Source organism: Streptomyces sp. NPDC003038, assembly GCF_040611115.1.
Lineage (GTDB): Bacteria > Actinomycetota > Actinomycetes > Streptomycetales > Streptomycetaceae > Streptomyces.
Genome location: NZ_JBEXNN010000001.1, coordinates 169,585 through 397,657 on the forward strand (window position 1 = coordinate 169,585; position 228,073 = coordinate 397,657).

217 protein-coding genes, 4 tRNA genes and 5 pseudogenes (2 of these 226 running past the window's edge) are annotated in these 228,073 nt (G+C 70.5%); 86 read left to right on the forward strand and 140 right to left on the reverse strand.

The genetic code is table 11. From position 1 onward, the window contains the following. Both ABZX75_RS00745 and ABZX75_RS00750 read right to left on the reverse strand, forming a co-directional pair. Positions 1–458 carry the 5' portion of a hypothetical protein gene (locus ABZX75_RS00745; RefSeq protein ID WP_355406340.1) on the reverse strand. 178 nt of this gene lie to the left of the window's left edge, so only the first 458 of its 636 coding nucleotides appear in the window; its start codon is at positions 456–458; its stop codon lies off the left edge, out of view. Positions 459–838: 380 nt separating this feature from the next. Then, positions 839–1,084: a hypothetical protein gene (locus tag ABZX75_RS00750; protein WP_355406342.1), complete on the reverse strand. Its 246-nt coding sequence runs from the start codon at positions 1,082–1,084 to the stop codon at positions 839–841. A 798-nt stretch (positions 1,085–1,882) separates the two neighbouring features. Between ABZX75_RS00750 and ABZX75_RS00755 the strand changes: the two genes are divergently transcribed. Next, the gene (locus ABZX75_RS00755) at positions 1,883–2,095 is read left to right on the forward strand and encodes a hypothetical protein (protein WP_355406344.1); all 213 of its coding nucleotides are present in this window, start codon (positions 1,883–1,885) and stop codon (positions 2,093–2,095) included. Positions 2,096–3,771: 1,676 nt separating this feature from the next. On the opposite strand, the gene ABZX75_RS00760 is transcribed toward ABZX75_RS00755, so the two are convergent. Continuing rightward, positions 3,772–3,846, reverse strand: a tRNA-Val gene (locus ABZX75_RS00760). A gap of 102 nt (positions 3,847–3,948) precedes the next feature. Here ABZX75_RS00760 and ABZX75_RS00765 point away from each other — a divergent pair. From ABZX75_RS00765 to ABZX75_RS00780, 4 genes are all read left to right on the forward strand, one after another. Beyond that, positions 3,949–5,193 carry a hypothetical protein gene (locus ABZX75_RS00765; RefSeq protein ID WP_355406346.1) on the forward strand — a complete coding sequence of 415 codons (1,245 nt, stop codon included), beginning with the start codon at positions 3,949–3,951 and terminating at the stop codon, positions 5,191–5,193. 66 nt (positions 5,194–5,259) lie between these two features. Next, a complete protein-coding gene (locus ABZX75_RS00770) occupies positions 5,260–5,811 on the forward strand; it encodes a DUF4383 domain-containing protein (protein ID WP_355406348.1) in 552 nt (183 codons plus the stop codon). Positions 5,812–5,931: 120 nt separating this feature from the next. Continuing rightward, a complete protein-coding gene (locus tag ABZX75_RS00775) occupies positions 5,932–6,153 on the forward strand; it encodes a zinc ribbon domain-containing protein (protein ID WP_355406350.1) in 222 nt (73 codons plus the stop codon). 261 nt (positions 6,154–6,414) lie between these two features. Next, positions 6,415–7,638, forward strand: a complete 1,224-nt coding sequence (locus ABZX75_RS00780; protein WP_355406352.1) for a GDSL-type esterase/lipase family protein — start codon at positions 6,415–6,417, stop codon at positions 7,636–7,638. A gap of 73 nt (positions 7,639–7,711) precedes the next feature. Here ABZX75_RS00780 and ABZX75_RS00785 read toward each other — a convergent pair whose 3' ends face one another. The 4 genes from ABZX75_RS00785 to ABZX75_RS00800 all read right to left on the reverse strand — a co-directional run bounded on the left by ABZX75_RS00785 (position 7,712) and on the right by ABZX75_RS00800 (position 13,074). Continuing rightward, entirely contained in the window at positions 7,712–8,371 is a 660-nt protein-coding gene (locus ABZX75_RS00785; RefSeq protein WP_355406354.1) for an O-methyltransferase, read from the reverse strand. Next, positions 8,368–9,201: an HAD family hydrolase gene (locus ABZX75_RS00790; RefSeq protein ID WP_355406356.1), complete on the reverse strand. Its 834-nt coding sequence runs from the start codon at positions 9,199–9,201 to the stop codon at positions 8,368–8,370. The genes ABZX75_RS00785 and ABZX75_RS00790 overlap by 4 nt, the downstream gene beginning before the upstream one ends. After that, entirely contained in the window at positions 9,198–11,762 is a 2,565-nt protein-coding gene (locus tag ABZX75_RS00795) for a phosphoribosyltransferase (RefSeq protein WP_355407002.1), read from the reverse strand. Before ABZX75_RS00795 ends, ABZX75_RS00790 begins: the two co-directional genes overlap by 4 nt. Positions 11,763–11,907: 145 nt before the next feature. Further along, a complete protein-coding gene (locus ABZX75_RS00800) occupies positions 11,908–13,074 on the reverse strand; it encodes an HpcH/HpaI aldolase/citrate lyase family protein (protein ID WP_355406358.1) in 1,167 nt (388 codons plus the stop codon). Positions 13,075–13,278: 204 nt separating this feature from the next. On the opposite strand from ABZX75_RS00800, the gene ABZX75_RS00805 reads away from it, so the two are divergent. After that, positions 13,279–14,052, forward strand: coding sequence for a TerD family protein (locus tag ABZX75_RS00805; protein WP_355407004.1), 774 nt, complete (start codon positions 13,279–13,281; stop codon positions 14,050–14,052). Between the two features lie 31 nt (positions 14,053–14,083). Here ABZX75_RS00805 and ABZX75_RS00810 read toward each other — a convergent pair whose 3' ends face one another. From ABZX75_RS00810 to ABZX75_RS00835, 6 genes are all read right to left on the reverse strand, one after another. Continuing rightward, on the reverse strand, positions 14,084–14,824 hold the full coding sequence (locus ABZX75_RS00810; RefSeq protein ID WP_355406360.1) for a Tellurium resistance: 741 nt from the start codon (positions 14,822–14,824) through the stop codon (positions 14,084–14,086). A 129-nt stretch (positions 14,825–14,953) separates the two neighbouring features. Further along, on the reverse strand, positions 14,954–16,093 hold the full coding sequence (locus ABZX75_RS00815; RefSeq protein ID WP_355406362.1) for a DUF475 domain-containing protein: 1,140 nt from the start codon (positions 16,091–16,093) through the stop codon (positions 14,954–14,956). A gap of 49 nt (positions 16,094–16,142) precedes the next feature. Beyond that, complete coding sequence (locus tag ABZX75_RS00820) at positions 16,143–16,718, reverse strand: TerD family protein (RefSeq protein WP_355406364.1); 576 nt, start codon at positions 16,716–16,718, stop codon at positions 16,143–16,145. Positions 16,719–16,879: 161 nt separating this feature from the next. Next, a complete protein-coding gene (locus ABZX75_RS00825) occupies positions 16,880–17,455 on the reverse strand; it encodes a TerD family protein (RefSeq protein ID WP_254385430.1) in 576 nt (191 codons plus the stop codon). Positions 17,456–17,571: 116 nt separating this feature from the next. Continuing rightward, positions 17,572–18,030, reverse strand: a complete 459-nt coding sequence (locus tag ABZX75_RS00830) for a peroxiredoxin (protein ID WP_355406366.1) — start codon at positions 18,028–18,030, stop codon at positions 17,572–17,574. Between the two features lie 192 nt (positions 18,031–18,222). After that, entirely contained in the window at positions 18,223–18,654 is a 432-nt protein-coding gene (locus ABZX75_RS00835; RefSeq protein WP_355406368.1) for a DUF3052 domain-containing protein, read from the reverse strand. 438 nt (positions 18,655–19,092) lie between these two features. Between ABZX75_RS00835 and aceE the strand changes: the two genes are divergently transcribed. Both aceE and ABZX75_RS00845 read left to right on the forward strand, forming a co-directional pair. Next, positions 19,093–21,825 carry a pyruvate dehydrogenase (acetyl-transferring), homodimeric type gene (aceE, locus tag ABZX75_RS00840; RefSeq protein ID WP_355406370.1) on the forward strand — a complete coding sequence of 911 codons (2,733 nt, stop codon included), beginning with the start codon at positions 19,093–19,095 and terminating at the stop codon, positions 21,823–21,825. Positions 21,826–21,986: 161 nt separating this feature from the next. Beyond that, complete coding sequence (locus ABZX75_RS00845) at positions 21,987–22,769, forward strand: potassium channel family protein (protein ID WP_355406372.1); 783 nt, start codon at positions 21,987–21,989, stop codon at positions 22,767–22,769. On the opposite strand, the gene ABZX75_RS00850 is transcribed toward ABZX75_RS00845, so the two are convergent. Both ABZX75_RS00850 and ABZX75_RS00855 read right to left on the reverse strand, forming a co-directional pair. Continuing rightward, entirely contained in the window at positions 22,766–23,146 is a 381-nt protein-coding gene (locus ABZX75_RS00850; protein WP_355406374.1) for a peptidase inhibitor family I36 protein, read from the reverse strand. The genes ABZX75_RS00845 and ABZX75_RS00850 overlap by 4 nt on opposite strands. Before the next feature lie 216 nt (positions 23,147–23,362). Next, positions 23,363–23,588, reverse strand: a pseudogene (locus ABZX75_RS00855) (MFS transporter); the annotation flags it as partial. A 216-nt stretch (positions 23,589–23,804) separates the two neighbouring features. On the opposite strand from ABZX75_RS00855, the gene ABZX75_RS00860 reads away from it, so the two are divergent. From ABZX75_RS00860 to ABZX75_RS00870, 3 genes are all read left to right on the forward strand, one after another. Next, positions 23,805–24,554, forward strand: a complete 750-nt coding sequence (locus ABZX75_RS00860) for a TetR family transcriptional regulator (protein WP_355406376.1) — start codon at positions 23,805–23,807, stop codon at positions 24,552–24,554. A 220-nt stretch (positions 24,555–24,774) separates the two neighbouring features. Further along, positions 24,775–25,926 (forward strand): alpha/beta hydrolase, encoded by a 1,152-nt coding sequence (locus ABZX75_RS00865; protein WP_355407006.1) that lies wholly within the window; start codon positions 24,775–24,777, stop codon positions 25,924–25,926. A gap of 74 nt (positions 25,927–26,000) precedes the next feature. Beyond that, positions 26,001–26,855, forward strand: coding sequence for a DUF4429 domain-containing protein (locus ABZX75_RS00870; RefSeq protein ID WP_355406378.1), 855 nt, complete (start codon positions 26,001–26,003; stop codon positions 26,853–26,855). A gap of 115 nt (positions 26,856–26,970) precedes the next feature. Here the strand turns inward: ABZX75_RS00870 and ABZX75_RS00875 are convergent, their stop codons facing one another. Next, positions 26,971–27,996 (reverse strand): aldo/keto reductase, encoded by a 1,026-nt coding sequence (locus ABZX75_RS00875; RefSeq protein ID WP_355406380.1) that lies wholly within the window; start codon positions 27,994–27,996, stop codon positions 26,971–26,973. Further along, a complete protein-coding gene (locus tag ABZX75_RS00880; protein WP_355406382.1) occupies positions 27,993–28,391 on the reverse strand; it encodes a MerR family transcriptional regulator in 399 nt (132 codons plus the stop codon). Before ABZX75_RS00880 ends, ABZX75_RS00875 begins: the two co-directional genes overlap by 4 nt. Positions 28,392–28,461: 70 nt before the next feature. Here ABZX75_RS00880 and ABZX75_RS00885 point away from each other — a divergent pair, with 70 nt between their 5' ends. Further along, positions 28,462–29,292 (forward strand): serine hydrolase domain-containing protein, encoded by an 831-nt coding sequence (locus ABZX75_RS00885; RefSeq protein ID WP_355407008.1) that lies wholly within the window; start codon positions 28,462–28,464, stop codon positions 29,290–29,292. Positions 29,293–29,298: 6 nt separating this feature from the next. Here the strand turns inward: ABZX75_RS00885 and ABZX75_RS00890 are convergent, their stop codons facing one another. After that, positions 29,299–29,952, reverse strand: a complete 654-nt coding sequence (locus ABZX75_RS00890; RefSeq protein WP_355406384.1) for a pirin family protein — start codon at positions 29,950–29,952, stop codon at positions 29,299–29,301. A 69-nt stretch (positions 29,953–30,021) separates the two neighbouring features. Between ABZX75_RS00890 and ABZX75_RS00895 the strand changes: the two genes are divergently transcribed. From ABZX75_RS00895 to fabF, 5 genes are all read left to right on the forward strand, one after another. Next, positions 30,022–31,239 carry a helix-turn-helix domain-containing protein gene (locus tag ABZX75_RS00895; protein WP_355406386.1) on the forward strand — a complete coding sequence of 406 codons (1,218 nt, stop codon included), beginning with the start codon at positions 30,022–30,024 and terminating at the stop codon, positions 31,237–31,239. A gap of 89 nt (positions 31,240–31,328) precedes the next feature. Continuing rightward, the gene (locus tag ABZX75_RS00900) at positions 31,329–32,246 is read left to right on the forward strand and encodes an ACP S-malonyltransferase (protein WP_355406388.1); all 918 of its coding nucleotides are present in this window, start codon (positions 31,329–31,331) and stop codon (positions 32,244–32,246) included. 19 nt (positions 32,247–32,265) lie between these two features. Then, positions 32,266–33,270 (forward strand): ketoacyl-ACP synthase III, encoded by a 1,005-nt coding sequence (locus ABZX75_RS00905; RefSeq protein ID WP_355406390.1) that lies wholly within the window; start codon positions 32,266–32,268, stop codon positions 33,268–33,270. Between the two features lie 55 nt (positions 33,271–33,325). Then, the gene (locus ABZX75_RS00910; protein WP_355406392.1) at positions 33,326–33,574 is read left to right on the forward strand and encodes an acyl carrier protein; all 249 of its coding nucleotides are present in this window, start codon (positions 33,326–33,328) and stop codon (positions 33,572–33,574) included. 79 nt (positions 33,575–33,653) lie between these two features. Next, entirely contained in the window at positions 33,654–34,919 is a 1,266-nt protein-coding gene (gene fabF / locus ABZX75_RS00915; protein ID WP_355406394.1) for a beta-ketoacyl-ACP synthase II, read from the forward strand. Positions 34,920–35,076: 157 nt separating this feature from the next. Here fabF and ABZX75_RS00920 read toward each other — a convergent pair whose 3' ends face one another. After that, positions 35,077–35,571: a DUF3145 domain-containing protein gene (locus ABZX75_RS00920; RefSeq protein WP_030160508.1), complete on the reverse strand. Its 495-nt coding sequence runs from the start codon at positions 35,569–35,571 to the stop codon at positions 35,077–35,079. 251 nt (positions 35,572–35,822) lie between these two features. On the opposite strand from ABZX75_RS00920, the gene ABZX75_RS00925 reads away from it, so the two are divergent. Continuing rightward, a complete protein-coding gene (locus tag ABZX75_RS00925; RefSeq protein ID WP_355406397.1) occupies positions 35,823–36,719 on the forward strand; it encodes a GDSL-type esterase/lipase family protein in 897 nt (298 codons plus the stop codon). Between the two features lie 129 nt (positions 36,720–36,848). On the opposite strand, the gene ABZX75_RS00930 is transcribed toward ABZX75_RS00925, so the two are convergent. Continuing rightward, on the reverse strand, positions 36,849–39,314 hold the full coding sequence (locus ABZX75_RS00930) for a glycoside hydrolase family 3 C-terminal domain-containing protein (RefSeq protein ID WP_355406399.1): 2,466 nt from the start codon (positions 39,312–39,314) through the stop codon (positions 36,849–36,851). Between the two features lie 175 nt (positions 39,315–39,489). Between ABZX75_RS00930 and ABZX75_RS00935 the strand changes: the two genes are divergently transcribed. Together ABZX75_RS00935 and ABZX75_RS00940 are read left to right on the forward strand one after the other, a co-directional pair. Further along, positions 39,490–40,056 carry a TetR/AcrR family transcriptional regulator gene (locus tag ABZX75_RS00935; RefSeq protein ID WP_355406400.1) on the forward strand — a complete coding sequence of 189 codons (567 nt, stop codon included), beginning with the start codon at positions 39,490–39,492 and terminating at the stop codon, positions 40,054–40,056. A 56-nt stretch (positions 40,057–40,112) separates the two neighbouring features. Continuing rightward, entirely contained in the window at positions 40,113–40,823 is a 711-nt protein-coding gene (locus ABZX75_RS00940; RefSeq protein ID WP_355406401.1) for a carbon-nitrogen hydrolase family protein, read from the forward strand. 137 nt (positions 40,824–40,960) lie between these two features. On the opposite strand, the gene ABZX75_RS00945 is transcribed toward ABZX75_RS00940, so the two are convergent. From ABZX75_RS00945 to ABZX75_RS00960, 4 genes are all read right to left on the reverse strand, one after another. After that, the gene (locus ABZX75_RS00945) at positions 40,961–42,547 is read right to left on the reverse strand and encodes a DUF2142 domain-containing protein (RefSeq protein WP_355406403.1); all 1,587 of its coding nucleotides are present in this window, start codon (positions 42,545–42,547) and stop codon (positions 40,961–40,963) included. A 13-nt stretch (positions 42,548–42,560) separates the two neighbouring features. Then, the gene (locus ABZX75_RS00950; protein ID WP_355406405.1) at positions 42,561–44,291 is read right to left on the reverse strand and encodes a hypothetical protein; all 1,731 of its coding nucleotides are present in this window, start codon (positions 44,289–44,291) and stop codon (positions 42,561–42,563) included. Between the two features lie 217 nt (positions 44,292–44,508). Then, positions 44,509–45,117: a DUF1707 and DUF4190 domain-containing protein gene (locus ABZX75_RS00955; RefSeq protein ID WP_355406407.1), complete on the reverse strand. Its 609-nt coding sequence runs from the start codon at positions 45,115–45,117 to the stop codon at positions 44,509–44,511. A 151-nt stretch (positions 45,118–45,268) separates the two neighbouring features. Beyond that, on the reverse strand, positions 45,269–45,604 hold the full coding sequence (locus ABZX75_RS00960; RefSeq protein ID WP_355406409.1) for a helix-turn-helix domain-containing protein: 336 nt from the start codon (positions 45,602–45,604) through the stop codon (positions 45,269–45,271). Between the two features lie 96 nt (positions 45,605–45,700). Here ABZX75_RS00960 and ABZX75_RS00965 point away from each other — a divergent pair, with 96 nt between their 5' ends. Continuing rightward, positions 45,701–46,615 (forward strand): NAD(P)-binding domain-containing protein, encoded by a 915-nt coding sequence (locus ABZX75_RS00965; protein WP_355406411.1) that lies wholly within the window; start codon positions 45,701–45,703, stop codon positions 46,613–46,615. Between the two features lie 152 nt (positions 46,616–46,767). Here the strand turns inward: ABZX75_RS00965 and ABZX75_RS00970 are convergent, their stop codons facing one another. From ABZX75_RS00970 to ABZX75_RS00980, 3 genes are all read right to left on the reverse strand, one after another. Beyond that, positions 46,768–47,586, reverse strand: a complete 819-nt coding sequence (locus ABZX75_RS00970; RefSeq protein ID WP_355406413.1) for an EI24 domain-containing protein — start codon at positions 47,584–47,586, stop codon at positions 46,768–46,770. An 85-nt stretch (positions 47,587–47,671) separates the two neighbouring features. Continuing rightward, positions 47,672–48,094: an organic hydroperoxide resistance protein gene (locus tag ABZX75_RS00975; protein WP_355406415.1), complete on the reverse strand. Its 423-nt coding sequence runs from the start codon at positions 48,092–48,094 to the stop codon at positions 47,672–47,674. A 65-nt stretch (positions 48,095–48,159) separates the two neighbouring features. After that, positions 48,160–49,179 (reverse strand): NADP-dependent oxidoreductase, encoded by a 1,020-nt coding sequence (locus tag ABZX75_RS00980; protein WP_355406417.1) that lies wholly within the window; start codon positions 49,177–49,179, stop codon positions 48,160–48,162. 110 nt (positions 49,180–49,289) lie between these two features. Between ABZX75_RS00980 and ABZX75_RS00985 the strand changes: the two genes are divergently transcribed. Further along, positions 49,290–49,712 (forward strand): MarR family transcriptional regulator, encoded by a 423-nt coding sequence (locus ABZX75_RS00985; protein WP_355406419.1) that lies wholly within the window; start codon positions 49,290–49,292, stop codon positions 49,710–49,712. A gap of 12 nt (positions 49,713–49,724) precedes the next feature. Here the strand turns inward: ABZX75_RS00985 and ABZX75_RS00990 are convergent, their stop codons facing one another. Beyond that, complete coding sequence (locus ABZX75_RS00990) at positions 49,725–50,483, reverse strand: hypothetical protein (protein ID WP_355406420.1); 759 nt, start codon at positions 50,481–50,483, stop codon at positions 49,725–49,727. Positions 50,484–50,561: 78 nt separating this feature from the next. Between ABZX75_RS00990 and ABZX75_RS00995 the strand changes: the two genes are divergently transcribed. Next, positions 50,562–51,185: a hypothetical protein gene (locus ABZX75_RS00995; RefSeq protein WP_355406422.1), complete on the forward strand. Its 624-nt coding sequence runs from the start codon at positions 50,562–50,564 to the stop codon at positions 51,183–51,185. Here the strand turns inward: ABZX75_RS00995 and ABZX75_RS01000 are convergent. Then, complete coding sequence (locus tag ABZX75_RS01000) at positions 51,182–51,892, reverse strand: triacylglycerol lipase (protein WP_355406424.1); 711 nt, start codon at positions 51,890–51,892, stop codon at positions 51,182–51,184. The two genes, ABZX75_RS00995 and ABZX75_RS01000, sit on opposite strands and share 4 nt — an antisense overlap. Positions 51,893–52,102: 210 nt before the next feature. Here ABZX75_RS01000 and ABZX75_RS01005 point away from each other — a divergent pair, with 210 nt between their 5' ends. The 3 genes from ABZX75_RS01005 (at position 52,103) to ABZX75_RS01015 (ending at position 56,422) form a co-directional block, all read left to right on the forward strand. Then, positions 52,103–53,140: a rod shape-determining protein gene (locus ABZX75_RS01005; protein ID WP_355406426.1), complete on the forward strand. Its 1,038-nt coding sequence runs from the start codon at positions 52,103–52,105 to the stop codon at positions 53,138–53,140. Then, entirely contained in the window at positions 53,137–54,798 is a 1,662-nt protein-coding gene (locus tag ABZX75_RS01010) for a GAF domain-containing protein (RefSeq protein ID WP_355406428.1), read from the forward strand. The genes ABZX75_RS01005 and ABZX75_RS01010 overlap by 4 nt, the downstream gene beginning before the upstream one ends. A gap of 250 nt (positions 54,799–55,048) precedes the next feature. Beyond that, entirely contained in the window at positions 55,049–56,422 is a 1,374-nt protein-coding gene (locus ABZX75_RS01015; protein ID WP_355406429.1) for a carboxyl transferase domain-containing protein, read from the forward strand. A 176-nt stretch (positions 56,423–56,598) separates the two neighbouring features. On the opposite strand, the gene ABZX75_RS01020 is transcribed toward ABZX75_RS01015, so the two are convergent. Beyond that, positions 56,599–57,861, reverse strand: a complete 1,263-nt coding sequence (locus ABZX75_RS01020; RefSeq protein ID WP_355406431.1) for an MFS transporter — start codon at positions 57,859–57,861, stop codon at positions 56,599–56,601. A 212-nt stretch (positions 57,862–58,073) separates the two neighbouring features. Here ABZX75_RS01020 and ABZX75_RS01025 point away from each other — a divergent pair, with 212 nt between their 5' ends. Then, complete coding sequence (locus ABZX75_RS01025) at positions 58,074–59,231, forward strand: glutamate--cysteine ligase (RefSeq protein ID WP_355406433.1); 1,158 nt, start codon at positions 58,074–58,076, stop codon at positions 59,229–59,231. Between the two features lie 220 nt (positions 59,232–59,451). Here the strand turns inward: ABZX75_RS01025 and ABZX75_RS01030 are convergent, their stop codons facing one another. Further along, positions 59,452–60,981 (reverse strand): PucR family transcriptional regulator, encoded by a 1,530-nt coding sequence (locus ABZX75_RS01030; RefSeq protein ID WP_355406435.1) that lies wholly within the window; start codon positions 60,979–60,981, stop codon positions 59,452–59,454. A gap of 225 nt (positions 60,982–61,206) precedes the next feature. Between ABZX75_RS01030 and ABZX75_RS01035 the strand changes: the two genes are divergently transcribed. The 3 genes from ABZX75_RS01035 (at position 61,207) to ABZX75_RS01045 (ending at position 64,048) form a co-directional block, all read left to right on the forward strand. Next, positions 61,207–62,718, forward strand: coding sequence for a cytosine permease (locus ABZX75_RS01035; protein WP_355406437.1), 1,512 nt, complete (start codon positions 61,207–61,209; stop codon positions 62,716–62,718). Then, entirely contained in the window at positions 62,715–63,137 is a 423-nt protein-coding gene (locus ABZX75_RS01040) for a nuclear transport factor 2 family protein (RefSeq protein ID WP_355406438.1), read from the forward strand. Before ABZX75_RS01035 ends, ABZX75_RS01040 begins: the two co-directional genes overlap by 4 nt. A gap of 95 nt (positions 63,138–63,232) precedes the next feature. Then, positions 63,233–64,048, forward strand: coding sequence for a lysyl oxidase family protein (locus ABZX75_RS01045; protein WP_355406440.1), 816 nt, complete (start codon positions 63,233–63,235; stop codon positions 64,046–64,048). A 776-nt stretch (positions 64,049–64,824) separates the two neighbouring features. On the opposite strand, the gene ABZX75_RS01050 is transcribed toward ABZX75_RS01045, so the two are convergent. The 38 genes from ABZX75_RS01050 to ABZX75_RS01235 form a co-directional block, all read right to left on the reverse strand. Next, positions 64,825–65,487: a hypothetical protein gene (locus ABZX75_RS01050; RefSeq protein ID WP_355406442.1), complete on the reverse strand. Its 663-nt coding sequence runs from the start codon at positions 65,485–65,487 to the stop codon at positions 64,825–64,827. A gap of 64 nt (positions 65,488–65,551) precedes the next feature. Further along, positions 65,552–65,851, reverse strand: a complete 300-nt coding sequence (locus ABZX75_RS01055; RefSeq protein ID WP_355406444.1) for a hypothetical protein — start codon at positions 65,849–65,851, stop codon at positions 65,552–65,554. Between the two features lie 90 nt (positions 65,852–65,941). Further along, positions 65,942–67,012 carry an N-6 DNA methylase gene (locus ABZX75_RS01060; protein ID WP_355406446.1) on the reverse strand — a complete coding sequence of 357 codons (1,071 nt, stop codon included), beginning with the start codon at positions 67,010–67,012 and terminating at the stop codon, positions 65,942–65,944. Positions 67,013–67,070: 58 nt separating this feature from the next. After that, positions 67,071–67,637, reverse strand: a complete 567-nt coding sequence (locus ABZX75_RS01065) for a hypothetical protein (protein ID WP_355406448.1) — start codon at positions 67,635–67,637, stop codon at positions 67,071–67,073. A 279-nt stretch (positions 67,638–67,916) separates the two neighbouring features. Continuing rightward, entirely contained in the window at positions 67,917–68,216 is a 300-nt protein-coding gene (locus ABZX75_RS01070; protein WP_355406450.1) for a hypothetical protein, read from the reverse strand. A 110-nt stretch (positions 68,217–68,326) separates the two neighbouring features. Then, complete coding sequence (locus ABZX75_RS01075) at positions 68,327–68,947, reverse strand: hypothetical protein (protein WP_355406452.1); 621 nt, start codon at positions 68,945–68,947, stop codon at positions 68,327–68,329. A gap of 117 nt (positions 68,948–69,064) precedes the next feature. Beyond that, positions 69,065–69,457 (reverse strand): hypothetical protein, encoded by a 393-nt coding sequence (locus tag ABZX75_RS01080; RefSeq protein WP_355406454.1) that lies wholly within the window; start codon positions 69,455–69,457, stop codon positions 69,065–69,067. Continuing rightward, complete coding sequence (locus ABZX75_RS01085; RefSeq protein ID WP_355406456.1) at positions 69,454–69,837, reverse strand: hypothetical protein; 384 nt, start codon at positions 69,835–69,837, stop codon at positions 69,454–69,456. Before ABZX75_RS01085 ends, ABZX75_RS01080 begins: the two co-directional genes overlap by 4 nt. A gap of 66 nt (positions 69,838–69,903) precedes the next feature. Beyond that, the gene (locus ABZX75_RS01090; RefSeq protein WP_355406458.1) at positions 69,904–70,251 is read right to left on the reverse strand and encodes a hypothetical protein; all 348 of its coding nucleotides are present in this window, start codon (positions 70,249–70,251) and stop codon (positions 69,904–69,906) included. 41 nt (positions 70,252–70,292) lie between these two features. Next, positions 70,293–70,535, reverse strand: coding sequence for a hypothetical protein (locus ABZX75_RS01095; protein WP_355406460.1), 243 nt, complete (start codon positions 70,533–70,535; stop codon positions 70,293–70,295). A gap of 12 nt (positions 70,536–70,547) precedes the next feature. Continuing rightward, positions 70,548–70,970, reverse strand: a complete 423-nt coding sequence (locus tag ABZX75_RS01100) for a hypothetical protein (RefSeq protein ID WP_355406461.1) — start codon at positions 70,968–70,970, stop codon at positions 70,548–70,550. Beyond that, on the reverse strand, positions 70,967–72,454 hold the full coding sequence (locus ABZX75_RS01105) for a DNA cytosine methyltransferase (RefSeq protein WP_355406463.1): 1,488 nt from the start codon (positions 72,452–72,454) through the stop codon (positions 70,967–70,969). Before ABZX75_RS01105 ends, ABZX75_RS01100 begins: the two co-directional genes overlap by 4 nt. Positions 72,455–72,534: 80 nt before the next feature. After that, a complete protein-coding gene (locus ABZX75_RS01110) occupies positions 72,535–73,020 on the reverse strand; it encodes a hypothetical protein (RefSeq protein WP_355406465.1) in 486 nt (161 codons plus the stop codon). Between the two features lie 70 nt (positions 73,021–73,090). Beyond that, a complete protein-coding gene (locus ABZX75_RS01115; RefSeq protein WP_355406467.1) occupies positions 73,091–73,516 on the reverse strand; it encodes a hypothetical protein in 426 nt (141 codons plus the stop codon). A gap of 58 nt (positions 73,517–73,574) precedes the next feature. After that, entirely contained in the window at positions 73,575–73,721 is a 147-nt protein-coding gene (locus tag ABZX75_RS01120; RefSeq protein WP_355406469.1) for a hypothetical protein, read from the reverse strand. Next, a complete protein-coding gene (locus ABZX75_RS01125; RefSeq protein ID WP_355406471.1) occupies positions 73,718–73,912 on the reverse strand; it encodes a hypothetical protein in 195 nt (64 codons plus the stop codon). The genes ABZX75_RS01120 and ABZX75_RS01125 overlap by 4 nt, the downstream gene beginning before the upstream one ends. Positions 73,913–73,923: 11 nt before the next feature. Next, the gene (locus ABZX75_RS01130) at positions 73,924–74,574 is read right to left on the reverse strand and encodes a hypothetical protein (RefSeq protein WP_355406473.1); all 651 of its coding nucleotides are present in this window, start codon (positions 74,572–74,574) and stop codon (positions 73,924–73,926) included. A gap of 63 nt (positions 74,575–74,637) precedes the next feature. Continuing rightward, positions 74,638–75,681, reverse strand: coding sequence for a helix-turn-helix domain-containing protein (locus ABZX75_RS01135; RefSeq protein WP_355406475.1), 1,044 nt, complete (start codon positions 75,679–75,681; stop codon positions 74,638–74,640). Positions 75,682–75,776: 95 nt separating this feature from the next. Beyond that, positions 75,777–76,913: a hypothetical protein gene (locus tag ABZX75_RS01140; protein WP_355406477.1), complete on the reverse strand. Its 1,137-nt coding sequence runs from the start codon at positions 76,911–76,913 to the stop codon at positions 75,777–75,779. After that, on the reverse strand, positions 76,913–78,013 hold the full coding sequence (locus ABZX75_RS01145; RefSeq protein ID WP_355406478.1) for an AAA family ATPase: 1,101 nt from the start codon (positions 78,011–78,013) through the stop codon (positions 76,913–76,915). The genes ABZX75_RS01140 and ABZX75_RS01145 overlap by 1 nt, the downstream gene beginning before the upstream one ends. A gap of 26 nt (positions 78,014–78,039) precedes the next feature. Then, positions 78,040–78,390 carry a hypothetical protein gene (locus ABZX75_RS01150; RefSeq protein ID WP_355406480.1) on the reverse strand — a complete coding sequence of 117 codons (351 nt, stop codon included), beginning with the start codon at positions 78,388–78,390 and terminating at the stop codon, positions 78,040–78,042. A gap of 223 nt (positions 78,391–78,613) precedes the next feature. Next, entirely contained in the window at positions 78,614–79,195 is a 582-nt protein-coding gene (locus tag ABZX75_RS01155; protein ID WP_355406482.1) for a hypothetical protein, read from the reverse strand. A 152-nt stretch (positions 79,196–79,347) separates the two neighbouring features. Next, positions 79,348–79,599 carry a hypothetical protein gene (locus tag ABZX75_RS01160; RefSeq protein ID WP_355406484.1) on the reverse strand — a complete coding sequence of 84 codons (252 nt, stop codon included), beginning with the start codon at positions 79,597–79,599 and terminating at the stop codon, positions 79,348–79,350. A 24-nt stretch (positions 79,600–79,623) separates the two neighbouring features. Further along, entirely contained in the window at positions 79,624–80,499 is an 876-nt protein-coding gene (locus tag ABZX75_RS01165) for a peptidoglycan-binding protein (RefSeq protein WP_355406485.1), read from the reverse strand. Positions 80,500–80,537: 38 nt separating this feature from the next. Continuing rightward, on the reverse strand, positions 80,538–80,858 hold the full coding sequence (locus ABZX75_RS01170) for a hypothetical protein (RefSeq protein WP_355406487.1): 321 nt from the start codon (positions 80,856–80,858) through the stop codon (positions 80,538–80,540). 65 nt (positions 80,859–80,923) lie between these two features. Then, positions 80,924–83,842 (reverse strand): hypothetical protein, encoded by a 2,919-nt coding sequence (locus ABZX75_RS01175; protein ID WP_355406489.1) that lies wholly within the window; start codon positions 83,840–83,842, stop codon positions 80,924–80,926. Next, positions 83,839–84,945, reverse strand: coding sequence for a hypothetical protein (locus ABZX75_RS01180; RefSeq protein ID WP_355406491.1), 1,107 nt, complete (start codon positions 84,943–84,945; stop codon positions 83,839–83,841). The genes ABZX75_RS01175 and ABZX75_RS01180 overlap by 4 nt, the downstream gene beginning before the upstream one ends. Further along, positions 84,942–85,868, reverse strand: coding sequence for a hypothetical protein (locus ABZX75_RS01185; RefSeq protein ID WP_355406492.1), 927 nt, complete (start codon positions 85,866–85,868; stop codon positions 84,942–84,944). Before ABZX75_RS01185 ends, ABZX75_RS01180 begins: the two co-directional genes overlap by 4 nt. Then, positions 85,865–86,770, reverse strand: a complete 906-nt coding sequence (locus ABZX75_RS01190; RefSeq protein ID WP_355406494.1) for a hypothetical protein — start codon at positions 86,768–86,770, stop codon at positions 85,865–85,867. The genes ABZX75_RS01185 and ABZX75_RS01190 overlap by 4 nt, the downstream gene beginning before the upstream one ends. After that, the gene (locus ABZX75_RS01195; RefSeq protein ID WP_355406496.1) at positions 86,767–91,593 is read right to left on the reverse strand and encodes a phage tail tape measure protein; all 4,827 of its coding nucleotides are present in this window, start codon (positions 91,591–91,593) and stop codon (positions 86,767–86,769) included. Before ABZX75_RS01195 ends, ABZX75_RS01190 begins: the two co-directional genes overlap by 4 nt. Beyond that, positions 91,590–91,901 carry a hypothetical protein gene (locus tag ABZX75_RS01200; RefSeq protein WP_355406498.1) on the reverse strand — a complete coding sequence of 104 codons (312 nt, stop codon included), beginning with the start codon at positions 91,899–91,901 and terminating at the stop codon, positions 91,590–91,592. The genes ABZX75_RS01195 and ABZX75_RS01200 overlap by 4 nt, the downstream gene beginning before the upstream one ends. Positions 91,902–91,927: 26 nt before the next feature. Then, positions 91,928–92,530, reverse strand: a complete 603-nt coding sequence (locus tag ABZX75_RS01205; RefSeq protein ID WP_355406500.1) for a hypothetical protein — start codon at positions 92,528–92,530, stop codon at positions 91,928–91,930. Between the two features lie 11 nt (positions 92,531–92,541). Then, the gene (locus ABZX75_RS01210) at positions 92,542–93,033 is read right to left on the reverse strand and encodes a hypothetical protein (protein WP_355406501.1); all 492 of its coding nucleotides are present in this window, start codon (positions 93,031–93,033) and stop codon (positions 92,542–92,544) included. Positions 93,034–93,181: 148 nt separating this feature from the next. Continuing rightward, the gene (locus ABZX75_RS01215) at positions 93,182–93,622 is read right to left on the reverse strand and encodes a hypothetical protein (RefSeq protein WP_355406503.1); all 441 of its coding nucleotides are present in this window, start codon (positions 93,620–93,622) and stop codon (positions 93,182–93,184) included. A 38-nt stretch (positions 93,623–93,660) separates the two neighbouring features. Next, the gene (locus tag ABZX75_RS01220; RefSeq protein WP_355406505.1) at positions 93,661–94,092 is read right to left on the reverse strand and encodes an HK97 gp10 family phage protein; all 432 of its coding nucleotides are present in this window, start codon (positions 94,090–94,092) and stop codon (positions 93,661–93,663) included. Next, a complete protein-coding gene (locus ABZX75_RS01225; RefSeq protein ID WP_355406506.1) occupies positions 94,076–94,486 on the reverse strand; it encodes a hypothetical protein in 411 nt (136 codons plus the stop codon). The genes ABZX75_RS01220 and ABZX75_RS01225 overlap by 17 nt, the downstream gene beginning before the upstream one ends. A gap of 40 nt (positions 94,487–94,526) precedes the next feature. Next, on the reverse strand, positions 94,527–94,949 hold the full coding sequence (locus tag ABZX75_RS01230; RefSeq protein ID WP_355406508.1) for a DUF6093 family protein: 423 nt from the start codon (positions 94,947–94,949) through the stop codon (positions 94,527–94,529). Continuing rightward, positions 94,946–95,383 (reverse strand): DUF6093 family protein, encoded by a 438-nt coding sequence (locus ABZX75_RS01235; protein WP_355406510.1) that lies wholly within the window; start codon positions 95,381–95,383, stop codon positions 94,946–94,948. The genes ABZX75_RS01230 and ABZX75_RS01235 overlap by 4 nt, the downstream gene beginning before the upstream one ends. 174 nt (positions 95,384–95,557) lie before the next feature. Between ABZX75_RS01235 and ABZX75_RS01240 the strand changes: the two genes are divergently transcribed. The 10 genes from ABZX75_RS01240 to ABZX75_RS01285 all read left to right on the forward strand — a co-directional run bounded on the left by ABZX75_RS01240 (position 95,558) and on the right by ABZX75_RS01285 (position 103,614). After that, the gene (locus ABZX75_RS01240) at positions 95,558–96,220 is read left to right on the forward strand and encodes an HAD-IA family hydrolase (RefSeq protein WP_355406511.1); all 663 of its coding nucleotides are present in this window, start codon (positions 95,558–95,560) and stop codon (positions 96,218–96,220) included. A gap of 115 nt (positions 96,221–96,335) precedes the next feature. Beyond that, positions 96,336–97,538, forward strand: coding sequence for a helix-turn-helix transcriptional regulator (locus ABZX75_RS01245; protein WP_355406512.1), 1,203 nt, complete (start codon positions 96,336–96,338; stop codon positions 97,536–97,538). Positions 97,539–97,736: 198 nt separating this feature from the next. Next, the gene (locus ABZX75_RS01250) at positions 97,737–98,201 is read left to right on the forward strand and encodes a hypothetical protein (protein ID WP_355406514.1); all 465 of its coding nucleotides are present in this window, start codon (positions 97,737–97,739) and stop codon (positions 98,199–98,201) included. Further along, complete coding sequence (locus ABZX75_RS01255) at positions 98,198–98,437, forward strand: hypothetical protein (RefSeq protein ID WP_355406516.1); 240 nt, start codon at positions 98,198–98,200, stop codon at positions 98,435–98,437. The genes ABZX75_RS01250 and ABZX75_RS01255 overlap by 4 nt, the downstream gene beginning before the upstream one ends. A 164-nt stretch (positions 98,438–98,601) precedes the next feature. Further along, positions 98,602–99,477: a glycosyltransferase gene (locus tag ABZX75_RS01260; protein WP_355406518.1), complete on the forward strand. Its 876-nt coding sequence runs from the start codon at positions 98,602–98,604 to the stop codon at positions 99,475–99,477. A gap of 56 nt (positions 99,478–99,533) precedes the next feature. Then, positions 99,534–100,352: an aminoglycoside phosphotransferase family protein gene (locus tag ABZX75_RS01265; protein WP_355406520.1), complete on the forward strand. Its 819-nt coding sequence runs from the start codon at positions 99,534–99,536 to the stop codon at positions 100,350–100,352. Further along, on the forward strand, positions 100,349–101,074 hold the full coding sequence (locus ABZX75_RS01270; RefSeq protein WP_355406522.1) for a glycosyltransferase: 726 nt from the start codon (positions 100,349–100,351) through the stop codon (positions 101,072–101,074). The genes ABZX75_RS01265 and ABZX75_RS01270 overlap by 4 nt, the downstream gene beginning before the upstream one ends. After that, a complete protein-coding gene (locus tag ABZX75_RS01275) occupies positions 101,071–101,943 on the forward strand; it encodes a PIG-L family deacetylase (RefSeq protein ID WP_355406524.1) in 873 nt (290 codons plus the stop codon). Before ABZX75_RS01270 ends, ABZX75_RS01275 begins: the two co-directional genes overlap by 4 nt. Position 101,944: 1 nt before the next feature. Next, the gene (locus tag ABZX75_RS01280; RefSeq protein WP_355406525.1) at positions 101,945–102,568 is read left to right on the forward strand and encodes a hypothetical protein; all 624 of its coding nucleotides are present in this window, start codon (positions 101,945–101,947) and stop codon (positions 102,566–102,568) included. After that, positions 102,568–103,614: a glycosyltransferase gene (locus tag ABZX75_RS01285; protein WP_355406527.1), complete on the forward strand. Its 1,047-nt coding sequence runs from the start codon at positions 102,568–102,570 to the stop codon at positions 103,612–103,614. Before ABZX75_RS01280 ends, ABZX75_RS01285 begins: the two co-directional genes overlap by 1 nt. Here the strand turns inward: ABZX75_RS01285 and ABZX75_RS01290 are convergent. From ABZX75_RS01290 to ABZX75_RS01320, 7 genes are all read right to left on the reverse strand, one after another. Next, the gene (locus ABZX75_RS01290; RefSeq protein WP_355406528.1) at positions 103,601–104,644 is read right to left on the reverse strand and encodes a phosphotransferase; all 1,044 of its coding nucleotides are present in this window, start codon (positions 104,642–104,644) and stop codon (positions 103,601–103,603) included. The two genes, ABZX75_RS01285 and ABZX75_RS01290, sit on opposite strands and share 14 nt — an antisense overlap. Positions 104,645–104,722: 78 nt before the next feature. After that, positions 104,723–105,529 (reverse strand): hypothetical protein, encoded by an 807-nt coding sequence (locus tag ABZX75_RS01295; RefSeq protein ID WP_355406530.1) that lies wholly within the window; start codon positions 105,527–105,529, stop codon positions 104,723–104,725. A 29-nt stretch (positions 105,530–105,558) separates the two neighbouring features. Continuing rightward, positions 105,559–105,885: a hypothetical protein gene (locus ABZX75_RS01300; RefSeq protein WP_355406532.1), complete on the reverse strand. Its 327-nt coding sequence runs from the start codon at positions 105,883–105,885 to the stop codon at positions 105,559–105,561. A gap of 65 nt (positions 105,886–105,950) precedes the next feature. Continuing rightward, complete coding sequence (locus tag ABZX75_RS01305; RefSeq protein ID WP_355406534.1) at positions 105,951–106,235, reverse strand: hypothetical protein; 285 nt, start codon at positions 106,233–106,235, stop codon at positions 105,951–105,953. Beyond that, positions 106,235–107,290, reverse strand: coding sequence for a major capsid protein (locus ABZX75_RS01310; protein ID WP_355406536.1), 1,056 nt, complete (start codon positions 107,288–107,290; stop codon positions 106,235–106,237). The genes ABZX75_RS01305 and ABZX75_RS01310 overlap by 1 nt, the downstream gene beginning before the upstream one ends. 10 nt (positions 107,291–107,300) lie before the next feature. Continuing rightward, entirely contained in the window at positions 107,301–107,717 is a 417-nt protein-coding gene (locus ABZX75_RS01315) for a head decoration protein (RefSeq protein ID WP_355406538.1), read from the reverse strand. A 126-nt stretch (positions 107,718–107,843) separates the two neighbouring features. After that, positions 107,844–108,521 carry a hypothetical protein gene (locus ABZX75_RS01320; RefSeq protein WP_355406540.1) on the reverse strand — a complete coding sequence of 226 codons (678 nt, stop codon included), beginning with the start codon at positions 108,519–108,521 and terminating at the stop codon, positions 107,844–107,846. Positions 108,522–109,415: 894 nt separating this feature from the next. Between ABZX75_RS01320 and ABZX75_RS01325 the strand changes: the two genes are divergently transcribed. The 3 genes from ABZX75_RS01325 to ABZX75_RS01335 all read left to right on the forward strand — a co-directional run bounded on the left by ABZX75_RS01325 (position 109,416) and on the right by ABZX75_RS01335 (position 112,505). Continuing rightward, the gene (locus ABZX75_RS01325) at positions 109,416–111,407 is read left to right on the forward strand and encodes an amino acid transporter (RefSeq protein ID WP_355406542.1); all 1,992 of its coding nucleotides are present in this window, start codon (positions 109,416–109,418) and stop codon (positions 111,405–111,407) included. A 61-nt stretch (positions 111,408–111,468) separates the two neighbouring features. Further along, a complete protein-coding gene (locus ABZX75_RS01330) occupies positions 111,469–111,636 on the forward strand; it encodes a hypothetical protein (protein ID WP_355406544.1) in 168 nt (55 codons plus the stop codon). A 185-nt stretch (positions 111,637–111,821) separates the two neighbouring features. Then, positions 111,822–112,505, forward strand: a complete 684-nt coding sequence (locus tag ABZX75_RS01335) for a response regulator (protein ID WP_355406546.1) — start codon at positions 111,822–111,824, stop codon at positions 112,503–112,505. Between the two features lie 266 nt (positions 112,506–112,771). Here the strand turns inward: ABZX75_RS01335 and ABZX75_RS01340 are convergent, their stop codons facing one another. Next, a complete protein-coding gene (locus tag ABZX75_RS01340; protein WP_355406548.1) occupies positions 112,772–113,917 on the reverse strand; it encodes a magnesium and cobalt transport protein CorA in 1,146 nt (381 codons plus the stop codon). 316 nt (positions 113,918–114,233) lie between these two features. Here ABZX75_RS01340 and ABZX75_RS01345 point away from each other — a divergent pair, with 316 nt between their 5' ends. Then, positions 114,234–115,271: a magnesium and cobalt transport protein CorA gene (locus ABZX75_RS01345; protein ID WP_355406550.1), complete on the forward strand. Its 1,038-nt coding sequence runs from the start codon at positions 114,234–114,236 to the stop codon at positions 115,269–115,271. Positions 115,272–115,288: 17 nt separating this feature from the next. Here ABZX75_RS01345 and ABZX75_RS01350 read toward each other — a convergent pair whose 3' ends face one another. Next, a complete protein-coding gene (locus tag ABZX75_RS01350; RefSeq protein ID WP_355406551.1) occupies positions 115,289–117,097 on the reverse strand; it encodes a hypothetical protein in 1,809 nt (602 codons plus the stop codon). 114 nt (positions 117,098–117,211) lie between these two features. Here ABZX75_RS01350 and ABZX75_RS01355 point away from each other — a divergent pair, with 114 nt between their 5' ends. Further along, the gene (locus ABZX75_RS01355) at positions 117,212–117,820 is read left to right on the forward strand and encodes a hypothetical protein (protein ID WP_355406553.1); all 609 of its coding nucleotides are present in this window, start codon (positions 117,212–117,214) and stop codon (positions 117,818–117,820) included. Between the two features lie 23 nt (positions 117,821–117,843). Continuing rightward, positions 117,844–118,218 carry a restriction endonuclease gene (locus tag ABZX75_RS01360; RefSeq protein WP_355406555.1) on the forward strand — a complete coding sequence of 125 codons (375 nt, stop codon included), beginning with the start codon at positions 117,844–117,846 and terminating at the stop codon, positions 118,216–118,218. Positions 118,219–119,158: 940 nt separating this feature from the next. Here the strand turns inward: ABZX75_RS01360 and ABZX75_RS01365 are convergent. From ABZX75_RS01365 to ABZX75_RS01405, 9 genes are all read right to left on the reverse strand, one after another. Continuing rightward, positions 119,159–120,697, reverse strand: a complete 1,539-nt coding sequence (locus ABZX75_RS01365) for a terminase family protein (RefSeq protein ID WP_355406557.1) — start codon at positions 120,695–120,697, stop codon at positions 119,159–119,161. Continuing rightward, positions 120,697–121,233 carry a hypothetical protein gene (locus ABZX75_RS01370; RefSeq protein WP_355406559.1) on the reverse strand — a complete coding sequence of 179 codons (537 nt, stop codon included), beginning with the start codon at positions 121,231–121,233 and terminating at the stop codon, positions 120,697–120,699. The genes ABZX75_RS01365 and ABZX75_RS01370 overlap by 1 nt, the downstream gene beginning before the upstream one ends. Positions 121,234–121,897: 664 nt before the next feature. Next, positions 121,898–122,407: a hypothetical protein gene (locus ABZX75_RS01375; protein WP_355406561.1), complete on the reverse strand. Its 510-nt coding sequence runs from the start codon at positions 122,405–122,407 to the stop codon at positions 121,898–121,900. 66 nt (positions 122,408–122,473) lie between these two features. After that, positions 122,474–123,883, reverse strand: coding sequence for a ParB N-terminal domain-containing protein (locus tag ABZX75_RS01380; protein ID WP_355406563.1), 1,410 nt, complete (start codon positions 123,881–123,883; stop codon positions 122,474–122,476). Next, positions 123,876–124,547: a ParB/RepB/Spo0J family partition protein gene (locus ABZX75_RS01385; protein ID WP_355406565.1), complete on the reverse strand. Its 672-nt coding sequence runs from the start codon at positions 124,545–124,547 to the stop codon at positions 123,876–123,878. Before ABZX75_RS01385 ends, ABZX75_RS01380 begins: the two co-directional genes overlap by 8 nt. A gap of 295 nt (positions 124,548–124,842) precedes the next feature. Next, positions 124,843–125,034 carry a hypothetical protein gene (locus ABZX75_RS01390; protein WP_355406567.1) on the reverse strand — a complete coding sequence of 64 codons (192 nt, stop codon included), beginning with the start codon at positions 125,032–125,034 and terminating at the stop codon, positions 124,843–124,845. Positions 125,035–125,256: 222 nt separating this feature from the next. Continuing rightward, the gene (locus ABZX75_RS01395; RefSeq protein WP_355406569.1) at positions 125,257–126,069 is read right to left on the reverse strand and encodes a class I SAM-dependent methyltransferase; all 813 of its coding nucleotides are present in this window, start codon (positions 126,067–126,069) and stop codon (positions 125,257–125,259) included. Next, positions 126,066–126,407: a hypothetical protein gene (locus ABZX75_RS01400; protein WP_355406571.1), complete on the reverse strand. Its 342-nt coding sequence runs from the start codon at positions 126,405–126,407 to the stop codon at positions 126,066–126,068. The genes ABZX75_RS01395 and ABZX75_RS01400 overlap by 4 nt, the downstream gene beginning before the upstream one ends. Before the next feature lie 59 nt (positions 126,408–126,466). Continuing rightward, the gene (locus tag ABZX75_RS01405; RefSeq protein WP_355406573.1) at positions 126,467–127,582 is read right to left on the reverse strand and encodes a ParB/RepB/Spo0J family partition protein; all 1,116 of its coding nucleotides are present in this window, start codon (positions 127,580–127,582) and stop codon (positions 126,467–126,469) included. A 663-nt stretch (positions 127,583–128,245) separates the two neighbouring features. Between ABZX75_RS01405 and ABZX75_RS01410 the strand changes: the two genes are divergently transcribed. Together ABZX75_RS01410 and ABZX75_RS01415 are read left to right on the forward strand one after the other, a co-directional pair. After that, on the forward strand, positions 128,246–128,770 hold the full coding sequence (locus ABZX75_RS01410) for a hypothetical protein (protein WP_355406575.1): 525 nt from the start codon (positions 128,246–128,248) through the stop codon (positions 128,768–128,770). 9 nt (positions 128,771–128,779) lie between these two features. Continuing rightward, positions 128,780–129,553 carry a hypothetical protein gene (locus ABZX75_RS01415; RefSeq protein WP_355406577.1) on the forward strand — a complete coding sequence of 258 codons (774 nt, stop codon included), beginning with the start codon at positions 128,780–128,782 and terminating at the stop codon, positions 129,551–129,553. On the opposite strand, the gene ABZX75_RS01420 is transcribed toward ABZX75_RS01415, so the two are convergent. Continuing rightward, complete coding sequence (locus tag ABZX75_RS01420) at positions 129,543–130,511, reverse strand: recombinase zinc beta ribbon domain-containing protein (protein ID WP_355406578.1); 969 nt, start codon at positions 130,509–130,511, stop codon at positions 129,543–129,545. The two genes, ABZX75_RS01415 and ABZX75_RS01420, sit on opposite strands and share 11 nt — an antisense overlap. Positions 130,512–130,618: 107 nt before the next feature. Next, entirely contained in the window at positions 130,619–130,822 is a 204-nt protein-coding gene (locus ABZX75_RS01425) for a DNA-binding protein (protein ID WP_355406580.1), read from the reverse strand. 171 nt (positions 130,823–130,993) lie between these two features. Here ABZX75_RS01425 and ABZX75_RS01430 point away from each other — a divergent pair, with 171 nt between their 5' ends. Next, positions 130,994–132,865 (forward strand): site-specific integrase, encoded by a 1,872-nt coding sequence (locus tag ABZX75_RS01430; protein ID WP_355406582.1) that lies wholly within the window; start codon positions 130,994–130,996, stop codon positions 132,863–132,865. Between the two features lie 157 nt (positions 132,866–133,022). Here the strand turns inward: ABZX75_RS01430 and ABZX75_RS01435 are convergent. The 3 genes from ABZX75_RS01435 to ABZX75_RS01445 form a co-directional block, all read right to left on the reverse strand. Next, positions 133,023–133,096: transfer RNA gene (locus ABZX75_RS01435), tRNA-Ile, on the reverse strand. A 204-nt stretch (positions 133,097–133,300) separates the two neighbouring features. Then, positions 133,301–133,373: transfer RNA gene (locus ABZX75_RS01440), tRNA-Asn, on the reverse strand. Positions 133,374–133,378: 5 nt separating this feature from the next. Next, positions 133,379–133,451: transfer RNA gene (locus tag ABZX75_RS01445), tRNA-Asn, on the reverse strand. 145 nt (positions 133,452–133,596) lie between these two features. Here ABZX75_RS01445 and ABZX75_RS01450 point away from each other — a divergent pair. The 4 genes from ABZX75_RS01450 (at position 133,597) to ABZX75_RS01465 (ending at position 139,286) form a co-directional block, all read left to right on the forward strand. Beyond that, positions 133,597–133,899, forward strand: a complete 303-nt coding sequence (locus ABZX75_RS01450; protein WP_355406584.1) for a YtxH domain-containing protein — start codon at positions 133,597–133,599, stop codon at positions 133,897–133,899. A gap of 82 nt (positions 133,900–133,981) precedes the next feature. Then, positions 133,982–135,430: an FGGY family carbohydrate kinase gene (locus ABZX75_RS01455; protein WP_355406586.1), complete on the forward strand. Its 1,449-nt coding sequence runs from the start codon at positions 133,982–133,984 to the stop codon at positions 135,428–135,430. 203 nt (positions 135,431–135,633) lie between these two features. Then, on the forward strand, positions 135,634–137,367 hold the full coding sequence (locus tag ABZX75_RS01460) for an ABC transporter ATP-binding protein (protein WP_355406588.1): 1,734 nt from the start codon (positions 135,634–135,636) through the stop codon (positions 137,365–137,367). Further along, positions 137,364–139,286: an ABC transporter ATP-binding protein gene (locus tag ABZX75_RS01465; protein WP_355406590.1), complete on the forward strand. Its 1,923-nt coding sequence runs from the start codon at positions 137,364–137,366 to the stop codon at positions 139,284–139,286. Before ABZX75_RS01460 ends, ABZX75_RS01465 begins: the two co-directional genes overlap by 4 nt. 40 nt (positions 139,287–139,326) lie before the next feature. Here the strand turns inward: ABZX75_RS01465 and ABZX75_RS01470 are convergent, their stop codons facing one another. The 3 genes and pseudogenes from ABZX75_RS01470 to ABZX75_RS01480 form a co-directional block, all read right to left on the reverse strand. After that, a complete protein-coding gene (locus ABZX75_RS01470; RefSeq protein WP_355406592.1) occupies positions 139,327–140,430 on the reverse strand; it encodes an RNA polymerase sigma factor in 1,104 nt (367 codons plus the stop codon). Positions 140,431–141,054: 624 nt separating this feature from the next. Continuing rightward, positions 141,055–143,145, reverse strand: coding sequence for a molybdopterin oxidoreductase family protein (locus ABZX75_RS01475; protein WP_355406593.1), 2,091 nt, complete (start codon positions 143,143–143,145; stop codon positions 141,055–141,057). A gap of 195 nt (positions 143,146–143,340) precedes the next feature. Next, positions 143,341–143,954 (reverse strand): annotated as a pseudogene (locus ABZX75_RS01480) (ElyC/SanA/YdcF family protein). A gap of 546 nt (positions 143,955–144,500) precedes the next feature. Here ABZX75_RS01480 and ABZX75_RS01485 point away from each other — a divergent pair. The 4 genes from ABZX75_RS01485 (at position 144,501) to dnaG (ending at position 150,143) form a co-directional block, all read left to right on the forward strand. Next, the gene (locus ABZX75_RS01485; RefSeq protein ID WP_355406595.1) at positions 144,501–145,244 is read left to right on the forward strand and encodes a sirohydrochlorin chelatase; all 744 of its coding nucleotides are present in this window, start codon (positions 144,501–144,503) and stop codon (positions 145,242–145,244) included. 90 nt (positions 145,245–145,334) lie between these two features. Further along, positions 145,335–146,669 (forward strand): deoxyguanosinetriphosphate triphosphohydrolase, encoded by a 1,335-nt coding sequence (locus ABZX75_RS01490; protein ID WP_355406597.1) that lies wholly within the window; start codon positions 145,335–145,337, stop codon positions 146,667–146,669. Between the two features lie 92 nt (positions 146,670–146,761). Further along, the gene (locus tag ABZX75_RS01495; protein WP_355406599.1) at positions 146,762–148,027 is read left to right on the forward strand and encodes an FAD-dependent oxidoreductase; all 1,266 of its coding nucleotides are present in this window, start codon (positions 146,762–146,764) and stop codon (positions 148,025–148,027) included. Between the two features lie 184 nt (positions 148,028–148,211). Then, on the forward strand, positions 148,212–150,143 hold the full coding sequence (gene dnaG, locus ABZX75_RS01500) for a DNA primase (protein ID WP_355406601.1): 1,932 nt from the start codon (positions 148,212–148,214) through the stop codon (positions 150,141–150,143). Between the two features lie 78 nt (positions 150,144–150,221). Here dnaG and ABZX75_RS01505 read toward each other — a convergent pair whose 3' ends face one another. Then, a complete protein-coding gene (locus ABZX75_RS01505) occupies positions 150,222–150,665 on the reverse strand; it encodes a gamma-glutamylcyclotransferase family protein (protein WP_355406602.1) in 444 nt (147 codons plus the stop codon). 419 nt (positions 150,666–151,084) lie between these two features. Here ABZX75_RS01505 and ABZX75_RS01510 point away from each other — a divergent pair, with 419 nt between their 5' ends. Both ABZX75_RS01510 and ABZX75_RS01515 read left to right on the forward strand, forming a co-directional pair. Further along, positions 151,085–151,627: a hypothetical protein gene (locus ABZX75_RS01510; protein ID WP_355406604.1), complete on the forward strand. Its 543-nt coding sequence runs from the start codon at positions 151,085–151,087 to the stop codon at positions 151,625–151,627. Positions 151,628–151,970: 343 nt separating this feature from the next. After that, positions 151,971–152,525 (forward strand): class F sortase, encoded by a 555-nt coding sequence (locus tag ABZX75_RS01515; protein WP_355407009.1) that lies wholly within the window; start codon positions 151,971–151,973, stop codon positions 152,523–152,525. Between the two features lie 34 nt (positions 152,526–152,559). On the opposite strand, the gene ABZX75_RS01520 is transcribed toward ABZX75_RS01515, so the two are convergent. The 3 genes from ABZX75_RS01520 to ABZX75_RS01530 form a co-directional block, all read right to left on the reverse strand. After that, entirely contained in the window at positions 152,560–153,336 is a 777-nt protein-coding gene (locus tag ABZX75_RS01520) for a TSUP family transporter (RefSeq protein ID WP_355406606.1), read from the reverse strand. Between the two features lie 37 nt (positions 153,337–153,373). Beyond that, positions 153,374–153,529, reverse strand: a complete 156-nt coding sequence (locus tag ABZX75_RS01525) for a hypothetical protein (RefSeq protein ID WP_355406608.1) — start codon at positions 153,527–153,529, stop codon at positions 153,374–153,376. Positions 153,530–153,766: 237 nt separating this feature from the next. Beyond that, positions 153,767–155,062 (reverse strand): ferredoxin reductase family protein, encoded by a 1,296-nt coding sequence (locus ABZX75_RS01530; protein WP_355406610.1) that lies wholly within the window; start codon positions 155,060–155,062, stop codon positions 153,767–153,769. A 157-nt stretch (positions 155,063–155,219) separates the two neighbouring features. Here ABZX75_RS01530 and ABZX75_RS01535 point away from each other — a divergent pair, with 157 nt between their 5' ends. The 3 genes from ABZX75_RS01535 to nirD are packed head-to-tail and all read left to right on the forward strand — an operon-like array spanning position 155,220 to position 159,582. Further along, positions 155,220–156,713, forward strand: a complete 1,494-nt coding sequence (locus ABZX75_RS01535) for an FAD-dependent oxidoreductase (protein WP_355406612.1) — start codon at positions 155,220–155,222, stop codon at positions 156,711–156,713. Between the two features lie 2 nt (positions 156,714–156,715). Continuing rightward, entirely contained in the window at positions 156,716–159,253 is a 2,538-nt protein-coding gene (gene nirB, locus ABZX75_RS01540) for a nitrite reductase large subunit NirB (protein WP_355406614.1), read from the forward strand. After that, positions 159,250–159,582 (forward strand): nitrite reductase small subunit NirD, encoded by a 333-nt coding sequence (gene nirD, locus ABZX75_RS01545; RefSeq protein WP_355406616.1) that lies wholly within the window; start codon positions 159,250–159,252, stop codon positions 159,580–159,582. Before nirB ends, nirD begins: the two co-directional genes overlap by 4 nt. Positions 159,583–159,606: 24 nt before the next feature. Here nirD and ABZX75_RS01550 read toward each other — a convergent pair whose 3' ends face one another. Next, positions 159,607–160,023 carry a VOC family protein gene (locus ABZX75_RS01550; protein ID WP_355406618.1) on the reverse strand — a complete coding sequence of 139 codons (417 nt, stop codon included), beginning with the start codon at positions 160,021–160,023 and terminating at the stop codon, positions 159,607–159,609. A gap of 177 nt (positions 160,024–160,200) precedes the next feature. Next, positions 160,201–160,665 (reverse strand): group III truncated hemoglobin, encoded by a 465-nt coding sequence (locus tag ABZX75_RS01555; RefSeq protein ID WP_355406620.1) that lies wholly within the window; start codon positions 160,663–160,665, stop codon positions 160,201–160,203. 131 nt (positions 160,666–160,796) lie between these two features. Here ABZX75_RS01555 and ABZX75_RS01560 point away from each other — a divergent pair, with 131 nt between their 5' ends. Together ABZX75_RS01560 and ABZX75_RS01565 are read left to right on the forward strand one after the other, a co-directional pair. Then, positions 160,797–161,354, forward strand: a complete 558-nt coding sequence (locus ABZX75_RS01560) for a hypothetical protein (protein ID WP_355406622.1) — start codon at positions 160,797–160,799, stop codon at positions 161,352–161,354. Between the two features lie 147 nt (positions 161,355–161,501). Beyond that, positions 161,502–162,662, forward strand: a complete 1,161-nt coding sequence (locus ABZX75_RS01565; protein WP_355406624.1) for an alkaline phosphatase PhoX — start codon at positions 161,502–161,504, stop codon at positions 162,660–162,662. 107 nt (positions 162,663–162,769) lie between these two features. Here ABZX75_RS01565 and ABZX75_RS01570 read toward each other — a convergent pair whose 3' ends face one another. The 3 genes from ABZX75_RS01570 to dusB form a co-directional block, all read right to left on the reverse strand. Then, the gene (locus ABZX75_RS01570; RefSeq protein WP_355406626.1) at positions 162,770–163,828 is read right to left on the reverse strand and encodes a DUF5937 family protein; all 1,059 of its coding nucleotides are present in this window, start codon (positions 163,826–163,828) and stop codon (positions 162,770–162,772) included. Between the two features lie 385 nt (positions 163,829–164,213). After that, positions 164,214–166,925 (reverse strand): pyruvate, phosphate dikinase, encoded by a 2,712-nt coding sequence (gene ppdK / locus ABZX75_RS01575; protein WP_355406628.1) that lies wholly within the window; start codon positions 166,923–166,925, stop codon positions 164,214–164,216. A gap of 365 nt (positions 166,926–167,290) precedes the next feature. Continuing rightward, on the reverse strand, positions 167,291–168,451 hold the full coding sequence (dusB, locus tag ABZX75_RS01580) for a tRNA dihydrouridine synthase DusB (RefSeq protein WP_355407011.1): 1,161 nt from the start codon (positions 168,449–168,451) through the stop codon (positions 167,291–167,293). A gap of 34 nt (positions 168,452–168,485) precedes the next feature. On the opposite strand from dusB, the gene ABZX75_RS01585 reads away from it, so the two are divergent. Then, positions 168,486–169,937, forward strand: a complete 1,452-nt coding sequence (locus tag ABZX75_RS01585; RefSeq protein WP_355406630.1) for an MFS transporter — start codon at positions 168,486–168,488, stop codon at positions 169,935–169,937. Between the two features lie 320 nt (positions 169,938–170,257). On the opposite strand, the gene ABZX75_RS01590 is transcribed toward ABZX75_RS01585, so the two are convergent. After that, positions 170,258–171,640: a glycine--tRNA ligase gene (locus ABZX75_RS01590; RefSeq protein WP_355406632.1), complete on the reverse strand. Its 1,383-nt coding sequence runs from the start codon at positions 171,638–171,640 to the stop codon at positions 170,258–170,260. A 154-nt stretch (positions 171,641–171,794) separates the two neighbouring features. Here ABZX75_RS01590 and ABZX75_RS01595 point away from each other — a divergent pair, with 154 nt between their 5' ends. From ABZX75_RS01595 to ABZX75_RS01610, 4 genes are read left to right on the forward strand one after another with little or no spacing between them, the layout of a single operon-like run. Then, positions 171,795–172,829: a metal ABC transporter substrate-binding protein gene (locus ABZX75_RS01595; RefSeq protein WP_355406634.1), complete on the forward strand. Its 1,035-nt coding sequence runs from the start codon at positions 171,795–171,797 to the stop codon at positions 172,827–172,829. 29 nt (positions 172,830–172,858) lie between these two features. Next, positions 172,859–173,662, forward strand: a complete 804-nt coding sequence (locus ABZX75_RS01600; protein WP_355407012.1) for a metal ABC transporter ATP-binding protein — start codon at positions 172,859–172,861, stop codon at positions 173,660–173,662. After that, positions 173,662–174,528, forward strand: coding sequence for a metal ABC transporter permease (locus tag ABZX75_RS01605; protein ID WP_355406636.1), 867 nt, complete (start codon positions 173,662–173,664; stop codon positions 174,526–174,528). Before ABZX75_RS01600 ends, ABZX75_RS01605 begins: the two co-directional genes overlap by 1 nt. Positions 174,529–174,579: 51 nt before the next feature. Further along, positions 174,580–175,008 carry a transcriptional repressor gene (locus ABZX75_RS01610; RefSeq protein WP_030649766.1) on the forward strand — a complete coding sequence of 143 codons (429 nt, stop codon included), beginning with the start codon at positions 174,580–174,582 and terminating at the stop codon, positions 175,006–175,008. 69 nt (positions 175,009–175,077) lie between these two features. On the opposite strand, the gene ABZX75_RS01615 is transcribed toward ABZX75_RS01610, so the two are convergent. The 6 genes from ABZX75_RS01615 to leuA form a co-directional block, all read right to left on the reverse strand. Further along, a complete protein-coding gene (locus ABZX75_RS01615) occupies positions 175,078–175,635 on the reverse strand; it encodes a hypothetical protein (RefSeq protein ID WP_355406638.1) in 558 nt (185 codons plus the stop codon). A gap of 22 nt (positions 175,636–175,657) precedes the next feature. Then, on the reverse strand, positions 175,658–176,479 hold the full coding sequence (locus tag ABZX75_RS01620; RefSeq protein ID WP_355406640.1) for an isoprenyl transferase: 822 nt from the start codon (positions 176,477–176,479) through the stop codon (positions 175,658–175,660). An 11-nt stretch (positions 176,480–176,490) separates the two neighbouring features. Next, entirely contained in the window at positions 176,491–177,237 is a 747-nt protein-coding gene (recO, locus tag ABZX75_RS01625; protein ID WP_355406642.1) for a DNA repair protein RecO, read from the reverse strand. A 79-nt stretch (positions 177,238–177,316) separates the two neighbouring features. Next, complete coding sequence (locus ABZX75_RS01630; RefSeq protein ID WP_355406644.1) at positions 177,317–178,948, reverse strand: solute carrier family 23 protein; 1,632 nt, start codon at positions 178,946–178,948, stop codon at positions 177,317–177,319. Positions 178,949–179,571: 623 nt separating this feature from the next. Continuing rightward, positions 179,572–180,267 (reverse strand): TerB family tellurite resistance protein, encoded by a 696-nt coding sequence (locus tag ABZX75_RS01635; RefSeq protein WP_355406646.1) that lies wholly within the window; start codon positions 180,265–180,267, stop codon positions 179,572–179,574. A gap of 208 nt (positions 180,268–180,475) precedes the next feature. Further along, positions 180,476–182,239: a 2-isopropylmalate synthase gene (gene leuA / locus ABZX75_RS01640; protein WP_355406648.1), complete on the reverse strand. Its 1,764-nt coding sequence runs from the start codon at positions 182,237–182,239 to the stop codon at positions 180,476–180,478. A gap of 374 nt (positions 182,240–182,613) precedes the next feature. Between leuA and ABZX75_RS01645 the strand changes: the two genes are divergently transcribed. The 5 genes from ABZX75_RS01645 (at position 182,614) to ABZX75_RS01665 (ending at position 187,079) form a co-directional block, all read left to right on the forward strand. Beyond that, positions 182,614–183,687: a M4 family metallopeptidase gene (locus ABZX75_RS01645; RefSeq protein WP_355406650.1), complete on the forward strand. Its 1,074-nt coding sequence runs from the start codon at positions 182,614–182,616 to the stop codon at positions 183,685–183,687. A 9-nt stretch (positions 183,688–183,696) separates the two neighbouring features. Further along, entirely contained in the window at positions 183,697–183,966 is a 270-nt protein-coding gene (locus ABZX75_RS01650; protein WP_355406652.1) for a protealysin inhibitor emfourin, read from the forward strand. A gap of 27 nt (positions 183,967–183,993) precedes the next feature. Beyond that, a complete protein-coding gene (locus ABZX75_RS01655; protein WP_355406654.1) occupies positions 183,994–184,815 on the forward strand; it encodes a GNAT family N-acetyltransferase in 822 nt (273 codons plus the stop codon). Positions 184,816–184,928: 113 nt separating this feature from the next. After that, positions 184,929–185,624, forward strand: a complete 696-nt coding sequence (locus tag ABZX75_RS01660) for a class I SAM-dependent methyltransferase (protein ID WP_355406656.1) — start codon at positions 184,929–184,931, stop codon at positions 185,622–185,624. A gap of 90 nt (positions 185,625–185,714) precedes the next feature. Beyond that, positions 185,715–187,079, forward strand: coding sequence for an acyltransferase (locus ABZX75_RS01665; RefSeq protein ID WP_355406658.1), 1,365 nt, complete (start codon positions 185,715–185,717; stop codon positions 187,077–187,079). Positions 187,080–187,093: 14 nt separating this feature from the next. On the opposite strand, the gene era is transcribed toward ABZX75_RS01665, so the two are convergent. Further along, entirely contained in the window at positions 187,094–188,044 is a 951-nt protein-coding gene (gene era, locus ABZX75_RS01670) for a GTPase Era (protein WP_355407014.1), read from the reverse strand. A 283-nt stretch (positions 188,045–188,327) separates the two neighbouring features. Then, positions 188,328–189,380 (reverse strand): helix-turn-helix domain-containing protein, encoded by a 1,053-nt coding sequence (locus tag ABZX75_RS01675; RefSeq protein WP_355406660.1) that lies wholly within the window; start codon positions 189,378–189,380, stop codon positions 188,328–188,330. Between the two features lie 72 nt (positions 189,381–189,452). Between ABZX75_RS01675 and ABZX75_RS01680 the strand changes: the two are divergent. Then, positions 189,453–189,638, forward strand: a pseudogene (locus ABZX75_RS01680) (MFS transporter); the annotation flags it as partial. Between the two features lie 134 nt (positions 189,639–189,772). On the opposite strand, the gene ABZX75_RS01685 reads toward ABZX75_RS01680, so the two are convergent. Together ABZX75_RS01685 and ABZX75_RS01690 are read right to left on the reverse strand one after the other, a co-directional pair. Further along, positions 189,773–190,144, reverse strand: a complete 372-nt coding sequence (locus ABZX75_RS01685) for a hypothetical protein (protein ID WP_355406662.1) — start codon at positions 190,142–190,144, stop codon at positions 189,773–189,775. A 14-nt stretch (positions 190,145–190,158) separates the two neighbouring features. Further along, positions 190,159–191,415 (reverse strand): helix-turn-helix transcriptional regulator, encoded by a 1,257-nt coding sequence (locus tag ABZX75_RS01690; RefSeq protein WP_355406664.1) that lies wholly within the window; start codon positions 191,413–191,415, stop codon positions 190,159–190,161. Between the two features lie 423 nt (positions 191,416–191,838). Between ABZX75_RS01690 and ABZX75_RS01695 the strand changes: the two genes are divergently transcribed. The 5 genes from ABZX75_RS01695 to ABZX75_RS01715 all read left to right on the forward strand — a co-directional run bounded on the left by ABZX75_RS01695 (position 191,839) and on the right by ABZX75_RS01715 (position 195,115). Continuing rightward, complete coding sequence (locus ABZX75_RS01695) at positions 191,839–191,961, forward strand: hypothetical protein (protein ID WP_267841606.1); 123 nt, start codon at positions 191,839–191,841, stop codon at positions 191,959–191,961. Positions 191,962–192,038: 77 nt separating this feature from the next. Next, a complete protein-coding gene (locus ABZX75_RS01700) occupies positions 192,039–192,176 on the forward strand; it encodes a hypothetical protein (RefSeq protein WP_355406666.1) in 138 nt (45 codons plus the stop codon). Positions 192,177–192,190: 14 nt separating this feature from the next. Continuing rightward, complete coding sequence (locus ABZX75_RS01705) at positions 192,191–193,378, forward strand: cupin domain-containing protein (RefSeq protein ID WP_355406668.1); 1,188 nt, start codon at positions 192,191–192,193, stop codon at positions 193,376–193,378. Between the two features lie 29 nt (positions 193,379–193,407). After that, positions 193,408–194,280: an aldo/keto reductase gene (locus ABZX75_RS01710; RefSeq protein WP_355406670.1), complete on the forward strand. Its 873-nt coding sequence runs from the start codon at positions 193,408–193,410 to the stop codon at positions 194,278–194,280. Further along, positions 194,261–195,115: a hypothetical protein gene (locus ABZX75_RS01715; protein ID WP_355406672.1), complete on the forward strand. Its 855-nt coding sequence runs from the start codon at positions 194,261–194,263 to the stop codon at positions 195,113–195,115. Before ABZX75_RS01710 ends, ABZX75_RS01715 begins: the two co-directional genes overlap by 20 nt. A 68-nt stretch (positions 195,116–195,183) precedes the next feature. Here ABZX75_RS01715 and ABZX75_RS01720 read toward each other — a convergent pair whose 3' ends face one another. Then, positions 195,184–196,017 carry a recombinase family protein gene (locus ABZX75_RS01720; RefSeq protein WP_355406674.1) on the reverse strand — a complete coding sequence of 278 codons (834 nt, stop codon included), beginning with the start codon at positions 196,015–196,017 and terminating at the stop codon, positions 195,184–195,186. 164 nt (positions 196,018–196,181) lie between these two features. Here ABZX75_RS01720 and ABZX75_RS01725 point away from each other — a divergent pair, with 164 nt between their 5' ends. Beyond that, complete coding sequence (locus tag ABZX75_RS01725) at positions 196,182–196,772, forward strand: hypothetical protein (protein ID WP_355406676.1); 591 nt, start codon at positions 196,182–196,184, stop codon at positions 196,770–196,772. 592 nt (positions 196,773–197,364) lie between these two features. Here the strand turns inward: ABZX75_RS01725 and ABZX75_RS01730 are convergent. Together ABZX75_RS01730 and ABZX75_RS01735 are read right to left on the reverse strand one after the other, a co-directional pair. Then, positions 197,365–197,721, reverse strand: a complete 357-nt coding sequence (locus ABZX75_RS01730; RefSeq protein ID WP_355406677.1) for a hypothetical protein — start codon at positions 197,719–197,721, stop codon at positions 197,365–197,367. A gap of 327 nt (positions 197,722–198,048) precedes the next feature. Then, positions 198,049–199,458 carry a recombinase family protein gene (locus ABZX75_RS01735; RefSeq protein ID WP_355406679.1) on the reverse strand — a complete coding sequence of 470 codons (1,410 nt, stop codon included), beginning with the start codon at positions 199,456–199,458 and terminating at the stop codon, positions 198,049–198,051. A 52-nt stretch (positions 199,459–199,510) separates the two neighbouring features. Here ABZX75_RS01735 and ABZX75_RS01740 point away from each other — a divergent pair, with 52 nt between their 5' ends. Further along, a complete protein-coding gene (locus tag ABZX75_RS01740; protein ID WP_355406681.1) occupies positions 199,511–200,626 on the forward strand; it encodes an MFS transporter in 1,116 nt (371 codons plus the stop codon). Positions 200,627–201,079: 453 nt separating this feature from the next. On the opposite strand, the gene ABZX75_RS01745 is transcribed toward ABZX75_RS01740, so the two are convergent. From ABZX75_RS01745 to hrcA, 12 genes and pseudogenes are all read right to left on the reverse strand, one after another. After that, a complete protein-coding gene (locus ABZX75_RS01745; protein ID WP_355406683.1) occupies positions 201,080–201,442 on the reverse strand; it encodes a cytidine deaminase in 363 nt (120 codons plus the stop codon). A 60-nt stretch (positions 201,443–201,502) separates the two neighbouring features. Then, a pseudogene (locus ABZX75_RS01750) lies at positions 201,503–201,604 on the reverse strand (MmcQ/YjbR family DNA-binding protein); the annotation flags it as partial. Between the two features lie 19 nt (positions 201,605–201,623). After that, positions 201,624–202,928: a hemolysin family protein gene (locus tag ABZX75_RS01755; RefSeq protein ID WP_355406685.1), complete on the reverse strand. Its 1,305-nt coding sequence runs from the start codon at positions 202,926–202,928 to the stop codon at positions 201,624–201,626. Continuing rightward, positions 202,925–203,422: an rRNA maturation RNase YbeY gene (ybeY, locus tag ABZX75_RS01760; RefSeq protein WP_355406687.1), complete on the reverse strand. Its 498-nt coding sequence runs from the start codon at positions 203,420–203,422 to the stop codon at positions 202,925–202,927. The genes ABZX75_RS01755 and ybeY overlap by 4 nt, the downstream gene beginning before the upstream one ends. A gap of 13 nt (positions 203,423–203,435) precedes the next feature. Then, positions 203,436–204,482 carry a PhoH family protein gene (locus ABZX75_RS01765; RefSeq protein ID WP_355406689.1) on the reverse strand — a complete coding sequence of 349 codons (1,047 nt, stop codon included), beginning with the start codon at positions 204,480–204,482 and terminating at the stop codon, positions 203,436–203,438. A gap of 188 nt (positions 204,483–204,670) precedes the next feature. Next, positions 204,671–205,768 (reverse strand): PfkB family carbohydrate kinase, encoded by a 1,098-nt coding sequence (locus tag ABZX75_RS01770; RefSeq protein ID WP_355406691.1) that lies wholly within the window; start codon positions 205,766–205,768, stop codon positions 204,671–204,673. A gap of 256 nt (positions 205,769–206,024) precedes the next feature. Beyond that, positions 206,025–206,930, reverse strand: coding sequence for a ribonuclease Z (locus ABZX75_RS01775; protein WP_355406693.1), 906 nt, complete (start codon positions 206,928–206,930; stop codon positions 206,025–206,027). A gap of 2 nt (positions 206,931–206,932) precedes the next feature. After that, positions 206,933–207,292, reverse strand: coding sequence for a histidine triad nucleotide-binding protein (locus ABZX75_RS01780; protein WP_355407016.1), 360 nt, complete (start codon positions 207,290–207,292; stop codon positions 206,933–206,935). Between the two features lie 151 nt (positions 207,293–207,443). Beyond that, on the reverse strand, positions 207,444–208,187 hold the full coding sequence (locus ABZX75_RS01785) for a 16S rRNA (uracil(1498)-N(3))-methyltransferase (RefSeq protein ID WP_355406695.1): 744 nt from the start codon (positions 208,185–208,187) through the stop codon (positions 207,444–207,446). Further along, entirely contained in the window at positions 208,184–209,275 is a 1,092-nt protein-coding gene (locus tag ABZX75_RS01790; RefSeq protein WP_355406697.1) for a nitronate monooxygenase, read from the reverse strand. Before ABZX75_RS01790 ends, ABZX75_RS01785 begins: the two co-directional genes overlap by 4 nt. Before the next feature lie 146 nt (positions 209,276–209,421). Beyond that, the gene (dnaJ, locus tag ABZX75_RS01795; RefSeq protein WP_355406699.1) at positions 209,422–210,564 is read right to left on the reverse strand and encodes a molecular chaperone DnaJ; all 1,143 of its coding nucleotides are present in this window, start codon (positions 210,562–210,564) and stop codon (positions 209,422–209,424) included. After that, entirely contained in the window at positions 210,565–211,581 is a 1,017-nt protein-coding gene (gene hrcA, locus ABZX75_RS01800) for a heat-inducible transcriptional repressor HrcA (protein ID WP_189736873.1), read from the reverse strand. A gap of 152 nt (positions 211,582–211,733) precedes the next feature. Between hrcA and ABZX75_RS01805 the strand changes: the two genes are divergently transcribed. Further along, complete coding sequence (locus ABZX75_RS01805) at positions 211,734–212,459, forward strand: MBL fold metallo-hydrolase (RefSeq protein WP_355406701.1); 726 nt, start codon at positions 211,734–211,736, stop codon at positions 212,457–212,459. Between the two features lie 28 nt (positions 212,460–212,487). Further along, positions 212,488–213,300, forward strand: a complete 813-nt coding sequence (locus ABZX75_RS01810) for a DUF3097 domain-containing protein (RefSeq protein ID WP_355406703.1) — start codon at positions 212,488–212,490, stop codon at positions 213,298–213,300. A gap of 135 nt (positions 213,301–213,435) precedes the next feature. On the opposite strand, the gene hemW is transcribed toward ABZX75_RS01810, so the two are convergent. From hemW to lepA, 3 genes are all read right to left on the reverse strand, one after another. Further along, entirely contained in the window at positions 213,436–214,668 is a 1,233-nt protein-coding gene (gene hemW, locus ABZX75_RS01815) for a radical SAM family heme chaperone HemW (protein ID WP_355406705.1), read from the reverse strand. A gap of 139 nt (positions 214,669–214,807) precedes the next feature. Then, a complete protein-coding gene (locus tag ABZX75_RS01820) occupies positions 214,808–216,700 on the reverse strand; it encodes a long-chain fatty acid--CoA ligase (RefSeq protein ID WP_355406707.1) in 1,893 nt (630 codons plus the stop codon). A gap of 252 nt (positions 216,701–216,952) precedes the next feature. Next, a complete protein-coding gene (lepA, locus tag ABZX75_RS01825) occupies positions 216,953–218,818 on the reverse strand; it encodes a translation elongation factor 4 (protein WP_355406709.1) in 1,866 nt (621 codons plus the stop codon). A gap of 282 nt (positions 218,819–219,100) precedes the next feature. Between lepA and rpsT the strand changes: the two genes are divergently transcribed. Continuing rightward, positions 219,101–219,367, forward strand: coding sequence for a 30S ribosomal protein S20 (rpsT, locus tag ABZX75_RS01830; protein ID WP_355406711.1), 267 nt, complete (start codon positions 219,101–219,103; stop codon positions 219,365–219,367). A gap of 404 nt (positions 219,368–219,771) precedes the next feature. On the opposite strand, the gene holA is transcribed toward rpsT, so the two are convergent. Next, positions 219,772–220,764, reverse strand: a complete 993-nt coding sequence (gene holA, locus ABZX75_RS01835) for a DNA polymerase III subunit delta (RefSeq protein WP_355406713.1) — start codon at positions 220,762–220,764, stop codon at positions 219,772–219,774. Between the two features lie 61 nt (positions 220,765–220,825). On the opposite strand from holA, the gene ABZX75_RS01840 reads away from it, so the two are divergent. Beyond that, positions 220,826–221,068: a hypothetical protein gene (locus tag ABZX75_RS01840; RefSeq protein ID WP_355406715.1), complete on the forward strand. Its 243-nt coding sequence runs from the start codon at positions 220,826–220,828 to the stop codon at positions 221,066–221,068. A gap of 11 nt (positions 221,069–221,079) precedes the next feature. On the opposite strand, the gene ABZX75_RS01845 is transcribed toward ABZX75_RS01840, so the two are convergent. From ABZX75_RS01845 to leuS, 6 genes and pseudogenes are all read right to left on the reverse strand, one after another. Continuing rightward, positions 221,080–221,940 carry a YceI family protein gene (locus ABZX75_RS01845; protein WP_355407017.1) on the reverse strand — a complete coding sequence of 287 codons (861 nt, stop codon included), beginning with the start codon at positions 221,938–221,940 and terminating at the stop codon, positions 221,080–221,082. Between the two features lie 157 nt (positions 221,941–222,097). Beyond that, a pseudogene (locus ABZX75_RS01850) lies at positions 222,098–224,419 on the reverse strand (ComEC/Rec2 family competence protein); the annotation flags it as partial. Positions 224,420–224,469: 50 nt separating this feature from the next. Beyond that, complete coding sequence (locus ABZX75_RS01855) at positions 224,470–225,120, reverse strand: ComEA family DNA-binding protein (RefSeq protein ID WP_355406717.1); 651 nt, start codon at positions 225,118–225,120, stop codon at positions 224,470–224,472. Between the two features lie 509 nt (positions 225,121–225,629). Then, positions 225,630–226,475: a DegV family protein gene (locus ABZX75_RS01860; RefSeq protein WP_355406719.1), complete on the reverse strand. Its 846-nt coding sequence runs from the start codon at positions 226,473–226,475 to the stop codon at positions 225,630–225,632. A 352-nt stretch (positions 226,476–226,827) separates the two neighbouring features. Beyond that, entirely contained in the window at positions 226,828–227,616 is a 789-nt protein-coding gene (locus tag ABZX75_RS01865) for a hypothetical protein (RefSeq protein WP_355406721.1), read from the reverse strand. Positions 227,617–227,809: 193 nt separating this feature from the next. Next, positions 227,810–228,073: the end of a leucine--tRNA ligase gene (leuS, locus tag ABZX75_RS01870; protein ID WP_355406723.1), read on the reverse strand. 2,610 nt of this gene lie beyond the right edge of the window; only the last 264 of its 2,874 coding nucleotides appear in the window; its start codon lies off the right edge, out of view — the gene reads right to left on this strand; the stop codon is at positions 227,810–227,812.

Here is a 228,073-nt window from a genome sequence, read left to right on the forward strand (position 1 = left end):
GCGCGCCGGTGGAACAGCTGCCCGACCAGGACCACGACCAGGCCCACCGAACTGGTGACGACCCCCAGATACAGGTCTCCACTGCTCTCGGCCTTCCATACGGCGAGCCCCACCCCGAAGAGGAGGATCGCCGCCCCGAAGCCGGCGAATATCTGGCTGGTCGCGAAACTGCTCCGCGCCTGGGTCAGCCCGTAGGCGTAGTACTCCACGAGGATCGGCGTGAAGTCGTCCCGCCGGTCGCCCGCTTCCGCCGTCGGCCGGATGCCGCCGACGTCCGCGTACTTCGGATCCGATGAGTCGACCGCGCCCGTCGCCGCGGGCCCGGCGACCTGCGCGAGCATGCGCGCCCGCGCCTCGGCCCGCCTCCGCTCGAACCCGGCCCCAGCGGCCCGTTCCAGCACCACCACAGCCGCGACCAGCACCGCGACCACCCCACCCGACAGGAGCCACTCGCCCATGCTCCCGACGATCCCACGCCGACCGCTGATGCGGACCTCCTGGGCCGAATCTAGACTGGCGAAGGCATGAAAGATCCCCGAATGAGGGAGTTGTCCAGATGGCCAAGCGAGGGAACAAGCGTCGCGCCCGCAAGAAGAAGAAGTCCAACCACGGCAAGCGTCCCAACGCCTGACCGCACCCCACGACCCATGCAGAAGACCCCCCGCCGTGATCGGCGAGGGGTCTTCGTGCTGGTGGGCGTGGACGGTTTCGAACCGCCGACATCTGCTTTGTAAGCTCGCCCGGACTACCCTCCGGCGCCCCTGGCCGGGGACCAGAGCTCCCTTGAGGGTCGTCGGCCGCCGCTCCTGTCCGCCGTCGTTGATGTCGCCTCTCAATGTCAGCTGGCGCCCGTCACGGGCTCGATCACGTCGGCCCACACGCGGGCGGTCCAGGGGTTGCCCTCTTCCCCCAGTCGTGCGGCCACCACATCGTCGAGGAAGAGTGCGTTGGCGATATCCGTCCTGGCGTGCGGCCACCAGAAGGCGTCGCACTCCTTGCACAGCGAGAACGCGGCTCCATCACTCTTGAAGCGGTACTGATGGATCCAGTCCTGACAGCGTGGGCAGGTCGGTCGCGTGCTCATGAGCGCCACCCTACTTCCGACCGTCGATGCGAGCTCCTCTGATTTGGAACTTGTCGGTAGGTGAAGCGGCTTGGTCAGCGTCCTGCGGGGTCCGGTGTCGAGCGCGATCAGGCGGTCGTACCGGATTCGCTCCGAACGGGTGGAGCACCAGAGACCGGACGGTGTCAATCCACACACGGCTTTCCGGAGGCCCCGTGTGGTCTCACGCTTAGGGGGCATCCCCGCCCCGCTCTCGGTCTCGCTCTTCACGAATAGGCCGCGAGGCGGGTGGTGGCATTGCGCCTGGCACCTGCATCGCTGCCCCCCGCGTGCGCTCTCGCAGTTCCCCGAAGGCCCAGCCACCGTCGAAGATGCTGAAGGTTGCCTCTGACAGTGCCACGAGTGCGAGGTGGGAGCGGTATGGGGGAAGCAGGGTCAGGATCGGAGTGGGCACTCCGAACGTTCGGGGATCTGGCCGCGCCGCTCCGGAGCCTGATACCGCCGTGCATCATGCGGGCTCATGAGCGAGCGCGTAACGGCCACCAAGGTGTTCACACCCAGACACTTGAGGCGTATGGGCACGGTCTGCACGCCGTTCAGTACGAGGAGTTGGCGAGCGGCCTGGCCCATGTTCCCGGCTCCGCGACGATTCGCCTCCAAGGACGAAGCGTGGTCGTGATTGCGGGACAAGTCCTCTATCCGTTCCGCTACGCCAAGACGGACGTCGCAGTGACTGAGGCACGCCTCCGTCGCGCCGTGGGGCTGCGAGCCGATCTTCTCCGGCGGTATGGGCCAGAGTCCTTGCAAGGCGAGTTCGACTTGGGGCTAGACGAGCTCTACGCGGAGGAGTTCCACAGCGACCTGGACCAGCTCGGCCCGGAAACCCGTGTCGTGCTCCTCGCCTACGCCTGCTCGATGGACCGCGGTGTGATGCGCCTGGAATGGGGAGAGGCAGAGCTCCAGGCCAACCGCTATCTGCTTTGGCACCACCACCAAGCGCTGTCTCTGCCCGGCGAGCGCCGCTCGGCCTAAGCGTTGTACTCGGCGCTGCTGGGTCCCCCCGGCTCCTTTGGTGGCGGAAGCGGTAGTTAAGGCCGGAACCTGATCAAGGAGAGCAAATGGGCTTTCAAGTCAAGTGTGGGTCGACTAAGACCAAGACCGGCAAACCGTGCCGGAATCCCGCGATGATCGGCTACTCCCGTTGCCAAACACATCGAGGCGAGTGGACCCCACCACAGAAGAGGAAGACCAAAAAACGCTGATCGTCACCTCGCCGCTTATGTCGTGCCGGTGGCTCCCACCAGGGCTGGGTGATCTGCGCAAATGACAAGCCGGCGAGCCAGTGCGGCTCCAGATCATCCACCCGGAGCACTTGTCTCCACCGGCCGCACCCAGCGCCCTGAGCTTGGGAATCACTGATTCTGCCCACACCGTCCGGCCGGTGCCCAGCGGAAACGGATGCCAGGGGGAACCCGAGGGCTCTCGCTGGTACCTGCCACTGACCACTGTTCTCCGCCTTACCTGGCACGCGTCTGGCACGGTCAGCCTTCTAATCCGTGCCTCTAGCCAGAGCGGGCGGTGCTGGCCATTCCGGCCACTTCATGGCCCCGGAGGGACGCTTCAGGACGATGCCGGTTGCTGCGGTTGCGGTACTGCGCTGCTGTACGGCGGACTCAGCGGATAGTGGTGATGATCGCTCCCAGTCCCGTAAAGAGCGTACCGACGCCAACCATTAGCAGAGCGATGGCGCTGGCCCCACTTGCCGGTTGATTACTACGCTGAGGCTCAGGGACGGCGTGTTGCTCCATGTCTCCTTTCTCAGGCGTCTCCCATCTGGGGTGATGCCCGAGGCCCCGTCCGTAGAGTCTTGGTAGACCGGGCGGGGCCTTCGTTTGGTCAGCCGTGTCCGCAGGATTTCGATCGGCTCCTTTTGCGTACCTGCGAGAGACCCGCGCGCCTATGGCGACTCTCGGCACGGTTAGAGCCACGTAAGTGACTTACGCAGCTCTGACCTGCTAGTTCATCGCCCTCGTTCCATACGTGAAACAAACTGCTTCTCCTATGGAACAGCGAGCCGTTGAATCACAGCCACTGCCGATACAGCTATCCCCCTATAATCCGCATATCCACTCTCTAGAGATGGCCTCGTCTCTGCCTTGTGGGCCCAGGCCTCCTGATCAGAGAGTCGTCTGTAAGTCAGTGGTTTGAGGGGCGTAATCGCGGCCAGCCGCGCCTTATCGGTCGCGCCAGTCACAGTGCGCTCCTGCTGTCATCCCGTCTGTCGTCCACCCACACGGAGTGATAGGTGGCAGGCTTCTGGGGCCCAGGTGGAGCGCCCTGCTGGACGAACGACCTGGTCCCCTGATGGCTGGTCTGCTAAAGGCTTGCCTGGGTCGGCGGCAGACGGGATGACAGCCCGCACCCCAAACCACAACTCAGCCGCAGCCGCACGACTGGCCCCCGCGTCCCAAAGTCAGAGCGCCCCCGCCGGAGGCATCGCCCTGACAGGCGGCTCACAGATCAGGCCAGGCTCATCCGGCCCATCACACTCTTAACCCGATGATCTGCCAGTCGTGGCCCCCGCAATGGGTGGTGGCCTAGGCGAGGCCCGGGGGATGTGGACTCGTAGTGGCCTCCCGAGACGGGGAAAGCCCCCTAGCCGATTGCGACTAGGGGGCCAAAACAGGCTTTCACCTGCTACTTCCTACTGGTGGGCGTGGACGGTTTCGAACCGCCGACATCTGCTTTGTAAGAGCAGCGCTCTACCCCTGAGCTACACACCCGTGGACGAGTCGACAGCCTACATGGGGGGCACACCCCCCATGCAAACCCGTTCCGGGGGAGAATGGACCGGGGCATGGCGGACGCGGTACGGGAGAGGCATTGTGACAACGGCATCCCGGCGTTGGTTCGGTGGGCGGGACGAGAGTCGGCGGGCGGATGCCCAGGCGGCGAAGGATGCCGCCGCGGCGGCGTTCTACGCGTTGGACACCGCACAGCGGGATCTGCGGATCTCGGTCGAGACCATCGCCGCGGCGGACGGATCGCCCGCCGCGCGGCAGGTGGGCGCGGGCTTCACCGCGCTCGGGCAGCGGATCGATCAGGTCAGCCACGTCTACATCGAGGCGGTCGACGCGCACGATCTGGACCGCCCCGAGCTGGACGCGTCGGTCGCCGCGCGGGCCACGCAGCAGCTGACCCGGGCGCGGGACGAGCTCGTGCGGGTGCAGGCGGAGCTGGACCGGTTCGCGCAGGGGCTGCAGCCGTTGCTGGACAAGGCCGAGACGCAGCTCGCACGGGTGGCTCCGGCGCGGGAGCGGGCCAAGGCCGCGCTGCTGGCGGCGAGTGACGCGCTGGACGCCGTACGGGCCGAGGGGATGCGGGCCGATGACCTGGCCGCGCGGCTGGCGGCTCTGGGGCCGGAGCTGACCAAGCTGAATCAGGGTGCCGGGCTGCACGGAGTGCAGGCGACCGTGCAGCGCGCGGACCGGATCCTGCGGGACGCCGAGGCCATACGGGTGGAGGCGGTCCGGCTGCCGGAGCGGGCCGCGGAGATCGACCGGCGGCTGGTGAGCCTGCGGACGCGGGCGCAGGCGCTGCGCAACCGGGCGGACCGGGTGGATCCGGTCCTCAGTGAGCTGCGCCGGCGTTTCAGTGCGGCGTGCTGGCAGGACCTTCAGCAGGTCCCGGACGAGGCCGTACGGGAGGTCGCGCGGGCCGAGGAGAGGCTGCGGGACGCTGCCCGGGCGCGCGAGGAGCAGCGCTGGGCCGACGTAGGGACGCTGATCGAGGCGGTGCGGACTTCGCTGGACGCCGTCGACGAGGCGGTGTCGGCAGCGCAGGACCGGCTGACGCGGCTGGAGGCGGTGGCGCGGGATCCCAAGGCGGAGGTGGAGCGGACCCGGTTCGCGATCCGGGATGCGCAGCGGCTGGCGATGGCCGGCCGCAGTGTGCCTGATCCGCGGCACGCGCGACCGCTGGACGAGTCGGTCGCGCGCATGAACCGGGCGTTGGCCGGGCTGGACGTGCGCCACCCGGACTACTGGGCGTTCATCCAGGAGATGGAGGGCGTCCGGGCGTCAGTGAACCGGGTGGTGACCGACATCCGGGAGCAGCTCGGGCACGGCTGACTTGTCCGGGTTCTCGGGGCGGCGGATGCTGGGAGGTGGGTACGGCCCGAGGCAGAGGAGGGCGGTATGGGTTGGCGTGGGTCGCCGCGCGTCCGCCGGCCGTTCGGGACCCGGCTCGATGAGCATCTGCCCGTCGACCACAAGCTCAGCCAGGTGTACCGCGTCGGGGCGGGGCTGACCGGTCTGCTGCTGGTGGTGTTCGGGATCCTGGGGCTGATCGACCGGATCGGTTTCTTCGACACCGGCGGCGACACGGTCCTCACGCTGAACACCAATGGGGCGCTGAGCGTCCTTTCCATCCTCGTCGGTCTGCTGCTGCTCTACGGGATGGTCGTCGGCGGGAACTTCGCCTCGACCCTCAACATCGTGCTGGGTCTGCTGTTCATCGCGAGCGGCTTCGTGAATCTCGCGCTGCTGGACACGGGTCTGAACTTCCTGGCCTTCAGGATGCCCAACGTGATCTTCAGCTTCGTTGTCGGCGTGATGCTGATGTGGTTCGGGATGTACGGGAGGGTGGGCAGCGCTCTGCCGCACGACAATCCGTACTGGCGCGCCCGTCACCCCGAGCAGGCGGCCCGGGAGCAGCGAACCATCGCCCGGAGAAGGCGCCGCCCCTAGAGGGTGGCGCCCCCGAGGAGCGGGCGCCCGGAGGAGGAGCGGCGCCCGTGGGAGCGGCGCCGGCGCGGTGTCGCACGGACAGGGATACCCCCGCCCGGCTCGGCGGCTTAGCCTGTGCGCATGCCTCGTTACGAATTCCGCTGCCGGACCTGCGACGACACCTTTGAGGTCAGCCGTCCCATGGCCGAGTCCTCCGCGCCCGCCGACTGCCCCTCCGGACACGCCGACACCGTCAAGCTCCTGTCCGCCGTCGCCGTCGGCGGGACCGGCAACGCGCCCGCGCCGGCCATGGGAGCCGGCGGCGGGGGCGGGGGCTGCTGCGGTGGAGGCGGCTGCGGCTAGGCCGTCGCTTCCGTTGCGCCTGGACACGGCCACGGCCCCGGCCCCGGCCGGGCGCCGGCTGCGACTCCCCGGGCCGGCGCCAGGACCGGCTTCCCGATCAGGGGTGGATGGTTCGCGTCACCGGCACGTCGGCCGTCAGCGGCGCGGGGGCCGCGGGCGTGGGGCGTGGGCGTGGGGCGTGGGCGTGGGGCGTGGGCGTGGGGCGTGGGCGTGGGCGGAAACCATGGGGCCGGTCACGCGTCCGACCCGCAGAATGCAACCATGAACGACGGGCTCGACGACGTCCCCGGCGCCCCCACGGCCGCCCCTGCGACGGACTGGATCACCACTCCCCTCACCGCGGACCTCCTGCGCGGCGCCCTGGATCTGGAGCGCACCGCACACGGGGTGCTGCCGCACCGGCTGCCCGCCCGGGCCCGTGCGCAGTGCGCCGACGGGCAGCTGGCCATGGCGGAGGCCCAGCCCTCCGGCGTACGGCTGGTGTTCCGCACCCGGGCCACCGCCGTCGAGCTGGACGCACTGCGCACCAAGAATGCCTACCGGGGCGTCCCGCCCCGCCCCGACGGCGTGTACGACCTGCTCGTCGACGGCCGGCTGGCCGGGCAGGCCAGTGTGACCGGCGGCAACGTCCTGATGATGGACATGACCACCGGGTCCGCGGAAACCCGGCCCGGCCCGGTCGGCACCATCCGGTTCTCCGGCCTCGCCGACCGGGTCAAGGACGTCGAGATCTGGCTGCCGTACAACGAGATCACCCAGCTGGTCGCCCTGCGCACCGACGCCCCCGTCGAGCCCCTGCCGGCTGGGGACCGCAAGAAGTGGCTGCACCACGGCAGTTCGATCAGCCACGGCTCCGACGCCGCGAGCCCCAGCACCACCTGGCCCGCGCTGGCCGGCTCCCTCGGCGGAGTGGAACTGACCAACCTGGGCCTGGGCGGTAGTGCCCTGCTCGACCCGTTCACCGCTCGCGCCCTGCGCGACACCCCCGCGGACCTGATCAGCGTCAAGATCGGCATCAACCTCGTCAACACCGACCTGATGCGCCTGCGCGCCTTCGGCCCCGCGGTGCACGGCTTCCTCGACACCATCCGCGAGGGCCACCCCACCACTCCGCTCCTGGTCGTCTCGCCCCTCCTGTGCCCCATCCACGAGGACACGCCCGGCCCCAGCGCCCCGGACTTCAGCAGCCTCAGCGCGGGAAGGCTCCAGTTCCGGGCCGCGGGCGACCCGGCGGAACGGGCCGACGGCAAGCTGACCCTCAACGTCATCCGGGACGAGCTGGCCCGCCTGGTGAAGCAGCGGGCATCCGACGACCCGAACCTGCACTACCTCGACGGCCGCGACCTCTACGGCGAGGCGGACTTCGCCGAACTGCCGCTGCCCGACCAGCTCCACCCGGATGCCGCCACACACCATCGCATCGGCGAGCGCTTCGCCGCCCTGGTCTTCGGGCCCGGCGGCCCGTTCGCCGCCGCGCGTGCCTGAAAGGCCCGCCCCAGCCCGGCCGACGCCAGCGCCAGCGCCAGCTCTCGCGCCAGCTCTCGCGCCAGCGCCAGCGCTAGCGCTTGCGCGAGAGCGTCAGGCCGTCCGAGATCGCCAGGAGGACGGATTCCATGCGGGGGTCCGCCGAGACGTGGTCGTTGAAGGCGCGGACACCCGCCGCCGAGCCCGTGGCCGATTCGTCGATGACCTCGCCGTGGAACAGCGTGTTGTCCGTGACGATCAGGCCGCCCGGGCGCAGCCTCGGCACCAGCTCCTCCCAGTAGGCGATCTGGCTCTCCTTGTCCGCGTCCACGTAGGCCATGTCGATGTGCGCTTGCGCCGGCATCGCCCGCAGGGTCTCCAGCGCCGGCGCGATGCGCAGGTCGATGCGGTCGGCGACGCCCGCCTCCTTCCAGGCCTCCTGGCCGTACGCAGTCCACTCCCGCGAGATGTCGCAGGCGATGATGCGGCCGTCGGCGGGCAGCGCCTGGGCCATCGACAGGGTCGAGAAGCCGGTGAACGTACCGACCTCCACGATGTGCCGGGCGCCGGTCAGCCGGACCAGGAAGGCGAGCAGCGGCCCCTGTTCCTCCGCCGACTGCATTCCGGCGACGTCCGGGAACTTCTCGTACGTCGTCGCCACCAGCCCCCGCTGGACCGCGTCCAACGGGGGGTTGTGCGCAAGCATGTACTGGTAGAGCTCGTCAGTGATCTTGGTGCTGTTGCCCTTGGTCATGCCCCCAGTGTGCCGAGTCGGCTGCCCGCCTCGCGGGCGAACGCGCGGACGATTTCCTCGCCGGCGAGGACGCCCGCCGTAGCCAGGGCCGTCACCGTCGGCGCCGCCCACAGCGCGTCCGCCAACTCGCCGTGGCCCGGCCGCCAGCCCGCGTCCGCCGCCAGCAGCAGGTCCGCGTCCAGGAGCGAGTCGCCCGCGGCGAGGGTCACGGTGGCGCCGGTACGCCGTGCCACTTCACGCATCGCCGCGCTCTTGGTCAGCGGACGCGGAACGGCGTAGATCTTGCGGCCCTGGAGCGAGACCGTCCAGCCGCGCGCCTCGGCCCACTCCGCCAGGGACTTCAGCCATTCGTCCGGCACCAGCGCGCGCTCCACGACCAGGTACGCGAAGAGGTCCTCCGCCAGCCGCGCCTTGCGCAGCCACACCGGGTCGGCCGTCGCCAGCAGGTGGGCGTGGACCTCCTCCAGCGGGGCGCACTCCTGCGCGAGCCGTGCGGCGACCTGGCGCCGCCAGTCCCGGTCCGGCACCCCGTCCACGAGCAGCTGGCCGCCGTTGGCGCAGATCGCGTAGGGGATGGGACCGCCGGGGAAGCGGATCCGCTGGTACTGCTTGCGGGTCCGCGTCGTCGTGGGGACGAAGACGACTCCCGGGTCGGCCGTCAGCTCCGCCAGCAGTCCCGCCGCCGTCTCCGTCATGTAGGACAGCGGCTTGCTCTCGTGGACCTCGACGCACAGCAGCCGCGGGGCCACCGGGTCGGGCATGGTCAGGCCGAGGGCGGCCGCCGAGTAGATGAGCGTTCGGTCGAGATCACTGGCTACCAGGACAGTCACTTCGAGGCCACAGCCTTTCCGTCGGCGCCGGTCGCGCCGCGTGTGAATCGGGGATGGATGAGTCCTACGCACGTGTAGGGGAGCCCGTCGACCTCTTCCACCGGGACCCCGCGCTGCTCGGCGAGCAGGCGTACGTGGTCCAGGTCCGCCCCGGCACCCCGCTGGGCCAGGATCTTCCACGGCACCCGGCGCAGCAGCACCCGGGTGGTCTCGCCGACGCCCGGCTTGACCAGGTTCACGTCGTGGATGCCGTACTCCTCGCTGATCCGCTCCACCGCCGCCCAGCCCTCCCAGGTCGGCGTGCGGTCGGCCGCGAGCAGTTCCTTGACTTCGGCGTCGACGGCCTCGGCCACCTCGTCGAAGTGGGCGGCGACGGTGTCGATGAACTCGACGGAGACATCGGCTGCGGCGAGCTCGCGGTAGAACTTCGCGCCGTGGAAGTCGGCGGGACCGACCAGGTCGGACCGCAGAACCGTACGTGAGATGAGACCGGAGACGGTGGAATTGAGACAGGCGGAGGGGATCAGGAAGTCCTCGCGGGTGCCGTACGTCGGCACGCAGGAGCCGGGGTCGGCGAGGACGACGATCTCCGGGTGGAAGCCGGGGAACTCACCGAGCGCGGCCTTCAGTTCGCGCGTGATGGCGCCCTTGCCGGTCCAGCCGTCCACGAAGACGACGTCGGCCGGGTCGTGGTGTGCGGCCAGCCAGCGCAGGGCGTTGGCGTCGATGCCGCGGCCGCGCACGATGGAGACGGCGTAGTGCGGCAGGTCCAGGCCGTGCCGGGCGTGGGCCCAGCGGCGCATCAGCACGCCGACGGGCGTACCGGCCCGGGCCAGGGAGACCAGGACGGGGGACGGGGACCGCTCGGCGAGGACGGTCTCGGTGACGGTGCCGACGGCTCGCGCGATGCGGGCGGCGGAGGCGGACAGGGCGCTCTGGTAGAGCTCCTGGTACTGCGGGGACGGCTGGTACTCGACGGGCAGCGACTCGGCGTAGTGCGCGCCGCCCGCCTGGATCGCCTCCTCGCGCTCCTCGGTCGGGGCCTCCAGCTCCACGTCGGAGAAGTCCTGGAGCAGCCAGCCGACGTCCTCGGCGGCGTACGAGGAGTAGGCGGGGCCGCGCAGGGGCTCGGGCATGGTCGGCTCCTGCCGGTGTGAAATGTGCGGGTCTGAGGTGTGCGGGTCCGAGGTGCCCGGGTCCGAGGTGCCCGGGTCCGAGGTACGCGGCTGCGAGGTACGCGGCTGCGAGGCGCGCGGGGGCACGTACGACGGGATCACGGCGAGCAGGACCCGGCCGGTGTGCGGGGCGAGGGCGGCCAGCAGTCCGGTACGCAGAGCGGGGGTGTCCCCGGCCGAGTCGACGACGGCGACGACTGCGTCGAAGCCGGCCCCCGCGACGTTGTAGGCGTACCGGTCCCCGGGTCCGTCGGCCGGTGCGTCGTGGGCGGGGAAGACCAGCCGGGTGCGGATGGCGTAGCCGGGGTCGTCCACGGCGAGCACCGGCGAGCGGGTGGTGGTCGAGAAGCGGACCTCGCGGGCCGCCGCGGCGTCCTCCAGTGCCTTCGCGAGGCGCAGCGGCGCGTACATCAGCTCCTCGTTGCCGAGTACGAGGACCCGACCGGGCTCCGTGCCGAGTTCTCCCGCGAGCTGGCGGGCCATGGCGGGCAGGGCCGCCTCCAGCGCTGTGCGGTGGGTGGGGGTGAAGCCGTGCCGGGCCCCGTCGGGGACGCCGGCGGGCCAGTCGAGCGCGACCCGCCGGCAGGTGCCGTCGCTGTCCGGCCGCGGGCCGTCCGCCGGGGCTCCGCCCGGTGCCCCGAGCTTCGAACGCCGGCGCGGCCGGATGTCCTCGTACTGCTCGACCAGGGCCTGGCCCTTGGCCAGTACGCCGTCCGGGAGGGACACCGTGCCGGAGGCCAGGGCCACCAGGTCCACCCGCGCGCCGAGCTCGGCGGCGAAGGCGGTCAGCCGGTCGCGGTCGGCCGGTGAGCGCATGTCGACGAGGGCGACCACCACGTAGTGCGAGCGGGGGTGGCGCGCGTGCAGGTCGCGGATGGTGTTGAGGACCGTGTTGCCGGTGGAGAACTCGTCGTCGACGAGGACCAGCGGCCCGCTGCCGGCCAGCAGTCCCGGGTCCTCGGGCAGCAGCAGGTGCGAGGTGGCGTGTGAGTGCGCCTCCTCGAAGCCGCCGGCGGGCTCGACGCCCGTCACGGGCCGGCGGGTGGAGTGCAGGTAGGGGGCGGGGCCCAGGCCGTCGGCCACGCAGTGGCCGAGCCCGGTGGCGGTCTCCGCGTAGCCGAGGACGACCGCACGGGCGGCCGCGTCGTCGCCGAGGAGGGCCCGGACCCGCCGGCCGAGCCCGTACCCGGCCGCGTACACGGTGTCCGGGGACTGCGGGACGTGCTTGCCCAGCACCTGCGAGACCAGCAGGTGCGCCCGCTTGGGGTTGCGCCGCAGCGCCAGCCCGAGCAGCTCCGCGAGCCGTGGTGATCCGGGCTCGGCGGCCTCCTCCAGGCTGATGCCCAGCCGCTCCGCGACCCAGGTTCCCGACCACACCGCTTCGATCGTCTTGCCTTTCCTCGTTGTCTCGTGGCGCTCGGCCGTCCCGCAGCCCTCGGTCGCGCCGTGGCTCTCCGTCGTCCCGCAGCCCTCGGTGGTCCCGTGGCGCTCGTGGGACCCGTCCTCGCCCTTGCCGGACACGCTCACCCGCTCACACCTGGAGCCCGGCCGTGAGCAGGTCGACGAAGCCGACCTCCTCCTTCGCCACACCGAAGACCTCGGCGCGCAGCATGGTGCGCTCCGCCCAGGCGCGGTGGGGCTTCACCTCGTTCATCTTGTTCGTGTAGGCGGAACGCATTACTCCGCCGCCGCCGCGCTCGGGGCGCAGGATGTCCTGCGCATCGCTGAACTCCTCGTGGGAGACCACCGACAGCGCGTGGACGGGGGTCACGTGGGCCGGGTGGATGCAGGTCTTGCCCAGCAGCCCGTTGGCCCGGTCGAGTTCGATCTCGCGCAGCAGGCCGTCCAGGTCGTGCTCGATCAGTGCGGTGCGCAGCTCTTCCACGCCCTCCTCCAGGAAGGGGCTGCGGCGCAGCTGGGGTTTGAAGAGGCGCTGCTGGCTGCGGAAGTACTCCCACACCGGGCCGGTCACGGTGAAGCCGGTGCCGTCGGCGCGACTCAGGACGTTGACGACGTCCGCGATCACGCCGGCCACGATCTGGACGTCGTAGGCGGTCATGTCGGGCGTGCGCCGCAGGCCGTACGCCGAGCAGAAGTCGGTCACGCCGAGCCGCAGGGCCAGCACCCGCTCGCGGTGGCTGTTGACGGTGCGCGAGATGCCGGCGAGGGCTTCGACGCGGGTTTCGAGGTGGAGGAGGTCGGGGGTCTCCAGGACCGGCATGGCGTACAAGCGGGGCTGCCCGCTCGCGGCCTCGGCCTGGGCGACGGCGTCGAGGAAGGCGGTACCGCGGCTTTCGGTGAACTTGGGCAGTACGAATCCGGCCAGTCGCCGCGCGGAGCTGCCGAGGCGCTTCACGAGGTCGGGTATCTGCTCGGGCGTACGGATACGGATGAACAGCAGCGGGAGCTCGTCACCGTCCCCGTCGAGCTCGGCGAACTGCCGGACGAGGTTCTCCTCGGCGCCGGTGACATCGCCGTCGCTGATGGAATCCTCCAGGCAGAGGACCATGGAGACGACTCCGCGGCCGGCCTGCTTGCGGATGTCCGCGGCGAGCTGGGGGCGGGTGGCCGGGCTGTAGAGCGTGGCGCCCAGTGCGGCGGCGAGGGTGCGGGCCGGTGAGGCGGCGGTGAATTCAGCCGGCTCCTGGTGGAAGAGGTCCTTACGGACGGTGGGCGATATGTGCCCGAAGTGACGCATGTGCTTCCCCCGTACTGCCTCGGCGGCCCAACTGGCGTGGCCGGTAATAGCCGGTAATAGTACGTACGAATGAGATCCAAGAGTTCCTCAAGCACATGAAGTTCGGGTAACCCTCATGCACCATGCCCAGGTCTTCCGTTCGAGACAAGGCCCTACGGGGGGCCGCATTGTCCCGCTCCGCCCCGGGAGGGCAGGATGACGGGCATGACGCACGCGATGCAGAAGGGCTCCAACATCCCGGTGACCGCCGTGGCGGTCCGGGCGGTGCTGCGCTGGACCGGTGGCCCCGACGTGCCGGACGTGGACGCCTCCGCGCTGCTGGTGGGCCCGGACGGCCGGGTGCGTTCGGATGAGGACTTCGTCTTCTACAACCAGCCCCGCCACCCTTCGGGGGCCGTCTGGCGGCTCGGCAAGAAGCAGCTCGGCGACGCGGTCACCGACGCCGTCCAGGCGGACCTGCGCGCGGTGACCCCGGCGGTGGACCGGATCCTGGTGGTCGCCTCCGCCGAGGACGTCCCCTTCGAGCGCGTCCGCGACCTGCGGATCCTGCTCTACGACGCCACCGCGAGCGGCGGCTCCGACCCGCTGGCCCACTTCGACGTGCGGCCCGAGACCGGCGCCGAGACGGCGCTGATCTGCGGGGAGCTGTACCGCCGGGGCGAGGGATGGAAGTTCCGCGCGCTCGGCGAGGGCTACTCCGACGGGCTGGTGGGGTTGGCCACCGACCACGGAATCTCGGTGGACGAGAACGCCCCCGAGCCCGCCGGGAGCCCCGAGGCCGGACCCACCGCCGAGCAGACGGCGGCGATGAGCCCGCCGCAGCCCCTGCCCGCGCCGGCACCGCCCACCCAGGCCCCGCCGGCCGTCCCGCCCGCCTACGGGTACCCGCAGCCGGTGTCCCCCGCCCCGGTGCCCGGTCCGGGCGGCGACCCGACCTTCCGGCTTCCGGTGCAGGGCCCGCAGTTCATCCGCCGCTGACCCGATACCCGCAGCCCGCCCGGCGGGGCCGTCAGGCCTTGGTGCTCTTGTAGCCCCGCCCCCACTGGAGTCCCCAGCCGTAGAGCCGGTCCAGCTCGGCCTGGAACCCGTACACGAACTTCACCTCGCGCCGCACGACCAGCTCGCCCTTGACCTTCTCCAGGGAGACGACCGCGCAGGAACGGGCCTCCGGCTGCCGCTCCTCCAGCGCGATCTCGATGCGCGGACCGGAGCTCGGGTAGAGGGTGACCAGGGCGTGGGTCCGGTCGAAGGCCGGGGTCTGGTCGTAGATGTAGACGAAGAGCAGCAGCCGCTTGATCTCGTCGGCGTGGTCGAGGTTGACGTAGAGGGTCTCCCCCGACGCCGATCCGAACCGGTCGTCGCCGCTGAGCTTGACGTACGGCGGGTCGTTGATGTCCCCGAAGAGGTTGCCGAGCGGCTGTACGGCGCCGCGGGTGCCGTCGGTGAGCTCGTAGAGGCAGCCGAGGTCGAGGTCGACATTGACCACGCCCTGGGTGTGCGCCTGCACCATGTCGGGCTTGAAGAGCTTGAACGGGTGCCGGAAGAGCTGGCCGCTCTGGCCGGAGCGGCCGCCGAAGTCCGAGGTGCGCATGCGCCAGGACAGGTTGACGCGCAGATTGCCGTGGACCGCTCCCTGCTTGGTGAGCGACACCGTCGGACGTCGCTTGGTCAGCTCGATCGCGTTCGACGAGGCGCTGCCCGACTGGAACTGCGAGGCGCGAGCGCCCCTGAGCCCGTCGAAGAAACCCATGCCCCAACCCCCCAGGTCGGTTCCCGCACCGGATGTGCGGCGGGGCGGCCGCGCGGTCCTGAAGGATCCGCGCGGCCGCCCCGCCGAGTGAATGGTCCCGCCTGAGAGTATTTCGCGGTCGGGGCCGGGTTACACCCCGGCCTTGACCTCCGCCGGCTCTCCGCCGTCGCCGCCCCCGGCGGTCAGGCGCTTGTTGCGGCGCAGCGAGGACCAGAAGGACCACGCGATCAGCACCACGCCGACGAGGCCGGTGATGAACTCGCTGATCTGGTACTGGATGGTGACGAGCAGGATGACCGCGAGCGCGCCGATGGCGTAGTGCGCGCCGTGCTCCAGGTAGACGTACTCGTCGAGGGTGCCCTGGCGGACCAGGTACACCGTGAGCGACCGGACGTACATGGCGCCGATGCCGAGGCCGAGCGCCATCAGCACGATGTCGTTGGTGATGGCGAACGCGCCGATGACACCGTCGAAGGAGAACGACGCGTCCAGGACCTCCAGGTAGAGGAACATGAAGAACGCGGCCTTGCCGACGAGGACGATGGCCGGGACGGGCTTGCCGCTCTTCTTGGCCTCCTCCTCGACCTCGTGCTCCCGCTCCTCCTCTTCCTCGAGCTTGTTCTCGAAGAAGCCGGAGAGACCGCCGACGACCAGATAGGTGATCAGGCCGGCGATGCCGGAGAGCATCACCGTCGCCGACTTGTCGACGTACGCGCCGCCGTGCTGGTGAGCGTGGGTCGCCACGGTGACGGCGGCGACGAGCAGGACGATCAGTGCGATGCACGCGGAGAGCATGTCGATCTTGCCGAGCTTGGCCAGCGGCCGCTCCAGCCAGCCGAGCCACTTGATGTCGCGGTCCTCGAAAATGAAGTCAAGGAAGATCATGAGCAGGAACATGCCACCGAAGGCGGCGATCGACGGGTGAGCGTCGGTCACCAGCTGCTGGTACATGTCCTTGTCGGTGAGCGCCAGGTCGACGGCCTCGATCGGGCCGAGCTTGGCGCTGATGGCAACGATCACGACGGGGAAGACCAGTCGCATACCGAAGACGGCGATGAGAATGCCGATGGTGAGGAAGATCTTCTGCCAGAAGGCGCTCATCTTCTTCAGGATTCCGGCGTTGACCACCGCGTTGTCGAAGGACAGCGAGATCTCGAGGACGGACAGGATCGCCACGATCCCGAAGGCGGCCCACCCGCCGTAGAACACCGCTGCGACCAGACCGAGCGCGGTGACCGCGAACGACCAGCCGAAGGTTTTCAGAACCACTGGCTACCCCATCATGTGTGTACGGGTCTCCCGCGCGCCGTGCGCGGCTTTACGAAACGTTGACCCCGAAGTCTAGAGCGATGCCTCGCAGCCCCGACGCGTACCCCTGCCCCACCGCGCGAAACTTCCACTCACCGCCGTACCGGTACACCTCGCCGAAGATCATCGCGGTCTCGCTGGAGGCGTCCTCGGAGAGGTCGTAGCGCGCCAGCTCCTGACCGTCCGCCTGGTTCACCACGCGGATGAAGGCATTGCTGACCTGGCCGAAGCTCTGTCGACGGGCATCCGCCTCATGGATCGAGACCGGAAAGACGATCTTGTCCACATGGGCCGGGACCTTGGTGAGGTCGATGATGATCGACTCGTCGTCGCCGTCCCCCTCGCCGGTGAGATTGTCCCCCGTGTGCTCGACGGAGCCGTCGGGGCTCGTCAGGTTGTTGTAGAAGACGAAGTAGTCGTCCCCGAGCACCCGGCCGCTGTTGCACAGCAGCGCGCTGGCATCGAGGTCGAAATCGGCTCCCGTGGTCGAGCGTGCGTCCCATCCGAGCCCGATCAGAACCCGGGTGAGGTTCGGTGCGGCCTTGGAGAGGGAGACATTGCCCCCCTTGGCGAGTGTGACGCCCATGCTGTGGTCCTCCCCGGACGACGACGGTGTGGCGGATGTGGCGGACGCGCCGCGTGCGGCGCCGGCCGCCGGTGGAGCGGGTCCAGCGGATCAAACGGGTAAAGCGGGTCCGGCGCCGTACACACAGTGCACGGCGCCGGACGGGTGAACTGCTCTCGGACTCAGACGTTGACGCCGAAGTCCTGCGCGATGCCGCGCAGGCCCGAGGCGTAACCCTGGCCGATGGCGCGGAACTTCCACTCCGCGCCATTGCGGTAGAGCTCGCCGAAGACCATGGCGGTCTCGGTCGAGGCGTCCTCGGAGAGGTCGTACCGGGCGAGCTCGGCGTTGTCGGCCTGGTTCACGACGCGGATGTACGCGTTGCGCACCTGGCCGAAGCTCTGCTGACGGCTCTCGGCCTCGTAGATCGAGACCGGGAAGACGATCTTGGCGACATCGGCGGGAACGCCGGCGAGGTTGACCTTGATCGCCTCGTCGTCGCCCTCGCCCTCACCGGTGGTGTTGTCACCGGTGTGCTCGACGGAGCCGTCGGGGCTCTTCAGGTTGTTGAAGAACACGAAGTTCGCGTCGCTGGCGACCTTGCCCTGGTCATTGGTCAGGATCGCGCTGGCGTCGAGGTCGAAGTCGACGCCGGTGGTGGTGCGAGCATCCCAGCCCAGACCGACGATGACCGCCGTCAGGTTAGGCGCGGCCTTGGACAGCGAGACGTTGCCGCCCTTGCTGAGGCTGACTCCCACGGGTCCTCCATTGGGTTTCATGTGTGGGGCGGGGCCCCGTCGTGCGGTTGCTTACCGGATCAACGTTTCGATCCTAGTGACGGGTTCCCGCCCGCACGCGGTTTTTGGCGGGTTGCTCAGAGACTGTCGAGGGCCTTGAGGTACTCGTTCAGGTCACGCGCGTCGGCCAGGCCGTTGACGACGGTCCAGCGCACCACGCCGTCCTTGTCGATGATGAAGGTGCCACGGACCGCGCAGCCCTTGTCCTCGTCGAAGACCCCGTAGGCGCGGGAGGTCTCCCCGTGCGGCCAGAAGTCCGACAGCAGCGGGTAGTCCAGGTCCTCCTGCTCCCCGAAGACGCGCAGGGTGGGCACGGAGTCGTTGGAGACCGCGAGGAGCTGGACCTCGCTGTTCTGGAACCGCGGCAGCTGGTCGCGCAGCTCGCACAGCTCGCCGGTGCAGACGCCGGTGAACGCGAACGGGTAGAAGAGCAGCACCACGGCCTTCTCCCCCCGGAAGTCGGAGAGCCGCACGGTGGCGCCGTGGTTGTCCTTGAGTTCGAAGTCCGGAGCCTTGCTGCCGAGCTCGATCGCCATGTTTCGCATCCCTTCGTTCCTGCATCCAGGGGGTGCCCCCGGACGGAGTCCGGAGGGGTTGGGCTGTTCGGGTGAGGCAAGCGTAGGGGGTGCCCGGACACCCGCCGGGACGGTGAACGCGCACACCCCGCCGACCGGGGTCACCTGGTCGGCGGGGTGTGGTTGCGTGTTCGCTCGGCTGCGGGGCGCGGCTCAGCGCTTGGACTTGGCGGCGGTCTTGGGCGTCACCATCTTGGTGGCGGCCCACTCCTTGCCGACACTGATGCTCCTGGTCTGCGAGAGGCCGGCGGTGTCGGCGGCCTCGCTGATGTCGCTGGCCTCGACGTAGCCGGAGCGGCCCGTCTTGGGGGTCAGCAGCAGGATCAGTGCGCCGTCCTCGACCAGCTCTGTGGCGTCGACCAGCGTGTCAGTCAGATCGCCGTCGTCCTCCCGGAACCACAGCAGAACCGCATCGGCGACATCGTCGAAGTCCTCGTCGACGAGATCGGTGCCGATGTGTTCCTCAATGGCATCACGGAATTCCTGATCGACGTCGTCGTCGTAGCCGATCTCCTGGACCACCTGTTCGGACTGGAAACCCAGCCGGGCGGCCAGGCTCTCCGCGTGGTCCGCGGTCGCGCTCACGGGGTGCCTCCTGCTCATGTTCGGTGAATGTCTTCGGCGGCGCGCGTACGCGCAGCATTGGGCGTAGTCCACACGGGCGCGGCGGATCGCGCAAGTACCCGGCCGCCGAGACCGTCGAAACGGTGACGATTGCGGCCGTCTCGCCGCAACTTTCAGCCTCCCCGTCCACACCTCTCGTGATGCATCCCACACCATTGCGGCTCTTTCGGCATCGCTTGAGGACTTTCCTACCTGTTTGAGGGACGAACGGCCTTACGGAGCCGGTGACCGGCTTGGGCGTAAGGTGACGGTTTGGCCGCACCGCCTCCGATCCCCTTCTGCCGGGGATCCCTGCGACTCCAGGGATTACCCACTGGTAAAGATGACGATTTCGGCCGAGCGTAAGACCATGGGAGGCGGCGAACCCAAGGCACGACCCCCCGACAGCGAAGGAACAGCGTGGCTTCCGCATCCGATCGCAATCCGATCATCATTGGCGGCCTGCCGAGTCAGGTCCCGGACTTCGATCCGGAGGAGACGCAGGAGTGGCTCGACTCCCTGGACGCCGCAGTCGACGAGCGGGGCCGTGAGCGCGCCCGCTACCTCATGCTGCGGCTGATCGAGCGGGCCCGCGAGAAGCGCGTGGCCGTGCCCGAGATGCGCAGCACGGACTACGTCAACACGATCGCCACCAAGGACGAACCGTTCTTCCCCGGCAACGAGGAGATCGAGCGCAAGGTCCTCAACGCCACCCGGTGGAACGCGGCCGTCATGGTCTCGCGCGCCCAGCGCCCCGGGATCGGCGTCGGCGGCCACATCGCCACCTTCGCCTCCTCCGCCTCCCTCTACGACGTGGGCTTCAACCACTTCTTCCGGGGCAAGGACGAGGGCGACGGCGGCGACCAGATCTTCTTCCAGGGCCACGCCTCCCCGGGCATCTATGCCCGCGCCTACCTCCTGGACCGGCTCTCCGAGCAGCAGCTCGACGCGTTCCGGCAGGAGAAGTCGAAGGCCCCGTACGGCCTTTCCAGCTACCCGCACCCGCGGCTGATGCCGGACTTCTGGGAGTTCCCGACCGTCTCGATGGGCCTCGGCCCGATCAGTGCGATCTACCAGGCCCGGATGAACCGCTACATGGAGGCGCGCGGCATCGCGGACACCTCCAAGTCCCACGTATGGGCGTATCTCGGCGACGGCGAGATGGACGAGCCGGAGTCGCTCGGCCAGCTGTCCATCGCCGCCCGCGAGGGTCTGGACAACCTGACCTTCGTCGTCAACTGCAACCTGCAGCGCCTCGACGGCCCGGTGCGCGGCAACGGCAAGATCATCCAGGAGCTGGAGTCCCAGTTCCGCGGCGCCGGCTGGAACGTCATCAAGCTGATCTGGGACCGCTCCTGGGACCCGCTGCTGGCCCAGGACCGCGACGGCATCCTGGTCAACAAGATGAACACCACGCCCGACGGCCAGTTCCAGACGTACGCCACCGAGTCGGGCGCGTACATCCGCGAGCACTTCTTCGGCGACGACCACCGACTGCGCGCCATGGTCGAGAACATGACCGACCGGCAGATCCAGCACCTCGGCCGCGGCGGCCACGACCACAAGAAGGTCTACGCGGCCTACGCGGCGGCCAAGGCGCACAAGGGCCAGCCGACGGTGATCCTGGCCCAGACGGTCAAGGGCTGGACGCTCGGCCCGAACTTCGAGGGCCGCAACGCCACGCACCAGATGAAGAAGCTGACGGTCGACGACCTCAAGCGCTTCCGCGACCGCCTGCACATCCCGATCACGGACCAGCAGTTGGAGAGCGGCGCGCCGCCGTACTACCACCCGGGCCCGGATTCCCCGGAGATCCAGTACATGCACGACCGCCGCAACGCGCTGGGTGGCTACGTGCCGACCCGCGTGGTGCGCGCGAAGCCGCTGCAGCTGCCGGACGAGAAGACGTACGCGGCCGCCAAGAAGGGCTCGGGCCAGCAGTCCATCGCCACCACGATGGCCTTCGTCCGCATCCTGAAGGACCTGATGCGGGACAAGGAGATCGGCAGGCGCTTCGTGCTGATCGCGCCCGACGAGTACCGCACCTTCGGCATGGACGCCTTCTTCCCGAGCGCCAAGATCTACAACCCGCTCGGCCAGCAGTACGAGGCGGTCGACCGCGATCTGCTGCTCGCGTACAAGGAGTCGCCGACCGGCCAGATGCTGCACGACGGCATCTCGGAGGCGGGCTGCACGGCCTCGCTGATCGCCGCGGGTTCGGCGTACGCGACGCACGGCGAGCCGCTGATCCCGGTCTACGTCTTCTACTCGATGTTCGGTTTCCAGCGCACCGGTGACCAGTTCTGGCAGATGGCCGACCAGCTGGCGCGCGGTTTCGTCCTCGGCGCGACCGCCGGCCGGACCACCCTCACGGGTGAGGGCCTCCAGCACGCCGACGGTCACTCCCAGCTGCTGGCGTCGACCAACCCGGGCTGTGTCGCCTACGACCCGGCCTACGGCTACGAGATCGCCCACATCGTCGAGGACGGTCTGCGGCGGATGTACGGCCCCGACGCCGAGGACGTCTTCTACTACCTGACCGTCTACAACGAGCCGATCCAGCACCCGGCCGAGTCGGCGGACGTCGACGTGGACGGCATCCTCAAGGGCATCCACCGGGTGTCGGCGGGCTCCGAGGGCGCCATCGGGGCGCAGATCATGGCCTCGGGTGTGGCGGTGCCGTGGGCGCTGGAGGCACAGCGGATCCTCGCCGCCGACTGGAACGTCAAGGCGGACGTCTGGTCGGCCACCTCCTGGAACGAGCTGCGCCGCGAGGCCGTGGAGGTGGAGCTGCACAACCTGCTCCACCCGGAGGAGGAGCAGCGCGTCCCGTACGTGACGCGGAAGCTGTCGGGGGCGCAGGGTCCCTTCGTGGCCGTCTCCGACTGGATGCGCGCGGTGCCGGACCAGATCTCGCGGTGGGTGCCCGGTGCGTACACCTCGCTGGGCGCGGACGGCTTCGGCTTCGCGGACACGCGGGGCGCGGCCCGGCGCTTCTTCCACATCGACGCGGAGTCGGTGGTTCTGGCGACGCTCACCGAGCTCGCCAAGGAGGGCAAGATCGACCGCTCGGTGCTGAAGCAGGCCGTCGACCGGTACCAGCTGCTGGACGTGACGGCGGCCGACCCGGGTGCGGCGGGCGGCGACGCGTGACGCCTGATGCCTGATGCCTGACGCCTGCCGCGGGCGGGACGGGACTACCGCGGGCCGGTGAACGAGTCCACCGGCCGTGGCGGCGGCCCCGGCGACGTGTGAGCCGTAGGGGGCCGGGACCTTGTTCCCGGCCCCCTTACGCGTTCCTTACGATGCTCCGCATGAAGGAACAGTCCGTGCAGCTCCGCTGGGAGCGGCGCACCCAGAAGCCGCTGCTCGTCCTCGCCGTGGTCTTCGCCGTCGCGTACGCCGTCCCGATCGTCGTCCCCGACGCGGAGCCGGTCGTCCATCGGGCGTGCACGGTCGCCGAGTGGCTGGTGTGGGGTGCCTTCGCCGCCGACTACCTCGTACGGCTGGCCCTGTCCCCGGCCCGGAAGGAATTCGTCCGCACGCACTGGATGGACCTGGTGGCGGTGGCGCTGCCGCTGGTCCAGCCGCTGCGGCTGCTGCGGCTGGTGTCCACCCTGCTGCTGGTGGGCCGGCGGGCCCGGATGGCCCCGCAGATCCGGTTGACCACCTACATGGCGGGTGCGGTGGTCGGGCTGCTGATGTTCGGCTCGCTGGCGGTGCTGAGCGTGGAACGGGACGCCCCGGGCGGCAACATCCGCAACCTCGGTGACGCGGTGTGGTGGAGTTTCACGACGATGACGACCGTCGGGTACGGGGACCACTCCCCCACCACCGGGCTCGGCCGGGTGCTCGCGGTGGGACTGATGCTGTCCGGGATCGCCCTGCTGGGTGTGGTGACCGCCAATATCGCGGCCTGGTTCATCTCCCGCTTCGAGCGGGACGACCGGGTGGAGCAGGCCCAGACCGCCGCGATCGCGGAACTGACCGGAGAGGTACGGGCGCTGCGCGCGGAGGTCGCCCGGCTGAGCGGCCCGGTCCCGATACCGGCCCGGGCCGCGGGCGACGCGGTGCCCGGGCCGAGGGAGCCGGCCTAGCTCTCCCACACCTTGAAGGCCCTGACTTGATAAGGGGACTGGGGCAGCCAGACGCCGTCGCCCGGGTAGGTCTGGAACTCGCCGGTCTCGGCGCACTCCGCCGACTGGTAGGTGGTCACGGGGCGTCCGGTCCGGTTGGCGAGGGCCTGGGCGCTCTTGCCGGCGTGCAGCGCGGTGCAGCTGTTGATGTCCAGGGTGCTGAGCTCGTGGACGTGCCGGGTGCCCTTGAAGTCCGGTTTCACCCACAGGCACAGCTGCCCTGTCGCGCAGGCCCCCAGCGGCGGCGGCCCGGCGGCGTGGGCGCCGGTGGTCGTGCTGGGGATGAGGGCGGTGGCGGCCAGGGCGGTGGCGGCGAGTGCGGTGCTCCACGTACGCATGACGGGTCAACTCCTTGTGGACGAAGGGCGCTCCGGACCGTTCCGCAGCACCGTCGGCACCACGCTGACCTGCGGCGACGGCCGTGCGGAAGGGGCTGGGAGCGGGTCCACCCGGATAGGCGACAGCCCCACCGGGGGCCCGGGCGGGGGCTGTCGTACGTACGGAGTTGACGCCTCCGCAAGGGTGGCCGGTGGTCCGTGGGACGGCCCCGGGGTGAGCGGGGGCAGCTCCGCCGCCCGCCACTTGTCCCCGAACGAGTTGCCGACCGTACTGGCCATGGCCGCGCCGAGGACGGCGGTGCCGAGGCTGCCGCCGACCGTCTGGAGTTCGCAGGCCACACCGGAGAGCTTCCAGCGGGGCGTTGCCGACGATGACCTCGGTGGCGCCGACCACGACGGGCGCGAGGCCGAGGACGGCGAACCGGAAGGACATGGTGAGGGTGGCCCGGGCCGGGGGGCATGGTTCCTTGGCGGGTATCGGGCCGTCGACGGTGATCTGATGTGGGCACGCGGTCAGGCTGATGACAGCGACCGACACGTCACAGACGGCTTAACGAGACAGTCCCTGTCACGTCGGTCACAGGTAGCCTGACCGCTCACTCAGCGTCAGATCAGGACCGATCAGGGGCGGCTCGACGGCAGAAAGGACACCGCGGTGATGACCGACGAGCGGCCGGCTGCGGCCGTACCGGTGGCCGGACTGCGCGAGCGCAAGAAGCGACGCACCCGGGACGCACTGCTGCGCGCCGCCCTGCTCCTCTTCATCGACCAGGGGTACGAGCACACCACCGTCGACGAGATCACCGACGCCGTGGAGGTCTCCCAGCGCACCTTCTTCCGCTACTTCGCCAACAAGGAAGAGGTCGCCTTCGCCGTCCAGGATCTGGTCGAGTCCCACTTCGTCGCCGCGCTGCGGGAGCGCCCGGCCCCGGAAGGGCCCTTCGAAGCCATGCGGAACGCCGTGCTCGCCGCCTGGGACACCGTCGGGGAAGCCATCTCCGAGGTGGTCCCCGTCGACCTCTACATGCGCAGCTACCGGCTCATCGAGTCCACGCCGGCCCTGCTCGCCGTGCACCTGCGCCGCTCCACCGAACTGGAGGAGCGGATCTCCCGGTTGATCGCCGACCGCGAGGGCCTGGACCTGGACGCCGATCCGCGGCCGCGGGTGGCCGTCGCCGCCTTCTGCGGTGTGATGCGGGTCACCGGGCGGCTCTGGGGTCAAGGTGAGGACGCCAGCGTGGACGGGATCCGGCGGATGACGGAGGTGTACCTCGACCAGATCGGCCCGGCGCTGGCCGCCGACTGGCGCCGCCCGCAGCCCGGCGGCGGACCGGGATCGGGCGGATCCGCCCCCCGTCCGCCAGAGCCGCGAGCGGGCCCGGTCGCGGCCGGCGCCCGCCCCGTCTGACTCGCCGTCGACCGCGACGGACCGGAAACCCGCCGTCACCCGGTCGGCGGTGACACCCGTCACCCAGCGCGCCGTGTCCGGAACCCGTCTCCTACGCTGGGTCCCAGTGAAACTGTCCGGCCCCGCCCTCCCCACCGCACTCGGCGCCGCCCCGCGCCCCGCCACCCCACACGCCACCGCCCCGCACCCCGCCGCCCTGCGCACCCTGCTCGCGCTCGCGGTGGTCTTCGTCCTGCTGGCGACCACCGGCTGGACCGCCGTGCACCGTCCCGAGGCCGGCACCCCGCTGCGCGCCACCGCCCTCGCCGCCTGGGCCAAGGCCCGCATCGACGGCCGCCCGGTACCGCCCGCGGACGCTCCCGTACGGACCGTGGCCCGCTTCTTCACCGGCCTGGACGGCGCCCAGCGGGCCCGGCTCGCCGACGGCTACCCGCTCGTCGTCGGCAACCTCGACGGGGTCCCCGCCGCAACCCGCTACCGGGCCAACCTGCGCGGCCTGGAACAGGCCGGCCGGATCGAGGACGCGCGCAGCCGCGACATCGGCCTGACCCCGTCCGACCGCACCACGGCCGCGCGCCGCGCCCACCGCTTCGCCTCGCTCGCCGAGTCCGGCCGGCAGATCCTCGCCTTCGACCCCACCGGCGGCGGCCGCGTCGCCGAGGTCTTCGGAGACCTCGACCAGGCCCGCCGGGTCTCGGTGATCGTCCCCGGTGTCGACACCGACCTGATCACCTTCGAACGGACCCAGCGCCGCTTCAGCGCTCCCGTCGGCATGGCGCAGTCCCTGTACGAGGCCCAGCGCGCGGCCGCCCCCGGCAGCCGGACGGCGGTCATCGCCTGGGCCGGGTACACGGCTCCCACCGGGGTCGGCATGGCCGCGGCCACCGGCGGGATGGCCTTCGAGGGCGCCGCCCTGCTGGAGTCGCTGGTGGCGGCGCTGCCCGGGAAGGCGAGCGTGGCGCTGTTCTGCCACAGCTACGGGTCGGTGGTGTGCGGGGTCGCCGCGCGCGGACTGCCGCACCGGGTGACGGACCTGGTGGTGGCGGGCAGCCCCGGGATGCGCGCGGAGAGCGCCGCGGACCTGGGCACGCGGGCCCGGGTGTGGGCCGCGCGGGACGAGGGGGACTGGATCGGGGACGTACCGCACCTGGAGGTCGGCGGGCTGGGCCACGGGGCCGATCCGGTGTCCCCGGAGTTCGGGGCGCGGCTGCTGTCCTCGGCCGGGGCCAAGAGCCACACCGGCTATTTCTCGCCAGGCACCACCTCGGTGGACAACTTCGCCAAAATCGGAACCGGTGCTTTCGGTTCCGTTGTCTGCGCACCCGCGGACGACGCGTGCCGACGCGGATTTTCCGCGACGGAAGCGGACTGACGCGCGTAGAGACCGGAAATCGGGCCGTGCAACGAGGGGGACGCCCGGGGGCCCCTCCCTTTACCATGTGCCGCATGGGTGACGTACTGGCCGGAAACCATGCCGTCTGGGAGTTCGACTCGGACTCGGTGCTCATCCGCTTCGCACGGGGGATACGAACGCCGAGGACGCCGAGACTCTTTCACGCCCTCGGCTCGCGCCGGGTCCCCCTGGAAGCGGTGTCCGAGGTGACCGTGACCGCCGGGAAGCGGGACACGGTGGTGTTGCGCGCCGTCCCGCGGCCGGGCGCGGATCCGCTGATGGAGGCCGCCGCCGGGCAGTTGAAGGAGACGTGCGACCCGTACCGGCTGGTGCTGCCGGGCGAGCGGGCGCCGCTCGCCGCGGCCTTCGCCGACGCCCTGCGCTCCCGGCTCGGGCCTGATGCCGCCGAGCCGGCCCCGCACTTCCTGGTCGGCGTACCGCAGCCGCCGGTCCACCTGAAGGCGTACGACGCACGGGTGAGCTTCGACGGTTCGTCGGTCGGCTTCCACTGGTCCCGTACCGGCGCCACCAGCACCAAGTGGAAGGCGGGCGACCAGCGTTACCCGCTGGCCGCCCTTACCGGCATCGAGTGGAAATCCCCGGACGGCCCGGGCGGCCACCTGCGGCTGCTGCTGCGGGAGCCCCGGCAGACCGGCGCCGACCCCCGCCCGGACCACGACCTCGCGGCCGCGGTCTTCGGCGTCGGATACGGGGCGGTGCACGAGTCGCTGCCGTTCGCCGCGGCCCTCCTGTCGGCCCTGCGCGATCGCAGCCCGGTCGCCGCGGTCCCCCGGGCCCGGTCCGGCGACGACCGCCTGCGGCACCTGGGCGAGCTCCACACGGCGGGCCTGCTGACGGACGCGGAGTACGCGGCGCTGCGGGACCGGTTCGCGGCGGAGTCCCTCTGACGCCCGGGCGCGGCCGGTTCGGCCGGGTCCGGTTCGGCCAGGTCCGGTTCGGCCCGGTCCGGTTCGGCCCGGTCCGGCCCGCCCCGGCCGATCCCCCGCCCCCGCCCGGCCCGGCTCAGCCCTCGCGGGCCGCCGAGGTGGAGCTCATGTCCGGGTAGCGGTCGCCCTCGACCCGGGCGGCGATCGGCTCCAGCAGCGCCAGCTCCGCCGCCGTCAGGGTGATCCGGGTCGCCGCGGTGTTCTCCGCGAGGCGTCCGGGCTTGCGGGTCCCCGGGATCGGGATCACGGGCAGCCCGTGCACCGTCGCCCGCTGCTGCACCCACGCCAGGGCGATCTGCGCCGGGCTCGCCCCGTGCGCCTGCGCGATCTCCCGTACCGGCGCCAGCAGCGCCGCGTTGGCCTTCGCGTTGTCACCCGTGAAGCGGGGCTGGAAGCGGCGGAAGTCGTCCGCCGACAGGTCCTTGCCCGCGTCGGCGAAGGCGCCCGTCAGGAACCCGCGCCCGAGCGGCGAGTAGGGCACGAAGGCCACGCCCAGTTCGGCCGCGGCGCCCACCGCGCTGCGCTCCACGTCCCGGCTGAACAGCGACCACTCCGACTGGAGCGCCGCGATGGGGTGCACCGCGTGCGCCTCGCGCAGTTCCGCGCCGGTGACCTCGCTCAGCCCCAGGTGGCGCACCTTCCCCTCCCGCACCAGTTCCGCCATCGCGCCCACCGACTCGGCCAACGGCACGGCCGGGTCGCGCCGGTGCATGTAGTACAGGTCGATCACCTCGGTCCCGAGCCGCCGCAGGCTGCCCTCGACGGCCTGGCGGATGTACGCCCGGTCGTTGCGGATGCCCCGGTAGTGCAGGTCGTCGGTGCGCTCTATGGCGAACTTCGTCGCCAGGGTGATCTCGTCCCGGTGCGCGGCCACGAACGGCGCGAGGAACTCCTCGTTCTTACCCCGCCCGTACACGTCCGCGGTGTCGAAGAGGGTGACCCCGGCGGCCAGGGCCGCGTCCAGGGTCTCCCGGGCCGCCGCTTCGTCCGTGTCCCCGTAGAACTCGCTCATGCCCATGCAGCCGAGGCCCTGGACCCCGACCAGCGGGCCGCCCTTGCCGAGTTCGGCCCGCTCGATGGTGGTGGTGCCGTTCCGCGTCATTGCTCCGCCTTCTCCGCGACCGCGTTCGTCGCATACATCCCGATCTTGAAGTCCAGTACGCCGAGCGCGTCCGTCAGCTCCGCGATCCGCGCCCGTACGTCGCGCCGCGTCCGCTCCAGCAGCTCACGGCGCTCGTCGACGGTGTGCTCGCCCTCGCGGACCAGTTCGGCGTACCGGACCATGTCCGCCACCGACATCCCGGTGGCGCGCAGCTTGCCCACGAAGGCCAGCCAGTCGAGGTCCTTGTCGCTGAACCGCCGCTGACCCGAGTGGGAGCGGTCCACGTGCGGCATCAGGCCGATCCGCTCGTACCAGCGCAGGGTGTGCTGGGTCAGACCGGTCCGGGCCTCGACCTCGCTGATCGTGTACCGCGTCGGCGTCAGGCTCTGGCTCATGGGCCCCACGCTAAAACCTTGGAGTGCACTCCAAGCAAGTAGGCTCGGCCGCATGGAGAGCGTGGAGACCCTGCACAGCCTGCGGATCATCGAGACCTGGCCCGTGACGACCGCCGCGGCGGCCGTCGTGCGCGGCGACGGGAGCCTGGCAGGCTCCCACGGGCCCGTCGGCCGGCGCTTCGCCCTGGCCTCGGTCACCAAGCCGCTCGCCGCGTACGCCGCCCTCGTCGCGTACGAGGAAGGGGCGATCGAGCTGGACGAGCCGGCCGGGCCCGTGGGCTCGACGGTCCGTCACCTCCTCGCGCACACCAGCGGCCTGGCCTTCGACGAGCACCGCGTGACGGCCCCGCCCGGACAGCGCCGGCTGTACTCGAACGCCGGTTTCGAGGTGCTCGGCGACCACATCGCCAAGGCGACCGGCATCCCCTTCGCGGAGTACTTCCACCAGGCGGTGTGCGAGCCGCTGGGCATGACGGCGACGACCCTGGACGGCTCGCCCGCCAAGGACGGCGTCTCCACCGTCGGCGACCTCGTACGGTTCGCCGCGGAGCTGCAGGCGCCCCGGCTGCTCGACGTCCGCACGGTCGCGGAGGCCACCTCCGTCGTCCACCCCGGCCTCAAGGGCGTGCTGCCGGGCTACGGGCACCAGTCCCCCAACGACTGGGGGCTCGGCCTGGAGATCCGCGACGGCAAGTCCCCGCACTGGACGGGCTCCTCCTCCTCGCCGCGCACCTTCGGCCACTTCGGTCAGGCGGGCACCTTCCTGTGGGTGGACCCCGACGCGCGCGCCGCGTGCGTGGCGCTGACGGACCGCGCCTTCGGCCCGTGGGCCGTGGAGGCGTGGACCCCGTTCACGGACGCGGTCCTGGCCGAGCTGGCCTCCCGCCCGGACAGCGTTTAGGGCTCCTCAGGGCAGCTCCCAGATCAACAGCTCGCCGGGAGACCCGGCGGTGATCTCCAGGCCTCCTTCGCCGGTGATCCGTGCCGAGTCCCCGGGACCCAGCTCCTCCCCGTCGAGGCGCAGGTCCCCCCGGACCACGTGCAGGTACACCCGCTCCGCGGCCGGTACGGCGACCCGCTCGCCCGCGCCCGGCCGCCGCACGTGCAGCACGGCGCCGGCCGCGGGGACCTCGTAGGGCGTGCCGTCGGCGATCCCCCTGACCACCTCGTACGAGGGTTCCCCGCCCGGGGTGAGCGGCTCCAGCCACATCTGCACGAACCGCAGCCGTTCGGTGCCGTCGTTGCGCTCCACGTGCCGCGCCCCGGCTCCGGCGCCGAGCCGCTGCACGTCCCCGGCCCGGACCTGGGCGCTCTCCCCGGTGCTGTCCTTGTGGGTGAGCTCGCCCTCCACCACCCAGGTCACGATCTCGGTATGGCTGTGCGGGTGCTCATCGAATCCGGCGCCGGGGGCGAGGGTCTCCTCGTTACAGGCGAGCACCGGGCCGAAACGCAGGTTGTCCGGGTCGTAGGAGGACCCGAAGGAGAAGGCGTGCCGGGTGATGATCCCGGCCCCGGGATCCCCGCCCTCGTACCGGTCGGCGCCTCGACGTACTTCAATCATGGAGCCACCGTAGACGCCGGGCGCGGGACCGGACTCCGCTCACGGGCGCCGATAAGGCAGTCTTGTCCCGTGCCCCAACCCGAACGTGAGCATCTCCCCGCGCATGCCGCGCATGCCGCGCATCCGGCCCATCCGCACACCGCGACGCTGCGACGACTGGAGAAGTCCTCCGGCCGGCTCGCCGCCAACGCGATCGCGCGCATGGACGAGACCCTGCCGTGGTACCGGGCGATGCCCCCGGAGAACCGCTCGTGGATCGGCCTGGTCGCGCAGGCCGGCATCGCCGCGTTCACGGAGTGGTTCCGGCACCCGGAGACCCCCCAGGCGATCTCGACCGACGTGTTCGGAACGGCTCCGCGCGAGCTGACCCGGGCCATCACCCTGCGCCAGACCGTCGAAATGGTCCGCACCACGATCGAGGTCATGGAGACCGCGATCGAGGAGGTGGCGGCGCCGGGAGACGAGTCGATCCTGCGTGAGGCGCTGCTCGTGTACGCCAGGGAGATCGCCTTCGCGACCGCCCAGGTGTACGCGCAGGCCGCCGAGGCGCGCGGAGCGTGGGACGCCCGCCTGGAGTCGCTCGTCGTCAACGCGGTGCTGTCGGGCGAGGCCGACGAGGGCGCGCTGTCGCGGGCGGCCGCGCTCGGCTGGAACTCGCCGGAACACGTCTGCGTGGTCCTCGGCACCGCGCCGGAGGGGGACAGCGAGCTGACGGTCGAGGCGATCCGGCGCGCGGCCCGCCACCACAAGCTCCAGGTCCTCACGGGTGTGCTCGGGGACCGTCTGGTCGTCATCGCGGGCGGCAGCGACAACCCGATGCAGGTCGCGAAGTCCCTGATCGGGCCCTTCGCGGCGGGCCCGGTGGTGGCCGGGCCGGTGGTGCCCGACCTGCTGAACGCGACGAAGTCGGCGCAGGCGGCGGCAGCCGGACTGAAGGCCTGCACGGCGTGGCAGGACGCCCCGCGGCCGGTCTTGGCGGACGATCTCCTCCCGGAGCGCGCGATCGCCTCGGATCCCGCTGCGAGGGAGCAGCTGGTGGAGGAGATCTACAGACCGCTGGAGGAGGCGGGGTCGGCGCTACTGGAGACGCTGAGCGTCTATCTGGAGCAGGCGAGCAGTCTCGAAGGAGCCGCCCGGATGCTGTTCGTGCACCCCAACACGGTGCGCTACCGGCTCCGACGTGTGACGGACGTCACCGGCTGGTCACCCTCCGATGTCCGTTCCGCCTTCACGCTGAGGATCGCCCTGATCCTCGGGCGTCTGGCCGATGGCGATCCCCAGTCCTAGACTTTTGTCGGACATCAACAATTACCCCGACGGTTCTTCGTCCCTGTCCCCACGGGCGGCAGGGACCATCCACAAGAGAGAGTGTGAGGGTGCTCGTACTCGTCGCTCCCGGCCAAGGCGCTCAGACGCCCGGCTTCCTGACTCCCTGGCTCGACCTTCCCGGTGCCGCTGACCGCGTCGCCGCCTGGTCGGACGCCATCGGGCTCGACCTTGCCCACTACGGCACGCACGCCGACGCCGACGAGATCCGCGACACCGCCGTGGCCCAGCCGCTGCTGGTCGCCGCCGGTCTGCTGTCCGCCGCCGCGCTGGGCTCCCGTACGGCCTTCGGTGCCGTCGCCGGCCACAGCGTCGGCGAGATCACGGCCGCCGCCTACGCCGGCGTGCTGTCCGACGCCGACGCCCTGTCGTTCGTCCGCACGCGCGGGCTGGGCATGGCCGAGGCCGCCGCCGTCACCGAGACCGGCATGGCCGCGGTCCTCGGCGGTGACCGTGACGTGGTCGTCGCGCATCTGGAGAAGCTGGGGCTGACCCCGGCGAACATCAACGGCGCGGGCCAGATCGTGGCCGCCGGCACCATGGAGCAGATCGCCGCTCTGGAAGCCGACAAGCCCGAAGGTTCCATGAAGGTCGTCGCCCTCAACGTCGCGGGCGCCTTCCACACGCACCACATGGCGCCCGCGGTCGCCACGCTGGAGAAGGCCGCGGAGGCCCTCACTCCGGCCGACCCGGCGCTGAAGTACGTCTCGAACAAGGACGGCCACGTCGTCGCCACGGGTGCCGACGTCGTCGCCCGCCTGGTCGGCCAGGTCGCCAATCCGGTCCGCTGGGACCTTTGCATGGAGACGTTCGCCGAGCTGGGCGTCACCGGGATCATCGAGCTCTGTCCCGGCGGCACCCTGACGGGTCTGGCCAAGCGCGCGCTGAAGGGCGTACCGAGCGTGGCTCTGAAGACCCCGGACGATCTCGACAAGGCCGCTGCGCTCGTCGCCGAGCACACGGCCTGAGAGAAGGAGCCCACACAGCATGTCCAAGATCAAGCCGGCCAAGGGCTCCCCGTACGCTCGCGTTCTGGGCGTCGGCGGTTACCGGCCGACTCGCGTGGTGCCCAACGAGGTCATCCTGGAGACGATCGACTCGTCCGACGAGTGGATCCGCTCCCGCTCCGGCATCGCGACCCGGCACTGGGCCTCGCCCCAGGAGACCGTCGCCGTGATGTCGGTGGAGGCCTCGGGCAAGGCGCTGGCGGATGCCGGCATCTCCCCGGAGCAGATCGGCGCCGTGATCGTCTCGACGGTCTCGCACTTCAAGCAGACCCCGGCCGTCGCGACCGAGATCGCGCACCGGATCGGCGCGGGCAAGCCCGCCGCCTTCGACGTCTCGGCGGGCTGCGCCGGTTTCGTCTACGGCCTGACCCTGGCCAAGGGCCTGGTCGTCGAGGGCTCGGCCGAGTACGTCCTCGTCATCGGCGTGGAGCGGCTCTCGGACCTCACCGACCTGGAGGACCGCGCGACGGCCTTCCTGTTCGGCGACGGCGCCGGCGCCGTGGTCATCGGCCCCTCGGACGAGCCGGCCATCGGCCCCACGGTGTGGGGTTCGGAGGGCGACAAGTCCGAGACCATCAAGCAGACCGTGCCGTGGGACGAGTACCTCGGCAAGGACGGCGGCGAGAAGTTCCCGGCCATCACGCAGGAGGGTCAGGCGGTCTTCCGCTGGGCCGTCTTCGAGATGGCCAAGGTGGCCCAGCAGGCGCTCGACGCCGCCGGAATCACCGTTGACGACCTGGACGTCTTCATCCCGCACCAGGCCAACATGCGGATCATCGACTCGATGGTGAAGACTCTGAAGCTGCCGGAGCACGTCACGGTCGCCCGTGACGTGGAAACCACCGGCAACACCTCGGCCGCCTCGATCCCGCTCGCTATGGAGCGGCTCCTGGCGACCGGAGCGGCGAAGAGCGGCGACACCGCGCTCGTCATCGGCTTCGGGGCGGGACTCGTCTACGCCGCGACGGTCGTTACCCTCCCCTAGGGCCCGGATCCACATCCCGGCCTGAACACCCAGTCAGCTAGAGAAGGAGCGCCACATGGCCGCCACGCAGGAAGAGATCGTCGCGGGTCTCGCGGAGATCGTCAACGAGATCGCCGGCATCCCGACCGAGGACGTCGAGACGCACAAGTCGTTCACCGACGACCTGGACGTCGACTCCCTGTCCATGGTCGAGGTCGTCGTCGCCGCCGAAGAGCGCTTCGAGGTCAAGATCCCGGACGAGGACGTCAAGAACCTCAAGACGGTCGGCGACGCCGCCGACTACATCCTGAAGAACCAGGCCTGAGCCTGACGAGCGTTTGTCGCCACCTGGCGGTGGCGCCGTGACAATTCAGCACCCCCTTAGACGTGGAGAAAGAATTCCTGTGAGCCCGACCAATCGCACCGTGGTCGTCACCGGTATCGGCGCAACCACTCCGCTGGGTGGCGACAGCGCTTCGACCTGGGAAGGCCTGCTCGCCGGCCGTTCCGGCGTGAAGCCCCTCGAGGGCGAGCGCTTCGCCGAACTCCCGGTCCGTATCGCCGCTCCGGCCGCCGTGGACCCCAGTGAGGTCCTGCCCCGGCCGCTGGCCCGCAAGTTGGACCGCTCGGCGCAGTTCGCCGTCATCGCGGCCCGCGAGGCGTGGGCCGACGCCGGCTACACCGCCCCGGCGGGCGAGGGCACGCCCATCGCGCCCGAGCGCCTGGGCACCGTGATCGCCTCCGGCATCGGCGGCGTAACGACCCTGCTCGACCAGTACGACGTGCTCAAAGAGAAGGGTGTGCGCCGGGTCTCCCCGCACACCGTCCCCATGCTCATGCCGAACGGCCCGTCGGCCAACGTCGGCCTGGAGGTCAACGCCCAGGCGGGCGTGCACACCCCGGTCAGCGCCTGTGCGTCCGGCGCCGAGGCCATCGGCTACGCCGTCGAGATGATCCGTACCGGCCGTGCCGACGTGGTCGTCGCGGGCGGCACCGAGGCGGCGATCCACCCGCTGCCGATCGCCGCGTTCGCCAACATGATGGCGATGTCCAAGAACAACGAGAACCCCGAGCAGGCTTCCCGCCCGTACGACAAGGCCCGTGACGGCTTCGTCCTCGGCGAGGGCGCGGGCGTCGTCATCCTGGAGTCCGCCGAGCACGCCGCCGCGCGGGGCGCCCGGATCTACTGCGAGGTGCTGGGCCAGGGCCTGTCCGCGGACAGCCACCACATCGCGCAGCCGGAGCCGACCGGCCGCGGTGTCGCGGCCGCGGTGCAGAACCTGCTCGACAACACGAGTCTCGACCCGGCCGAGCTGGTCCACCTGAACGCGCACGCCACGTCCACCCCGCAGGGTGACACGGCCGAGCTGAAGGCCCTGCGCAAGGTCCTGGGCGACGACCTCGACCACATCGCGATCTCCGCCACCAAGTCGATGACCGGTCACCTGCTGGGTGGTGCGGGCGGTATCGAAACCGTCGCGACGGTGCTGGCGCTGTACAACCGGCTGGCCCCGCCGACGATCAACGTCGACGAGCTGGACGACGACATCGACGCGGACATCGTGCGCGGCGAGCCGCGCAAGCTGCCGGCCGACGGCCCGATCTCCGCGATCAACAACTCCTTCGGATTCGGCGGCCACAACGTCACCCTGGCGTTCCGTACTGTTTAGTGCGCCTAAACCGGCGCCGCTCTCGCGGACGTGGTTGTCGCCGTGAGGTTGCTCAATTGATGGTTGCGGCGTTCGTCGTTTCGAACACCGCAACCGCCGCAACGCCATGCAGAAGGCCCGCTCAGGATCCCGAGCGGGCCTTCTGCATGGCCGGAGGCTAGACCACCTGGTGGAGCCAGCGCACCGGGGCGCCCTCGCCCGCGTAGCGGAAGGGCTCCAGCTCGTCGTCCCAGGGTTTGCCGAGCAGCTTGGCGATCTCCGCCTCCAGGTCGGTCTCGCCGCGGGCGGACCGGGCGAGGGCGGCGCGCAGCCGGTCCTCCGGGATCAGGATGTCGCCGTGCATGCCGGTGACGGCGTGGAAGATGCCGAGCTCGGGGGTGGAGCTGTAGCGCTCGCCCTCGGCGGTCGGGCAGGGTTCCGCGGTCACTTCGAAGCGCAGCAGGTGCCAGCCGCGCAACGCGGAGGCGAGTTTCGAGGCGGTGCCCGCTTCGGCCTGCCAGGAGAACTCGGCTCTCCAGGTGCCGGGGGAGGCGGGCTGCCTGATCCAGTCGAGGTTCACCCGCACCCCGAGCACGCCCGCAACAGCCCATTCCACATGCGGGCAGAGCGCGCGCGGTGCGGAATGCACGTACAGAACTCCACGTGTCGTCACCGGGACCTCCAGTGTGGGACGAGGTCGGGAATAAACTCCAGAAAACGGACAGTATGTGACGAGATGTAATGTAACGGAAATTATTTGACATTGCGCTACGGGACCTGCGGCCGAAACGCCACGGGAAAAAGCTACCGTGAGTCAGGGGTCGTGGTGTGACGTACGGTCGCTCCGAGCCCGGTCAACACATAGCTTTCACTCAGCAGGACGCCCCCGAAAGATGCGGGGCGACGAGGAGGGGACCCGTTCCGATGCGCACCACCGCCACCCGCCGTCGCTCGCGCCGGATCCTCGCGGGCGCGGGTACGGCGGCAGCCGTGCTGGCCGGGGCGGTGACCGGGTGTCAGTCGGGCGGGTCGGGGGCCGAGGGCGAGCGCGGCGCGCAGTCCGCGCCCCGCTGGAACACGGCGCCCACGTCGATCGCCGCTGTGGGTGACTCCATCACCCGGGGTTTCGATGCCTGTTCGGTTCTGGCCGACTGCCCGGAGGCCTCCTGGGCCACCGGCAACGACCCCGAGGTCCGCTCCCTGGCCACGCGGCTGCTCGGGGACACCGCGGCGCCGGCCCGCAGCTGGAACTACGCGGTGACCGGCTCACGGATGGCGGACCTGCCGGCGCAGCTGGCCGCGGCGGCCGCACACCGTCCCGACCTGGTCACGGTGATGGTGGGTTCGAACGACGCCTGCCGGGCCACGGCTTCGTCGATGACGCCGGTGGCGGAGTTCCGCGCCGGCTTCGAGCAGGCCCTCGCGGGCCTCAGGGCCGCTTCGCCCGCCTCCCAGGTGTACGTCTCCAGCGTGCCGGACCTCCAGCGGCTGTGGGAGCAGGGCAAGGACAGTCCGATGGTCCGGCAGGTGTGGAAGCTGGGCATCTGTCAGTCGATGCTCGCCGATCCGCTGTCGGTGGCCACGGGGGCGATGGCCCGGCGCGAGCAGGTGCGGGCGCGGGTGGTCGAGTACAACGAGGTGCTGCGCGAGGTCTGCGCGAAGGACGCGCTGTGCCGCTACGACGGCGGCGCGGTGTTCCAGTACCCCTTCGCGGCGGACCAGTTGAGCCGCTGGGACTGGTTCCATCCGGGCAAGGGCGGGCAGGCGCGGCTGGCGGAACTGGCACACCGCCAGGTGACGGCGGCCGAACCGCCGCGTTGACGCCGGCGGACGAGGACGGACAGGGGCGGACAGGGAGGGCCTGGAGGGGCCGGGGGCGGGTGTCAGGGCCCGCCCCCGGCCCAGTTCGCGCAGGCCGAGCGCATGGGTGATTTCCGGCCATACGGGAGGTCAGGCGATGTCGAGCGTCGCCCTCAGCCGCGTGTCGCCGTGCGAACGGCTCGCGCGGACCTCGTAGGCACCGGCCACGCGCTGCCAGCCGTGCGCCTCCTCGTCCCAGATCTCGAAGGCCCGGGCGGGCAGGGCGATCTCGGCCTCGACGCTCTCGCCGGGTCCCGCCTCGACGCCCGCGAAGGCCGCCAGCCAGCTCCCCGGGCGCTCGACGGCCGCGCTCCGCGCGCTGTCGGCCGCCGTCTCGACGGGCGCGAGGTAGACCTGGACGACCTCCCGTCCGGGGCGGGTGCCGGTGTTGGTCACGCGGACCCGGACCGCGTCGGCGGTGGCCTCCAGGGATTCGTAGGCCCAGTCGGTGTAGCCGAGGCCGTGCCCGAACGGGAAGGCGGGGGTGATGGCGTGCTTCTCGTACGCCCGGTAGCCGATGAAGAGCCCCTCGCGGTACTCGAGGCGGCCCTCGGCGGGGACGACCTCGGTGACGGGCGCGTCGGCGAACGTGGCGGGCCAGGTGGTGGGCAGGCGCCCGCCCGGCTCCGCGTCGCCGAGCAGTACGTCGGCCAGCGCGGCCCCGCCCTCCTGCCCGGGGAACCAGGTCAGCAGCACGGCGGCCACCTCCTCGCGCCACGGGAGCTCGACCGGCGAGCCGGCGTTGACGACGACCACGGTGTTCGGGTTGGCGGCGGCGACGGCGCGGACCAGGTCGTCCTGGCGGCCCGGGAGGGTCAGGTCCCTGCGGTCGAAGCCCTCGGACTCCACACGCTCGGTAGTGGCGACGACCACGACGGCGGTGTCGGCGGACCGGGCGGCGGCCACGGCCTCGGCGATGAGCTCGTCGGGGTCGCGCCGGGGGCCGAGGTGGAGCAGCGAGAACATGACCGCCTTCAGCGGCAGTGCGGTCATGTCGGGGACCCGGTAGGTCAGCGACACCTCGACGGGCTCGCCCTCGGTGAGGGTGATCCGGGCGCGCTCGCTGGGGGCGCCGAAGAAGGCCTCGAAGGGGTCGGACTCGTCACCCATCTCCTGGACGCCGTCCCACACCTTCTGCCCGCCCATGGCGAGGCTGAAGGCGCCGAGCCCGCGGGTGCCGAAGGCGTGCTCACCGCTCTCGCGCGGGACGAACGTACCGGTGACCTCGATGCTCGCCATGGTGTCGTACGTGGCACCCGCGGGCAGGTCGTCGCCGATCCACTGGACCTGCCCGCTCGGCAGGCCGCCTTTCCCGAGGACGGCGCCCGAGGCGTCGCGGCAGACGGCACGGAGCTCGAAGCCCTTGTCGGCGGGGGTGAGTTCGTCGGAGGGGTCGGCGCCGACGGTGAAGGTCAGCGCCCCCTCGGCCAGGGCGGCGGTGAGTCCGTCGAGCGGGGAGACGACCCGCTCCGGGAAGACGGTGGCGGAGCCGCCGCCCAGGACGCGGGCGTCGCGGGCGGCGGCTCCGATGAGGGCGACGGTGCGGCCGGGGCCGGCGTCGAGCGGGAGCGCGCCGTTCTCGTTGCGGACGAGGACGAAGCCGCGGGCGGCGAGCTCGCGGGCCAGCGCCTGGCCGTCGATGGGGGCCGGGGGCACGGCGACGGCGGCGGGGGCGCCGTCCAGGGCGCCGACGCGGGCGGCGAGGCGCAGGACGTTGCGCACGGCCGCGTCGACGGCGGACTCGGGGACTTCTCCGGCCCGTACGGCCGCGGCGAGGGCGGGTCCGTAGACGGTGCTCGGGCCGGGCATGGCCACGTCGAGGCCGCCTTCGATGTCCGCGGTGGTGGAGCGGGCCGCCATCCAGTCGGAGACGTTGAATCCGTCGAAGCCCCATTCGCCGCGCAGGACCTCGTTCACGAGGTGGTGGTGCTCGGTCATGGTCGTGCCGTTGACCTGGTTGTAGGCCGTCATGACGCCCCAGGGGCGGGCGCCCGCGACGATGGCCTCGAAGGGCGCCAGGTACAGCTCGCGCAGCGGGCGCGGGGCGATGGCGTTGTCGACGGTGAACCGCTCGGTCTCGGCGTCGTTGCCGACGAAGTGCTTGACGGTGGTGCCGACGCCGCCGTCCTGGACTCCGTTCACATAGCCGCTGCCGATGGCGCCGGTGAGGTACGGGTCCTCGGAGTAGCACTCGAAGTGCCGTCCCCCGAGCGGGGAGCGGTGCAGGTTGACGGTCGGCGCGAGGAGGACGTGCACGCCCTTGCGGCGGGCCTCCTGGGCGAGGAGCCGGCCCGCGCGGCGGGCCAGCGCGGGATCCCAGGCGGCGGCGAGCGCGGTGGGCGACGGCAGCGCGATGGAGGGGTCGTCGGCGGTCCAGCGCACGCCGCGGACGCCGATGGGGCCGTCGGACATGACCAGGGACCGCAGGCCGATCTCGGGGACGGCGGGCAGCGACCACATGTCCTGGCCCGCCAGCAGGCGTGCCTTGGTGTCGAGATCCAGGGCGCTGAGCGCCGCCTCTACGGCGTCCCTGCGGGTCTGTTCGGCATCGGTCACGGCCGTGCCTCCTCGTCGATTGCGGTGCGTGCGGTGACGGCGGCGCGGTCGCGCCGGGCCGGTGCCCCCATCGTGGACCCATTGCCTGTTGAACGGTAGGTTTCGTTATTTGTTCGTGATATTTCCATGGCGTACGGTCCTGCTGGCAGGTGTGGACGGAAGGGGAGCCGGGGCGATGACCAGGGCGAGGAGCGAGGAGCGGCGCGGGGAGATCCTCCGCGCGGCGGTCGAGGTGATCGCGGAGCGCGGCTACCGGGGTGCGTCCCTGAGCGCGGTCGCCGAGCGCGTGGGCCTGACCCAGCAGGGGCTGATGCACTACTTCCCGACCAAGGAGGCACTCCTGGTCGCGGTACTGGAGGAGCGCGACCGCTGGGACACCGGTGGCGGCTCGCGCGCAGCGGCCGACTCCTGGCGCCTGGACCTGCTGGCCTCGCTGGTGGACTACAACGCCATGCGCCCCGGCATCGTGCAGACCTTCTCGGCGCTGCTGGGCGAGAGCGTCACCGACGGACACCCGGCGCGGGAGTTCTTCACCGAGCGCTACGCCCAGGTCCGCTCGGAGATGGCGGCGGTCCTGCGCGCCGAATTCGGCGACCGCCTGCCCTCCGGCCTCACCCCTGAGCAGGCCGCCCCGCTGCTGACGGCGGTCATGGACGGCCTCCAGTACCAGTGGCTCCTCGCCCCCGAGGCGGTGGACATGCCGGCCGCTTTCCGCTCGTTCCTGACGCTGCTGCGGGGTTGATCACCCGGGCGCGGGAGGCAGCGGGCCCAATGGCATGCTGGTGGCATGCTGGCCCGGTGAAGATCGCCGCAGCCCAGTTGACCTGTGTCCCGGCCGACGTGGCCGCCAACACCGCGCAGGCCGTCGCGCTCGCCGCGCGGGCCCGCGCCGAGGGCGCCGAACTCGTGGTGTTCCCCGAGTTCACGCTCACCGGATACGAGCTGGAGGCGCTGGCCGCCGGCCCCGGGCTCTGGGTGGACGCCGAGGACGCGCGCCTGGACCCCCTGCGCTCCACCGGCATCGCCACCGCGGTCAATGTCGCGCTGGCCACCGGCGGGCCGCTCCCCGCCATCGCGACCCTGGTCTACGGGGCGGACGGCACGCACGTGACGACGTACGCCAAGCAGCACCTCTACCGGCACGAGCAGGGCGCCTTCGCACCCGGCGTGAGCGACGGGCGCTTCGAACTCGGCGGGATCCGCTTCTCCTTGGGCGTGTGTTACGACAACCACTTCCCCGAGCTGCCGGGCCGGGCCGCGGCGGACGGCTGCCGGGTCCACCTGGCGAGCTCCCTGTACGGGACGGGCGACGGGATCGGCGAACGGGCCACGGTGTACCCGGGAATGGCCAAGCAGCACGGCCTGTACGTGGTGCTGGCCAACCACGTCGGCCCGGCCGGGCCGTGGACCGGCTGCGGGCGGGCTGCGGTATGGGCTCCGGACGGGGCGCTGCTGGCCGAGGCGGACGACCGTACGCCCGGCGTGGTGACGGCGGAGGTCGGCGGCTGAGGGGTCCGGTCCCGGTCCGTGGGCCGGCACCGGGGGACGGGTCCCTCAGCCCTCAGGCGGGCGGGTCATGGCGGCTTGGCCGGACCGGCCGGCTGCCGGTCCAGCCGACCGGCTGGACCGGCCGGTCGGGCCGCCGGTCAGACCGGCTCGGGCACCCGCGAACGGCGTCCGGAGCGGGGATCGTCGAGGCGCCCGCCGTCCACGGCCGCGGGGGTCCGGTCCGACATCAACGCCGGCAGGATCAGGGCGAGCGCGGCCAGCGTGTAGACGCCGGTCCACAGGACCCAGCCGCCGGGAGGGGCCCAGTGCGCCGACGTCGGCACCCAGGCACCGGAGGTGCCGACCGCGAAGCGCCGCAGCGTCCAGAAGAAGGCCGCCGCGTTCGCCAGCGCGAGGCCGGCGACGGTGAAGCCGGCCAGCCGGCGCCAGGGGAAGCCCCGGTCGGGCGCCCGGCTCGCGCTGATCAGGACCGCCATCAGGGGCAGGCCCACGGCGAGCGGCAGCAGGTAGCGGCCCTGCCACACCATGCCGATCTTCTCCGCCTGCGAGGCCTGTGCGATCACCGGCAGCAACACGATGCCCGCCAGCATGCCGAACACCGCCAGCGCCTCGCGCCCCCGGCCGTAGGCCAGCGCCAGCGCGACGAGCGTCGCGATCGCACCCAGCCAGACCAGCCAGGTGAAGGCGGGCGCGGGCGTGTCCAGCCAGCCGAAGTAGCCCAGCATCTGCTTGATGTAGGTGTCGGTATTGCCGAGGGTCTGCCTGGCGGCCACCTTGGCCGTCAGCGACGCAGGCGTGTTGATCACCGAGTTGTCCGGGTGCCGGGACGCCCAGAGCAGCGCACCGGCCGCCGCTGCGCCCAGCAGGCCCGTCCAGAGCCAGAGGGCCTTGCGGCGCAGCACCGAACCGAGCAGCCCGCGCTGACGCGTCAGCAGCAGGCCGAAGACCAGCGCCCCGGCGAACCAGATCAGTCCGAGCGGGCGGATGTTGATGAGCACCAGCCCGCCGATGCCCAGCCGGGCCAGCCGGCGGTTCAGCAGCCGGGGGTCGGGCGACATCGTGATCGACAGCAGCGCCGTCCACACCAGGATCCCGGCGGCGATCTCGCCACCGCTGGGGTTGACCATGCCGGCCATGTACAGGGCCATCGGCGTGGCCGCGGCGAGGACGCCCAGCATCGCGACCGACCGGCGCCGCCACTCGGCGGCCGTGACCACGGCGCTGGCCAGCAGGGCGGAGCAGAGCAGCGCCGACATCAGGCGCATCAGGTACAGCCCCTTGGGGCCGTCGACGAGCAGGCTCGGCCAGCCGGTCGCCAGGTAGTAGGCCGGGTGGTAGCGGCCCGCGGCGGTGGTGACCTGGACGGTCTTCTCGGCGGTCCCGATCGAGGGGGCGCAGGAGGCGGGCTCGTCCTCGTGCCAGGCGTAGCACTCGTGCAGCCGGGGGAGCTGCTCGTACCACTGCGGCAGCCGCACCCCGGTCTCGGCGAAGTGGCCCTCGATGCCCGCCACCACGTGCGGGACCATCACCTCGGGTCCGTTGATCTGGCCCCGGGCGACGGCCGCGGCGCGGATGAAGTGCGCGTGCTCGTCCGGGGAACCGCCGAGCGGGGTGGCGGCGGACCAGGAGCCCGCGAGCGTGAAGAAGAGGGCGAAAGCGACCAGCCAGAGCCGCTTGGGGGTCCTGGCCGACCAGTCGGCCAGCCGCGTCAGTGCGGAGATCATCTGTTCCCTCTGGTCATCGGATGAAGCTCAGCCAGGTCTGGTCGCCGTCCTTGGAGCAGGTGCCTCCGGGGGCGAACTTCGGGCAACTGCCGTCCAGCTCGGTGATGGTGTGCGAGACCCAGGGCAGGATCCGGTAGGTGCCGTCCTGGGCGGGCATGTAGCGGTCGGACATCGAGGAGGAGACGGTGCCGAGCAGCAGCAGCAGGGCGCACAGGGTTCCGATCACCGCCGCCTCACGGCCCGGGAGGCCCGGGAGAGTCGGGAGGTTCGGGAGACCGGGGGCGCCCGGGCCGCCGCCCTGGGAGCCGGCCGGGAGGCGGGGCTCCGAGCCGGCCGCGTCCTCGGCGGTGTCGGTCCGGCGCCCGGCCATCCGCAGCGAGACCAGGTGGGCGATCAGCGCGCACAGGATCAGGCCGCAGTAGAGCAGCTGGTTGTTGGTGCGGGTGTACAGCTGGACGGTCTGCGTCTCGTACATGTGCGAGGCGATGTACATCCGCATCACCCACGCGCTGATGAACATGGCGGCGATGGTGACCACCAGCGGCTTGCGGATGCCCAGCCAGATCGCCGCGCCCAGGCAGACGAACGTGACCAGCGCGAACAGTCCGACACCGCCGTACTCGCCGGGCAGCGGCCAGTCGCCCGTCTTGCCGGGCATGTCGGTGCGCCACATCAGGTAGTACGCCGGGTCGGTGAAGTTGTCGAAGCGGAAGTTGTAGTCCTTGGTGGTCTGGCCCTCGGTCAGCATGACCATCAGGTAGCGCCCGGCCACCACGAGGAAGGCCGCCAGGGTGACGCCCATGAAGGCCGCGCCCTTGAGCCGGCCGGTCCGCCACGGGAAGTACAGCAGCGCGGCGAACAGCACACCCGCCGCACTCCACAGGAACCAGCCCGAGTAGGTCAGGAAGAGCACGCCGAGCAGCACGCCGAAGCCGGCGCCCTTGAGCAGCAGGGGCCGCCAGGCCTCGGTACCGCTGCGGCGCAGCGCCACCACCATCGCCACCAGCACCGGCACCAGCAGTACGAGCACCGTCTGGCTGTACGGCTTGTAGGGGTCGATCAGTGCGAAGGCCGGCGCCACGCCGAAGGCGAGCGCCCGGACCGGGCTGAGCAGCAGCCGCCAGGCGAGGTAGACCAGCGGTCCGAAGGCGGCGGCGCCGAGGATCTGGAGGTCCTTGAAGGCGTACGCGGTGTTGCCGCCCCGGAACCACTCGGCGTAGTAGCCGAGGGTCTGGAGGGGCAGCGGCGGATAGACCGGCGAGCCCGACGGCTGCCCGTTGGCGACCGCGTGGGCCCACTCGACGATGCGGCCGCTGTCGCCGTTGAGGCCGAACATCGGCCACGGGGTGCCAAGGAGCGCGACGACCGCGCCGGCGGCGACGAACCCACTGGCCAGACCGGCGATACCGGCGCTGGCCAGCCGGGCGGCCAGGTCGAAGTGCCGGCCGCGACGCAGCCGCATCGCCAGCACCACGGCGGCGACGAGCAGCAGGCCGATCAGGGCGAACCGCAGCTGGATCGCGGCGAGGCCGCTGACCTGCGCGATCCGGTTCAGGGGGTTGAGCTTGAAGCCGCGGGCCAGCAGCGGGAGGACGAGCGCCGCGGCGAAGGCCACGGCGGCCTCCAGCAGCAGCAGCCCACCGCGGGCGCGGGGTGCGCGCCGCAGGGCCGATTCCGGCCGGGCGGGCGCGGCCGGTCCACTCGCGGGCAGCACGGCGACCGCCCCCTCGGTACTGACTGTCACTGCGATGTCCCTACTGCTGGTCGGTCCCCTGCGATGAGGGCCGGATCGTGCGTCGGCAAGCCGCTGCCCGGCTCCGGGCCCCGCCACCGAAGCTCCGGGCCAGGGCGAACTCAAGGGCAGTGAGAGACAGCCTTGGCACGTGTTGCCGTGCATACTATCGGGCCGCCCTGGGTAAGCGGAGGCACGGAATTCGATCACGCTCCGTGTGCGGGAGGCGTCAGGAGCCGAGCAGCACGGCCAGCACGAAGAGCAGGGCCCAGCCGCCCACCGACAGCCAGCCGAGCACCAGGCCGGTGCTCGCCATCCCGTCGCCCTCGTCTCCGCGGGCACGGATCTGCGCCTTGGCGACATGTCCGGTGACCACGGCGGGCAGGGCCGTCGCGCCGAGCGTCGGCAGGCACAGCACACCGAGCACGAGCGAGGCGACCGCCGGCCCGTTGACCGGGCGCGCCTGGGGCGGCGGCCCGAAGAAGGGCGCCGCGAAAGACTGAGATCCGTAGGACTGCGGTGCGTAGGACGGCGGTGCGTAGGACGGCGGCACCACCGGCACCGGGGCGCCGAAGGGAGCCACCAACGGCCCGGACGGAAGGTCCGCGACGAGCCGGCCGAGCTGGCCGTACGTCTGCGCCTCGTACACCGCGTCGAACCGCTGCCCGTACTCCTCGGCGGAGAGCCGGCCCTCCGCGTAGGCCGCCTTCAGCACGTCGACCGTCCGGTCGCGGTCGGCGTTCGAGGCACGCATCGCGGACTGCGGGGTGTGCGCGGGCTGCCACGGCTGCCCGTACGGCTGCTGCTGCGGATGCTGCCCCCACGGCTGTACGGCCATCCGGCCACCTCCGAAGCCCGGGCGCGGGACGGGCTCCCCGCGCGCTGTGCGTGCCCTTCCAGAATGCAGGACGAGCGGGCGCGCGGAATGGTTTCCGCCGCCGCGCCCGTGGGGCGACGACGGGACGGGCGGGGTCGTCGGTCGGAGTCGGTCAGGCGGAATCGGGCAGGAGGTGCTTGGTGCCCCACGCGCCCAGGGACTCCAGAGCCTCGTTGAGGCCTTGGCCCAGGGGTGTCAGGGAGTACTCGACGCGGGGCGGGACCTCGTCGTAGACCTGGCGGTGGACGATGCCGTCCGTCTCCAGTTCGCGCAGCTGGGCGGAGAGCACCTTCTCGGAGACCCCCGGAACCAGTCGGCGCAGTTCACCGAAACGGCGCGGGCATTGTTCCAGCTCCCACAGGAGCGACACCTTCCACTTGCCGTCGATCACGGACATCGCCGCGGCTATCCCGCAGTGGTCCGCACCGGGCCTTCGCGTCACCGCCATCGCGCACCCTCCCCACCTGCTCGCTCACCTCGGGGTAAGCGCCCACTCCAAAGTGCGTACTTGAGCACCGCACAACCTGCCACCAGGCTAAACGTCATGACCGACAACACGACTCAGAACCAGCTCAACTCCTCGCTCACCCCCGTCACCCTCCTCGGACTCGGCGCCATGGGCACCGCCCTCGCCCGCACCTGGCTCGCCGCCGGGCACCCCCTCACCGTCTGGAACCGCACCGCCGCCAAGGCCGGGGCACTGGCCGCGGAGGGGGCCGTCGCCGCCGCGAACCCTGCCGAGGCGGTGGCCGCGAGCGGGCTCGTCGTGCTGTGTCTGCTGGACGACCGGAGCATCAGCTCCACGCTGGACGGCGTGGACCTGACCGGCAAGGACCTGGTCAACCTCACCACCGGTACACCCGCCGAGGGCCGGGCGCGCGCCGCCTGGGCCAAGGAGCGCGGAGCCCGGTTCGTGGACGCCGGGATCATGGCCACGCCGACGATGATCGGGGTGCCGGAGGCCGGGGGCTACGTCTTCTACAGCGGCTCCCGCGCCCTGTTCGACACCCACCGGACGACCCTGGAGGTCCCCGTCGGGGCACGCTTCGTCGGCGAGAACCCCGGTCACGCCGCCCTGCACGACGTGGCCCTGCTGAGCGCGATGTACGGGCTGTTCGCCGGGATCTCGCACGCCTACGCGCTGATCGAGGGCGAGGACATCTCCCCCAAGAACCTGTCCCCGCTGCTGTCCGAGTGGCTGGGCGCGATGGGCTTCTTCGTGGGCACCACCGCCGAGCGGCTGACCTCGGGGGACTTCACCACCGCAGTGGTGTCCAGCCTGGCCATGCAGGTCGCGGCCACCGGCACCCTGACGCGCACCGCGGAGGAGCAGGGGGTCAGCGCGGAGCTGATCTCGCCGTACCTGGAACTGATGCGGCGCCGGCTGGCCGCCGACCCGGCGGCCCACGGCGGCGAGGACACGGCATCCGCGATCGCGCTGCTGCGAGCCGGGCGGTGAGAACGGGCCGGCATCGCTGCCCGGCCTGCCGGCCCGGCGCCGGCCGGACCCGGAGGTGCGGCCCCGAAGGTGCGGCCCCGGAGATACGGATCAGGAGATACGGATCAGGCGGGCACGGGAGACCCGCCTGACGACCGGTCGGTGCGGCAGGCTCAGCGCCCCGGAGGGGGGCCGAAGCCGGGGGTGGGAGGGGCCGCTTCCCGGTGACCCCGGTCCGCCTGCTCCTCCGGCGCGGAACCGCCCAGGAGGTCCCGCGCCATCAGCGTGGCCCCCGCCACCGCGCCCGGCATCAGGAACACCGCGACCATTGGCACCAGGAACGCCAGCACCAGCGGGACCCCGAAGCCGAGCACCAGCATCCGGCGCGAGCGCAGCAGCACCAGCCGCTCGGCCAGGTCCACCTTGCGCCGCTGGAGGGCGACCGCGGTGAGCTCCTGGGTCAGGAAGTATCCGGAGACACAGAACCCGAGCACGGGGACCACGGTCTGCCCGATCACCGGGATGAAGCCCATGGCGAAGAGCAGGATCCCGTACAGCAGCACCCGGCCGAGCACCCTCACGCTGTCCCGCGCGGAGATCCACAGCTCTCGCCAGAGCGGGAGCCCGGACTCGGGGACGTCGCCGCCCTCGCTGCGGTCGACCTGCTCGGAGAGGGACTCGTAGAACGGCTGGCCGATCAGCAGGGTCACGGCGGTGAAGGTGATCACCGCGAGGAAGAGCCCGAGGCAGAAGACGAGGGCGGTCAGGAAGCCGCGGAAGAGCCCGAGCCACGGCGAGGACCAGCCGTCGGCGAAGGGGGTGACCCACGCGATCAGGTCGTCGGCGCCGTAGCCGAGCCCGATCAGGGCGCCGGCGTAGAGCACGAACGACACCAGTCCGGGCAGCAGCCCGAAGCCCAGCCACCGGCCGTGCCCGAACACCCATCGCTGACCGGCCAGCAGATACCGGAAACCTCCCGCAAGATCACGCATGGGCACAGCTTACGGCGAAGGCCGCACCCCGGATCCGGGGTGCGGCCTTCGGCGGGCGTGAGCCGATTCAGCGGGATCCGCTGGATCAGACGGCGAGCTCGACGGTGATGTTGCCGGCGGTGGCCTTGGAGTACGGGCAGACCTGGTGGGCCTTCTCGAGGAGGTCCTTGGCGGTGGCCGCGTCCACGGTCGGGATCGAGGCGGAGATCTTGACGATGAGGCCGAAACCGTCGTCGTTCTTGCCGATGCCCACCTCGGCGGTGACGGTGGCGCCGGTGATGTCGGCCTTCTCGTTGCGGGCGACGACGCCGAGCGCCCCCTGGAAGCAGGCGCTGTAACCGGCGGCGAACAGCTGCTCCGGGTTGGTGCCGGCGCCGCTGCCGCCCATCTCCTTCGGCGGGTTCACGACGACGTCGAGCTGGCCGTCGTTGGTGGCGACGCGACCGTCACGGCCGTTCTCGGCGGTGGCGACAGCGGTGTAGACGACATCGGACTGCTGGATGGACATGTAAGAAGATCCTCCTGGTGAATCGCCGCGGCTCGCGCCCACGACCACGGCGGTGTGGAGTGAGCCTAACCGGTGAAAGAAACGATCATCTTTCCGGTGTTCTCGCCGCGCAGCAGGCCGAGGAAGGCGGAGGTCGCGTTCTCGACGCCCTCGACGACCGTCTCGTCGTACCGCAGCTCGCCGGAGCGCAGCCAGCCGGCCACGTCCTGGACGAACTGCGGCTGGAGCGCCGTGTGGTCGCTGACGAGCACGCCCTGCAGACGCAGCCGCTTGCCGATGACCTGCACCAGGTTGCGCGGACCGGGGGTGGGCTCAGTGGCGTTGTACTGGGCTATCGCGCCGCACAGGGTGGCCCGGCCGTGCACCTTCAGGGAGGAGATGGCGGCCTCCAGGTGGTCCCCGCCCACATTGTCGAAGTAGACGTCGATGCCCTCGGGGGCGGCTGCCTTCAGCTGCTCGCCGACGGGACCGTTCTTGTAGTTGAAGGCGGAGTCGAAACCGTACTTCTCCGTGAGCAGTGTCACCTTCTCGTCCGAGCCGGCGGAGCCGATCACCTGGGACGCGCCCTTGAGCTTCGCGAACTGGCCGACGAGGCTGCCGACCGCGCCGGCCGCGCCGGAGACGAAGACGGAGTCGCCCTCCCTGAAGGAGGCGACCTCCAAGAGCCCGGCGTAGGCGGTCAGGCCCGGCATGCCCAGCACGCCGAGGTAGGCGGAGAGCGGGGCGAGCGAGCCGTCCACCTTGGTGGCGTGCCGCGCGTCCACGTCCGCGTACTCGCGCCAGCCCAGGCCGTGCAGGACGTGGTCGCCGACCGCTATGCCCTCGGCGGCGGAGGCGACCACCTCGCCGACCGCGCCGCCGTCCATCGGCTTGTCCAGCTGGAACGGCGGGACGTACGACTTCACGTCGTTCATCCGGCCGCGCATGTACGGGTCCACGGACATGTGGAGGTTGCGGACCAGGATCCGGCCGGGCGCGGGCTCGGTCACGGGCACCTCGCGCAGGGCGAAGTCCTCGGCGACGGGCCAGCCCTGCGGGCGGCGGACGAGGTGCCACTCGCGGCTGACGGCGGGGATCTCAGACATGCGGCGCTCCTGATGACGAGAACAGTGCTTCACGGGAAAGTGCTTCACTAGGTGAAACAACCATGCGCCTGGATATTTCATGTTGTCAAGTAAATGGGTACGCTGGATCCATGCCCAGCCGTCGCGCAGACCCCCTGACCCTTGAGGTCGTCGAGCTCATCGGCGACGTCGTGGCCCGCTACCACGAGGAGTACGAGCACGCCGCCGCCCGCCACCAGCTCACCGGCGCGCAGGCGCGCATCCTCGGACTGCTTTCGCTGGAGCCGCTGCCGATGCGCCGCATCGCGCAGAAGCTGAAGTGCGAGCCCTCGAACATCACCGGCATCATCGACCGGCTGGAGACGCGCGGCCTGGTCGAGCGCCGCCCTGACCCCACCGACCGCCGGGTCAAGCTGGCCGCCCCCACCGAGGAGGGGCTGCAGACCGCGGACCGGCTGCGGGAGTCGCTGGACTTCGCGCGCGAGCCGCTGGCCGGACTGACCACGGCCGAGCGGGCGGTGCTGCGCGACCTGCTCAAGCGGATGCTGGGCTGACCTGCCCCGTTCTCAGCAGAAGATCCACCAGCACGACGGCTTCGTCGGGGTCGGGGTCGGCGTCGGAGAGGGCGTGGGACTGGCGGGCGGCTTCGCGGTGCCGGAGCCGCCCGGTGTGGGCTGCGTCGCCGATGCCGTCGGTTTTACGGTGCCCTGCGTGCCGGAGGGACCGGGCGTCGGCCCCGCCGTCGCGGAGGCGGAGGCGGACTCGCTCGGTGCGGGCTCCGTCGCCGCGCCGGAAGACGCCGCGGGCCCGGCCGACTTCGTGGCGCCACCGGTGGCCTTCGCGGTCGCGGAGCCCTTCCCGGACGCCTTGCCGGAAGGCGCGCCGGTCTTCGAGGCATCCGGCGCCGGAACGGCCCGGTCCTGCTCGGCGTCGTCCGTCAGCACGACCGTGGTGGCCCGGTCGGTGCGCTCCCCGTCGGTCACGATCCGGGCCATGGCCAGCGACCCGCCGGCCGCGAGCAGCAGTCCGAGCCCGATGGTCATCACGGTCCGGCGGGGCCCGCGGTGCGTCGCGGCGCGGCGGCGCGAAGCGGCCCTGCCGCCACTCTGGTTCGGCGCGGACAGCACGACGAGCGAGTCGGCGAACACCTCGGCCAGCGCGGCGGGTTGCGCCGCCGGCTGCGGCGCGGAGCCGGGCTGCGCGCCGGGCCCGGCGGCGGACCCGGCAGCGGGCGCGACGGGTATCAGGTACTCGGCCGGTGTTCCGCACCCGGCGCACGCCAGTGCGCCGTTGAGGTGCCTCCGGCAGGCGTGGCAGTAGTTCATGGCGCCCGCAGGCTACGCGGTCCCGGGCAACATCCGTATCCCGAGAAGGTAAGGATCCTGTGTGGAATCGTGGCCCGCATGACAGCGAACCCGACCCCGACGCCGCGCCCGGGAACCTTCGGGCCGGGCGCCTTCCAGCTGGTACTGCTGCGCCGGATGGCAGATTTCCAGCCGGACCTGGCCGAGGAGGCCCGACGGCGGCTGGGTGCCTCGCTCGCGGAGCAGCGTGAGGCCAACAAGCGCTGGCAGGCCATGGTCCGCTCCCCCAAGTCCCGCGGTGCCCTGGCCCGGTACCGCTCGGTGCTCGGCCCGCCGGAGTCGGCCGAGCGCCGCCGGATCGGCGACCTGGAGTGCGAGGCGCTGCTGTGGCCGGTGCCGCTCTGGCCGGACCTGCGCTTCGAGGTGCTGGCCGCGCCGGACGGGGCGGTGTGGAACGAGTGGCTGGTACGGGCCCCGGGCGCGCGGGGGCCCGTACTGGAGTCGCCGGACGATCTGCGGCCCTGGTCGGCCACGGTGGACGAGGTGGCGCGGGCCTTCGCCCCGGTCCGGCCGATGGAGGGCACCGCGCCGACGCGCTGGCGCCTCGCGTTCGCCGCGCGGGGGCTGGCGTGCGTGGCGGAGTTCACGTACGGGCTGCTCCAGCGGGTCTCGGTCGAGGAGGCTCCGGGCGGGCGGGGCCTCGCGGACGGGATCTGGATCTAGGTGGCGAGGAAGGCCCGTACGCCCGCCGAGGTGGCGTCGTCGAACAGCAGGTCGTTGTGTTTCAGGCAGCCGGCCGGCGTGTTGGCCGCTCCGGTGAGCGGGACGCTGTCGTCAGGGTTGACGACCTCGTCGCAGTTCGACCAGAAGGTCGCGTACTTCACCGCGCCCGGGGTCTCGTCCCCGCTGTTCAGGTTCTTCACCACGTACGAACCGGGGGTCATGTCCCGGCACGCCTGGTCCCACAGGGCGCAGGCCCAGGCGGTGGAAGTGCCGCGGTTGGGTCCGGCGAGCGAGACCCAGTGGTCCACGGTCGCCGCGCCGCCGCCGAATTTCACGTACCAGCGGCTGACGAGCGAGCCGAAGGAGTGCGTGACGACATCGACCTTGGCGGCGCCGGTCCGCTGGCGCACCTGTTCGACGTAGGCGCCGAGCCGCCCGGCCAGGATTTCGTTGACCGACTGGTGGCTGTCGTAACCCCACGAGAAGAGCTCCGAGTCGGCGTACCCGGCGGCGAGCAGGTTCTCGCGCAGGGACCCCCAGACGCCCGGGTCGGCGTTGTAACCGTGTACGAAGACCACTGGATTGCGCGTTGGCGCCTGGTCAGAGCCCGCCTTCGTCACCCGGTCGGCGGCATGGGCCGGGAAGGGCGCCCACAGCGCCAGGCAGAGCGTCAGGAGTGCCGTCAGTCGCTGGCGGGCCGTCAGCATCGAGTCCCCTTTACCTTGTTACGCGCCAGTAGCGCGTGCGGTGCGGGCATCGTGCTGCCTGTCGGTACAGAAATCCACCCCCATGCAGCCGCGGGGCACCCCCGGCCGGAGCATCACAACGGGCGGTTCACCCCATAGGCCCGAGAAGATATGAAAAAGCGACCGGCATTCCGCCGGTCTTCTTGCGCCAGCGCTCTCGGAGGATCTGCCGTGACCGTCAGTCTTGAGCAGTTGTGCCGCTGCCACGTGGCCGTCGACCTGGGCGCGGCCAGGACCCGTGTCTACGTCAAGGGCGCCGGCCTGGTCGTAGACGAGCCCAGCGTCGCCGCGGTGAACACGCGGACCGGTGCACTCATCGCCGTCGGCACCTTCGCCGAACGGATGACCGGCCGCACGCCCGACTACATCCGCGTCGTACGCCCCGTCTCCGGCGGCACCGTCGTCGACATCGAGATGGCCCAGCGGATGCTGCGCCACCTGCTCGGGGAGAAGCTGCGGCGGGCCCTGCGCCGCAAGCCCCGGCTCCGGGCCGCCGCCTGCACCCCGCACGACGCCGACCCGCTGGCCCAGCGGGCGACCGTCGAGACCCTCGTCGGGCTCGGCGCCCGCCGGGTCGAACTCGTCGACACCCTGATCGCGGCGGCCGTCGGCTGCGGACTGCCCGTGGAGCAGCCGACCGCAACCATGATCATGGTGTGCGGGGCCGCGGCCACCCAGGTGGCCGTCCTCTCCCTCGGCTCCATCGTCACCGCCGTGCGGATCCCCGTCGGCGGCGAGGCCATCGACCACGCGGTCGTGCAGCACCTGCGGCACGCACACGAGCTGATGCTGCCCAGCCAGGCCGTCCGGCCGCTCCAGGTGGCCCTGCACGGCAACGGCATCACCGCCGAGGGTCCGGCCTCCACCCTGATCCACGGCCGTGACGTGGCCACCGGACTGGCCCGCTCCGTCCACGTGGACACCGCGGCCGTACGGGACGCCATCCACACCCCGCTGACCGCCGTCCTCGACGGCATCGGCAAGGTGCTGCGGGACTGCCCGCCGGACCTGGTCGCGGACCTGACGGACAAGGGGATCATGATGGTGGGCGGCAGCGCCCTGCTGCCGGGCCTGGACCAGATGCTGCGTGACGCCACCGGTATGCCCGTCGCCATCGCGGAACGGCCGGACGTGTGCGCCGTGCTCGGTCTCGGCGCGATGCTCGAAGGGAAGATCGCCCCGATGGTTCTCAACCCGTTGGCCGAATGACGCACACCGGCGCGCCGGAGCCCGCACCGGATGCAGGGCGGGAACAGCATGCCGGACAGGAGCACCATCCCGTACAGGAGCAGGATCCCCCACAGGAGCACCATCCCGTACAGGAGCAGGCAAGCCTCCCGGTGCTGCTGGAGGCGGTGCTCAGCGTCGGCTCCGAGCTGGAACTGCACGCCACCCTCCAGCACATCGTGGACTCGGCGACCGAGCTGTGCGCGGCCCGGTACGGGGCGCTCGGGGTCGTCGACCCCGAGCGCGTCCGGCTGACCGAACTGTTCACGGCCGGGATGACCGAGGCGGAACGCGCCGCGGTCCCGCGCCTGCCCGACGGACGCTCCGGCCTGCTTGGGGCCCTCATCGGCGACCCGCGCCCGCTCCTGCTGGACGACCTCACGACGGACCCCCGGTCGGCCGGCTTTCCCCCGGGCCACCCGCCCATGCACACCTTCCTCGGCGTCCCGATCCGTGTGCAGACCGACGTCTTCGGCAATCTCTACCTCACCGAGAAGCGGGGCGGCGGTCCCTTCACCGACGAGGACCTCGCCCTGCTGCGCGTCCTGGCCGCGCAGGCGGGCATAGCGATCGGCAACGCCCGGCTGTACGAGACCGCGCGCCGCCGGGAGCGCTGGATCGAGGGCGCCGCCGCCGTGACCACGGCCCTGCTGGCCGGCCGCCCGGCGGCGGACGCGCTGATGTGCGTGGCCGAACGGGCCCGGCTCCTCGCGGACGCGTCGGCCGGGGTGGTGCTCCAGCCGACCTCCGAGGGCGGCATGGAGATCGTCGCCGCCTCCACGCACGGCGACCCCGGCGACCTCGTCGGCACCGCCATCGCGCCGGGTTCCGCCGTACTGGAGCAACTCCTCGGCGGCGAGCCAGTCTTCATCGAGGACTCGGCGACGGACCCGCGGATGACCACCCGCGTCCGCGAACGGTTCGGCCCCAGCATGATGCTCCCGCTCCAGAGCGGCGGCCAGCTGATCGGCACCCTGGCCCTGCCGCGCGCCCGGGGCGGTCCCGCGTACGACGCGGTGGACCGGCTGCTGGCCTCGCAGTTCGCCTCCCAGGCCGCGCTGGCCCTCGTACTGGCGGACGCGCAGCACGACCGGGAGCAGCTGGCCGTGTACGAGGACCGCGACCGGATCGCGCGGGACCTGCACGACCTCGTGGTCCAGCGGCTGTTCGCGACGGAGATGATGCTGGAGAGCACCCGGCGCCGCTCCTCGAACGCGCCGTCCGGAGACACGGTCGGCGAGGAACTCAGCCGCGCCGTGGACGAGCTGGACTCCACCATCCAGGAGGTCCGCACGGCCATCTTCGCCCTCCAGCAGCCGCCGACCGACGCCCCGACGACGTTCCGGGGCCGGGTCCTGCGCGAGACGGACGGGGCGGCGGTCCTCCTCGGCTTCCCGCCGTCGGTGCGCTTCACGGGCGCGGTGGACGCCCTGGTCCCGGATCCGGTGGCGGGCGACCTCCTCACGGCCCTGCGCGGCGCCCTGGCCGCGGCGCACCGGCGCAGCGAGGTCACCTCCATCGAGGTGGAGGTGGACGCCGTCCCGTCCCGCGTCCGCCTGACGGTGACGGACGACGGCCGCACGGAGTCGGGCACCCGGGGCACGACGACGACGTGGGAGTCGGCGCTCTCAAGCCCCTGAGGCGAAGACCGGCGCACCGGCCCCGCCGGCGTCCGAGGACGGAGCCCGGATCCTCCGGCCCCGCCGACGTGGGAGACGCGCGCTCCGGGGCGGAGCCCCGATCCTCCGGCCCGGCCGACGTGTAAGGCGCGCGCCCGGGGCGGAGCCCCGGGCCGCGGGTCGGACCACGGGCCGCGGGCGGAGCCCCGGTTCGGGGGGCGGCTCCCGGTCGGCCAGGATCCCCGTCACCCCCACCCCCTAGGGTGACCCCGTGACGACGACCCGCCTCTCGGCCCGCGCGGCCATCGCCTCCGTGGCCGACCCCGGCAGTTTCTCCGAACTCCCCGTCCCGCCCCGGGAGTCGCCCCTGAACGGCCCCCTGGCCTGGACCGGCTACGACGACTCCCGCGCCCGCGCCGCCGCGCGAACCGGCGAGCAGGAGTCCGTCGTCACCGGCACGGCCCTGATCGGCGGCCACGAAGCCACCGTCATCTCCTTCGAGTTCGGCTTCCTCGGCGGTTCGCTGGGCGAGCGCACCGGAGACCGGCTCGAAGCCGCCTACACCCACGCCCGCGAGCACCGCCTCCCTCTCCTCTCCCTCATCGCCACCGGCGGCTCCCGCATGCAGGAGGGGATGCCGGCGCTGACCCAGCTGCAGCGCGTGGCCCGCCAGTGCGTCCTGACCCGCGCCGCCGGGCTCCCCCAGATCGCCGTCCTGCGCGACCCCACCACCGGTGGCGGCTGGGCCACCCTCGGCGCCGGGGCGGACGTGATCCTCGCGCTCACCGGAGCACAGGTCGGCTTCGCCGGGTCCCGGGTGCGGCCCGTGGACGCGGATCCGGCGGCGTACTGCGCGGAGGGGCAGTACGCCTCGGGCCATGTGGACGCCGTCGTCCCCCCGGCGGAACTCGCCGCCACCGTCACCGACTGGCTCCGCGTCCTCGCCGCGCCCCGGCCCGCCGGGCCCGTGGAGCCCCCGGCCGCGCTGGGCGGCGTACGCGAGGCCGCGCCGCCGGCGACCGGCTGGGACGCCGTACGGCAGGCCCGCCACCCGGACCGCCCGCGCGCCGAGGCCTACCTGAACGCGTACTTCAGCCTCCGCCTGCCCCTCTCCGGGGACCGGGCGGGCGGCACGGATCCCGGGATGCTGTGCGGATTCGGGCTGCGCGAGGGCCGGGCCGTGGCGTACGCCGCCCAGTGCGGCACCGCCACCCGCCCGGCCGGTTACCGGACGGCCGCCCGCGTCATCCGTCTCGCGGACCGGCTCGGCATTCCCGTACTGACCCTGGTGGACACCCCGGGCGCCGCCAACGACGCCGCCGCCGAACACGCGGGCGCCGGCGCGGCCATCGCGGACACGTTCGCGGCGCTGGCCGCGGCGGCCGTCCCCGTCACCACCCTGCTGATCGGCGAAGGCGGCTCGGGCGGCGCCCTCGCGCTGGCCGCCCCGGGGAACACCTGGGTCACCCCGGACAGCTACTTCTCCGTCATCGCCCCCGAGCTGGCGGCGGCCATTCTCAAGCGTCCCCCGGCCGAAGCCCCCGCCACGGCGGACCAGCTCCGCATCCGCCCGCAGGACCTGGTGACCCTGGGCGTGGCCCGCGGCATCTCCCACCCCGCGGCCCCCGGCCCGGCGGGCGCTTGACCCGCACCGGCCACCCGGCCCCGCCGGGGTGTCACATGCCTCCGGATCGCGCGAACCGACCCGGGCCCGGCCCGAGGTGCCGCTCGGGCAGCACCGCGGTGTCCAGGTGGCGGCTTGGTCGTCTCTTTCGGATCTTGCCGGGCAGCGCGGGCCCGGCAAGATCCGAAAGAGACGGCCTAGGCCTGCGGCGACCGCGCGTCGTAGCGCAGGAAGCCGCGCCAGCGCAGCGCGAGGAGGCCCAGCACCAGCACGCACCCGAGTCCGCCGCCCGTGATCGCCACGGCCGGGGAGGTCAGGTCGGCGGCGGTCCCGGCGAGGAAGTCCCCGAGCCGGGGTCCGCCCGCGACGACCACGATGAAGACGCCCTGCAGGCGGCCGCGCATCTCGTCCGGGGTGGCCGCCTGGAGCATGGTGGTGCGGAACACCATGGAGACCGTGTCGGCGCATCCGGCCAGGGCGAGGAAGAACAGCCCGAGCCACAGGTTCCGGGTGAGCCCGAAGACGGCGACGGCCAGCCCCCACGCGCCGACGGCGAGCAGTATCGCCAGCCCGTGCCGGCGGATGCGGCCCTGCCAGCCCGAGAACAGCCCGCCCAGCAGCGCACCGACGGCGGGCGCGGCGGCGAGCAGGCCGACCGTCTTGGCGTCGCCGCCGTACCAGAGCACGGCGATGGCCGGGAACAGCGCCCGCGGGTGCGCCAGCACCATGGCGGCCATGTCGGTGAAGAAGGTCATCCGGATGTTGGGCCGCGTCCCGAGGAAGCGCAGGCCGTCCACGACCGAGGCCCTGCCCCGCGTGCCCTCGGCGCGGTCGGGCTTCATCGACGGCAGCCGCCACATCGCGTAGAGGGCGGCGCAGAAGGTCAGCGCGTCGATCAGGTAGGCCGCCTGGTACCCCCACCAGCCGACGATCACGCCGGCCAGCATCGGTCCGACCGTCATCCCGGAGGTCATGGTCACGGAGTTCAGCGCGTTGGCGGCGGGCAGCTGCTCGGGCGGCAGCAGGCGCGGGATCATCGCGGACCTGGCCGGCCCGTTGAGCGCCCCGCAGACGGCCTGGAGCGCGACGACCGTGTACAGCAACCAAACGCGGTGGTAGTCGAGCAGTGCGGCGCAGGCCAGCAGGACGGACAGCGCGGCGAGACCGGCGGAGCTGAACAGGCCGAGCTTGCGCCGGTCCACGGTGTCGGCGATGGCGCCGCCGTAGAGCCCGAAGGCGACGAGCGGGACGAGCGAGAAGAGTCCGACGAGTCCGACTGAGAAGCTGGACCCGGTGATCTCGTAGACCTGGAGCGAGATCGCGAGGATCGTCATCGCCTGACCGACCCACGAGACGGTTCCGCCGATCCACAGCCGTCGGTAGTCCGGGGAGGTGCGCAGCGGCGTGAGGTCGGCGAATATGCGTCGTCGAGGGCGGGCGAGCACGTTCGATCGGGTCACACAGGATGATAACCGGCGTCGCTCGGCACCCTGGGGCCCGTCCCTCTGCCGACCCGCCGGGCACAGGCACCCCATCCGGATCGCCGCCCCCACCCCAGGCCGCTTCTTGCCGGTAACTCGCCACTATCACCCGACATTTGACTGAATCGACGTGCGCTTCTCGCCGCGTGTTCAGCTCATGATGAAAAGACTCGTATGTCCAGGGAGGCGTAGTGATCGAACCTGGCACCAGCACCGCGAGCACCGGCACCACCCAGAACACGGTGCGCACCACCGTCCCCCTCACCGTCGGCGTCGAGGAAGAGTTCCTCCTCGTCGACGCACGCACCTTCCGGGTGGTTCCGGCCGCCCCGCTCGTCCTCGCCACGGCCGCCGGGCTGCCCCAGCAGCTGCACCCCGAGGGCACCCGCTACCAGGTGGAGATCTCCACCCCGGTCGCCCATTCGGCGGCCACGCTGCGCGAGGAGCTCGCCGCCCTGCGGCTCACGCTCGGCCGTGCGGCCCGCGCCCACGGCTGCCGGCTCCTGGCCGCACCCTCGCCGGTCCTGGCAGTGGAGGGGCCGCTGCACCTGACCGACGACGAGCCGCGCCAGCGCGAGCAGCACCGCCGCTTCGGCTCGCTCACCGACACCCTCGTCAGCTGCGGCCGCCACATCCACATCGGCACGCTCGACGTGGACACGGCGGTCGCGGTGTCCAACCGGGTCAGACCATGGCTGCCGACGCTGATCGCGCTCGCGGCGAACTCGCCGTTCTGGGGCGGCCGCGACACCGGCCACGCCAGCTGGCGGGCGATGGCCTGGTCGGGCTGGCCCTCCGCCGGGCTGCCTCCGCACTACACGTCCACGGCCCACTTCCGGCGTTCGGTGCAGACCTTGCTCGGCTCCGGGGCGGCCCTGGACATCAAGATGGTCTATTGGGACCTGCGCCCCTCCGGGAACTGGCCGACGCTCGAGATCCGGGCGCCGGACATGTCCCCGGACATCGACACGGCGATCCTCCAGGCGGAACTGGCCCGCGCCCTGGTGACGACGGCCCTGCGCGAGATCGCGGAGCACCGTCCCGAACCTGCCGTACGGGACGACGTACTGCGCCTGGCGCGCTGGCGGGCGGCCCACGACGGCCTGGAGGGCTTCGGCCTCGACCCGTACACGGGTGCGGAACTCCCGGCGGCCGATCTCGCGGAGGCCCTGCTGGAGCTGGTCGCCCCGGACCTGGCGGCGGCCGGTGATCTCGACCACGCGGCCAAGACCTTGGGGGGCCTCCTCAGGGACGGTTCGGGCGCCCACCGCCAACGGGTCGCCTACGCCCGCCGCCAGGACCTGACCGACGTTTTGCGTTACTTGACGGACGAGACGGAGAACTTCTAGACCGAACTCCAGCGGCCGGGACTCCGAAGCCCGACCCACCGAAACGCAAAAGCCGCAGGTGAGGGCGTTTCTTCACCTGCGGCTCGCAGGGGGGGTGGGACTCGAACTTATCCCGCGACCCATCTCACCTGCGGCTTCGCCGAAGGGATTCCCCCGGGTGATGCCCGCGTCAGGGGTGGGAGCGACGCGCTGCGCGTGCTCGTCGGCGGCGGCGCGGCGGTCACGGCAGTCGGCCGGCCATGCGGGCCGCCCGCAGGGCGAGCCACACCTCGGTGAGGTCCGCCGTCGACGACAGGTTCCTGCCGCTCAGGGCGGCGAAGCGGCGCAGGCGGTAGAGCAGGGTGTTGGGGTGGATGTGCAGGGCCCGGGCCGCCTCCTCGGTGGACCGGTCCCGTTCCAGCCAGGTGAGGGCGGAGAGGACCAGCGCACAGCCGTGCTCGGTGTCGTACCGCAACGCCGTGCCCAGCACGTGATCCACCAGCCCGTGCAGGACGGAGGGGTCCTCGTGCAGCCACCGATCCGTCGTGTCCTCGCTGCACGGGACGAGCGGTCTGCCCGACGCCCGCGCCCGGGTGAGCGCCAGGCACGCTTCGCGGCGGGGCACGCCGAGGGGGTCGCCCGGGATGAAGGGGCGTGAGACGCCGGCCCTGATACGAGGCAGGGCCGCGAGCGCGTCCAGAGCCGGCGAGGAGTCGGCGAGGAGCACGTACAGCCCCTCGTGCCGGCGCAGTACCAGGTACGGTACGGCCGCTTCGTCGAGGGTCCGTACCACCGCGGCGTCGTCGGGTGGGCCGTCCTCCTCGCCGTCGAGGACGCCGCCGAGCACGGCCAGGAGGACGGGCGCCTGCGCCGCGAACCCCAGCCGGGTCAGATGCCGGCGCGCGGTCTGCGGGTCGAGGGCGTCCTGTACGAGTTCGGCGAGCGTCTCGGCTCCTTGGCGGCGTAGCGTTTCTCGTTCGTGGCGGACCATGGAGAGCTGGAGTGCCGCGACGGTCGCGATGTGCTGGACGACGCCGAGTCCCGCCGGTCGTGCCGCCTGCTGCGGCCCGTCGCCGCGCCGCTCCAGGGCCAGGAGGTATCCGGCGGGGCCGCCCGGCGCGGGCACCGGCAGGACGTAGCCCCCGGGGACGGTCGGGGCCGGGTCGGGTGAGGTCGGAAGGAGTACCGCGTGCTGGGGCCCGGGGACGGGGACGCCGGGCAGCAGCGGGCCTCCGTGCCGTGTGCAGAGGTAGAGGGAGTAGCCGGACAGCTGCTCCAGGCGGCGGAAGAGCTCCGCGGCGGTGAGGTTCTCCGCGGCGAGCCAGCGCAGGGCGCCGAACATCTGCACCTGGGCGTGCAGCCGCTGCCGGGCGTCCTCCTGCGCGGCGGCCGCGACCTCCTGCGCCACGGCGATGAAGGGTACTTGCAGGGACAACTCCAGTACTGGCATGGCCCGTTCCTCGGCGGCGGCGAGGAAGTCCTGGCGCAGCGGAGGCACGTGCAGGTGGGCGGAGAGCGCAAGCGCGGCCACGCCCGCGGTGTGGAGGCGCTCGATGTACGCGCGTTGCCGGACGGCGCTCCGGGGTATCGCCATCCCCGTCGTCATGATCAGCTCCGCACCGAGGAGCCACGGGGTCGGGTCCTCCAGCTCGCTCACATGTGCCCAGGACACCGGCCGGTCGAGACCCGCCTCGCCGGCGAGGACGCGCAGCTGGAGGGCGGGCGAACGCACCAGGTCATGGACCCGGAGGGCTACTGACATCGCGGTCATCGGGCACATGCTGCATGGTCGCGGCACTCAGGGGAAGAGGGCGTCTTCGAACGTCGCCCAATCGGTGCTCCCCCGCCGGGACAGGCCGGACATGGTGGCGGCACACAAAGGGAGAGGCTGCTCTTTGAGCGTCGCACAATTGCTGCTCACCGCACGGCGACCGCACACTTTGGCTCCCAGTTCCGGGCGTTGGGTGCCTCGGAGCGACGGACACCGGGAGGGTCCATGGCGGTCAAGCCTCTCCACCGCTCCCTCGCCGAGCACAGCGGCGCGGATGTCATCGAAAGCCTGTCCATTCAACACGTTCCCTTTTCCGAACGGCACGGAAAACTCTGGAAGCAGGGCCCCTTCTGGTTCCAGGGCAACTTCCAGCCCTTCACGCTGTCGCTCGGCTTCATCGGCCCCGGGATGGGTCTGTCCGTCGGCTGGACCGTGCTGGCCAGTGCGCTGGGGTTGCTGGTCGGCACGTTCTTCATGGCCTTCCACGCCAGCCAGGGCCCGCAGCTGGGGCTGCCGCAGATGATCCAGTCCCGGGGCCAGTTCGGGTACCGGGGCGTGATCGTGCCCTTGGCGGCCACCCTGTTCACGTTCGTCGGCTTCAACGTCGTCGACACCATCATCATCGGCAACGGCCTCCAGTCGGTCTTCGGCTGGGACGCGACCGTGGTCGGGATCGCCATCACCGTCGTCGCGGTGGTCCTGGCCGTGTACGGGCACGACTGGCTGCACCGGGCGTTCCAGGTGCTGTTCTGGTGCTCGGCGCCGTGCTGGCTGGTGCTCTCGGCGGGAATCCTCACCGGTCAGGTGACGGGCTCGGCGGGTGGCGGAGCGGACGGCGGCGGCGGCGGCTTCACGCTGGTCGCCTTCATGGTGCAGTTCACCGCCGCCGCCGGCTACAACATCTCGTACGCCCCGTACGTCTCGGACTACTCGCGCTATCTGCCGCGCGACACCCCGACCCCCGGCATCATCGCCTCGGTGTTCGGCGGCGCCGCGGGGTCGCCGATGTGGCTCATCCCCATCGGCGCGTGGATGGCGGCCACCCTGGGCGTGAACGACCCGCTGGCCGGCATCCGCACCGCCGGTGACCAGGTGGTTTCCGGTCTGGGTGCCGTCCTGACGCTCCTGTCGGTGCTGGCACTGGTCGCCACCATGGGGCTCAACGCCTACAGCGGCATGCTGACGGTCCTCACCGGGATCGACTCGGTCCGCCCGCTCCGGCCCGGCCGCCGGGCGCGGGTGCTCACGATCAGCGGTCTCGCCTTCGTCTGGTGCGCCGTGGGTCTCAGTGTCTCGGCCGACTTCTCCACGGCGCTGGGCAACGCCCTGCTCCTCATGCTGTACCTGCTGATTCCGTGGACCGCGGTGAACCTCGTCGACTACTTCTTCGTCCGACGTGGCCGGTACGCCATCACCCACCTGCTCCGGCCTGAGGGCATCTACGGCACTTGGGCGTGGCGCGGGCTGCTGGCCTACGGCGTGGGCCTGGTCCTGATGGTGCCGTTCATGGTGGTGGGCCCCTTCACCGGGCCGGTGGCGGAGGCGCTGGGCGGGGTCGACGTGGCTTTCGTGGTGGGGCTCGCCGTATCGGGTCTCCTGTACTACGCCCTGACGCGCCGGCTGGACCTGAGCGCGGAGGAACCCGCCGTGGCCGCCAGCGAGCGTGAACTCGCCCTGCCGGAAGCGGCACCCGTCGACAGCGTGACGGCGGCGCCACTGCCGGCGGTGGACGGATGAGCGCCGACGCCGAGGCCCAGGTGCGGGCGGCCGCGGCCGAGCTGGTCGCCGCCTTCGGCGCCCACGACAGGGACCGGTACTTCGCCGCCTTCGCCGAGGACGCCACCTTCCTCTTCCCCACCGAGCCACGCTTGCTCGCCACCCGAGCCCGGTACGAGGAGCGGTGGCGCGCGTGGGAGGCGGACGGGTTTCGCGTACTGGGCTGCCGTACGCGGGACACCGAGATACGCGTCGTCGGCGAGGGCACGGCCGTACTGACCCACCGCGTGTACACCCGCCTCGCCACGAAGGGCGCCGCGGAGGGCCCTGTGGAGGGCCCTGCGGAGGAGGAACTGCGGGAACGGGAGACCGTCGTGTTCCGGCGCGTGCCGGACGGGCGCTGGCTCGTCGTCCACGAACACCTCTCGCCCGAGCCGTGACCGGCTCCCACCTCTCGGGCGAGAGGGCACAGGCTCCGGACGGGGACCGTCTGGCCCGGTCCGGCACACCGCCCCATCCACCAGAAGGGACCCCCATGAGACGCACCGTACGACCCGCACGCCCGGCCCGGACCTGGATTCTCGCGGCCGTGATGGCGCTCGGCGCGCTGCTGGCCACCGGCCCCGGCACGGCTTCGGCCGTCGACACCCCCACGGACCTGCTGCCCGCCCTGGAACCGCTCCAGGAGGAACTCGCCGAGAACGACCTCGTCCGTGAGCCCGACACCGGAGTCATCTGGCTCCGCTTCACCGGCGCACCCGCGAACCTCGGCTCCGGCGCCCTGCACGTCGTGGGACGGCGCACCAAGGAGGAGGCGGCGGCGGCCACTCCTGGCAACAACGTGATACCCGCCTACCAGCGGATTTCCCGTTCGGACGGCTCCTCCTACGAGGTGCCGGTCGGCCTGATGACCTATCACGACGAGCACAGGCACTTCCACCTGGAGGGCATCTCCCGCTACCGGCTGATCAACTCCGGCGGGCAGGTCGTGCGGGAGTCGCCGAAGGTCGCCTTCTGCCTGGTCGACCTGAAGATCGTGGACTCGACGCTGCCCGGCGCCCCCGTCAACCCGGTGTACAACTCCTGCTCGCACAACGCCAACGCCACCAGTCTGACGATGGGCATCTCCGTCGGCTGGGCGGACGTCTACGCCAAGGAGCTGGCCGGACAGTCCTTCGACGTCAGCGGGCTGATGAACCTCCCGCCGCAGCAGTACACGCTGGAGATGACAACGAACCCGCTGGGCCTCCTGCACGAGTCCAACAGGACCAGTCCGAAAACCACCTCGGTGCAGGTGACGATCGGTCAGGGCGTACCCGTCGGCGTCGGCGGCCCCCGCCCGGGCGTCTGAACGCGGTAGCGGCTGGAACCACCCTTGCGGGGCAGCGGGAGGGACACCTGCTGCCCCGCACTGCTGGGGAAGGCGACCAAACGCCCCACGAGCGCGACTCGAAGGATGTCGCGAAACCAGGAGATCTTGGCCGTCGTGCCGCGCGAGGCGCCATCCGCCTACGAGCTCCTGCCCCCCTGCGCGCCCCCGCGGAAGCCTTCAGCAGCGGGAAGGCCGGGGTGTTCGTGGACGGCTCCCGTGGCGGAGGTACCCGGCTCAGCGGCGTCCGAACAGTGCGGACGGGGAAGTCTTTGGGCCAGACCCCTCTCAGTGAAGACCGTCACGATCGCCTCGCGATCCGCCTGACCAGCAAAGATGCTGGTCGAAACGTTTCTTCACATCCAGTCCGTGGTGGGGCGGGTGGGACTCGAACCCACGGCCGACGGATTATGAGTCCTCTCGGGATCTTGGCGGCCCTTGCGCATCAACGCCCATCTGTGACGTTTTAGCAGGTCAGACGGCTTGTGGTGTGCCTGCCTGTTCCGGTCTTTGTCGGTCTCTTCCTGCCCTTGTGTCCCCTTGGCGTCCCCTTGCGGTCCACGCGCGGCCGCCCCCGCCGCCCAAGTTCGGGTAATCCACGGTCAGGGGCAGGTCCCAAACTCCCGAGCAGCGGATTCCGCTTCCAACGCGCAGAGGCTCCACCCCCGCACTTTCGGGGGTGGAGCCTCATGGCCTGGTCGGCCTCACGTCTCGGTCAGCGTATCCCGGACGGCCGCCGCGTGGCGAGCCCGATCGGCTCAGTTCGTGCTGGGGGCGGCCGTCCGGCGGCGGGACTTGCGGGGCCGGGCCGGAGCCTTCTCCGATTCCCCGGTCGCCGCTTCGGGCGTCTCCGCTGCGGGCACGGCCGCGGGCCCGTCGGTCGGCGGCGCCACGTCGGCGGGGTCCGGGCCAGGCTCTCCCGCCTCAGCGTCGATGGGCGGCCCGGCCGGCGAGGGCTCCTCGGCGTTTTCGTCTTCGTCGGCGTCGCGGCTGCGGCTGCTCTGCTCCGCGATGGAGTCGGCGAGCGCGTTGTTGAAGGCGTCCTCCCAGGGGCGGTGGCCGACGTAGTGGGGCTTGAATTCGAAGGCGGGCAGCAGGTCGTTGGTGAGCTTCTCGAGGATGAGATCTGCCGGGTCGGTGTCCTCGGCATCGATGAGGGAGATGGCTGCGTGGTAGAGCTGGCCGTCGAGCAGGCCGAGGGTGGGAGGTTCGCCATCGCCGGCGGGCTTGGCGTTTCCGATGATCCACAGCTGGACGAAGGCGCCGCCGAAGATGGGGCGGAAGCCCAGGACGCGGCCGTCCGGGTATCCCATTTCGGCCGCCCCGTTGGCGAGGACTGCGTTGCGAAGGGTGAATCCGATGCCGAGGGCGTTGCCGACGGTTTCGGCGACCTGCCTTGTGGCTTCGTCGTTGATGAGCACTTCAGTCTCCAAGAGGTCGTACGGGAGGGCCCGCCCCGGGGTGGGGCGGGCCCTCCGGGTGGGGTTAGAGCTCGGGGTAGGTGCCGGTCTGGTCGCCGAGCCAGAAGCCGATGTAGTCATCGACGATGCTGGCGAAGCGGCTGGCGGGGGTGTTGCTGCCGTGGGCGACCTTGAGGGTGTCGATGAGGCCGGTGTTGGGGTGGATGAGCGTGAGGTGCATGGTGACGTCGCCGTCTCGGTTGGGCGTCAGCTGGGCCTTGATGCGGCGGACGTCGCCGTCGCTGGGGGTGATGAGGATGTTGTCGCCGATGATCGTGTAGCGGTCTGCGTGGATCTGGATGGCGATGGCCTGGTTGCGGTTCATGAGGGCTCCCTCCCTTTCGTTACTTCTATTCTATAGGCGTTCATGGGAGGCACAAGAACGTGCCACAAGAAGTTTGAGCAGGTCAGGGCCCTATGCGGCGCCCGTCAGGCTGGCTTCCAGCCGGCGGATGCGCGACAGGAACTGAGCGCCCTCCACCATCCGGTCCCGGCGTGCATGCGACTCCCGCCACTCGGTCGCCGCGCGAACGTACGGATCGCCTTCGGTCAAGGTGTCGGTACAGGCAACCAGGACGTGCGGTCCGAGGTCCCAGAGGATGGCGTTGACGGCCGCGCCGGCGGCGGCCAGGGGGTCGACGTCCGTCATGGCCCAACCGAAGTCATGAGGGTTCAGCCCTCGGTCGCGCAGATGTTGGGCTGCGGCGCGGTACATCCCCCCTGTGCCGCTGCACGGATCGTTGAACTTCATCCCCGGGGTGGGCGTCTTGTCGGTGAGCAGCATGCGCGCCATGAGCTCCGTGAGCTCCGGCGGCGTATGGAACTCCGCCAGCGCATCGCGAGCACCGTGGGCCCGCATGACGGTGATGACCGCGCCGAGCACGTCGGCATCGGAGTTGCCCCCGAAGTCCGGGGACGAGCTTGTGAGGTGAAGCAGCCCGCCGGTGAGGGCTGCGCGGGCCACCGCGCGGACGGCCTTGATGCGGTTGGGTTCGGGGCGCTCGTCTTCGAGCCATCGGTGAAGGATGGTGGCGCGGTCGATGAGGTCGGGGCGCTGGATCCACCACCTGGCCCAGCACTCTCGGAGGGCGGCGAGGAAGTCCTCGTCGTTGATGTCAAGCCACCAGTGGGCGGCCAGGGGTGCGTCCGGGCCGCGTAGCGGCCAGAGGGCGAGGGCTGCGACGACACCCGCGGGGATTTCCAGGCTGTTGCCGCCGTGGGCCCCATGCCAGGCGGCCTCGACGGCTTCGGCGATGTCGTGTGCGGCGTGGTGGGGGTTGCGCTGGAGGGGTACGTAGCGCCGGTTCACCGGGCGGGGTGGGGGCGGGGTGGGCTTGGCGGCCTGGTGCGGGCGGCGAGCAGGGATGGCGATGGTGACGGGGGCTGGCGGAGGGGGGAGGTCAGGGAGCGCCGGGCGGAAGGTGGCTGGCGGGGTGGGCGCGGGGGCCTTGCGGGGCTGGTCTTCGCTGAACAGGTCGAGCTGCATGGCGTCTCTCTCGGTGAGGGTGAGGGCGGCCCGATTCGTAGCCGCCCTCACCTGGGGGTCACTGATGGTCGAGCGGGCGGCCGGTGGGGCTTCCGTGCGCCACGAACTGGTTCCACATGCGGGTCATCTCGCGGAGGGCGTCTTCCTTGGATGTGGCGTTGACTGCGGCGACAGCGAGGCCGTCGTCCTCGATCTGTCGGAGTCGGCTGTCGTGTGCGGCTTCTCCGACCGGCGGCTGCTCGGCGGTCACGGGACGGATGGTGTTGCCGTCGGCGCGGAAGACGACCCACCAGATGGGGCGCGGGGGGTAGAGGGTCAGGAGCGCGGCGAGGTGGGAGCTGGCCTCGCTGGCCAGGCGGGGGACGGCGTCGGGGCCGACGAGCTGCAAGGCGAGGTCGAGCAGTTGAGGTGCGGCGAAGTAGCGCAGCAGTTCCCGGTACTGGGCCAGGGGTAGGTTGGCCAGATCGTCGGGGCGGTCTCGCCAGCTGCGGTCGAGGGCCTTCTCAACGTTGGTCAGTGCGGCTTTCAGGTGGTGCTCGTCCGGCTGGTGAACGAAGAGAAGCAGGGCCATGGCGCCGAGGTGGTGCTCGTGGGTGGGTATGGAGGCGGGTTCGTGCCGCTTCACGGTGACTCCTGGGTGGGTGAGGCCCGCCCACCCCAACCTAATGTCTATTCTATAGGCACTCAGGGCAGGGGGAGGACGGCGCGCAGAAGGATCGGAGGGGGTGACCTGCGGGGCGTCAGGAGCGTTCGCGGGCTCGGATCAAGGCGTACACGGTGACGATGAGGATGTCGACGCCGATCCAGACCAAGAGGCCGACGGCGATCTGCTGGAGGCTCATTGAGCGCCTTTCCGTTGGAGCGAGGCCCGGGCGGCCTGCGGCGGCCGCCCGGGCGTGGGGGGTCAGCCGCGGCAAGCGAGGGTGCCGCACAGAACCCGGAAGATGACGGCGGCCGACTCCAGCTCGTCGCAGAGATGGGGCCGGTCGACCATGGGGATGAGGAGCGCGACGAGCGCGTCGACGACCTCGTCGGCGAAGAGGAACTGCCAGTCGGCATCGGCGGAGCCGAGCATGCGCCGGGCGGCTTCCGTGAGGGTTTCGTCAATCAACCCCATCAGCCCCACGACCTCGGCGCGGTTGAGCCGGGCGTCGGCGCTCAGCTTGGCCTCGATGTCCCCGCGCTGGTAGGTGCCGAGCATCATGCTTTCCTCCCCTAGATCCGGAGGGGCTTTCCCCCTCCTTCTGCTTCTATTCTATATGCATATCGCGGGGTGGCAAAGATTACCCGGCAAAAACTTTGTGTGAGGCAGAACTATTTCCGCAGGTCAGAGCCGCCCAGGTCTCGGATGTGGAGGGCGAGCCGGGGACTGGCCGCCACCTCTCCGATACGCATGTCGGGGCCGACAAGACGGGTGTGGTCGTCGTCCTGGAGCACGCCCTGGTCCACCATGCCGTCGAGCAGCGCCTTGAATGTGGGGTACCAGTTGGCGGCGTCGCGGCGCCGGCGGTCCTTCGGGTGGAGCACGCCGATGACGTGGACCCGGTGCAGCTGCGGGAGGCTGCGGGAGGCGAATCGTGCTGCTTGCCGCAGAGCGCGCGTCTTTTGCGCGCGCTGGTGATGGTGTAGCCGGTCGTTCGCGTTCAGCAGGTCGAGGCCCGGCGGCAGGCGTACCGTGAAACGTCGCCCGGGCAAGCCGTCGAACCAGTCCTCTTTTACGGTTTCCGTGTCCGGCAGGTCGTCCGGGGTCTCGTCTTCGTTGGCTGGCGCGTACCCGGTCATCCTCGGCTTGCCGGAGCGGGCACGCGCGGTCGGGTGGAGAGACACCGTGAGGATCTCCCGGCGGCGCTTGCCGGTGCGGCCGTCGACGACGACGGCGCGGGCGTCGCCCTCGGTGTAGCTGACCACCCTCAGCTGCACGTCTCCCAGGTCCATGGGGTGGCATGAGACGAAGGTCCGGCCGGTCCAAATGTGGGTCATGGTCAGCTGCTCCTTGCTGCTGGTGGTGGCGCCGGGCGGGGGCGGAGACCGGCCGCCCCCGCTCGGGGTGTGTCAGCGGGTTTCGGTGGACGGGTCGTCGGCCAGGTCCCAAACCCATTCGAGGCCCGCGCCGGGGTACAGGCCGTGCTCGGTAGGGTTGATGACCCGCGTGATGCCCTTCGGGCCGTCCTGGTCGTAGTAGCCCCAGCAGATCGCGAGGACGACCGCTTGCGGCCTGCCGCTGGAGTCAGTGCCTCCGTCGATGACGTGGACCGCGTCTACTCGGTCGTGGCCGTACTTAGCCACGTCGGCTGCCGTGTCAGCGGCTATGGCGCGCATGGTGTCGAGCGAGAAGTACGGATTGACTCCTCCGTGCATGCCCGGTCCGCTGACAAGGGCGGGGTAGGTCCGGCCGTCGAATCCCATGACGTCGGCGGGGATCATGGCGACGAGGGTGGGGGTCATGACTGCTCCTGTGCATCGCTGCGCGTATGTGGGGCTGACTCGGGCTGGGCTGGAGTGGGGCAGCTGCTGGCCGTGGCAGCTGGCCCGGTGAAGGTGGCGCTCAACGCCCCCGCGCGCACGAGCCGCAGGGCCAGGGATCGTTTCCGGCCCTCGGGGTGAGCGGCGTAACCGGCGCAGATGGAGCCGACACCGGTGCCGAGGGTGTCGTGGCAGACGATGTGGCCCTCGTTTGCGATGGCCTGGGCGACGAGTTGGGTCAGGCGGCCAGGCGCCAGGTGCATCAGGTTGCCGCGGCGGAAGATGCACGTGGGGCATCGGTCGGCGCAGATCCGTACGGTTCTGGTTTCCGGGTCGGCGACAGGGTCGACGTGTTCGGGCATTGGTAGCGGGCTCCCCTCTCGGGTGGCCGCCCCGGGGGCTATGATCCGGGGCGGCCGTGGAACAGATCAGGCGGCGCCGGTGACGGCTGCTGTGGTGTTGTCCTGGTGCGCGACGGCTTCGATGACGACGCCGGCGTATGTGCCGTAGGTGCGCCGGACGAGCGCGTTGGGGTACGCGTTGGAGGGCCTGGTGTGCGAGTCAGGGTTCTCACTGCCGATGAGGGCTGCCCACCGCTCGTAGATACCGGTGGCGGGCCGGTCGAAGTAGAGCTGGACGCCGAGCCGGTGGGCGTCGGTGTCGTCGTAAACGGGGCCGAGGTCGATTCGCGGGACTGGCAGGTCGGGGTTGGCCTGGGCGATCAGGGCTATGGCGGCCACGGGCGCGAGGAGATCGCGCATGGTGAGGTCAGTCAAGGTCGCTCCTTGTATGCGGCAGTGGTTGATGCTCCGAGCGGTCAAGCGGAGCGGCCCGCGTCATCGACAGGCCGGAGCTTGCGCGTTTCGACCGTGGTGATCAGGCCAACCCGGTTGTTGAGGAAGCCGCACGGGTCGGTGCATTCGATGTCGGTGAGGCCGATCAGAGCGCCATCAGCGGTGCGCCGGTGCTCGACCACGGTGCCGAGCCAGTGGTCCTCCGGGCGATGGCCGCCACCCGGGTAGTAGGCAACAAGGGTTCCAGGTACAAGGCGCTTCGGCATGGTGGCTCCTGGTCAGGATGCTTCGTCGAGGACGAGGGCGAGCTGCTCGTGGCGGTTGAGGTGGTTGTCGCACTTGGTGCACATGCGTTCGGCGGCGCGCCGGTGGGCGCGCACGCCCTGCTTGGTCCCGCAGGACTGGCGGCGGACGGGCGACAGGAGCTCGCTGTCGTCGGCTCCTTCGACCGCGGCGAGGATGGTTCCCTCGTTCCAGATGCGGCCCCCGCACACGCCGTCGAACGCGGCCTTGGCCGGATTGACCTGGCGGATGCAGGCGGCGCGGAACGGGCAACGTCCGCAGACGTACAGGAGCGGGTCGCAGATGTCGCGGAGGCCGCTGATGTCCGTCCATCGGTCAGCGGCTGGCGAGAAGTCGTTGTCGCCGAAGCAGGGGGCGTGGGCGGTCACGTGGGTTTCGGTGCGCCGGGGTCCGGTCACAGGACGGCCTCCAGTTGCTGGCCCAGCCACTTCGCAACGTTGACCGACACCGCGTTTCCGGCCTGCATGGTCTGCTCGGCCTGGGTGCCGTAGAGGACGTACTTGCCGGGGAACCGCTGGCCGAGGAGCTGCTCGCGGGGGTTCAGCATGCGGAAGTAGCAGTCTTCAACGGCGGGTGCGGTGCGCACGAGGCCGGCGGAGTCGCGGGTGGCGAGGGTGTGGATCGGTTCTGCCGCGGTCTTGACGGCGGCCTTGCGGTAGGGGATGACAAGGGTGTTCCGGGCGATGGCCGGGGCCACGCCGCCGGGGACGACGAGTCCGTGGTGGTTGCCCTGGGCGGTGACGGCCGCCAGGGGGTCGCTGATCCGGGACGCCGTGGCGTTGTTGCGGTACTCGATGATGAACGGGTCGACAGTGACCAGGGCCTCGCTCTCCCTGGTGAGGCGGGTGCGCAGCGGGGTGTCGACGGACGCGGCGTCGGTGTTCCACGATCCGCCGGTGGGAACGAGGAGGGCGTCTCCCTGCTTGACGGTGCGGGTAGGCAGCGGCTGGCGGCCGACGGCGAACGCGCGGTCGCCTCCGTCCTTGCCGTGGACGAGATTGATGGCGCTGGGCTCGTAGGGGAACTTGGCCAGGCCAGCGTTGATCCGGGCCATGGTGGTCTCCGCCAAGGGCCTGCGGCGGTCGCCGATGCGGGTTCCGAGGTCGCCCCAGTTGATGATGTCGCTGGCTGGCCGGACGTAGGGTTCGACCATGGCGTGGCGGCAGGTGGTGTGGGGGCAGCGATAGATGTAGTCACGCCGGTACTTGCCGATGTGTTGCCCCTTCTTGGTCCACGACTGGCGGGCGTGAACGTTCTTCCCGCAGTCCATGCAGTAGGCCAGGGGGCGGGGTTCGACGTCCGGCGCACGCATGGTCTTGAGGGTGAAGATCACGTACATGCGGTCGCGCCACTGGGGGGCCCGAAGATTCGTTTCGTCTCCGACGTGGGCACTGGAGACGGAGAGGATCTGTGCGCGGTAGCCGAGCTTGTCCATGGTGGCGACCCACTCGGGGAAGAGGATCCAGTCCAGCCCGAATTCGATCACGTTCTCGACGATGACGGCCTTGAACTTCTTGGCCTCGGCAGCCCGGACGACGCACCATGCGGTGGCGCGGGTCCGTTCGAAGGCGTCCTTGGGGAGGGAGTTCCAGTCTTCGAGGCCGTCGAGCATGTCGAGCTGTTCGGATTCGCGGCGGCGGCCGCCGGCGGGGCTGATCTCCGTGCAGATGACGGAGGCCCACATCACGTCTGCTCGGGGCAGGTACTTCATGGGGAAGCCGGTGATGTCGATGCAGGCGTGGTCGGCGTTGGGGTGGTTGGCGGCGTGGCTGTCGATGGCGAGTTGCCAGTGGTTGACGCCGAGGACGAGCTCCCATCCGGCTTCGGTGAGGCCGGTGCTGCTGCCGCCAGCGCCACACAGAAGGTCTATGAAGCGGGTCACGGTGGTGGTACTCCAAGAGGTCTGCCAGGGCCCCGCCCCGGCGGGATGCAGGGGCGGGGCGGGGTGAGGCGGGTGAGGGGTCAGAGGGTGCGCAGGCCGCCCGCGGCCTGGGCGACGCGCAGGAAGGCGATCCAGCGGGCCCAGGTCTGGTCACCGAAGGGCAGTTCGGCGCAGTCGTAGTTGGGGTGCGCCTCGTAGCGGGTGAGGGCGGCGGCGATTTCGCTCGGCGTGACCCAGAACCCGTCGCAGAAGCGGAGCTTGTACGCGGGGATGGCGTCTGGTTCGTCGTCGGCGGTTTCGCGAACGGCCTGGTAGGCGGCCACGAACGCGGCCTTGGCCTTCTGCTGCTCCTCGGTGAGGTTGGCCGTGTCGGAGAGGTCGGCGAGCTCCACGCCGTACTCCTCAAGGGTGGGCCACTGCGGACGGTCCTTCTCGACCGTCATGCCGAAGTGGGCCATGGTGTCGATGACGCTTGCGCCCTGGAGGGCGGACAGGCAAAGGGAGTCCTTGGGGCCCGTCCCGCGTATGGCGCGGTTCTCACCCACGATGTAGAAGTCGTAAGCCATGTGAGGTTCTCCTGATGGAGTTGGGCGCCGCCGGGCCAGGTCACGCCCGCCCGGCGGTCACGGGGCGGGGTCAGAGAGAGACGGCGCGGGTCAGGTCGAGGCGGTAGCGAACCGTGTGGCCGTCGTCGCTCAGGACCTCGCACAGCGAGGACCAGGTCTCACGGTTGGTTTCGTCGAGCTCTGAGGTCCATCCGTCCAGGTGGTAGGTGTCCTCCGGCCCCGTGAACTCAAGCCGTGTGTCGTCGCCGGTCCAGTAGAAGCCGCTCGCCTTGACAGTGCTGTTGTCGAGCGTGAAGAGGAGTTCCAGGCCCGTGGCGTCGAAGGCCGCGTCGTGGTCGTGGTCGGTGAGGATGTCGCGCACCGTGGCCGCGAGGAGCAGGCACATGGAGCGGGCTATGTCGGCCGCCTGAGCACCCGGTGCCTCGGCTCGGTCGAGTGCCTGGGCCAGGTGAAGGCCGTCGGGGAGCTGGTAGCTCTGCCCGGGGTTGTGCGTCATCAGGGTCTCCAAGAGGTCTGTGGGGCCCGGCCGCCGTGATGGCGGCCGGGCGGGGGTGTTACTTGTGAGCGGCGTGCATGCGGTGCTGTCCGCCGCAGGTCATGCAGCGCGGGGCCCGCATGCGGGCCTCGTAGCGCAGCTCCTGCACGACGATCACGGCGAGCCCGGCCGCGATGCCGCAGGCGAAAGCGAGAAGCCAGGTCACGGCTGCCTCCCGTCGCGGACGTCGCACGGGCCGAGGAGCTGAGCCATCGCGACCAACACGCCCTGTGCGTCACCGGTCCGGCGCGCGTTATCGAGAGCGGCCTCAACCCGTGCGCGCTGCTCCGCGGTCTGCGGGTGGGCAAAGATGTGGTTGCAGGAGGGCTCGGAGTTCTGACTCTGGGACTCGGTCATGTCGCCCTCTCCTATTCCGGGGTCTGGCCGACGAGGGCGACGGCGACCGTGACGACGCCTCCGTCACCGGCCCAGACCGAGAGCGGCCAGTCGTTGCCGCCCTGCTGGTGGAGGCACCGCCAGCCCATGGAGCGGAGCTCGGCGACCTCCCGGCCGTATCGGGCGATCGCGTCCTCGGGCTTGGGGAAGAAGTCGGTGACGGGCTCGATGGTCGAGTGGTCGCTCTGGAGGCCGGTGATGCTGACCGCCTTGAGGGGCTTGAAGCGGACCCCGAGGGCGCGCTGCTTGACGAAGGTGGTGATCGCGTCGAACAGCGGCAGGTGCTCGTTGCCGTGGTGGGCCTGCTCTCCGATCTCGGTGGAGTCGTAGACGATCTCCTGGATCGTCGCGACGTCGTCCTTGATGCGCTGGACGTGCCACCCCTCCACCTCGGCGGGGTCGGCGGGCAGCTGGTACTCGGAGGTGATGAGCAGGTAGGAGCCGTCGTTCAGTTCGGCGGTGATGCCGTACATCCGGCCGCCCAGTTCGACGTCGGTGACGAGCCCCATGCGGCGGAGCGGGGTGATGACCGGCTCATAGGCCGACCACATGGCCTGCCACACCCGGTCGTCGGTGTTGCCGTGGTCAGGCAACGGGGCGAGCTGCGAAGCCTCGCTGTTCATGATCTCTCCAAGAGGTCGTTGACGGCCAACAGTACAGAGTTGGGATCTATCTTTGAAGGCGATTCAGGGCGCCTTCGCGGAACCGAACCCCTCCCCTGCTTCTTCTATTTTATATGCATTCGGGGGGGTGTCCACATTCCTGCGGAACTTTCGCCCCCGGGGCGGAACTTCTTCCCGAGCCCCGCTCTTCCAGTTGCGGACCGCGTCCCGTGCCGCGCTGCGGGCTTCCGCCACTGCGCCGGCGCCGAGGTCGGCGCGACGCCGGCGCTCCTCCGCATCGCGGTGCCACTGGCCCCAATGGTCCTCGTTGGCCCGTCGTTCGGCGTCGCGCTCCTTGGCCTGCTGCCTTCTGCGCTCCGCGCGCGGGTTGGTGCCGCAAGCGCGGCAGGAGGAAGCGGGCTTGTCCGCGTGCTTGGAGCATCCCGCCCGCTGCGGCGCGGCCTGCTGGTCGGTGTTGCCGACGTCAGCGGAAGGCTCCCCTGCGGCGGCAGCCGCGGGGGTAGGGGGGAAAGGAAGAACAGAGGAAGAACCAAGGAAGGAAGGGGTTCCACCGGTGGAACCGACAGGGTTCCCCGCTTGAAACTCCCCGGGTTCCACCGGTGGAACCTGACCCTCGCCTCCCCCAGGGTTCCCCTCGTGGAACCCACCCTGTGGGGCCTCCTCCTGGGGGGTCTGCGCCTTGCCTTTCGCTCGGTCCTCGACGTCCTGGGCGGTCATCGCCGGCTTGGCCGGAGCCGCCCGCTTGACGCCCGGCCGCGCCTTGGCGGGGTTCTTCGGGGCAGCCCGCTGGGTCTCCAGACGTGCCTTGAGGTCGGCGGTGCTGGGGATCGGAGGAATGCCGTTCGGGAAGACGCGGTAGACCGCAGCCCGCCCGGCCTTGCCCGTCTGGACACGCTCCACGAGGCCCTTGGCGACGAGCTCGGTAACCAGGGTGATGGCCCGCTTCTCGTTCACGCCGACCCACGCGGCCAGCCGCGCCAGGCCCGGCCGCGACAGACGGGTCTCGTCGTCGGCGGAGTCGGCGAGCTTCTGCAGCGCGAGCTTTTGGCTCTGGGTGATCACTTCCTTCGGCAGGTAGCTGGCAACGACCATGAGGTGGATAGACAACGGGGCCCCTCGGAGGCGGTGTTTCTGGCAGGACAGGGGGCCCCGCCACTGCGGCGGTCGCGGTGGCGGGGCTGGCGAAGGCGGCGGGGCCTGGGCTACTGCGGGACGGCGGTGACCCGGATGGCGCGTGTCGTCTTCTTCGCGGCCGTCTTCATGGGGATGGCGATTCCGACTTCCTTCATCACGGCCTCCATGCGCTCGAAGTCGGCTCCGGTCTTCTCGGGGATCGGCACGCCGAGCGCGTCGAAGGTGTCGATCATGGCCTCGCGGTCAACTTGCTGAACCGGGTTACCTCCGGTCCATCGCAGGCGGTTCGGGCCGTAGATGCCTGCCGGCGAGTCGTCCAGCTTCGCGCGGGCGTCCTTCTTGATCCGCTGGCCCTCGGCCTCCATCTCGTGTCCGCGTACGTACTCGGACAGCGCCGCCTCACGGTCGGCGTCGTCGTGGACGAGGACCGTTTGCACGGCGGCTCCGGGGGTCTTGGGCTCTCCCCAGCACGGCGTCCGGAAGGGGCAGTTGTCGCAGATGGGGTCCAGCCCCGGCCCGTCGAACGACCGGGTGGCCTCCTCGGGGCTCTCGTACTCCATGACGCGCTGCACCCACCACCGCGCACGGGTCGCTTCGGCCTTGTCGAAGTCGAACTCCTGGACGTGCTCCTCCCCGTTGTCCCGGTTGACGAAGCGGAACCGGATACGGCCGACGTCGATCGGGCCGAGCCTGGCCAACGGCTTCTGCCCGTGCATGTCCAACCAGCCCACCGTGCGCAGGAGGTCTGCGTACAGGTACACCTGGCGGATCTCGGCTGCGGTGGCGCCGTACCGGATCACCCGGTCCCACAGGAAGGTGCTCTTCGTCTTGATGTCCTCGACGGTAGTGACTTCGGCCGGCGCCGTCGGTCGCAGTCGCTTGGGCAGTCGTGCAGCTGTGGGCGCGTCAAGGTGGACGGCGTCGACGTGGCCACGGATGGTGTCGTCGGCCACCGACGTCTCCACCAGCCAGCCGTACTCGGTACGGGCCGATCCGAGGAGTCCCTCATGGAGGTAGGTCCCCAGGATCGCGGCGCGCTTGTCGGAGGTGTCCGTACGGTCGGCGCCCGACAGGATGTAGGCGGCTCGGCGCTCGCATACGGTGTCGGACGCGCCGAGCTGACGCTGGAGCGACCTGGGGCGCCGCGCGTCCTGGATGTGCGCTGCGGGCCAGAGAGACGGGCTGCTCACGGGTTGGGCGGTCATCAGGCCGTCTCCCCTTCAGACGCGCTGTCGGCGCCCTTGCCGCGCTCGACGGCTGCGCGCAGCTTTGTCGCGACGTCGTCGCTCAGCGCCTGGTCCATGTCGTCGCGGGGATTCTCGATCTCCACGAGTCGGTCGCTGATGGCCGCCTGGACGGTTGCCGCCTCCCGGACGGTGAGTCCCGAAGTCTCAGGTCGCGTCTCTCGCCACAGCTCGGCAAGGGCTCCCCTCGTTGTGGTTTCCTCCACGCGCTTGAGCCACGGCGCCAGCTTGTCGCCAGCCAGTACAGGCATGACGCGCGGCTGCGACTTCGCCGAGCAGCCGAGAAGGTTGAAGACCAGGTCCTCGATGGAGAAGTCGGGCAGTCGCTTCGGACGGCGCTTCTCGACTCGCAGGCGAAGAGACCTCGCCTTGATGATGTGGGGATCCTCGTCGCGCTTCATCCGTACCCACACCGTCGAGTCGAACCCGAGGTCCTTGTGGCCAGACACCTTCCACTCCTTGCGGTTCGGGACGGGGTTGCCGTTGTCGTCTACGGCCGAGACCTCCTTGCCCCGAGCGAGCACGATCGCGATTCCGGGGAGGGTCTGGAGGAGGTGCATGACCCGCAACCACCGTTCCACGGCGTCGTTCCACAGGTTCATGGGGATATCGACGCCGGCGTCCGGGTCGGAGGCGAGCACGAGCTTGTTCTTCTTCGTACGCCGGGCCCGCTCGTGGGTCCAGTTGGTGAGCATGCGCCACAGCGCGGATCCGGAGTCGATGACGAGGACAACGGGCGGCTCGCCTTCCTCGGCCGCGCGCCGGGCCTCGGCGTGGACGGCCTCCACCTGCTCCAGGATGTCGCGGTAGGACCCGTCGTGGTCGATGACGAGGTAGTCGGCACCCTCGATGGCCGCGTATTCGTCGGCCGAGCCTTCCGAGAGGTCGATCCAGTAGGTCTGGCCGGTGAGCTCTGATGCGGAGAACTGAGCGGCGGAGTACGACTTACCGCTTCCTTCTTCGCCCTCGATCAGAATCAGCGGCCATGGGACTTGGCCGGTCGGCTTGCGGGTTTTGAGCTTGAGGGACGCCGGTCGCGCCGGCGTCTGCTGCTGGGACACGTCTCTCCAAGAGGTCGTGGTGTTGGTCAGGCAGCGCGCAGGGCACGGATCTCGAAGTAGTCCGCCCAGTCGGGGCGGTTGCCGATGAGCATCCGTACGTAGCGGCTGCGGTAGTCGTTGTTCAGCCGGAACTCATCGCCCCGCGTCGCCTCGCCGTAGCGGTAGCGCAGCAGCTCGAAAAGCATCCCGATGCCGATGCGCTGGAATCCCCTGTCGATTGCGTCCTGGACGAGGTTCTCCAGGTGACGCATGACCCAGGGGTTCAGGGCGTGGAATGCCTCGAACCGCTGCTGGATGGTGAGCTCGCGGACACCGTCCGGGAGGCGCACGGGCTGGATGTCGTCCAGGCCGAACAGGGTGGGCTGCTCAAGCGACATGATCCCCCCTCCGGATACAAACCAACGGTTCAGTGTTGGAATCTATCTTTTGATGTGGGGCGATGTCGATCTCGAACAGCATCGCGGGGTTCCGGCGGGTCTCGCATGCACGCCTCCTTCGCGGTCAATTCGGGGCCCAAGTAGCCATCCAAACGCGGTGACATGCCTCTATTCTATATGCAATTGAGGTGTGAGACAAGAACCGGATCGCCCCAAATCCTCCTTAACCGGCGTCCTTTGCGGCTCCAGGCCCGCGGGGAATGATCCTCGACCCGTGGCCGTCGTACGTGCCCGCGAGGAGCGCATCACGCACGTTCTCGTTGATCGCCCAGCCGCCGCCGCGGGCGCTCGCCTTGAGCGCCGGCGCGTCCTCGAGGAGAGGTTCGAGGAGCCAGATCGGCGAGCCCGAAAGGGTGTAGTCCGCCGGTCGAAGCCGACCCGTCTTCGCTGCATTGCGGGCCCCCGCACTGTCGGACAGCCCGAACAGCACCGCGATCTCCGACTGCCCGACCAGCGCGGGGAGGTCTTCGACGCGCGATTCCCAGTAGCCCGGCTGCTGCTCCTCCACGAGGCGCTGGAGCACGGCTTCGTCCAGCTGCTTCGGCCGGGGGGTCGTCGTGCCGTACCGCTTCGCGAAGTCGAGCAGCCAGTACGGCGAACCCGAGATGATCCGCGCGTACTCGTAGTCGAGCCTCTTGTCACGGCTGATCCACTGGCTGACCTGGAGCGGACGCACCCCGTAGAGCGCCGCGAACTCCTTGACACCCACCAGGTACGGCTTGCCGTCCTTCGCCTGTCGAACCACTGCTGCTCCTCACCCACGCCGACTATGCATATAGATTGTATCCACGGTGTCGGGGGGTCCGCCTGCGGCGGTCAGCTTGGTATGGTGGTGGTTCCAAGAGGTCGAGGGCCCTCGCCGTGAGGCGGGGGCCCTCTTCCATGTCCGAAGCCGGATCAGGCGGCCGGCGTCGCCCCCGGCGTGTCGTACTTCGGCGGGCGGGCGTATCCCAGCAGCCAGCCGAACCGCGGGGAGACGTGCTCCTCGGCGAGGCGGAACAGGCCGTAGTAGGCGAAGATGACGGCCGGGGTCAGGACCCCGGTGACCGCATCGGCGGGCAGGTCCAGGCCGACCTTCAGCGCCAGGGCGACGAGCCAGCCGACGGCTGCCGGAACGCCGGTGCGGATCAGGGATGCGTACAGGTTCAAGGCTGCTCCTCGAAGTCGGGTTGGTCAGGCGAAGAGACGGCGCCACGTCTCGGGGCCGGGGAAGCCATCGGCGTCGTCACCGCTCCACCCCTGGGCTCGCTGGAAGGCGGCCGTGTTGAGCCGGTCAGCCTCGCCCCACTCGGGGCTCGGTCCGACGCGGTAGTGCGAGCCGAAGCCCTTCCTCACGAGCTGCTGACCGAGGCGCAGGATGTGCTCGTTGGACTTCCCCGGGCCGAAGGCGTTGCGGCCGGGGAACGCCGGGGCTCCATCCCCCTGTGGGGGCTTGGTGCTGGTGGGCGGCTTGCTTCCGGCGTCGGCCAGGATCTCCGACACCCGGGCTCGGAAGTCGTCCATGTCGAAGGTGGGGTCGACCTTGCCAGGCTGCCACTCCTTGTGGGCGATCACGGAGGCCGCCGTCCACCCGTGCGCCCGGCACAGGGCGGCGGCCCACTGCGCGGCCGCCTCGACCTGCTCCGCCGGCCATGGGTCCTTGCCGTCGCCGAGGTTGACGAGCTCGGCGCCGTAGAAGTGGGTGTTGCCATCAGTGTCGGCCCTGCTGTCCGTCGGTAGATCCGTCTCGGCCTTAACGGCCTGGAGGACCCGGCCATCTCCCTTGCCAGCGTGGTTCGTCCTGCCGTGGCCGACGAGGTGGATCACGCCCGCCTTGTCGATGACGGCGTGGCACAGCGGCCCCGGCAGGTCGCTGTGCCCGTCGTAGCAGAGCTCAACCGAGTAGGCGGTGCCCCGGCTCACGGTGTGGTGGATCATGACGCCGTGGACGGGCCCGAAGGGCCCGCGGTGGTTCCGGTTGTGGTTCCGCCAGTCGCCCACCTCCTCAACGGTGAGGCCGGCGGACTTGAACGCGGACAGAACTCGATCCGCGGTGAGCGGTGTTGCCATCAGGCGCTTTCCCGAACTCCCCCGCGCCGGGATGGGTGTTAGATGTCCAGCTTGGCCAGCAGTACAGCGACCAGAAGCGCGACCACGACAGGTGCAACGAGAGCGGAGAGAGCCAGGCGCCGGTTGGTCCGAGCGTCGGCCGCCTCGCGTTCGCGCTGCTCGCGAAGCTCGTCGAGGTCACCTTCGAGGGTGCCGATCCGCTGCTCGATAGCCCTCTGATCCGCGGCGTATACGTCCTTGGTGACCATCTGCTCCAACCGACTGGCCAGGGCGGCAAAATCGGCGCGAAGATCGTCACGCAGCTGCTGGACCGCGCGCAGCAGCTCCCAGGGCGTGGGATCTTGGTTCGGGCCGGTCACGATGCTCCCCAGTCAGTCGGCCCCACGCCGGTCCTCATTCTACGGCTGTCCGCGATCACGCCGATTCACTTCACGTACGTGACCTTGAGCTGCGGCGGGTGCCCTTCCCCAACTCCTTCCGCACGCCCGTAGTAGTCGAGGGAGGTGCTGTTGGGGTCGAGCGCCACGCCCCGCCAGCTCGTCGCGTCGAAGATGGCGGTGATGTCGATCCACTTCCCGACGTTCTTGCCCCAGTCGATCGTCTGGGACTCACTGTCGCAGCTGAAGGTGCTGGGGCGCGATCCGTGGCTGTGGGCCTTGATGACGGCCTTGCCGCCCGAGTTGTAGTACCAGTGCGCGTAATAGAGGTAGAGCTCGACGCTCTGAATGGAGGCCGCTGCAAGGTCCGTTGCCAGGGACGAAGGGAAGCCGATCAGGGCGGCTTGGGTCCCGTTCGTGCTGGAGTAGTACCCCTGGACGCACTGCGAGTTGTAGTAGCTGTTGTAGCCGCTGCGGTTGGCGTAGCTGCCCGACCAAGAGGCGTTGTACGTCTTGGTGTACTGCTGCTTGGGCGGGGTGGCCGTGCCGCCGCCAGCGTTGAGAATCCCGGTATCGGGGACATAGGGTCCGACGTCCTCAACGATCATGTGCGCGGGCCATCCGGCACCGCCGAACATGGTCAGTACCTGACCGGCTGGACCGAACTGGACGCGGAACGTGCTTAGGAGCCGGTGCAGGCCCCCACCGAAGTCCCGGCCGGGCCGGATGGTCTCCAGGTGGACGCGCTGCCAGCCACCCCCGAGCGGAAGGACGGTCTCCTGGATGATCTGCGAGCTGATCGTGGGGGTGCTGGCACCTCCGTCCCGGAGGCTCACCACGGCCTCGCCACCGCCCGCATTGGCGTTGACATGAGCATCGAAGACGATGCGGTACATGCGGGTCGGGTCGCTGTTGAAGGCCAGCTCCATGAAGCCGTACGTGCCGGCGCCACCCTGGACCGAACCGGTGTACCGGCCGATGGCGACAACGCCTCGGGGAGCCTCCGCGAGGCGGGAGTCGAGCCGGACGCCGCCGACGCTGAACGCGCCAGCGACCGCGAGATCATTGAAGGCGCCGTTTCCGCGATCGTCGATGGTGGCCACCGCCGCCCCGTCGGAGCCCGCGAGGGTGAGGAAGTTGGGCTGGCCGGTGACCAAGCTGACGCGTTCGCCACCCTCGTTGTCGTACAGGCGAAGTCCGACCGGGCTGATCTCTGCCCGTGCGCCGGTCGGTCGTGATCCGATCACGATGCGGCAGTGCGCGTTGTCGTAGGTCACCGTGCCGACGCTGCTGGCATCGGAGAACAGCTTGATCAAGCCGACGGCCGCCTGGGGCGGTGCTGCGACTGGAGCTAGGCCGGAGATGGTCTGCCAGGGCGATCCTGGGGTGGGCGTGGCGTTGACGGAGCTGTACCCGAGAAGTGCGCCGGTAGCGTCGTCCCACCGCACGTACATGCCTACCTTGCTGCCGTTCCAGTCGGCCGAGGTCTGAACGTCTACGGACAGCCAGACCTTCTGCCCTGCCGTCGCGGGGAAGGAGCCGAGCTGCAAGTTGTAGTTCGCGGAGGCCGTGGCGGTGCAGTCGACGCGCAGGGCCTTGGCGCTGTCGCGCCCCGGGGCGACCACGGTCCAGTCGGTCTTCAGTCGGCCGACGGTGATCGGTCCTTCGAAGCTGGGGTCAGCGACCAGGTTGCCGTCCACGCCGATCGCCAAATGCGTCGCGTTGAGCTGGCCCGCGGCGATGTGGCGTGCGACCAGGGTGTTGGTGGCGATCTCGTCGCCGGTCAACGAGAGTGCCTTGACCTCCTTGGCGGTCAGGGTCTTCGCTGCGACCTTGGTCGCGGTCACGGCTCCAGCGGCAAGTTCGGGAGTCCCGATGGACTCGGCGAGCACCATGCCCGCAGCGACGACCGTGCGCACTTCGACGTTGTCGTAGTCCAAGGTGCCGCCGGTGCCCAGGTAGATCGAGAGCGCAACGATGGCTCTGACGGCTCCGGCCGGTGCCTGGACCTGGGCGCTGTAGCGGGTCCAGGGCCCTCCCGCAGCGGGGGTGGCCTTGAGGATGCCGTAGGAAAGGACCGCTCCAGCTGCATCGAGCCAGCGCATGTAGAAGCGGGCCGAGTCGCCCGCCCAGTCCGAAGAGGCCCGTATGTCGGCTGCGAGGAAGAACCGATCCCCGGGGCTGACGGGAAGCTCGGTCAGTTGCAGGGGTTGTGTGGTGGGAGCTGCAATCCCGCGCACAGCGCGCGGGGACCGGTTGCCGCCGGTCGTGGACCACGCCGCATTCGCCAGGAGCAGCTGGGCGGTGAGCTGGCCCTCGAACGACGGATCCGGAACCAGGTTGCCGGTACCCACGCCGAGCTCGGTGTGTCCGACAGCTCCGACCTGGATGTGCATACGCCCGACGGCGTCTTCGGCCAGTTTCGTCTCGTCGATGATGCCGTCGAGGACGTCCTGCGCGACAACGGCTGCCGGGCCAGTGGGACCCACCTGCGGAGAGGGGTCGCCCGCGGTGCCGGAGCTGTTGCGAGCCATGAGGCGTACGAACACGGGCTCGCCGGCCGGGATGATGAGCGTGCCGCCCCGAGGCGACTCCAGGGTGCCGCGCAGCGTCGTCTCGTTGATGAAGAAGCCGTCGGTGCTGCCCGCGTGGATCTCTATGCGGGAGAAGTCCAGCGGTGGCACCTGGGCATCAAGGAAGCCTCCGTCCCAGGTGACTGCCACGCCGCTGAGGACTGGGGCCAGCGCGGGCTTCGCAGGCTGGGGCGGGGGCGGGCCGTTGACCGCGACGACGCCGGAGGTGCCGTCGGGCTGCTGGCCGATGACGGCGCGCAGGGATCCGCTTTCGTCGAAGACCTCGAGGGCCGTGTCTTCGAGAGAAGCGTGCGCGAGTCGGCTGGATCGCTGGGCGGTGGCGAGGCGGCGTTCGATGGCGGCCAGACGGGTGCCGATGTCGATGTTGGTCATGCGTCTGCCGCCCCGTAATGGAAAGCGTCGGCGCGCTCAAGCAGGACGGTCACGGTCTCTCCTTCGGATCCTCCAGTACGCACGCTCCAGCCGACGATGCGCATCCACCCTGCGAAGTCGGCCCAGTCGGTGCTGACCTGCGTGAAGACGTCGTCTCCGATCTGAAAGGCACCGAGGGGTGCGGCAGGGTGGTCGGGGCGGATGCTGATCTGTTCCACGGTGCCCCGGAGCTGGCGGCGCTTGCGTTCAGCCGCAGCCCTGCGCGCGAGGATGTCGGTGCCCTTCACGTCCGGCAGCGCAAGGACGGACTCCATGCGGAGCCGCCCATCGCGGACGGAGTCGACGTGCCGCCGCCGGGAGCGGCCTTCGCCGGCGCCGGTGGCGATGATCGTGTTGGCGAACTCGTCCGCCGAGCGTGGGATGGCCGGCGAGTTGATGACGTTGATCCCGCTGGTGAAGGCGATATCGGTGCGGCGGGCGCCGAGTCGCGGGTAGCCGAGCCGCACCCGTCGGACGATCTTGCCGCCGCTTCCCCACTGCGTGTCGCAGGTGTAGTCCGGGGACTCGGCGGCGGCCACCAGGTCGTCGACCGCGTCGCCGAGGACCGGCTCCTCCCACCACGCGAAGCGCAGCGGTTCGGCCGGAGTGCCGACCTTCGCCTTGGATTGTGTCGAATCCACGGTGACGCCGAGGTTCCCGTCAGGCAGCGACTGGGCGTAGGCCCAGATGTCGCGGATCACCTGGCACGGGTCGGCGTAGACGTACGGGCCCCGGCCGTCGAGTTCCCCGTGGATGTCGTGCCTCCGCTGGAGGTAGCTGCTCCAGCCGGCGGCCTCCAGGGACAGCGTGCGGTCCTCGGGTGTGGACCGCCAGAGCAGGCCGCCCCAGCGGAGCACGCCGTCCCGTTCGACGTAGATCAGGACGTTGCCTTCGTCGGCGATGTCCGGGCGCGAGTGGGCGAAGCGCGGGGAGAGGGTGGCCGTCAGCGCGCCGGGCCCGTTGAGTTCCGGCCCGTACTCGACGTCCGTCAACGGGACGTCTGAGGAGAGGATCTCGCCGGACAGTGCGTGCTGAGCTATGTAGCGGTAGCCGGTCGGGTTCACAGCACCCCCTCGACGAACTCCACGTCGAAGATCAGGTTGCTGGCTCCGTTGACGTCGAGGGTGAACTTCGAGCCGGGCATCGGGTTGGTCTGAATGCTGAGCCACTGAGTGGTGCCGCGCAGGGCAGGGGTGATCTGCGGGCTGTCGCCGAGAAAGATGTTTTCGCGGGACCAGCCGGTGACGGCGTCGTCGTCCATGGTGATCTCGGCTCCGAACATGGTGCCGAACTTGTGGCGCAGTCGCGTATAGGGGTTGCCGGAGAAGCGGACCCCGATCTGAGTGACCAGGTTGCAGGTGACTGCCCACGTGGGGATCTCGATTTGCACGCGTCCCTCCGCGGGCCAGTCGCTCCACTTATCCGCGGCGGTCGGTGACTGGCTGTAGGGGAAGCCGCGGATCATGTGGATCCGGCGGTCGCGGCGGGGGTTTGCGATGCGGCGCAGGTCGGTGATCATCGCCGCGGTGATCGTGCCGGTGTTGGCCGGGAGGTTGATGCGGGCCAGCGGGATCGCGGAGAACCCGGGCGGCGGGGCGGTAGCCGTGGCGGACACTCCCGGGATGACGTCGAAGTAGACGATCTTGTCCTTGGCCGGGTTGCGGTTGCCCTCGTACTCGGGGTCGAGGACCCGCATCACGACCAGGTCCGTACGCGGGGTGCCGCCGGTCGGGGCGATCGGTACTTGCTCGGTGCCGATGTTGTAGGCGGTGTAGTGACCCTGCCAGGGGACCGCACGGCCTCGCACGACGCCGGAGCCATCGCCGACGAGGACGCCGCCGGCGGGGACCGTCAACGGCGTGACCTTCAGGTCGTTGCCTTCGGTGACGCCCTCGGATCCCCTGGCGAGGTCGCGGATCATCATGCGGAAGCTCTGGGCGCTGTGCGTGCCCCCGTTGGTGAGCAGGGGGACGGGTGTCAGGGTCACTGTTGCTCCCGAGTGAGGGTTGCCCAGGCTGCGCGCCAGGAGACGGTCAACTGGGCCTTGTTGGTGGGGTCGGTGGCCTGCCAGCGGAGCTCGCTGCGGCCGGGCGGCAGGTTGAAGGTGTCGATGCGCGAGCCCGGCGTGAGGTTCACGTGGCCGCCGTTGCGGCGCAGGACGGATCGCCAGGTGGGCCGCGTGTCGATCTCGATCCAGTCGCCCGCGTCGATCGTGGTGTTCAGCTGGAGGGACCGGCCGGACTGGACGTGGGTGATGGACGGATTGGCGCAGGGGCCGGTGATTCGCAGCACCGGCCACGCGGGCTCCGCGCCGTCGACGGTGATCCAGCCGGGCCGACGGTTGGCGTCCGGGCCCGGGTTGACGGTGACCGGGGGTACGACGGGGGCGGTGAATCCGCCGTCGGAGATCATGTTGAGGGACATGGTGGTCTGCTGCTGCTCGTCGCTGTAGAAGTACGGGTCAGCGGCGAAGAACTCCAGGTCGATGGGGATCCAGCCGTACACCAGGGACGACAGGTCAGCATCGAGGCGGCGAAGGCGTCCCTTGAGGACCCGTACGTCCCGGCCGGGCAGCTTGAGCCGCAGGTCGGTGGTCGCGCCGCCGGTGAGCCGGAGGCGCGGGTCGTCGTGGACGCGCTGGAGTTCGGCGAGGACATCCAGGGCGGCGGCCTGGTCGCCGGGGGTGCGGATGCCCGCGTTGATTCGGACGGCACGGCCGGCGTAGTAGTCGGCGCCGAGCCAGACACCGTCAGCGTGGGGCGGGTCGACGTCCCCGGTGCGTACCTCGGGGCGGCCCAGCCCCTCGATCGTCGCGATGACGACGGAAGTCCCGACCCCGATGGTTACGCCTCCGAGCTCGTGGCGGTGGTCACGAAGGGCGGCGGTCATCGCACCCCACCCCGCTTCGCGCGGCGCACCTGGTAGCCGACTGCTGCCGAAATCTGCTGCTCGGTCGCCCCGGGTCGGTCGATGCGGATGTTCTGGGTGCCGATGAGCGGGGCCGGGCGCTCGTCTCGGACGATGACCACGGTCCTGCTCTCGGGCTTGGCTTCTACCACCCGCGGGGTGCTTGTTCCGGGCGCGGTGAGCCGGTACCCGAACCGGTGGGCGACGTCGGCGAGGACCCGCTCTGCTGAACCGCGCTTCGCCGCACCCAGAGGGATGAACGCCTCGCCCTGGGTGCTGGGTTCGGCGAATCGCACGATCCCGTTGCTCGTCGCGTACACGCCCGGCGTCAGGATCCCGCCGTCCGCGTAGGACAGCCCGCGCTGTGCTCGCGCCAGGTCGTTCAGGAATCGTTCGGCCTGGCCGCCCAGGACCTGCCGGATGCGGCCCTGCCCGAGGAGGGCCACTTCGATGATCCGGTCTTCGTCCAGCTTCGTCTTGTCGGCGACGTCGTGGATACCGGTCCGGCTCGTCCGGATCGCGCTGATGATCTGGACGAGATCGTTGAGGGCGTCGCCGGAGATGACCTCCTTGGCGCGCTTGCTGACGTCGTTGGCTTCCTTCGCTGCTCCTTGGGAGCGTGCCGCTTCGGCCGCGACCTGTTCCGCGGCCTTGTCTCCCTGCTCCGCCAGCAGGGTCGCCAGGTCCGTGTATCCCCAGGCGGCGAGCTTCGCGAGGTTCTCCTCGAAGGTCTTCTGGTTGTCGACGGCGGCCTTCAGCTGGTTGGTGAAGTCGCCCAGCGAGGCACGGGCGACCTTCCCCAGTGCCGTGAGGTCGTCGGTCATGTCCTTGATGTACTTCGAGCTGCCGTTGGCCATCTTCTTGGTCAGCTCGATGCCGTCTTCCCCCATGTCGGCCAGGGCGTCGGCGACGTCCTGGCCGGCTCGGCGGGCAACGGTCGCCAGGTCGCGGCGCCAGTCGGCGGCACGGCGCGCGGCCTTGTCCAGGTTCTTTTCGAACAGCGCCAGGTCGAAGACCTCGGACTCCTTGCCGCCCTTCTTCACCTTCCGCATCGAGTCGCTGCGGATGGAGGACAGGGAGGACAGTTCAGGGACGCCCGGCCGGTACGACCAGCCGGAGAGGCCGCCGTCGGCGTACCAGGCCACTTCTCCACCGAAGCGGTGCACGACCTCCTCGACGATCGCCTTGGAGCGCGGCCGCTTGGAGCCGGCGAGGGGTACGTACGCCTCGCCCTGGGTCTCTGGCTCCGCCCACACCCGCCAGGCGCCGGCGGGCGCGATCTGTGCGACGTGCTGCTCCCGTACGCCGCCGTTCGCGTAGAAGGACAGCACGCTGCCGTTCGCCTGCGGGGCCTGGACGTAGTCGCTGATCCCGTTGCCGTCCTTGTCGACGTCGCTCGGCAACGGGGTGCGGCGGTAGAGGATCGAGATGACGACGGGGGGCGGCGGGGGCGCGGAGACGTTGACGGAGATGGTCTTCGATCCGGGGATGTTCTGGACGGATACGCCGATGGCGTCGAGGTTGGCCTTGACCGCACCCATGTCGCCGGACAGCAGAGCGGAGGTCAGGGCCTGTGCTGCGGCGGTTCCCTTCGTTGCTGCTGTCATCTGGATCAAGGTCAGGGCACCGCTCCACTCGGCGTTGGCCTGACCGCCGGCGAGCTGGAAGGCGGCGACGACTCGGGAGAGATCGGGCGGGCTGATGGGCATGTCGGCGCCGAAGATCGCTTGGAGCTGGGTGCGCACGCCTTCGAGGTCGCCGCTGAGCAGGGCCGTCTTCATGGCTTCGGCGGCGTCCTTCCCGCCGCGGGCAGCCGTTTCGGCCAGGACCTTCATGCCCTGCTGCATCGTGACCCGGGCGTCCTGCGGCAGCTTCGACGCGGCTCGGCCCATGTCGGCCAGCGCCATGCTCTGCATGACCTGGGCGAGTTTCCCCGGGTTGTTCGTGGCCGAGGCGTCCGCCCATGCCTGGGCGATGTCCTTGCCGTACTTCGCGGCGATCCCCGGGAGCTGTTCAAGGCCAGCGCGGAAGGCGGGCGTGGCTCGGGACGCCCCTTCCTGGATGATCGCCTCCAGCTCGTCGGCGACCTTCCCGCCGCCCTTGTCGAGCTGGCGGACGAGCTCGTCGAGCATCGGGGCGGCGTCCACGCCGAGCTTGGCGAAGTGGTCGACCAGTTCGAGTCGGCCGCTGGCCGCGAGGGCTCCGAGGTTCTTCTGCCAGTCGCGCTGGGCAGACAGCTGCTTCCGCAGCTGTTCCAGATAGTCAGCCAGGCTCGCCTTGGCGGAATCCGCCGACCGACCGGCCTTGCGATTGGCCTCGGCCACCTCGTCCTGGGCGGCCTTCCACGCCTTGGCCGGGTCGACGATGTCGGCCAGGGCCTTGCCCATGGCCTGCATCTCGTCGGTGAACTTCGGGGCGCCGTTCTTGTCGACGGGGAGCATCGCCGTCAGGTCCCACGCGCCCGCGAGTTCGATCCGGCTGTTCTTGATCTTGGCGTTGACGATGTCCATGTTGGCGGCGAGTTCGGCCTCCTTCTTCACCGCATCGCCCCACATCTGGTGCTGGCGTTCGAGCACGCCACGGGCCCGGTCGAAGGATTCGTCGTAGGTGACGGCCTTGCCGACTTCCTTCACCGTGGCCTGCTTGGCCGTCTGGAGCTGTTCGAGAACGTCCTTGTACCGCTGGCCGCCGTTGATGATGGCGTCGATGGCCTGTTCCGCGGTGACGCCTGCCTCGCGCAGCTTCGCGAGGTCGCCACTGCTCGTAAGCTGTTCGGTCAACTTTCGGAGCCCGGCCCCCTGTTCACCCTCGGTACGCTCGGCGCGCATTGCCTCGACCAGTTCCTGCGTCGCGGCCTTCGCCTGCTGCTTGGACGCGGAGTACGCGGCGTATGCGGCGACGCCAAGGGTGACCAGGGTGGCCAGGCCGGTGACGGCAAGGCCTGCTCCGGAGAGGACCGCGGGCAGAGCGGATCCTCCGGCACGCGCTGCGGCGAGGTTGGTCCGGAAGGTGGCAAGCTGCACGCTGGCCTTCTCCACGGCCGCGCGCAGCAGGAGGCCAGCCGCCGCCAGGGCGAGGAACCCGCCGATGAGGGACTTCACGGGGCCCGGCAGGTCGTTGATCGCTCCGGCGAGGATCTTGAAGTACTCGCCGATGGTCTGGAGCGCGGGGAGGAGAGCCCGTCCGAGGTCGATCCCCAGGGCAGTGGCCTGATTCCGGAAGAGGGCCCACTGGCCTGCGGTGGTGTCCAGCTGGATGGCGTAGGCCTTCTCGGCGGCGCCGGCGCGGGCCACCTCGATGGCGATGCCCTTGTAGGTGTCGGCGTAGTTCTTGCCGTCCGCCGCGGACAAGGCGAGCATGGCGCGCGTCGCCCTGATGTCCTTGAACATGTTGGCGATGGCGTCGGCCGAACCGCCGGTGACCTCACGCAGCTTGTTGACGACGACGTACAGCCCGTCCTGGGCGATGGCGGAGGCCACGGACTCGTAGCCGAGGTCCTTGATGGCGTCGCGCATCTCCCTGGTCGGTTTGACCATTCTCGTCATCATCATGTTGAGCGCGGTCGCGGCCTCGGCGGCAGGGATACCGGCGAGGGTGATCGCGGCCAGGGCTGAGCTGAGGTCGTCGAACTCGACGCCAGCGGCCGCGGCCATCGGTACGACGTCGCCGAGCTGCTGAGCGAGTTCCTCGAAGGAGACGACGCCCAGGTTGACGGTCTGGAACATCGTGTCCATCACGTCGCTGGCCTGCGACGCCGGAAGGCCGTAGGCCTTCAGCACACCGAGCAGCGCCCGCGCCGAGGTCTCCGTTGTGGTCAGGCCGGCGGAGGCGCCCTGGGCGGCGACGTTGAGGATGGACATCGCCTCCGAGCCGTCGAAGCCCGTGGAGACGATCTGGTAAAGGCCCTCGGCGAGCTGCTCCGCAGTCTGGGGAAGCTCGGTAGAGAGGCGGACGATCTCGTCAGTGAACGCGGAGACGTTCTTCGCGGTGATCTGCTGGGAGATCGTCATGACGTTCGCCATGGCCCGCTCCAGCTGGATGGCGTTAGCCACGCCGACACCGAGAGCGGCGCCTATGACCAGGCCGCCCTGCGCGTACGCCGTTGCCCGAGCGGACGAGGCCGCTGCTAGACGGCTCTCCGCCTGCGCGATCTGCTGGGCGGAGGCCTGTGCGGTACGGGCTGCGGCGCGCTGCGCCTGGTCCCGGGCCGAGACCGCAGTGCGGGCACGGTTCTCCGCGTCGGCAAGCCCGGTAGAAGCCCGCTGGGCCAGCCCACTGGCCCGGGTCGCGGCGAGCTGAGCTGCGGCGGCGCGGGTCTGCGCAGCCGTGTGGGCCTGGGCTGCTCGATCCGCTGCGACCTGAGCGGCGGCCGCGGTACGAGCGGCGGCGGCCGCGCCCGCACCGGCCGTGGCCTGGGCCCGCGACGCCATGGTCTGGGCGAGGGCTTGCGCGCGGGCCGCACGCTCGCCAGCGAGGGTGGCTGCTGTGTGCGCTTCCTGGGCCCGGGTCGCCAGGGAAGCGGCGAGAGCCTGTGCGCGGTGGGCTCGTGTGACGACCTGCTGTGCGGCTGCCGCCCGCTCAGCTGCCTGAGTTACCCGGGCCTGGGACCGGATCGCCTCGGCGGACGCGGCTGCCTGCGCCCGGGTCAGGGCCTCGGTGGCGTTCCGAACCGAACCCAGACGTGTCCCGACTCCGGCCAAGCCGCTGTCGAAGCTGCGCAGCTGGCCGGCGGCGCCCCGAAGGCCGGTGGTGAGACCACCGGTGTTGGCCATGAGGTTGACGTAGAGGGTGTAGGCGCCGCTCACGGCGTCACGTCCTTCCGGGGCCGCAGCCCGATCTTCATCCCCCGGCCCTCGGCCCCATCCGGGACCTGCTCGCGTTCCATCTCGATCAGCTCGCAGCCCGGGCATCGGTACGGCTCGGGCACGTAAGCGAACCGGTCACCGCCCATGCCCTCGTCCCACTCGGCGGCTCGCGTACCGCACCCGTCACACGACGCCTGCGTGTAGGCCAGGTACGCGAGCGCCTTCGCCCGGTCGAGCGCCGACCAACGGCCGTCCCCGGCGCCCGAGAAGTGGCTGTGCGGGATGCCGTACGAGGCGCACAGCTGCATCTCGGCCCGAAACGCCGGGTCTTGGATCAGCCTTTTCCCAGGTCGGCGCGGATGGTCTGGTTGACGACCAGCGCCGTCGTGAAGAGAGCCTTGGCGTCGCTGTCGCCCCACGCGTCGAGAAGGTCCTGGGCGTCGGCTTCCGTCATGCTTGGCACTTCCGCGCCGGCCTCGTCGCGTTCGATGTGGCAGGCGGCGATCAACGCCGCGGGGAAGGTCTCGACGTTGTACTCCATCCCCGCGTCGGCCTGGGCCTCGGTCGGCGGGTGCTCGCGAAGGAGCTGTTCCCATGCCGGGCGTGGCAGAGCCCTGAAGGTGAGGCGCTCCGTAGCCCGGTCGAGCTCCTGCTGGGTGTCGGCCAGTGCGCCTTCAGCGGCGAGTACCTCAGGGCGCTCGGCCACCCAACCGGCGCGGGAGGACTCGGCGATGCCCTGCTCGATCGACGCCGCCTGCGCTTCGGTGCGCGCCCGCGCGAGACCAAGGGCAGCTTCGGTGACAGCGGCCTTCAGGGAGGGATCGTCGCAGATAGACAGGGTTCGCTCAGCCAGACGTCGGCTGCGGAGTCGCTGCATCTTGGCCGCCCAGTGCGGGTCGCGCGCCACGGCCGAGGGAGGAGGGGTGTGCGTGGACATGCGGCTTCCCCTTACGCCTTCGCCGGGACGGCGGCGTCGAGGGTCGGCTTCGAGGTGATGCCGAAGGAGACCTTGTACTTCGCAGGCTCGGCGCCGGCGGTGTAGGTCGCGGACCGGCTGCCCACGCGGACCGGGAAGATGTCCATGGACTTGGACGCGGCGATGTCACCCTTGCGAAGGATGACCACGAAGCCCTCACTGCCCTTGGACAGCAGCGTCTCCAGGGTGCCGTCGATCTTGTCCTCGTACAGGGTGAAGCTGCTGTTGTCAGCCTTGTCCTCACCCGGAATCGACGTCGTAAACTCGGACGCCATATCCGGCGTTTCGATGGGAACGTTCTCGAGGGCCCAGCCCTCGATGTCCGAAATGGCCTCGGCCAGGTCGGTCGCGTTGGGGCCGGTCAGCTCGGCCCGGGTCGGGATGTTGGTAGGGGCGGCGATGACCTTCAGGAAGAAGAAGGTGGTAGTTCCGCGCCGCATGAACCGCTGCTGGGTGGTACCCACTGATTCTCGCTCTCCGGGGACACCCCTGGAGCGGCACGCACCGGAGGCCCGTCCCCACGACGCCGCGCGCAGCGCGACTGGGGAATCAGCCCGTACCGAATTCGGCCGGACGTCCGCGTGGGGGCCTCCGCGGTGAGGGCGGTGCTGGTCAGGAGAGCGACGTCACCTCGACCACATACCGCTGCACGTAACTGTATATGCCGCCAGCGACGGCCACGCCTTCCTCCTTGTCCAGGGCCCGCCTCAGTACGGCACACCCCGGGATGGTGATGTCGGTGGCGTACGCGCCGTTGCTGCCGCCTTTCCGGGCAAGCATCGCCGCGCGCACCCGGTCCGCCATCCACTCGGCTTGCTCAGCCGTGGTGGCCACACTGGTGACTTGCAGCAGCGCCCTCGCGTCACCGTCGGCCTGTCCGTACGGCGGCCCGTCGGTCGTCAGTCCCAGCGGGTAGAGCACTGCGTACGGGACTTGGGCGCCGGTGGGTGTGCTGGAGGTGGTGGGTGCCGTTCCGTACCCACAGCTTCGGGTGGTGGCGGTGGACAGCATCTTCTGGACGGCGAGGGAAACCTCGCGGCCGGAGACAGGCACGAGCTTCTCCAATCTCCTCCTGCGGTATGCAGGAGCGGTCAGTCTCCGATGGCGTCACCGAGGGCCGCGAGGAAGAGGAGGCGGACCTCTTCAACTGCCGGTCCCACATGCGGTAGAGGGGCCTGGTTGTAGATGCGGCCGAGGCTGTCGGCCCCGACGAAGCCGTACTCCAGTCGCCGCGCCTGGGGCTTGTTCGTGCCGACGGCAGCGGTCACGGTCACGCCGTCGGTGGACACCTCATGGGTCCAGCTGCGCCGGTAGTCGCCGGTCGGGGCGTTGGGGCCAGGCCGTCCGGAAGCTCGCGCCTTGATCCGGGTTTCAAGGAGCATGGCGTGGTGCTGCACAACGGATAGCGTCTCCGGCAGGGTTCTGGCCGCGCGTGCGTCGAGGAGCGCGGCGATCTGGGCGGCGTTCGTGTAGACGCCTGCTGTGCTGTGGGCGTTCGGGTGCGGGTTAGCCGAGGAGGGCATCGGGCGTCTTCCCTTCCTCGGCTTCGCCCCGAGCCCACTGCCGAAGCTGTTCGACGACGGCTGCTGTGAACCGCCCGCTGCCCAGGTCCATGCGGTGCATGGCGGCCTGCTCCAAGAGCGCGACGTCGATGGCCGCCAGGAAGCGTTCGGCAGCCTCGCCCGGCTCGTACGGAACGCCGACGGCGACCCGTGCAAGGCCTTCGTATTCTGTGGCGGGTCGTCCGGGCGCGAACTCAAGGATCAGCTGCGCCGGTTGGCCGGCCATCTGGTGAAGCGTGTAGCCCTGGACGAGGCGGGACAGGTCCACACCGTCGAGAGCCACAGCTCCACCGCTGGCGTCTGAGGTGATGCGCACGTGGTGAGGGTCAGTGAGCGGGTTGGTCGTGATCTCCATGATTCGAGCGTATGCCCGATCGCGGATGGTCCGGATTCGCTCAGGGCGGGGTGATCTCATCAAGGCGCGTGACCCTGACCAGCTCGACGGTGGAGGCCTCAGAGGGGTCAAGTACCTGCCAGATCCGCCCGACGGTCGCGGGGCTGCCGGAGCGCGCGGCCGTAACCTCCACCCGGTCGTACCGATCCGGAAGCGGAGCACCCAGAGGAGTGAGCAGCCGATACCAGGAGACGGTGTCGTCCAACCACTGGCGGCCGACGATTCCCTCCGCGGTCACCTGTCCGTGCCCGGACAGCACGGCTCCCGGGCCCTCGTAAACGGCCTCCACCGGCACGGCGCCGACGAGGCCGGTGTCCAGGTCGAGCGGAGCGGCGCCGGTTGGTCGGGTGATGCGCACGGTGTCGACGAGGAGCGCAGTCTCAAGGTGACGGCGAACCTCGTCCGGATTGATTCCTGTGGTCACGGAGTTGCCCCCGTTCGCTGCGTGTTCTGGTCGACCCAGGTGGTGCGCACGACGCTCAGGGTGGCGGTCTCGCCTATGTCCAGTACGCGCCAGGTCCGACCGACGGCGGCCAGATCCGTCGACTCCATGATCCGGACGACATCTTCCCTGGAAGCGACCGGTGCGGAGAGCGGCGTGAGCAGCCTGTACCGCGATCGCGTGTCGTCCACGTATGCCTGCCCTGCCAGGTGCAGGACTACGGAAGGGCCGTCAGCAGGGAAGATCGCTCCTGGCCCCTCGTAGACCTCGACCGGTGGACCTGGTTCGTACTGTCCGGTCTCCGGGTTGAACACCGGTTCACCCTTGCGCTCGATCCTGATTCTGCTGGTGAGAATCTTCTTCTCGACGATTGCGCTGACGCCCCCCAGAGTCAGCCCCTCAGTGGGAGTGCTCATGCCACGAGCGTATGCCTAACTGCTGACAGAGCCCGCCACGGTGGAGTCATCAGCCCACGCTGTCGGGCTGTGGCGCGCCAATCCCCTGCACGCGAAGCCCCTCACACCCCGCGCTCAGGGGCAGGCGGGTTGTACGGTCCCAAGTGAGGCCATCATGGAAGGGACGTCCACCGCATGCCGCACCCCACCGACAGCGCAACTCGCCCAGCCCTTCGGGGGCTCATTCTCGACTTTGCCGGGGTCCTCACGGCTGACCCGCGCCCCGTCCACCGGGAGTGGTGCGCCGCTCAGGGGCTCGACCCCGAAGCATGGCGGTCGACGCTGAACGATCATCCCGAAGGACGTCGACTGTACGAGGCCCTCGAAGTCGGGGAGATTGGGCAAGCGGAGTGGAACGCCCGCACGGCGCCGTTGATCGGCCCTGGTGTGGACCCGACGAACCTGATGGGCCAAGCCTGGTCGGGCGTGCCGACCGCACGCCGGATGGCTGCCCTCGCACAGGCCGCACGCGACGCCGGCCTCCGGACCGCACTGCTCTCGAACAGCTTCGGAATGGACCCTCACAACCCTTATGAGCATGCCGGGATCTGGGGTCTTTTCGACGTCCACGTCATTTCCGAACAGGTAGGTATGGCCAAGCCCAACCCGGCGATCTACCAGCTCACCCTCGAACGACTTGGCCTTCCCGGCGAGGCATGCGTATTCGCCGACGACCACCCCGTGAACCTTCCCCCGGCAGCCGCCTTCGGCATCACCACAGTCCTTGTTACCGATGAGGAGGCGACGGTCTCGGAGCTGGAATCCCTCCTCGGACTAAGCGTTCCTCTCACCGTCTGAACGCCGGTGGCGCCGACCAGGCCGGAAGCCGTCAACTCCCGGCCGGTCGACCCCTGTCGGCAGCCACTCCACCCCCTGTACGGTCCGTACCTCACTCATCACAGGAGGTGCGCGCGTGCAGTGGTCGGAGTACACGAACAGCGAGAGACTAAAAGCCCTCCGCAGCGGCATGACCCAGGAGGGCTTAGCCGAAGCTGCCGGCGTATCCGTCGGCGTGATCCGCAAGCTCGAACGTGGCGGGACCGCCTCCATCGCGTCCCTCCTGTCCGTCGCCCATGCCCTCGGCACGGACATCGCCGTCCTACTCGGCCAGCAAGCGCCCCGCCGCTCCATGGACCGCGATGAACGCTCCGCCCTCCGGGCCCTGTCCGCCGTCACCCACGACGCCGCGATCGGCATTCCCGCTGACACCAACCCCGGCACCCTGGACGAGCTCCGCAGCGTCGTCCGCCACGCCGACGCCGCTTACTGGTCCGGCCAGTACACCCACCTCGGCTCCCTCCTCACCCGCCTCCTCCCCGAAGCGCGGGCCCGCTACGACCACGCCGATCACGCCGAGAAGGAACAGGCGGCCGGCCTCCTCGCTGACACCTTCCAGACGGCCGGGATGATGGCGAATGTCCTGGGCTCCCGCGATCTTGCCTACGCCGCCCTCACCTACGGTCGACAGATCGCTGCGCAAGCCGGGGACGATCTGCGGGACGCACACCTGTCGGCCACAACGGCGTGGGTGAACCTTCGCGACGGCCGCACCGCCCAAGGCTTCGCCCTCGCAGCCGCACAGGCCGACCGCATCGAGCCGAGGATGAGCGAACACGACCCGGACCGGCTGTCGGTGTACGGGCAGCTCGTCACCAACGCCGCTGTCGCCGCCTCCCGCGGCGGCGCCACCGCTGACACCGCCCGCGAATACCTGTCCCAAGCTCACGCAGTCGCAGCACGCATCGGCACTGAGCACGCCCGTGGCGACCACGCCCAGCCCTACGGTCCGATGTACGCCGCCACACAGGCGATGAGTATCGCCGTCGCCCTCAGCGACACCGCCGGGGCGCTGCGCCTCATGGATACCGTCCACCTGGGCAACGATGTCCCCCTGGCGACCCGCGCCAGGTACGGCCTTGACGTCGCCCTCACGCACCTCGAATGCCGCAGGTGGGATCAGGCCGCCGAAACTCTCGACAGTGTGTGCCGGATGGCACCCGGCTGGGTGCGCCACCAGATGCTCCCTGGCGTCATCATCAGCCGGCTAACTGGCGTCTCCGTCGCCCGTCTTCGCGGCCTTGCCCACGCTGCCGGGGTGCCCTTCGGCGTGCATTGACCAGTCCGTCCCTCAACCGCCACGTCCCGTGTCAGCCTGACTGTCCCTCACCTGGGGAACTGTCACGGGGCGTAGCAGTCCAGGCTCGGCCACGACAACCCACCGCCACGCCCCATGGCAGTCTGGCGGACCGCGAGTTGCGACGATTGCCATGCCTCGTGCCTGGGCCGATCATCTCCGCCCCGCGACGCTTGGACCATGCCGACGAACCCGCACGGCGGCGGTATCGGACATGTTCCCGTCGCCGTCTACAGTTCCTCCCCGCACGCTGCCACCATCCAGGAATCGGAGGCGTGCGCCCGTCGCTACGCTGACGCCCGCCTGTGGCCCGTAGCGGGGGCCTGGTCCGACCCAGACCCGGACGTTCCACTGGTCGATCGCCTTGGATGGCGTGGCATAACTGATGCCCTCGGTAACGGAATGGTCCGGGGCATCGTCGTCGCGGACCAGGCCCACGTCGCCTCCGAATCGGCCGAGTTCGAGCGGCTCGGCGCCCTGATCCGCGACCGCGGCGGCTTCCTCGTGGTCGCCACGGCGTCGGTTCCTCGTCGCACGCCGAGCCAGCAGGCCCGCCGCCGGAACGTCCTCGAAGGCGCCTCCGGCTGGAGTGAACTGGACGGCACCCGCCATAACCGGCCCGAGACTCACTCGGACGGCCTGTGAACACCCGCCGTGCTGCCACCCCGCCCCGGTTACCCAGAGACCGGGTCGGCTCGCTCCTCACCGCCATCTGGGCCGCCGGACACGTCGCGGTCGGTCTGCTCCTCGCCCATACAGGCACCGCGCACGACCACGCCGCACCCGAACCGAGATGGCCGGCGGCGGCCCGTCCCGACGTCGACCCGCACGCCGACGAGGACACCCGGGCCTGCCGCTGCGCTGACCGCACCACCCTCTGAAAGCATCTGGCCCCGCCCGCCTGTCCGACGGGCCACGCCGGAGCTTCGGGCTGCCCCGCGCTCCGGGACGCCTGCTACCGGCCCCTCCCCGGCGGCATTGGCCTCGGGCCGCGGGGCCCACCATCCCGACCCTGCGCAGCACCACGCTCGAAAGGCGAACCCACGTGTACGCATTCGGCCTGTGCATTGACCGGCATTACCTGCTCCCCGGCCTTGCGGCCGTCACCTCCCTTGCCGACAGCCTCACCCCCGCCGCGCGCCGCGGCGCGGCGCTGCGGGTCCTGACCATGGACCTCCCGCCGGCCCACGCCCTCCTCCTTGCGCACCTCGCGAAGCGGTGCGGCTTCGGGTCCTTCGACCTGGCCTACCGGCCCCCGCTCGCCGCCTCCCACATGGCCGACGACAGCTACATCACCATCACCACCTACCTTCGATTCGAGTTCACCCGTGACTTCGTCCGCCGCCCCTACCTGATCTACGTAGACGCCGACACCCACGTGCGTGACGACATCACCAGCCCGCTCGCATCCCTCCAGCCCGGCCGGATCGGCGCCGTCGCGGACGAGTTCAACCCTGCCGTCGGGGCCTGCCCCGCGCTTCCCGGCGCTGCCGACCGCTGGCCCCACTGGCGCGGCCGCCCCTACTACAACGCCGGAATGCTCTGGGCACACACTGCGGACATCCCCACGATGCGCCAGGGAGTCGCCGGCGCCCTGGTCAAGCATCGGGCGCACATCCTGCACAACGACCAGGACGCTCTGAACCTCTGGCTACTGCGTACCGGGTGCGTCCACCCCGTCCCGTCCCGCTTCAACCGGTTCGAGACCGGCCGGTTCCTCGAACGGGGTGAATGGGTGCGTCGCGTTGTCCGCCGCAGTTTGCGCCCAGACCCGTCCGCCGCGCTGGTTCACTTCGTCGGCCCCGAGAAACCGTGGTCGTCCCTTTGCCCTCCCACCGACGACGTCCGCGACTACCGGGCGCACCTCAGGATGACCAACCGGCATGTACGACGCCTGGGTGCTGTGGGGGCTTGGCGGTGACCGGCTTGCCTCCGGCCGTCGTGCGTTCCTGCACGAGCCTCCTCGCTGTCCGGCCCGTGACCGCAGAACGCCTTGCCATCGGCAACCGCACCTCCGTTTACCGTGCTGGCCTCGCAGATGGTCGTGCGGTGGTGGTCAAGCTGTACGCAGCCGCCACACTTCGGAACGCAGTGACCGAAGCCGCCGCGATCCGCGCCGCCGCGGGCTCTGTGCCCACGGCCCGGGTCCTCGCCGCAGGCCGGGTCAAGGGCACTGACCTCACCGCCCTGATCAGTGAAGACCTCGGCCGACTCACCCTCGGCGCCGCCGTTCGGGCTGGGCAAATCACTACCGACCGCGCTCTGCGCGACGTCGGGCGCCTCCTCGGCCGCCTCCATAGGGCGCCCGTTGCCCCTCGCACACCCCGAAGGCCGTTCTTCGAGGATGTCACGTCCCTGCGTCACCGCGATGCCGGTGCCATCGGCCGAATCGCGCCCGCTCTCGAAGTCCTCTCCGAAACCCCAGCGTGGGTACCGCTGGTGTGGTGCCACGGCGACGTGCACTTCGACAACGTCGTCATCGCCGGCCCGGAGGCCACACGCCACCTGATCGACTTCACCGACGCCACCCCTGGCCCTCGGGAAGCAGACGTCGCGCAGGCCCTGGTGATGGCCCACGCCGTCTCGGTGCGCGGCCGTCTCACCGTTACTGGCGCCTACCCCCTCGCCTTGGATGACACCCGTCTTACGGCTTGGTGCGTATTCCACACCGCCCGCTGCCAGGCAACTGCCCCGCCCGGTGAGGAACGCTCCCGCTGGACCCGGCGCCTGGCCGAGCTGGCCCACGAGCACCCCCGCTTCTTTCACACCCCGCGCACCGTGAGGAGCCCCAGATGATCACTCTCTCAGTGGTGATCCCCGCCCACAACGAAGCTGCCTACCTCCCCCGATACCTGCCCACCGTCTTCGCCGCCCTCGACCACTGGCACGCCACTACCGGCGGTACGGGGGAGGTGATCGTGGTCGACAACACGAGCACCGACACCACCGCCGACCTCGCCGCCCAGCTGGGCGCCCGTGTCATCACGGAGACCGTCCGCAGCATCGGTGCCGTCCGCAACACCGGCGCCGCGGCCGCCACCGGCAGCCTCCTCTTCTTCACCGACGCCGACGTAGCACTCCCGCTCGACACGTTCACCGCCGCCACCACGGCCGTGGACGCCGGAGCCGTCGGTGGGGCGATCCCCCCGCTCTACACCCCGGCCCGACTCGGCGCCCGACTGCTGTGCGCCTACTGGGACCACTACCGCACGCGACGGGGTGGAGCACAGGGCGTCGCCCAGTTCGCGACCGCCGACGCGTTCAAAGCCGTCGGCGGGTACCGGCCGGAGTTGCTGATGAGCGAGGACGTCGAGTTCTTCGCCAGGCTCACCGCTCACGGCCGACAGGCAGACGGCCCCGTCGCCATCCTGGACGATCTCCGTGTTCGCCCCTCCACCCGCCGCTACGACCAGTGGTCCACCGCGCGAATGCTGTGGTGGCAGAACCCCTTCACTGCCCGCCGGCGCCTGGCCTCGCCCCGCATGTGGCGCCACTGGTATGGGAGCACCGTGCGATGAACCAGCTTCCCGTCCCCGACCACACCGGCATCTACACCTTTCCCGACGACCTTGACCGCGCGCACGCCGCACACAACACGCACCTCGCCGCCCGGTACGCGGCTGGCGACCACCAGGTGCTCGAACTCGCCGCCCCTCACGGCGGGGCCGTCCACCACGTCGAATTCCGCACCCCGACCGGACGACCGGTCCTCGCCATCGAGCCCCACCACGACGACTTCGCGCTGTCTGCCTCCGGCACCTTCCTCGCCCACCCCAGGCCGCTGACCGTGGTCACGGTCTTCACCCGTTCACGCAGCGTCCACCCCACGGTGGAAGCCAGCCTGACGACCGAGGAGGCCGTATCGCAGTTGCGGGCCCAGGAGGGTGCGGCCGCGCTCGCCCCACTTGGCGCCGCCCGTCGCCTCCTTAGCTACAAGGACGCCGACCCGCCCTACCGGTCCTATGACCCCGGCCACCTTGACCAGATCACGGAAGACCTCCACGCCCTCGTCAAGCAGAACCCTGGCGCTGAACTGCTCGCCCCCGCCGCCGTCACCCGCCACCCCGACCACCTTCTGGTGCACGACGCTGCCGTACGGCTCGGCTGCCGCTGGTTCTGGGAGGACCTCGCCTTCTGGTCGACGTATGCGCTCGCCGGCTGTGACCTCCACCTGTTCAGCACCCGGTCCGGTCGCAGCCCCCTGCTGCCCGAGTTGGTCGACATCACCCCCGTCGTCCTCGACAAGGTCACCGTCCTCCGGATGCACGGCTCGCAGATGAGCCCCCCGCGCAAGCAGTACCGGCCGATCCGCCACGCCTGGACGGTCGCTGCCGACCTCCTCGACGGCGGGCTCTACGCGGAACGCTTCTACAGGACGGAGCACTGACATGACGATCGTCGCCTTCGAAGGCGCCTCCTACGGAGGCAAGTCGTCCACGATCAAACGGCTCCGGGGCATGCGCGGAATCGGTCCCCACGCGTTCGTGTCGGCCTGCTACGTCGACCACATTGACCGTCGCGAGGACATCCCGCCCGCGCGCACCGGATCCGCCGTCGAGCAGGTCGCGGCGTTCGACAAGTTCATGCAGATCGAAGCCGCCCGGGTCACCGCCGTCACCGAGTCCACTGCGGACCTCATCATCCTCGACCGGTCGGTGGACACCCTCCTCGCCCACGCCTACGCCCTCGACAGGCTCTACGGCTACAACGTGCAGGCCCGGCTGCGGGCCTGCCTCGCCACCATGCCGCACCTCAAGCCTGACCACACCATCTACCTCGACGTTCCCCCCGAGACACTCCACCTGCGACGAAAGATCATCGGGCACGCGGCCGCGGAGTCCGACTACTTCCTTCACAACCCCGCGTTCCTCGAACACGCCCGCGCCTACTTCACCACCCCCACATCCGGCGCCGAACCGGTCTCGCGAGAGGTCACGCTGCTGCCCGCCGACACCACCCCCACTGACGTCGCTGAAGCCGCCCGCGCCCTGATACTCCACTGGACGAAGTGATGCCCACCGCCCTCATCGCCTGGCGCCGCACCCCGCCCCCATTCCTCATCGGCGGAGCCGAGGTCACCCAACAGCTCCTCGCCGAACAACTCGCCGCTGCCGGGTGGCGCGTGGTCTACCTCGGCGCGCACCAACCGCCGTGGGACGGCCCCGGGCAGCTCGCCGAAATCACCGCCTACCTCGACACCAACCACACCCCGCACGAGTCGGCCAGCGGTGCCGTGCGCTACTGGTGGAACGGCGTGGACTGCATCGCCGTCGCCCAGGACCGCATCCCCGCCACGCTCGCCGCGCTACTCACCGACATCCGGCCCGACGTAGTCTTCACCTCGCAGGAAGGCAGCGCCGACATCGCGGCCGAAGCCCGCGCCCACGCTCTCACCGCAGGCATTTGCCACTCGGTATCCGGCACCGGGCTCGGCGTCCTGGCCGGCCGCCCACATGTCGGCCTGGCCGTCTCGGAGTTCGTGCGCCACCGCGCAGGTCGTCCAGCTGGTACCCGCATGTCCCTGTGGTACCCGCCATTCACGCAACCGGGCCCCGGCACCGTGAACACGGAGCGAGACGACGGCCCCGTACTCATGATCAACCCGATTCCCGCGAAGGGATCACGGCTCATGCACGGCTTGATCCAAGCCATGCCTGAGGAACACTTCACCTTGGTCGAGGGCTGGTGGAACACGTCAGCCGAGTTCCGGCAGTACCCCAACGTGACGTACGTTCCCCGCGTCTACGACATGGCCCCGCTCTACCGGTCGCACCGGCTCCTGCTCGTGCCGTCCGTTGTCGAGGACGCCTTCCCTCGGGTGATCGTCGAAGCGGCATTGCACGGAGTGCCCACCATCGGCACCGACCGGGGCGGTATCCCCGAAGCCGTCGGTGCCGGCGGCACCGTTTTGCCCGCCGACGCCGACCTCACGGAATGGGCGGCCGCGATCCGCGCAATGAACCACCGGGGGGCCGGGGAGCGGGCCCGACTCGATGCCGCCCGCTACACCCGCCCCGTCCTGCCGGAAATCGTCGCCCTCGGCCTCACACCGACGTGAACGCCGCCTCCACCTCGTCGAGCCGGTCCGTCCACCAGTGCAGCAGCGCCTCGTCCTGGGTAAACAGCTCGTCGAAGGAGTGGTCGCCCTTGTTGTAGCGGAACTCCAGCTGCCAGAAGTCCGTGAGGCGCTTCCACCACAGCCGGTGCACCGCATCCTCAAGCGCAGCTGTCGACAGCGGTGCTACCGACCGGTATCCGCCGACGAACGCCGCCACCCGCTCAAGATCGAATCCGTCTGCCCCGCCGAACTGGACCTGTGCCGTCCGCACCACCTCTTCTGCATAGGGGCGGACGGCAACCCGGTCCCAGTCGAGGACCGCAGACAGCTCGCTGCCGGACCACAACAGGTTCCGGTACTGGAGGTCACCATGGGTCCAGCCATACGGGCCGACGGGGACCTCATCGCCCGGGAGGCGGTGGGCGTGTGCGGCGATCATTGCCCGCCGGGCCTTCAACGCGACTGCGGCCTCCTTATCGAAGGTGCTCGCGCTGTCCTGCGCGGCCACGGCAACCGCGAGCCGCTCCGCCTTCTCCACAGCCCTCTCGACGCTCGTGACGTCAACAGCGAGGGAATCCGGCGTCCGGGGCAGCGTGCGGCCATCGGCGGCCCACGAGAGGGTGACGTGAAGCCTCGCGATGTGTCCGCCGAGCGCCGCGGCCTGCCCCAGCGTGAGCGAAGCGCCGGGAATGTGCTCGCCAGCCGCCCAGGGAAACAGGCAGTACCCGCCGCCCGGGGTCTCAGCCACCGGGGACCCGTCACTGGCCAAGATCGGCGCGCACACGGGGAGACCATGATCGCCGAGGAACCCGAGTACACCGAGGTTGCGGCGCAGCCGTTCCAGAGGGACATCCGTCACACGCTTGAGAGCGAACGTGCCGGCCGCCGCATCAAGCCGCCAGTTCACATTCATCAGCCCGTCGGGCAGGTGACGCCGCTCATGGACGGGTCCGATCCCGAAGGTACCGGCGAGCCCCGACAGCTCCTCGTCCGGAATGTGGATCTTGTCAGCGATTGGGGTGATGGTCACCCACGGGACGATACGGGAGGCGACCCGCCCTGCGCACAAGGATCAATGAACACGCCACTTGATCATTCAGCCCACCGTTCAGACGGCTTCCACGGAGCCAGGCTCGATGTCGGGACGGGGGCCAAAGGACCGCCTGCAGCGCGGGTGGGCTATCGGGAATTCGGCAGCTTCTTCAACGCTACGGATCGTGCGGGCCGCCTTGTCTGGATCCTGATGGCTGACCCACCCGCAGTCCATGCCGTCGAAGACCTCCACGTACCTGACGCCGGCCTCACGGGTGCGGTTGAGGGTGCCCGCGTTGTAGGCCACCGCGCTCTTCGCCAAGGTCGCGGCCTCCGCCCACACGCCGATGGGCACCCGGGCACCGTTGCGGTAGACGACGTGGGCGAGCTGATGTTCGTCTCGAAGCCGCGCTGCAAGGTTCGACGCTGCCTGCTTCGCGGTGACGTTGCCTGCGGCGAGGAGGGGGACCTCGAGACGGGCCGCTGCCCATGCGGCGCGGTAGAACTTGGTAGCCATCCGCTCGGCTTCTTCGGACCGCCGGAGGAAGTCGTTGTACGAGTCGCTGGCCAGGCTCATCAGGGCGTCACCGTGGATCATCGTCCAGGTGAACCGGGCGCCGAGCCGCTCGGCAGCCCGCTCGGCGCCTCGCTGGTAAAGGTGCGGGAGCTGCCTGCGGACGAAGGCGACGGCCTCGGCATCGACCTCGCGGCGGAACGCCCGGACAGCGCGCTTGAACTCCTCAAGCGTGAGCAGCACCAGGCGGCCGCGGGGCTGCTGCTCGAAGGTCTTGAGTACGCGTTCCTGCTGCGCGGCGAGTCGGTTCCAGGCTTCGTCGAGTACGGCCGCGACGCGCCGGGCGACTTCGTCCGGGTCGCCGGGCACCAGCGGCGGCCAGTCGTACGCCACTGCGGCTACCGAGTCCGGCGGGCCGGTACGAGCGGCGCGGTGACCAGCTCGATGCCTGGTTCGCCGGCGACCGGATCGTCAGGGGCCGAGGTGTCGGTGAGCGCGCCAAGCTGACGTTCGAGGCCCTGGAGATTGTTGCTCTGGTCGATGGTGACGACGCCGTCGACCGTCATCCGCAGCGGTTCGGCCAGCAGCTTGGCGCGGCGTTCGGAGAGGACCTCGCGCGCGACTTCCCGGGCGCTGGCCAGTCGGGCGTAGCGGGCAGTGAGGTCGGTCTGGTCGGTGGCGGGCCCGAGCTGGGCGAGGAGCCAAGCGAGGACGGCGGGGTTCACGGGCTCTCCTTGCGAAGCAGGGGGACCGCCGCTCGTGGCGAGTCGGCGGTCCCGGTCGGGTTGGGTCACGTGGTGGCGGTCTTGCGGCGGCGCTGCGGAGTCGGCGCTGATTCCGGATCGGAGTCCGGCTCCGGCTCCGGCTGGGGCGATTCGTCCGGGGCGAAGCCGAAGGGGGGCGGCCCCTCGTCCTCGGCCTGGTCCTCAAGCTCGGGCAGCACGCCGCCCTCCCAGGCGCCGGGGTTAGTGATCTCGGCAGCGAGTTCGGATGCCGGTTCATCACCGGGCTCCAGGACCACCCACTCCCGGGTCTGTGGGTGCTGAACGTGAACGGCGGCGACGAGGCGGGCCATCAGATCACCTTCGCAACGACGTGGGCGTCAGGGGTGTGCAGGACCGGCATGCCGACGGCTGCACCCTTCGTCCAAATCTGAACCGGGTCGTCCTGCGCGCCGCGGGTGATGACGATTCCCGGGCGGTCCTCCTTCGTGATCTCGGGGTTCGTGCCCCGCGAGAGGGCGAGGGCCTCGGCCGTCACGCCGAAGATGGTCTGGCCCCACTTGGCACGGTCCGGGGGCAGCAGGATCCACCGGTCCTCGGGCAGCACCTTGGTCTGAACGCCGTCGACGCGGACCTGGCCCTTGTAGAACGTGACGGGCGGCAGACCGTAGTTGTCGCGGACCACGTTGATCTGCTGCGGCGTGAGCGTCGCCGTCGGCGTGTTCGAGGGGTTGACGCTGCCGTAGTACGCAGCGCGGTAGGCGTTGTTCGCCGCGAGGAACGAGAACGCCTTGCGGCTGGTCAGCACCATCTCCGGGGCCGGCGCGCCGCGGTCGTCCAGGTACTGGATCCAGGCCAGCTCGTCCTTGATCGGATCCGACGTCGGGTCGGACCACAGCTTCGGCACCGTGGGCATGTTGCCGGCCGGGACGCCCCAGTCCACTTCGATCGTGAGCCCGTTCTCGGCGGCGAGGGTGAACTTGCCGTCGGTCAGCACGTCACCCCAGGCGAGTTCGATGCGGGAGCGGATGGCCTCGACATGGCGCTCGGTGTCGTCGTAGAGGAGCTCGATCAGCCGGTCCTCGTCAGCGCCTCGGGATGCCTCCAGGAGGATCTGCTCCTGCTCGCCGACGAGCAATTTCTGGCCCAGCGGGGGCAGCATGCCCTCGCGCGTGGTCTGCCACGCCTCGCGGGTCGCGAACGGCACGCTGGCGTCGAAGGCCCGGTACTTGGCCACGTTGACGTACCGGCCGTTGTCCTTGACCCGCCACTTCACCTCGTCCTGTTCCAGGGTCGGGATGAGCCCGCCGGTCTTGGAGAGCAGGTGGTCCGCCTGGGAGGGAATAGCGCGGGCGAAGGTGGTCAGGTCATTGACCGAGACGTTCTTGATCAGGTCCTGAATGGTCATCGTCGCTTCCTCACACGAACCGGATCTGCGGGCCGGTCACCGACGCGGTGACCTTGGTGGTGTCGATGCCGCCGGGCACCTTCGCCGTGACGACTACGCCGTGCCACAGCAGCGCCGCGGGCACCTTCGAGGCTGTCGGGGCGTACAGCGTCTCGGCGAACACGAAGCCGGCGAGGCTCTGGCGGCCGTCGGCTGCGGCCGGGTCAAAGGAGCCGTAGAGGCCGGACGCCGTGATCTTCCCGACCGGCACTCCGGACAGAACTCGGCTGTAGGGCTGGCTGCTGTCCGTGGACGCCTGGACGTGGGCGGCGGCGAGCTTGGAGACGTCGAGCGTGATCGTCTCGGTGGAGTCGCTGCCGTGCAGGCTGCCGAGCCAGGCCCGGTCAGCGGTGTAGGACACCGACGTCGTGATCGGCTGGATGGTCACAGCCTGGTCCTTCCGTGGACACGAAGCGGGGCGGGCGCACACCCGGGTGGTGGCGTCGTCCACGGAAGTACGGGGCGTGGTCCCCTGATCCGGCTTGCCCGCCGGTGGGAGTGGCTGCCGGTCAGGTCAGCCGGTGACGAAGCCGCGACGGCGGGCCATCTCAAGACCGGCGGCGCCCGGTCGCGGCGACAGACCCCCGCGGCTGGGCGGGCCCCCCGCGGGCGAACCTCCGGGCGCCGGCGGCGGGGTCTGCTGCCCGAACAGGCTCGGCCGTCGCTCCTTCAGCTGCTCGGCGACGGCGGTCACGGCTGCCTCGTCGGCGTCCGGCTGATCAGCGAGGACTCGCTCGACTAGGACCACAGCGTCCGCCAGGTCCTCTCCGCTTGCCCCCAGTCCGGCGAGCACGGCACGTCGGACCGCTGCCCGCTCCCGGGCCTCCGCATCGGCGAGGCGCTGGTGGGCCTGCCGCTCCAGCTCGGCCGCCGCCTGCTCGCGGCGCTCGACCTCCGACAGAGCGGCCTGATCCGCCTCGCGCTTCATGGTGATGAACGCGCCCAGCGCCTCCGGGGTGTCGAACCCGAGGTCCCCCAGGAGCTTCTTCACGGCTGCTCGGCCACCCTGGGTCTTCTCCCGGGCAAGGAGGCGGTTCAGGTCGTCCTGGGTCACTGTCGGGGCAGGCAGATCCGCCGGGTCTGCGGGATCGGCCGACGGGTCGTTCGGGGCAGCACCGAGAATCGGGTAGATCGGGCGACCATCTCGGCGGTAGCCGACCGGCGCGAGCGGCGAAGGGAGCGGGCGCGTCATGCATGAACCTCGTCAAGGTCTCCAGCGCCCCCACGCCGTTGATCAGTTTAGCCCCGCCTGGGCCGTTTCCTGATCGGGCTGTAAGCGCGTGCACACCCGAATCGGCGGTTGGCGGCGACGACGGGGCAGCTGCCGTGGTTCATCGCGTAGTTCGCCCACCGCAGAGAGCGTCTGGATCGGCTGGGACAACGCAATCTCATGGGCGGAGCTTCTGATTTTCAACGCGAGCGGGTCGGACGGGCGTTCGACGACCAGTCTCTGATGAGCTTGGCGGGAGGTCACAGGGGACATAGCCCTTGAAATGCGGACGATGCCTTCGTTGGCCTTCCCCTGCTTCGACTGCGAGACGGTGAGGAAGGCTTCAGCCTCCAGATAGCGGGAACCGACGACGCTCCCGCGGCCTTGCCATTCTGAAGAGAAGGTCGGTGCCTTCGCTTGCCGACACCTTGGCCCGGTGGAGTTTGGGGGCGATTTCATTGTGCTGTGTGCCTGTGTTCATTGAGAGTTCGGGGGACGCTGGCGCTGACTGCTCCGGGCCCCGCTACGGGGGCCAGCTGGCTCTGCCGGTCTTCGCTGCGTCCCGCGCCGGGCGTTAGGGATGCGTAAGGATTCTTGACGGTTCGGAGTCAGCGGGAGGTGTTGTGGTGCCCTCCGGGCATGAGGGCTGTGGCAAGGCTCGCAGACCGTTGCTTTGCCTATTACGGCGTGCTTGTTGAGGTTGGATTTCGGCATCCGGGGGGATGGGTGGTGCTCTGGGCACAAGGGCAGGACGGGTAATGGAGCTGGTCTGTCCGGTGCGGGACCACCTCGGCGGCAGGCCCATACTCGATGATCGGCGCGAGGCCCTGAGCTGGTGGCCGTAATGGGTGCGCTGGACAGGCAGGGAAAGGGTTGATGGGGGACATGAGGAACGCGGATCACGCGGGTATGCCGGAGGTGGTGGACAGTCCTGCTTTGCGGGCTCAGCCGTCCGGCGCGCTGGCACGGTGGATGCTGCGGCACCAGGTGCAGCCGGTGGGGCCGGCGGCGGACGAGGGGCATGCCAAGCCGCACCCGTGGTGGAAGGTGATGTGCCTAACCGGCGTCGACTACTTCTCCAGCCTCGCCTACGTGCCTGCGATCGCCGCCCTGGCCGCAGGGGCGGTCTCTCCGCTGGCGACGCTGTTGATCGTGGCGCTGACGCTGCTGGGGATGCTGCCGATGTACCGGCGGGTGGCCAAGGAGAGCCCGCACGGCGCCGGGTCGGTGGCGATGCTGGAGGACCTGCTGCCGTTCTGGCGGGGCAAGCTGTTCGTCCTGATCCTCCTCGGCTTCGTGGCCACCTCCTGGATCATCACCATCACCCTCTCCACCGCGGACGCCTCCGTACACGTGGTGGAGAACCCCTTCTTCCCCGCCGCCCTGCACGGCCACGAGGTCGCCCTCACCGTGGCGCTGCTCCTGGTCCTCGGAGGGGTGTTCCTGCTCGGGTTCAGCGAAGCCGTCAGCGTGGCCATCCCCCTGGTCGCCATCTTCCTCGCCCTCAACGCGGTCGTCATCGGCATCGGCCTGGTCCACGTCTTCACCACCCCGGGGGCCTGGTCGGCGTGGACCGACGCCCTCGCAGCGGGCGGAGGCGGCTTCGGTGACCTAGCAGGCCCGGCGCTGCTGGCCTTCCCGCTGCTGGTGCTGGGTCTGTCGGGCTTCGAGACCGGTGTGAGCATGATGCCGCTGGTTGCCGCCGAAGGAGCAGACGCGGAGCAGCGGCTGCGCTCGCGTATCCGCAACACCCGCAGGCTGCTGACCACCGCCGCGCTCATCATGAGCGTCTACCTGCTGTCGGCGAGTTTCGTCACCACTCTCCTCATCCCGCACGAGCTGTTCGAGCCGGGTGGCGCCGCCAACGGCCGCGCGCTGGCGTGGCTGGCCCACGAGCATGTCGGAGAGGCGTTCGGCACGGTCTACGACATCAGCACCATCCTGATCCTGTGGTTCGCAGGCGCCTCTGCCATGGCCGGGCTGGTCAACATCGTCCCCCGCTATCTGCCCGACTACGGCATGGCTCCTGAGTGGGGACGCGCCGTCCGCCCGGTGGTGATCGTCTACACCGTCCTGTGCATCGCGATCACCATCGCCTTCGACGCCGACGTCGACGAACAGGCCGGCGCCTACGCCACCGGCATCCTCGCCATGATGGTCTCCGGCGCCTTCGCCGTCACCGTCTCTACCGCACGCCACCGCCGACGCGCGACCACCATCGGCTTCGCCCTGCTCACAGCCGTCCTGCTCTACGCCCTGGTCGCGAACATCATCGACAAGCCCGACGGCATCGTCATCTCCGCCTTCTTCATCGCCGGCATCATCATCGTGTCGCTGATCTCCCGGGTCTCACGCACCACCGAGCTGCGCGCCGACCGCATCGTCTTCGACGCCGACGCCCGCCGGTTCATCAACGACACCCTCGCCCACGACAACTCCATCAACATCATCACCAACCGCCGCCAGGCCGGCGACGTCGCCGAGTACAGCGACAAGGAACGCGAACAGCGCGGCGTCAACCCGGTGCCCGGCCGCGCCGACGTCATCTTCCTCGAAATCGACGTAGTCGACCCCTCCGACTTCAGCGACACCCTCACCGTCCACGGCGTCGATGTCGACGGCTACCGGATCCTGCGCGCGGCCGCGCCGGCCGCGCCGAACGCCATCGCCGCCATCCTGCTGGCCCTGCGCGACGCCACCGGCGTCCACCCGCACTGCTACTTCGCCTGGGCCGAGGGCAGCCCGCTGGTCCACATGGTCCGCTACTTCCTCCTCGGCCGCGGCGACACCGCCCCGGTCACCCGCGAGATCATCCGCAGTCACGAACCCGACCCCACCCGCCGCCCAGGCATCCACGTCGGAGGCTGACCACCGCAGCCGCACGCGGCCACGCCGAAGGGTGCCGTGGCGGGAGACCGAAAGGCATGCCATGAACGTTGCTCCGGACCGCCGCATGCGGCTCAGGATCATCGCTCTCGCGCTCTGCGCAGCCATCATGATCACTGTGGGAGCGGCCGCTGAATGGTGGTGGCTGCTCGGCATCGGCGTGTGGACGGTGATCGTGGCTTTCCTGACGGAGATGATCTACCGCCCGTAGGACGATGACGCCTTCGTTCCACCCACCCGTATCGGCCCCGCGCCAACAGCCGCAGCTGCGCCTGGCCCAGACAACGGGCAGCCGTAGAGCGGCCGCTCGTGCCCGGTCAAGGATGTTGATCGAGCCACACCTAGAAGATCATTAGGAAGGCCCGTGCCCGCACCGAAGAAAAGGCTGCCCAACCCATGACGCGGGTGCTCGTGGTGGAGGGCGACCCTCAACTCCTCCGCGCGCTGAAAATCAACCTCCAGGCGCGGAAGTTCGAGTCCCAGGAGGCCGGCACCGGAGTCGACGCGCTGCGGCTCGCAGTTGCACGCACACCCGACGTCATCCTGCTGGACCTCGGTCTGCCGGACATGGACGGCATCGATGTGATCAAGAGCATCCGACGCTGGAGCAGAGTCCCCATCCTGGTCCTGTCCGCCCGGCGCACCTCGCAGGAGAAGGTCCGTGCCCTGGACGCGGGCGCGGACGACTACGTGACGAAACCGTTCAGCATGGATGAGCTGCTCGCCCGGCTCCGTGCTGCCGCCCGCAGGAAGGCGATGCCCGGCGCCGTGGACCGGCCCGTGGCGGTCGTCACCGAAGACTTCACCATCGACCTTGCCGCGAAGAAGGTCCGGCGCGGGGAGCGCAGTGTTCGACTGACCCCGACCGAGTGGCACTTGCTGGAGATCCTCGTCAGCCACCCCGGCCACCTGGTCAGCCAGCGCAAGTTGCTTCTGGAAGTCTGGGGCCCGGCATACGCCGACAACGCCACCTACCTGCGGGCGTACATGGCAAAGCTCCGACGCAAACTGGAGGCGAACCCTTCCCAACCGCGGCACCTGATCACCGAGCCAGGCATGGGATACCGCTTCGAACCCTGACAGTTCGCCCCCGCCCCGTATGTCAGCACCACCGTGCACGGGGGCCGTGCGCCGCCGCCCCCACCCCGGCAGGCGGCCTTCGGCCGCTGCGCGACCCGGACACGCCTGGGCCGGACGAGGACGGGCGCAGGACTGACCGGAGGGCGGGCGCCGACACTACTGGTCGAAGGATAGCCAGAGGGTGATGAACGCGAGCCAGGTGACGAACGCGGCGATGAACAGTTTCGGAAGGAGCGGACGCACTGTCGGTCTCCCCTTCTATGGGATCAGAGCCAGTCGCGGCGCTTGAACACCACGTACAGACCGCCGCACACCATGGCCATCAGGGCCAGTGCGAAGGGATACCCGAGGACCCAGCCGAGTTCGGGCATGTGGTCGAAGTTCATGCCATAGATGGTGCCGACCAGGGTCGGGGCGAAGAGGATCGCCGCCCAGGAGGAGATCTTCTTGATTTCCTCGTTCTGGGCGTGGCTGGCCTGGGCGAGTTGCTTCATCTCCTCGTTCTGCTGCTGGGTGACCAGGGTGGCGTTGACGGCGAGGATGTCCTGGAGCGCGAGTCGGAAGCCGTCGACGCGTTCGGTGACGTGGGTGGCATGGTCGGCCACGTCGCGCAGGTAGCGGCGCAGTTCCTCGTCGATGCCGTACTTCTCGAACCCGGCCGAGAGCCCGTCCAGGATCCGGGTCAGGGGGCGGGTGGCGCGCTGGAACTCCACCACCTCGCGGGAGAGCTCATAGATGCGGCGGGAGACCTTCGGGTCGCCGCTGAAGACTTCCGTCTCGATCTCGTCGACGTCGTTCTCCACGCCGGCGACCACGGGTGCGTAGCCGTCGACGACGGCGTCGAGGATCGCGTACAGCACGGCTTCGGGGCCGCGCTTGAGCAGGTCAGGACTGCCCTCCATGCGGCGCCGGACCGCCGCCAGGTCGGGGGCGGCGCCGTGGCGGACGGTGATCACGAAGTCGGGGCCGACGAAGATGTGCAGCTCGCCGAAGTCGACTTCCTCGGCGGCGTCCAGGTAGCGGGCGGCGCGCAGGACCACGAAGAGGGTGTCGCCGTAGCGTTCCAGCTTGGGACGCTGGTGCGCCTCTAGGGCGTCCTCGACGGCGAGGGGGTGCAGGTCAAACTCTTCGGCGACAGAGAGCAGCTCGGCCTCGGTGGGCCGGTGCAGGCCGATCCACGCCATCCCATTGTCGGCCTCACGGAGCTTGCCGAAGGTTTCCGCGAGCGAGTCGTGAGTGCTGGTGCGGACCCCGTCGTGGTAGATCGCGGCGGTGACGACGCTGCTTGCACGTGGCCGCTGGTGCTCGGCCTGCTCGGCCTGCGCCGGCTGCCCGGTTGTGGGGCTGGGCCCGGCGGGGCGCTGGACGGGCTTGGTGAACGCGCGCAGGGCGCGACGACGACGCTCGGACACGACAAGATCCTCCGCAGGCAGGAGTGGAAGGCGTAGAGATGCGCGAGGGCACGCCGCAGACGCCACCTGCGAAGCCCGGCTACGAGCCAGGCGTGGCAGCGCCCCGCGGCGCACGACTGGGAGGTTCACCACACATCGTGGATCTCACCTGCCTTTCGGGCGCGTACGGAACTGAGCCATCAAGCAGCGTATACCCGCCGGGAGGGCGCTCCGGCCGGTAGTCGGGCCTCCCACGGTCCTAGGGGTCTGGGGTGGCTACATCGGTTCTCGCGGGTAGGTTGCCCCCTACCGGTCGAACGAGGACAAGAGGCGGCACATGGCGGCTCAGCAGGACAGCAAGGACGGCGTGGGTCTGCCGTCGGCGGTGGTGGACTGCGCCCTGTACGAGGGTGGGCGCCGCGTTCCCGGTCAGGTGAGCCTGGACACGATCATGAAGCGGATAGACCCGCAGGCCGGGCGCTTCGCGTGGATCGGTCTGTACGAGCCGACCGCCGAGCAGCTCCAGCAGGTTGCCGAGGCTTTCGACCTGCACCCCCTCGCCGTCGAGGACGCCGTCCATGCCCACCAGCGGCCCAAGCTGGAACGGTACGGCGACATGCTGTTCCTGGTCCTGAAGACGATCGTCTACGTCGACCACGAGAAGGTCACCGCGACCAGCGAGATCGTCGACACTGGGGAGATCATGGTCTTCGCCGGGCCCGGCTTCGCGATCACTGTCCGCCACGGCAGTGCCCCGCCCCTCGACGGCGTGCGCCGCCAGCTCCAGGACGACCCACAGCAGCTCGGCCGCGGACCCGCCGCGGTCCTCCACGCGATCGCCGACATGGTCGTCGACCGCTACGTCGAGGTCGCCGACGCCTTCGCCGGCGACGTCGACACCCTGGAAAGTGAAGTGTTCTCCCCCGACCTGCCGGTCGACGCCGGGCGGATCTACCAGCTCAAGCGGGAACTCCTCGAATTCAAGCGCGCCGTCATGCCCCTGGCCCCCGCCCTGCAGCGCCTCAGCGAGGGATCTCTCCCGCAGGTCCCGCCGAAGGTGGCCACCTACTTCCGCGACGTGGCCGACCACCACCAGCGGGTCAGCGAGCAGATCCTCACCTTCGACGAACTCATCACCGGCATGTTGAGCGCCAGCATCGCCCAGCTCGGCGTCCAGCAGAACGCCGACATGCGCCGCATCAGCGCCTGGGCCGCCCTCATCGCCGTCCCCACCATGGTCGTCGGCATTTACGGCATGAACTTTGAATACATGCCCGAACTCAAATCCCCCTACGGCTACCCGGCCGTTCTCACAGTCATCGCCGTCGCCTGCACCGTCATCTACCGAGCCCTGCGCCGCAACAAATGGCTGTGATCCGCCGAGTTGGCAGATCATGCCGTCTCAGTCAGTGGTATCTGCGGGGTCTCGGTGGCGGCCTCGGGCAACCCTAGGTAGGCACGCACGGCCGCGTTGTCGCCCGTGGCGTCGGCGAGGCGGGCAGCAGCATCGAAGGCCCGGGCCTGGATGCGGTCGATCTCGTGCTGTGCGTCGTCAATCGGATACCCGGCGTCCTGGAGCATCCGTACGCCGGTCTCCATGGACAGCACTCCGGCGCCCACGCCCTTGACCACTTCGTCGAGGACAGCGGCTCGGTCGGTCGGGGTGTGTGGCCCCCAGGTGAGTTGGGCGGGTACCGACTGGCCTGCTGGCCAGCCCTGCGCCTGGCCGGCCTGGTGGAGCCGCTGGACCATACGCAGCAGGATCACGTACTTGTGAGCCCTGGCCAGCCGCATCGCTGCGACGAGCGAGTCGAGCGGGCCGAGGGCGAGTTGGAGGGCGTAGCCGGAGGGCAGGGCCGTTGGGTCGAGCGTGCCGAGCCCGGCAGAGGTGAGGCGGCTGTTCGCAGCAATGCGGTCGAGGACGTGGTCGACACGCGAGCGGAGTTCGGCGAGTTGTGCGGAGGTGTCGAGGACGTCCATGCGGCCGCCGTCGTTGAGCTGCCAGACGGTGCCGGCGCGGACCTTCACCGGCAGGGGCTGCCCGGTGTTGCGGTCGATGGGGAGCCGGGCGCCGGCGAGCCCGATGATCGGGGAGCCGGTCGTGGCACTGGCGGCGGAGGCGTCCGTATCAGTGGCGGACAGCTCATCGAGGGCCTGGAGGACCGTCGCCAGAGTGGGCTTGCCCCAGTGATCACCGGAGTGAGGGATGTTGTTGGTGATGTGGATCAGGGGAATGAAGTCGACCTGGAGGTCGAGTCGGTCGAGGACTTCGCCGTCGGAGCGGGCTCGGAAGGTCGCCTTGTGCAGGGGCAGGTCGTACAGCAGGTCGGAGTGCTTGAGGTCGTCGAGGTCCCATTCGGCGTCGGTGAGGTAACAGGTGTACGCGGAGGGCCGCCCAGCCGCCCACGGGTAGGTGCGGGTGATGACCCCGGTCGCAGGGTCCTGGGTATCACCGGGCACAAGCAGAGCGACGCCGTCGTCTCCAGGAACGGGCTCACGGAAATGAGCGCCGTCCTTGTTCGTAGCAGGGCGGCTGGCCGGGGCGATCGGCGCGAGATCGTAGGTGATGCGGCGCAGCCTGGCCTTGGTGCCGCGGCGTACATCTTCAGGGATCTCCCAGGCGAGGTGCACGCGCGTCGGGAACTCGCCTGAGTCCTGCTCGTCGTCCGGCCACTCGGCGAAGTAGAGGCCTGGGTCCCAGGTTCGGAGCAGGACGCGCCCCTTGGCGGGGTCCCAGGCCAGGGAGTAGACGGAGTCGCCGAGGAGGAGCGCGGTCCGCTCGGCCTGTTGGAGGCGCAGCGGCAGGAGCTCCTTCTCCGCCCAGGCCCGGAGACGCTCTTGAACGGCGGCGGCCTCGGCATGTCCTTCGGGCTCCTCGCCGGCGGCCTGCTCCGCACCGGGCACGATGATTGTCTGCTCCGAGCCGAGCAGGTAGCCCAGGGCGGTGTCGATCAGCTTGCTCGCGTCACCGAGCTCCCGCCGCTCGCGGCCCGCGACGTCGTCACCGGTGATCGCGGCAACCTGGCCAGCCTGGTTTGAGTCGTAGGCGGCCAACAGCCGGTACGCGGACAACCGCCGCAGATCCTCATCCGGGACCCACGAGGACGTCAGGTCGGACCAGGCGTTGCGGCGGGGGTCGGCCATGACCGGCTTGTAGTCGAGCCAACTCCATACGTCGGTGATCAGCTTGCGCAGGCCCACAGCGTTTCTCCAGGCGGTCGGCCCCCGCGCCGCCTGTTCAGGTTAGCGCCGTGTACCCGGTCACCGGCCGCTCACCAGACGATTGGCACTTCGGAGAGCACTCATTCAGTGCCCGTGGGTAACATCATCGGGCTGGGGTCAGCACTGATGCTGACCGCGACGGGGAGGAGCGCGGGCTACGTGACGTCCATGCGAGCACAGCGGATTCATCCGGCGGCGTACGAGGCTCTGACGGAGGCGTTGGCCAGGATCTTCTGGTACAAACCTGAGCTTGCCGAGTTCATCCGGGTTCGGGCCGAGGAGTATCCGGAGCTCGTAGTGGGTCTCGACTTCACCGACTACAAGATTCGCTTTGCCAGCGCCTTCGTCGCGCAGCTGAAGGCTGGCGAGGACCGGTTCAGGGACTTGACCCTGTCCATCATGCTCGAAGTAGCCCAACGGAACTCCTTCCCCAGTCTCAAGCGGCACGAGAACTCAGAAAAGCTGCTGGCTGAGGCACGCGATGCTGTTGCCGAGCTTCGGACCTGGACTGATCGTCTGCAAGGTCTCTTGGACGAGCGAGCCGCCGTGGAGGCGGAGCAGGCTGCTGCCGAGGAGCGGGAGAAGTACCGCCGCGGGTTCTCTGAGCGGCTCGCGGAGCTCAAGGAGGAGTTCCTCCGGCTCCAGATGGAGACCAACCGCCAACAGGCCGGGCGGCCGGGCGTGACTTCGAAGTTCTGCTGAATGGCCTGTTCCGACTGCACGACATGCAGCCTCGACTCGCCTACGAGCTGGAGTACGAACAGATCGACGGTTCCTTCACCTTCGACACCGACGACTACGTGGTCGAGGCAAAGTGGCTGAAGGAGTCCGTGGAGGCGGGTCGGCTGCGGGAGTTCAATGACAAAGTGCGCAGCAAGGGTAAGAACGCTCTGGGGCTCTTCGTCAGCGTGAACGGCTTCACGTCGGGCGCCCGCGCCGTCTTCCGCGAAGGTACCTCCTTCATCACGATGGACGGCACCGACCTGTTCTGTGTGCTGGACGACCGCGTCCGGCTCGACGAGCTCCTGGCCCGCAAGAAGCGCCACGCGAACGAGACAGGCAGCTGCTACTTCCCGGCGAGCCTCATGCTCGGCGATTAACTCCTGGGCCCCTCGGCCTCCGCGACCGCCGCGGCGTGTCCAGGCATGCCAGGAACGGGGAAGCTCGCGCAGGCGCCGACGAAGGCGTCACACGCGCCCACCGTCCCTCTCCTTCCGGCCCGCGTCCGTCCACCGCTGCTCGCACTCGGCGCGGGTGGGGCTTGCGGCGGTGGCTGGGATGCCGTCGGCGAGCTTGCGCCGTTGGGCGAGCAGCCCTTCCCGGCGGCCTTGGTCATCGCCGCCTTCAGCTCGGCAACGTGCTGGTCCCGCTTCGCTAGATGCGCCCGCACACGCCATCAGCCCTGCCCAGAGGGATATCCCCGCGGCGGCGACACGTACCGCTCTTCCGCTCATCAGCATGATCGCGACGCTACACGGGGCCGTTTCCTCATCGGGCCGTTTCCACTGGAGCTGTCCACAGGGGGCTGGGGATATTCACAACTCCACCCCGCGCGCAGGTGCCGTCACTTATGTTGACGATGGACGCGCTGAACTCTCCTGCCTTCCCGGCCCATTACGCACCAACTACCGGGATGGTGCCTGGAAGGTGGGAGAGTTCGATGCCAAGGGATCGCGGGCGTCACCGTAGCCCCAAGGATCCGTCCAAGAGGGAGAGGAACGGTCGACTGGCCTTCCTGTTGATCCAGGTTGCAGCCTGGATCACGGGCTGGTTCACGAACCAGTGATCAGCCGCCGTTCCTGCACCACCGCAAGGTAAGGGGCTACCGGAAAGCGTCCCCGACCTGCACCGGTTGCCGGGTTGTTGGCTTGCGCTGACAGCCCGGCACCATCCTCTGCTCTGCGGCCGCCGACCGTACGGATGGGTGTACCCGTCCGTACGATCCAGGTCGCTGACACATAAGAGTCAACGTACTCCAGCTGCGTCAAGTTATAAGCGTCAATCGCGAAAGAGCACATCGACCTATGCGCGAGGGTGGGGTTACCTCCGGCCGTCGAACCGGCCGTCCTCGGTGTCGTTGACGATGACGTCGAGTTGGTCAGGATCTGCGAGCTCCGTCAGGCCGTGTACGGCAGCGTCCATCCTGTCGGGGCTGTCCATGCCTTCGACCCAGGTGACCATCTGGTCTTCGAGCTCGGTGTACTCGCCGACGTGGTGGACGAGCCCCTGGTCGTACAGCTGCGCCACGGGCGCGGCTCGGAGCCGCTTGCCCACCTTGGCAGTGACTTCCAGAATCATCGGCATGAGCAAGCCCTTGGTGACGCCGTCAGTGCGGAGCTGCTCCCACGCCTGCCGAAGAATCTGCTTGGCCATGTCACCGCCGTAGTTGCTTTCGACCACGAGGGCATCTGCTTTGAGTTCGAGGGCAAGGCGGCAGGCGGCTGTGCCCCAGTCGTTGGCGCCCATGGGGCCGGATCTGTCGGCCAGCAGGTAGAGGTGCCGGTCGAAGTCGCGGCCAAGGCCGATGATGCCGGTCTCGTCGTTCACGGTCGAGTCGCCTCCGGCGGGGTCGACGGCGACGACGATCCGGGCCATGTCGATGCCGGAGAACTGGACGGCGTTGATGCGGGCGGCCTCGATCCACTTCCGCTTCCATACGCCTCCCTCGGGCGGGCGCGGCTTCTGCATGTAGAGGGCTCCCCAGACTCGTTCACCGACGCGCTTGCGGGTCTTGGCGTGATGGGTCGTGTCGAATCGCTCAGGCCAGAGGGGCTGGCCAAAAGGGCGACCGAGGGGATCGTCGGGACTGTCGGCGAGGGCGGGCAGGTCGATGATGTGCCAGGCCTCCCGTTCCGTTGCGAGGATGCGGCCGGCAAGGTCGTCTTCGTGCCAGCGAGTCTGGATGACGCAGATCGCCCCGTTCGGCTCGATGCGGGTCTGGAGCACGGAGGTCCACCAGTCCCACGCCCGCTTGCGCATGGTCGGGCTGTCCGCGTCGGCCATGTCTTTGACGGGGTCGTCCACGATGGCGATGTGGGCGCCGCGGCCGGTGAGGCCGCCGCCGATGCCTGCGGCGAGGAGACCACCTTCGCCGCCAGCGATGTCGAACCGGTTCGCGGCGGAGCTGCCCGCCTTGAGGTGGATGCCGAGGTCTTCACCCCACGTGAGGATGGCGTCGCGGATCCAGCGGCCGTGGTCGTCGGCCAGGTCGGAGGAGTAGCTGGCGATCATCATCCGGTGGCCTGGGTTACGTCGCAGATACCAGAGCGGAGCCCATCGGCTGGCGCGGCGGCTCTTGCCGTGCCGTGGGGGCATGGTGAGCATGACGCGGTCGAGTCGGCCTTCGGCCATGTCGATGAACGCCTGGTCGATGAGGTCGAGGTGCGGGGCCTGCATCTCTCGGCCGTCGGTGAGGACGGCAGCCAGGGCGCCTGGGGAGCGGTCCATGGCGAGTCGTTTCTCCACGACGACGAGCTGGGCGCGGAGTTCGGGTGAGGCTTGGGCGGCTATGGCTCGGCGCTGCTCGGAGGGCAGCGTGCTGTAGTGCGCGAGCAGGACCTCGCGGTCTCGGCCGGTCATCAGTTGTCGGCCTGGTCGGTGAGGTCGATGAGCGCGACGAGTTCGTCCGTAGTGGCGGTCGCAACCTGGACGGGTCCACCTTCGGGGCCGGCGAGTTCGGTCCTTGTGGGCATGTCGAGGCCGAGGAGTCGGGCGCGCCGTTCCATGACGCGCAGGGCGCGGTCGATGGCGGTGAGGTCCTGATCGCGGACGACCTTTCTGTAGGCGACGAGGAAGAGCCGGTCGAGACGGTCGGCTTCCAGGGCGCGCATCTCATCGACGTCATGGTTCAGTTCGGTGCGGCGGTCGTCGAGGGCCTTGCGGACGTCTCGGCAGGCGGCGTGAATGAGCGCCTGTTCGTCTGGGGGTTCCTGGCCCTTGCGGTACCGCTCGATCCCGTAGCCCTGGGGGTATGCGGCCCCGTCGGCGTTTACGGCCGGGTCTGCGGCCAGCTTCCTGGCGATGGACAGCCAGTCGACGCCGGCGAGGCGTAGGTCAATGGCGTCCGAGCGGCGGCGCGCGATGGCCGCACGCGCGGCTTTGTCAGGGCGTCCCACCGCGGTGCTCCTCCACAGCTCGGTGCGCCCCCACGCCCACCGCCATGATCGCACTTCTCGCGGCCGTCCAGACGCCGAGCAGTCGGACCCCTTACGCGAAAGCGGGGACGGCGCGGACGGTCGGCTGCTAGCTTCGTGCACGGAGATTCATGCTGGATCAGGCAGTGCCTGCGCCAGCCAGTCGCGACCCGTTTGCACGGCGCATTCCGACGAAATGCCTGTTCAAACGGCGAGCGACCCCGTGACGAGCATAGCGGGCTCCGCCCAACGCTCCCTGCGGCCACAGTTGGCCACACAGCAAGGCAGTAACGGTTTCAGCGTCGGATGGAACTCGGACGATCACCCATGTGGTCGTACCGGGTGCATCGACGTATTCGAGTGCTCGGCACGGCCACCTGATTTGAAGGAAGGCCGATGTCGGCGAATTCAGCCACGACCATCGTCGTGGAATGGGGCGGGGTGGTTTCTCTCGCCCTGCTCATTCTCGTTCCCATCGCGGGTCAGTGCGCCTCGCTCATCGACGCCGTTCGGAAGGTGTCTGACACGTGGAGGGGAGACGGGCCGCCTCGTGACGAGGGGGGCGGGGAGCGCGGACCGGATCACTGAGTCCCGTCAGACCCTGCCAGGCCGGCCGGGCTTTCACCCGGTCGGCCTGGTCTTGCGTCTACATCAGCGTCATCTGTCCGGGGACGCTGCCGGTTCCGAGGCCGCGGGGGCGCTCGCCCGGGATGGTGACGACGCCTGCGGCGCGCAGGTGGTGGGCAAACTGCCAGTTCCGACAGCTGGCGAACGCCTTGTTGCTGGCATTGGGGTCGTCGGGCGGGATGTGCTTGTCGGTGAACGGGATCGGCCGGGCGTCGGTGAGGGTGACCTTGAGGTCCTTGACCTGGATCTCCACGTGATAGCCAGGCGCGCGTTCGAAGGCGAGGTGCGGGTTGTCCTCCCATCGGTAGGGGCCGGTGGTGACGCCGCACAGGTAGTAGGCGATGGCGTACCGGTTCGCGTCGAGCGTGGTGGTGAGGTCCTGCGGGCCGTCCTGTTGCACATTCCGGCTGTATGGGCCGTGCAGGGAGCGGGCGCAGTGTTGGGTGAGGTCGATACCGGTGACGTACTTGAGCCACAGGTAGTGGTAAAGCCTTTTCCCGCGCTCAATTCGAATTGTCGGCGGCTTCACTGAATTCCCCCCTCGGAAATGGAACATTCACCCTCTAATTATATAAGAATTGGAGGGGATTCCGATTTACCCATTTCGTCGCTCGCACATGTCCAAGAGGGTCTGCACGAGCGGCTTGTGCCGGTTGTGCCGGTATCCCTGTGGGTACTCCATGTTGAATTCAACTTCGAGTGACTCGCGACGAACCGCGGGGTCGATGGGGAGCGGCCGGCGACAGCGTGCGTAGATGTTTCCGCCGTTCGGATTGCCCAGGATCTCCACGTCGGCGAAGTATCTCGACAGCAGTGCACGCAGGGTCTCTGGGGTGTGGAACTTCTGCATGGTCCACACCCCGCTGCGGAAGGTCGCGGCGAAGCCGTTCTCGTCCAGGAACTCCAGGGCTCGCCGGTAGTTGCCGTTGTTCCGGTGCTTGCGGCCCGCCAGCTTGCGCTCGATGGAGCCGAGGGAACGCGTACCGGTGTAGAAGACGCCCGAGGCATTGAGCAGCGAGTTGCAGGCCGCGATGACGTGGCCTTCGAACTCCAGTGAGGTGACGGAGTTCAGAACGCTGTCGAGTACGACGACGTCGTACAGCCCGTGGGCCTGGACGTCTCGCTGGAGGTCCCGGATGTGCGCCACAGTCGCCGCGATGTCGAGCGCGTTCTTCTTGCCGGAGGCTTTCACGTGGGGCTCGTACCAGTGGGCATCGTGCCCCTGGTCCTTGAGACGCTTGATGTACGCCGCCTCACCGGCCCCGAAGTCGACGATGCGCTGCCCCCGCTTGATTTCGCGCAGGACGTAGCGTTCGTAGGTGGTGGATTTGTGGGAGTCCCCTTCGTCGCCGCTGAGGCGGTGCATCTGGCACCAGTGCTGGTTGTACGCCTTGATGCCGAGCTGGGTGTAGTCGTAGACGCCGTAGTCGCCTTCCAACCATTCAATAAGTTCGTCGGCCTCCTGCACGGACACGCGGTAGCACAGCACCGGGTATTTGAGGTCGTGGCCCACCACCGCGTAGTCGTTGTTGAGGATGACTCGGCCGGCGGAGTCGGCAACGATCGAGCCCCAGGGCCCGTATCGGGTGACAAGGCGGCGGATCTCTTCCTGGATGGCAGCGTTGCCGCGCGCCACCACGGCGATGTCCTGGGGCTCGATCCACTCCCACCCGTGGACGTCGTCGGCTGCGACCGGGGCACGTACCCGAGAGCCGTCGGTTTCCACGGAGTTGTGCAGGAGGTTGAACTGGACCTCGTCGTGGGTGGTTACGTGCTTGCCGAGCAGCAGGGCGGGCACGGTCTGTTCGCCGTTGGCATTGAGGCTCTTGGTGCGTTGGTGGCCGGCGATGAGGATGCCGTTGCCGTTGACGATGACCGGCTTGACGCAGCCGAACAGGGCCAAGCTCTGCTTGAGGCGTTCGAAGGCGTTCTCGGACAGGCGCCGGGGGTTGTAGGGGGCGGGCTTGAGCCCGGCCAGGGGGAAGTCCGCGACGAACTCAGGCATCGGTGACCTCCTGGTCGTCGTCGGCGGCGGCGCCCGTGTCGAGGAGGTAGTGGCCGAAGCCGGAGTCAGTGCCGCGTCGCTCGTAGTACGCGGTGTGAGCTGTGTTGAGGCGTTCGACTTCGTCCGCGGTGATCTGGACCCGGGTGGTGCCCCACTGGATGAAGCCCCACTGGAGGTGCTCGTCCTTGATCTTCTCGCCCTCGCCGGCGATGGTCTCGGCGGGGAGGACAGCGGGCAGGCTGGTGTCGAGGAGCTCGTCGAGAGCTGTCTGGTCGTAGCCCGTGCCCTGGAGGTCCGGGAGTTCCTCGAGGATTTCCGCCAGCAGGGCCGAGTCGTAGCCGGCGAGGTCCGAGGTCCGGTTGTCGACGACCACGATCCGAGTGGCGGCCTCGTCATCGACGTCGACCCACGTGGCCGCGATGGCCTCCCACCCAAGTTCGACGGCGGCCTGGAAGGTGTGGTTGCCGGCCAGGATCTCGCCGGGGCGTCCAGTGTGGGTGCCTCGGTTCACGACGATGGCCTTGTACTGGCCGTTGATCGTCAGCGATTCGCGGATGGAGACGACATCGCCGTTCCTCGGGTTGCGGTGGAACGGCGTGAGGTCGGCGACGGGCACCGCCAGGGGCAGCAGCTCGTCGGGGATGTTGGCGGGCGTGGCGTTCACGGGCGTGGCGTCCCTCTTGTAGGCCGTTCCCCGCGCCCTACGGAGAGCCAGCCTAGTCGGTTGGTTCTCTACCGCCGGCGGCCGCTTCCGCTCCGCGAGCGTCGGGAACACCGAAGCGGGCGCCAGCTACGGCGCCCGCTCCGGTTGCGGTGTCAGCGGTTGTTGCAGCGGCAGATACCGGAAGGCAGGCACCACGAGGAGCAGGAGTTGCACCAGATCGCCCCTGGCACGGGCGGCTCCCGGTCGGGGGCTCCGAGGGCTCCGGCTCCTCTGGTCCTGGGCGCCTTGTCCATGGTCATGATGCTCGTTTCCTGAGTCGGGTGCTGATCGCCGCTTCAAGCGCGGCAAGGTTGCGCGGCCCCTCCGGGTCGGGTTCCCGGATCCGCAGCTTGGCGGGGAGTCGGTCCCTTTCGGCGAGGAGCCTGAGGTAGAGCGGGTAATCCGCGGGATCGCCGCGGTAGTTCGGATCGACGTAGCCGTCGCCCACGTGACGCTCCTTCTGCGCGGAATCCGCCCCCGGTGGGGGCGGATTCATCACGGTCGTGAGGAAGGTGGCGGGCTGCTCCTTGGTCTCGCTTTGGAACGAGGCCGGTGCCTGGCGAGCAGGGCGCGGGGGGTTGGCCACCCGCCAGGCACCGAGGAGTTGCCGCATGCCACGGCGTCGCTGGTCGGCGGCCTCGCACCACCGGCCAGCAAGTAGACACTAACACTAGTCAGTGTTGGTATCTATCTTTCGGTGTAAGAAGAGGCCGTCCTGAGATGCCCTCTGCTCCGATTCCGGCGCCTCGGCGGGGCCCCGCGCGAGCACGGGCAACTGCGAGCGCACCGGGATCACGGTCAGGACGGTCCGGACGCCCTTGAACCAGTGATCCGGAAGCGGCGTGATAGTGCCGCGGGCCTCGCGCACCTGGCTGCGGAAGTCCGCTGCCAGTGCGTTGGTCCGGAAGGTGAGACCGGCGAACATCACCGCTACGAGCAGCCCGTCGGGGCGGATCCACCGCAGTGCGCGCTGTACGTGGCGGATGTCGAGCTGCTTGACGTACGGCGGGTTCATGACCACACGGTCATAGCGCGCGGTCACGGTCACTTGCCGGGCGGAGCCGCGGCTTCGGATGATCTCGGCGCGGCTCGGGTCAAGTTCGACACAGTCGACCACGGCGCCGCGGTCAGCGATCCGCTCAGCCATGGCACCGGTACCGGCGGACGGTTCGAGGACCTCTTGTCCTGTTTGCAAGTCCGCAAGGTCGAGAACCTCGTCGACCAGGGCGGGCGGCGTGGGGAAGTAGCCGCGCTCGGCGTCGGTGGTCACCTCCCCTTCGGCGAGCAGACCGGCAATGGCGTCGGCCGCGTTGACGGGGAAGACGTGGCCGCACTTCCAGCGGTCCCACCTTCCCCCGACCGCCGAGAGCGCGAGGTTCACGCGCTGGTAGAGGCGGTCTTCGAGCTGGCCGCTGAGGAACAGGATCGGCCCGTCGCAGCGCGCGAATCGGATGGTGTCCAGTACGTCGGCGTCGATCTTCACGACCGGCCCTCGATGCCGGACTCGCCAACGGAGGTTGCGCGCGCCTGGATCAGCTCGGCTTCGAGTTCGACGAGACGGGCCGCGACCATGAGCGCGAACCGTACGGAGACGGAGCCACCGGCCGCGCCCAGGAGTTCGGCCGTGGCAGCACGCGTGAGGTCGTCCGCCTCCTGAGCGGCCCCGTCCCCCTGGCCGACGCGGGCGGAGGCCAGGCGTCCGGCCGCGCGTTCGACAAGCTCCTGAGCCTTCGGGTCGTACTCCTTGAGGGCGTTGCCCGCCTCCGCGGCCGTGAACAGGCACTGGTTGACGTTGCGCATGTGGTGGATGTCGTTGATCACTGTGGGCTCCTTGAAGAAGGGCGGGCGGCCGTTGAGGCCGCCCGCCCTGGACTGGTCGATCAGGCGGCGGTCTCGGTCGACTCCGTGTCGCCCGCTACCGTCTCCGACTCCTCATCAGCGGCGGCATTGCCCTCCGGCTCCTGCTCGGCGTCCGATCCCGCGTCGGCGCCGCCCTCCGGCTCGACAGCTGCCGCCATCAGGGCCTCCGCTTCGGCGGCGAGGTCCGGCGCCTCCGCCTCGGCGCTGACGATGATCGCGCTGGCTTCCGCGTGCGCTACGGCCTGTCGGACCTGGAAGCGCGCCTTCTCCAGACGCTTGGCGGCACGGTCCAGCTGCTCCAGGCGCTGCCTAACCTCCCCGGCCAGGAGCTTGGACAGGTGCTGGGCGTCGGTCTTCGCGACGTCCTCCAGCAGGCCGCACAGACGCTCGATCTCGTCGAGTGCCGTCTTGGTCTTGGTGGTCTCCTTCGTGCGCTCGGCCTTCTGCTCGGGGGTCATCTCCTCGACCTCGACCATGGAGTCCTGGGTCGCCGCCTTCTCCTGCTTGCGCATGGCGTAGGCGATGTGGACGAGCTGGTTGTCGGTCAGGTCACCCTTCTTCCACTTCTCGAAGACGCCCTTCTGGTTGTCCTTGGTCAGCGCGGCGATCTGGACGGCTGCCTGGGTGCCGATGTGGCCAAGGTTCACGGCGGCGGCGACTTCGGGCCTCAGGCCGAGGAGGGCGAGGCGCGCGTTGATGTACTGCACCGTCTTCGAGACCTTCTTGGCGACGATCTGGACGGCGTCCTTGAGCTCGACGTCCGAACCCTGCATGTCGACGAGCTTCTTGAAGCCCTTGGCCTCTTCGAGCGGCAGCATGTCGGCTCGGTTGATGTTCTCGACCATGGCCTTTTCGAAGGCGGCCGCATCATCGATGGCCTCGCCGTCGTTACCCGTGATGATCCGGGCATCGATGGTGATCTTGCCCGCGATCTCGTGGGCCCGGAAGCGGCGCTCGCCGGCGACGATCTCGTAGCCACCCTTCTCGCGCTTACGAACGACGATCGGCTGGAGCAGGCCGTGCTCGTTGATCGAGTCGGCCAGCTCCTTGAGCTCGGCCTCGTCGAAGTGCTCGCGAGGCTGACCCTCGTTGCGGTGGATCTGAGCGAGCTTGAGGCTGGCGGTCTTGGTACCCATCCGATTCTCCAAGAGGTCGTTCGGAGTGAGGTTTCCTCCCCGCTCCTTGTAGTTCTATTCTATATGCACTCCTGAGGTGGGTCCACATTTGCCTGAAAGTTTCTGCACGTCAAAGGCCCGGCGCGACCGGAAGGTCACGCCGGGCCCGGCTCACTCTGCACCCCCGCAAGCCCCGGAGGCTGCGCGGGGTGGATGCGGCGGCCGGCGGGGAACCGCCGTGGGGGCGACGATCGCAAGGGCGGCCAGCAGGTCATGCGCCGCGTCGTTTCCGAGGTCTACGAACACCTCGCCGCGCGACTCCCCCAGTCGCGCGAGCACCCTCTCCAGTTCGACCGCCACGCCGCACCCCTCCGTGTTGCACAGTCACTTCCCCCACCCTCCGCAGCGGGACATAGATCCCGACACACCTCCGTACGCGGCACACCTTGGCGTACATCGGTGCGCTCAGCACCGCCGCAGCCCAGAGGTGCGGGCATGCCCGCACCTCTAGCATCATGATCCAACGGATCTACAACGATCCTGCTTCGGAGAGTGACCTAATGTCAATGAAGATAGACAATGGATCGGACCGACACGTTCCCAACTAGCCCTGGCTGCCGCAATCCAGCCAACCCGCTATCATCCATCGCGGCCGCTCGGGTGGCCGCCACGAAGGACCCGCCTATGCCCTCCGGCCCCGACATCCCACTGGCGAGCAAGCTGGCATTGCTGCTGCGTCGGAAGGCTGGCCGCGTCGGCAAAAGCCCCAGCCTGCGCGCCCTGGAGGCTGCGACTGCGGCCACTCCCGGCGGCAAGCCGGCGATGACCCACCAGGTCATCGCCGACCTCCTCAATGGCGAGAAGAACGACCCGAAAACATCACAGACCCTCGGACTCGCACGGGCATTCGACGCTCCGGTAGCTTTCTTCCTTCCCGGGTACAACGGCCTGACCTCCTTGGAGGTCTACGAGGGGCAGGCGGACGCCCGGGAGGCGTTGCGGCTGATCCACGACCTGGGGGAAACGGGCGCCGCGGAGCTCTTGGAGGCCGCACGCGCGATCCGAAAACGACACGGTAAGGCCGACACCAACATCCCGGAGGTGCCGGAGCTGCCGCCCATGGTGGAGCCGCCGCGACCCGGCCGGCGTCGCCGACTGTCGTTTACCGAGGCTGCCGATCGGGCCGTCTCTGATTTGGAAGGACTCTGAAAGACCATCATGGACGGCATCGTCTTTGGCATATGCACTCTGGTCGGGATCGTGGGGACGTGGTGCTCCGCCCGAGATGCCTGGCGGCTGCGTGACCGGACTGAGTACCGGATCGCCCGCGCCGCCCGCGCAGTTGCCTTCGGTGTCTGCACGATCGGCGTCCTCTTGGCCGTGCCGGCGGTCGAGAGCCTGCTTGAAGGCCTGACCGGCATGAACAACTCGGCCAAGCTCGGGGCACACATCTGCGCCGTGCTGTGGTGTGGAAGCCTCCAGCTGATGCTGGTGGACTGGTCGTATAACTACGAGGTGCTCAAGGCCAGCCTCTACGCGCGGGTCGCTCTTGGCATCGCCGTGCTGGCCGCAATGCTGCCGCTGTTCATCGCGACCACTGGGCCCGAGATGGAGTTCACCACCGCCTTCGCGGAGGAACCCGGCGTGACCGTCTACCTTCTGGTCTACCTGACCTACGTTGCCATCACGTGCGGCGAGATCGCCTTCCTCTGCTCCGGCATGGCCCTGTCGACGTCGCGCCGCGGCCACACCTGGACCTGCCGAGGTCTCGCCACCTCGGCGGCCGCAGCCTGCCTCGGCGTCGCCTACGCGATCAGCAAGGGCTCGTACCTGGTGCTCCACTACCTCCGGCACCCCTGGCCGTTGCGGTACGAAGAGATCATCTCCCCTCTCCTCGCCGGCCTGGCAACGGTGGCTCTGATCACCGGTCTCACGATGGCCATGGTCGGCCGGCGACTCACTCAGCGGAAGGCTGACCAGGTCACTGCGTAACGCGGCCCTTCCGCCAGTCCAACACCACGCGGCCGGGCTCGATCGTTCGCACGCCCTTCGCGCTGGCCGGGAACACCCGCACGCCCTCCAGGAGCAGCAACGCGATGGCCTGCTTGGAGGCGTGCGGGGCCGTGTTCCACCACCGAACGAGGTCTCGGGCGCCGCCCAGCTTGAAGTTCGCCATCTGCTCCGCGAACCGGAGGCGGGTTCGACTGACCTTGAGCTCGTCGGTCGCGGCGTTCTGAGCGGCAAGGAAGGCGTCTCGGCCTATCTGCCGACGGCCGTACAGCTCCGCGACCTCGCGTCCTCGCTCCTCCAGCTCCGCAATCGCATTCTTGAGGTCCTCGACCTGCACGCGAGCGGCTTCCTGTGCGGCCTCAATGCTCGCCCGCACGTCCGGCTTGAGGAGTTCGGCAACGAGGTACTCGGCGACGTAGGTCTCAAGGAGCTCCGCGTTCACACGGACCTCCCCACATCCGCCCACTCCCTGCTTGTCCTTCGGACGGCAGCGGTACCCGGGGCTCCCCGCGTTGTTGCGAGCTCCGGTCAGATGCTGCTTGCACTTACCGCACGAAGCGATGCCCCCTACGTCTCCCGTGAGGAGATAGGAGTAGGGGGCGTCGGGCGTTGCCCTCTTCCGCTTGGCGTGGCGCTCCTCCAGCGCCATGAACTCCGCAGGGGTGATGGCCCCGGGGTGGCCGGCGTCGACCAGCTCACCGCTCTCGTCTCGCCTCAGGCCAGCGATGGCGGGGTTCTTAAGGAGGCGGCCGATGCTCGCATCCTTCCATTCACCCCCGAGGGTCCCGCGGTAGCCCTGGGCGTTGGCCCACACAGCGATATCCCCGTCGGACTGCGGAGGGTCCAGAAGGGCGCGGCTGGCCATCTCTCGCAGCGGCCCGACCTCGTCTTCGTGGAGGCGGCGCCGCGAGTTGTCCTCGAATCCGTAGAGCCGTGGCATGCGGTTCCGTCCGATCTCTTCTTGTTCTCCCCCGTGGCGGGCCGATCCTAGGTCACGGTCCGTACCAATGGCACGCTCCGTCTCAAGATCGAAGACCGCCGCCGCAGCTAGCGGCCCGGCGGTTCAACCTGCAGCGCACGCCACAGGGCGGCAGCTGGCACGCGCGTCGTACCGCCGAGCGGCAGCGTCTTCACGGGGAAGTCACCTGACCTGATCAAGGCGTATGCCTTGTGCACACCGATGCCGAGCGCCCGCGCCGCCGTCGACACGTTGACCGTCGGCGGAAGGGCCAGCAGCTCCTCCAAGGTCATCCCAGCGGCTGCGGAGCCGGTTCCCGAACTCTCTTTCACTGTCATCTCGCCGTCGCGTTCTCCCCCACGCCAACGTAGTCATAAGAATACTCCAACACTCCAGTGTTGGGGCACCATGTCTCACAGAGCGGCAAAGATCAGCACACAGGCCACATCAGCAGGGGGAGAGTCGTGACTGACGTCAGCTACTTCAGGAGGTGCACGTGCAAGGTCCCGGTCCTCAACGACGCCGGCGAGCCGGTGCTCCTGAGCGATGGCACGCCCAAGATGAAGGAGGTCGGAGCTACCTGCCCGAAGCGCAGGCGAAAGGGGCACTCGACCTGGTACTTCTACTTTGAGCTGGAGCCCGGTGAGAACGGCAAGCGCCGGCGAGTGCGCCGCGGCGGCTTCAAGACGCAGGACGATGCCAAGGAGGAGGCCAAGAAGGAGCTGAAGAAGGTCGAGGGCGGCACAAACGTCCTGAGCTCGGCCACCGTGGGCAAGGACCTCAACGCCTGGGTAGAGCGGAAGGCAAGCCTCGCCCGAACCACCTCACACGGGTACGAGGGGCACATCCGGCTCTACCTGATGCCCCACCTAGGACACATCAAGCGCAAGGACCTCCACGTACGGCACGTCGAAGCGATGTATGCCGCCATCAAGAAGGAGAATGCCGAACGCCTGCTCCACCACGGCCGAGTCGTAGAGCTCACCGAAGCACGCGATGCCGCGAAGGAATCCTGGATACGAGCCTCCGGCAAGGGTGAGGAACGGCGCCAGGCCCGCAGCGCCTATCTCGACGCCAACGCTGCCCTGAGAGAGGGACGTCGGGGCCTGCGGAAGATCACAGGGCCAGCGACGCTCCACCGCATCAACGCCACCCTGAGCTCGTTCCTCAACAACGGGATCAAGCGGCGCGAATACACGACCAACTGGGCGTCGCTCATCGAGCTGCCATCCGTCAAGCGGCCGAAGCCGCTCGTGTGGACGCGCGAGCGGGTTGAGCACTGGCAGCGCACGGGCGAGAGGCCCGGCCCGGTGATGGTCTGGACACCCGAGCAAGCCGGGGCGTTCCTGGACTTCGTGGCGGATGACCGCCTCTACGCCCTGTGGGACACGTTCACCTTCCTCGGGCCGCGCCGCGGCGAGATGGCAGCCCTCCCCTGGGCGGAAGTCAGCCTCACCAACTTGTCCATGCGGATCTCGGCCCAGCTCGTTGAATTCGCCTACCGCGTCTACGGCGAGGAGCCGAAGGCCGACAGCGTCCGCACCATGAGCATCAGCACGCACTCTGGCCGGGTGCTGGCCGCGCATCGGGGCCGCCAAGAGCGCGAACGCTCGCAGTGGGAGGGTCAGGAGGCGTGGGTCGAATCAGGCTGTGTCTTCACCATGGAGAACGGCGCCGCGCTCCATCCCGACTGGATCAGCCGGCGGTTCAAGCGGCTGGTCGAGCTCTCCGGCCTCCCGCCCGTACGCCTGCACGACCTGCGCCACCTCTCGGCAAGCCTCGCCCTGCTCGCCGGTGCCGACATCAAGGTGGTCCAGGAGCGGCTTGGCCACAGCTCACGGCAGATCACCTCGGACACTTACACCAGCGTCCTGCCCGAGCTGTTCCGGACCGAGGCCGAGTCGACGGTCGCAGTCGTGCCTCGCGGCGGTGAGGTCTCCTACACGGTCAAGAAGGCCCTCAAGATCCCCGGTAGCGTCTTCGCGCAGGACGTGGCGGTGCTGTTCGCCAGCGCGGCCAGTACGGCGCAGAAGTCGCGCTGGACCGTTGAGGTTCAAGCGACCGCCGACGGTGAGGTCTTCGGCCGGATCCACACGGAGGTCCAAACGCCTGAGCGTGCGGTCGAGGCGGCCGAGGCGTGGCTTCAGACGTACTGCACGGAACAGGGGTACGAGGTCATCCGCAGCGAGAACCTCGCCGATCGGATCCCGGAGGACCAGAAGGCCAACTCGGCGCTGGTTCGTCTCGTGATCGACCGCACATCGGCGAGCGGCCGCGACGAGCCAGCGCGCCGCTTCCTGGCAGGCGCACGAAAGGCTTCTGTCGGCACCGGGTGACGCCCGTCCCCGCGTCCACCCCCTCGCGTCCCCGCTGTGTCCCCGCAGCGCCTATGGAACGCGAAAGGCGGCCCCGGAGGGCCGCCAGGATCACCGTAGTGACTCGCGTCGCCAGCAAAGATGCTGGTCAGATCGTTTCTGCACACCTGGTGTGCGGTGGGGCGGGTGGGACTCGAACCCACGGCCGACGGATTATGAGTCCGCTGCTCTAACCGGCTGAGCTACCGCCCCTTCACGGCGTGGCGCGTACATGTGTGCGCGCCGTCTGCCGCAGCATAGCCGCTCATACGATCTCCTGCCTCGGATGCCTCGCATGATCGGCTTCGCCTGTTCAGAGAGACCGCGCCGAAGGCTGCCCGGTTCCCGGCCGGGGCAAGAAAAAGAAGAAAAGAAGAAGAGGAGGACCCATTGGGCCCTCCTCTTCCCCTTGCCTTGCTCCCCCGGCTGGACTCGAACCAGCAACCCTCCGGTTAACAGCCGAATGCTCTGCCAATTGAGCTACAGGGGACCGCGCTCCCCCGACTGGACTCGAACCAGTAACCTGCCGGTTAACAGCCGGCTGCTCTGCCAATTGAGCTACAGGGGATTGCTGCGGTGCATCGGACAGTCCACCTCCGGCGTTGCCGGGGGGCGAGCGCCCGTTGCGAGTCATAGATTAGCGCAAGCAGGGGGGTGCTCCGCCAATCGGTATCCAGAGCGGGCCGGGCACCACACGACGAAGGGTGGCAGGCATGCGGTACAAGGTCACGTTCGTGGTCGGACTGGCCCTCGGGTACGTGCTCGGAACCCGGGCCGGGCGCGAGCGGTACGAGCAGCTGAAGAAGTCCGCGCGGCAGCTCGCGCAGAACCCGGCGGTGCGCAACGCCGCCGAGACGGCCGGGCAGAACGGGCGCCAGTTCGCCGGGAAGGCGTTCGCCACGGTGAGCGAGAAGGTCGGCGACGCCGTCCCGGTCGTGGCCGGGCGGGTACGGAGGCTGCGCGACCGGGTCGGCGGCGGAGGCGCCGAGGACGACTGGGGCACGAGCAACACCTGAGGTGCGTGAGGCCCCGGGGTCCTGTGGATCCCGGGGGCTCCGGGCGGTGGAGCCCGGCCCGGCGTGCGGCAGAATTCTCCGCATGGGGATAGTCGCCGGGCTGGACAGTTCTTCCGCCTTCACTCGCATCGTCGTCTGCGACACCGAAACGGGTGCCGTGCTGCGCCAGGGGTACGCACCCCATCCACAGCCCGCCGGGGACCCCGACGGCGCCAACCCGCACGAGACGGATCCGCAGGCCTGGCTGCTCTCGCTCGGCGAGGCCGCCGGCGGCGGGCTCCTCGAAGGCGTCCAGGCCATCGGCGTCTCCGCGCAGCAGCACGGCGTGCTGCCGCTGGACGCGCAGGGCGGGCTCGTACGCCCCGCGCTGGTCGGCAACGACAAGCGCGGCCAGGTGGCCGCCGCCGATCTCATCGACGCGCTGGGCGGCCGGCAGGCCTGGAGCGAGGCGGTCGGCTCCGTTCCGCATTCCGCGCAGCCGATCGCCAAGCTGGCCTGGCTCGCCCGCACCGAGCCGGAGGCGGCCCGCCGGGTGGCCGTGGTGATGTCGCCGCACGACTGGCTGGTCTGGCAGCTGCTGGGGCGCCCGGCCCGGCGGACCACCGACCGGGGCGGTGCCTCCGGCACCGGGTACTGGTCGGCGGCCACCGGCTCCTACCGTCCCGACCTGGTCGAGCTGGCGCTCGGGCACCAGGCGCTGCTGCCCGAGGTGCTCGGCCCGGCCGATGCGGCCGGGACCACCCCGGAGGGGCTGCTCATCTCCGCCGGCACCGGCGAGACCATGGCCGCCGCGCTCGGGCTCGGGCTGGGACCCGGCGACGCGGTGGTCTCCCTGGGCGCTTCCGGTTCCGTGATGGCGGTGCACCACGAGGCGCTGCCCGAGCCGGGCGGCTTGATCACTTCCCTGGCCGACGCCGGCGGCATGCACCTGCCGGTGGTGAACACCTCCAATGCCGTACGGGCCCTGCGCGGCACCGCCGAGCTGCTGGGCACCGATCTGGAGGGGCTGTCCGAGCTCGCGCTGAAGTCGACGCCGGGCGCGCACGGCCTCGTACTGCTGCCGTATCTGGAGGGTGAGCGGACGCCGAACCTGCCGCACACCGCCGGGACCCTGTCCGGGCTGCGGCGGGACTCGATGAAGCCGGAGCACCTGGCGCGGGCCGCCTTCGAGGGCATGCTGTGCGGGCTGGTGGACGCCCTGGACGTGCTGCGCTCGCGCGGAGTCGAGATCCGGCGGGTGTTCCTGCTGGGGGCGGCGGCCGAGCTTCCCGCCGTACAGGCCGCCGCACCGGGGCTCTTCGGCACGCAGATCGTCGTACCGGCGCCGGCCGACTACGCGGCACTGGGCGCGGCGCGGCAGGCGGCATGGGCGCTCGGGGTGCGGCAGGGGACGCTGGCCCCGCACACCCCGCCGGTCTGGCCCGCCCCGGCGGCGCAGGTCTTCGAGCCGGGCGAGGAGTTCCCGGCCTGGCAGGCGGTGCGCCAGCAGTACATCGCCACGCGGGAGCAGATCCACCCCGGCGCCTTCTAGGACCGGGAGACCGGGCGGCCGACAGACCGGGAGACCGGGAGACCGGGAGACCGGGAGCCTCGCCTTCCCGGGGCCGTCTAGGGCGCCCGGTCCCGGTGGACTACTCCTTTTGACCGGCCTTTGCTAAATGCGGTGGGGATCGGCCACCGGTTGGCCCAAGATTGGGGTGAACCCCCCTCGATCTTGCCGACCGGAGCCTGCGCGTGCTCATACGACTTCTGCGGACCCGCCTGGGTCCGTATCGGAAACCCATCGCTCTGCTGGTCCTGCTGCAGTTACTACAGACCAGTGCGAGCCTCTACCTGCCGACGCTGAACGCGGACATCATCGACAAGGGTGTCGTCAACGGCGACACGGGCTACATCCTGCGCTTCGGCGCGGTGATGCTCGGCGTCTCGCTCGTCCAGCTCGTCTGCAACGTCGGGGCCGTGTACTACGGCGCGCGCACGGCCGCGGCCCTCGGCCGGGACGTGCGCGCCGCCGTCTTCGACCGTGTGCAGAGCTTCTCCGCGCGGGAGCTCGGCCAGTTCGGCGCGCCGTCCCTCATCACCCGTACGACGAACGACGTGCAGCAGATCCAGATGCTGGTGCTGATGTCGTTCACCCTGATGGTCTCGGCGCCGATCATGTGCGTCGGCGGTATCGCCATGGCGATCTCGCTCGACGTGAAGCTGTCCGGTGTGCTGCTCGCCGTGGTCCCCGTCCTCGGGCTCGCCGTCGGCGCGGTCGTCTTCAAGACGCGGCCGCTGTTCCGGCAGATGCAGGAACGCCTGGACACCGTGAACCGGGTCCTGCGCGAGCAGATCACCGGCAACCGGGTCATCCGCGCCTTCGTCCGCGACGACTACGAGAAGGATCGATTCCGCGACGCCAACACGGACCTGACCGGTGTCTCGCTGGCCGCCGGCAAGCTGCTGGCCTTCATGTTCCCCACCGTCATCGTGGTCGTGAACATCTCCAGCGTCGCCGTCATCTGGTTCGGTGCGATGCGCGTCGACAGCGGGGGCATGGAGATCGGCCAGCTGACGGCCTTCCTCGCCTACCTGATGCAGATCGTCATGTCCGTGATGATGGCCACCTTCATGTTCATGATGGTGCCGCGCGCCGAGGTGTGCGCCGAGCGGGTGCAGGAGGTCCTGGACACCGAGTCGAGCGTGGTCCCGCCCGTCGACCCGGTGCGCGAGCTCGCCCGGCGCGGACGGCTGGAGCTGCGCGGCGCCGACTTCCGCTACCCGGGCGCCGAGGCCCCGGTCCTGCGCGGAGTGGACCTGGTGGCCCGCCCCGGCGAGACCACCGCGGTGATCGGCTCGACCGGAAGCGGCAAGTCCACGCTGCTGGGCCTGGTCCCGCGGCTGTTCGACGCGACCGGCGGCGCGGTGCTGGTCGACGGGGAGGACGTACGGCGCCTGGACCCCGAACTGCTGGCCAGGACGGTCGGCCTGGTCCCGCAGAAGCCGTACCTGTTCTCCGGAACCGTCGCTTCGAATCTGCGCTACGGGCGCCCCGGCGCGAGCGACGAGGAGCTCTGGCAGGCGCTGGAAGTGGCGCAGGCCAAGCAGTTCGTGTCCGCGCTGGAGGGCGGCCTGGAAGCCGCCATCACCCAGGGCGGAACCAATGTCTCCGGCGGTCAGCGCCAGCGTCTGGCGATCGCCCGCACGCTGGTGCAGCGACCGGAGATCTATCTCTTCGACGACTCCTTCTCGGCCCTCGACTACGCGACGGACGCGGCGCTGCGCGCGGCGCTCGCCCGGGAGACCGAGGACGCGACCGTGGTCATCGTCGCCCAGCGGGTCTCCACGATCCGCGATGCCGACCGGATCATCGTCCTGGACGCGGGTCAGGTCGTGGGCGAGGGGCGGCACCACGAGCTGATGGCCGGCAATGAGACCTACCGGGAGATCGTGCTCTCCCAGCTGACGGAGGCGGAGGCCGCATGAGCGGGCCCGGAGGACGGATGATGACGGGGCCGGCCCAGCGGTCCATGGATTTCAAGGGCTCGGGCAAGCGGCTGCTGGGCCAGCTCGCGCAGGACCGGGCCAAGTTGTGGGGCATGGTCGCCGCCGTCATCGGCAGCGTCGGCTGTGCGGTCGTCGGCCCGAAGATCCTCGGTGAGGCCACCGACCTGGTGTTCGCGGGGATCGTCGGCCGGGAGATGCGGGACGGCACCACCAAGCAGCAGGCGCTGGACGCGATGCGCGCCGAGGGCCGGGACGGGATGGCGGACATGCTGTCCGGCACCGATTTCACCCCCGGCAAGGGCATCGACTTCGGCGCGGTCGGGGTCGTGGCGCTCTGGGCGCTGGTGGTCTTCACCCTCGCCGGTCTGCTGATGCTCGTCGCGACCCGGCTGTCGAACCACGTCATGAACGGCTCCGTGTACCGGATGCGCGAGGAGTTGCAGGCGAAGCTGTCGCGGCTGCCGCTGTCGTACTTCGACCAGCAGAAGCGCGGCGAGGTGCTGAGCCGGGCCACCAACGACATCGACAACATCGGCCAGACGCTCCAGCAGACGATGGGGCAGCTGCTGAACTCGCTGCTGACCATCGTCGGTGTGCTGGCGATGATGTTCTGGATCTCACCGCTGCTGGCCCTGGTGGCGCTGGTGACCGTGCCGGTCTCGATCTACGTGGCGGCGAAGATCGGCAAGAAGTCGCAGCCGCAGTTCGTGGCGCAGTGGAAGACGACGGGCGCGCTCAACGCCCACGTCGAGGAGATGTACTCGGGCCACACGCTGGTCAAGGTCTTCGGCCGCCAGAGGGAGTCCGCGGCCCTCTTCGCCGAGCAGAACGAGGCGCTGTACCGGGCCACCTTCAAGGCGCAGTTGGTCAGCGGCATCATGCAGCCGGTGATGTTCTTCATCTCGAACATCAACTACGTGCTGATCGCGGTCGTCGGCGGTCTGCGGGTCGCCTCGGGCAGCCTGTCCATCGGTGACGTGCAGGCCTTCATCCAGTACTCGCGCCAGTTCTCGATGCCGCTGACCCAGGTCGCGTCGATGGCGAACCTCGTGCAGTCCGGCGTCGCCTCGGCGGAGCGGGTCTACGAGCTGCTGGACGCCGAGGAGCAGGAGCCGGACGCCGAGGTGCCGGAGCGTCCCGAGGAGCTGCGCGGCCAGGTCACGCTCGACAAGGTGGCCTTCCGCTACGAGCCGGACAAGCCGCTGATCGAGAACCTCTCGCTGAGGGTCGAGCCGGGCCAGACGGTCGCGATCGTCGGCCCGACGGGCGCCGGCAAGACGACCCTGGTGAATCTCCTGATGCGGTTCTACGAGGTCACGGGCGGCGAGATCGCCCTCGACGGGGTGGACATCGGGAAGATGACGCGCGAGGAACTGCGCAGCGGCATCGGCATGGTGCTCCAGGACACCTGGCTGTTCGGCGGCACCCTCGCGGAGAACATCGCCTACGGTGCTTCGCGCGAGGTCACGCGCGCCGAGATCGAGGAGGCGGCGCGGGCCGCGCACGCGGACCGCTTCATCCGCACCCTGCCGGACGGCTACGACACGGTGCTGGACGACGAGGGCGCCGGCGTCAGCGCCGGCGAGAAGCAGCTGATCACCATCGCCCGGGCGTTCCTGTCGGACCCGGTGATCCTGGTCCTCGACGAGGCGACGAGCTCGGTGGACACCCGTACCGAGGTGCTGATCCAGAAGGCGATGGCGCGCCTCGCGCACGGCCGGACGTCCTTCGTGATCGCGCACCGGCTGTCCACCATCCGCGACGCCGACGTCATCCTGGTGATGGAGAACGGCTCGATCGTGGAACAGGGCACGCACGAAGGGCTGCTGGCGGCGCAGGGCGCGTACGCACGGCTGTACGCGGCGCAGTTCGCGCAGGCGGTCGCGGAAGTCGACTGAGTCCGGGGCGGGGTGCCCCGGCGCAGGGCACCCCGGCCGGTCAGTCGAGATAGCCCCGGAGCTGGTCGGCGAAGGCGTGGTCGCGCAGCTTGTTGAGGGTCTTCGACTCGATCTGGCGGATGCGCTCACGGGTCACGCCGAAGATCCGGCCGATCTCCTCCAGGGTGCGGGGGCGCCCGTCGGCCAGTCCGTAGCGCAGCTGGACGACCTTGCGCTCGCGCTCGCCGAGGGTCGACAGCACGGCTTCCAGGTGCTCGCGCAGCAGGAAGAACGCGGCGGACTCCATGGGTGACGCGGCGTCACCGTCCTCGATCAGATCACCGAGCGCCACGTCGTCCTCCTCGCCCACGGGGGCGTGCAGGGAGACCGGCTCCTGCGCGAGGCGGAGCACCTCCATGACCCGCTCGGGGGTGAGCTCCAGGTGGACGGCGACCTCTTCGGCGGTGGGCTCGTACCCTCGCTCCTGGAGCATGCGGCGCTGCACCCGGACGACGCGGTTGATCAGCTCCACGACGTGGACGGGCACGCGGATGGTCCGGGCCTGGTCGGCGAGGGCCCGGGACATCGCCTGCCGGATCCACCAGGTGGCGTAGGTGGAGAACTTGTACCCGCGGGCATAGTCGAACTTCTCAACGGCCCGTATGAGCCCGAGGTTTCCCTCCTGCACGAGGTCGAGCATGGTGAGCCCGCGGCCCACGTACCGCTTCGCGACGGAGACGACGAGCCGCAGATTCGACTCGATCAGGCGGCGTTTGGCCATGCGCCCCATGACGACGAGCTTGTCGAGGTCGAGGGCGAGTCGGGAGTCGAGATCGGAGGCGCTGGCGAGCTTCTCCTCGGCGAAGAGCCCGGCTTCGACGCGCCGGGCGAGATCGACCTCCTCGGCGGCGGTGAGCAGCGGGATCCTGCCTATCTCGCGGAGGTACTGCCGGAACAGATCCGCGGAAGGAGCCGCTCCGCCCCCGCTGTCGCCGCTGCGCCTGCGCTGCTCCGGCACCTGCTCGATCAGCTCCAGCGGCTCGGGCTCGTCGTCCACGGCTTCGGCCTCTGTCCCGGCCTCTTCGGCCCCTGCGGCCCCTTCGGCTCTCACGGCCTCCGAGTACTCGCTCACGCTCACGTTCACGGTCAGGGTCTGGGTCTGCACGGGGGCGACCTCCTGGGCTCCGAGGAAGGGGGCACCGCACCTCAGTGTGGGGCACGGCGCATCGCCGCCACGAGGGGCGTGCGAGCACTTTCTGAGTCCGGTGCGTGACCGGATGGTTACCCGCCGCCGAGAACCCCGATGCGGATCGGAAGCATGTCCGAGAAGATCGACTTCATGTCTGCGTACGAAACCCACGTGCCGGTGCGCTGCGCTGCGCGGATCCGGCGGCACTGGCCCGTGCGCCTCGACGCGTGGGCCGTGGCACGGGAGTTGAAGGTGACGCACATCGTGCCGGCACGGTGCCGGACGGTGTCGCGGCCGATGCTGCACCCTGCGGGACCGCACGGTCACAGCACTAGCCACGAGAGCCCGCTGCCACGGCGGCGGACGGCGGGCGGCGGGCTTCGACCGCGCCGCCCTGGAGTCCCGGGTGACCCGGTCGGGCCCTTGCCGGGCCCTCGCCGGAGACGGTCACGAACGCTCACGGGAGCGGGAGTTCGCGCGAGGACTTCCTTCCAGAAGGAGTACCGGGGCATCTCCGGCGTGCCGGGGTAGCCCGCCCCCGGCGGTCCGACCGCACGACCGCACGGCCGCACGGCCGCACGGCCGCACGGCCGCAGCGGCTCAGTCGGCCGGTTCCACGCGGACCGCGCAGACCTTGAACTCCGGCATGCGGGAGATCGGGTCCAGGGCCGGGTTGGTCAGGGTGTTGGCGCGGCCCTCGCCCGGCCAGTGGAAGGGCATGAAAACCGTGTCCGCGCGGATGGTGTCCGTGATGCGGGCCGGGGCCACCGCGCGGCCGCGGCGGGAGATGACCGCCAGGGGGCGGCCGTCGACCGCGCCGATGCGGGCGGCGAGGCGTGGGTGGAGTTCCACGAACGGGCCGGGGGCCGCCGCGTTGAGCTCGTCCACCCGCCGGGTCTGGGCGCCGGACTGGTACTGGGCGACCACGCGGCCGGTGGTGAGCAGGACCGGGTACTGCGCGTCGGGGATCTCGGCGGCGTCGCGGTGGGAGACGGCGACGAAGCGGGCGCGGCCGTCGTCGGTGGCGAAGCGGTCCAGGAAGAGGCGGCGGGTGCCCTGCGCCCCGGAACCGTCCTCGGGGCAGGGCCAGAAGACGCCCTGCTCCGCCTCGATGCGGGCGTAGGTGATGCCCGAGTAGTCCGCCGGGCCGCCGGCGGAGGCGCGGCGCAGTTCGTCGAAGACCTCCTCGGGGGCGGTGGGGAAGCCCTTCTCCACACCGAGCCGGCCGGCCAGGCCGTGCAGCACCTCCAGGTCGGTGCGGACGCCCGGCGGCGGGTCGAGGGCCTTGCGGCGCAGCAGGACGCGGCCCTCCAGGTTGGTGGTGGTGCCGGTCTCCTCCGCCCACTGGGTGACCGGGAGGACCACGTCCGCGAGGGCCGCCGTCTCGGAGAGGACGACGTCGGCCACCGCGAGGAAGTCCAGCGAGCGGATGCGCTCCTCGATGTGGGCGGCGCGGGGCGCCGAGACCACCGGGTTGGAACCCATCAGCAGCAGGGCCCGGACGTCCGTGCCGAGGGCGTCGAGGAGTTCGTACGCGCTGCGGCCCGGGCCGGGGAGGCTGTCGGGGTCGACTCCCCAGACCCCGGCGATGTGCGCCCGGGCCGCCGGGTCGGTCAGCTTGCGGTAGCCGGGAAGCTGGTCCGCCTTCTGGCCGTGCTCCCGGCCGCCTTGCCCGTTGCCCTGGCCGGTCAGGCACCCGTACCCGGAGAGCGGCCGGCCGGCCCGGCCGGTGGCCAGACACAGGTTGATCCAGGCGCCGACGGTGTCGGTGCCCTTGGACTGCTGTTCCGGGCCGCGGGCCGTCAGCACCATCGCGGAGGACGGGGCGCAGAACATCGCCACCGCTTCGCGCAGGCGGGGCACGGGAACGCCCGTGATGCGCTCCACCAGCTCCGGCCAGTGCGCCATCGCGGCCGCCCGGGCCTCCTCCCAGCCGGTGGTGCGTTCGGCGATGAACTCCTCGTCCGTGCGGCCTTCCGCGACCACGAGGTGCAGCAGGCCGAGGGCGAGCGCGAGGTCCGTGCCGGGGCGCGGGGCCAGATGCAGGTCGGCCTGCTCGGCGGTGCGGGTGCGGCGCGGGTCGATGACGATCAAGGTGCCGCCGTTCGCCCTGAGCTCGGTGAGGTAGCGCAGGGCGGGCGGCATGGTCTCGGCCAGATTCGAGCCGACGAGGATGACGCAGCCGGTGCGGGGGATGTCCTCCAGCGGGAAGGGCAGGCCCCGGTCGAGCCCGAAGGCCCGCTGGTGGGCCGCGGCGGCCGAGGACATGCAGAAGCGGCCGTTGTAGTCGATCTGCGAGGTCCGCAGGGCGACCCGGGCGAACTTGCCGAGCGCGTACGCCTTCTCGTTGGTCAGTCCGCCCCCGCCGAAGACCCCGACGGCGTCCGGGCCGTACGTACGTCCCGTGCGGGCGAGGCCCTCGGCGACGGCGTCGAGGGCCTCCTCCCAGGTGGCGGGCGCGAGCTGCCCGGCGTGGGTGCGGACGAGCGGCTGCGTCAGGCGCACCCGGGAGGAGAGCACGGCGGGAGCGGTGCGGCCCTTGCCGCACAGCGCACCCCGGTTCACGGGGAAGTCGGCGCGCTCCTCCACCGCCACGGTGGTACCGCCCGGATCGGGTCGGAGGACCATTCCGCACTGCAGCGCGCAGTACGGGCAGTGCGTGGCCGTGGCGGCTGCTTCCGGAGTGTGCATACCGGACAGCCTGCGCCGCCGGTGTTACGTGGGCCGCAGCCGTCCGTTACACCTCCGGTACGGCGCCCTCAGCGCCGGTGTCACCGTCCGGTGAGGTGGCGCACGGTGGGCCCGGCGGTCCAGCCGCCGTCCACGGCGCGCTCGACCGCGCCGATCTTTGGACGGGCCGCGCACGCCCCACCGCCAGGGGGCGCGTCAGTCCGTCAGAGCCGCGAGGGCCCGCGACACCCCCTGTTCCTTCGGCCCCAGGAAGCGCGGGGCGGGCTTGAAGGCCGCGTCCAGCGCCGCCTTGCCCGCCGCGAAGACCTCGGGGTACCGCCGTAGTACCAGGTGGCGTCGTGTACGTCGGCCACCCCGACGCCGTACGAGTCCAGGCCCGCGGCCTGGCACAGGGCGACCGCCCGGCGGATGTGGAAGCCCTGGCTGATCAGCACGGCCCGCTCGACGCCGAATATCTCCTTGGCCCGCACGCAGGAGTCCCAGGTGTCGAAGCCTGCGTAGTCACTGACGATCCGCTCGTCCGGCACCCCGTGTTCGGTGAGGTAGGTGCGCATCGCGTCGGGCTCGTCATACTCCGTGCGGCTGTTGTCCCCGGTGACCAGCACGACCTTGACCTTGCCCGTGCGGTACAGCTCGGCGGCCGCGTCGAGCCGGTCGGCCAGGTAGGGGGTGGGCCGGCCGTTCCACAAACCGGCCCCGAACACCACGGCGACCTCGGCGGCGGGCGCGTCGGCAGTGGTGCGCAGCCGGTCCGCGGCCGCCGCGTGCGTCCACGCCGACGGCAGCAGCGCCAGCACGCAGCCCGCCATCACGATCTGCACCGCCCGCCGCCGCGCCCCCACGCCTCGCGGCAACCCCGGCACTCCGGGCGACGCCGACAGCCCCGGCCACCACCTCGACGGCTTCGCCCACCTCAACGGCTTCGCCGCCACGGCCCCTCCCGGGAGCTTCGGCCGCCCCGGCCGGCTCCGCCGCCATCGCGCCGCCGACCGTACCCAGCCCGGCATCTCCATGACCGATCCCCCCTTGCACCCATGTCCCACACCCCACGCCTCGCGCGTCGTTCGCACGGATTGACGAACAGGCCCCCGCCCCCAGTTCCACACCTCCCACCTTTCACCCGTACGAATCATCGAGTGAGCAGCCGGAAAACACCCGTCACCCCGCCGCAACGCCCCGGCAACGTGCCTCGCGCAGGATCGGTCCATGACGGAGCCGGTGCACCCTCCCGACACCCTGCCCCTCCCCCTCCCGTTCGGCAGCGCCGCCGAGCTGCTGACCCGGATCACCACCCAACTCGGTTCGCAGCTCAGCGGGCTGCGCCCGCCGCGCGCCCGGCCCCACGGAGTCCAGACATGCAGCCCACCCTCGTCGCAGTGGCCCACGGCAGCCGTGACCCGCGCGCCCCGCACACCGCCCTCGCGCTGCTCGAACGGGTCCGCGAGCTCCGCCCCCGGCTCGACGTCCGGCTCGGGCACATCGAACTGAACCGGCCGCTGCTCGACGACACCCTCGCCGAGCACGACCCCGGCTCGGCGGTGCTCGTCCCCCTGCTGCTCGGCCGCGGGTACCACGTCAAGCGCGATCTCCCCGCGGCCGGCGCCCGGGCACGTCATCTGAGCATCCGCGTCGCCGCCCCGCTCGGCCCGCACCCGCTGCTCGTCGAGGCCCTGTTCGAACGACTCCTGGAGGGCGGCTGGACCCCCGGCACCGCCGTGGTCCTGGCCGCCGCCGGGTCCCGCGACCCCGACTCCGCCGCCGACACCCGCACGACCGCCGCCCTGCTCTCCGAACGCCTCGGCTCCGTGGCCGTCGTACCGGCCTACGCCTCCACCGCCGCTCCCGCCGTCCCCGACGCCGTCCGGGCGCTGGCCGCCCGCGGGCACCGCAGGGTCGCGGTCGCCTCCTACTTCGTCGCCCCCGGCCGCTTCGCCACCCACAGCGCCGCCGCCGCGTCCGGCCCCGCCGCCGCCCCCATCGGCGCGCACCCGGCGCTGGCCCGCCTCGTCCTCCAGCGGTACGACGAGGCCCTCGCCCGGGGCCGGGACGAGAGCCGCGGCCGGAGCCCGGGCCGGCCCCTGGAACTGGCCACCGCATAAGGACCGGCCCGCCGGAGAGAAGCACTCGGTGTCGGCGGCGGCGCCGTTCGGATTGCTCGGATTGTCGGTGTTTCCGGTTAACGTCTCACCATGGAAGGCATGGAAGGCACCGCACTGGCCCCCGCAAACGATCCGAACGAGCCCTACGACCCGGCCGCCACCGAGCGCTGGGCCGCCGAGCCCGACAAACGGCCCGGGCGCACCGCCTTCCAGCGCGACCGCGCCCGCGTGCTGCACTCCGCCGCCCTGCGCCGCCTCGCCGGGAAGACGCAGGTCGTCACCCCCGGCAGCCGTTCGTACGACTGGGACGCGAGCCCCCGTACGCGGCTCACTCACTCACTGGAGTGCGCCCAGGTCGGCCGTGAGCTCGGCGCGGCCCTCGGCTGCGACCCCGACCTCGTCGAGGCCGCCTGCCTCTCGCACGACATGGGCCACCCTCCCTTCGGGCACAACGGCGAGGAGGCGCTCAACGAGTTCGCCAAGGACTGCGGCGGCTTCGAGGGCAACGCCCAGTCGCTGCGCCTGCTGACCCGTCTGGAACCGAAGCGGTTCGTGCCCGACCCGTCGAGCGGCGAGCTCGTCAGCGTCGGCCTCAACCTCACCCGGGCCTGTCTGGACGCCGCCACCAAGTACCCCTGGGCCCGCGGCGACCACCCCACCGACCCCGACTCGGTCAAGTTCGGGGCGTACGAGGACGATCTGCCGGTCTTCGAGTGGTTGCGCCGCGGGGCGCCCGCCGACCGCAAGTGCTTCGAGGCGCAGGTCATGGACTGGGCGGACGACGTCGCCTACTCCGTCCACGACTTCGAGGACAGCCTGCACGCGGGCCACCTCGACCCCAATCTGCTCTTCGCGGAGCCCGAGCGGGCCGCGATCTGGCGGGTCGCGATCGGCCGGTACGTACCCGCCGACACCTCCCCGGAGGAGCTGCGCGAGGCTCTGGACCGGCTGATGGAACAGGAGTGGTGGCCCCACGGGTACGACGGCTCGGCCGTCGCCCAAGCCCGCCTGAAGGACGCCACCAGCCAGCTGATCGGCCGGTTCTGCCTGGCCGCCGAGGGCGCCACCCGCGAGGCGTACGGTTCCGGTCGCCTCACGCGGTACGCCGCCGAGCTGATGATCCCGCGCGAGGCGCGCAACGAGTGCGCGGTGCTCAAGGCGGTCGCCGACCTGTACGTCATGCAGCGCGACGAGCAGGAGCGGATCCGCGCCGACCAGCGCATCGTCCTGGCCGAACTCGCCGAGGCGCTCAGCGCCCGCGCCCCCGAGGGGCTGGACCCGCAGTTCCGGGCGATCTTCGATACGGCCCCGGACGACAAGGCCAGGAAGCGGGCGGTCATCGACCAGATCGCGGCCCTCACGGACGCCTCCGCCCGCTCCCTGCACACACGCCTCACCCGGCGCACGCGACGCGCCGGAGGGTGAGTGATCGGGCCACTCCCCCTTCACGCGGCAGGCTCAGTGCGGGACGCTCGCATGTGGTCGCATGTGGCGGAGAGGTTATGAGGAGGCATCAGGTGGTCGACGCACACCGGACGTTCGTCATCGTCGGCGCGGGACTGGCCGGGGCAAAAGCGGCCGAAACGCTGCGGTCCGAGGGATTCACGGGGCGGGTGATCCTGATCGGCGACGAGCGCGACCATCCCTACGAACGGCCCCCGCTGTCGAAGGGGTACCTGACGGGCAAGGACGACCGCGACAGCGTCTTCGTCCACGAGCCGTCCTGGTACGCGGCCTCCGACATCGAGCTCCACCTCGGCCAGCCCGCGGTCCAGTTGGACCGGGACGCCAAGAAGGTCGTCCTGGGCGACGGCACCGCGCTGCACTACGACAAGCTGCTGCTGGCCACCGGCGCCGAACCGCGCCGCCTGGACATCCCCGGCACGGGCCTGGTCGGGGTACACCACCTGCGGCGCCTCGCCCACGCCGAGCGGCTGCGCAACGTACTCGCCGGCCTCGGCCGGGACAACGGGCACCTGCTGATCGCGGGCGCCGGGTGGATCGGGCTGGAGGTGGCGGCCGCTGCCCGCGGGTACGGCGCCGAGGTCACCGTCGTCGAACAGGAGGCGACCCCGCTGCACGCGGTGCTCGGGCCCGAGATCGGCCGGCTCTTCGCGGACCTGCACGCCGACCGCGGGGTGCGCTTCCACTTCGGGGCCCGCCTCACCGAGATCGTGGGCCACGACGGCATGGTGCTGGCCGCCCGTACGGACGACGGGGAGGAGCACCCGGCGCACGCGGTGCTCGCGGCGATCGGGGCCGCGCCGCGGACCGCGCTCGCCGAGACCTCCGGGCTCACCCTGGTCGACCGGGAGCACGGCGGCGGGATCGCCGTGGACGCGTCCCTGCGCACGTCCGACCCGGACGTCTACGCGGTCGGGGACGTGGCCGCCGCCCACCACCCGGCGCTGGGGACCCGGCTGCGGGTCGAGCACTGGGCCAACGCGCTGAACGGCGGTCCGGCGGCGGCGCGGGCCATGCTGGGGCAGGAGGTCTCCTACGACCGGGTGCCGTACTTCTTCTCCGACCAGTACGACGTGGGTCTGGAGTACTCCGGGTACGCGCCGCCCGGGGGCTACGACCAGGTGCTGATCCGCGGGGATGTGGGCAAGCGGGAGTTCATCGCCTTCTGGCTCTCCGAGGGGCGGGTACTGGCCGGGATGAACGTGAATGTGTGGGATGTCACCGAACACATCCAGGCGCTGATCCGGTCGCAAGCCCCGGTGGACCGCGACGCGCTGGCGGACCCGTCGATTCCGCTGGCCTCTCTCGCGGCGTCCTAGGCGCGTCGGCCTCGTCCTGCCGGACGGGCCGGACGGGCCGGACGGGCGGGAATCAGAGCGCGGTGCCGCCCGCGGTGCCCCCGTCCTGCCTCGCGGGGACGGCTGCCGCAGGGGGCGCCCGCCCGGTGGGACGGGCCCCAGGGGGCCGGGAGGGATTGTCGGCGCCCGGCCGTAGACTTCACGCGTGGCAGGACGGATCAACGACGATGACGTGAAGGCGGTACGGGACGCGGTCCCGATCGACGCCGTCGTCTCCGAATACCTCCAGCTGCGCAATGCGGGCGGCGGCAACCTCAAGGGCCTGTGCCCCTTCCACGACGAGAAGTCCCCGTCCTTCCAGGTCAGCCCCAGCAAGGGGCTGTACCACTGCTTCGGCTGCCAGGCGGGCGGGGACACCCTCGACTTCATCATGAAGATCGACCACCTCTCCTTCTCGGAGGCGGTCGAGCGCCTCGCCGGCCAGGCGGGCATCACCCTTCGGTACGAGGAGGGCGGCTACACCGCCGGCACCAGCGGCCGCGGTGAGCGCATCCGGCTGGTCGAGGCGCACAAGGCCGCCGCCCTGTTCTACGTCGACCAGCTGGACAGCCCCGAAGCGGAGATCGGCCGCAAGTTCCTGGCGGAGCGCGGATTCGACCAGGCCGCGGCCGCGCACTTCAGCGTCGGCTACAGCCCGGCCGGCTGGGACCACCTGACCCGCTTCCTGCGCGGCAAGGGCTTCAGCGACAAGGAGCTGATCCTGTCCGGGCTCGCCCAGGACAGCCGCAGCGGCAAGCCCATCGACCGCTTCCGCGGCCGGCTGATGTGGCCGATCCGCGACATCACCGGCGAGGTGGTGGGCTTCGGCGCGCGCAAGCTGCGCGACGACGACAACGGCCCGAAGTACCTGAACACACCCGAGACCGCGATCTACAAGAAGTCCCAGGTGCTGTACGGCATCGACCTGGCGAAGAAGGAGATCGCGAAGACCTCTCGGGCCGTGGTCGTCGAGGGGTACACGGACGTGATGGCCTGTCACATGGCCGGAGTCACCACCGCGATCGCGACCTGTGGCACCGCTTTCGGCGGGGACCACATCAAGATCCTGCGCCGCCTGCTGATGGACAACGCGACGGCAGAGGTGATCTTCACCTTCGATGGTGACGCGGCGGGCCAGAAGGCGGCGCTGCGGGCCTTCGAGGACGACCAGAAGTTCGCCGCCGAGACCTCGATCGCGATCACCCCGGGCGGTATGGACCCCTGCGACCTGCGGCTCGCACAGGGGGACGCGGCGGTGGCCGGGCTGGTGGACTCCCGCACCCCGCTGTTCGAGTTCGCACTGCGGCACATCGTCGCCCGGCACAACCTGGAGAACCCGGCGGGTCGGGCGGCGGCCCTGGACGAGGCGGCGCCGGTCGTCGCCCACATCAAGAACATCGCGATCCAGCACGAGTCGGCGGTCCAGCTGGCGGGAATGCTGGGCATCCGGGACGAGCAGTTCGTGGTCAAGCGGGTCGCGCAGCTGGCGCGGTGGGCGCGGGACCGGGGCGGCCAGTCGGGCGGCGGACAGCACGGCGGTCAGCAGCGCGGCGGTCAGCAGCGCGGCCGACCGTCCTACGACGCCGCCCCCGCACCCTCCGCCCAGCCCGCCGGCGGCCCGGCCCTGAATCTGCGCAGTCCGGCCCACCGCACCGAGCGGGAGCTGCTCAAGCTGGCCCTGCAACGCCCGGCCCTGGTCTCCCCGGCCTTCGACGCGTACGGGATGGACGAGTTCACCGCCCCGCCCTACGCGGCGGTGCGCCAGGCCATCCAGGACGCGGGCGGCGTCTCGTCCGGCACCGAGGACTACCTGGCCCGCGTCCGCGAGGCCGCCCCGAACGACACCGTCCGCGCCCTCGTCACGGAGCTGGCGGTCGAGGCCATCCACGCGAAGACGGTGGACGAGATCTACGCCGGAGTCCAGCTGGTCCAGGTGCGCCTGCGCGCCGTGGACCGCCGGGTCCACGAGATCCAGGGCACGCTCTCCCGGCTGGGCCCGCAGGCCCCGCCGGAACAGCTGGCCGCGGTCCAGGAGGAGCTGTGGGTCCTCCAGCAGTACGGCCAGCGCCTGCGCAACCGCGGAGCCGAAGGCCTGTGAGCCGCGCCCCGGCGCCGGACCGGCCGAGCGGGCCGGCGCGCCCGTACCGGCCTCCGCACCCGGCCTCCGTACCCGGCGCTACCGCTTGAACCAGTCGCCGCCCGGTATCTCGGCGCCGGACCGCCGCAGTTCGCGGGTCATGAGACCGGACGCCAGATAGACCCAGGCCCGCACGGGCGTGCCGTCGGGGCGCAGCGCGTCGCGGGCGATCCGGTCGTAGACGTTCCCCGGGCGGCCCGGGCCCTCGTATTCCTCCAGCAGGTCCAGCGCGGCCAGCAGTTCCCCGTAGGCGCCCGGCGCCGCGGTGATCAGCTCGCCGACGACGGCGGAGCCGGGGCGGTGGACGGCGTACGGGTATCCGGGGCCGTTGTAGAGCACCGCGTCGGGGAGGAAGGCGGGCTCCTGCGAGGCCGTGCGTCCGCGCAGGAACAGGTCGTGGTTGACCTCGCCCGGGCGCAGGGTCCCGTAGACGAAGAACGGGAGCGGAGCGGTCGGATCCGGTGGCCGGACGTCCGATGTCACGAGGCCCTCCCTCAGGTACGGCGAGACGGTCCGCAAGGCCGGGCCGAACGGCCCGCGTCCTCTGCGCCCCACCACGGTACGCACCGCCGTCACCCGGCTTTCCGGCGCCCGCGAGGCCGCTGACCGAACCGGTCCTCTCTCCACCACGCTCACGGTTTCCCCTCCACGACGCGTCCGCCTCCTCACCGGCGGCCTGACCGGCCGGAGCCGCCTGGCTCCGGCGGGGGCCGCGCACCGACATCACCCGGACGGCGCGGCGGCCGCGGACGGCCCTGATGGCGGCAGCCAGGGCGCTGACCTGCGGGAACGAAACGGGGGTGGAGCGGGCAAGGGGCAACCTGACGAGGCATCAGCAGGCGCGGGCGCGGCGGGCCGGGTTACCTCGGAAACACGACCCCGTGTCCTCAGGAGAGTCCCCCATGCGCCGACGCACCGCCCACGCGCTCACCGCCACCGCGCTGACCGCCGTCGCGTTCACCGGCCCGGTCGCCGGTGCGGTGGCCGCCGCGGACCTCGGCATGGTGAGCTTCGCACCCGGCGACTTCGCCCCGCTGGAGGTGTGGCCCAAGTCCGCCGCACCGGGCGCCACCGTCACCGTGAACACCACCGCCTGCGGCCGTGGCAGCCACGCCGAAGGCGACGCCAGCACGGTCGGCGGCGGCCGCTTCAAGCTGGTCCCCGGCACCCACAAGGAGGTCGTCGTGGGGCAGTTCCGGGTCGCCCACGGCACCCGGTCCGGCACCTACGCCATCGGCGCGACCTGCGCGAACGGCAAGTTCGCCACCGGCGACCTGGTCGTCACCGAACGCGGCCCGCAGGGGCACGTCAAGACCGGGGTGGGTGGTGGGACGACCACCGCCACCGACCCCGCCAAGATCGCGGCGGGAACGGCCGTACTGGCCGCCACCGCCGTCGGCGGTACCTGGCTCCTGCGTCGCCGGGCGAGCGGCACGCGGAGCTGACGGACGCCCACCGCGGCTTCGGCCGCGGTCCGACCGGTACCGTCCCCCGTCGCCCGCCCCGCGAGGTCCCCCCCCCGTTCGCGGGGCGGGCGACGGCCAGTCACCCCGAAACGGAAGCGGAGGGGCACGCATGGGTGGCGATTTCCGAGGCGTCCGGGGCCACTCCGGAGCCGGCCCGCGCTCGACGAGCGCCGGCAGCCGCACCACCACCCGCAGCCCCGTCGCCACCACCAGCAGCCCCGTCCGCACCACCGGCCGCACCACCGCCCGCGAGACCGCCCGCAACCTCACCGCCCGTCATGCCGGTCTGGTCGCGCTCGCCGCCTGCGTCGGCATCTGGCTCATGACCAGCGGTTCCCGTGAGCCGGTCGGGCCGCCGCTGCCCTCCCCCGCCGAAGCCCTGACCGCCGCCAGCGCGCCCGGCCCCGGTATCGCACCCCTCCCCGGCTCCCCGCCCAGCCGGATCCGGATCCCCTCCATCCGGGTCGACGCCCCGCTGATCGGGCTCGGCCTGGAGCGCGACCGCAGCCTCGAAGTGCCCCCGCCCGCCCGGGGTGACCTGGCCGGCTGGTACCGCGAGGGCACCACCCCGGGCGCCACCGGTACCGCCGTCATCGCCGGGCACGTGGACCACGCCACCGGCCCGGCGGTCTTCTACCACCTGGGCGCGCTGCGCCGCGGGGCCGCCATCGAGATCCCGCGGGCGGACGGCCGTACGGCCGTGTTCACGGTCCACGCGGTCGAGGTCTACGACGCCGAGTCCTTCCCCGACTCCCGCGTGTACGGCCCCTCGCCGCGCGCCGAGCTCCGGGTCATCACCTGCGGCGGCGGCTTCTCACCGCGCACGGGCTATCGCGGCAACGTGGTCGTCTTCGCCCACCTCACCGGGACGTACTGACCTCCGTCGGACACGGCCTCACCAGGCCGTGCGTCTAACCCCACTGCTCGAAGCCCAGCTTCACCACGAGCGCGCCCACCACGGTCAGCAGCACGCCGCGGACGAAACCGCTGCCCTTCTTGAGCGCCATGCGGGCGCCGATCATGCCGCCGGCCAGATTGAACACCGCCATCAGCGCGGCCAGCTGCCACAGCACCATGCCCTGGTACGCGAACATCGCGAGCGCCCCGGCGTTCGTGCAGACATTGACGATCTTGGCGGTCGCGGAGGCGGTGACCAGGTCGAGGTGGAGCAGTGCGGTGAGCGCGAGGACCAGGAAGGTGCCGGTGCCGGGCCCGATGAGGCCGTCGTAGAACCCGATGCCGAGCCCGGCGAGCCCGATGGCGAGCAGCACCCGCCGCCTGCTGACGGGCGAGGTGGCGGGGGCGGTGCCGAAGGCGGGCCGGAAGAGCACGAAAGCGGCGACGATCACGAGCACCACCATGATCAGCGGGCGCAGCGCGTCCTTGCTGATGCCACCGGCGAGCGCGGCGCCGCCCATCGATCCGGCGAGCGCGGCGAGGCCGATGCGGACGGAGAGCTTCACGTCCACCGGCGCCTTGCGCACGTACGTCACGGCCGCGCCCGCGGTGCCGACGATGGCCACGGCCTTGTTGGTGCCGAGGACGGTGGCGGGGTGGGCGTTCGGCAGGCCGAGCAGCAGGGCGGGCAGGAGGAGCAGGCCGCCGCCGCCCACCACCGCGTCGACCCAGCCCGCGGCCGCCGCGGCCACGCACAGCATGATGATCACGGTCGTCGATATCTCAGGCACGATCATGACCCTACGGAGCGGTTGGATGCAGGAGGCATCAATCCCCGGAAACTTGCGCGAAGGTTGAGCTTTCCCAGGCCGGTGCCCGGTCCGGAGCCACCGGAGCCGCCGGGTCCACGGCCGCCGTGAGCATCGTCGCGGCCAGCACACTCGCCAGCCCCAGCCCGGCCGCCACCCGGTTCGCGGACGTCACGGAAGCCAGTGCGGAGGACCTCCGCGGCCTGCGGTGCCGGGCCGCCCCGGGAGCCGCGGCCGCCCCGGCGCGCACGGGTACAGGTACGGGTACGGGTACGGGCAGGGCGATGTGCAGCGGGTGACGCACGGCGCGGTGACTCCTCGGGTTCGGAACTCGGTACTCGGCACGCGGAAGGGGCTCAGTGCTCGGCGCTTGCCGCTCGGCGCTCGGCCCTCGGCGCTCGGCCCTCGGCGCTCAGAAGCTGAAGCACTCGGAATGGATGCGTCCGGCCGGCACCCCGGCCCGCAGCAGCGCGGCCTGCGTCGCATCCGCCATCCCCGGCGGCCCGCACAGGTACACGTCGTGCTCGGCCAGGTCCGGCACCAGCGCGGTCAGCGCCTGCGGGGCGAGCGGGTCGTAGGCGGCGCCGGACGGCCCGAGCAGGTAGTGCAGTGCGGCCTGCCGCTCGGCGGCGATGGCCTCCAGCTCCGCGCGCAGGACCAGGTGCTCCTCGGCTCCGGCGCGGTAGAGCAGCGTGAGATCCCCGGGGCCCCCGGGCAGCGTCTCGAACAGGGCCCGCATCGGGGTGATCCCGACCCCGCCGGCGATCAGCAGCACCTTGGGCCTGGTCCGCCGGGCGGCGGTGAGCGCCCCGAACGGCCCGGTGGCGATGACGCGCGTGCCGGGACGCAGCCGCCGGATCCGGCGGGAGTGCCCGCCGAGCCCCTTGACGGTGATCCGCAGGGTGTCCCCGCGGACCGGTGCGGACAGCGAGAACGGCAGGGCGGTGCGCCACAGCCGCCGCTGGAGGAACCGCCAGCGCAGGAACTGGCCCGGCTCCGCGCGCAGTTCCGCGAGGTGCTCCCCGTGCATGACGACGGAGACCACCCCGGGCCCCTCCGCCCGGACCTCCGCGACCCGCAGCGCGTGCCGCAGGGCCTGGCGTACGGGGACCACGGCGCGGTACCAGACCAGCTGGACGGCCACCACGGTGTGGGCGAGGGCCCAGAACCACGCGACCGGGGCGATGTCGGGCCCGGCCAGCTGGTGGCCGAAGCCGAGGGCGGCGGCAAGGTATACGAGCAGGTGCACTCCGCGCCAGGTTTCGTGCGAGACACGGCGGCGTACGGCCCGGGCCGAGGTCACACCGACCGCGGCAAGCAGAACGGTCCCGACCGCAGCGGCGGCCAGGGCCGGGTAGTGGAGCAGCTCGCGGACGGCGGATACGAGGTCGACCTCCTCGTGCACGGCGTACCCGAGCAGCGCGAAGAGCCCGTGCCCGAAGCAGAGCAGCAGCACGTACCGGCCGCCGAGCGCGTGCCAGCGGGCGAGGCGGTCGGCGCCCACGCCGTGCTCGACGGCGGGCACCCGGGCCATCAGGAACAGCAGCACCAGTACCCCGTACCCGGCGAGGAGGCCGGTCAGATGCGCCGCGGTGGCGAACAGCGCGTCGGGCCGGGCCGACGGGCGCACCTGCGCCGCCCACAACAGGGCCACCACCCCCGCTCCGCCCAGGATCCCGCCCCTGACCCGCACCGCCACGTCTCGCATACGGGCCACGCTAAGGGCCGTACCGGCGGCGCGGACGGTCCTTAAGGCGGCCTTGAGGAACGCCTCACGGGCGCTTAACCCCGACGCTGAGGTCGGCGTTCCGTCCGGGTAACAGGGGCGATGCGGCGGGGAAACAGCGGCGGCGCACGCTCATGGCATGACCTCGGAGCAGCGTGTGGTGGTGATCGGCGGCGGCCTTGCGGGCCTGCGGCTCGCGCAGCGGTTGGGCCCGGCCGCGGCGGTGACCGTCCTGGGCGAGGAGACGCACGCCCCCTACAACCGGGTCCTGCTCGCCGAGGTCCTGGCGGGCCGGTACCCCCCGGAGGTGACCGCCCTCCCGACGCCCGGCCCGGCGCTGCGCCGCGGGGTGCGGGCGGTACGGGTCGACCGGGCCGAGCGGACCGTGCACTGCGACGACGGCACCCTGGAGGCGTACGACACCCTGGTGCTGGCCACCGGCTCCAATCCGGTCCTGCCACCGCTTCGCGGGCTGTTCGAGCCGGAGGGGCGGGACCTCCCGGACGGGGTCCACGCCTTCCGCACGATGGACGACTGCCTGGCCCTCTCGGCGGCCGTACGTCCGGGCGTGCGCGCGGTGGTGATCGGCGGCGGCCTCCTCGGCGTCTCGGCGGCCCGGGCCCTCGCCGAGCGCGGCGCCCAGGTCGTCCTGGCCCAGCAGGCGGAGCGCCTGATGGAGCGCCAACTCGACGCGGACGCCTCGGCCGTGCTCCACGCGCACCTGACCGCCCTCGGGGTGGAGATCCACACGGAATGCCGAGTCCGCGGCCTGACGACCACGCCCCCGGGGCCGGGCCCCGCCCGGGCCGGCGCCCCGGAGCCCGCTCCCGCCGGGGCCCGGCCCGGTTCGCCGTCCGCGGCGCCGCCGGGGCTCCGCGCGGTCCGGCCCGCCGGGCGGGACGCTTCGGCCCCGCCGGTGATCGAGGCGCGGGCGGAGTCCGGCACGCGCCGGAGCCGCGGATCGGGTGCGGCGAGCGCGGGGGCGAGTTCCCGCAGGGTCACCGGGGTGGAGCTGGCCGACGGCTACCGCCTGGACGCCGACCTCGTCGTCCTGGCCTGCGGCGTCCGCCCCCGCACGGGGCTCGCGCTGGCCGCCGGGCTCGACGTGCGCAAGGGCATCGTGGTCGACGGCCGGCTCCGGACGAGCGACCCCCGCATCCACGCCATCGGCGACTGCGCCGAGCACGCCGGCCAGGTGTACGGCCTCGCCGGCGCCGCACTGGAACAGGCCGACGCACTCGCCGCCGTCCTCAGCGGGGCGGCCGACGGCAGCGGCCGGGGTCAGGGCCACGCCGCCGGCCCCGACGCCCCGCCCCCCACGGAGTACACCGGAACCCGCGCCCTCACCCGCCTCACCCTCGGCGGAGCCGGCAGCGGCGGAGCCGGCCGCCCCCTCGACCTCGCCGCCTTCGGCGAGACCACCCCGCTCCCCGGCGACGACGTGCTCCGCCTCGCCGACGCCACCCGCCGGACCTACCGGAAGGTCGTCGTCCGCGGTGACCGACTCGTCGGCGGGGTCCTGCTCGGCGAACTCTCCACCGTGGGCGCCCTCGCCCGCAGCTGGGAGGACGGCGTGCCCCTGCACGCCGCCGACGACCTGTTCCACCTGCTCACCGACGACGGAGGCTCCTGATCATGGCCGCACCCACGCCCACTCCCGCCATCGTGCTCATCGGGCACGGCATGGTCGGCCAGCGCTACCTCCAGGCGCTCGCCGAGCGCGGCGCCACCGCCACGCACCGGATCACCGTGCTCTGCGAGGAGCCCCGGCCCGCCTACGACCGCGTCCACCTCACCTCGTACTTCTCCGGCAGCACCCCCGAGGACCTGTCGATGACGCCCCCGGGATTCATGGAGGAGCACGGCATCGCCCTCCACCTGGACGACCCCGCCGAGCACATCGACCGGGCCGCCCGCACGGTCACCTCCCGCTCCGGGCAGGTCTTCCCGTACGACGTCCTGGTCCTCGCGACCGGCAGTTATCCCTTCGTCCCGCCCGTCCACGGCAAGGACGCACCCGGCTGCTTCGTCTACCGCACCATCGAGGACCTCCTCGCGATCGAGGAGTACGCCAAGGGCCGCACCCGGGGCGCGGTCGTCGGCGGCGGCCTGCTCGGGCTCGAAGCCGCGGGCGCCCTCCAGGGGCTCGGCCTGGGCACCCGCGTCGTCGAGTTCGCCCCGCGCCTGATGCCCGTCCAGGTCGACGACGGCGGCGGCGCGGCCCTGCTGCGCACCATCGAGTCCATGGGCATCACCGTCCACACCGGCGTCGGCACGCAGGAGGTGCTGACCGGCGAGGACGGCTCGGTGAGCGGAATGCGGCTCTCCGACGGCTCCACCGTCGACGCGGACCTCGTGGTCTTCTCCGCCGGTGTCCGCCCCCGCGACCAGCTGGCCCACGCCTCGGGACTGGAGGTCGGCGAGCGCGGCGGGATCCGGGTGGACGCCCGCTGCCGCACCTCGGACCCGCACGTCTACGCCATCGGCGAGTGCGCCCTCGCCGCCGACGGCCGCGTCTACGGCCTGGTCGCCCCCGGCTACGAGATGGCGGAGACCGCCGCCGAGGATCTCCTGGGCCGCGAGAAGGAGTTCACCGGAGCCGATCTCTCCACCAAGCTCAAGCTGCTCGGTGTGGACGTGGCCTCCTTCGGCGACGCCCACGGAGCCACCCCCGGCAGCCTCGACGTGGTCTGGTCCGACTCCCGCTCCGGCGTCTACAAGAAGCTGGTCGTCTCCCCCGACGGGGTCCTCCTGGGCGGGGTCCTGGTGGGCGACGCCGACTCGTACGGCCTGCTGCGCCCGCTCACCGGCAGCGTCCCGCCCGTCGCCCCCGAGCAGCTGGTGCTGCCCGCCGGCCTCGGCGCGCCCGTCGCGCTCGGCCCGTCCTCGCTGCCCGACCACGCGGTGATCTGCTCCTGCCACAACGTCACCAAGAAGGCCATCGCCGCCTGCGCCGACCTCCCCGAGGTCAAGAAGTGCACCAAGGCGGGCACGGGCTGCGGCAGCTGCCTCAAGGTGATCGGCCAGCTGCTGCCGGCCGCCGCGGACAAGGGGCTGTGCGGGTGCTTCCCGTACACCCGTGCCGAGCTCTACGAGATCGTCCGCACCCGGCAGCTGACCTCCTACCAGCGGCTCCTCGACGACCACGGCCGCCCGGAAGCGCGGGGCGGCGACGGCTGCGAGGTCTGCAAGCCCACCGTCGGTTCGATCATCGCCTCGCTCGCCCCGGTCCTCGGCGCGAGCGGATACGTCCTGGACGGGGAGCAGGCCGCCCTCCAGGACACCAACGACCACTTCCTCGCGAACATCCAGCGCAACGGCTCGTACTCGGTCGTCCCCCGGATCCCCGGCGGCGAGATCACCCCGGACAAGCTGATCGTGATCGGCGAGGTGGCCCGCGACTTCGGTCTCTACACGAAGATCACCGGCGGGCAGCGGATCGACCTCTTCGGCGCGAGCGTGGACCAGCTCCCGCGGATCTGGGCGCGCCTCGTCGACGCCGGATTCGAGTCCGGGCACGCGTACGGAAAGGCCCTGCGCACGGTGAAGTCCTGTGTGGGCCAGACCTGGTGCCGGTACGGGGTCCAGGACAGCGTGCGGATGGCCATCGACCTGGAGCTGCGCTACCGGGGCCTGCGCGCCCCGCACAAGCTCAAGTCGGCGGTCTCCGGCTGCGCCCGGGAGTGCGCGGAGGCGCAGAGCAAGGACTTCGGGGTCATCGCGACGGCGAGCGGCTGGAACCTCTACGTCGGCGGGAACGGCGGGGCCACGCCGCGCCACGCCGATCTGCTGGCCCAGGACCTCTCCGACGCGGAGCTGATCCGGCTCATCGACCGGTTCCTGATGTTCTACATCCGTACCGCCGACCGGCTGGAGCGGACCTCCACCTGGCTGGAGCGGATGGAGGGGGGCCTGGCGCACCTGAGGGACGTGGTCGTGCACGACTCGCTCGGGCTGTGCGCGGAGCTGGAGTCCCTGATGGCCGGACATGTGGCCCACTACCGCGACGAGTGGGCGCAGACGCTGGAGGACCCGGAGCGGATGCGCCGCTTCGTCTCCTTCGTCAACGCGCCGGGGGCACCCGACCCGACCGTGAAGTTCGTCCCCGAGCGTGACCAGGTCAAGCCCGACCTGACCGTTCTCACCCTTCAGCCGCTGGGAGGCACCCGATGACCGTGGAACTGCAGGTGGCCGAGGGCTGGCTCACGGTGTGCGAACTGTCCGCGCTCACCCCGGGGCGCGGGGTCGCCGCCCTGCTGCCCGACGGGAGCCAGGCCGCGGTGTTCGTCGACCGCGCGGGGCGTACGTACGCCATCGGCAACCAGGACCCCTTCACCGGCGCGCAGGTGCTCTCGCGGGGGCTGCTCGGCTGCGCGGCGGGGAAGCCCTTCGTGGCCTCGCCGCTGCTGAAGCAGCGCTTCGACCTGGAGTCGGGGCGCTGCCTGGACGACGAGGAGGTGGCGGTCCGTACCTATCCGGTGCGGACCGCCGCGACCTCGTGAGCGAGGGGGAGGCCGGCTCCGGGGTCAGCTCTGGACGACGGCCGGGTCCATCCACATGATCTCCCAGGTGTGGCCGTCGAGGTCGTCGAAGGCCCGGCCGTACATGACGCCGTGGTCCTGGGCCGGGCGCGGCTCGGTGGCCCCGGCCGCCAGCGCCCGGTCGACCAGCTCGTCGACCTTGTCGCGGCTCGCGGCGCTCAGGCACAGGAGCACCTCGGAGGTCTTCGTCGCGTCCGCGATCTCCTTGTGGGTGAAGTCCTTGTAGCGGGCCTCCGTGAGCAGCATGGCGACGATGGTGTCGCTGATGACCATGGAGGCGCAGTTCTCGTCGGTGAACTGGGCGTTGAAGGAGTAGCCGAGCCGGGACCAGAAGGCCTTGCTGGCGTCCAGGTCCTTGACCGGCAGGTTGACGAAGATCATGGTGGGGGTGGTGGCGGGCATCTCGGTCCCTCGTCTCTCGTGTCTCTCGTGTTCTCTCGTGCGCGGTTCGGCGCTTTCGAGAGATAGACCGCAGGGCCCGGGGAAACTCATCGCTGCCCGCGAAAGTTTTTCGAGATTTCCGCTGGCCATGACGTAAGGGCAGGTCAGCGGCGGGGCAAGGGCTTCCGGCGGCTGGCGTCAGACCACCGAACGGCGCAGCTCCAGCGCCGCCAGCGGGACGAAGCCCACCGGGGCCTCGCCGCTCAGCAGCGCGTCGTCCGCTCCGGCCAGCCGCTTGTGCAGGGTCAGCGCGATCCGCTCGCCCTGTGCCTTGGCCCGCTCCGCGTTCGGGCCGCGGTACAGGCCGTCGATCGTGGCGCGCCACAGCTGGACCCAGCGCCCGAAGTCCGCGGCGGTCATCGTCCGCGCCGAGTTCAGGGCGGCGTGCGGGGCGAAGGCGTCGCGCCGGTATTCGGCGCTGTGGAAGAGGGACCGCTCCCAGAAGTCGGTGATCCGGGGCAGGTGGGTGTTCAGGTCCGTACCGGCGATCTCGGTGAAGAACGGCCCGATCCGCCGGTCGGCGAAGGCGGCCGTGTAGAAGCGGCGCAGCACGACGTCGAGGTCGGCGCGGCCCGAGATGTCGGCGGTGGCGAGGTGCTTCATTGCTCCACCATCTTTCCCCACGCGAGCAAGTCCCCGGGGGAACAGGTCCCGCAGTACGTCACACGGCCGGTCGGGCCAGGCGGGACTTTGACGACAGGGCCTAGGCGTCCGCCCCGACGTAACGTCGGACCATGGCCGTCAAAAAGATCACCGAAAAGCTGTCGGACGAAACCCTGGCCGCCGAGACCGGCCGGGACTGGTCCGCGTGGTTCGCCGAGCTGGACGCGTGGGGCGCCACCGAGCGCACGCACACCGAGATCGCCCGCCGCCTGGTGGACGCGTACGGGGTGAGCGGCTGGTACGCCCAGTCGGTCACCGTCGGCTACGAGCAGGAGCGCGGGATGCGCGAGGTCGGGCAGTCCAGCGGCGGCGACTGGCAGGCCAGTGCGAGCCGCACCGTGCGCGCCGGCGCCGAGCGGGTCACCGAGGCCTTCACCGACGCGGCGCTGCGCGAGCGCTGGCTGCCGCACGTGGACTTCACGCTGCGCACGCACCGGCCCGGGAAGTCGGTCACCGCCGACTGGGACGGAGCCAGCAGCCGCATCTCCGTCTATCTCACCCCCAAGGCCGCCGACCGTACGCAAGTGGGACTCGGGCACACGAAACTGGCGGACGCCGATGCGGTCGAGGTGTACAAGGCCTTCTGGAAGGAACGCCTGGGGGCCCTCAAGGCTCTGCTGGAGGATTGACGCGCAGGTGCAGAGGTATTGACCCCGAGCCGGTCGCTCCCGCGTCATGAGGAATTGACGTCACGTCAACTCAGTACTCCTAAATTCCTCGACGCGTGCGACCCCGCGGCCGACCGGACGCGGGGCCTTCCTCCCACAGGAGTGACCGTGGAACGTCGTAATTTCCTGCGTGGTGCCGTGATCGGCTCCTCGGCCGCAGCCTTCGGCGGCACGTTGATGCGCGGAGCCGCCTACGCGGCGCCCGCCCAGCCCGGCGCCGGGCCCTACGGGGCACTCGGCGCGGCAGACGCGAACGGCATCCAGCTCCCCGCCGGCTTCAGCAGCCGGGTGATCGCCCGGTCCGGCCAGAACGTCGGCTCCACCACCTACAAGTGGCACAGCGCTCCGGACGGCGGCGCCTGCTTCGCGGACGGCACGGGCTGGATCTACGTCTCGAACTCGGAGATATCGTCCACCGGCGGAGCGAGCGCGGTGAAGTTCAACTCGTCGGGCTCGATCACCTCCGCCTACCGGATCCTGTCGAACACCAACCGGAACTGCGCGGGCGGCGCGACCCCGTGGAACACCTGGCTGTCCTGCGAGGAGGTCAGCCTCGGCTACGTGTACGAGACCGACCCGTGGGGCGTGAACGCGGCCGTCCGCCGGTCCGCGATGGGCCGCTTCAACCACGAGGCGGCCGCCGCCGACCCGGTGCGCCAGGTCGTCTACCTCACCGAGGACGACTCCAGCGGCTGCTTCTACCGCTTCGTCCCCAGCACCTGGGGCAACCTCTCCTCCGGCACCCTCCAGGTGCTCAAGGCCGGCACGGCCACCTCCGGCTCGTTCACCTGGGCCAACGTGCCGGACCCGGACGGCTCCCCGACCGCCACCCGCAGCCAGGTCTCGGGCGCGAAGAAGTTCAACGGCGGCGAGGGCTGCCACTACGCCAACGACACGGTGTGGTTCACGACCAAGGGCGACAACCGGGTCTGGAAGCTCGACGTGGCCGCCAACACCTACGAGCTGGCCTACGACGACTCCCTCGTGCCCGGCGGCGCGGCGCCGCTGACGGGCGTGGACAACGTCACGGGGTCCTCGTACGGCGACCTCTACATCGCCGAGGACGGCGGCAACATGGAGATCTGCGTGATCACCCCGGACGACGTGGTCGCCCCCTTCCTGCGGATCACCGGCCAGTCCTCGTCCGAGATCTGCGGCCCGGCCTTCTCCCCCGCCGGGAACCGCTTCTACTTCTCCAGCCAGCGCGGCACCAGCGGCAGCTCGTCCGGCGGCATCACGTACGAGGTGACGGGCCCCTTCCGCGTCTGAGGCGAGAGGCGCCTGAAGTGAGAGGCGCCTGAAGTGAGAGGCGCCTGAGGTGAGAGGCGGGGCCCGGCCCCGGGGGTGTTCCCCGGGGCCGGGCCCCGCGTGCATCCCTACGAGGCCACCGCGCCGCCCTTGAGGAGGGCCGCGCCGAGCGGGGTCACCGTGTGCAGCACCGCGTTGCCGTGGCGCAGGGTGGTGACCAGGCCCGCCTCGCGCATCACGCAGGCGTGCTGGCTCGCGGAGGCCAGCGAAACCCCGGCCCGGCGCGCGAGTTCACTGGTGGTCGCTCCGTCACCGATGGCCCGCAGCACGACGGAGCGGGTGTGCCCCACCAGCTTGCCCAGGGTGCGCTGGCGCTGCTCCTCCACCGGCCGGGCCGACTCGCCCCCGGCGGGAGCCGAGGCCAGCTGCGCGGCGGCCGGGTAGACGAGCACCGGTGGCAGCTCCGGGTCGTGCAGCGTCACCGCGGTGCGCCGGCAGAAGAAGGACGGCTGGAGCAGCAGCCCGCGCCCCCGCAGCCGCACGTCCCGGTCCACCGGGTAGTCGCACTCCAGCACCGGAGCCCGCCAGCGCAGCATCGGCGGCAGCGAGGCCAGCAGTTCGTCCGCGCCCCCGTCGAGCAGGGCCCGGCCGCGCGCGGCGCGTTCCGCCTCGATCTGGGCCTGGATGTGGGTCCAGTACGGCTCCACGGCGGCCCGGTGGTACGCGCGCAGCTCGCCCAGCAGCCTCGGCAGGTGCTTGGGGCCGTCGTCCAGGAGCTCCCGCAGCCGGGGCGGCATCGCCGAGCCGGCGCCCGTTCCCATGCCCGCCGCGGTCGCCGACGCGGAGGCCGACGCCGTGACCGCTCCCGCGCTCAGCAGCAGCAGCTCGCGCCGCATCCGCTCGGGACGTATCCCGCGCAGCGCGTCGATGCCCACGTCCCACCCGTACCGCCCCTCCGCAGGGGTCAAGAAATCGGGGAAATAGCCGCGACTCGGTATGAGCATACCGAGCATGCGTGTTTCACTATTCAACCTGCTCCGGGTTTCCGTCCGCCATTCACCGAACAACCGGGCATCGCGCCGGTCTCTTAAGCGGTGAAAGCTCAGAATCGTTTCCCACAACGCATCGGGACGCCCTGCCATCCGTACGCGTGCCAGGTCCACTCCAGTGAAATGGATACGCAGCACCGAACCCCCACCTGTGCAACCGCAATCCCCCCGCCCTATGAGTATGCATGCCGTCACACGTGGTCACCACGCCCTTTCGGCCACAGTTGAAACCCCTTTCGGCAGGGGCGTGACAACCGAAATCCTGTACTCCGCCGGGCACACTCCGATGCGACCGAAACGCTCCGCGAAGGCCGTGGGGGGCTTTGCGGGGCCTGGCGGTCGGTCGCACCGGGAAGCGCCGACGTGACCGGCAGAATGACAGCAGGCGGTGGACGGGTGGGGATCCGTCCACCGCCTGCTGACGTAAAGATTTGTTGAACGACAAAAAGGTGCGCCTGCCGCCCGGGCGTCAGGGAACCCGGGGGGCAGGCGCAGTCTTTGAGGGCCCTTCTCGGGCCGGGGATCAGCGGCTGTCGCTGCCCTTCGATTCGGCGGCCGCACGGCCGGCCTCCAGGCGCGCCACCGGAATCCGGAAGGGCGAGCAGGAGACGTAGTCGAGGCCGACCTCGTGGAAGAAGTGGACGGACTCGGGGTCCCCGCCGTGCTCGCCGCAGACGCCGAGCTTGAGGTCGGGGCGGGTGGCCCGGCCGGCCTGGACGGCGCTGCGGACCAGGGAGCCGACGCCGTCCTTGTCGATGGTCTCGAAGGGCGAGACCCCGAAGATGCCCTTCTCCAGGTAGGCGGTGAAGAAGCTGGCCTCCACGTCGTCGCGGGAGAAGCCCCACACCGTCTGGGTCAGGTCGTTGGTACCGAAGGAGAAGAACTGCGCGGCCTCGGCGATCTGCCCGGCCGTCAGCGCGGCGCGGGGCAGCTCGATCATCGTGCCGATGGTCAGCTTGAGGCTGGTGCCGGTGGCGGCCTCGACCTCGGCGATGACCCGGTCGGCCTCCTCGCGGACGATCTCCAGCTCCTGCACGGTGCCCACGAGAGGGATCATGATCTCGGGGCGGGGGTCGCCCTTGGCGTTCTTGCGCTCGGCCGCGGCCTCGGCGATCGCCCGTACCTGCATGGCGAACAGACCGGGGATGACCAGGCCCAGGCGGACACCGCGCAGACCCAGCATCGGGTTCTGCTCGTGCAGCTTGTGCACGGCCTGGAGCAGGCGCAGGTCGTTCTCGTTGTGGTCCTTGCGGGCCTCGGCGAGGGCGACGCGTACCGACAGCTCGGTGATGTCGGGCAGGAACTCGTGCAGCGGCGGGTCGAGCAGGCGGACGGTGACCGGCAGGCCGTCCATCGCCTCGAACAGCTCGATGAAGTCCTTCTTCTGCAGCGGCAGGAGGGCACGGAGTGCCTCCTCCCGCTCGTTCTCGGTGTCCGCGAGGATCAGGCGCTCGACCATCTCGCGGCGCTCGCCGAGGAACATGTGCTCGGTGCGGCACAGGCCGATGCCCTGGGCGCCGAAGCGGCGGGCGCGCAGCGCGTCCTCCGCGTTGTCGGCGTTGGCCCGCACGCGCAGTCGGCGGACGCGGTCCGCGTACGCCATGATCCGGTGCACGGCGGCGACCAGCTCGTCGGCGTCGTCGGCGCCCGCGTGCATGCGGCCCTCGAAGTACTCCACGACCGGGGACGGTACGACGGGTACCTCGCCGAGGTAGACCTTGCCGGTGGAGCCGTCGATGGAGACGACGTCGCCCTCCTCGATGACCGTCCCGCCCACGGTCATCCGGCGGCGCTTGGTGTCGACGTCGAGCTCCTCGGCGCCGCAGACACAGGTCTTGCCCATGCCGCGGGCGACGACGGCCGCGTGCGAGGTCTTGCCGCCGCGGGAGGTCAGGATGCCCTCGGACGCGATCATTCCGTCCAGGTCGTCCGGGTTCGTCTCGCGGCGGATCAGGATGACCTTCTCGCCGGAACGGGACCACTTGACGGCCGTGTACGAGTCGAAGACGGCCTTGCCGACCGCCGCGCCCGGGGAGGCGGCGATGCCGCGGCCGAGCAGTTCCGTCTTGGCGTTCTCGTCGAAGCGGGGGAACATCAGCTGCGCGAGCTGGGCGCCGTTGACGCGCTGGAGGGCCTCGGCCTCGTCGATGAGGCCCTGGTCCACGAGCTGGGTGGCGATCCGGAAGGCCGCTCCCGCGGTGCGCTTGCCGACGCGGGTCTGGAGCATCCACAGCTGACCGCGCTCGATGGTGAACTCGATGTCGCAGAGATCCTTGTAGTGGGTCTCCAGCGTCTCCATGATCGTCATGAGCTGGTCGTACGAGGCCTTGTCGATGGCCTCCAGGTCCGCGAGCGGCACGGTGTTGCGGATGCCCGCGACGACGTCCTCGCCCTGGGCGTTCTGGAGGTAGTCGCCGTAGACGCCCTGGTGGCCGCTGGCGGGGTCGCGGGTGAAGGCGACTCCGGTGCCCGAGTCGGGGCCCAGGTTGCCGAAGACCATGGAGCAGATGTTGACCGCGGTGCCCAGGTCGCCGGGGATGCGCTCCTGGCGGCGGTAGAGCTTGGCGCGATCGGTGTTCCAGGAGTTGAAGACCGCTTCGACGGCGAGGTCCATCTGCTCCCGGGCGTCCTGCGGGAACTCGCGGCCGGCTTCCTTCGCCACGATCTTCTTGAACTGCTTGACCAGCTTCTTCAGGTCGGCGGCGTCGAGGTCGGTGTCGACGGTGACCTTCTTGGCGGCCTTGGCCTCTTCGAGGGCGTCCTCGAAGAGCTCCCCGTCGACGCCGAGGACGGTCTTGCCGAACATCTGGATGAGGCGGCGGTACGAGTCCCACGCGAAGCGCTCGTCACCGGACTGGGAGGCGAGGCCGGTCACCGAGTCGTCGGAGAGGCCGATGTTGAGGACGGTGTCCATCATGCCGGGCATCGAGAACTTGGCGCCGGAACGCACCGAGACCAGCAGCGGGTCGTCCGACTGGCCGAGCTTCTTGCCCATCTTCGTCTCGAGGGCGGCCAGGTGGGCGCTGACCTCGTCGCGCAGCTCGGCCGGGGCCGTGCCGCTGTCGAGGTAGACCTTGCAGGCCTCGGTGGTGATGGTGAAGCCGGGAGGCACCGGGAGACCCAGGTTGGTCATCTCGGCGAGGTTGGCTCCCTTGCCGCCGAGAAGGTCCTTCAGGTCGCGGTTTCCCTCGGTGAAGTCGTAGACGAACTTCTGCTGCTCTTTGTTTTCCGACACGGGTCTCGACTCCTCGAGGCTCGGGTGGCTGCCCTGACGGCCAGGAACATACCCAGATCGAAGGCTTATGGGTACGTCCACTTGGCGGTCATGTGGCTGTAACCACCCGTGCGCCAGTAGATCGAAAGTAACTGATCGGTAGCCTGAACATACGAAGAGTCTTCACCTCCCGAAGGCTGAGGCGGCAAGTAAGGCTTGATTCCGCTCGGATGAGCGATCATCGATACATTTGCGTTCAAGTCTTGAACAAACAAAGGGTGGCACGCAGTGCCACCCTTTGGAAGTCTTAGCCGTGATCTTCGCGCTCATGTGAGCACAACCCCACACATGCGTGGCGTATGTCACGCCGCCGACGGCATAGTTTGTCAGCCGCCGGAGGTGTCCAGTTCGGCTTCCTCGCCTACGCCCGCACAGTCGTACGGATCGTTCAGCCAGCCCTCGGGTAGGACAACTCGGTTGTTTCCGGACGTTCGGCCGCGCGGGCCGTCCGCGCTCTCCGGCCAGGCCTGATCCAGGTCCAGCTCGCTCAGATGAGCGTCCAGCTCGGCCAGTGACGAGGTGACGGCGAGCTTCTGGCGCATCTCGGAGCCGACCGCGAAGCCCTTCAGGTACCAGGCCACGTGCTTACGGAAGTCGATCACCCCGCGCGCCTCGTCCCCGATCCACTCGCCGAGCAATTTCGCGTGGCGGTGCATGGCGCCCGCGACCTCGCGCAGCGTGGGCTTGTGGAAGTCTTCCGGGCGCCCCTCGAAGGCCGCCACCAGGTCGTTGAACAGCCAGGGCCGCCCCAGGCAGCCGCGCCCGACGACCACGCCGTCGCAGCCGGTCTCGCGGACCATGCGCAGCGCGTCCTCGGCACACCAGATGTCGCCGTTGCCGAGCACCGGGATCTCCGGCACGTGCTCCTTGAGCCGCGCGATGGCCTCCCAGTCGGCGGTGCCGCCGTAGTGCTGGGCGGTGGTGCGCCCGTGCAGGGCGATGGCGGTGATCCCCTCCTCGACGGCGATCCGGCCGGCGTCGAGGTAGGTCAGGTGCTCGTCGTTGATGCCCTTGCGCATCTTCATGGTCACCGGCAGGTCGCCGGCGCCGGCGACGGCCTCACGGAGGATCGCGCGCAGCAGGTTCCGCTTGTAGGGGAGGGCCGAGCCGCCGCCCTTGCGGGTCACCTTGGGGACCGGGCAGCCGAAGTTGAGGTCGATGTGATCGGCGCGGTCCTCTTCGACGATCATGCGGACCGCCTTGCCGACCGTCACCGGGTCGACTCCGTACAGCTGGATCGAGCGAGGCTTCTCCGTCTCGTCGAAGTGGATCAGCTGCATGGTCTTCTCGTTGCGCTCGACCAGGGCGCGGGTCGTGATCATCTCGCTCACGAATAGCCCCTTGCCGCCCGAGAACTCGCGGCAGAGGGTACGGAACGGAGCATTGGTGATGCCGGCCATCGGCGCGAGCACCACCGGGGGCTGCACGGTGTGCGGGCCGATCGCGAGAGGCGGCGGAAGCGTGGTCATCCCCCCATTGTCGCGCATGCCCGGGTGGCCGTTCAGCCGTACGATCGGCGCCATGATCGAGCTGAGTCACCGCCGGCGCATGCTGGTCCTGGCGATCTGCTGCCTGAGCCTGCTGATCGTGAGCCTGGACAACACCGTCCTGAACGTGGCCCTCCCCGAGATGCGGCGCGAGCTGCACGCCTCGGTGGCGGGCCTGCAGTGGACCATCGACGCCTACACGCTGGTGATGGCATCCCTGCTGATGCTGGCCGGATCCACGGCCGACCGGATCGGGCGTCGCAAGGTGTTCGTGGCCGGCCTGGTCCTCTTCACCGCGGGTTCGCTGCTGTGCTCGCTGGCGCCGAGCCTCGGGTGGCTCATCGCCTTCCGGATGGTTCAGGCGGTGGGCGGGGCCATGCTCAGCCCGGTCGCCATGTCGATCATCGCCAACACCTTCACCGATCCGGCGGAACGGGCTCGGGCGATCGGTGTCTGGGGCGGCGTGGCGGGCATCTCGATGGCCGCCGGCCCGCTGGTCGGCGGTCTGCTGGTGGACTCGGTGGGCTGGCGGTCCATCTTCTGGCTCAACCTGCCGATCGGCCTGGCCGCCCTTGCTCTGACCCTGAAGTACCTCCCCGAGTCCCGGGCACCGAAGCCCCGCCGCCCCGACCCGGTGGGCCAGCTGCTGATCATGGCCATGCTGGGTTCCTTGACGTACGGGATCATCGAGGCGCCGGCGGCCGGCCTGGGCAGCCCCCTCGTGCTCGGCTGCGCGGTGGTGGCGGTGGCCGCACTGGTCGGGCTGCTGGTGTACGAGCCGCGGCGCGCGGAGCCCTTGATCGACCCGAGGCTCTTCCGCAGCGTCCCGTTCAGCGGCGCGACGGTGATCGCCATCAGTGCCTTCGCGGCGCTGTCCGGACTGCTCTTCCTGACCACCCTCTACCTTCAGGACGTACGCGGTCTGGGCGCGCTGCGCGCCGGGCTGTGGATGCTCCCGCTGGCCTTGATGACCTGCCTGATCGCCCCGCTCTCCGGGCGGTTGGTGGGCAGTCGCGGGCCGCGGCTGCCGCTGGTGGTCGCGGGCCTCGGGATGGGCGGAAGCGGGCTGCTGTTCGCCGCCTTCGCCGCGGAGCGCACGAACGGGCTCATGCTCGCCGCCTTCGTGCTGTTCGGCATCGGCTTCGGCATGGTCAACTCACCGATCACCAACACGGCCGTGGCCGGCATGCCCCGCGCCCAGGCCGGGGTGGCGGCGGCGGTCGCCGCCACCAGCCGGCAGACCGGCGGCACCCTGGGGGTGGCGGTGATCGGCTCTGTCCTGGCGGCCGGTTTGGCCGAGGGCGCCGAATTCGGGGCCGCGGCCCGGCCCGCCTATTGGATCATCACCGTCTGCGGGCTGCTCGTCCTGGTCCTGGGCGTGGTCAGCAGCGGCCCGTGGGCGCGCGCGACGGCCGCGCGGACGGCGGACACTCTGGAGGAACCCGCGAACCCCGCGCCGGTAGCCGGCCGGCCGAGCGCCGCGTGACGGCGCGCGCCCCCACCGGCGTGACCCTCTGCTTCGGCGGCGCCGTCCTCGCCCCCGTGCGCGCCGAGCACTGCGAGCTCGCCCCGGCGGCCGTGCTCACCCTCGTGGCGGCAGGGACCCGGCCGACTGGCCCTCGCCCACGACCTCACGGACTTCGAGGCGGTCACCGCCCTGATCATCCGAGGCCCGCGCGCCTGAGGGACGGCCGTACTCCCAGGGAAGGCCGTACTCCCGTCGCCGCCCGAGCGGAGCGGGAAACAGAGCGGTGGCCCGGTGCGCACACCGCGCACCGGGCCACCGGTCGATCGAGCAGAGCGGACCTAGCAGCCGAGCAGGCGGCTGCCCAGGTAGCTCTGGATCTGGTCCAGGGAGACGCGCTCCTGCTTCATCGTGTCGCGCTCGCGCACGGTCACCGCGTTGTCGTCCAGGGTGTCGAAGTCGACGGTGACGCAGAACGGCGTACCGATCTCGTCCTGGCGGCGGTAGCGGCGGCCGATGGCCCCCGCGTCGTCGAACTCGATGTTCCAGTTCTTGCGCAGGTCGGCGGCGAGGCCCTTGGCCTTCGGCGACAGCTGCGGGTTGCGCGACAGCGGCAGGACGGCGACCTTGATCGGCGCCAGGCGCGGGTCGAGGCGCATCACGGTGCGCTTCTCCATGACGCCCTTGGCGTTCGGGGCCTCGTCCTCGACGTACGCGTCGAGCATGAAGGCCAGCATGGCGCGGTTGACGCCGGCCGCCGGCTCGATGACGTACGGAGTCCAGCGCTCGCCGGCCTCCTGGTCGAAGAAGGTCAGGTCCTGGCCGGAGGCGGCGGAGTGGGCCTTGAGGTCGAAGTCGGTGCGGTTGGCCACGCCTTCGAGCTCGGAGAACTCATTGCCACCGAAGTTGAAGCGGTACTCGATGTCGGCGGTGCGCTTCGAGTAGTGGGACAGCTTCTCCTTCGGGTGCTCGTACCAGCGGATGTTCTCCTCGCGGATGCCCAGGTCGCGGTACCAGTTCCACCGCTCGGCCATCCAGTACTCCTGCCACTGCTCGTCCTCGCCCGGCTTGACGAAGAACTCCATCTCCATCTGCTCGAACTCGCGCGTGCGGAAGATGAAGTTGCCCGGAGTGATCTCGTTCCGGAAGGACTTGCCCATCTGCGCGATGCCGAAGGGGGGCTTCTTGCGCGAAGTGGTCTGCACCTGGGCGAAGTTGGTGAAGATGCCCTGAGCGGTCTCGGGGCGCAGGTAGGCCTTGGAGCCGCTGTCCTGGGTCGGGCCGAGGTGCGTCTCCAGCATGCCGGAGAACTGCTTGGGCTCGGTGAACTGACCCTTCACGCCGCAGTTGGGGCAGTTGACGTCGGCGAGGCCGTTGGCGGGCAGGCGGCCGTGCTTGGCCTCGTACGCCTCTTCCAGGTGGTCCGCGCGGTGACGCTTGTGGCAGGAGGTGCACTCGGTCAGCGGGTCCGAGAAGGTCGCGACGTGGCCGGAGGCCACCCAGACCTCGGGGGCCAGGATCACGGACGAGTCGATGCCGACGATGTCCTCACGCCCGGTGACCATCGCCTTCCACCACTGACGCTTGATGTTCTCCTTGAGCTCGACACCCAGCGGGCCGTAATCCCAGGCGGCCTTGGAGCCGCCGTAGATCTCACTGCAAGGGAAAACGAAGCCACGGCGCTTGCTCAGGCTGACGATGGTGTCGATCTTGTCGGCGGCCACGGTGCTCTCTTCATTACGAGGACGAACGGCGAAGCCTTTAGGTTACCGGCGCTCGTACCCTCCCTTTCAAATCGGATCCCCCTTGGAGGCCTCGGCGCAGCGTCCTCACCTGGCTTTTTGACAACCGTTTCCATTTTTGATGAAAATGGATGTCATGAACGTACGACGCTTGATACCCGCCACCGTCCTCGCCGGAGCCGTCGCCCTCGGCGCCACGGCCCTCACCGCCTGCTCCGGAGCCGAAGCCGGACCCGGTGCCGCCGGCAGCACGGACGGCAATGACGGCAACGACGGCAAGCTCGACGTGACGGCGTCGTTCTACCCGATGCAGTTCCTCGCCGAGCAGATCGGCAAGGACCACGTGAAGGTCGACACCCTGACCAAGCCGGGCGTCGAACCGCACGACCTGGAGATCACCCCGAAGCAGACCGCGCAGCTCGGCGAGGCCGATGTGGTCCTCTACCTCAAGAGCCTGCAGCCCGCCGTCGACAAGGCCGTCGCCCAGTCCGGCGTGAAGAACGTCGTCGACGCCGCCACCCTCACCAAGCTGGAGGCCCACGGCACCTCCGGTCACGACGACCACGCCGCCGAAGGCGAGGGTGAGGGCGCCGGCCACGACGACCACGCCGCCGAGGGTGAGAGCAAGGAGCACGGCCACGGCGAGGCCGGCGAGGACCCGCACATCTGGCTCGACCCCACCAAGTACGCGGAGGTCGCCAAGGGCGTCGGCGCGGCCCTGGAGAAGGCCGACCCCGACCACGCGGCGGACTACAAGAAGAACACCGACGAGCTGGTGACCAAGCTGACCGCGCTGGACACCGAGTTCAAGGACGGCCTGAAGAACACGGCCACCAAGACCTTCATCACCACCCACTCCGCCTTCGGCTACCTCGCCGAGCGCTACGGCCTCGACCAGGAGGGCATCTCCGGCGTCGACCCCGAGTCCGAGCCCAGCCCGGCCCGGATGAAGGAGCTCCAGACCGTCGCGCAGAAGGACAATGTCTCCACGGTGTTCTTCGAGACGCTGGCCAGCGACAAGACGGCCAAGACCCTCGCCCAGGACACCGGCCTGAAGACCGATGTCCTCGACCCGCTCGAGGGAATCACCGACAAGTCCCAGGGCGCTGACTACTTCGAGGTCATGCGGTCCAACCTGAAGAACCTGCAGAAGGCCCTCGGGAGCAAGTGATGACAGCAGCAGCAACGGAGGCCCGAGCCATGGAGTCCGCGACAGCAGCGAAGGCCGCCGCACCGGCCGAGCAGCCCGTCATATCCCTGCGCGGGGCCACCGCCTCGCTCGGCTCGCGCCCCGTGCTGCGCGGAATCGACCTCACCGTCCGCCGCGGTGAGGTCGTCGCCCTCCTCGGCGCCAACGGCTCCGGCAAGTCCACGGCCGTCCGCGCCGTGGTCGGCCAGGTCCCGCTGTCCGACGGCGCCCTGTCCCTCTTCGGTACGGACTTCAAGCGCTTCCGGGCCTGGTCGCGCGTCGGGTACGTCCCCCAGCGCACCACCGCCGCCAGCGGCGTCCCGGCCACCGTCCGGGAGGTCGTCTCCTCCGGCCGCCTGGCCCGCTCCCGCTTCGGGATGCTCCGCAAGGCCGACAAGGCCGCCGTCGAGCGCGCCCTGGCCCTGGTCGGCATGGACACGCACGCCGACGCCTCGGTGAACGCCCTCTCCGGCGGCCAGCACCAGCGCGTGCTCATAGCCCGGGCCCTCGCCGGCGAGCCGGAGCTGCTGATCATGGACGAGCCGATGGCGGGCGTGGACCTCGTCAATCAGGAGGTCCTCGCGAACGCCCTGCGCGCGCAGGTCGCCGCCGGCACCACCGTTCTCCTCGTGCTGCACGAGCTGGGCCCGCTGGAGCCCCTGATCGACCGGGCCGTCGTCCTGCGCGACGGCTGCGTCGTCCACGACGGCCCGCCCCCGGAGGCCGTCGGCCAGCACGCCCTGCCCGGCCACGACCACGTACACCCCCACGCGGCGCACGACGCCGAGCCCCTGCGGACGGGACTGCTGAGCTGATGGAGATCCTCGACTACGCCTTCATGCAGCGGGCCCTGCTCGCCGCCGTCCTGGTCGGCGTCACGGCTCCCGCGATCGGCACCTACCTCGTCCAGCGGCGGCAGGCCGTCATGGGCGACGGCATCGGCCACGTGGCCATGACCGGTGTCGCCCTCGGCTTCCTGTTCAACACGAGCCCGGTGTGGATGGCCACCCTGGTCGCGGTCATCGGCGCCGTCGGCATGGAACTGATCCGCTCCCGCGGCAAGACCAGCGGCGACATCGCGCTCGCCATGCTCTTCTACGGCGGCCTGGCCGGCGGCGTCATGATCATCAACCTGGCGCCGGGCGGCTCCACCGCCAATCTGACCAGCTACCTCTTCGGCTCCATCACCACCGTCTCCGCCGAGGACATCACGGCGGTGGTGGTCCTCGCCGCGTTCGTCATCGCCGTCACGCTCGGACTGCGCCGCCAGCTGTTCGCGGTCTGCCAGGACGAGGAGTTCGCGCGGGTCACCGGCCTGCCGGTGCGCGCGCTGAACCTGCTGATGGCGGTCACCGCCGCCGTCACGGTCACGGTGGCCATGCGCATCGTCGGCCTGCTGCTGGTCAGCGCCATGATGGTGATCCCCGTCGCCGCCGCCCAGCGGGTCACCCGCGGATTCACCACGACCCTGACGGTGGCCATGACGATCGGCGTGCTGGTCTCTCTGACCGGCACCGCCACGACGTACTACATCGACGCTCCGTCCGGCGGCACCATCGTGCTGCTCGCCATCGCGGTCTTCATGGTGATGACCGCACTGTCGACGCCGCTGGCCCGGCGCCGGGCCAGAGCGGCCCGCGCGGCCGAAGAGGTATGCACCCGGGACGACGTGAAGGTCTAGGAAGGCCGGCCGCCTGGCACAATGGGCCGAGGCCAATACGAGGAGGAACCGGTGGCGACTGCGCCTGGCGAGATGAATACCGCGCCAGTACGAGGACGATCCACCCGGCAGCGGGCCGCCGTGGCGGCGGCGCTGGACGAGGTGGACGAGTTCCGCAGTGCCCAGGAACTCCACGACATGCTCAAGCACCGTGGCGATTCCGTGGGCCTGACCACCGTGTACCGCACCCTCCAGTCGCTCGCGGACGCCGGCGAGGTCGACGTCCTGCGCACGAGCGACGGGGAGTCGGTCTACCGGCGCTGCTCCACCGGGGATCACCACCACCACCTGGTCTGCCGCAAGTGCGGCAAGGCCGTCGAGGTGGAGGGCCCGGCGGTGGAGAAGTGGGCGGAGTCCATCGCGGCCGAGCACGGCTACGTGAACGTCGCCCATACGGTGGAGATCTTCGGCACCTGTGCCGACTGCGCGGCCGCCCTCTAGAACCCGCCGAAAGCCGGGCCGAAACCCGGCGCTGAGAGCTGCGCCTCAGCCGGCGCCCGCGGCCGCCGCCTACAGCCGGCGCAGCTTCCGGTCCAGGAGCGCCCGCAGCCGGTCGATGCCGGCGGGGTGCTGGGCGCCCCGCTTCGGCAGCACCGCGACGGCGGCCGCGCGCCTGCCCCCGATGAGCACGAACAGCTCGGGCGTCTCGACGTACTCCGGGAAGAGCTTCCAGTCGGCCGTGAAGGACATGGTCTCGCCCGTGGTCGCGGCGCCCCGGTCGTCGGCCACTGTGCGGCACTGCCCGTACTGCTCCGTGATGCTGTACATCTGGCGGGCCATGCTGCGCCGGATCCACGCGACACCGCAGATCGCGACGCCCAGGCCGGTCACCACCGAGATCGCGGTCACGACCGGCAGGGACCCCCGGAACAGGCCGAACCCCGGCACGAGGACGACCGTCAGCAGCGGGAGGAGCAGCGTCTCCGCCCGGCCCGCCGCCGTACGGCGGGCCCGGGCCCGGACTGCCCCCTGGATGTCGGCGAGCGTAGGCCGGTAGACGAAGACGACCTGCTCCGCCGTCTGCTCGGCCCGCTCGGTCTGCCGTCCGTGTTCCCCACCCGTGTTCACGCGGGCGAGGATAGCGGGCAGCTCAGGCCGTGGGTCGTTCGGGGTGGTTCGGGACGGCCCCGCCGAAGCGGCGGTCGCGCTGGGCGTACTCCAGGCACGCCGCCCAGAGGTTGCGGCGGTCGAAGTCCGGCCACAGCACGTCCTGGAAGACCATCTCCGCGTACGCGCTCTGCCAGAGCAGGTAGTTGGAGGTGCGCTGCTCACCGCTCGGCCGCAGGAACAGGTCCACGTCCGGCATGTCCGGGTAGTACATGTACTTCGCGAAGGTCTTCTCGTTCACCTTCGACGGGTCCAGCTTGCCGGCCGCCACGTCGCGGGCGATCGCCTGCGCCGCGTCCGCGATCTCCGCGCGGCCGCCGTAGTTCACGCAGAAGTACAGGGTCATCGCGTCGTTGTCGACGGTCTGCTCCTGCGCCACCTGAAGCTCCTGGACGACCGACTTCCACATCTTCGGCATGCGGCCGACCCAGCGGATGCGGATGCCCAGCTCGTTCATCTCGTCGCGGCGGCGGCGGATGACATCGCGGTTGAAGTTCATCAGGAAGCGGACCTCGTCGGGCGAGCGCTTCCAGTTCTCCGTGGAAAAGGCGTACAGGGAGAGGTTCTTGACGCCCATCTCCAGGCAGCCCTTGAGTACGTCGAGGACCACGCCCTCGCCGACCTTGTGGCCCTCGGTGCGCGGCAGGCCGCGCTCCTTGGCCCAGCGGCCGTTGCCGTCCATGACGACCGCGACGTGGTTCGGGACCAGCTCGCCGGGGATCTTCGGCGGGCGCTCACCGGACGGGTGCGGCTCGGGAACCTTGTACTCGCGGCGAGAGCGTCCCAGAATCCCGCGTCGTGCCATGTGTCCAGCTCCTATTTCTCGACGTATCGCAGGGAGCGTAGCCCGCGCTCCAGATGCCAGTGCAAATAGGCCGAGACCAGTCCGCTGCCCTCCCGCACGTGACGCGCCTCGCAGGCGTCCGCGTGGCCCCAGTCACCCGTCAGCAGCGCGCTGAGCAGGGCGATGGCCTCCGACGAGGGTACGACGCTGCCGGGCACCCTGCAGTCACCGCAAATCACTCCGCCCGCGGCGACGGAGAAGTGCCGGTTGGGGCCGTGGATCCCGCACTTCGCGCAGTCCTCGAAGCTGGGGGCATAGCCGTTGACGGCGAGGGAGCGCAGCAGGAACGCGTCGAGGATCAGGTGCGGTTCGTGTTCGCCGCGGGAGAGCGTGCGCAGGGCTCCGACGAGCAGCAGGTACTGCTGTACGGAGACCTCGCCCTCGTTCTCGGTGAAGCGCTCGGCGGTCTCCAGCATGGCGGTGCCGGCGGTGTAGCGGGCGTAGTCGGTGACGATGCCGTTGCCGTACGGGGCGATGATCTCGCTCTGGGTGCAGAGCGGAAGGCTGCGGCCGATCAGCTCGCTGCCGCGGGCGAAGAACTGCACGTCGGCGTGGGAGAAAGGTTCCAGCCGGGCCCCGAATTTGGACTTCGTACGCCGGACCCCGCGGGCGACGGCACGCACCCGGCCGTGGCCCCGGGTCAGCAGCGTGATGATGCGGTCCGCCTCACCCAGCTTCTGGGTGCGCAGCACGATGCCGTCGTCGCGGAACAGACTCATGCGCCCATTGTCCCGTACGGGGCCGGGACAATGGGCGGGTCGGTCGGGGCGGCTCCTACCGCCCGGTCCGGATGCTCGTTCAGGCGGTCGGCTTCGGGGCGGGTTCGCCCTCGGCGGCCGGGGCGGCCTCGCCGGACTGGGGCGGTATGGCTGCCGTGGTAGCGGAGGCGGCCACCGGTTGCGCCGCGGTCGTGGACTGCGCCGCCGGGCCGGCATCCGTCCCGGTTCCGGCCTCGGCCGGGGTCCCGGAATCCGCCGTCCCGGAGTCCGCCGGGGTCCCGGAATCCGCCGTCTCGGAGTCCGCCGGGGGCTCGGACACCGACGCGACCGCGGCCTTCGCGAGGACGTGGGCGTCGTCCTTGGCCAGGCCGTTGAAGACCAGGTTGAGGACGATGGCGGACGTGGCGCCGAGGGTGACGCCGCTGTTGAGGAGCGAGGACAGGTCCGCGTCCATGTGCTGCGAGAAGAAGACCGGCACCGTCGCGGGGAGCAGGGCGAAGGCGAGGGAGACGGCCACGATCAGCGCGTTCTTCTCCTCCTTGAGGTCCACCTTGGCCAGGGTCTGGATGCCCGCCAGGGCGACCATGCCGAACATGACGGTCGCGGCGCCTCCGAGCACTCCGTGCGGGACGGCGGCGACGATCGCGGCCGCCTTGGGCAGCAGCCCCAGGATGATCATGAAGACACCGGCCGCGACGACCACGAACCGGCTCTTCACCTTCGTCATCCGCACCAGGCCGACGTTCTCGGCGAAGGCCACGTACGGGAAGGAGTTGAGGACACCGCCGAGCGCGGTCGCGGCGCCGTCGGCACGCAGGGCGCGGGCCACCGTCTCGCTGTCGACCTCCTTGTCGACGATGTCGCCGACGGCGTAGGTGTCACCGGTCGTCTCGACCATGGTGATCAGCATGACGATGAGCATCAGGACGATGGGGAACCACTCGAACTTCGGGACGCCGAAGTGGAAGGGGGTGGTGACGCCGATCCAGTCGGACTTGCCGACGTCGCCGAACTTCGCGTCTCCCAGGAGGAAGGCGATGGCCGTGCCGCCGACCAGGCCGAGCAGGATCGAGATGCTGGACAGGAACGGCTTGCCGAGCTTCATCAGCACGAGGATGAAGAGCATCGTGCCGCCGGCGTAGGCGAAGTGCTCGGGGGCGCCGAAGTCGGGGCTGCCGAGGCCGCCGGCCGCGTCGTTGAGGCCGACCGGGATCAGGACGACGCCGAGGACGGTGATCACCGTGCCGGTGACGACCGGCGGGAACAGCCGCATGACCGTCCGGAACGCCTTGGCGGGCAGCCAGGCGAAGGCGAAGGTCGCGATGCCGGCGGTGATGACGGCGCCGTAGATGACCAGCAGCGCGGCGGTCCCGCCGCCCGCGCCGAGGCCGATGGCGATCATCGGGGAGACGGCGGTGAAGGTCACGCCCTGGATCAGCGGCAGCCGGGCGCCGATCCGGCCTATGCCCCAGGCCTGGATGATGGAGGCTATGCCGCAGGTGAAGAGGTCCGCGTTGATCAGGTAGACCAGCTGCTCGGGACTCAGCTTCAGCGCGTTGCCGACGATGATCGGGACGATCACCGCGCCGGCGTAGAACGCGAGTACGTGCTGGAAGCCGTACAGCGCGAGCTTGGGGAGGGGGAGCACCTCGTCGACCGGGTGGGTGCTCTGCTGTCCGTTGCCGGAGAGCCGGGCGGCGACACGTGCCATCTCTGCCTTGCCCTTCAATGAGGTAGGTAAGTGAGAGGAGATCTGGTGGTCCCTGGCCGGAGTGGGTCGCTAACCCGTTGATCCGCCGGGGTTGTAGTGACGTTCACGTGAGTCGAATCCCCGCGGTGTTACCAGCGGCGTCTCGTCGTGTGACCGAAATTGAACGCCTGTGAGGGCACTCACAGGTATCGTCAACTTCTACAAATCGTTGACGTCCCTCGTTGCCCGATTTGGAGTTTTCTCCAGTGGTGCATCCGGCGGCGCCACAGTATGGGCGCAGGCGCGGCGAGACTGTCGTTCTCGCCCCTCGCCCCGCCCAGTCGTAGCCGATGACCTGCGGTGACGCACTGCGCGGCGATCCGGCCACACCCAGTCGAAGCCCCGGCCCAGACCGTCCAAGGGGTGGACTCGCCGAGGCCCCGGCGCTCGGTTCTCGGGGCTCGAAAGGTACGGGAGGGGCTCCATTTCGACCCCGTGAGGCCGGATCGTTACGTCGTACGCGGCCGTTTCGGACACTTTCGGCGGCCGGGCGAGGTCGGACGGCGCCGCCGCGGGCGCCTTCGTACGCGAGAACGGGCCCGGCGAGAACGACGCCGGGCCCGCCACATTCCCCTGACGGGCGCCTACGGCGCCCGCACCGCCGACAGCAGGCGGGCCACCTCGTCCGCGTCGATGCGCAGCGCCGCGCCGACGGTGCACAGCACCTCCCGCTCGGCCGGGATGTACGGTCCGTCCGCGAGCGCGATACGAGCGCCCTGCAGCAGGATCGACTCGCGGCCCGGACCGGCCAGGTGCGGGGCCAGCGGCTCCAGGGCCTCGTGGAGCTCGATCGACAGCGCGGCCCCGCAGCACTCCGGGACGTCGTAGAGCCCGAGCCGGCCCTCGTCGGTGGACAGCGCCTCCACGAGCGACTCCAGCTGCTCCTCCGTGCAGTCCTGGAAGCCCGCGGCCCGTACGGCGTACACGGCGGCCTCCAGGGCGCTGCGCGAGGCCGTCCCGCCCGCGGCCAGCACGGCCAGCGTCACGGTGTGCACGGCGTCGCGCAGCATCCCCGAGAAGCGGGTGGTGGTGAGGTGGTCCAGGACGTCGGTGCCGAAGCGCTTCCGGCATGCCTGGCACTCCACGACCGGTCCGGCCTGCCCGCGCGGCAGCAGCGGCACCCCGAGGACGGTGAACCGGCGGCGCCCGGTGCGGCGGCGGTAATTGCGGTCTCCACCGCAGGCGGGGCAGAAGAACTCCCCGTCCCCCACGGTGCTCCAGGTGGTACGGGTGCCCCAGACCGTCAGCTTCCGGCCGTCCCCACCCCGAACTGGCAGCACGTCGCACCTCCGTCACCTTCCGGCAACATCGCCGGGTTGGCGTGATGTTAGCCACATCGATGAGGATGCGTCAGCCGTGTGACAAGACAACATCTCGCGGGAGCCGGACTTGGCCGATCTGCGCCCCCGCCGGCGGGGCCGCCCAGTGACGGCGAAGCCCCACCCCTCCCGAAGGAGGAGCGGGGCTTCGCAGTGGGCACCGAAGAGGTCAGCGGCCCGCGCGGTTGACGGCGGAGATGACCGCCTTCAGGGAGGCACGGGTGGTGTTGGCGTCGATGCCGATGCCCCACAGCACGCGGCCGTCGATCGCGCACTCGATGTACGAGGCGGCCACGGCGGAGGCGCCCTCGCTCATGGTGTGCTCGGTGTAGTCCAGCAGGCGGGCGTCGATGCCGATGCCGGCCAGCGCGTCGAAGAAGGCCGAGATCGGACCGTTGCCCGTGCCGTTCAGTACGGTCTCCACGCCGTCCACGACCGCCTCGACGGTCAGCGTGTCCGTGCCGTCCTTGTCGGTGGTGGTCTGGCCGGAGCGCAGCTGGACGCGTCCCCACGGGTTCTCCGGGTTCGGCAGGTACTCGTCCTGGAAGACGGACCAGATCGCCTTCGGCGTGACCTCGCCGCCCTCGGCGTCGGTCTTGGCCTGGATGATCCGGGAGAACTCGATCTGCATGCGGCGCGGCAGGTCCAGCTTGTGGTCGTTCTTCAGGACGTAGGCGATACCGCCCTTGCCGGACTGCGAGTTGACGCGGATGACGGCCTCGTAGGAACGGCCGACGTCCTTCGGGTCGATGGGCAGGTACGGAACCGCCCACTCGATGTCGTCCACGCTCTTGCCCTGCGCGGCCGCGTCGGCCTGCATCGCGTCGAAGCCCTTCTTGATGGCGTCCTGGTGGGAGCCGGAGAAGGCGGTGTAGACCAGGTCGCCCGCGTAGGGGTGGCGCGGGTGGACCTCCATCTGGTTGCAGTACTCGCTGGTGCGGCGGATCTCGTCGATCTGTGAGAAGTCGATCTGCGGGTCGATGCCCTGGGAGAACAGGTTCATGCCCAGCGTGATCAGGTCGACGTTGCCGGTGCGCTCGCCCTGCCCGAACAGGCATCCCTCGATGCGGTCGGCACCGGCCATCAGGGCCAGCTCGGCGGCCGCCACGGCGGTGCCACGGTCGTTGTGCGGGTGGACGGAGATGCAGATGTACTCGCGGCGGGTCAGGTTGCGGGCCATCCACTCGAAGCGGTCCGCGTGCGTGGACGGGGTCGAGCGCTCCACGGTGGCGGGCAGGTTCAGGATGATCTCGCGGCCCTCGGCGGGCTGCCACACGTCGCAGACGGCCTCGCAGACCTCCAGGGCGAAGTCCAGCTCGGTGTCGGTGAAGATCTCGGGGCTGTACTGGTAGCCGAAGACGGTCTCGGGACCCAGCAGCTTGTCCGCGTACTCCATGACCAGGCGGGTGCCGTCGACGGCGATCTGCTTGATCTGCTCCTTGGAGCCGCGGAAGACGACGCGGCGGAAGGTCGGGGCGGTCGCGTTGTACAGGTGCACGGTGGCGCGCTTGGCGCCGACCAGGGACTCGACGGTCCGCTCGATCAGGTCCTCGCGGGCCTGGGTCAGTACGGAGATCGTGACGTCGTCCGGGATCGCACCCTCTTCGATGATGGAGCGCACGAAGTTGAAGTCGGTCTCGCCGGAGGACGGGAAGCCGACCTCGATCTCCTTGTAGCCCATGCGCACCAGCAGGTCGAACATCTCGCGCTTGCGGGCGGGGGTCATCGGGTCGATCAGCGACTGGTTGCCGTCGCGCAGGTCGGTGGAGAGCCAGCGGGGAGCCTTGGTGACGCGGGCGTTCGGCCAGGTGCGGTCCGGGATGTCCACCTGCTCGTAGAAGCCGTACTTGTGGATCGGCATCCCGGAGGGCTTCTGGGTGTGAGTCGCGTTGGTGATGGGCGTGGGGCGACCGACGAAAGTGTGCTGACTCATGGCGTAGGGCTCCTCGCGTGTCCGCGTTAGTTCGCTGGGACGGCCGACGGACGGGTGGTAAATCCGCAACACCGAACTCCGCGGGGAGGGGGTCGGCCTACGACTACAGGCCCTCGCCGCGGCAGCTAAGGAGAAGCAGCCCGATACGCATGATGGAACGAGCCTAGCCGAGGCGCCCGGTAACGGGAGGACCTGTTTCAGTATGCAAGACCACCTAGTCCGATTTGTACTGAATGTGAGCTACACCTCTTTTCCTCCACGGACTCGGCTCCACAGTCGGCCGGTCCGTCAACGCGGCGCCCCGCTTTCAGACGAGCGATGAATCATGGTCGCAGCTAGTGACAGGGACGTGACGCAGTGCCACATTGCCGGGCATGGACGCCTCCCACGCTCACCGTCACCCCGTCTTCTGCACCGTCGTGCCGCCGCACCTGCTCGACAAGATCGCCCAATCCGGGGACACCCGGCGCGCCGACCTCGCGCAGCGCACCCTCGAACGCGACTCCTTCCTGCGTACCCGGCGCCGGGTCACCACCGTCCGGGGGATCACCGGCGCGCTCCGGACGTCCGTGTCCGACGAGCCGAACCGGACCGTCTACGACGCCGAACAGCGCACCCGGCTGCCCGGGAAGAAGGTGCGCGCGGAGGGCGACCCGGCGAGCGCGGACGCCACCGTCAACCGTGCGTACGCCGGGCTCGGGGCGACCTTCGAGCTGTTCCTCAAGGGCTTCGGGCGGCGCTCGATCGACGACGCCGGGCTCGCACTCGACGCGACCGTCCACTACGGCGAGAAGTACAACAACGCCTTCTGGGACGGGCAGCAGATGGTCTTCGGTGACGGGGACGGGGACCTCTTCCTCGACTTCACGGTGTCGGTGGACATCATCGGGCACGAGCTGGCGCACGGGGTCACGCAGTACTCGGCGAATCTGGAGTACCAGGGCCAGTCGGGCGCCCTGAACGAGTCGATGTCGGACGTGTTCGGCTCGCTGATCAAGCAGTACTCGCTGGGGCAGACGGCGCAGGAGGCCGACTGGCTGATCGGCGCCGGACTGCTCGGGCCGAGCGTCAGCGGGGTCGCACTGCGCTCGATGAAGGCACCGGGGACGGCGTACGACGACGACGAGCTCGGCAAGGACCCGCAGCCCGCGACGATGGACGACTACGTGGAGACGCACCGGGACAACGGCGGGGTGCACATCAACTCCGGCATCCCGAACCACGCGTTCTACGTCGCGGCGACCGAGCTGGGCGGCAAGGCGTGGGAACGGGCCGGGCAGATCTGGTACGACACCCTGACCGGCGGGGACCTGGCCCCGGACGCGGACTTCGCCGACTTCGCCCGGCTTTCGGTGGCCGCGGCCGTGGCCCGGTACGGGGACGGCGGCGCGGAGCACCAGGCGCTGCAGAAGGGGTGGTCGGCGGTGGGCGTCCCGCTGGCCGGGTAGACGGACCCCATGCGGATTCAGGTGGAACGGACAGGCGGTTTCGCGGGCATCGAGCGCCGGGCCGAGGTGGACACCTCCGGCCGGCCGGACGAGGAGGAGTGGCAGGCGCTGGCGTACCTGGCCCTGCGGCCGGGTCCGCCGGGGGATCCGGCGGAGCACGTGCGGGACGGCTTCTCGTACCGGATCTCGGTGGACGGCCGGACGGTCTCCTGTCACGAGCCGGGCCTGACGGAGGCGCAACGGGCCTTGATCTCCCGCGTGCTGAAAGAAGGTGCCTGAGCGCCGCCGCTTTGCTTGGATGGCGCGATGACCGACCAGGTGATCGATACGACGCTGTCCGAGCTGGAGCGGTACTACGACACGGTGCCGCGGACGGGCGGGGCGCGGGCCGAGGACTTCGGGCCTCTGACCCTGTTCGTGCAGGAGGGCGCGGGCTGGCCGTACTACGCGCGGCCCGCGCTCGGGGCCGGCGGCGTCACCGCCGCCGATGTGGAGCGGGTGCGGGCCCGACAGCGGGAGCTGAAGGTGCCCGAGGCCTTCGAGTGGGTGGCTGAAACCAGCCCCTCACTGCGCGCCGCGGCGGAGGCGTCGGGGCTGCACGTCCACGCGCATCCGCTGATGGTGCTGTCCGCCGACGCGGAAGCGGTGGCGCCGCATCCGGAGGTACGACTGCTCGCCGCCGACGATCCACTGCTGGGAGCGGCGGTGACGGTCCCGATGCTGGCCTTCGCCGCGCCCGGAACCGCCGTGGGCGAGGCCGGACCCGCGGAGCTGGCGGTGGCGATGACGGACCCGTTGGTGGAGGCCCGCCGGGCGCTGGTCTCGGGGAGGATCGCGTCGGGCGCCACCGCACTGGCCGCGGCCGCACGGGGCGGCGTGGTGCTCTGCTCCGGCCAGTACAACCCGGTCGGCGACATCGCCGAGGTCGTGGGCGTGGGCACCCTCCCGTCGGCCCGCCGCCAGGGGCTGGCCCTCGGCGTCACCGCGGCCCTGGTCGCGGACGCCCGCTCCCGCGGAGTCCGTACGGTCTTCCTCTCGGCGGGAGACGAGGACGTGGCCCGCGTCTACGGCCGCCTGGGCTTCCGCCGCGTGGCGACGGCTCTGATCGCGGAACCGCCGGCCGGCTGAGCCGGTCCGACCCCGGGGGCGGCGCCTTTTGCCGGAACGGCAACGATGTTTGCACGGAGGGTGGGTGTCGGCGGAGCATCGGCCGCACGGCACCCGTACAGGAAGAGGCCCCCATGCCCGAGCACCCGCAGCCCCCCGCGCACGCACACGCCCACGCCCACTCCCCCGCGCCCGCCGCCGGCACCGACGCCGGCCGTGAGGAGTTCTGGGACGACCGCTACCGCGAGAGCGACCGCATCTGGAGCGGCAACCCCAACGCCGCCCTGGTCCGCGAGGCCGGGGACCTGACCCCCGGGCGGGCCCTTGACCTCGGCTGCGGCGAGGGCGCCGACGCCGTCTGGCTGGCCCGGCAGGGCTGGCGGGTCACCGGCACCGACATCTCCGGGGTCGCCCTCGCCCGCGCGGCCGCGCACGCCGCCGAAGCGGGGGTCGCCGACCGCGTCGACTGGCAGCGGCACGACCTCGCGGAGTCCTTCCCCGACGGGGAGTACGACCTCGTCTCCGCGTGCTTCCTGCACACCTACGGCGACTTCCCCCGCGCCCGGATCCTGCGCACCGCCGCGGCGGCCGTGGCACCCGGCGGGATCCTGCTGGTCGTCGGTCACGGAGGATGGCCGTCCGGAACCGAGGAGCCCCCGCACCCGGGCATCGAGTTCCCGACCCCGCAGGAGGTCCTCGCCCAGCTGGAACTGGCACAGGACGCCTGGGAGGTCCTGCTCGCGGAGGAACACGCAGGCTCCCGGAACCAGCCTGACGGCCGGCCCGGGACCCATACGGACAACGCGGTGAAGGTGCGGCGGCTCGCCTAGAGGCCAGGGCCTTGCCCGACGTCCCGGCCCGGCCCTCGCGAGGCCGACTGCGGGGGCTCGGGGGCCGGGGTGTCGGCTAGGGTCTCTGCGGTGAAGAAGCTCATACCCCCGTTCACCCGGCGGACATCCGCCGCCCCGGCCACCGCGCCCGGTGCCCGCCTCGGCTGGCTGGACGCGCTGCGCGGCATCGCCGCCCTGGTCGTGGCACTGCACCACTTCGACGTGCTGCACATGCTGCCCTTCGGGGGCATGGTCTGGCGGAACTTCGACATGGGCCTGTTCGGCGTCATGCTCTTCTTCATCGTCAGCGGTTACATCATCCCGGCCTCGCTGGAGCGCCGGGGCGACGTCCGGGCCTTCTGGATCGGCCGGATCTTCCGGATCTACCCGCCCCTGATCGCCTGCCTGGCCCTCTCGATCATGATGCTGCCGGACGGCGACGGCTCGGTCGCACTGCTGCGCACCGGCGACGACCTGGCCTCGCTCGTCGCGAACGGCCTGATGCTCCAGGATGTGCTCGGCGTCATCAACAGCATGAACGTCACCTGGACGCTCTGCTACGAGATGATCTTCTACTTCTTCGTCACCGCGCTGTTCACCCGCGGCCTGCACCGGCACAGCGGCCGGATCGCGGTCGCCTTCGCCGCCGTCGCCCTGGCGGTCGGCACAGCCGTGGGCACCCAGCTCCTGACTGCGGAACTCGGCTCGACCCGGCTGCTCCTGCTGATCGTCACGCCGCTCGTGCTCGCGGGCTTCGCCGGCGTGCTCAGCGGCAACAGGATCCTGACCGGAACGGGCGCCCTGCTGCTCGCCGGCCTCGGCCTGGTGCTGATCACGCTGAACAGCCGAGCCCCCTCGTTCGAGACGTGGATGATCTTCGCGACCATGTTCGCCGGCACCGTGGTGTACCGGGCGCAGCACGGCCAGCTGGCCCGGGTTCCGGCGCTGCTCTGCTGCGGCTTCGTGATCGTCGCGGGTGTGCTGGTCGGCTGGCTGTACAACCGGGGCGGCGTCGAGCATCACACCTGGACCTCTGGCTGGGAGGCCTGGTCGATCTCCTACCTCGCCGCCTGGGCCCTGTTCGGCCTCGGCTTCCTCGTCCGGGCACGGCGCTTCCCGAAGGTGCTGACCTGGCTCGGAGCGGTCAGCTTCTCGGTGTACCTGCTGCACATCCCGCTGTTGCGCACCGTCGGCCCGTGGGTAGGGGTTCCGCCGCTGCCGTCCTCGACGCTCGGCCGTATCGCCTGGACGGCGATCTTCCTCGGCGTGGTGCTGGCCGCGAGCCACCTGATGTACCGCCTGGTCGAGCTGCCGATGCAGCGCCTCGGCCGGCGGGTCCAGCGGGCGGCGGACCGCCGGTGGCCATGCACGGCACCGGCGGACCCGGCCGGCTCGGCCCGGCCCCGGCAGAGGGACGGGGCCGACCGGGAGCCGGCCCCCGCCGCGACGCTCTGACCTGCCGCGGGGCCCTAGAAGCCGAGCTTGCGGAGCTGCTTGGGGTCCCGCTGCCAGTCCTTGGCGACCTTCACGTGGAGGTCGAGGAAGACCGGGGTCCCGAGCAGCGCCTCGATGTGCTTGCGCGACTTCATCCCGACCTCCTTCAGGCGGGCGCCCTTCGGGCCGATGATGATGCCCTTCTGGCTCGGCCGCTCGATGTAGACGTTGGCGTGGATGTCGAGCAGCGGCCGGTCTGCCGGGCGGTTCTCGCGCGGGATCATCTCCTCGACGACCACGGCGATGGAGTGCGGAAGCTCGTCCCGTACGCCTTCCAGCGCGGCCTCGCGGATCAGTTCCGCGACCATCACCATCTCGGGCTCGTCGGTGAGGTCGCCCTCCGGGTACAGCGGCGGGCTCTCCGGCAGCAGCGGCGCGATCAGGTCCGCCAGCAGCTGGATCTGACTGCCGTCGACCGCCGAGACGGGGACGATCTCGGCCCACTCGAAGCCGAGCTCGGCGCCGAGCTGGTGGATGGCGAGGAGCTGTTCGGCCAGGGCCTTGGACTCGACCAGGTCGGTCTTGGTCACAATGGCGATCTTGGGGGTCTTCTTGATCCCCGCGAGTTCCTTCGCGATGAACTTGTCGCCGGGGCCGAGCTTCTGGTCGGCCGGCACGCAGAAGCCGATGACGTCGACTTCGGCCCAGGTGGTCCGAACGACGTCGTTGAGGCGCTCGCCGAGCAGCGTGCGCGGCTTGTGCAGGCCGGGCGTGTCGACGAGGACGAGCTGGGCGTCGGGGCGGTGCACGATGCCGCGGACGGTGTGGCGGGTGGTCTGCGGCCGGTTGGAGGTGATCGCGACCTTGGTGCCCACGAGTGCGTTGGTGAGGGTCGACTTCCCCGCATTGGGGCGGCCGACGAAGCAGGCGAAGCCCGCACGGTGCGGGACGGTGGACTCGGGGGAACGATCGCTCATACGGGCCATTCTCCCCGATGCGGCTCCCAGCGCCGACCAGCCCGCCGCGACGAGGGCGGGCAGGGCCGCGAGGAAGGCGTCCGGAAGGGGCCGACCGGCGGCGGCGGTACCGCCCTGAGCTGCGGTTCCCTCCGCTTCGGCCCCCGCGGTGACGTCTGGCCGTTTCATGGCGGCAGCGCCGTTCCAGCGGCCGGTGAGGCGGGGCCTCCGGTACGGGCGGCGGCGACGGCCCGACGCACTCCGATCGTTCGGGCCCCGCCTCGGCGAGGACACCAGTGGGCGGCGGGAGAGGTCACCGCACGGGCCGGGCACCGGCTGAAGGTCCGCCAGGAGACGGCTCGCGCCTCGCGCCGCCCTCCGCCGTGCTCGCGCCGTCGCGGAAGGTGCGCCGGTAAGCCGTCGGGCTCACCCCCAGCGCCGCCTGCACGTGCTTGCGCAGCGACTGCGCCGTCCCGAAGCCGGTCTCCCGCGCCACTTGCTCCATCGGCAGATCCGTCTGCTCCAGCAGCCGCCGGGCCCGCTCCACCCGCTGCCCGACGATCCACTGGCCCGGGCTGACCCCGGACTCCTCCCGGAAGCGGCGCGTGAAGGTCCGTACGGACATGGCCTCCTGCCGGGCCAGGTCGCTCAGCCGCAGCGGCTCGTGCAGCCGGTCCAGCACCCACGCGCGGGCCGCCGTGGTGCTGGCGAGCTGCGGCTGGGGCACCGGGCGCTCGATGAACTGTGCCTGCCCGCCCTCCCGGTGGGGCGGTACGACGGTCCGCCGGGCCACCTCGTTCGCGACGGCGGCGCCGTGGTCGCGGCGCACGATGTGGAGGCACAGATCGATGCCCGCGGCGACACCGGCCGAGGTCAGCACGTCCCCGTCGTCGGTGTAGAGCACGCCCGGGTCGACCCGTACGGCCGGGAAGAGCCGCTGGAAGTGCTCGGCCGAGGCCCAGTGGGTGGTGGCCCGGCGGCCGTCCAGATACCCGGCGGCGGCCAGCACATAACCACCCGTACAGATGGAGACGAGCCGGGTGCCGGGCCGGATGTACGCGAGCGCGGCGGCGAGTTCGTCGGTCAGGCGGCCGTGCTCGTACACCGGGCCCAGCTCGTACGAGGCGGGCACCACCACCGTGTCCGCCGTGGCCAGCAGTTCCGGGCCGTGCTCGACGTGGACCGCGAAGTCGGCGTCGGTGCGCACCGGCCCGGGGACGAGCCCGCAGGTCAGGATCGTGTAGAGCGGCCGCCCGGACGGATCCTTGGCCCGGCCGAAGATCCGGTGCGGAATGCCGAGTTCGAAGGGCAGCAGGCCGGTGAGGGCGAGTACGACGACGCGATGCGCGCCCTGCTTCGAGTCCATGGCCCGATCGTAGCGAAGCATGACACCCAGGCCACTGTCGTCCGGTTCTCCGCAGGCCCGAAGCTGGTCCGCGTGACACACACCGCCTCCACCTCCACGGCCGCCGCGGGCACTGCGGGCGACGCGCCGCGGCCGGCCGGGCGCGTCCACCGCGCCTGGTTCGTCGCCGCCGTCACCTTCGTGACGATCATCGGCGCCGCCGCCTTCGCCTCTCTGCCCGGCCTGCTCATCGAGCCGCTGCACACGGAGTTCGCGTGGTGATGCTTGGGGGAACCATCATTTGGATGGTGGATGCGTGCACGAGCCTTGTGTGGGCACGCCGAGGTGCTGCGACTCGCCCACCCATCCCTCGGCCCCAGGCGACTGACTGAGACCGAGGGGCTCCGCCTTCATCAGCGGTGGCTGAGCGCCTTCTCGATTGCCTCGAAGATGTCGACGTCGGTCTCCTGCTGCCACTTCGGCAGGTCCGGCCAGTCGGCCACGTAGCCGGGCTTCGGGTCCTCGAAGTGCTTGAACATCTGAGCGGTCCAGCAGGTGGCGACGAACCGGCCCTTCTGCTCCCGGGACAACCGGGCAGCATGGCCACTGCTGATCTCGATGAACTGGCGGACCTGCTCGTAGACAGAGCCTGCGGCCTCGCGCTCCCACTGGGGGGTGTCGTCCCACGGGGTCACGTAGCCGGGCTTCGGCTCGCCTGGGAAGTGCTGGTGGACGCCCGTGATCCACGCTTCCCGGAACAGTCGTGCACCTTCGATCTGCGACATGCCATCCCCTCTCGTCACTGCGTGCTCAGCGTGGCGATCTCTGCCCCCAGCTCCGCTACGCGGTGGTCCCCGGCCAGGGGGCCGAACTCGCTGCACAGGGCTTGGAGTCTACGGGCGACGTAGCCCGAGGCTGAGGCTTGCGCCAACTGGACGGCTTCCCGCCCGTACAGCACGACTTGTTCGGGGTCACGTCGCTTGGCACCGATGGCGGCAAGATCAGCCAACACAGCACCCCTGCGCCGGTAGGACTGCCCAGACGCAAGCTCGGTCTGTTGCAGTGCTTCCGTCAGGGTCTCCTCCGCCAGGTCAAGGCGACCGAGCTGCACGTAACGCGCGCCCCGTTCCTCCGCCAACCGGGTGCCGTCGAAGCGCAGCCATCCGCCGTTGGTGCTGCCTGTGGTCAGGTCCCTGACGCTCTCTGCTTGGGCGAGTGCCCGTTCACACCCGGCCAGGTCTCCGAGGCCGGCGTACGCCTCGGCCTGGACTGAGGCGACCCAGTGCCGCGTGGCGAGGGTGCTGTCTCCCCTCCCCGCCAGCCTCTCGGCCAGTGTCAGGAGCTGCGCAGCCTGCCGGTATCGCTGCTCCGACATGTCCACGTAGGCGTGCCGCACCAGGGCGCAGGCCCACAGGTCGAAGGCTCCGGCGTCCTTGCTGACGGAAGCTGCCAGGGCGTAGGACGCTGCCGCGTCGGTGTATCGGTTGGCATCGAAGGCGACTTCTCCGGCGAGTTGGAAGAGGTTGGCTGCCGCGTTCAGGAGTGGCCGGGAGTTGCCTCGGGTGTCCGTTGCCAGGGCTTCGTTCAGCGTGGCGAGCTGGTCGCGGACGATGGGGTAGACAGAGCCCTTGGAGCGGGCCAGTTGGTAGACCTGCCAGAGGTGGCTGTTCATCCGCGCGAAGTCGGATGGTGCGCCCCTGCGCACCCCGTCGGTGAGGGCTTCGGCCTCGTCCAGCGGCAGGGTCGTGAGGGCTCCGCTCACGGTGAGGATGCGGAGGAATTCGCGGCGGATCATGTCGTCGGGGTCTCCCACGCCTGGGTGGTCACTGGACTCCTGCCCTGTGGCCTCCTGGCTGGCGGCTCGTGGCTGCGGCAAGAGGGCGTCAAGCTCGATGAGAGTGACTTCGAGGGCACTGGCCAAGCCCCGTCGCTGGGGTGGCTGGGGTTCGATCCTGCCGCGCTCCCAGCGTCCGACCGTTGTTCGGTCTACCCCGAGTAACTGAGCCAACTTCTCCTGACTGTAGCCCAGGGTCTTGCGCCGTTCCGCCAGTCCCATGACGGCCCCTTCCCATGACCTGAACCTACGTCGCTGCCGTGCACGGATCTGCATCAAGACTGCCGCATCGATGCCGTGGAGAGTCCGGACTCCCGGCGGTTTCCTTGGGGTTGTCGCAAACGGCACGGGCGAGAACCTGCGGAAGGGTGGGGACATGGGAACGCAGAACGGCATGACGAACGATGGCTCCGGCTCCACTCGGGCCGTGGACCTCGGCACTGATCGCCGCGTTCTCATGAGCCTTCGGGTGTCCCGTGACTCGGGTCGCACCTGGAAGCAGAGCACCAGGGTTCGGGAGGGTGACTCGTTCGTCATCCTGTCCGACCCGGGCCGATACCCGCCCTGCGGGTGTGCCCGCTGCACGGGGCGCGACTCGCTGTCCGCCACTTCGCTGCGCCCGGCTGACATCGAGCCGGGGACGGCGTGAGGTCTGGCTTACAGAACTGGGTACTGCGCCGCTTCGGCCGGTACGCAGGTCCGCTCTACCTGGCCATGATCCTCGGCGGCTCGGCCGTGTTCCTGGCCGGAGCCCTTGCGACGCGGTAGCTGCCGTAAAGGCTGCTGCCCTCCCGTTCCCCCCGCCGGATTCCCGGCGGGTATTTCCGAGTAGAGAGGTAAGTCCGATGTTGGAAGAGAACACCGGATCGGCGACCCCCGAGGGGGGTGGCCTGCTCGTCGCGAAGCGCAAGATCGTGGCCGCGCGGACGCGTTCCGAGCAGGAGTCGGACGTCAGTAGCGGGCGTTCTGACGGCAACGACTGACGGGGCTGCCCACGATGCTTGATGCCGCCTCGTGGGCGGGGCGTCTGGGCGGGGACACGTTCCTCGCCCAGACGTACCACCGCTCCTACGCGCACTTCCCCGGCACCGCCGACACGGCGGGCCTGTTCTCCTGGGACGACCTGAATCGGATCATCGCCACGCAACGACTGGAGCCGCCTCGGCTGCGCCTGTCGGTGGATGGCGAGATGGTCCCCCTTCACCGCTACGCGATCCCCACCACGAACCGCCGCGCGGTCACCTGGTCGCGCATCCAGCCGGCCGACCTCCACGCCCAGCTCAAGGACGGGGCGTCGCTGGTCCTCGATGCGGTCGAGAAGATCCACCCGGTGGTGGGTGTGGCTGCCGAAGGTCTTGAACGGTTCCTCGGCACGTCCGTGCAAGCCAACGCGTACGCGTCCTGGACGGACCGGGAGGGCTTCGGCCTGCACTGGGACGACCACGATGTCGTGGTGGTGCAGGTCCACGGCTCGAAGCGGTGGCGCTTGTACGGCTCCACACGTGAGGCTCCGGCCTTCCGGGACGTGGAGTCGCCAGAGAGGCCCGAGGGCGACCCGGTGGCGGACATCGTTCTCGCCCCTGGTGATGTGCTCTACCTGCCGCGCGGTTGGTGGCACGCGGTCACGGCTGACCAGGGGACGGAGTCCCTTCACCTGACGTTCGGCATGGTCCCGCACACGGGTGCGGACCTCATGCTCTGGGTCGTGGATCAGCTCCGGTCGTCCCTCGCTCTGCGCAGGGACATCCCGCGGTTTGCCTCACTGAGTGAGCACTCCGACTTCATGGCCGCGCTACGCGGTGAGGTGCTGAACGAACTGGCCGATCCCCGGTTGGTGGAGCGGTGGGCGGAGTCCATCGACACGACCGACCTGGGGCACGCCATTCCCTCGCTGCCCTACGTGGACGGGCTGCCCGCACGACCTGAGATCACGGTCAAGCTGACCGCCCCTCGGAGCCGTCTGACGGCGAACCCCGCCCACAGCACGGTCACGTTCTCGGCGGCCGGTACCGCCTGGGACTTCGCCGAGTCGGCCCTTCCCGTCCTGGGCACGCTGCTGACCGGTCAGCCGACCACGCTCGGAGAGATGGCCGACTCCGCCGGATTGGAGATCAAAGACGTGGCCGAGCTGGTCTCCGCCCTCATCGAGGGCCACGCCGTCGCGGTCGTGGGGACCGCGCTGTGACTGCCGCTCTCTCCCTGGGGACATACCGCGTGCGTGCCGTCAGTCAGGCGGCACGCACCGCCCTGGCTGCCGGTAGCCCCTGGGTGGATACGGCACCCAACTACGCCCACGGTGGAGCACACGAGGCGCTGCGCCCGGTTCTCGCGGAGTACCCCACCGTTCGGGTGGCCACGAAGACAGGGTTCTTCACGGAGGAGCAGGGCCGCACCGCCCTGGCTGAAGGCGTGCTCACCCGGGAAGAGACGGCCAGTCGGCACAGCCTTGAACCGGGCTTCGTTCGCTGGCAGACGGAGCGTTCGTTGGGCGCACTCGGCCGCGTGGACCTGGTGTTCGTACACAACCCTGAGCACCGCGGGCACGGCCTTGACCGTGCCGCTCTGCACTGGCGTGTGCGGGAAGCCTTCACGGTATTGGAGGAGTTCGCCCATGCGGGCAGGATCGGCGGGTACGGCGTCGCCACCTGGACGGGCCTGACCTCCGAAGCGTTCACGGTTCCCGAGTTGCTTGGGCTCGCTCGACAGGCGGCGGGTTCCGCCGAGCACCACTTCACGGGGTTGCAGATGCCCGTCAGTCTGATCATGGATGGCCTGATCAGGCAGGCACTCGACGGCGGCGGACCGCTGGTGCAGGCGAAGGACGCGGGGCTGATCACGTTCGGCTCCGCCCCTCTGCACGGCGGCGAACTGCTGGATGCCATGACACCCGAACTGGTGAACTTCATCCGTCCCGGCCTGTCGGCCGCAGCCGCTGCCCTGCTGGCTGCCGGATCGTGCCCCGGCCTCGATGTCGTCCTGACTTCCGCGAGCACCCGCGAACACTGGGACGATGCGGCGAAGGCTCTGGCTGCGCCCCTGACGGCCGAGGAACTGAGGAGGGTGACCGATGAACTCGCCGCCGAGTGAGGACGTACAGGCGCTGATGGAGGCTGCCCACGACAGGGCGGCGAAGGCTCTGGGTCTCACGTGTACGGGTCCGCTGGCCTGGGGGTTCCAAGGTGTGACCCTCGGTCGGCAGGCGGGGGAGCGGTGGCTACGGGTGGGCCGGACGGCCAGGAGGAACGCGGGCAGGAAGCAGGTGGAGGGCATCGTGGGTGCCTCCCTGCTGGTGCCTGACGCGGTCCCGCGCCCGAGGCTGTACGAGGTGCACGACTGGACTGACGGGGAGTGGGCCTTCGAGGCCGAAGTCCTCGACTACGTGACGCACCCCGTCGTGTCCCCGGAGCGGGCCGACCTGGACCGCAACCCCGGCTTGCCTGACGAGTGGTGGGCCGACCTGCGCCGGTCCCTGGCCCTGCTCGCTGAGGCGGAGGGAGTAAAGGTCACTGTCCGGGACGGGTGGATCGAACGAGCCTTCCCCCAGTTCCTCGGCATCCCTGCCCCGGCCAAGGTGGAGCGGGTGACCGGGCATGGTGACCTGCACTGGGGCAACCTCACGACCATGCCCCTGACCCTGCTGGACTGGGAGCGGTGGGGCCTGGTGCCCTACGGCTACGACGTGGGTCTTCTTCACGCGAACAGCCTGCTCGTTCCCGATGTGGCGGACCGCATCCGGCTGGAGTTCACTTCGGTCCTGAACACCCCAGCCGGCCGAGTCGGGGAGCTTGCGGCCCTGGCGGAGATGCTGCAAGCGGTAGCCCGTGGCTGGTACCCGGACCTGGCCCCGCACCTTCTCGCTCGGGCGGAGTCACTCACGGGCGTTCGGCCACCAGTTCCCCTTCACTCAGAGGTCAGTGCCTGACAGGCCCGCGCATGACAGCGGCCCCCGACGTGATGCCGGGGGCCTGCCTGTGTCCCTGTGTGCCTGCCTCAGGCGCTCTCTCCCAGGTGGCGGTACAACGTGGCGCGGCCGATTCCCAGAGCCTTGGCGATGGCTGTGACGCTGTCTCCCTTGGCGTGCCGGGCACGGGCTACGGCGAGCTTGTCGTCATCCAAGACGGACGGCCGCCCACCGACGTTGCCCTTGCGGGCCGCAGCCTCCAAACCTTCCAAGGTCTTCTCCCGGATGCCTTCCCGCTCCACCTCTGCACTCACGGCGAGCACGGCGAACACGATGGCACCCGCCCCGTTCGGGTCGTACACACCCTGAAGGGGACCGGACAGGAGTTCCAGTTGGATGCCGTCAGCCTGAAGGGTGGAAGACAGCGTCATCAGCTCTGCCGCACTGCGGGCAAGCCGCTTCATCTCGACCACGGTCAGGATGACCGGCTGATTCGGTGCGGCTGCCTTGATCTCCCGTGCCAGCGTGAGCGCCTTCTCAAGCTCCGGCCGCTCCTTCACGCGGGTACTGATCTTCTCCGAGAACACGCGGGTGCAGGCGGCACGGGCCAGCATGTCCAACTGAGACTGGAGTTCCTGCCCAACGGTTGAGCAACGGGCGTAGCCCAGTCGGATCGCTGCGCCCGGTATCGCGTCGGGCGCCTGTGTGACAGGAGCGCCCTGTGTCCACGCCTTACCGGGGCTGCGGTCGGCCGGAGTCTTCACGGTCAGTTCTGCCTTGAGCGCGGGCACCAGGGCGAAGCGGCCTGTGTGGTAGTTCGCTGCCACCTTCCCCGTGGTCGTGCGGCAGGGGCTACCGGCGGGAGCTTCGCACTTCGGGCAGCCGTGGCGTTCGACCTGTGCGGCCGGGGTGTTCGTGGTCATGACGAGACCGTCTCACAAACGTGTCCCGAAAGCCAGTCCCGAGGGAGATGTTTCGGGACGGGTTACGAGACATCCAGGCATGGGCGAAACGGACACGTCCCGAACCTGCTCGGCTCGTCCCGAAAACGACGGTTTGCGAGACGTCTCTCGGTACGCTCTTCGACATGTCTGACGAAGCGGTCCTGCCAAGCCATCTCGATGGGCTTCCGATCCTCCGATCGGACGAGGAGATAAAAGAGATAGACAAGCGCATGTCTCTCCTGGTCGGTGAGGTAGCCAGACAGAGCGCTGCGCTGGAGTTCTACCTGCGCAAACTCATGACCTGTCTCATCGGCAGCAAGTACGCCGAGGTCGTGACCGCGGGGCTTGGATCGCATGAGCTGATCGATACGTCTACGGCGCTCGTGAAGATCAACCGGGAGATCACGGAAGCCCAGCGCATCGAGTGCCGCTCCAAACTTGCAACGCTTAAGCCCTTGCTCGCCCGACGAAACCATTTGGTGCACGGAATGTGGTCGCCCGAGCAGGTGCCGGAGACCGAACCGCTACCCAGCGGAGCGTGGGCACTGGTCAGTAAGAGGCGCACGGCAATGACCCAGGTCGAGATCTCCTACGAGGAAGCGGAAACCTTGGCCTACGAGTTGAACCAGGCGGGCTCCGGACTCTTCGACTGGATCTGCCGATCCCTTCTCGTGCAGCTTCGGCGAGAGCAGGTAACCGAACCCCCTGAGGATGCGAACGGGGGTGGGGTATGACCCCCTGGCGGGCAAGTCCGGACCGCCATGTCTTGGCGGCTCAAATCCTGCCACGGTTTCAGACCCCGTCAAGGCAGCGGCGGAGCGAGGCAACGGCGAAGAAGATGCAGGTGGGAGGGCTGCGCCCGGGTTCGCCGGCGCTCAGGGCCTGCACAAGAGTGAAGCCCTTTCGGGGCTTGTCGTCTGCTGCCTCCCGTTGTGGCCGCGTAGCGGCCCCTTGCCCGAGCGCCTTGCCTTGGGTCTTGGGAGTGGGGCGCGGCAGCACCCCCCTTGGCCAACTCCCTGGTCTTCCTGATGTCGGCCCCTTCGGGGCCGCTCGTGCGAAGGTCTTCCGGTTGTGCGGCCGGAGGCCGCGCCTGTTGCTTGGTTCTCTTCGCCGCCGCCCTTGTGACTGGGGGCGCTGCGCGCCCTACTTCTCCTTGCCGCTGACGTAAGTACGTACGTGGCTTCCCTCTGTCGGCCCCTACGGGGCCGCGCTGTGAGGACAAAAGCTGTGAGGCCAAAAAGACAAGAGAAGACGCGAACGTTTCCGCAGGTGAGATGCCGTCTCCGTACACGTCAGGCGTGTGCTGACTACACGCGAGAGATGTAGTCACCGATCGAGGTGCAGGCGGCACGGCACGGGTGCGCCCTTTCTCTTCTGGAAGACATGAGAAGGGAGGACAAGGCAAGCGGCCCCCGATCGGGGCGAGACAAGCTCCAGCTCCCTGGCGCGGGCCAGGGCGTTGTTCGTGCTCTGGTCGGACAGGGGCTTGCCCTCCTTGCCGAGCAGTACGGCGAGCTTGCCGGGGCCGAAGCTTGCGTGTCCGTGGCGGTCGGCCCAACCGAGCGCCGCGAAGTGGATGCGGTAGGCGAGCTGGTGTCGGGGGTCTTGGGCCATGCGCTGATACTCGCGCTGAGATACCCCGCCCCACGGGCGGCCGGGGCCGAAGTTGATGGTGCTGGTCAAGGGGTGGCGACCTCCCGGCTGCGGCCGAGGTCAGCGTGTGGCTGTACCTCGGCGGGTGAGTGGAAGTCGCGCAGTACCGTCCTGCGCTTCGGGGTGCCCTCGGCTTCCCCTGCCAGCCCCTTGGGATGGCGGCCGCTACACGGAGTGGCCAGCTCTACCGCCGTCACACGACGGGAGCTACGGTGCCCGCCCCTCGAAGGAACGGGAGGATCTTCCTACACGGCAGGTTGCTCGGTCGTCAACCTGCCGGCCGAGCCCCCGCCCCTCCGACCAGACATGACGGAGCCCCGCCCTCGGATGAGAGCGGGGCCAGTCGAGCGAGGCTCGCTACGCGTCGGGGTCGTCGTCGGCGGTGTGGTTCCAGTCCACGGACATGTAGTCGTCCACGGTCATCTTCGCCGCCTTCTTGAAGCCGTTCGAGTGCATCGTGATCGTGGTGACGAACTTGACCCACGCTCGACGTACGGGGAGTGGAGCGTTCGGCCAGTCCTGAATCAGGCCAGCGATGCCAGACACGGGATCGATCGGGGGCAGGCCGGTAACGCCGGACAGCTTTTCGTCGATCGTGTTCAGCCTGGCCCGGATCGCCTCGGTACCGGCCGTCATCTGAGACAGGGTGATCGAGCCCGAAGCGTAGGCCACAGCCAACCCATCGAGCCGCTCCCGCAGGGTCTGCGCTTCCTGGTGAAGGTGAGCCGAGTCGTCTCCCTGCTCCTGTCGAGCGCCGAGAACCCAAGGCAGGAAGTCGGGGAAGACGATCCGCGCCAGGACAGCGTTACCAGCTCGCGTGTCGGCCAGCTCTCGGGGCACGCGCACGTGCTTCTGTCCGCAGCGGTAGACCGGGGTCCCTCGATACATGCCGCCCCGCACGGTCTCCCCGCAACGCTCACACGTAGCCAGTCCGGCGAGCAGGGTCTGAGGGGCCGAGCCGGTCCGTGCGCCACCCGTGAACCGCTTGGGGTTCGTCAGTGCCGACACGACGGCGTAGTGCGTCGCCTCGTCCAGGATCGCGGGCCACCGGCCCTCGCCCATCACCTCGCCCCGGTAGGTGGACTGAGCGATGTACCGAGGGGAGATGAGGACCTTCTTCACCCCGCCTACGCCCCACCCCTTCGCCTCGCCCTTCGCAGTGCCGGACGACGAGCGAGGAGCGAGCAGGCCGAGGCCGGTCCAGTAGCGGGCGACAGCCGCCAGGGTCTCGCCCTGAAGAACCATCTCGGCGCCCTTGCGGATCGCTTCCGCCTCGTCCTCGACCACGGTCACGTAGTCGTCGGCGTATCCGAAGGTTCGCAAGCCCGCCTTGTGCGGCTTGCCGTTCTTCGCCGCCTGAAGATTCGACGCCTTCTGCCGTAGCGCCTTCTGCTCGCCTTCGTACTCCGCCCACGCCGTGACCGTCTTGGCCGTAGCCCGCCCGGCCGGAGTCGCGAGGTCAAGGTGTCCGGCGTGAATGGCGTGGACGTTGATCCCGAGTGCGATCACTCGCAACAGGTCTTCCGTCTTGCGCACGAGCCGGTCAGTGTGCCAGCAGAGGATCGCGTCAGGCTGGGACGCCAACAACCGCTCGAACCCCGGTCGGACCTTGCCCGAGGTGGCGCTGACGTCGTTGTCCGCGATCACTTCCCGTACGGTCCAGCCACGGGCTGCGGCGAACGCCCGACACTCTTCCTCCTGCCGCTTCACGCCCAGTTCGTCGCCGTGCTGGTCGAGGCTGAGTCGTACGTAGACGGTTGCATCCATCTGTGGTGGCCCCCCTTGTTCCTACCTGCATGATGCCCCAAACATTTACCACATGTTCGACTGGTCCCGCGGCACGATCGCCTTCGCCGTCTCCGTGAACCTCGCGCTGTACGGGCTCACCGCGCCCTTCGCCGCCGCGCTGATGGACCGTTTCGGCATCCGCCGGGTCGTGGCGCTGGCCCTGCTCGTCATATCCGGCGGCTCGGTGGCCACGGTGTGGATGACCGCGTCCTGGCAGCTGGTGCTGTTCTGGGGCGTCCTGGTGGGCCTGGGCAGCGGCTCGATGGCACTGGCCTTCGCGGCGACGGTGACCAACCGCTGGTTCACGGCCCGGCGCGGCCTGGTCACCGGCATCCTGACCGCGGCCGGGGCCTCCGGGCAGCTGCTCTTCCTGCCGCTGCTGGCCTGGCTGGTGGAACACCACGGCTGGCGCCCGGCGGCGGTGACCGTCTCGCTGGCGGCGCTGACCGTCGTCCCCTTCGTCTGGCTGCTGCTGCGCGACCATCCGGCCGACGTGGGGCTCGCCCCGTACGGGGGCACCTACGCGGAGAAGCCCACGCCGGTCCCGGGTGCGGCGCGGCGGGCGGTGACCGTGCTCTTCAAGGCGGCGCGCACCGGACCGTTCTGGCTGCTGGCGGGCACCTTCGCGATCTGCGGCGCCTCGACGAACGGCCTGGTCAAAACCCACTTCGTGCCGGCCGCCCACGATCACGGCATGCCGGTGACGGCGGCCGCGGGGCTGCTCGCGGTGATCGGCGTGTTCGACGTGGTGGGCACGGTGGCGTCCGGCTGGTTCACGGACCGGTTCGAGGCCAGGCGCCTCCTGGCCGTCTACTACGCCCTGCGCGGGGTGTCCCTCCTCTTCCTCCCCATGCTGTTGGCGCCGACCGTCCACCCGCCGATGATCTTCTTCATCGTCTTCTACGGCCTGGACTGGGTCGCGACCGTACCGCCGACGATCGCGCTGTGCCGCGAGCACTACGGGGACGACAGCGCGATCGTCTTCGGCTGGGTCCTGGCCTCGCACCAGATCGGCGCGGCGCTGGTGGCTTTCCTGGGCGGCCTGGCGCGGGACGTCTTCGGCTCGTACGACATCGTCTGGTACGCGTCGGGCGCGCTGTGCGCGATGGCCGCGCTCATGGCGATGGTGATCCGCCGCAGACCGTAGCCCGGCGCGGCGGGGCCGGAGCCGGAGGCCCGGCAGCTCGCCCCACCCCTGAGCGGGCGGGGGCCAGGGGCCGGACCCGCAGTCGACCGCGCCGGGCAGGGGGCCACGGGCCCGACGAGCGGCCGACCGCGCAGCCCTGAGCGGGCGGGACGGAGCTGACAACGCGGCAGCAGCCGGACACCGCGTACGGTGCCCCTCCCCCGTCGGGGGGCCGGGCTTCGCCGGGGCCCGGCGCGGGCCTGGGCGCCTACCCGGGGCCCGAACCCGCGAGAGCGACAGCACCGGCTGGAACAGCGGCGTGACCGGGTCAGCGGGACCGACCGGGACAGTCCGATCGGCCAGAGGACCGGGTCAAGCCGGACCGAACCGACCGGCTCAAGCCGGACCGGTCAACCGGCCCAGGCCAGCCGGACCCGCCGGGACAAGCCGGCCCGGGCAGCCGGACCGGCCGGGTCAGCGTGAGGTGCCCGCCGGGGTGGTGGACTTGAGGGTGCCGTCCGGGGCCGCCAGGAGGACCGGGGTGTCCGGGCCGCCCAGGTCGCGCACGACCGCGCGGTCGGCCTCCGCGGGAGCGTCGGCCGCGCTGACGACGGCGGCGGCCTCCAGGGACCGCGCCCCGCTCGCCACCGCCATCGCGACCGCGGTCTGCAGCGCGCTGAGCTTCAGGGAGTCGAGCTCCACCGTCCCGGCGACATACGTGCGGCCCGTCTCGTCCCGGACCGCCGCCCCCTCGGGCACACCGTTGCGGGCCCGGGCGCTGCGCGCCAGCGTGATGATCTTGCTGTCCTCGGGGTCGATCCCGGTGCTGTCGGTCATGGGCGAAAGCATAGGGAGCGTCTCGGCTCCGCCGTGCAACGGCCCCGCCGAGACGCTCTTTCACGGCCGGTCCGGCCGCAGCCGCTCCGCCCGCGGCAGGCCCGCCACGACCAGGTCGTACGAGTCCTCCACCAGCTCCCGGACCCTCGCGTCCGGCACCCCGCCCGGCCGTCCCGGGGGGTCATTCCTCCTCCTCGCCCGAGGCCTCCTCCCGGAGCACCGGCTCCACCAGCACGGTCACGATCTTGTTCCGCCGTCCCGCGGGGGACTCGGCCGTCAGCCGCAGCGGACGCCCGTCCGGCAGCTCCACCACCGCCGACGCGCCCGCGATCGGCACCCGGCCCAGCGCCTTCGCCAGCAGCCCGCCGACCGTCTCCACGTCCTCGTCGTCGAAGGCCTCGACCTTGAACAGTTCGCCCAGGTCGGTGATGTCCAGCCGCGCCGTGACCCGGTAGCGGTTGCCGTCCAGGTCCTCCACCGGCGGGAGTTCCCGGTCGTACTCGTCGGTGATCTCGCCGACGATCTCCTCCAGGATGTCCTCGATGGTGACGATGCCGGCCGTGCCGCCGTACTCGTCGATGACGACCGCCACGTGATTGCGCACCTGCTGCATCTCACGCAGCAGATCGCCCGCGTTCTTGGTGTCCGGCACGAAGACGGCCGGCCGTATGGCCGTCGAGACCAGGTCGGACTCCGCCTCCCGGCTGACGTGGGTCTTGCGGACCAGGTCCTTGAGGTAGACGATCCCGACGATGTCGTCCTCGTTCTCCCCGGTCACCGGGATGCGCGAGAACCCCGACCGCAGCGCGAGCGTCGTCGCCTGCCGGACCGTCTTGTACCGCTCGATGCAGATCAGGTCGGTGCGCGGCACCATCACCTCGCGCACCAGCGTGTCGCCGAGCTCGAAGACCTGGTGCACCATCCGGCGCTCGTCGTCCTCGATCAGCGACTCCTTCTCCGCCAGGTCCACCATCGCGCGCAGCTCCGCCTCGGAGGCGAACGGCCCCTTCCGGAAGCCCTTCCCGGGGGTGAGCGCGTTGCCGATGAGGATCAGCAGCTGCGGGATCGGCCCCATGACCCGGGCGAGCGGTACCAGTACGTACGCGGCCGCGGTCGCCGTGTTCAGCGGGTGCTGGCGGCCGATCGTACGGGGGGACACCCCCACGGCGACGAAGGAGACGAGCACCATCACGGCGATCGCCACGAGCAGCGCGGTCCAGTTCTCGCCGAACTCGTCCAGGCAGACGTAGGTGACGAGCACGCCCGCCGCCATCTCGCACGCGACCCGCACCAGCAGGGCGACATTGAGGTAGCGGGTGGGGTCGGCGGCGACCTGCGCGAGCTTCGCGCTTCCGCGCCGGCCCGACCGTACGGCCTCCTCGGCGCGGAAGCTGGAGATGCGCGCGATCCCGGACTCGGCGCACGCCGCGAACCAGGCCACCACCACCAGCAGCACCGCCCCGGTGATCAGCTGGGGAGCGTTCACGAGACGGTGGGGGCCGGGGACGCACCGGTCATGCCGCGCTCACCGCGCCAGCCGTCGACGATGGCCGCCTGCAGGCCGAACATCTCGGCCTTCTCGTCGGCCTCCTCGTGGTCGTACCCGAGCAGGTGCAGCACCCCGTGGACGGTCAGGAGCTGGAGCTCCTCGTCCATGGAGTGCTGCGTGGGGGCTTCCTCGCCCTGCTTCTTCGCGACCTCGGGGCACAGCACGATGTCGCCGAGGAGCCCCTGCGGGGGCTCCTCGTCGTCCTTGGCCGGCGGACGGAGTTCGTCCATCGGGAAGGACATGACGTCGGTGGGTCCGGGCAGATCCATCCACTGCATGTGGAGCTGCTCCATCGCCTCCTCGTCGATGACGATGACGGAGAGCTCGGAGAGCGGGTGGATCCGCATCCGGGTGAGTGCGTAGCGGGCGATGTCGAGGATCGCCTGCTCGTCGACCTCGGTCCCGGACTCGTTGTTGACGTCGATCGACATGGTGCGCTGAGTTCTACTTCCCGTGTTGGCCGCTGCGGCCCTGCTGGCCGTCGTCGTACTTCTCGTACGCGTCGACGATACGGCCGACCAGCTTGTGCCGGACGACATCCTCGGACGTGAGCCGTGAGAAGTGGATGTCCGGGACCCCTTCGAGGATCGACTGGACCTGGCGCAGACCGCTCTTGGTGCCGCCGGGCAGCAGGTCGACCTGGGTGATGTCACCGGTGACGACGATCTTCGAGTCGAAGCCGAGCCGGGTCAGGAACATCTTCATCTGTTCCGGACTCGTGTTCTGCGCCTCGTCGAGGACGACGAACGCCTCGTTCAACGTCCTGCCGCGCATGTACGCCAGGGGGGCCACCTCGATGGTCCCGGCCGCCATGAGCCGCGGAATCGAATCCGGGTCGATCATGTCGTGGAGCGCGTCGTAGAGCGGGCGCAGGTACGGGTCGATCTTGTCGAAGAGCGTGCCCGGCAGGAAGCCCAGCCGCTCCCCCGCCTCGACGGCGGGCCGGGTCAGGATGATCCGGCTGACCTGCTTGGACTGCAGCGCCTGGACCGCCTTGGCCATGGCGAGGTAGGTCTTGCCGGTACCGGCGGGGCCGATGCCGAACACGATCGTGTTCTTGTCGATCGCGTCGACGTACCGCTTCTGGTTGAGGGTCTTGGGGCGGATGGTGCGGCCGCGGCTGGAGAGGATGTTCTGGGTGAGTACCTCGGCGGGCGTCTCGTCGGGCCCGTTGCCATTGCCGTCGGCGCTCGCCTTGAGCATGGCGATCGAGCGTTCCACTGCGTCCTCCGTCATCGGCTGCCCGGTGCGGAGCACCAGCATCATCTCGTCGAACAGGCGCTGGATCAGAGCGACTTCCGCCGCATCGCCGATCGCGCTGACCTGATTGCCCCGAACATGGATGTCGGCCCTCGGGAAGGCCTTCTCGATCACGCGCAACAGGGCGTCGCCCGAGCCGAGCACGGTCACCATCGGGTGCGTCGCCGGGACGGTGAAGTGGGCTCGCGCCTGCCCCGGCGCGGGGATGTGGGCTGTCGGTGTCTGAGTCATGGGCCGGCACTGTGGCCTGCACATACCTCCCGTTGAAGGGCCGCGCCGATCGACGACCTCCGGACTACCAAGCCTACGTCGCCGCCGCCCCATCCCCGAGAGGTTTTGCGAGCGAGCCCCTTTTCCCGCCGCCCCGGCCCGGAGGCCCCACGGGCGTACGGGTCCGCGCCCGGGCCACGGGCCACGGGCTACGCGGACTGGCGGAAGCCGATCGTCGGGACCGCCCTGCGGCGCGCGGCCGGGGTCGACCCCGGCGGGATCAGCGCGTCCAGGAAGCCGTACCGGCCGCGCAGCGCGTCCGGCGCCGACCGCCACCACAGGGCCACCTCGGGCCAGCCGGGCGCCGACAGGGAGCCCCCGAACTCCTGGACCGACAGCGCGGCCGTCAGGCCGGCGAAGGCCAGCCGGTCCGCCAGCGGCCAGCCCGCCAGGGTGCCGGTGAGGAACCCCGCCACGTACACGTCCCCCGCCCCCGTCGGGTCGAGCGCGTCGACCGCGATCCCGGGAACCTGCGCCGTCTCCCCGGTACGCCCGTCCACCGCGTACGAGCCCTCCGCCCCCATCGTCACCACCGCGATCGGCACCTTCTCGGCCAGCGCCCGGGCCGCCGCCCGCGGGCACTCCGTCCGGGTGTACCGCATCGCCTCGCCCGCGTTCGGCAGGAAGGCCTCGCAGTGCTCCAGGTCCGCCAGGGCCCCCAGGTCCCACCGCCCGCTCTCGTCCCACCCCACGTCCGCGAAGATCCGCGACCCGCGCCGCGCGGCGTGCCCGATCCACTCCTCGCCGCGCCCCGGCCCCAGCGAGGCCACGGCCGCCCGGGCCCGCGGCGGGCACTGCGGGAACGGCCCGGGGCCCGCGGGGGGCGGCGCCTCGTGGCCGTGCGAGACCATCGTGCGCTCGCCCTCGTAGGCCATCGAGACGGTGACGGGGCTGTGCCAGCCGGGGACCGTCCGGGACATGGACAGGTCGATGCCCTCACCCTGTTCGAGCGCGTCCCAGCAGTACTCGCCGTAGTGGTCGTCGCCGAAGGCCGCGGCCAGTGAGGTGCGCAGGCCGAGCCGGGCCAGGGCGGTGGCCATGTTGGCGACGCCGCCGGGGCTGGAGCCCATGCCGCGCGCCCAGGACTCCGTGCCGCGTACCGGAGCCGAGTCGAGGCCCGTGAAGATGATGTCGAGGAAGACCGTTCCGGTCAGGAAGACGTCGCAGCCCGGTTCCTGCGGGTCGCGCAGCGGACCGAGCGGGTCCACTGCTGCTGAGCGACTCGTGAAGCTCTCCCGACTGGTCACGGTGTACTCCCCGTTGTGTCGTGTGCGGATCGGTGAGGGGAAGGGTCGTTTCTGCCGGCAGGTCCTCAGCGGAAACTGCCGGCCCTGCCCGTTGGGCGCGGGAACAAACCCAGTGTGTCGCACATCACCCGCGACACGCTGACCGCCGCCGCTCGGGCCCTGGGGGCTCCGGGGCGCCACCACCCGCCCGCGAATCCCCGCGGGCGGGCCCGCGCCGGGTCGCGCCGCGACCTCCCCCGCCCGGCCTGGCCCTTGCCTAGCCCCGCTTGGGCAAGGGCACCCGTACCAGGTCCACCGCGATCGTGAGCTCGCCCCCGAAGCCCGCCGCGCGCGCCTGGCGTTCGAACGCCGTCGGGTCGGTGTAACGCTGCGAGAAGTGCGTCAGCACCAGGTGCCGTACGCCCGCGTCCCGCGCCACCCGGGCCGCCTGGCCGGCGGTGAGGTGGCCGTGGTCGGTGGCCAGCCGCTCCTCTTCGTCGAGGAAGGTCGACTCGATCACCAGCATGTCGCAGCCCTCCGCGAGCGCGATCGCCCCGGGGCAGAGCCGGGTGTCCATGACGAAGGCGAACCGCTGCCCGGGCTTGTGCTCGCTGACCTGCTCCAGCGTGACGTCGCCCAGCCGGCCCTCGCGCTGGATCCGGCCCACGTCCGGGCCCTTGATCCCGTGCCGCGCGAGCAGTTCTGGCACCATGCGCCGCCCGTCGGGCTCGGTCAGCCGGTAGCCGAAGGACTCCACCGGGTGGGAGAGGAGCCGAGCCTCCAGCACGTACGACGCCCCGCGCGCCAGCGTCCCGTCGCCGGCCACCGGTTCCTCGCGCAGCGGCACGGTCTCGCGGTAGGCGGTGGCGTAACGGAGCCGGTCGAAGTACTTCTGCCCCGAGGCCGGGTAGTGCGCGGTGACGGGGTGCGGGACCTGGTCGAGGTTGATGCGCTGGATCACCCCGGCGAGGCCGAGGCTGTGGTCGCCGTGGAAGTGGGTGACGCAGATCCGGTTGATGTCGTGCGCGGCCACACCCGCGCGCAGCATCTGGCGCTGGGTGCCCTCGCCCGGGTCGAAGAGGATGCCCTCGCCGTCCCAGCGCAGCAGGTAGCCGTTGTGGTTGCGGTGGCGGGTGGGGACCTGGCTGGCGGTGCCCAGCACCACGAACTCGCGTGCGGACACGGCTATCCGGGGGGCCACTGGAGGCCGCGGCCGCCGAGGACGTGCGCGTGGGCGTGGAAGACGGTCTGGCCGGCGCCGGCGCCGGTGTTGAACACGATCCGGTAGCCGTGGCCGTCCACGTCCTCGTCCGCGGCGATCTGCCCGGCCTCGCGCAGCACGTCGGCGGCGATGGTGGGCTCGGCGGCGGCGAGCGTGGCGGCGTCGGGGTAGTGGGCCTTGGGGATGATGAGCACGTGCGTGGGCGCCTGCGGGTTGATGTCCCGGAAGGCGACGGTCGTCTCGCTCTCGCGGACCACGGTCGCCGGGACTTCCCCTGTGACGATCTTGCAGAACAGGCAGTCGGCCTGCGGTTCCCCGGCCATTGCTTCGCCTCCCGTGACGGTGATCGGTCCGGGCATCGTATCCACCCCGGGGCCGGTCGGGAGGCGGCGCCCGGCCGCGCGCCGGTCAGCGTGCGCCCCCGCTCAGACCGCCGCCCGCTCAGACCGACGCCCGCTCAGGACCAGCGCCTGCTCAGGACCAACGCCCCGTCCGCGCCAGCAGGACCGCCACCGCGGCGGTGCCGGCCGTGGAGGTCCGGAGCACCGACGCCCCCAGCCGGTACGGGTGGGCGCCCGCCGCGGCGAAGACGGTGAGCTCCTCCGGGGAGACGCCGCCCTCCGGGCCGACCACCAGCACGATGGAGCCCGCGGCCGGGAGTGCGGCGGTGGCCAGGGCCTGCGACGGGGTGTCGCGGTCCTCGTGGAGGACCATCGCCAGGTCGGCGTGGGCCAGCAGCGCGGCCACCTGCTTCGTGGACATGGCCTCGGCCACCTCCGGGAAGCGGACCCGGCGGGACTGCTTTCCCGCCTCCCGGGCCGTGGCCCGCCACTTGGCCAGGGACTTCGCTCCGCGGTCGCCGCGCCACTGCGTGATGCAGCGCGAAGCCTGCCACGGCACGATCGCGTCCACGCCCGTCTCGGTCATCGTCTCGACGGCCAGCTCTCCGCGGTCCCCCTTGGGGAGCGCCTGTACCACCGTGATGCGGACCGGGGCTTCCGGTTCCCGCCCGGTCGAGGACACCGACACGGTCAGGCGGTCCTTGCCCTCCGCCGACTTCACCACCGCGTCCGCCCAGGCGCCCCGGCCGTCCGTCAGGACCAGCGCCTCACCCGGGTTCAGCCGCTTTACGGACACCGCGTGCCGGCCCTCGGGGCCGTCCAGGACGAACTCCGGCCCCGAGGGGACCTCTTCGACCACGAACACGGGGGCGGTCATGACGCACTCCTCATCTGCATTCCTTGCAACGCGCTCTGCGCCTGGGCCAGTTCCGCCGCCAGCACCTCGACCAGCTCCCCCGCCGGGAGCGTCCGCGCCAGCCGGTGCCCCTGGCCCGCCCACAGCGCCATCCCCTGCGGGTCCCCGGCCGCGGCGGCCGCCTTGCGCAGACCCGAGGTCAGATGGTGGACCTGCGGGTACGCGGCCGGGGCGTACGGCCCGTGCTCCCGCATGAAGCGGTTCACCAGGCCTCGTGCCGGCCGCCCGGAGAAGGCCCTGGTCAGTTCCGTGCGGACGAACAGCGGGTCCGTCAGCGCCTTCTTGTGCAGCGGGTCCGCCCCCGACTCCGGGCAGGCCAGGAAGGCCGTGCCGAGCTGCGCCGCCTCCGCGCCCGCGGCCAGCAGCGCCGCGATCTGGGATCCCCGCATCAGACCGCCCGCCGCGATGATCGGGAGGGCCACGGTCTCGCGTACCTGGGCCACGAGTGCGAGCAGCCCGATGGACGCCGTGCCGTCGGCCTGCGGGTCGTCGCGGTGGGTGCCCTGGTGGCCGCCCGCCTCCACACCCTGGACGCAGACCGCGTCGGCGCCCGCGTCCTGCACCGCCCGGGCCTCGTCGACGGAGGTCACGGTGACGACGGTGTACGTACCGGCCTTGCGCAGGCGGGCGAGCGCCTCGGGCGTGGGGCAGCCGAAGGTGAAGGAGACGACCGGGACCGGGTCCTCGGCGAGGATGGCGAGCTTGGCGTCGTAGCCGTCGTCGCAGGTGCCGATGATGTCGTCGGCGGCGAGGGAGACGTCGTACCAGCTCGCCTCGCCGGCCAGCTGCCCGCGGTACGCCTCGACGGCGGCCGGGTCGACGTAACCGGTCTGCGGCATGAAGAGGTTCACGCCGAAGGGGCGGCGGGTGAGCGCGCGCAACCGCTTGATCTCCTGGTACATGCCGTCGGCGGTCTTGTAGCCCCCGGCGAGGAAGCCCAGTCCGCCCGCCTCGCACACCGCGGCGGCGAGCGGCGGACAGGAGGCGCCGCCCGCCATGGGAGCCTGCACGATCGGGTACGGGGACAGACCGTTCGGTGCGGAGGACATGGACTGCATCGTGCCATGTCCCGCTCACGGGGCCGAATCATGGCATTCGCCTGGCATAGTCCGCTTCCGGGCGCGGCCGGGGCCCATGCGTCGAGCCCGGTCCGGGGCGTCCCCGGGCCGGGCTCGTACGGGTGATCGCGGGCCGGTCAGCGGCCGTTGAACGCGTCCTTCAGGCGGCTGAACAGACCCTGCTGCCCCGGCGCGAACTGGCCCAGGGGCCGCTCCTCACCGCGCAGCTTCGCGAGCTGGCGCAGCAGGTCCTCCTGCTGGGCGTCCAGCTTGCTCGGAGTGGTGACCTCGACGTGGACGATCAGGTCACCGCGCCCGCCACCGCGGAGGTGGGTGACGCCGCGCCCGTGCAGCGGGATCGACTGGCCGGACTGGGTGCCGGGCCGGATGTCGATCTCCTCCATGCCGTCCAGCGTCTCCAGCGGGCACTTGGTGCCCAGGGAGGCCGCCGTCATCGGGATGGTCACCGTGCAGTGCAGGTCGTCCCCGCGGCGCTGGAAGGTCGGGTGCGGCAGCTCGTGGATCTCCACGTACAGGTCGCCGGCGGGGCCGCCGCCGGGGCCGACCTCACCTTCGCCCGCGAGCTGGATCCGGGTGCCGTTCTCGACACCGGCCGGGATCTTGACCGTGAGGCTGCGGCGGGAGCGGACCCGGCCGTCGCCCGCGCACTCGGGGCACGGGGTCGGGACCACGGTGCCGAAGCCCTGGCACTGCGGGCAGGGGCGCGAGGTCATGACCTGGCCCAGGAAGGACCGGGTGACCTGCGAGACCTCACCGCGGCCACGGCACATGTCACACGTCTGCGCCGCGGTGCCGGGAGCGGCACCCTCACCGGAGCAGGTGGTGCAGACGATGGCCGTGTCGACCTGGATGTCCTTGGTCGTCCCGAAGGCCGCCTCGTCCAGTTCCAGGTCGAGGCGGATCATGGCGTCCTGGCCGCGCCGGGTCCGCGAGCGCGGGCCGCGCTGCGAGGCCTGGCCGAAGAAGGCGTCCATGATGTCGGAGAAGTTGCCGAAGCCACCCGCTCCGAAGCCACCCGCTCCGCCGCCGGCGCCGCCGCCGGAGGACAGCGGGTCGCCGCCGAGGTCGTAGACCTGCTTCTTCTGCGGGTCCGAGAGCACCTCGTACGCCGCGTTGATCTCCTTGAAACGCTCCTGCGTCTTCGGATCCGGATTCACATCCGGGTGAAGTTCACGCGCGAGGCGGCGGAAGGCCTTCTTGATCTCGTCCTGCGATGCGTCGCGGCGCACGCCGAGAACGGCGTAGTAGTCCGTGGCCACTTACGACTCCGCCAGGATCTGTCCGACGTAACGTGCCACTGCGCGTACCGCTCCCATCGTTCCGGGGTAGTCCATGCGTGTCGGTCCGACCACGCCGAGTTTGGCGACTGTTTCGCCGCCCGAACCGTAACCGACCGAGACGACCGACGTGGAGTTCAGCCCCTCGTAGGCGTTCTCATGCCCGATCCGTACGGCCATGCCCGACTCATTGGCCTCGCCGAGCAGCTTGAGGAGCACGACCTGCTCCTCCAGCGCTTCGAGCACCGGCCTGATCGTCAGGGGAAAATCGTGTCCGAAGCGGGTGAGATTGGCGGTACCGCCGATCATCAGCCGCTCTTCGGCTTCCTCGACCAGGGTTTCGAGGAGCGTCGCGAGCACCGTGGAGACGGTGCCGCGGTCCTCCGCCTCGAAGGATTCGGGGAGGTCCTGGACGAGCGGGGGCACATCGGTGAAACGGCGGCCGACGACCCGGCTGTTGAGCCGCGCCCGCAGGTCCGCGAGCGAGGTCTCCCCGAAGGGGCTCGGGCAGTCGATCAGCCGCTGCTCGACGCGCCCCGTGTCCGTGATCAGTACGAGCATCAGCCGGGCCGGGGCCAGCGACAGCAGCTCGACGTGGCGCACGGTGGAACGCGTCAGCGAGGGGTACTGGACGACCGCGACCTGCCGGGTGAGCTGCGCGAGCAGCCGCACCGTACGGCCGACCACGTCATCGAGGTCGACGGCGCCGTCGAGGAAGTTCTGGATGGCCCGGCGCTCGGGCGACGACAGCGGTTTGACCCCCGCCAGCTTGTCGACGAAGAGGCGGTAGCCCTTGTCGGTGGGGATCCGGCCGGCGCTGGTGTGGGGCTGGGCGATGTAGCCCTCCTCCTCCAGCACGGCCATGTCGTTGCGCACGGTGGCGGGCGAGACGCCGAGCCGGTGCCGCTCGGTGAGCGCCTTGGAGCCGACCGGCTCCTCCGTCCCGACGTAGTCCTGGACGATGGCGCGCAGCACTTCGAGTCTGCGTTCGCTGAGCATCGCGCGGCACCTCCACCTGTGTGCGGGTTTTCGTCGGCGGTCCTTCGGCTTCGTTGGCACTCTGAGCGTTCGAGTGCCAGCGATCCCCCGCTCAGTGTACGGCCGGGCGGTACGCCCCTAGCAAGGGAGGCCCGCCAAGGTAGCGTCGCCGCATGGACGTGCGTTGGGAAGAGGCGGGCTGGGAACGGCTGACCGGACGGGCCGGCCGACGCCGCCTGCCGGTGTGGGACTGCACTGTGGGGCTGGTGGTGGGGGACGAATCGGTCCTCCTGATCGATCCCGGCTCGTGCCTGCGGGAAGGGGCGCAGATCCGGGCCGAGGCGGAGCGGCTGACCGGGCGGCGCGTGACCCATATCGCATTCACGCACGGACATTTCGACCATGTGCTGGGTGCTGCCGCCTTTTCCGGGGCCGAGGTGTACGCGGCGGTCGGCCTGGACTCGCTGCTGGCGGCCGACCGGGACGCGCTGCGGGACTCCGCGGTACGGCACGGGCTGGCGGAGCCGGAGGCGGCCGAAGCCGTGGAAATGCTCGTGCTGCCCCGGCATCCGGTGTCGGGCGAGTGGACGCTGGAGCTGGGCGGGGTGCAGGTGCTCCTGGCCAATGTGGGGCCGGGCCACACCGGGCACGACCTGGCCGTCTTCGTGCCGGGTGAGCGGGAGGTGGTCTTCTGCGGGGACCTGGTCGAGGAGTCCGGGGAACCGCAGGCGGGGCGGGACGCGGTGCCCGGGCAGTGGCCCGCCGCTCTGGACCGGCTGCTGTCGCTGGGCGGCGACGACGCGCTGTACGTGCCGGGTCACGGAGCGGTGGTCCCGGCGGCCTTCGTGCGTGCGCAACGCGCCACACTCGCGGCCCGTTTCGGCGTGTCGGAGGCGTGAGCGGGCCGGCTCTCCTACTGTCGGCCGGATGCGCGAGTACTCCCCCGACCTGACCCCGCAGTGGAAGCGCCCCAAGGCCGTACCCGAGGTGGCGGCGGAACCCGACCTCGTGGTCGAGGTGGCGGGTACGGACTTCTGCGGCGCGGTGGTGGCCTGCGAGGCGGGCACGGTGACCCTGGAGGACCGCTTCGGCAAGCGGCGGGTCTTCCCGATGGAGCCGCGGGGGTTCCTGCTGGACGGGGCGGTGGTGACGCTGACCCGCCCGCCGCGCGGACCGGAGGCCGCGGCCCGTACGGCCTCCGGCTCGATCGCCGTCCCGGGCGCCAGGGCGCGGGTGGCGCGCGCGGGCCGGATCTACGTCGAGGGCCGCCACGACGCCGAGCTGGTGGAGCGGGTCTGGGGTGACGACCTGCGGATCGAGGGCGTGGTGGTGGAGTACCTGGAGGGCATCGACGACCTCCCGGCCATCGTGGCGGACTTCGCCCCGGCGCCGGACGCCCGCCTGGGGATCCTGGTGGACCACTTGGTGCCGGGCTCGAAGGAGTCCCGTATCGCGGCGTCGGTGATCTCGCCGGACGTCCTGATCGTGGGCCACCCGTACGTGGACGTGTGGCAGGCGGTGAAGCCGTCGGCGCTGGGCATCGCGGCATGGCCGGTGATCCCGCGCGGCCAGGACTGGAAGACGGGCGTCTGCCGGGCCCTGGGCTGGCCGGACCACACGGGAGCCGCCTGGCAGCACATCCTGTCGCGGGTGACCTCGTACCGGGACCTGGAACCGACCCTGCTGGGCGCGGTGGAACACTTGATCGACCACGTCACATCCAGCCCCGCCGACGTCTGAGGCACACACCCAGCGGGGCGCACACCCAGCCCCGCACACCCAGCCCCGCCAACGTTTGAGGCGCACACCCAGCCCCGCCGGCGTTTGAGGCGCGGGGGTCTGGGGGCAGTGCCCCCAGCAGCCGGCCCGCAGGGGCTAGTCCACCAGGTCGCGGACCACCGCGTCGGCCAGCAACCGCCCCCGCAGGGTCAGCACGGCCCGCCCGGCGGCGTACGGCCCCGCCTCCAGCAGCCCGTCCCCGAGGGCACGCCCCGCCGCGGCGAGACCGGCCGGCGCGAGCAACGACAGCGGCACGCCGTCCACCAGGCGCAGCTCCAGCAGGATCCGCTCCACCCGCCGGTCCTCCTCCGACAGGAGTTCCCTCCCGGCGCCGGGAGAACGCCCCTGCGCCAGCGCGGCGGCATACGCGCCCGGGTGCTTCACGTTCCACCACCGCACCCCGCCCACGTGCGAGTGCGCGCCCGGCCCCGCGCCCCACCAGTCGGCTCCGCGCCAGTACAGCTCGTTGTGCAGGCAGCGCCCGGCCTCCGAGGTGGCCCAGTTCGACACCTCGTACCAGGAGTACCCGGCCTGCGCCATCACCGAGTCGGCGATCAGGTACCGGTCGGCGTGCACGTCGTCGTCCGTCATCGGGACCTCGCCCCGGCGGATCCGCCGGGCCAGCTGGGTGCCCTCCTCGACGATCAGGGCGTACGCGCTTATGTGGTCCGGACCGGCCCCCAGCGCCGCCGAGAGCGAGGCCCGCCAGTCCTCGTCGGTCTCGCCCGGGGTCCCGTAGATCAGGTCCAGGTTGACGTGATCGAAGCCCGCCGCCCGTGCCTCCGCGACGCACGCCTCCGGGCGACCCGGCGTGTGCGTGCGGTCCAGCACCTTCAGGACGTGCTGCTTAGCGCTCTGCATGCCGAAGGAGACGCGGTTGAAGCCGCCGGCGCGCAGCTCGGCCAGGTACCGCGGGTCCACCGACTCCGGATTGGCCTCCGTCGTGATCTCGGCATCGTCCGCCAGGCCGAATTCGTCCCGGATCGCCGCGAGCATCCGTACGAGGTCCCCTGCGGGCAGCAGCGTCGGCGTGCCCCCGCCCACGAAGACGGTGCGCACGGCCCTCGGGTCGTCGCCCAGCACCTTGCGCGCCAGCCGCACCTCGTCGATCAGGGTGTCGGCGTAGTTCTCGCGCGAGGCGAGCACGCCGCCGGTACCGCGCAGCTCGGTCGCCGTGTAGGTGTTGAAGTCGCAGTACCCGCAGCGCGTGGCGCAGTACGGGACGTGCAGGTAGAAGCCGAGCGGCCGCTCGTCGGCACCCGCCAGGGCATGCGACGGCAGCGAGCCGTCTTCGGGCATGGGTTCACCGTCGGGCAGTGCGGAAGGCATGCACCCATTGTCCCGCACCCGCCGGGTCCCCGGGCCCTCCGCCTGCGGGGACACCCCGGGGATACGGCGGGGCGGGGACACGGCAGGGACACGGCGGGGACGGGCCCGGCTGCCCGCCCCGCCCGGCCGGCGGCAGGCGCTAGGCCTCCAGGGATCCCTCGTACATCTCGTCGATCAGGTACTTGAACTCCCGCTCGACCACGGGCCGCTTCAGCTTCAGGCTCGGCGTGAGGTCGCCGTGCTCGACGTCCAGGTCCCGCGGCAGCAGCCGGAACTTCTTCACCGTCTGCCACTTCTGCAGGCCCTCGTTCAGGGTCTGCACGTACGTCTCGATGAGCCGGACGGTCTCCGGCGCCGCCACGACCTCCGCGTACGTCTTGCCCTCCAGCCCGTGCTCGGCGGCCCAGCCCAGGATCGCCGGCCCGTCCAGCGCGATCAGCGCCGAGCAGAAGTTCCGGTCCGCGCCGTGCACCACGATGCTCGACACGTACGGGCAGATCGCCTTGAACCGTCCCTCGATCTCGGCCGGGGCGACGTACTTCCCGTTGGAGGTCTTGATCAGGTCCTTCTTGCGGTCGGTGATGCGCAGGTAGCCGTCGGCGGAGAGTTCGCCGATGTCACCGGTGTGCAGCCAGCCGTCCGGCTCCAGGACCTCGGCGGTCTTCTCGGGCAGGCCGTGGTAGCCCTGCATGATGCCGGGGCCGCGCAGCAGGATCTCGCCGTCGTCGGCGATCCGGACCTCGGTGCCGGGGAGCGGCTTGCCGACGGTGCCGGTGCGGTAGGCCTCGCCCGGGTTGACGAAGGAGGCCGCGCTGGACTCCGTCAGGCCGTAGCCCTCCAGGATGTGGATGCCGGCGCCGGCGAAGAAGTAGCCGATGTCGGGCGCCAGGGCGGCGGAGCCGGAGACGGCGGCGCGCAGGTTGCCGCCGAAGGCGTCGCGGAGCTTGGAGTAGACGAGCGCGTCGGCGATCTTGTGCTTGGTGGTGAGGCCGAAGGGCGCCGTGGCGTTGCCGGTGCGCCGGAAGTTGTCCTGGGTGACCTTGGCGTACTCGCGGGCGACGCCCGCGGCCCACTGGAAGATCTTGTACTTGGCGCCGCCGGCGGCCCGGGCCTTGGCCGCGACCCCGTTGTAGACCTTCTCGAAGATGCGCGGAACGGCCGCCATGTACGTCGGCTGGACGATCGGCAGGTTCTCGATGATCTTGTCGATGCGGCCGTCCACGGCGGTGACGTGACCGACCTCGATCTGGCCGGAGGTCAGCACCTTGCCGAAGACGTGGGCCAGCGGCAGCCACAGGTACTGAACGTCGTCCGCGTTGATCAGGCCGGTGGCCACCGTCGCCTTGGCCATGTACGACCAGCTGTCGTGCCGCAGCCGCACCCCCTTGGGACGGCCGGTGGTGCCGGAGGTGTAGATGAGGGTGGCGAGCTGGTCGGCGGTGATGGCCGAGATCCGCTCCTTCACCGCCCCGGGGTGCTTGGCGAGGTACTCCGTACCGCGCTTCTCCAGGTCGGCGAGGGAGAGCACCCAGCCCTCCGGGTCGCCCTCGGCGGACACCGCGTCGGCGGTGTTCATGACGACGACGTGCGCCAGCTCGGGAAGGTCGGCGCGGTGTGCGCGGGCCTTCGCCAGCTGCGTCGCGTCCTCGGCGATCAGGACCCGGCTGGCCGAGTCCGCGAGGATGTACGCCGACTCCTCCGCGTTGGTGCTCGGGTAGACGGTGGTGGTCGCGGCGCCCGCGCACATCACGCCGAGGTCGGCGAGGATCCACTCGACCCGGGTGTTGGAAGCGAGCGCGACGCGGTCCTCCGCTTGCAGGCCGAGGTCGGTCAGCCCGGCGGCGATGGCGAAGACCCGCTCGGCCGCCTGTCCCCAGCTGAGCGACTTCCAGTCGTCGGGAGCGCCCTCGCCGCCGGCGGCGGGCACCGGGAACCGGTACGCCTCCGCATTCGGCGTGGCGGCGACGCGCTCAAGGAAGAGTGCCGCCACGGTGGGCGGGCGGTTCTCGATCAAGGTCTGTGTGTCGCTCACGGACGTCCTCCGGGACCACGCGGGCTGGGCCTGTCGTGCACGGCTCATGCTCCGGTGCGCTGACTCAGGGCTTGTAACTGGCGAGTAACCATCGAGCAGTGATCAGACTAGGGGCCGACCGCCTGGTACGTAAGAGCCAGCGAGCGGCCGATTCATAACGAAACAAGCCCCCGCGCCGATGCGCGGGGGCCTGCTTCGCGTACAACGCCCTCGCGGCGCCTCACGCACTTCTCACTGGAGGCTCACACAGCGCTACTTCTTCTTGGCGCTGGACTCGTCGCTGGAGAGGACTGCGATGAACGCCTCCTGCGGGACCTCCACCGAGCCGACCATCTTCATCCGCTTCTTGCCTTCCTTCTGCTTCTCCAGCAGCTTCCGCTTACGGGAGATGTCACCGCCGTAGCACTTGGCGAGGACGTCCTTGCGGATGGCGCGGATGGTCTCGCGGGCGATGACCCGCGAGCCGACGGCAGCCTGGATCGGCACCTCGAAGGCCTGCCGCGGGATGAGCTCGCGCAGCTTGGCGACGAGGCGCACACCGTAGGCGTAGGCGGCGTCCTTGTGCGTGACGGCGGAGAAGGCGTCGACCTTGTCGCCGTGCAGCAGGATGTCGACCTTGACCAGGCTGGAGGCCTGCTCGCCGGTGGGCTCGTAGTCGAGGGAGGCGTATCCGCGCGTCTTGGACTTCAGCTGGTCGAAGAAGTCGAAGACGATCTCGGCGAGCGGGAGGGTGTAGCGGATCTCGACGCGGTCCTCGGAGAGGTAGTCCATGCCGAGGAGGGTGCCGCGACGGTTCTGGCACAGCTCCATGATCGCGCCGATGAACTCGGTCGGCGCGAGCACGGTGGCCCGGACGACCGGCTCGAACACGTCCGAGATCTTGCCCTCGGGGAACTCGCTCGGGTTGGTGACCGTGACCTCCTTGCCGTCCTCCAGGACCACGCGGTAGACCACGTTGGGGGCGGTGGCGATCAGGTCGAGGCCGAATTCGCGCTCCAGGCGCTCGCGGACCACGTCCAGGTGCAGCAGGCCGAGGAAGCCGACGCGGAAGCCGAAGCCGAGCGCCGCCGAGGTCTCCGGCTCGTAGACGAGCGCGGCGTCGTTGAGCTGCAGCTTGTCCAGGGCCTCGCGCAGGTCCGGGTAGTCCGAGCCGTCGAGCGGGTACAGGCCCGAGAAGACCATCGGCTTCGGGTCCTTGTAGCCGCCGAGCGCCTCGGTCGCGCCGCCGTGCAGGCTGGTGATGGTGTCACCGACCTTGGACTGCCGGACGTCCTTCACGCCGGTGATGATGTAGCCCACCTCACCGACGCCGATGCCGTCGGCCGGGGTCATCTCCGGGGAGGAGACACCGATCTCCAGCAGCTCGTGCGTGGCGCCGGTGGACATCATCCGGATGCGCTCGCGCTTGTTGAGCTGGCCGTCGACGACACGGACGTAGGTCACGACACCGCGGTACGAGTCGTAGACCGAGTCGAAGATCATCGCGCGGGCCGGGGCGTCCTTGGGGCCGACCGGGGCCGGGACCGTGGCGACGATCTTGTCGAGCAGCGCGTCCACGCCGAGACCGGTCTTCGCGGAGACCCGCAGGACGTCCTCGGGCTGGCAGCCGACCAGGTTCGCGAGCTCCTCCGCGAACTTCTCCGGCTGGGCGGCCGGCAGGTCGATCTTGTTCAGGACCGGGACGATCGCGAGGTCTTTCTCCATCGCCAGGTACAGGTTGGCGAGGGTCTGCGCCTCGATGCCCTGGGCGGCGTCCACCAGGAGGACCGTGCCCTCGCAGGCGGCCAGCGACCGGGAGACCTCGTAGGTGAAGTCGACGTGCCCGGGGGTGTCGATCATGTTGAGGATGTGGGTGCTGCCCTGGTCCTCGCCCGTCCTGGGCGCCCAGGGCAGCCGGACCGCCTGGGACTTGATGGTGATGCCGCGCTCACGCTCGATGTCCATGCGGTCGAGGTACTGGGCGCGCATCTGCCGCTGGTCGACCACACCGGTGAGCTGGAGCATCCGGTCGGCAAGGGTCGACTTGCCGTGGTCGATGTGCGCGATGATGCAGAAGTTGCGGATCAGCGCCGGGTCGGTACGGCTCGGCTCGGGCACGTGGCTGGGGATCGCGGGCACGCAGTGTCCTGATTCTCGGGTCGCAGTCGGAAGCGTTGGCGAAGCGTCGGTCTGAGCGAAAGTCCGCCTCCCGCCGCTGTCGTCGGCGCGATGTCGGATCTGTACGCAGACTCCCATGGTCCCATGGACGGGGCAGTGCGCTCGGTTTGGGCCGCCCGGAGCGTGCCTGGTAGCCTGGGCAGCTGTGTCTCGTATGCCCTCTCAGTCGGGGGTCCCCCCGGACTGAGTCTGGGGGAGGGACACAATCCGAAGATCAAACTCTGAACCTGCAAAGGCTCTTTCGTGGCGAACATCAAGTCCCAGATCAAGCGGAACAAGACGAACGAGAAGGCGCGCCTGCGTAACAAGGCCGTCAAGTCCTCGCTCAAGACCGCGATCCGCAAGGCCCGCGAGGCCGTCGTCGCGGGTGACGTCGAGAAGGCCGCTGTGGCCACTCGCGACGCCTCCCGTGCGCTCGACAAGGCTGTCTCGAAGGGTGTCATCCACAAGAACGCCGCCGCCAACAAGAAGTCGGCGCTGGCCTCCAAGGTTGCCTCCCTCCAGGGCTGAGCCCTCGATGTGAATCGCCGGTGAGGACCCAGCGGGCCCTCTCTTCCGCTCCTGACCGGCACACCGCGCCGCACGCGGCCTGCGTTCGCCACGCGGGTGCGGCGCACCTCATCAGTACGACGAAGGCCCCGGCCTCCACCCCTCCAGGGTGGCGGCCGGGGCCTTCTCGCTGCCACCGCCTCGCGCGTCGCCGCAGGCCCCGGCCCGACCGGGACCGGCCCCGCGCCCACCGAAGCCGGCAACCGGGCCGGATCTGAGGCGGGACCGGCCGCAGGGGCCCACGTCTGCCCGAGCCGGTACCGGGCGACGGCGCCGCGGTCGGGGCCAGGACAGGGTAAGAGCTGCGACCGGGACGGGGCCCGGCGGCAGCCGGCCGGGACGAACCCGGGCAGGGTCGGTGCGGGCTAGCGCCGCTGGGGGCGCGCCGCTCGGGCCACCGCCACGACCGCCTTCTCCAGCGCGTACTCGGGGTCGTCGCCACCGCCCTTGACTCCCGCGTCGGCCGCGGCCACCGCGCGCAGCGCGTCGGAGACGCCGTCCGCCGACCAGCCCCGCATCTGCTGGCGGACCCGGTCGATCTTCCAGGGCGGCATGCCCAGGTCCCGGGCCAGGTCGCCCGGGCGGGCCCCGCGCGGAGCGGAGGCCAGTTTGCCGATCGCGCGCACCGCCTGAGCCAGGGCGCTCGTGATCAGGACCGGCGCCACGCCGGTGGACAGCGACCAGCGCAGGGCTTCGAGGGCCTCCGCCGCGCGTCCCTCGACGGCCCGGTCGGCGACCGTGAAGCTGGAGGCCTCGGCCCGGCCCGTGTAGTAGCGGCCGACCACGGCCTCGTCGATGGTGCCCTCGACGTCCGCGCACAACTGGGCCGCCGCGCTGGCCAGCTCCCGCAGGTCGCTGCCGATCGCGTCGACCAGCGTCTGGCACGCCTCGGGCGTCGCCGAACGGCCCAGCGTGCGGAACTCGCCCCGCACGAACGCCAGCCGGTCCGTCGCCTTCGTCATCTTCGGGCAGGCGATCTCCCGCGCACCCGCCTTCCGCGCCGCGTCCAGCAGACCCTTGCCCTTGGCTCCGCCGGCGTGGAGGAGGACGAGGCTGATCTCCTCGAACGGCGCGTCGATGTACGCCTTGACCTCCTTCACCGTGTCCGCGGACAGGTCCTGCGCATTGCGCACGACCAGCACCTTGCGCTCGGAGAACAGCGAGGGGCTCGTCAGCTCGGCCAGCGTGCCGGGCTGGAGCTGCTCGGAGGAGAGGTCGCGCACGTCCGTGTCGGTGTCGGCGGCGCGTGCGGCGGCCACCACCTCCCGCACGGCACGGTCGAGCAGCAGGTCCTCCTGCCCCACCGCGAGGGTGAGCGGGGCGAGGGGATCGTCGGTGGAGTTCTTCCTGGTGGCCATCGCGTCCAGCATCCCACGCCGCACCGACAGCCCCCCGCTCCGCGTACCCGAGAATGGTCGCGTGAATGTGCGACACGTACTCGTCCTGCCCGACCGCGACACCGCCGAGGAGGTGGCGCGGGAAGCCGTCGACCGCTTCGGTCTCCCGGAGGAACCCCAGCTGTTCCGCGACGCCCTCGCCGGCGAGGACGACGCCGAGGACGCCCAGTGGCTGGTGGTCGTCGAGGACCCGCGGCAGCGGCTCGACGCCACCACGCTGGACGGCCTCGCCGCCGAGTACGAAGGCTGGCTGGAGGCCCCGTAGGGCCCGGGCCCTTACGCCTTGTGGACGATCTGGACGTCCAGCGTCACTTCCACGCTCGAACCGATGGCCGCGATCCCGTGCGCCAGCGTCGACTGCCAGTTCAGGGTGAAGTCCTCGCGGTTCAGTTCGGCGGTGGCCCGGCAGGCGGCCCGAGGTTCGCCCTCCATGCCCGTGCCCAGACCCAGGTACTGGGTGTCCAGGGTGACGGAGCGGCTGACCCCGTGGAGGGTGAGGGCGCCCGCCACGGCCCAGCGGCTGCCGCTGCGGTGGATGAACCGTTCGCTGTAGAACTCCACCGTGGGGTGCCGGGACGCGTCCAGGAAGTCGGCGGACCGCAGGTGGTCGTCCCGCAGCCGCACCCCCGTGTCGATGCTCGCCGCATCGATGATCACGTGCATGGAGGAGTCCTCCATGCGCTCGGCTATCCGCACCGCGCCGGCGAACGTGTTGAACCGGCCGCGGATCCGGGCGAAGCCGATGTGCCTGACGGTGAAACCGATGGACGAATGCGTCGGATCGAGCTCCCAGTGGCCGGGCTGCGGCAGCAGCGGCGGTTCCACCGCGTCGAGGATGATCTCGCCGGTGCCGGGCTCCCCCGGTTCCCCCACCAGCGTCGCCCCGTGGAACGGCGCGTACCCCTCGGCGGTGACGGAGAGCCGGTACTCGCCCTGCGGTACGGCGGCCGTGAACCCGCCGTACGGGTCGGTCTCCCCGCTGACGATCCGGCGTCCGATCGGGTCGGTCACCTCGAACGTGGCCTGTCGGACCGGCTGGTGGACCGTGTCGAGAACCCGGCAGCTGAGCAGGCCCGCCGTGGGCGGCAACGTCAGTGTCGCTGATGTGTGCGGGCTGGAAGTTCCGGCCGACTCCATACCCCGTCGGCGACCGAACATGGCTGATGCACCCCCGTGCTGTGTGGTCTTGGACCGTTCTGGCGAAGACGCATTCGATCATGCTGCCGGGTCGTGGGCAAACAGAATGGCCGCGCCCGGTATGCCCGCACCGGCTTCGCCGCCGGTTGGCTTTGAATGCTCGCACTCCCGAGCCCGTGCCCGTGACGGCGATCGAGCCGTCGGTGTCGGTGCGCAGTACGGTCGCCCCCATCGCCCGCAGCTGCGTGAGCGTACCCGGTGCGGGGTGTCCGTAGCGGTTTTCCGCGCCGACCGGGACGATCGCGAGCCGTGGCCGGATCCGGGCGTGCAGGGCGGGGTCCTGGCGTGCGGAGCCGTGATGGGCGACCTTGAGTACGTCCACCGGACCCAGCTCCGGATGCTCCTTCAAGAGGGCTTGCTGCGCGGGTGGTTCCATGTCGCCCAGCAGGAGCAGGGTCAGGCCTCCGGCGTGCACCAGCAGGGCCACACTCGCGTCGTTGGCCCCCTCCGGTGGCGGGCCGGCCGGCGGCGGCCACAGCACCTGCCATTCCAGCGGCCCGGCCCGCCGGCGCTCCCCCGGTACCGCCGCCACGACGGGCACGCCGGCGGCCGCCGCGGTCCGTCGAACGAACTCTGCCTGCCCGGGCGGCTCTTCCAGTGTCGTGGTCTGAATCACACCCACGGCCCGGCCGCGCAGCACCCCGGACAGGCCCGCCACGTGGTCGGCGTGAAAATGTGTCAGCAGGAGCAGCGGCACCCTGCGCACGCCCAGGGCCCGCAGGCAGGCGTCCACCGGGCCGGGGTCGGGGCCGGCGTCCACCACCACGGCCGTGCCCGGGGCGACGGCCAGCACGGCCGCGTCTCCCTGGCCCACCGCGCACTGCACATAGCTCCAGTCCGGCGGAGGCCAGCCGGTGAGCGTACGGGTGACCTGCGGCGGCCTCAGCACGGCGAGGAGCAGCAGCACGGCCAGGGCCGCGCTGACCCACCGCTTTCGGATCAGCCGGGCGCCGAGCCCTACGAGTACCAGGGTGGTGGCGGCCAGCAGAATGCCGCCGGTGATCCCGCCGGGCCAGGGCAGCTCCGCTCCCGGCAGCCGCGCCCCCGCCCGGGCCACAGCGGCGATCCACCCGGCCGGGACACCCGCGCACCAGGCGAGCGCTTCCGCGGCGGACATCCACAGCGGGGCCACCGCGAGCGCCGCGAAGCCGAGCACCGTCGCCGGACCCGCGGCCAGCTCGGCCAGCAGGTTGCACGGCACCGCCACCAGGCTGACCCGGGCCGAGAGCACGGCGACCACGGGCGCGCACACCGCCTGCGCGGCCGCGGCGGCTCCCACCGCCTCGGCAAGCCGGGGCCGCATCCCGCGCTGCCGCAGGGCTTCGCTCCACCGGGGGGCGAGCGTGAGCAGGGCCCCGGTGGCCAGGACGGACAGCAGGAAGCCGTAACTGCGGGCCAGCCACGGGTCGTAGAGCACGAGCAGCAGCACGGCGGCGGCCAGGGCGGGGATCAGGGACCTACGCCGCCCGGTGGCGATGGCCAGCAGGGTGATCGAGCCGCAGGCCGCGGCCCGCAGCACGCTCGGCTCCGGCCGGCACACCACCACGAAGGCCAGCGTCAGGGCGGCTCCGCACAGGGCGGTCGCCCGCAGCGACAGCCCGAGGCGAGGTGCCAGCCCCCGCCGCTCGGCCTGCTGCGCGCGGGCCGGGGGCCCGATGAGCAGGAACAGCACCACGGTCAGGTTCGACCCGGAGACGGCCAGCAGGTGCAGCAGGTCGGTGGCCCGGAACGCGTCGTGCAGGTCGGGCGGCACCCTGGAGGTGTCCCCGACCACCAGGCCGGGCAGCAGGGCCCTGGCATCCGACGCGAGCCCCTCGGTGGCCTCGCGGAGCCCGGCCCGCAACCGTCCGGCGAGCCGCTGCGCGGTATCCGGGCCGCCGGTCACCCTGGGCGGGGTGTCACCGGCCGGGCGCAGCAGTGCCACGGCCCGCTCCCCGTCCCGGGCCGGGGCCAGCCGGGCCACCACCGCCACCCGCGTCGACGGCTGCAGCCGCGCCCATTGCGGATGCCCCGCCAGCACCCGCACCGGGGTGGTGACCCTGGTACGCGCCCCGTCGGGCGCGGTCACACCGGTCACCACCGCGTCCAGCACCATCACGGGCGGCCCGTTCCCGCTCCGGGCGGCCCGCGGATCGGAGCCGACGGTGAACTCCACGAGGACGCGGGCGTGGTCCCGGGCCAGCCCCGCGACCGGCCCGGCCCGCGCCTCGGCCCGGTGGAGCCCCGCGACCCCGGCTCCGGCCGCCGCACACAGCAGGGCCGCGGCCGCCGAGGCGCCGACCTTCCACAGCGGCTCCGGGCGTCGCCCGCACCCGGCCCACGTCAACAGCCCCGCGGCGGCCACCGCGAGAGCGACCGCGGCTGCGGTCCAGCCGGCAGGCACGTTCAGGGCGACGGCCGCCGCCGCCCAGGCGGCCATGGCCGGCACCGCGAGGCGCAGGTCCACGGGACCCGGCCCCTCGGGCCGGTTCACGGCCGCACCAGCGTGCGCAGGTCGGCGAAGCGCCGCTCACCGATGCCGTTGACCTGCCGGAGCTCCTCCACGGAACGGAACCCCCCGCGGGCGGTGCGAAAGTCCACGATGTGCTGCGCCAGCACCGGCCCCACACCCGGCAGACCGTCCAACTGCGCGACCGTGGCGGAGCCGAGGCTGAGCGGGCCGGGACTCGGGCCCGGGCCACCCCCGGCCGCCGGCGGCTGCACCGGGGCTCCCACCAGCACCTGCTCGCCGTCCACCAGCACCCGGGCCCGGTTCAACCCGGTGGTGTCCGTGCCGGGCCGTACTCCCCCCGCGGCGGTCAACGCGTCCTCCACCCGCGAGCCGGCGGGCAGCCTCCGCACCCCGGGGTCCCGGACCTTGCCGCTGACGTCCACGACGATCCGCGTCCCGGTGCCGCCGGAGAGGAGGGGCGGAGCGGCGGGGCCTGCCGGAGCCGGGGTCATGGCCGTCGCCGTCCCCGGGGCGACCACGGCGGGCGCGGTCACCGGATGCGGCCGGGCCGACCAGTACTGCTGCGCGGCGAAGCCGACCGCCGCGACCAGGACCACCGCCACCGCGGCCACGGTGCGCGGCTCCACCCCGCAGCAGGCCTGGAGCCACACCGGCAACCGCTCCCGCACGGCCAGCCTCCGCATCGCCCCGGAAGCCGCCTCGGCCCCCTCATCGGGCGGGGTCCCGACCGCCGTCCGCGACCGGCCCCCGGGCCCGCTTCCGGGATCCACCGGCTCAGGCGCGGGCGGAACCAGCGGGGCCTGTGGGCCTTGCGAGACCTCCCGGCCTCGCAGGACCTGCGGGGCCTGTGGGGCCTGTGGGGCCTGTGGGCCTTGCGGGACCGGCGGGACCGGCGGCGGGCTGCTGCCACCCAGAAGGACCTCCGCCCGACGGTGCACCGCGTCGGGATCCGGGTGAGGGTGACGGCGCCGGTTGCCGCGGCGGTGCCGCAGACGGCTGTCGGAGTGGCTGGGGCGGCCCGGGCCACTGGTGGCGCCGGACGGATGCGACGTACGCGTTCGAAGAGTTCGAAGAGTCATGCCACGACGGTAGGGACGAATCCCGCCAGCCGTTCGGAACCGTCAATTCCTGTGGAAACCAGGCCGCTTGTGGATAATCCAGTCACCCGTTCCGGTGATCAGCGGGGCGAGACGACCGCTGCCAGCAGGCCCGGCCCCGTGTGCGCGCCGATCACCGCGCCGACCTCACTGACGTGCATCTCGACCAGCCCGGGGATGCGCTCGCGGAGCCGCTGCGCGAGCTTCTCGGCCCGCTCCGGCGCCGCCAGGTGGTGCACCGCCACGTCGACCTTGGCCGTCCCGGCGCGCTCGACGGCCAGTTCCTCCAGCCGGGCGATGGCCTTGGAGGCCGTGCGTACCTTCTCCAGCATCTCGATCCGCCCCCCGTCCAGCGTCAGCAGCGGCTTGACTGCCAGGGCCGAGCCGAGGAGCGCCTGCGCGGCCCCGATCCGGCCTCCCCGGCGAAGGTAGTCGAGGGTGTCGACGTAGAAGTACGCGGACATGTCCGACGCCCGCTTCTCGGCGGCGGCCACTGCCTCGTCGACGGAACCGTCCGCTTCGGCGGCCTCGGCGGCGGCCAGCGCGCAGAAACCGAGGGCCATCGCCACCATGCCGGTGTCGACGACGCGGACGGGGACGGGCGCGGTTCTGGAAGCGACGACCGCGGCGTCATAGGTACCGGAGAACTCGGCGGAGAGATGGAGGCTGACGATGCCGGTCGCGCCGGCGTCCGCAGCCGCCTGATAGGCCCGGACGAACTCCTCCGGGCTGGGGCGTGAGGTGGTGACCGAGCGGCGCTTCTGCAACGCCAGGGCGAGGCTGCGCGCCGAGATCTCGGTGCCCTCTTCGAGTGCCTCGCCGCCGAGCACCACGGTGAGCGGGACGGAGGTGATTCCGTGCCGCGCCATGGCCAGTGGGGGCAGGTAGGCCGTGGAATCAGTGACGATCGCGACATGGCGGGGCATGAGCCGGAGGGTACCGGCAGTGTGGGTGGGCCTGCAGCCTGGGGCCCTTCCCGGGGCTGTCGACCGGGTCGCCGCGCTGCGCCGCGCCCTGCGGTAGGACCGTGCCGGCGCGCCCCGTCCGCGATGACGACCACCACCGACACCGCGGCCCCCGCACCCGCGCGAGCCCCCGCCCCCGCGCGCACGACCGTGAGCAGGGGCGGAAACAGCAGAACAGCGGAACAGCGGAATCAGCGAGGACCGGGGACAGCAGGGGCAGCGGAGGCAGCGCAAGCAGCCCAAGCAGCCCAGGCAGCGGGAAACAGCGCGAAGCAGCGGCAGAAACGGGAGCCGAAGCAGGGCCCGCCGCGGCTCAGGTCGTGTTCTCCGGCCGCCGCGCCTTCTGCCACGGGTACGGGGCCGCCGGGGCAGCCGGATTCAGCGCCGCCGGCTGCGGCTGCGCGCCCCAGCCACCCTGAGCGGGAGACCCCGCCGAAGTAGGTGCCGAAGTCTGTGCCGACGTAGGTGCCGAGGCCGGTCCCGGCGTCGTACCCGCGGTGTCCGCCTGCGCCGCGTCCCAGGCCGCGGCCGCCGCCGAAAGCTCGTCCACCGACTCGCGGGACCAGTCCCGCAGCGCGCCGGACTCGAGCTCGATCTCGGACGAGAGCGCGGACAGGTCGTCGGCGGCGAAACGGCGGGCCCGGTCGCGCGCGGCCCAGCGCAGCGAGTCCGCGGCCTGTGTGATCTTGCCCGCCCGTTCCCGCAGGTCGGGCAGGCTGTCCGCGATCCGCTTGCGGTCCGGCTCCTGCTCCAGCCGCTTGAGCTCGTCGTCCAGTTCGTACCCGTGCGCGCTCAGCCGCTCGAACAGCCCGATCGATTCCTTCAGCGAGGCGTCCATCTGGACCCCCGCGTACAGCGCCTGCTGCGTGGCCCGCATCGATGTCCGCAGGTCGAGCCGCAGCTGCGCCAGCGCCCCCGAGACCCCGACCTGGCCGAAGCTCTTGGCCCGCAGGGTCGTGTCCTCCACCGTCCGGCGGGCCTGCGTGATCGTACGGTCCACCCCGCGCTTCGCCGCCCCCACCACCTTGACGGTCACGAACACGCCCAGGCCCAGGAAGGCGAAAAGCATCATCAGCGCGAAGACGATCAGCGCGGCCTCCATGAGTGTCCCTTCCCCAGTCCCCAGCAGCTCTTTGTTCTTACCCTCCACCGTAAACGCCGCGGGCAGGCTGGGGGTTCCAATCGAACCCCCAACCTGCCCGTACGGGATCTCCCCTATAGGACCTATAGGACCTGTAGGACCTGTAGGAGACGACACAGGGGACGACGTCCCCGGTCGGCATCCCCGGACGGCGTCAGATGACGATGTTGACCAGCTTCGGCGCGCGCACGATCACCTTGCGGATCTGCGCACCGCCCAGCGCCGCGACCACACCCTCATCGCTCACCGCCAGCCGCTCCAGCTCCGCCTCCGAGATCGTCGGCGAAACCTCCAGCCGCGCCTTGACCTTGCCCTTGACCTGCACCACGCACGTCACGCTCTCGTCCACGACGTACGCCGGGTCCGCGACCGGGAAGTCCTGGTGGACCACCGATTCGCTGTGCCCCAGGCGGTGCCA

Coding starts and splice junctions, on each gene's coding strand:
- ABZX75_RS01700 (WP_355406666.1), top strand. CDS start 192,039: ATGTTGGAAGAGAACACCGGATCGGCGACCCCCGAGGGGGGTGGCCTG.
- ABZX75_RS01205 (WP_355406500.1), bottom strand. CDS start 92,530: ATGTCCACGCACACCCCTCCTCCCTCGGCCGTGGCGCGCGACCCGCAC.
- ABZX75_RS01130 (WP_355406473.1), bottom strand. CDS start 74,574: ATGAACAGCGAGGCTTCGCAGCTCGCCCCGTTGCCTGACCACGGCAAC.
- ABZX75_RS01415 (WP_355406577.1), top strand. CDS start 128,780: ATGGACGGCATCGTCTTTGGCATATGCACTCTGGTCGGGATCGTGGGG.
- ABZX75_RS01150 (WP_355406480.1), bottom strand. CDS start 78,390: ATGTCGCTTGAGCAGCCCACCCTGTTCGGCCTGGACGACATCCAGCCC.
- ABZX75_RS01650 (WP_355406652.1), top strand. CDS start 183,697: ATGCGGATTCAGGTGGAACGGACAGGCGGTTTCGCGGGCATCGAGCGC.
- ABZX75_RS01055 (WP_355406444.1), bottom strand. CDS start 65,851: ATGAACCGCAACCAGGCCATCGCCATCCAGATCCACGCAGACCGCTAC.
- ABZX75_RS01630 (WP_355406644.1), bottom strand. CDS start 178,948: ATGGCACGTGTCGCCGCCCGGCTCTCCGGCAACGGACAGCAGAGCACC.
- ABZX75_RS01200 (WP_355406498.1), bottom strand. CDS start 91,901: ATGCAGCTGTGCGCCTCGTACGGCATCCCGCACAGCCACTTCTCGGGC.
- ABZX75_RS01860 (WP_355406719.1), bottom strand. CDS start 226,475: ATGCCCCGCCATGTCGCGATCGTCACTGATTCCACGGCCTACCTGCCC.
- ABZX75_RS01040 (WP_355406438.1), top strand. CDS start 62,715: ATGAGCGCCGACGCCGAGGCCCAGGTGCGGGCGGCCGCGGCCGAGCTG.
- ABZX75_RS01715 (WP_355406672.1), top strand. CDS start 194,261: ATGAACTCGCCGCCGAGTGAGGACGTACAGGCGCTGATGGAGGCTGCC.
- ABZX75_RS00890 (WP_355406384.1), bottom strand. CDS start 29,952: ATGATTGAAGTACGTCGAGGCGCCGACCGGTACGAGGGCGGGGATCCC.
- ABZX75_RS00850 (WP_355406374.1), bottom strand. CDS start 23,146: ATGCGTACGTGGAGCACCGCACTCGCCGCCACCGCCCTGGCCGCCACC.
- ABZX75_RS01485 (WP_355406595.1), top strand. CDS start 144,501: ATGCAGCCCACCCTCGTCGCAGTGGCCCACGGCAGCCGTGACCCGCGC.
- ABZX75_RS01550 (WP_355406618.1), bottom strand. CDS start 160,023: ATGCCCGCCACCACCCCCACCATGATCTTCGTCAACCTGCCGGTCAAG.
- ABZX75_RS01010 (WP_355406428.1), top strand. CDS start 53,137: ATGACGCACACCGGCGCGCCGGAGCCCGCACCGGATGCAGGGCGGGAA.
- ABZX75_RS01595 (WP_355406634.1), top strand. CDS start 171,795: ATGAACGTACGACGCTTGATACCCGCCACCGTCCTCGCCGGAGCCGTC.
- ABZX75_RS00935 (WP_355406400.1), top strand. CDS start 39,490: ATGACCAGGGCGAGGAGCGAGGAGCGGCGCGGGGAGATCCTCCGCGCG.
- ABZX75_RS01475 (WP_355406593.1), bottom strand. CDS start 143,145: ATGCACACTCCGGAAGCAGCCGCCACGGCCACGCACTGCCCGTACTGC.
- ABZX75_RS01555 (WP_355406620.1), bottom strand. CDS start 160,665: ATGAAGCACCTCGCCACCGCCGACATCTCGGGCCGCGCCGACCTCGAC.
- ABZX75_RS01465 (WP_355406590.1), top strand. CDS start 137,364: ATGAGCGGGCCCGGAGGACGGATGATGACGGGGCCGGCCCAGCGGTCC.
- ABZX75_RS01070 (WP_355406450.1), bottom strand. CDS start 68,216: ATGATGCTCGGCACCTACCAGCGCGGGGACATCGAGGCCAAGCTGAGC.
- ABZX75_RS01600 (WP_355407012.1), top strand. CDS start 172,859: ATGGAGTCCGCGACAGCAGCGAAGGCCGCCGCACCGGCCGAGCAGCCC.
- ABZX75_RS00875 (WP_355406380.1), bottom strand. CDS start 27,996: ATGACGCGGAACGGCACCACCACCATCGAGCGGGCCGAACTCGGCAAG.
- ABZX75_RS01165 (WP_355406485.1), bottom strand. CDS start 80,499: ATGGCAACACCGCTCACCGCGGATCGAGTTCTGTCCGCGTTCAAGTCC.
- ABZX75_RS00820 (WP_355406364.1), bottom strand. CDS start 16,718: ATGGGCGTCACACTCGCCAAGGGGGGCAATGTCTCCCTCTCCAAGGCC.
- ABZX75_RS00770 (WP_355406348.1), top strand. CDS start 5,260: ATGGGTTGGCGTGGGTCGCCGCGCGTCCGCCGGCCGTTCGGGACCCGG.
- ABZX75_RS01420 (WP_355406578.1), bottom strand. CDS start 130,511: ATGCCACGGCTCTACGGATTCGAGGACAACTCGCGGCGCCGCCTCCAC.
- ABZX75_RS00990 (WP_355406420.1), bottom strand. CDS start 50,483: ATGAACTACTGCCACGCCTGCCGGAGGCACCTCAACGGCGCACTGGCG.
- ABZX75_RS01365 (WP_355406557.1), bottom strand. CDS start 120,697: ATGACCGGCCGAGACCGCGAGGTCCTGCTCGCGCACTACAGCACGCTG.
- leuA (WP_355406648.1), bottom strand. CDS start 182,239: ATGAGTCAGCACACTTTCGTCGGTCGCCCCACGCCCATCACCAACGCG.
- ABZX75_RS00945 (WP_355406403.1), bottom strand. CDS start 42,547: ATGATCTCCGCACTGACGCGGCTGGCCGACTGGTCGGCCAGGACCCCC.
- ABZX75_RS00845 (WP_355406372.1), top strand. CDS start 21,987: ATGAAGGAACAGTCCGTGCAGCTCCGCTGGGAGCGGCGCACCCAGAAG.
- ABZX75_RS01405 (WP_355406573.1), bottom strand. CDS start 127,582: ATGGGTACCAAGACCGCCAGCCTCAAGCTCGCTCAGATCCACCGCAAC.
- nirB (WP_355406614.1), top strand. CDS start 156,716: ATGGCCGCACCCACGCCCACTCCCGCCATCGTGCTCATCGGGCACGGC.
- ABZX75_RS01805 (WP_355406701.1), top strand. CDS start 211,734: ATGGACGTGCGTTGGGAAGAGGCGGGCTGGGAACGGCTGACCGGACGG.
- ABZX75_RS01235 (WP_355406510.1), bottom strand. CDS start 95,383: ATGAGCACTCCCACTGAGGGGCTGACTCTGGGGGGCGTCAGCGCAATC.
- ABZX75_RS01745 (WP_355406683.1), bottom strand. CDS start 201,442: ATGACCGACAGCACCGGGATCGACCCCGAGGACAGCAAGATCATCACG.
- ABZX75_RS01140 (WP_355406477.1), bottom strand. CDS start 76,913: ATGACCGCCCAACCCGTGAGCAGCCCGTCTCTCTGGCCCGCAGCGCAC.
- ABZX75_RS01335 (WP_355406546.1), top strand. CDS start 111,822: ATGACGCGGGTGCTCGTGGTGGAGGGCGACCCTCAACTCCTCCGCGCG.
- ABZX75_RS01530 (WP_355406610.1), bottom strand. CDS start 155,062: ATGCGAGACGTGGCGGTGCGGGTCAGGGGCGGGATCCTGGGCGGAGCG.
- ABZX75_RS01720 (WP_355406674.1), bottom strand. CDS start 196,017: ATGACCACGAACACCCCGGCCGCACAGGTCGAACGCCACGGCTGCCCG.
- ABZX75_RS01585 (WP_355406630.1), top strand. CDS start 168,486: ATGATCGAGCTGAGTCACCGCCGGCGCATGCTGGTCCTGGCGATCTGC.
- ABZX75_RS01515 (WP_355407009.1), top strand. CDS start 151,971: ATGACCAGCGGTTCCCGTGAGCCGGTCGGGCCGCCGCTGCCCTCCCCC.
- ABZX75_RS01250 (WP_355406514.1), top strand. CDS start 97,737: ATGCCGACGAACCCGCACGGCGGCGGTATCGGACATGTTCCCGTCGCC.
- ABZX75_RS01645 (WP_355406650.1), top strand. CDS start 182,614: ATGGACGCCTCCCACGCTCACCGTCACCCCGTCTTCTGCACCGTCGTG.
- ABZX75_RS00810 (WP_355406360.1), bottom strand. CDS start 14,824: ATGGGTTTCTTCGACGGGCTCAGGGGCGCTCGCGCCTCGCAGTTCCAG.
- ABZX75_RS01095 (WP_355406460.1), bottom strand. CDS start 70,535: ATGCCGAAGCGCCTTGTACCTGGAACCCTTGTTGCCTACTACCCGGGT.
- ABZX75_RS01785 (WP_355406695.1), bottom strand. CDS start 208,187: ATGACCGCCCCCGTGTTCGTGGTCGAAGAGGTCCCCTCGGGGCCGGAG.
- ABZX75_RS01225 (WP_355406506.1), bottom strand. CDS start 94,486: ATGGAGATCACGACCAACCCGCTCACTGACCCTCACCACGTGCGCATC.
- ABZX75_RS01115 (WP_355406467.1), bottom strand. CDS start 73,516: ATGACGCACAACCCCGGGCAGAGCTACCAGCTCCCCGACGGCCTTCAC.
- ABZX75_RS01735 (WP_355406679.1), bottom strand. CDS start 199,458: ATGGATGCAACCGTCTACGTACGACTCAGCCTCGACCAGCACGGCGAC.
- ABZX75_RS00780 (WP_355406352.1), top strand. CDS start 6,415: ATGAACGACGGGCTCGACGACGTCCCCGGCGCCCCCACGGCCGCCCCT.
- ABZX75_RS00910 (WP_355406392.1), top strand. CDS start 33,326: ATGGCCGCCACGCAGGAAGAGATCGTCGCGGGTCTCGCGGAGATCGTC.
- ABZX75_RS01000 (WP_355406424.1), bottom strand. CDS start 51,892: ATGCTGACGGCCCGCCAGCGACTGACGGCACTCCTGACGCTCTGCCTG.
- ABZX75_RS01360 (WP_355406555.1), top strand. CDS start 117,844: ATGCAGCCTCGACTCGCCTACGAGCTGGAGTACGAACAGATCGACGGT.
- ABZX75_RS00980 (WP_355406417.1), bottom strand. CDS start 49,179: ATGTCTGAGATCCCCGCCGTCAGCCGCGAGTGGCACCTCGTCCGCCGC.
- ABZX75_RS01030 (WP_355406435.1), bottom strand. CDS start 60,981: ATGACCGCGATGTCAGTAGCCCTCCGGGTCCATGACCTGGTGCGTTCG.
- ABZX75_RS01305 (WP_355406534.1), bottom strand. CDS start 106,235: ATGGCCCGCCTCGTCGCCGCCGTTCACGTTCAGCACCCACAGACCCGG.
- ABZX75_RS01675 (WP_355406660.1), bottom strand. CDS start 189,380: ATGGACTCGAAGCAGGGCGCGCATCGCGTCGTCGTACTCGCCCTCACC.
- ABZX75_RS01810 (WP_355406703.1), top strand. CDS start 212,488: ATGCGCGAGTACTCCCCCGACCTGACCCCGCAGTGGAAGCGCCCCAAG.
- ABZX75_RS00975 (WP_355406415.1), bottom strand. CDS start 48,094: ATGTCCATCCAGCAGTCCGATGTCGTCTACACCGCTGTCGCCACCGCC.
- ABZX75_RS00785 (WP_355406354.1), bottom strand. CDS start 8,371: ATGACCAAGGGCAACAGCACCAAGATCACTGACGAGCTCTACCAGTAC.
- hrcA (WP_189736873.1), bottom strand. CDS start 211,581: ATGCTCAGCGAACGCAGACTCGAAGTGCTGCGCGCCATCGTCCAGGAC.
- ABZX75_RS01455 (WP_355406586.1), top strand. CDS start 133,982: ATGGGGATAGTCGCCGGGCTGGACAGTTCTTCCGCCTTCACTCGCATC.
- ABZX75_RS00995 (WP_355406422.1), top strand. CDS start 50,562: ATGACAGCGAACCCGACCCCGACGCCGCGCCCGGGAACCTTCGGGCCG.
- ABZX75_RS01790 (WP_355406697.1), bottom strand. CDS start 209,275: ATGTCCTCCGCACCGAACGGTCTGTCCCCGTACCCGATCGTGCAGGCT.
- ABZX75_RS00955 (WP_355406407.1), bottom strand. CDS start 45,117: ATGGCCGTACAGCCGTGGGGGCAGCATCCGCAGCAGCAGCCGTACGGG.
- ABZX75_RS01660 (WP_355406656.1), top strand. CDS start 184,929: ATGCCCGAGCACCCGCAGCCCCCCGCGCACGCACACGCCCACGCCCAC.
- ABZX75_RS00925 (WP_355406397.1), top strand. CDS start 35,823: ATGCGCACCACCGCCACCCGCCGTCGCTCGCGCCGGATCCTCGCGGGC.
- ABZX75_RS01620 (WP_355406640.1), bottom strand. CDS start 176,479: ATGGCACGACGCGGGATTCTGGGACGCTCTCGCCGCGAGTACAAGGTT.
- ABZX75_RS01410 (WP_355406575.1), top strand. CDS start 128,246: ATGCCCTCCGGCCCCGACATCCCACTGGCGAGCAAGCTGGCATTGCTG.
- ABZX75_RS01280 (WP_355406525.1), top strand. CDS start 101,945: ATGACGATCGTCGCCTTCGAAGGCGCCTCCTACGGAGGCAAGTCGTCC.
- nirD (WP_355406616.1), top strand. CDS start 159,250: ATGACCGTGGAACTGCAGGTGGCCGAGGGCTGGCTCACGGTGTGCGAA.
- ybeY (WP_355406687.1), bottom strand. CDS start 203,422: ATGTCGATCGACGTCAACAACGAGTCCGGGACCGAGGTCGACGAGCAG.
- ABZX75_RS00985 (WP_355406419.1), top strand. CDS start 49,290: ATGCCCAGCCGTCGCGCAGACCCCCTGACCCTTGAGGTCGTCGAGCTC.
- ABZX75_RS01740 (WP_355406681.1), top strand. CDS start 199,511: ATGTTCGACTGGTCCCGCGGCACGATCGCCTTCGCCGTCTCCGTGAAC.
- ABZX75_RS01510 (WP_355406604.1), top strand. CDS start 151,085: ATGCGCCGACGCACCGCCCACGCGCTCACCGCCACCGCGCTGACCGCC.
- dusB (WP_355407011.1), bottom strand. CDS start 168,451: ATGCGCGACAATGGGGGGATGACCACGCTTCCGCCGCCTCTCGCGATC.
- ABZX75_RS01655 (WP_355406654.1), top strand. CDS start 183,994: ATGACCGACCAGGTGATCGATACGACGCTGTCCGAGCTGGAGCGGTAC.
- recO (WP_355406642.1), bottom strand. CDS start 177,237: ATGAGTCTGTTCCGCGACGACGGCATCGTGCTGCGCACCCAGAAGCTG.
- ABZX75_RS00970 (WP_355406413.1), bottom strand. CDS start 47,586: ATGCGTGATCTTGCGGGAGGTTTCCGGTATCTGCTGGCCGGTCAGCGA.
- ABZX75_RS00775 (WP_355406350.1), top strand. CDS start 5,932: ATGCCTCGTTACGAATTCCGCTGCCGGACCTGCGACGACACCTTTGAG.
- ABZX75_RS01690 (WP_355406664.1), bottom strand. CDS start 191,415: ATGGGACTGGCGGAACGGCGCAAGACCCTGGGCTACAGTCAGGAGAAG.
- ABZX75_RS01285 (WP_355406527.1), top strand. CDS start 102,568: ATGCCCACCGCCCTCATCGCCTGGCGCCGCACCCCGCCCCCATTCCTC.
- ABZX75_RS01490 (WP_355406597.1), top strand. CDS start 145,335: ATGGAAGGCATGGAAGGCACCGCACTGGCCCCCGCAAACGATCCGAAC.
- ABZX75_RS01320 (WP_355406540.1), bottom strand. CDS start 108,521: ATGACGCGCCCGCTCCCTTCGCCGCTCGCGCCGGTCGGCTACCGCCGA.
- ABZX75_RS01045 (WP_355406440.1), top strand. CDS start 63,233: ATGAGACGCACCGTACGACCCGCACGCCCGGCCCGGACCTGGATTCTC.
- ABZX75_RS01450 (WP_355406584.1), top strand. CDS start 133,597: ATGCGGTACAAGGTCACGTTCGTGGTCGGACTGGCCCTCGGGTACGTG.
- ABZX75_RS00960 (WP_355406409.1), bottom strand. CDS start 45,604: ATGGCGGTGACGCGAAGGCCCGGTGCGGACCACTGCGGGATAGCCGCG.
- ABZX75_RS01765 (WP_355406689.1), bottom strand. CDS start 204,482: ATGACTCAGACACCGACAGCCCACATCCCCGCGCCGGGGCAGGCGCGA.
- ABZX75_RS01085 (WP_355406456.1), bottom strand. CDS start 69,837: ATGCCCGAACACGTCGACCCTGTCGCCGACCCGGAAACCAGAACCGTA.
- ABZX75_RS01190 (WP_355406494.1), bottom strand. CDS start 86,770: ATGACCGCCGCCCTTCGTGACCACCGCCACGAGCTCGGAGGCGTAACC.
- ABZX75_RS01125 (WP_355406471.1), bottom strand. CDS start 73,912: ATGACCGAGTCCCAGAGTCAGAACTCCGAGCCCTCCTGCAACCACATC.
- ABZX75_RS01780 (WP_355407016.1), bottom strand. CDS start 207,292: ATGGCCGGGGAACCGCAGGCCGACTGCCTGTTCTGCAAGATCGTCACA.
- ABZX75_RS00860 (WP_355406376.1), top strand. CDS start 23,805: ATGACCGACGAGCGGCCGGCTGCGGCCGTACCGGTGGCCGGACTGCGC.
- ABZX75_RS01725 (WP_355406676.1), top strand. CDS start 196,182: ATGTCTGACGAAGCGGTCCTGCCAAGCCATCTCGATGGGCTTCCGATC.
- ABZX75_RS01560 (WP_355406622.1), top strand. CDS start 160,797: ATGGCCGTCAAAAAGATCACCGAAAAGCTGTCGGACGAAACCCTGGCC.
- holA (WP_355406713.1), bottom strand. CDS start 220,764: ATGGCCACCAGGAAGAACTCCACCGACGATCCCCTCGCCCCGCTCACC.
- ABZX75_RS00830 (WP_355406366.1), bottom strand. CDS start 18,030: ATGGCGATCGAGCTCGGCAGCAAGGCTCCGGACTTCGAACTCAAGGAC.
- ABZX75_RS01075 (WP_355406452.1), bottom strand. CDS start 68,947: ATGGACCTGGGAGACGTGCAGCTGAGGGTGGTCAGCTACACCGAGGGC.
- ABZX75_RS00880 (WP_355406382.1), bottom strand. CDS start 28,391: ATGAGCCAGAGCCTGACGCCGACGCGGTACACGATCAGCGAGGTCGAG.
- ABZX75_RS01845 (WP_355407017.1), bottom strand. CDS start 221,940: ATGGAGTCGGCCGGAACTTCCAGCCCGCACACATCAGCGACACTGACG.
- ABZX75_RS01425 (WP_355406580.1), bottom strand. CDS start 130,822: ATGACCTTGGAGGAGCTGCTGGCCCTTCCGCCGACGGTCAACGTGTCG.
- ABZX75_RS01605 (WP_355406636.1), top strand. CDS start 173,662: ATGGAGATCCTCGACTACGCCTTCATGCAGCGGGCCCTGCTCGCCGCC.
- era (WP_355407014.1), bottom strand. CDS start 188,044: ATGGCCCGTATGAGCGATCGTTCCCCCGAGTCCACCGTCCCGCACCGT.
- ABZX75_RS01865 (WP_355406721.1), bottom strand. CDS start 227,616: ATGGAGGCCGCGCTGATCGTCTTCGCGCTGATGATGCTTTTCGCCTTC.
- ABZX75_RS01345 (WP_355406550.1), top strand. CDS start 114,234: ATGGCGGCTCAGCAGGACAGCAAGGACGGCGTGGGTCTGCCGTCGGCG.
- ABZX75_RS00965 (WP_355406411.1), top strand. CDS start 45,701: ATGACCGACAACACGACTCAGAACCAGCTCAACTCCTCGCTCACCCCC.
- ABZX75_RS01325 (WP_355406542.1), top strand. CDS start 109,416: ATGGGGGACATGAGGAACGCGGATCACGCGGGTATGCCGGAGGTGGTG.
- ABZX75_RS01685 (WP_355406662.1), bottom strand. CDS start 190,144: ATGTCGCAGATCGAAGGTGCACGACTGTTCCGGGAAGCGTGGATCACG.
- ABZX75_RS01080 (WP_355406454.1), bottom strand. CDS start 69,457: ATGACCCCCACCCTCGTCGCCATGATCCCCGCCGACGTCATGGGATTC.
- ABZX75_RS01330 (WP_355406544.1), top strand. CDS start 111,469: ATGAACGTTGCTCCGGACCGCCGCATGCGGCTCAGGATCATCGCTCTC.
- ABZX75_RS01275 (WP_355406524.1), top strand. CDS start 101,071: ATGAACCAGCTTCCCGTCCCCGACCACACCGGCATCTACACCTTTCCC.
- ABZX75_RS01060 (WP_355406446.1), bottom strand. CDS start 67,012: ATGCAGCTCGACCTGTTCAGCGAAGACCAGCCCCGCAAGGCCCCCGCG.
- ABZX75_RS01310 (WP_355406536.1), bottom strand. CDS start 107,290: ATGACCATTCAGGACCTGATCAAGAACGTCTCGGTCAATGACCTGACC.
- hemW (WP_355406705.1), bottom strand. CDS start 214,668: ATGCCTTCCGCACTGCCCGACGGTGAACCCATGCCCGAAGACGGCTCG.
- ABZX75_RS01035 (WP_355406437.1), top strand. CDS start 61,207: ATGGCGGTCAAGCCTCTCCACCGCTCCCTCGCCGAGCACAGCGGCGCG.
- ABZX75_RS00805 (WP_355407004.1), top strand. CDS start 13,279: ATGACGCACGCGATGCAGAAGGGCTCCAACATCCCGGTGACCGCCGTG.
- ABZX75_RS01110 (WP_355406465.1), bottom strand. CDS start 73,020: ATGGCTTACGACTTCTACATCGTGGGTGAGAACCGCGCCATACGCGGG.
- ABZX75_RS01380 (WP_355406563.1), bottom strand. CDS start 123,883: ATGCCTGAGTTCGTCGCGGACTTCCCCCTGGCCGGGCTCAAGCCCGCC.
- ABZX75_RS00750 (WP_355406342.1), bottom strand. CDS start 1,084: ATGAGCACGCGACCGACCTGCCCACGCTGTCAGGACTGGATCCATCAG.
- ABZX75_RS01270 (WP_355406522.1), top strand. CDS start 100,349: ATGATCACTCTCTCAGTGGTGATCCCCGCCCACAACGAAGCTGCCTAC.
- ABZX75_RS00870 (WP_355406378.1), top strand. CDS start 26,001: ATGGGTGACGTACTGGCCGGAAACCATGCCGTCTGGGAGTTCGACTCG.
- ABZX75_RS01705 (WP_355406668.1), top strand. CDS start 192,191: ATGCTTGATGCCGCCTCGTGGGCGGGGCGTCTGGGCGGGGACACGTTC.
- ABZX75_RS01535 (WP_355406612.1), top strand. CDS start 155,220: ATGACCTCGGAGCAGCGTGTGGTGGTGATCGGCGGCGGCCTTGCGGGC.
- ABZX75_RS01220 (WP_355406505.1), bottom strand. CDS start 94,092: ATGCCCTCCTCGGCTAACCCGCACCCGAACGCCCACAGCACAGCAGGC.
- ABZX75_RS01175 (WP_355406489.1), bottom strand. CDS start 83,842: ATGACCAACATCGACATCGGCACCCGTCTGGCCGCCATCGAACGCCGC.
- ABZX75_RS00905 (WP_355406390.1), top strand. CDS start 32,266: ATGTCCAAGATCAAGCCGGCCAAGGGCTCCCCGTACGCTCGCGTTCTG.
- ABZX75_RS01240 (WP_355406511.1), top strand. CDS start 95,558: ATGCCGCACCCCACCGACAGCGCAACTCGCCCAGCCCTTCGGGGGCTC.
- ABZX75_RS00800 (WP_355406358.1), bottom strand. CDS start 13,074: ATGCGTCACTTCGGGCACATATCGCCCACCGTCCGTAAGGACCTCTTC.